This window comes from Rhizobium sp. R86522 (assembly GCF_042466255.1).
Taxonomy (GTDB): Bacteria; Pseudomonadota; Alphaproteobacteria; order Rhizobiales; family Rhizobiaceae; genus Allorhizobium.
Window position 1 is genome coordinate 2,040,538 of record NZ_JAXHBX010000001.1, and the last position, 226,243, is coordinate 2,266,780.

Genomic DNA, 226,243 nt, shown 5'->3' on the forward strand with positions numbered 1-226,243 from the left:
TAGATCAGTGCAGAGACGATGGAAGTGGTCAGGAAGATGCGCGCCGCGCGGAAGCGGGTGGGAGCACTGGCCACTGTTCCCGGCACGACGTTCTGATCCTCGTCCTGGGTGCGAAGGCCGATAGGCAGCACCGCAAACAGCACCAGCCACCAGATCACAAAATAGACTGCCAGTCCCGACAGGATCGCCATGATGTTTCGCTCCAGACATGAGATGGCGCCAAACGTTACGCCTGCGCCGCTCTTTCTCCCCCTATAATCGCGGAAACGGCCTGGCACAAAGACAAAAGCGTCGCAGGCCCGTCCGAGCCGCGATCAACAAGACTTCATCGGTTCGTGAATGGGCCTCAGACCTGTTCGAGCTCGATCAGGGTGCCGAAGAAATCCTTGGGATGCAGAAACAGGACCGGCTTGCCATGGGCGCCGATCTTCGGCTCGCCACTGCCGAGTACACGAGCTCCGGATGCTGAGAGCTGGTCGCGGGCGGCAAGGATATCGGCGACCTCGTAGCAGATGTGGTGCATGCCGCCCGAGGGAGCCTTCTCAAGGAAGGCGGCAATCGGCGAATTCTCGCCAAGCGGTTCGAGAAGTTCGACCTTGGTGTTCTCGAGTTCGACGAAAACGACGGTCACACCATGCTCGGGAAGCGCCTGTGCCTGGGACACCTTGGCGCCGAGCGTATCACGATAACTCGCGGTCGCGGCCGTGAGATCCGGAACGGCGATGGCGATGTGATTGACGCGGCCGAGCATGTCTTCCTCCAGTCATTGCGGGCAAAGATTAGGCCATCCCTGCCCGCCTCGTCCCTCAGACTTTGGTCAGGAACACCGTGACGATCGGCTTCTTGCCCCAGACTTCGTTGGCAGTCGAGCGCACCGCGCGGCGGATGGACTCGCGAACAGTATCGAGATCCTTGCGACGGCTGCGCGGAATGCTTTCCACCGCTCCGAGAACGGCGTCGTAAAGCGTATCCTCCATCAGTTCTCCCTCATGGTCGACTTCCGGAAGGCCGAAAGCCACGACATCGGGATCACCAAGGAAATCGAAGCGACTGTCGAGAAGCACACTGACGGCAACATGGCCGACATAGGAGAGCTTCTTGCGGTCGGCGATGCCCATTTCCTCGATGTCGCCGACGAGTTTGCCGTCCTTGTAGACGCGGCCGAAGGGTGCCTGATCGATGACTTCGGCGGGGCCCGGCGCGATGCGCAGCATGTCGCCATTGCGGACACGCGGTACGGTCGGGATGCCGGCCTGAAGCGCCAGTTCCTTCTGGGCGACCAGATGGGCGGCCTCACCATGAACGGGCACGAGGATCTGCGGACGGACCCACTCGTACATCTTGAGCAGTTCGTTGCGGCGCGGATGGCCCGAAACGTGGACAAGTGCATCACTGTCGGTGACGATGTGGACGCCCTGCTCGATCAAACCGTTCTTGATTTCGAGGATGGCCTTCTCGTTGCCTGGAATGGCGCGCGAGGAGAACACGACCGTGTCGCCTTTCGTCAGCGCCACGTTGCGCATCTCGTCACGCGAGAGCTTGGCGAGTGCTGCGCGCGGCTCGCCCTGGCTACCGGTGAGGATAACGACGATCTTGTCGCGCGGGATGAAACCATATTCGTCTTCGGCAATGAAGGGCTTGACGCCCTGCATGATGCCGATGTCATCGGCGACCGCCGTTACGCGCTTCAGCGAACTGCCGAGCAGCAGGACTTCGCGGCCGGCCGCTTCCGCCGCCTGGGCGATCGAGCGGATACGACCGACATTCGAGGAAAAGGTGGTGATTGCCACACGGCCTTCCGCAGCTTCGATGATCTTCTGCAAACCTGCCGAAACCTCCTCCTCGGAGGGCGAGACACCATCACGCATGGCATTGGTCGAATCGCAGAACATCGCCAGCACGCCCTCGTCGCCGACGGCACGGAAGCGCTCTTCGTCGGTCAGTGGGCCGAGCGAGGGATTGTGGTCGATTTTCCAGTCACCCGTATGGATGAGATTGCCGAGCGGCGTGCGGATGACGAGCGACATCGGCTCAGGGATCGAGTGGTTCACGCCGATCGCTTCAATTTCGAACGGGCCAACATTGATCCGGTCGCCCTGCTTGAAGGGCGTGATCGGGATCTCGGCGCGCGAGCCCTCATAGTCGCGCTTGGCTTCGAGCATGCCGGCCGTGAAGCGCGAGGCATAGACAGGTACATTGAGGCCTGGCCACAGATCGTTCAGTGCACCGTAATGGTCTTCATGGGCATGGGTGATGATGATGCCCTTGAGGTTCTTTTTCTGCTTCTTGATGAAACTGATATCGGGCAGCACGAGATCGACACCCGGCAGATCCGGCCCGGCGAATGTCACGCCGCAGTCGACCATGATCCACTGGCGATTGGACGGCGGACCATAGCCGTACAATGCGAGGTTCATGCCGATTTCTCCCACGCCGCCCAGCGGCAGGAAAACCAGTTCGTCGTTATTGGCCATTCTCAGTTCCGATCCAGTCTACCCGAAAAACACATCTCCGGCGGCAACCGACATCATTCCGTCGGAGCCCCGGTCGAGCAACAAAATTCCCTTATCATCGATTCCGGAAAAGATACCGGAAATCGAGCGGTCCGGGAGGTTCACAGTAATTTTCTCGCCAATGCCACAAGCGACGCGACGCCAGCGCCGCACGATCTCGGCGATCCCCCTGCCCTCGTCCCAGACGTAAAGAGCCTCTGACATCTCGACGAACAGATGGGCGAAGAACTCCGGCGGCGAAATCGAAACGCCCTGATCGGCAAGCGAGGTCACCGGATAAAGCGTCAGGTCAGGGCGGTGGGCGATATTGATGCCGATCCCGATGGCAAGTGCCATGCGGCCATCGGCGATACGTTCCGCCTCGAGCAATATTCCTGACGTCTTCTTACGACCGATCAGTACGTCGTTCGGCCATTTGATCTCCACGGGTTTGGCGCCCGACGGCATCACCGCTTGAACCGCGGCATGAACGGCCAGCGCCACGGCAAGCGGCAGCGATCCCAGTTGTTCGGCCGGTGCTGGATCCATCAGCAGAAGGGTCGAATAGAGATTGCCACGCTCGGACACCCATGGCCGGCCGCGGCGGCCGCGGCCACCGGTCTGGCGCTCGGCTGTCAACCACAGAAAACCGGAATCGCCCGCGCGAGCGCGGGCGAATGCTTCCGTATTGGTGGACGAGACTTCGTCGAGGGATTCGTGCCGGAAGTCGTCGAGCGAAATCCGGCGCGGTCTACCGAGGCTGGTCAATTAAACAACGTCTTTGCAGCTGCTTCCGCCGCGGTCCCGAGCGGACCGCCGAAGAGGACGTAACCGACCACGAAGAAGCCGGAGAGACCGAAGACGAGGCGCAGCTCGATCGACGTGCGGGCGAATTCACCCTTGGCTTCGTCGAACCACATGACCTTGATGATGCGCAGGTAGTAATAGGCGCCGATGACCGAGGCCAGAACACCGATGATCGCAAGCGCATAGAGCTTGGCTTCGATGGCAGCCACGAAGACGAAGTACTTGGCGAAGAAGCCTGCGAGCGGCGGAATGCCGGCGAGCGAGAACATCAGCGCGGTCAACACGAAGGCCATGAACGGCCGCGTGGTCGACAGGCCAGCGAGATCGTCGATGTTCTCGACATTGCCGCCTTCCTTCTGGCGCATCGCCATAATGCAGGCAAAGGTGCCGAGCGTCATCACCAGATAGATCATCATGTAGAGCAGAACGCCGGCGACACCGGTGTCATTGCCGGCGGCGAGACCGACCAGCGCATAACCCATGTGACCGATGGAGGAATAAGCCATCAGTCGCTTGATGTTCTTCTGGCCGATCGCGGCGACCGAACCCAGGACCATCGATGCAATCGCGATGAAGACGACAATCTGCTGCCACTCGGCGAAGATCGGCAGGAAGGCGTCGATGACGATGCGCACGAAGATCGCCATGGCACCGATCTTCGGGGCCGCGGCGAGGAAGGCGGTGACCGGGGTCGGAGCGCCTTCGTAAACGTCTGGTGTCCACATGTGGAACGGAACGGCGGAGATCTTGAAGGCAAGGCCAGCGAGAACGAACACAAGGCCGAAGATCAGACCGAGCGACGGTTCGCCCTGCGACAGAACGGCAGCAATCTCGTCGAAGCCGGTATTGCCAGTGAAGCCATAGACCAGCGACATGCCGTAGAGCAGCATGCCGGAAGAAAGCGCGCCAAGCACAAAGTACTTGAGGCCTGCTTCCGTCGAACGCAGGCTGTCACGGTTGATGGCAGCGACGACATAGAGAGCCAGCGACATCAGTTCGAGGCCGAGATAAAGGGCGATCAGGTCATTGGCCGAGATCAGCAGCATGACGCCAAGCGTGGCGAGAACCAGCAGCACCGGGAACTCGAACTTGTCGAGATGATCGTAGCGGGCATGGCCGACCGCCATGATCATCGCCGTGACCGAACCGATCAGGGCGAGGATCTTCATGAACTTGGCGTAGCCGTCAGCGAGGTAGGCGCCATTGAAGGCCTCTCCTTCCGCGCCGGAGAAAACCAGCCAGGCACCCGAGAAGATCAGCAGCGCGATCGCCAGTCCTGTGACAACACTGTTCGACTTCTCGCCCGAAAACACGCCGATCATGAGCAGCACCATGGCGCCCACGGCCAGGATCAATTCCGGCGTGACCAGATGCAGGCTAGCAATGAGAGTTTCAACGGTCATGTCCAAAGGATCCTGTCGTCAGTTCGCAATCAGCGCCAGGGACTGGGCTGCTTGCAAGGCTGCGGAGTAGTTGTTCACCAGATTGTCGACGGAGGCGGCGGTCGCATCGAGGATGGGAGCCGGATAGACGCCGAAGAAGATGGTGAGGGCGATCAGCGGATAAAGGGTCAGCTTTTCGCGGGTGGAAAGGTCGAGCATGCTCTTCAGGCTCTCCTTTTCGAGCGCACCGAAGACGACCCGGCGATAGAGCCAGAGCGCATAGGCTGCCGAAAGGATGACGCCGGTGGCGGCAAAGAGCGCGACCCAGGTGTTGACGCGGAACACGCCGATCAGGGTCAGGAATTCACCGACGAAACCCGAGGTGCCCGGCAGGCCGACATTGGCCATGGTGAAGACCATGAAGGCGAGCGCGTATTTCGGCATGTTGTTGACGAGGCCGCCATAGGCCGCGATCTCGCGGGTATGGAGACGGTCGTAGATCACGCCGACGCAGAGGAAGAGCGCGCCGGAGACGAAGCCGTGGCTGATCATCTGGAAGATCGCACCCTGGACGCCCTGCTGGTTGGCGGCGAAGATACCCATGGTGACGTAGCCCATGTGCGCGACCGAGGAATAGGCGATCAGCTTCTTCATGTCTTCCTGCATCATCGCGACCAGCGAGGTGTAGATGATGGCAATCACGGACAGCGTGAAGACGAAGGGCGCGAAGAAGTCGGATGCCAGCGGGAACATCGGCAGCGAGAAGCGCAGGAAGCCGTAGCCGCCGAGCTTCAGGAGGATGCCCGCCAGGATCACGGAGCCTGCCGTCGGTGCTTGAACGTGCGCATCCGGCAGCCAGGTATGCACCGGCCACATCGGCATCTTCACCGCGAAGGAAGCGAAGAAAGCAAGCCATAGCCAGGTCTGCATCTGCGGCGGGAAATCATGCTGCAAGAGGGCTGCGATATCGGTCGTTCCGGCATCCCAGTACATTGCCATGATGGCGAGCAGCATCAGCACCGAGCCGAGCAGCGTGTAGAGGAAGAACTTGTAGGATGCGTAGACGCGATCCTTGCCACCCCAGACACCGATGATGATGAACATCGGGATGAGGCCTGCTTCGAAGAAGACGTAGAAGAGCACGATGTCGAGCGAGACGAAGACGCCGATCATCAGCGTCTCGAGCACCAGGAAGGCGATCATGTATTCCTTCAGGCGCTTCTCGACCGAGGTCCAGCTCGCAAGAATGCAGAAGGGCATGAGCAACGTCGTCAGGATGACGAACAGCATCGAGATGCCGTCGACGCCAACATGATAGGAGATGCCGGTACCGAGCCAGGCATGCTTCTCCACCATCTGGAAGCCGGTGTTCGAATTGTCGAAGTTGATCCAGATGAAGAGCGACACGACGAAGGTGAAGACCGTCGTCAGCAGCGAGACGTTCAGGATGTTGCGGCGGCCGAGAGAAGTATCACCCCGGGTTAGCAGAAGCAGAGCCACGCCGACCAGAGGAAGGAAGGTGACCGTCGAGAGAATGGGCCAATCGGTCATCAGAGGGAGCTCCCGAGCATCATCCAGGTAACAAGTGCCGCAATGCCGATGAGCATCGCGAAGGCATAGTGATAGAGGTAGCCCGACTGCAGGCGGACGACCTTCTGGGTCAGGCCGCCAACGGCAGAGGCAACGCCGTTCGGGCCGTAGGCGTCGATGGTGGCGACGTCACCCTTCTTCCACAGGAAGCGGCCGAGCGCCTTGGAGGACCGAACGAAGAGGAAGTCGTAGAGCTCGTCGAAGTACCACTTGTTGAGCAGGAACTGGTAGAGCATCCACTGCTGTTCAGCGAGCTTCTTCGGCGCCGACGGGTTCTTGATATACATGTACCAGGCGGTGACGAAGCCGAGCGTCATAGCAATGAACGGGCTCCACTTCACCCACTTCGGAACGTCATGGAACTCTTCCAGTACCGTGTTGGTCGGAAGCGTGAAGAGCGCGCCCTTCCAGAACTCGGCATAGTGATGGCCGAAGAAGTAGTCGTGGAAGATGAAGCCGGCAAACAGTGCGCCGAAACCGAGCAGGTAGAACGGGATCAGCATCACCTGCGGGCTTTCATGCACATGGTGCATGACGTCAGCAGACGCACGCGGCTTGCCGAAGAAGGTCAGGAACGCCAGGCGCCAAGAATAGAAGCTCGTGAACAGAGCCGCAATCACCAGCATTGTGAAGGCAAAACCACCGACGGCCGAGCTCGAGGCGAAGGCAAACTCGATGATGTAGTCCTTCGAGAAGAAGCCAGCGGTACCGATCAGGGTTCCCGGGATACCGACACCGGTCAGAGCGATCGTACCGATCGTCATGGCCCAGAACGTCACGGGGATGTGCTTCCTCAGACCACCCATGTAGCGCATGTCCTGCTCGCCATCGACGGCGTGGATGACGGAGCCTGCGCCCAAGAACAGGAGTGCCTTGAAGAAGGCGTGCGTGAAGAGGTGGAAGACGGCTGCGCCATAGGCGCCGACGCCGAGCGCCACGAACATGTAGCCGAGCTGCGAGCAGGTCGAATAGGCGATGACGCGCTTGATGTCGTTCTGCACAAGGCCGACGGTCGCCGCGAAGAAAGCCGTGATTGCGCCGACGATGGTGACGACGGTCAGCGCATCCGGCGACAGTTCGAAGACGGGCGACATACGAGCGACGAGGAAGACGCCGGCGGTGACCATGGTTGCGGCGTGAATGAGCGCCGAAACCGGGGTCGGGCCTTCCATGGCGTCCGGCAGCCAGGTGTGCAGCAGGAACTGCGCCGACTTACCCATCGCGCCCATGAAGAGCAGCAGGCAGGCGCCGGTCAGCGCATGGCTGCGGTCAAGCTGCATGCCGAAGAGGTTCAGCACGACTTCGGGCGACGCTGCAGGATCGGTCGGCAGATAGGACTGGGCCGAGGCGAAGATCGTCTCGAGGTTGATCGAGCCGAACATCACGAAGAGCGCCGAGATGCCGAGGATGAAGCCAAAGTCACCGACGCGGTTGACGATGAAGGCCTTCATGGCAGCGGCGGAAGCGGACGGCTTCTTGTACCAGAAGCCGATCAGCAGATAGGACGCAAGACCCACGCCTTCCCAGCCGAAGAACATCTGCAGCAGGTTGTCCGACGTGATGAGCATCAGCATCGCGAAGGTGAACAGTGACAGATAGGCGAAGAAACGCGGCCGATGCGGGTCGTGGTGCATGTAGCCGATCGAGTAGAGGTGCACGAGGCACGACACCGAGTTGACCACTACGAACATCACAGCCGTCAGGGTATCGATGCGGAAGGCCCATTCGACGTCGATGCCGCCGGACTGGATCCAGCGCATCACGGGCACCTTGATGACCTCGTGGGCCTCGTGGCTCATCGCGACGTTGAAGAACACGATCCAGGAGAGGATCGCCACGATGATCATCAGACCCGTGGTGATGTATTCCGACGCCTTGGCGCCGATCTGGCGGCCAAGCAAGCCGGCGATCAGGAAGCCGATCAGGGGGAGAAAGACGATAGCCTTGTAGATCATGACCCGATCAGCCCTTCATCATGTTGACGTCTTCGACGGCGATGGAGCCGCGATTACGGTAGAAGACCACCAGGATCGCCAGACCGATGGCCGCTTCGGCGGCCGCGACCGTCAGGATAAACAGCGCGAAGACCTGGCCGACGAGGTCGCCGAGGAAGCTCGAGAAGGCCACCATGTTGATGTTCACAGCGAGCAGGATCAGTTCGATCGACATCAGGATGACGATGATGTTCTTGCGGTTCAGGAAGATGCCGAAGACGCCCAGGGTGAACAGCAGTGCACTGACTGTCAGGTAGTGGGAAAGACCGATTTCCATAATTCTTGTTCCTTGACCTCGTGCTCGGCTCAGACGCCCTGGCCCGGCTTGACCTTGACAACCTTGACGGCGGTTTCCGGCGTGCGGGCGACCTGGGCGGAGATGTCCTGGCGCTTGATGTTGGTGCGGTGGCGCAGCGTCAGCACGATCGCGCCGATCATGGCGACGAACAGGACGAGACCGGCGATCTGGAAGAAGAAGACGTAGTCCGTGTAGAGCACGTCGCCAAGCGCCTGGGTATTCTGGCGGTCTGCCACAGCGGGAATAGGCTGGGTGATCGCGTTCAGGGCTTCCGGGCTGATCGTGGTTCCGCCGATGACGACGACAAGTTCGACCGCAACGATGAGGCCGACGAGCGCGCCAACCGGTGCGTATTTCGCAGCCCCTGCCCTCAGTTCCGTGAAGTCGATGTCAAGCATCATCACGACGAAGAGGAAGAGAACCGCGACCGCGCCGACATAGACGACCAGCAGGATCATCGCCAGGAATTCAGCCCCCGTGAGGAGCAGAAGACCCGCCGCGTTGATGAAGGTCAGAATGAGGAACAGGACCGAATGGACCGGGTTCCGAGCCGATATCACCATGAAGGCCGAAGCCACAGCGACAAAGGCGAAGAGATAGAAAAAGAGAGCCTGAAGACCCATGTTGGTGCCTTTTCATCTTCCCCCGGACGAGGGCCCTGCCCCGCCGCCCGATAAGGCGTGACCGATATCCCCATCGGCACGCCCGTTACAAAATTCATCATGTGCCCCGGCGAAGCCCCGCGCTCCGCCCAAGGCGATCGATCCCAAGGGATCAGCGGTAGGGCGAGTCGATCGCGATGTTGCGTGCGATTTCCCGTTCCCAGCGGTCGCCGTTGTCGAGCAGGCGCGCCTTGTCGAAGTAAAGTTCTTCGCGGGTCTCGGTGGCGAACTCGAAGTTCGGTCCCTCGACGATCGCGTCGACCGGGCAGGCTTCCTGGCAGAAACCGCAATAGATGCACTTCACCATGTCTATGTCGTAACGCACCGTGCGGCGAGTGCCGTCATTGCGGCGCGGCCCGGCCTCGATGGTGATGGCCTGGGCAGGACAGATCGCCTCGCATAGCTTGCAGGCGATGCAGCGCTCTTCGCCGTTCGGATAGCGGCGCAGCGCATGCTCGCCGCGGAAGCGCGCCGAGACCGGGCCCTTTTCGAACGGGTAGTTGATCGTTGCCTTCTGCTTGAAGAAGTAGCGCATCGACAGAAAGAAAGCGCCGACGAACTCCTTCAGGAAGACCGAATTGATAGCCTGTGCAATTGCCATCTTATTCTCCAATGCAGCTGAGGTTGCGGCAGGGCGTCATCACGCCCAACCCATCAGCTTGAGCACGAATGCCGTGATGATGACCATGGCGAGCGAGATCGGAAGGAAGACCTTCCAGCCAAGACGCATCAGCTGGTCATAGCGGTAGCGCGGAACGAATGCCTTCACCATGGCGAACATGAAGAAGACCATTGACGCCTTCAGCACGAACCAGACGATGCCGGGGACCCAGTTCAGGAACCAGACGTCGACCGGCGGCAGCCAGCCCCCGAGGAAGAGGATCGTGGTCAGCGAGCACATCAGGACGATGGCGGCATATTCGCCGAGCATGAACATCATGTACGGGGTCGAGCCGTATTCGACCATGAAGCCGGCGACGAGTTCGGATTCGGCTTCCGGAAGGTCGAAGGGCGGACGGTTGGTTTCTGCCAATGCCGAGATGAAGAAGATCACGAACATCGGGAAGAGTGCCAGCCAGTGCCAGTCGAGGAAGGACGCCGGAAGTCCCATCATAGTGCCGAGACCCGTGTTCTGGGCAAGCACGATGTCGGTGAGGTTCAGCGAACCGACGCAGAGCAGAACGGTGACGATGACGAAGCCCATCGAGACTTCATAGGAGACCATCTGCGCTGCCGAGCGAAGCGCGCCGAGGAACGGGTATTTCGAGTTCGACGCCCAGCCACCCATGATGATGCCGTAGACTTCGAGCGAGGAGACCGCAAAGACGAAGAGGATGCCGACATTGATGTTGGCGATCACCCATCCGGCATTGACCGGGATGACGGCCCAGGTCGCGAGCGCCAAAGTCACAGCGACGAGAGGAGCGAGCAGGAAGACGCCCTTGTTGGCGCCGGCCGGAATGACCGGTTCCTTGAAGACAAACTTCAAGAGGTCGGCGAAAGACTGGAAGAGACCCCAGGGGCCGACGACGTTCGGGCCGCGGCGCAACTGGACGGCAGCCCAGATCTTGCGGTCTGCGAGCAGGATGTATGCGATGAAGACCAGAAGGCAGACGAGCAGAAGAAGCGACTGCCCGATCATGATGGCCGCCGGCCACACATAGGTGGAAACGAAATTATCCATGGTCCCCTGCCCTTACTCTGCCGCGGCCTTGAAATTGTTGCGGGCCAATGCCGAGCACTCTGCCATGACGGCCGAAGCGCGTGCGATCGGGTTCGTCAAATAGAAGTCTTTGACCGGCGACGCAAACAGAGACTTGCCCATCTTCCCGGGTTTTTTCGCCAGTGCAGCAATATCGGCCGAAGAGCCCGGTGCGATCTCGTCGATCTCGGCGAAATGCGGGTAGGCTTCGTAAAGCTTCACGCGCAGCTGCAACAGCGAATCAAAGGGCAGCTTCTTGCCGAGCACGTCGGAGAGTGCACGCAGGATCGCCCAGTCTTCGCGGGCCTCGCCCGGCGCGAAGCCGGCGCGGTTGCCCATCTGGACGCGGCCTTCGGTATTGACCCAGGTCCCCGACTTCTCGGTGTAGGTCGCGCCCGGCAGGATGACGTCGGCACAGTGTGCGCCGTTGTCGCCATGGCTGCCGATATAGACCACGCACTTGGCGGACTTCGCGGAGAAGTCCAGCTCATCGGCACCGAGCAGGAAGACGACGTCGAGCGAGGACAGCATCTGACCGGCGGCAACAGCCCCTTCGCCCGGCACGAAGCCGAGGTCGAGCGCGCCGACGCGCGAGGCTGCGGTGTGCAGGACGCAGAAGCCGTTCCATTCGTCGGAGAGCGCGCCGACATCGGCAGCGAGCTTTGCGGCGTTTGCCAGAACAGCGTTGCCGTCGGCGCCCGAAAGCGCACCCTGGCCGATGATAACAAGCGGATTCTTTGCGGCCTTCAGAGCTTCAGCGAAGTTGTTCTTGCCAGAAACGAGGTCAGACAGCGTCTCGGTGCCAGCACCGAGATACTCATACGGGTAACGCAGCTCACCGCCTTCGCCGATCACGCCGATCGGCAGACCGCCGCGGCGCCAGCGCTTGCGAATACGGGCGTTCAAGACAGCTGCTTCGTAGCGCGGGTTGGCGCCGACGACCAGGATTGCGTCTGCGGCTTCAATGCCTTCGATGCCGGCGTTGAAGAGGTAGGTCGAGCGGCCGAGCGACGGATCAATTGCCGTCCCATCCTGGCGACAGTCGGTATTCGAGGACCCGAGTGCGTTGACGAGCGACTTCAGCGCGAAGATTTCCTCGACGGAAGCGAGGTCTCCGGCGACAGCGCCGATCTTGTCCGCGGAGGTCGAGGCAACGGCCGACTTGATCGCCGCAAAGGCTTCGGCCCAGCTTGCGGGCTGCAGGCGGCCATCCTTCTTGACATAGGGACGGTCGAGACGCTGGGTCTTCAGGCCATCCCAGATGAAGCGGGTCTTGTCGGAGATCCACTCTTCGTTGATCTGCTCGTTGACGCGCGGCATGATGCGCATGACTTCGCGACCACGCGTATCGACGCGGATCGCCGAGCCCAGCGCGTCCATGACGTCGACCAATTCGGTCTTGTTCAGTTCCCAGGGACGAGCCGTGAAGGCGAAGGGCTTGGAGGTCAGCGCGCCGACCGGGCAGAGGTCGACGACATTGCCCTGGAGCTCCGACGTCATCGCCTGCTCGAGATAGGTGGTGATCTCGGCGTCCTCGCCACGGCCGATCAGGCCGAGTTCGGCAATGCCGGCGACTTCGGTGGTGAAGCGGACGCAGCGCGTGCAGTGAATGCAGCGGTTCATCACGGTCTTGACCAGCGGTCCGATATACTTGTCTTCGACGGCGCGCTTGTTCTCGGTGTAGCGCGAGCTATCGATACCGAAGGCCATGGCCTGGTCCTGCAGGTCGCATTCGCCACCCTGGTCGCAGATCGGGCAATCCAGCGGATGGTTGATCAGCAGGAATTCCATCACGCCTTCGCGGGCCTTCTTGACCATCGGCGTGTTGGTGAAGACTTCCGGCAGTTCACCGTTCGGGCCACCGCGGATGTCGCGCACGCCCATGGCGCAGGAGGCTGCCGGCTTCGGCGGGCCACCCTTCACCTCGACGAGGCACATGCGGCAGTTGCCGGCAACCGACAGCCGTTCATGGAAACAAAAGCGCGGAACCTCGGCGCCAGCTTCCTCGCACGCCTGCAACAGCGTGAAATGATCCGGAACCTCGATCTCTTTTCCGTCGATCTTCAGCTTAGTCATATTCGCCTTCCTGCCTCACGCTTCCGCGCATCCTGCCGGGGCATTCCTGCCGCGACTGACAGTCTTCGTCCGCACCGGATGAAAACTGCCGGTTTTATCCCTCAAGTCCGGCGCATCGCCCCCGCGCGGCCGAACCTTAATCTTAACTGCCTGACCGAGCCTTGCCACCCGCCAACCGGCGCGCCTGGCCTGCCCAGTCGTCTCGCAGCACGCGGCCGCCGAGACCCAATTCCTTGTCCAGCGCATCAAGCGCCTTCTCATTCATCTCAGCGAGGTCCTTGAAGCGGGTAATCCCACTGCCCTTCAGGACCTGCTCGACCTTCGGCCCGATGCCATCGATCTTCTTCAGATCGTCGGCCTTGCCGCTGGCCTTCCTCGGCTTCGCCGCCGGCGCGGCGGGCTCGACCTTTGCAGCCGGCAGAGCCTTCGCTTGTGCTGCGGCCTTTGCCTTTGTTCCAACGGCCGGCTTTGCAGCCGCCTTGGCCTTCGGTGCAGGCTTCGGCTTTTCAGCCTTGGCTTTCACCGGGGCTGCGGCCTTGGCCTTCGCCTTCGCCAGAACCGGCTTTTCCGCCGTCACCTTGGCCGGGGTCGGCTCAGGTTCAACCTTTTCGACCGGGGCCTCGACCTTCGTCTCAGCCCCAGCTGCCGGCTTCGCCTCCGCCGCCTTGCGCTCTTCTTCCAGTTGCCGCGCAATCTGGCCGGTTACTTCCATGGCGCCCTGAATGGAGCCAAGGAAGAGCTTGCCCATCTGCGCCGCCATGCCGAAGCCGAAGGCGGTTGCGGCGGCCATGGCGGCCGCCGGATTGGTCATCAGGTCCTCAAGACCTTCGGAGGCGCGAGCGTCAGATGCCGGTTCGTCCGGCCCCTTTTTCCCGTCCTTGTCCGAAGAGCCTGTCATCCCCTTTGTCCCTTACTCTGCCGCTTCCATGACCACGCCATGGGCGATCGCGTTGCGGGTGTACTGGTCGATGCGCTTTTCCATCTCCGGACGGAAATGCTTGATCAGGCCCTGGATCGGCCAGGCGGCGGCATCACCCAGCGCACAGATGGTGTGGCCTTCCACCTGCTTCGTCACCTGGAAGAGCATGTCGATTTCACGCTTCTGGGCATTGCCCTTCACCATGCGTTCCATGACGCGCATCATCCAGCCTGTGCCTTCGCGGCATGGCGTGCACTGGCCGCAGCTCTCGTGCTTGTAGAATGCCGAGAGGCGCCAGATGGCCTTCACGATGTCGGTCGACTTGTCCATGACGATGACAGCGGCGGTGCCGAGGCCGGAGCCCAGCTCACGCAAACCGTCATAGTCCATGATCGCGTCCTTCATCTGGGTGCCTGGTACGCAAGGTACCGAGGAGCCGCCCGGAATGACGGCGAGCAGGTTGTCCCAGCCGCCGCGGATGCCGCCACAGTGCTTTTCGATCAGCTCCTGGAAGGTGATCGACATGGCTTCTTCGACCGTGCACGGCTTGTTGACGTGACCGGAGATCGAGAACAGCTTGGTGCCGGCATTGTTCGGACGGCCGAAGCTCGAATACCAGGACGCGCCGCGACGCAGGATGGTCGGGGCAACGGCGATCAATTCGACGTTGTTGACCGTGGTCGGGCAGCCGTAGAGGCCCATGTTCGCCGGGAATGGCGGCTTCAGGCGCGGCTGACCCTTTTTGCCTTCAAGGCTTTCCAGAAGTGCGGTTTCTTCGCCGCAGATATAGGCGCCGGCGCCGTGGTGGACGACGATATCGATGTCGTAGCCGAGCTTGTTGTTCTTGCCGAGCAGGCCGTAGTCGTAGCACTCGTCGATCGCAGCCTGCAGGGCTTCGCGCTCGCGCATGAACTCGCCGCGAACATAGATGAAGGCATGATGCGCGCCCATGGCGAAGGAAGCGATGACGCAGCCTTCGATCAGGGTGTGCGGATCATGGCGCATGATCTCACGGTCCTTGCAGGTGCCAGGTTCCGACTCATCCGCATTCACGACGAGGTAATGCGGGCGGCCGTCCGATTCCTTCGGCATGAAGGACCACTTGAGACCGGTGGGGAAGCCTGCGCCGCCGCGACCGCGAAGACCCGAGGCCTTCATCTCGTTGATGATCCAGTCACGACCCTTTTCAAGGATTTGCTTGGTGCCGTCCCAATGGCCGCGGGACATCGCGCCCTTCAGGGACTTGTCCTTGAGGCCGTAGATATTGGTAAAGATGCGATCCTGATCTCTCAACATACCCTAACCTCTCAGCGCGGCTTCTTGCCGAAGACCTTGATGTATTCCGCTTCGCCGCCCTTGGCGAGCGCCTTGGCCTGCTTGACCCAGTCGTCCCGCTCGATACGGCCGGAGAACTTGAGATAGGTGTCGACCCACTCGCGCTCTGCCTTCTTCCACTTGGCGACCTGATCGAACGTGTAGACGCCGAGGCCGTTCAGTGTCGCTTCGATCTTCGGGCCGACGCCCGAGATCATCTTCAGGTCGTCAGGCGTTTCCGGGCGCTCGATGCCGGCCGGACGGTTCTTCTCGTCCATGACCGTAGCGGGAGCCGGCGCGACTTCCTTCTCGACCGGGCGGGCCGTATCGGCAGAATCGCCCTTCTGCTTGACGTTCTCGGCAGCAGCCTTTTTGGCAGTTGCCGGGGTCTTGAGCTTCTCGTCCGTCACCGGCGCATCCGTAACCGGTCTCGCGGCGTTGGCGGGCGGTACGGACACTTCCTCGGTCTGTGCCGGGGCCGTGTCGTTGAAGCGGATCGGCTGGATGTCACCGGTCAGGGTGGTCGGACCACCGACAGGCGCCGAGAAAATGCGATCAACCTGCGGGCCAGGCTTGACGTCGGAACCCTTGCCGGCGGCGAACCGATCGATGATGTGCTCGAGCTGGGTCACGGTCAGGTCTTCATAGGCATCCTTGAAGATCATCACCATCGGCGCATTGACGCAGGCGCCCTGACACTCGACTTCTTCCCAGGACAAGGTGCCGTCTTCATTGCGTTCGAAGGGCTCCGGGTGGATCTTCGACTTGCAGACGTGAATGAGTTCTTCCGCCCCCCGCAGCATGCAGGGTGTCGTGCCGCAGACCTGGATATGGGCGCGCGTACCAACAGGCTTCAGCTGGAACTGGGTGTAGAATGTCGCGACTTCGAGGACCCGAATGAAGGGCATGTCGAGCATTTGGCCGACATACTCGATCGCAGCCTTGGTGACCCAGCCTTCCTGTTCCTGTGCGCGCATCAAAAGCGGAATGACCGCCGATTGCTGGCGCCCCGCCGGATACTTGCGAATGGTGGCTTCAGCCCAGGTCGCATTCTCCGCGGAGAAGGAGAATGCTGCGGGCTGGAATTGCTCTTCGGCTAGTCGACGAACGGACATACTTCCTCACGCCTTGTCTCAGTTTATGGAACCACACCGCGTATTCGTCACATTGGCGAATTCGCAGGCATAGGCCGAATTGTCTTTCTGAAGGAATACGAAGAGCTTCGAGCCGGTCCAGCTGGAGCTCTTGATCTCGTATCCATCCCGGATCAGCTTGGCCATCGACACTGTTTCCCTCGACGATACAGCACTGTTCTCCTGAGCCACCGCCTGGGTGGCGCCGAGACAGATCAGCAATGCCGCGAGGGTCTTAAGCATCAGCGGTCTACTTCCCCGAACACGATGTCGAGCGAGCCGAGGATCGCCGAGACGTCGGCCAACTGGTGGCCGCGGCACAGGAAATCCATGGCCTGCAGATGCGCATAACCCGGGGCGCGGATCTTGCAGCGATAGGGCTTGTTGGTGCCGTCGGAGACGAGGAAGACGCCGAACTCGCCCTTGGGGGCTTCGACAGCGGCATAAACCTCACCGGCCGGTACGTGATAGCCTTCGGTGTAAAGCTTGAAGTGGTGGATCAAGCCTTCCATCGACCGCTTCATCTCGCCACGCTTCGGCGGAACGACCTTGCCGTCGAGCGAGGAGACGGGGCCGGTCTTGGCATCGCCCAGCAGACGGTTGACGCACTGCTTCATGATCTTCACCGACTCGCGCATTTCGAACATGCGGATCAGGTAACGGTCGTAGCAGTCGCCGTTCTTGCCGACCATGATGTCGAAGTCGAGATCGGAGTAGCACTCGTAAGGCTGCGACTTGCGCAGGTCCCAGGCAGCGCCCGAACCGCGGACCATGACGCCCGAGAAGCCCCAGGCCCAGCAATCATCGAGGCTGACGACGCCGATGTCGACGTTGCGCTGCTTGAAGATGCGGTTGCCGGTCAGAAGGTCGTCGATGTCATCGAGCTTTTCCGGGAACTGGTCGCACCACTTGCCGATATCCTCGACGAGCTGATGCGGCAGATCCTGATGCACGCCACCGGGACGGACGTAAGCGGCATGCATGCGGGCGCCGGAGGCGCGCTCATAGAACACCATCAGCTTTTCGCGCTCTTCAAAGCCCCAGAGCGGCGGCGTCAGCGCACCAACGTCCATGGCCTGCGTGGTGACGTTGAGGAGGTGCGAGAGAATACGACCGATTTCCGAATAGAGAACGCGGATCAGCTGACCACGGATCGGAATCTGGATGTCGAGCAGCTTTTCGACGGCCAGCGAATAGGCATGTTCCTGGTTCATCGGCGCGACATAGTCGAGGCGATCGAAATAGGGCAGCGCCTGCAGATAGGTCTTGGTCTCAATCAGCTTCTCGGTGCCACGATGCAGCAGGCCGATATGCGGGTCGACGCGCTCGACGATTTCACCGTCCAGCTCAAGCACGAGGCGAAGAACGCCGTGCGCCGCCGGGTGCTGCGGGCCGAAGTTGATATTGAAGTTGCGGACGTTGTGTTCGTTCATGGTCTCTGCCCTTCCGCTCACTTGGCCGCTTTTTCATCGCCGGGCAGCACGTAATCCGTGCCTTCCCAGGGCGAGAGGAAGTCGAAATTGCGGAATTCCTGCTTGAGCTCGACGGGCTCGTAGACGACGCGCTTGGCGCTGTCGTCGTAGCGAACCTCGACGAAACCGGTCGTGGGGAAGTCCTTGCGCAGCGGATGCCCCTCGAAACCATAGTCTGTCAGGATACGGCGCAAGTCCGGGTGATCGGTGAACAGGATGCCGTACATGTCCCAGGCTTCGCGTTCGAACCAGTCGGCGCCGGCAAAGACCGGACAGGCCGACGGGACCGGCTTGAACTCGCCGGTTGCGACCTTGATGCGGATGCGCAGGTTCTGACGCGGCGAGAGCAGGTGGTAAACCACGTCGAAGCGGTCTTCGCGCTTCGGGTAGTCGACGCCGCAGATGTCGATCAGGTTGACGAAGCCGCACTGGACGTCGTCACGCAGGAAGGTCAGGAGCGGAATCAGGTTTTCCGACTTCGCCGTCAGCGTCAGTTCGCCGAAGCTGATGTCGCTCGACGAAATCAGCGCACCGCGGACTTCTGCGAGGTAGGAAGCGAGCTCGTTCAGGGCTTCACTCATGTTTTCAGTCCCTTCGCCTTACCGCTCGATCGTGCCCGTGCGCCGGATCTTCTTCTGCAGGAGCATCACACCGTAAAGCAGAGCTTCTGCCGTGGGGGGACAGCCCGGCACGTAGATATCAACCGGCACGACGCGATCGCAGCCGCGCACGACGGAATAGGAGTAATGGTAGTAGCCGCCGCCATTGGCGCAGGAGCCCATCGAGATCACGTAACGCGGTTCCGGCATCTGGTCATAGACCTTGCGGAGTGCGGGCGCCATCTTGTTGGTCAGCGTGCCGGCGACGATCATGACGTCAGACTGGCGCGGTGATGCACGCGGTGCAAAGCCGAAGCGCTCGGCGTCGTAACGCGGCATCGACAGCTGCATCATTTCGACGGCGCAGCAGGCGAGACCGAAGGTCATCCACATCAGCGAGCCGGTACGGGCCCAGTTGATCAGCTCGTCGGTCGAGGTAACCAGGAAGCCCTTGTCGGCGAGCTCGTTGTTGATCTCGCCGAAGAAGCGGTCATCGGCGCCGATCGGCTTGCCGGTGTTGGGATCGATGATGCCCTTTGCCTGCGGCGCAATCATCGTCGTATCGGACTGGATCACTCCCATTCGAGCGCCCCCTTCTTCCATTCATAGATAAAGCCGACGGTGAGAACACCGAGGAAAACCATCATCGACCAGAAGCCGAACCAGCCGATCTCACCGAAAGATACTGCCCAGGGGAACAGGAAGGCGACTTCGAGGTCGAAGATGATGAAGAGGATCGACACCAGGTAGAATCGGATGTCGAACTTCATGCGGGCATCATCGAACGCGTTGAAGCCGCACTCATAGGCCGACAGCTTCTCCGAATCGGGCGCCTTGTAGGCAACGGCAAACGGCGCCACCAGGAGCGCAATACCGATGATCAAGGATATGCCGATAAAGATGGCGATCGGAAGGTAAGAACTGAGCAGATCAGTCATCATATCACCCTGCTTGTCTCGCATGCCTGATGGCATTTAGGGCGGAGGCGACAAGCCGTAAAGAGAGTTGCAACGCGCCGTGGTTAGCGCAGGCAGCCACCCAGCGCAAGTCCAACCAAAGCCTTTTCACCCGATACCGGATTGCACCTTACCAGCGGGCAAAATGCATGTCTCGCGCAATCGAGCGTGCAGTGCAAAAAGACGCAACACACCGAGCCTGCAAGCAGGCTCGTCACATGACAAAATCGTCTGAGAGAAGAAGTGGCGCGAGTGACGGGGCTCGAACCCGCGACCTCCGGCGTGACAGGCCGGCACTCTAACCGACTGAGCTACACCCGCGCATTTCATGGGGTTTCCCCATGTCTTCGCTGCCTTAAGCAGCATGCCCCGAAAGCTTTGGAATGGCGCGAGTGACGGGGCTCGAACCCGCGACCTCCGGCGTGACAGGCCGGCACTCTAACCAACTGAGCTACACCCGCGCATTTCCAAATCGGGGTTCAAGGCGATCCCCGTCGAGCGGCTTGCCGTTCGATGAGCGGCTCTCTACGGCGTTCATCTGGAGGTGTCAAGCAGCATCTGAGACAAAACCGTGACGGCCCGATTTTTTCCCCCGCCCCTCCCCCGGGGTCATCGGAAGCTCGCTGCTCGCGACAACGCGCCGCAGGCGCAAAACAAGGATTCTGCTCGGTTTTCCACAAGAGCCGATCGGCCGCATGACAAAAAAACAAAAAATCTGCACAAACACTCTTGCGGATTTTCCGCGATCCGCATAGATCACGGCCACCGACGCGGCGGACATGATCCGCAAGGCGCACGGGCGATTAGCTCAGTTGGTAGAGCGCTTCGTTTACACCGAAGATGTCGGGAGTTCGAGTCTCTCATCGCCCACCATTTTTTCTCTTCCTTTGTTCACTTTTTCTTGCGCAGCTTGATGCGCATCGCCTTTCCGTCTGTCTGATCGACGTCGAAGGCACCCGTCTTCCGGATCAGATCGCTCAATTTTGAACATCCATAAGTTCGCGAATCGAAATCCGACTTGAGGTTGGAGAGCTGCGTCCCCAACGCAGAAAGCGCGACCCAGCCATCCTCGCTGTCGATGTCGGACAAGACGCGTTTGATGATCGGGACGGCAGCGCTCGGCGTTTTGAGCGGCGGGAGTGCCTTCGTGTCATCGTCCGGCGATGCCGGGACACCGATGTTTTCCGTGTAGATGAAGCGTCGGCAAGCCTGACGGAAACTCTCGGGCGTTTTCTGCTCCCCAAAGCCGAAAACATCGACACCCTGCTCACGAATGCGGGAGGCGAGTCGGGTGAAATCACTATCCGACGACACGAGGCAGAAGCCATCAAATCGCCCGCTCAGCAGGAGATCCATGGCATCAATGACGAGCGCAATGTCAGAGGCATTCTTGCCGGTCGTGTAGGCAAACTGCTGCTGAGGTATGATCGCGTGCCGCGTCAGCGTTTCGATCCACCCTTTTGATCTGGGACTGGCGAAATCGCCATAGATCCGTCTGACACTCGCCTCTCCAAGGCGAGCAATTTCCTCGAATAGCCCATCGGCGATCTTGCTTGAGGTATTGTCCGCATCAATCAAAACGGCGAGACGCTTCAAACGATCGTTCGGTGCCATTCCAAGTCTCCCCGTTGCAACCAGAGCCAAAGCTGCCCTCAGACTTCAGCCTCGAAGACTCGCTTCGCATTGGCAAGTGCGACAACACCGATTAGCAATAGGCCCGCCGGATTGCTCCAGCGGGCCTCATTCATATCAATGTCTCTGCTTATTACTTCCCGCCGATCGGGCGGGTCGCAGCAGCCTTCTCGACCATATCAGTCACCTCGGCACGGCGGGCGCCCTGAAGCGGCATGCGCGGCATGCGGACGCGCTCGGAGCCGCGGCCCATGATCTGCTCGGCGAGCTTGATCGACTGGACGAGGTCGTGTTCAGCATCGAGATGCAGAAGCGGCATGAACCAGCGGTAGATGCGGCGGGCTTCCATCCAGTCGCCGCGGTCGGCGGCAGCGACCAGCGCCACCAATTCGGCCGGGAAGGCGCTGGTGAGGCCGGAGACCCAGCCCTTGGCGCCGAGCATCATGCCTTCGAGCGCCACGTCGTCGAGGCCGGCAAAGATGTCGTAGCGGTCGCCGAAAGCGTTGATCAGGTCGGTAAAGCGGCGCGGATCCGGCGCGCTTTCCTTGACGGCCTTGATGTTCTTCACGCCGTCGAGCGCTTCCAGCACTTCCGCGCCGATGTTGACGCGATAGGCCGGCGGATTGTTGTAGAGCATGATCGGCAGGCCGGTCGCTTCGGCAACGGTCTTGAAATGGGCGACCAGCTCATGCGGCTTTGGCACATAGACCATGGCCGGCAGCAGCATCAGGCCGTCAGCGCCGATCTTTTCCGCATCCCGGGCGTAGGCGCTCGCGCGGCGGGTGTCGAATTCCGACACGCCGGTGACGATCGGCACGCGGCCATTCACCACCTCGACGGCGGCCTTCAGGATGGTGCGCTTCTCTTCCGGATCGAGCGAGTTGTTCTCGCCGCAGGTACCCATGACGATCAGGCCGTTTACGCCGTCGTTGACGAGGGCGTCGAGCACGCGCTGGGTGGCGTCGATATCGACCGAGAGATCTTCATGGAATTGAGTCGTTGCGGCGGGGAAAACGCCGTGCCAGCCGGTGGTCATGGGATGCTCCTGTTGAAGTGATCAAATCACAGTATACAGTTTGTCGACAAAATCAAGGCGCGCGTTTCAGAGATCGCTGAAACGGGATTGCAGGACTTCAGATGTCGGGAAGTTCGGCTGCGGCGGCGATGTTGCGGGCGACGTAATCCTGGATCTGGCGAACGATCTGGTCGGCATGGGCAACCGACAGCCGGTCGGCCTCCTCGACATCGCCTGAACGGATCGCCTCGATGATCTTCTCGTGTTCCTCGACATAGCGGCGCGGCAGGCGGTCGTCGAAGGTCTGATAATAAAGCCGGAGAATGCGCCGCCCCTCGTCCAGGAGCCGGGCAAAGAAGGTGGTGTAATAGGGATTGCCGGCGCGCTCGGCGATCGCGACGTGGAATTCCCTGTTAGCCTCGATCATGGCGAAGGCGTCCTGGGCCTCGACGGCGCGGGAAAAGGCCTGCTGCTGCCTTATGATCTCGGCCATCCAGGCATCGCCGGAACGCTTTGCGGCGCCACGGGTCGTCACGCGGTACATCAGGCAGAGCGCCTCGAAATAGGTGGGCAGGCTGGAGAAGTCGATGACCGCGACAATCGTGTTGCGATTCGGCAGACTGGTGACCAGGCCGTCCGAGGTAAGCCGCAACAGGGCCTCGCGAATCGGGGTGCGCGACATGCCGAAATGTTCGGAGAGGCGCGTCTCATCGAGCGGACTGCCGGGCGGGCGCTCCATGGTCAGGATTTCGTGGCGCAGCGCCTTGTAGACCGATTCGGTGCCGGAGCCCCGGGTGCGTGCCCCCTCACCCTTGCCATTGTCGGCATCCGTGCCGCCCGTCTCGTTCATGCCCATCCATCGACCTGTGTGCTGCCTCGGTTTGAAGCCAGCACAGCGACGAACGGCGCTTAAAGTCAAGCACCGAGGAGGACGGCTAGTCAGTCAGGCGATCAGGCGAGCTGGCCTGTCGGTGCATCGTCGCCCCAAAGCAGCGGGCTCCAGGCCAGTTCGGGCGGAACGGCATGAAAAAGGGTGCGCGCCGGATAGGCAGAGCGTGGACGTTTGCCGAGCGGCACGAGCTGGAAGCCATGGCCGATCATCTCGTCTTCGTCGAAGACATTGCGCAGATCGACCACGACAGGCGATTTCATCAGATCTTTCAGACGCGGCAGATCGAGTGATTTGAACTGATCCCATTCGGTCACGAGAACGACGGCGTCCGCACCCTCTGAGACCTCGTAGGCGTTCCGCCGATATTTGACAGCACCGAGAACCGCCCTCGCCGCCTCCATGCCTGCGGGGTCGTAGACATGCACATCCGCGCCGCCATCGAGCAGGGTTCTGATGATGGCGATCGACGGCGCCTCGCGCATGTCGTCGGTATTGGGCTTGAAGGTCAGGCCGAGGACACCGATTCGCTTGCCGCGCACGCTGCCGTCACAGGCGGCAATCACCCGGCGGCCCATGGCCCGCTTGCGGTTTTCGTTGATCGCCACCGTTGTCTCGATCAGCTTCAAGGGCCGGTCGTAATCCTGGGCCGTCTTCACCAGCGCCAGCGTATCCTTCGGGAAGCAGGACCCGCCGAAGCCGGGACCCGCCTGGAGAAACTTGTCACCGATGCGGCGATCCATGCCCATGCCCTTGGCGACCTTCTGCACGTCGGCGCCGAGTTCTTCGCAGAGATCGGCCATTTCGTTGATGAAGGTGATCTTCATCGCAAGAAAAGCGTTGGAGGCGTATTTGATCAGTTCGGCTGTGCGGCGCTCGCAGAAATAGAGCGGCATCTCCTTGAGATCGAGGGCCTCATAGATGTCGCGCATGACCTCGGTGGAACGTTCGTCATCCGAGCCGACCACGATCCTATCAGGGCGGCGGAAATCGGAAATGGCCGCACCTTCCCGCAGGAATTCGGGATTGGAGACGACGGCGATATCCTTTTGCGGGAATTCTTCCCGGAAGATGCGTTCGATCTCGTCGCCCGTGCCGACGGGCACGGTGGACTTGGTGACCACGACGGTGAAACCAGTGGCAGCGGCAGCAATCTCGCGGGCGGCGGCGTAGACATGGCTGAGGTCGGCGTGACCATCGACGAGACGCGACGGCGTGCCGACCGCGATGAAGACCGCATCGGCCGCCGCCACCGGTCCCACGAGATCGCCGGAGAAGCTCAGGCGGCCGGCGGCACAATTGTCGGCGATGATGATCTCCAGACCGGGCTCATAAATCGGCACTTTGCCGGCCTGCAGCGCCTCGATCTTGTCCCGGCTCTTGTCGACGCAGACCACGTCATGACCCAGCGCCGCCAGGCAGGCTCCGGAGACAAGCCCCACATATCCCGAACCGATCATCACAATGCGCATCCGTCACCCTTCCCGAAGAGAATTGAGCTTGAACCTCACGCCGTCACATGTGACCGAAAGACACGACGACTGGATGACAGCCGCTCGCCAGGTCGCAGGGACGGGTGATCGGATAGCGAATCGTCTTGTTTCAGGCGCCGAGGCTTGCGCGCAATTTCTGATGGGCCGCCTCGTCGAGGGAGAAATTCCACATCAGGGCGATGGCTGCGAGCTTGGGGAGGATCGGCAGGAAGGCGTAGAGGGCCGTCAGTGCGGTGAGTGCCCCGGGCGTCTGGGTGGCCGTCTGGCTGCCGATGAAGCCGGCGAGATCGAGGAGCGGGAAGACGACACCGGCGGAGAGCGCCACCGCAAGCTTGGTGGTGAAGCTCCAGGCGGCGAAGTACAGGCCGGAGCGCTGCTCGCCTGATGAAACCGTGTCGTTGTCGATCACGTCGGCCTGGATCGCGGGTGGCAGCGTCAGATCGAAGCCGAGCAAAAGACCGGTCACGACGCAGACCACGGTGAAGGCGAGCACATCGCCCTTGCCCAGGAAACCCGCCACCGAGAAGACGGCACAGGCGAGCATCATGGCGTAGCACCAGGCGCGGTGCTTGCCGAGGCGCTTGGCGGTGGCAACTGCCAGCGGCACGCCGGCGATGGCGCAGAGGAAATAGGTGAAGAGCAGCGGCCCCTGCATAGCCGGCGCATCGAGACGCTGGCCGACAAAATAGATGAAGAGCGATGCGGGGATCGCATTGGCAAAGCTGTTCAAGAGGAAGGCGCTGACCAGTCGCAGGAAGGGACCATTGGCGCGCAGATGCCGGAAGCCCTCCCGCAAAGAGAGCTTCCGCTGTGAGAGATCGATCGGTTCCGGCACCACGGCCACCGCCAGCAGTCCCGCTAAGGGTAGCGCGACGGCAATGAAGACGGCGACCCAGGCGAGGCCATGAAACCCGGCTGCCGTGTCCAAGCCGCCGACGAATGGCAGGGTGATCGCGATCAGCGAGCCGATCAAGGTGGCGCCCTCGCGCCAGGCCGACAGCTTCACGCGGGCCTGATAACCGGTCGCGAGTTCCGCACCCCAGGCGGTATATGGCAGCAGCGACCAGGTGGCGCCGATGGAGAGCGCCACGCCCCAGAAGGCGAGATAACCGACGCCCGCGTCCTCCGGCGGCCAGAAGAGCATGAAGGCAGCGAGCGCCGTCAGCGGCGTGGAGATGACGAAGAAGAAACGGCGGCGACCATAGCGAGAGCGGACACGGTCGGACAGCCAGCCAAACAGGGGATCGGTGATCGCGTCGACCAGCCGAATGGCAAGCAGCAGCGTGCCGATGGTCGCGAGCGACAGGGCGAAGTGATCGGCGTAGAAGGTCGGCACCACGATGTAGAAGGGCAGCGCAATGGCGGCCATCGGTATTGCGGGAAGCGCGTAGAAAGCAAGGCGCTTCGACGACGGGGCCTGGTCTGTCATGGGGATCCGATCACTGAACTCTCTGGAAAGGTCTACGCCTTGTCGGCGTTAACGGTTTTGCCCGTGCGGCGGCAGCGCTCCGAACAGTAGATGACATTGTCCCAGTCCCGCTCCCACTTTTTGCGCCAGGCAAACGGTTTGCGGCAGACGGGACAGGTCTTCTGGGGCAGATCGCCCTTGCGGATCATCTTGGGCATGCGGGGCTCGCGTTTGAATTTCACCTCCCATTTCGCATGGGCGGCGGTAGCGGATCACTTCAAGAGATTAGAGCGGTTGAAGCTTGCCACCCCCTGCCCCACTTGCTAGCTCGAAACCGCAATCACGGGAGAGACATCACGATGCGAGAACATAAATTCGGCCGGACGGAATTCACCGTCAGCGATATCGGCTTCGGCGCCTGGCAGATCGGCGGATCCTGGGGCGAGGTATCCGAGGCCGACGGCCGTGCTGCGCTGAATGCGGCGCTCGATGCCGGCATGACCTTCATCGACACGGCAGACGTCTATGGCGACGGTCGCTCGGAAAAGATCATTGCCGAGGTCCTGAAGGCACGCGGCGGCACTCGGCCGATGGTGGCGTCCAAGGCCGGGCGGAGGCTCAACCCGCATGTGGCTGATGGTTATACCAAGGCCAATATCGAGGCCTTCATCGACCGGTCGCTGAAGAACCTCGAAATCGACAGCCTCGATCTCGTGCAGCTGCACTGCCCGCCGACCGATGTCTACTACCGTCAGGAGATGTTCGAGGGGCTCGAAGAGATCCGCAAGGCTGGCAAGATCAAGCATTACGGCGTGTCGGTCGAAAAGGTCGAGGAAGCGCTGAAAGCGATCGAATATCCGGGCGTCGTCTCGGTGCAGATCATCTTCAACATGTTCCGCCAGCGCCCGGCTGCCCTGTTCTTCCAGGAAGCCAAGCGCCGCAACGTCGCGGTCATCGCGCGCGTGCCGCTGGCAAGCGGTCTGCTTTCGGGCAAAATCACCGCAGCTACTCAGTTTGCCGCAGAAGACCACCGCAACTTCAACCGCAATGGCGAAGCCTTCGACGTGGGCGAGACCTTTGCCGGCGTTCCCTTCGAGACGGGTCTCGCAGCAGTTGAGGCAGTCCGCAAGCTGGTGCCGGAAGGTGCCTCCATGGCGCAGTTCGCGCTGCGCTGGATCCTGATGCACGAGGCCGTCACGGTCGTCATCCCCGGCGCCCGCAACGGCGAGCAGGCGAAGGCGAATGCCGCTGCCTCCGATCTCGCGGCGCTGTCGGTCGACGTGATGGCAGCATCGCGCGAGGTCTATGAGCGGCTGATCGCACCGCATGTGCATCAACGCTGGTAGGACTGAGCGGTATCGACATAAAAGGAGGCCGGGAGAGCTATCACCCGGCCTCTTCTGTTTCAGCTGGCCCGATCTTTCGATCAGTTGGTGCCCTGAAGGTTCACTTCCCAGAACAGGGTCTCGCCAGACGAGTCATCCACGCCGTCATTGTCGGTCACGGCAAAGGCCTTGCCCGATGCGTCGAAGGCGAAGCCTTCGAGCTTGTCGACGACATAGCCATTGGTGGCGGCCTTCAGGTCCGGGATGAAGTCATGGACTTCTTCCTTCGCAACCGTCGGGAGCTCTTCACCGATCTTGGCGGGCTTCAGATCGGCAATGGCGACGCGGTAGAGCTTCTTGAGCTTGACGTTATCGCCGATCTGGTTGTCGCGCTCGACGATATAGACGTGGTCGCCATGGGCGGTGATTTCCGACAGACCGACCCAGCCTTCGCCAGCCGCTTCCAGCGGATAACGAACGGCACCCCATTCCTTGGACTTCGGGTTGTAGGAGAGGAGCTTCACCGAGCCCTTCTCGTCATCGCCCCATCCGCGCTGAACGGCCATCCAGAGCGTCATGTCGTCGCCGGTGCCGACAGAGGTGATGCCTTCGAGACCGAAGCGGGTCTGGCCGGCCAGGAGTTCGACCGGCAAGCCGATCTCGGCCTTGATCTCGCCCTTGGCGTCGACATTGTAGAGGCCGTGGCCGACGAGCTTGGCGGCATCGCCTTCGGAAGCCAGCCAGAAGCCGCCCTTGCCGTCGAGCGTGATGCCTTCCAGGTCGAGCTTCTGGGCCGCAGCGCCGCCCCGGGTGATCGGCAGGGCCGTGGTGATGACGGCCGGCTTCTGCGTCGCATCGATCGTGAAGATCGTCGGCTGCATGGCGTAGAAGCTGTCGTTGACGGCATAGAGCGTGCCGGCCTTCTCGGCATCGCCGACGAGGCCAGAGAGAGCGCCCCAACCGATCGGTGCGCCATCGACCATGGCCGACTGAATCATCGGATAGGCGGGCGTACCTTCAGCCAGTTCATAGAGCATGACATGCGACCGCGCCCCGCCGTCCTCCCCGAGATCGACCTCGTTCGCCGTGACGAACAGGTTGCGCGAGGGAATGGCGACGGCGCCTTCCGGCGAGACACCCGAGGGCAGAAGCTGGGTGAGTTCAGGCTCGGCGCCCGTGTCCTTGTAGACGGCGGCAATCGAGGAACGCTCGGCGAGAACGAAGAAATAGTTCTGGTCGCCGAAGGTTGCGGCTTCCAGGCCTTCCGGCTCGACGCCCTTGGAACGGGCGCGCTTGTCGGGGAAGTGGCCGATCTGGGCGATCGCCATTTCCAGCGAAGCACCCGATTCGTAAGCAACCTTGCCGGTCTTGTCGAAAATGGTGAAACCGCGTGAACCGCCGTTCCAGTCGCCTTCATTGGCGATGACAAGACGATTGTCATCGAGCCACTTCACGGCGTCGGGCTCGCGCGGAACGCCGTCCTTGGTGCCGGTGAACTTCAGCGCGCCATCCGACTTGGTGTCGATGCCCGTCAGATCGACCGTACCGGCGGAGAAGTGGCTCTTCACTTCGCCGGTCTTGCCGTCGACGATGGCAATGTGGTTGTTTTCCTGCAGCGTGACGGCGATTTCGCCGAGGCTGTTGACCGAAACGAATTCCGGCTCCGGATCTTCTGGGGCGACTTCGGCGAGACCGGTCAATGCGACGCGCTTCATGGTGCCGCAATCGGCAACGCCATCCTTCAGCGAGATGATGACGAGGTCACCGGCCGGCATCTGCGGCAGGGCGCCGTCGTTGACGTCTTCGTCACGCTCGTTCTCGATGGCGATCGCGACGAAAGAGCCGTCCTTGGCAACAGCAACCGAATCCGGCTGACCGCCGATGTCGCAGGTGCCCTCGACGGTCTTGCCGGCGATGTCGACGATCGCGAGCTTGCCCGACGGGTTGGTGAAGCTCTCGGACGTGTTGACGCCGACGAGAACCTTGCCACCGGCGACGGAAACAGAAGTCGGTTCGCCGTCCATCATCAGCACACCGGCGGCCTTCGGCCCCTTGGCGTCCGTGATGTCGATGAAGCCGATGCCGCCGAGCGGGCTGTCGGAATAGATCAGGGTATTGCCGTCTTCCGAGGCCGTGATGATCTCGGCCGAGGTGGTGGAAAGCTTGTCCTTGTCAGCCGGCAGATTGGTGGCGACCGGGAAAGCGGCAATACGGTTGAAAACCTGTTCGGCTGCGGCCGGCAGGGCCACGGATGCAAAAAGCGCCGCCGTCAGGGCGACGCGGGAGAGACCATGGGTCATCGGGAAACCTCCAGTATCCAGAAATGGAACAAGAGGGTTCTGAGGCAGTCCGATGACAGTCGAATGACAAGGCGGGAATGAACCCACTTTTCATCGGTTCAGGGTTGAGGCGACACTTCCTTGCCAGCCTCGCGCAGCATCAGGAAGAGCGATGCGCCGAGGATAAGAAGAGCGCCTAGCCAGAGATAGCCGCTCGGCGCATAGCCGAAGACGAGCCAACCGGCAAAAACATTGAGCGGCAGTTTCAGGTCGTCGAAGGGCTGAACATACGCTGCATCCGCCGCATTGTAGGCGAGCGTCAGCAGATACTGGCCGATGGCTGTCAGAAGACCTGCTGCCAGAAGCAGCCAGAGCGCCGAACCTTCAGGAATGGCAAAGCCGGATGCTGCAGCAAGGCCGAAGTTGATCGGCGTCAGCAGCACGAGAAGCCAAACGGTCACCGTCTCCGGAGACTCGTAATGGGTGAGGTTCTTCATGATCAGCGAGGAACCGCCCCAGAGAAGCGCAGAGAGAACCGGCAGCAGCGCGGCGAGCGTGAAGCTGTCCGACCAGGGCTGCAGGATGATCATCGCACCAACGAAGCCTGTGAGGGTCGCCAGCCAGCGATCACGACCGACGGTCTCGCCGAGAAAGAGCCGCGCACCAATGATGATGAAGAAGGGCGAGGTCATGACGAGCGCGATCGCCTGCCAGATCGGTACGGTGGCAAGGCCCGTCACCCAGGCCTGGACGCCGAAAGCCGCGAGCAGCACCCGCAGAATGTGACGGACGGGATAGGCTGTCTTCATGGCCTTCAGACCAAGGCGGAAGAGCAGCGGAAGGGAGAGGACAAGAGCGAAGCCATATTGCCAGAAGGCCGTTGAAGCCGGCGGAAAGCCGAGCGTCATCGAGAGCCACTGGGTGACGACATTGAGAATGGCAAAGGCAACGCCTGCCAAAACCATAAAACCGGCACCGACAACGGCCCGGGAGCGCAGAACAGAAACCGAGCTCTGATTCATGTCATTTTTCCTTATCCAAAGGACCAACACAAATCAGGACAGATGAGGACGACGAAAAACCGCGCCCGGACGGGCACGGACCTGCGCAGCAACGCCCAACTGATCCGCGTGACGCGGATGCAGGGCACAGCCTGACCTCATTCTCTTTCATCCGGACTTTAACCGTCGGCTCCGGAGTTACACCGGATCTGCTGACCCTGCCCTTCCCTTAGAGAAGACCAGGCGCTCGCGGGCTTGGAGTTTCCTCCTTACCGCCGGTGGGGAGTTTCACCCCGCCCTGAGAACGAATGCCGGACAATCCGGCGCAACAGAAATATGACAGCCCATGCTGCAGCGCAAGAGCGCAAAAAGAAAGCCCGGCACAGAGGCCGGGCTAACCAGGGTGTCAGCTGACCATCGGCACCGAAGGGTGGCGACGGTCACGACGGATCAGCTGTTGACAGCGTCCTTCAGGCCCTTGCCGGCCGTGAACTTCGGCACGTTGCGAGCCGGGATATCGACTTCAGCGCCGGTGGACGGATTGCGGCCCTTGGAGGCTTCGCGACGGGCGACGGTGAAGGCGCCGAAGCCAGCGAGACGAATGTCGCCGCCGTTCTTCAGTTCAGCCTGGACCGTTTCAAAAACGGCATCAACGGCAGAGGCAGCGTCAGCCTTGGTGAGGCCAGCCTTCTCGGCGACCGCGGATACGAGTTCGTTCTTGTTCATGTTTCCACCCTTTCTGATTGGTATGAAACGACTCAAATGATTAAGTCGGGCGGAGAATACGAAAGCTTCTGCCCTTCGCAACTCAAAAGCACCCGAAAGCCCCGGAAAACAAGCCTTTTAAGCGGCTTTTCACAAAAAAGGCTGGCAAAAATGCCAGCCTTTTTGTCGGTTTTGGAGCTTTGTGGCTCACTTATGGCAGAATTGCCTCAGTGAGCGACTGTTGCACCGGTTTCGTCGGTCCCGTCGACCACCGCAATGGCCGGCGTTTCAACGGTTCCGTCCCATTCAATCGGTTCAGGCACGCGAACCAGCGCATGACGGATCACCTCGCCCATGCGGGACACGGGGATGATCTCCATGTTGTTCTTCACGTTGTCCGGAATGTCAGCCAGGTCCTTGGCATTCTCTTCCGGGATCAGAACCTTCTTGATGCCACCACGAAGCGCTGCGAGCAGCTTTTCCTTGAGACCACCGATCGGCAGGACGCGGCCACGCAGAGTGACTTCGCCCGTCATTGCGACATCCTTCGAGACCGGAATGCCGGTCATGATGGAGACGATGGCGGTTGCCATGGCAATACCGGCCGACGGACCATCCTTCGGGGTTGCACCTTCCGGCACGTGGACGTGGATGTCCGACTTGTCGAAGCGCGGAGGCTCGATGCCGAAATCGACGGCGCGCGCACGGACATAGGATGCCGCAGCGGAAATCGATTCCTTCATCACTTCCTTCAGGTTGCCCGTGACCGTCATGCGGCCCTTGCCGGGCATCATGACGCCTTCGATGGTCAGCAGCTCGCCGCCCACTTCCGTCCAGGCCAGACCCGTGACAACGCCGACCTGGTCTTCGCCCTCGGCTTCGCCGTGGCGGAAGCGCGGTACGCCCAGATATTCGTTGATGTTCTCACCGGTCACGGCAACCGAGGTCACCTTACCCTTGATGATTTCGGTCACGGCCTTACGGGCAAGCTTCATCAGCTCGCGCTCGAAGGAACGCACGCCGGCTTCGCGGGTGTATTGCTGGATGATCGCCAGGATCGCCGAGTCAGCCACGGAGAATTCCTCCGGACGAAGGGCGTGTTCCTTGATCGCCTTGGGCAGCAGGTGCCGCTTGGCGATCTCGAGCTTCTCATCCTCGGTGTAACCGGCAATACGAATGATCTCCATACGGTCCATGAGCGGACCCGGGATGTTCAGCGTGTTGGCGGTCGTCACGAACATGACGTTCGACAGGTCATATTCCACTTCGAGATAGTGGTCCATGAAGGTCGAGTTCTGTTCCGGATCCAGCACCTCAAGCAGGGCCGAAGACGGGTCGCCACGGAAGTCCATGCCCATCTTGTCGATCTCGTCGAGCAGAAAGAGCGGGTTGGACTTCTTGGCCTTCTTCATCGACTGCACGATCTTGCCGGGCATCGAACCGATATAGGTGCGGCGGTGGCCACGGATTTCGGCTTCGTCACGCACGCCACCAAGCGCCATGCGCACGTATTCGCGGCCGGTTGCCTTGGCAATCGACTTGGCGAGCGAGGTCTTGCCGACGCCCGGAGGGCCGACGAGGCAAAGGATCGGGCCTTTAAGCTTCGTCGCACGCGCCTGGACGGCGAGATACTCGACGATGCGTTCCTTGACCTTGTCGAGACCGAAATGATCCTCGTCGAGGGTCTTTTCAGCCGCGTTGAGGTCGATCTTGACCTTGGACTTCTTGCCCCAGGGAAGCCCCAGCAGCCAGTCGAGATAGTTGCGCACGACGGTGGCTTCCGCCGACATCGGGCTCATGTGACGCAGCTTCTTCAGCTCGGCATCGGCCTTTTCCTTGGCTTCCTTGGAAAGCTTGGTCTTGGCGATGCGCTCTTCCAGTTCGGCCATCTCGTCACGGCCGTCTTCACCGTCGCCGAGTTCCTTCTGGATCGCCTTCATCTGTTCGTTGAGGTAGTATTCGCGCTGCGTCTTCTCCATCTGGCGCTTGACGCGCGAGCGGATACGCTTCTCGACCTGGAGAACCGAGATCTCGCCTTCCATGAAGCCGAGCGCCTTTTCCAGACGCGTCTTCACGCTCACCGTTTCCAGCATTTCCTGCTTTTCGGTGATCTTGATGGAGAGATGCGAAGCAACCGTATCGGCGAGCTTCGAGTAATCCTCGATCTGGCTCGCGGCGCCGACGACCTCAGGCGAGATCTTCTTGTTGAGCTTGACGTAGTTTTCAAACTCGGAAACCACGGAGCGGGACAGGGCCTCGATCTCGACCGCATCTTCTGCCGGCTCGGCGAGGATGCTCGCCTTGGCTTCGTAGTAATCTTCGCGGCCGGTGTAGCTTTCGACCTTGGCGCGTGCACGGCCTTCGATCAGCACCTTCACGGTGCCATCTGGCAGCTTCAGCAGCTGCAGGACGTTGGCAACAGTACCGACTTCGTAAATGGCGTCCGGGGCCGGATCATCGTCGCTTGCGTTGATCTGGGTGGCCAGCATGATCTGCTTGTCGGAGCCCATCACCTCTTCCAGAGCGCGAATGGACTTTTCACGACCGACGAACAGCGGAACGATCATGTGAGGAAACACCACGATGTCGCGCAGAGGCAGCACCGGATAGGTGTTCACCTCGTTTGCAGCTGACGTATTCGTCATTTCACTTCCTTTCAAACGTCCCGGGGAAACCGGGACTCCATGCCGACCCAAAAGAGGCATCAGGCATATTTTTCGATCCTCCAACAAGTGGAGTGGCGCTCCCGCCAATTCAAGCCTGCCGCCTGTGCCCGCGCCGAATTTGTGACATCAGCATGACAGAACCTGCCCGCTTTCACACTACATTGCGGACCTGATGCGAACCATGCGCGTCACTTCGTCGCCTGAAAGGCAGCCGGTCGTCGCATGGATGATCGGGAACGCGGATACGCGGTAACGGCGACGCAGAACTCAAGCGTTCACTCGCCCCTGTTCTAGCCCAATCGACGGGCCTGACAACAGCGAATACCGTAAATGGACAAGGGCTCCGGAGATAACCACAGGCAGCACCAAAAAAGATCGCCCGAAACGGAAAAGCCCGCCACAAGGGCGGGCTTTTCGCTGCAATCGATCCGAAACGATCAGGCGGAGGCGTTGGCCTTCTCTTCCTGGCGATCGGCATAGATGTAGAGCGGGCGGGAATTGCCGTTGACGACGTCGTCGGAGATGACGACTTCGCGGACGCCTTCCAGTTCCGGCAGCTCGAACATCGTGTCGAGCAGGATCTTTTCCATGATCGAACGAAGGCCACGGGCACCGGTCTTGCGGGTGATCGCCTTGCGGGCAATCTCGCGAAGCGCGTCCTCGTGGAAGGACAGTTCGACGTCCTCCATTTCGAACAGGCGCTGGTACTGCTTCACAAGGGCGTTCTTCGGCTCGGACAGGATCTGGATCAGTGCATCTTCGTCCAGGTCTTCAAGCGTCGCCAGGACTGGCAGACGACCGATGAATTCCGGGATAAGGCCGAACTTGACGAGATCTTCCGGCTCGAGTTCACGCAGAACTTCGCCGACGCGGCGATCGTCTTCCGCCTTCACCGTTGCGCCAAAACCGATCGAGGTCTTTTCGCCGCGGGCGGATATGATCTTGTCGAGGCCGGCAAAGGCGCCGCCGCAGATGAACAGGATGTTGGTCGTATCCACCTGCAGGAATTCCTGCTGCGGATGCTTGCGGCCACCCTGCGGAGGAACGGACGCGACCGTGCCTTCCATGATCTTCAGAAGCGCCTGCTGGACGCCCTCGCCCGATACGTCGCGGGTGATCGAGGGATTGTCCGACTTGCGGGAGATCTTGTCGACTTCGTCGATGTAGACGATGCCGCGCTGGGCGCGCTCGACGTTGTAATCTGCCGACTGCAGGAGCTTCAGGATGATGTTTTCGACGTCTTCACCGACATAACCGGCTTCGGTCAGAGTCGTGGCATCCGCCATGGTGAAGGGCACGTCGATGATGCGGGCAAGCGTCTGGGCAAGATAGGTCTTGCCGCAGCCGGTCGGGCCGACGAGCATGATGTTCGACTTCGCCAGTTCCACGTCGCCGCCCTTGGAGGCGTGCGAAAGGCGCTTGTAGTGGTTGTGCACGGCCACAGCGAGGATCTTCTTCGCCTGCTTTTGACCGATCACGTATTCGTCGAGGATCTTGATGATGTCCTGCGGCGTGGGAACGCCGTCACGAGACTTGACCATCGAAGACTTATTCTCTTCGCGGATGATATCCATGCAGAGTTCGACGCATTCATCGCAGATGAACACCGTCGGTCCGGCAATCAGCTTGCGGACCTCGTGCTGGCTCTTGCCGCAGAAGGAACAATAAAGGGTATTCTTGGAGTCACCGCCGTTGCTTCCGCTGACTTTGCTCATGTCTTTATCCTTCCAGCACGCCGCGCCACCGCAGTCACGGCAGGGCGGTCACTCACACTGTTCAGCTTCCACCGCCGCCTTTGGTGAAAACCTCTTCCGATCCGGAGCTACTAGCCGATCCGACCTTGTCGGAGCGGCGGCAACGAAAACTCTCAGTCTCGGCAGACTATGTCACAAAGATTTAACATAGCCTTAATCCTACTATTAGCGCTTTTGCGTCGACTTTAAACCCCGGGTGCCATCACGTCTGCCGGCATCGGTCCGATACCGGCATCCGCAACAAGGGTCAGGCCGACGGTGCAGCGCCTTCCATTTCAGCGCGCGAGGTCAGGATACGGTCGATCAGACCCCATTCCTTGGCTTCGCTCGATTCCATGAAGTGGTCACGATCAAGCGTGTTCTCGACTTCGTCATACGTCTTGCCCGTATGCTTGACATAGACCTCGTTCAGGCGACGCTTCATCTTAATGATGTCACGAGCATGGCGCTCGATGTCGGAGGCCTGCCCCTGGAAGCCGCCGGAAGGCTGGTGAACCATGATCCGCGAGTTCGGGGTAGCAAAGCGCATGCCCTTCTCGCCTGCAGCGAGGAGCAAAGAGCCCATCGAAGCGGCCTGGCCGATGCAAAGCGTCGACACGGCCGGACGGATGAACTGCATCGTGTCGTAGATCGCCATGCCGGAGGTGACGACACCGCCCGGCGAATTGATGTAGATGGCGATTTCCTTCTTCGGGTTCTCGGCCTCAAGGAAGAGAAGCTGGGCACAGACGAGCGAGGCCATGGTGTCTTCGACCGGGCCCGTCAGGAAGATGATCCGCTCCTTCAGCAGTCGAGAAAAGATGTCGTAGGAGCGCTCGCCACGGTTGGTCTGCTCGACGACCATCGGCACCAGAGCGAGAGCGGTATCAACGGGATTTCTCATGTCGGTCCTTTTTAAGCCTCTCCCCGGCACATCCGGTGGCGGGAATCACGTAATCTTTGTCAATCCCTACATAGAGTGTCCGCACCCAGACATTCAAGACACGAGGACCGGATATCCTTAATGGTCGCGATGCGCTCCCTGCTGGAGATCCTGGCTTTCGGCCGGCTCGACGGACGGCTGAGTGCCATGGCGCGATATCCGTACACAAGAAACGGCTAACATGGTGAAATTTCGGTAAGTCTGGCCTTTGCTCAATTCCTGGCCGGGGCAGGATTCTGCGCGTTTTCATAGTGACTGCTTAACCTGCTTGGCCCATTCTGCAGCGATAGACTGCCGAATTCGTTTCAGGAATTGCATCGTGATTGACGTCAAGACCGCGTTTTTGCTCTGGGTTATCCAGGCCAGCACGCTCGCGATTCTGCTCATGGCCATCTGGTGGCACGCCCGTGACCAGAAACACTTCTTATGGTTCGGCACCGGATTCCTGTTTCATGCAAGTGGCCTTGGACTGGTCGCGCTGCGCGGACAGATCCCCGATTTCGTTTCGATCCAGACGGCCAACACCATATCGCTCCTCGGCTTCAGTCTCTGGGTGAAGGGGCTCGCAGCCCTTGATCACAGGCCGGCACCGCGGCTTTTGTGGATCCCGCCCGTAGTCTGGCTCGCCGGAAACCTCGCCCCCTTCATCCGGATGGAGTTCGCCTTTAGGGTCTCGCTTTACAATGTGGCCGCCGCCATCGGCTTCGCGACGCTGGCCTTCATCGCCGCGCGCGCGCATTTCAGCTCCCACCGCGATCGCGCCCTGCTTGTCTGCATCTGGGGTGGTCAATCTGCGGTGACGCTGGGTTTTGCCGCGTTCGTCATTTTCCAGCGCCCCACGAGCTTTGCCGACAACTATTTCTCCATGTGGATAGGAACGCTCGCGGTCATCGGCTTTGTGACCTCGGTCGTGATACTCGCCAAGATTACAATGGACCGTTCCCAGGAACAGCTGCAGGCACTGGTCAGGACCGATCCACTGACCGGCGCGCTCAACCGGCGTGGCTTTTCCGAGGCCTATCAGGGCCTTGTGGAAAGCTCCCCCCTCAACACACTGGCAGTCCTGATCTTCGACCTCGATCATTTCAAGCAGATCAACGACCGACATGGCCATACGGTCGGTGACCGGGTCCTGCGGGAATTTGCCGAAGTCTGCCGGTCGCTCCTGCCGCAGCGTGCAGTTTTCGCGCGGACAGGCGGTGAAGAATTCGCCGCAGTCCTCGCGATTTCGGAACCGAGGGATGCGGCGCTGTTTGCCGAGACCGTGCGGCTGGCGCTGGCGGATCGCAGCATCCCGACCGATGACGAGGCGATCTCTGTCACCACCAGCGTCGGCATCGCGACCAGTTCTCTGCGCGACGCAGATCTGGACAAGCTCCTGTCCGAGGCCGATCTCGCGCTCTACACGGCCAAGGCGCAAGGGAGAAACCGCACATCGCTGCGTTCGGGCAACCACACCGTGACCGTGCCGCCAGCGCGCGAAGATAACATACAGGTAGAGGTCGATCGGCAGGCGAGCCGACAGGTGGCCATTCTGAAACGCATCTCTGCCGTTGCCCACAAGCTGGACGACTGAGCGCATCCGCTTCCCCTTGCGCGCGGGAATGCAAAGGATAAACAGAACACATGACACAGACATCCTTCCTTTCCATCGACCCCGCCACCCGTCGGGTCTCCCTCGACGCCTGCGATCCGGCCTTCTACAGCGATCCGAACCGCACCTATGCGGCACTGCATGACAGCTGTCCGACCTTCTACTGGGAGGAACAGAAGCAATGGTTCTTCACCGGCTATGACCATGTGAACGCGCTTTTGCGCGACCGCCGCTTTGGCCGGCAGATCCTGCATATCGCGACCCGCGAGGAGCTCGGCATGCCGGAACCGGCCGAGCACACCCGTCACTTCGACAAGGCTGAGGAGTATTCCCTGCTCGAGATCGAGCCGCCGGAGCACACGCGCCTGAGGACGCTCGTCAACCGCGCCTTTGTCTCTCGCCATGTCGAGAAGATGACGCCTGAGATCGAACTGCTCGCGAACCGGCTGATCGACGATTTCGAGAAGGATGGAAAGACCGAGCTTCTGTCGACCTTTGCCGACATCATCCCGGTCACGATGATCGCGCGGATGATCGGCATCCCCGAGGACATGGGACCACAGCTCCTCAAATGGAGCCACGACTATGTCGGCATGTACATGTTCAAGCGGACGCGTGCAGACGAGGAAGCCGCAGACCGCTCGGCGAAGGAATTTGCGGATTATGTTCGGACAGTGATTGCCGAGCGCCGCGCCAATCCGAGCGACGATCTCTTGAGCCACATGATCCACACCGAGCACAAGGGCCAGTTCCTCACCGAGGACGAGCTGATCTCGACAACGATCGTGCTGCTCAATGCCGGCCATGAAGCGACCGTGCACCAGATCGGCAACTCGGTGCGCGTGATCCTCGACAGCGGCATCGATCCCTCAACGCTGTTTTCCGACGAGAAGACGACCGAGCGGACCGTCGAGGAAACACTTCGCATCTGTGCGCCGGTGCATATCTTCCAGCGCTGGTGTCTGGAGCCCTGCGAGATCGACGGCGTCAGCTTTCAGCGTGGCGACAAGGTGAGCCTGATCCTGGCTGCGGCCAATCTCGATCCGCAGAAATTCCCCGAACCACTCGCCTTCAAGCCTTGGCGCGAGGAAGGGGCCAATCTCTCCTTCGGCGCAGGCATTCATTTCTGCATCGGAGCTCCGCTCGCCAGGCTCGAGCTCAACATCGTGCTGCCGCTGCTCTTCAAACGGCTGCCAGGGCTGAAGATTGCAGAGACGCCCACCGTCAAGGACGTCTATCACTTCCACGGGCTGGAGCGGCTCGATCTTACCTGGTGAGGGCAGTCGGCTCGGCGTAGCGGACCATCAGCGCTTCGACGGCCCGCCGCATGGCGAGCCGCAATTCCGGCGGGTCGATCACCTCGACCTCCGTTGCGAGCTTCAGCATTTCGGAGACGGCCATGCGCTCATGCGCCACTGGCAGGCGGACCGTCTGCCAGCCATACTCGTCAGGCTCTCCCAGCAATTCGAGATTGGCGCGCACATAGGGTGGCGCCATGTGCTCCAGCTCTTTTAGTCCCCAGGCCGAGAGCCGGATCACTGCCGAGTTCGGGTAGAGCTCGAGTTCGAGGCGCCGCGTGTTTTCGTTCCAGTATTCTGCGAGATCAAAATCTCTCGGCCAATCGAAACGCTCTTCGGTGACGATCAGGTCGAGGACACGCGAGATCCTGTAGGTGCGGACAGTGCCGTCGACGCGAGCGGCAAGATACCAGGCTCCGCCCTTCATGACGATGCCGAGCGGTTCGGCCTGACGGTTCTTTTCCGCCGTCCAGGAGCGGTAGCGCATGCGGATGCGCTTGGAGTTCCAGACCGCATCGGCGATCGCCTGCAAATAGACGGGCTGCTCACCCTCAGCGAGCCAGGCCGGTGCATCGAGGTGGAACTTCTGTTGCATACGCCGGGCGCTCTCCCGCAGATCCTCGGGCAAGGCGGCCGTCAGCTTCTTCTGGGCGCCGGCCATCAGCGAACCGAGACCGAGATCGGCGGCGGCACCGGGAATACCGGACAGGAACATGGCCTCGGCCTCTGACGGCGTCAGGCCATTCAGCCGCACGCGATAGCCATCCAACAGCCGATAGCCGCCGTCCGAGCCCCGCTCGCTGTAGACGGGGATACCTGACAGCGATAGTGCGTCGATATCCCGGTAAATGGTGCGCACCGATACGTCGTTTTCCTCGGCCAGTGCCTCGGCTGTCACCAAACCCTTCGCCTGGAGTGTGGTCAGTATGTTGATGAGCCGGCTCGCCCGCATCGAAAAATCCTCTTTTCGACAAGTATGCTAAACCAACCTGACACAAACTGACAGGTATGGTGGCGCAATCTCCCTTCATCGCCTTATGGCGTGATCATTTTCGAAAGGGAGACGTCCAATGACGCAGACACGATCAATCACCCTCTTCTACTCACCCCAGACCCGCGCCACCGGTGCGCGCGTGTTACTCGAGGAACTGAAGGTGCCTTACGATCTGCATGTGCTGAACATGAAGACGGGCGAGCAGCGCCAGCCCGCCTATCTCGCGATCAACCCGCTCGGCAAGGTGCCGGCGGTGCGAGTCGGCGATACGTTGGTTACCGAACAGGGCGCAATCTACCTCTATCTCGCTGATTTCTACCCCGAAGCGGGGCTTGCCCCTGCCCTGACCGATCCGGATCGCGGCGCTTATCTCCGCTGGCTCTTCATCTATGGCAGTTGCTTTGAGCCGGCAGTCGTCGATCGCTTCATGAAGCGCGAGCCGGGATCGATGAACGAGACCCCCTATGCCAGCTACGAGTCGCTGATCGACATGCTAGAGGAGGCGCTCAAGACGGGCCCCTACCTGCTCGGCGAGCGCTTCACGGCAGCGGATCTGCTCTGGGGGATCGCGCTGCGCTGGACGACGATGTTCGGCCTCGTCGAGGCGCGCCCGGCGTTTCAGGCCTATATGGCCCGCATCGACGGTCGCGCGAGTGTTCACAAGGTGTCGGCCGAAGATGTCGCCATGGCTGCCGAACACGAGGCGGCAGCGGCCAGGCTTAAGGCCGCAAGCTAAAGCCGGATCACATAGTCCTTGCGAGTCGTTTCAAGCACTTCCCAGGTTCCCTTGAAGCCGGGTCTGAGGATCAGGCGGTCGCCTGCCTTCAAGTGAACAGGCTCGCCGCCTTCCTCGGTGACAACAGAGTGGCCTTCGAGAATGTGGAAGTACTCCCATTCATCGTAGACGATCCGCCACTTGCCGGGCGTCGACTGCCAAATACCGGCATAGATGCCACCGTCGGCTTCCTCGATGTTCCAGGTGGTGAAGCGTGGGTCGCCTGAAATCAGGCGATCGGCGGCGGGAGCGCCCTCTTCCGGCGTGACGGTGGAGGGATCGAACGGCAAGACAAAGCTCATGATGCTCTCCGAAATGAGGGGCGGCGCTGTCCGTGCAGCGCCGCCATTAAATTGTCAGGCGTTGGCCAGAGCCTGCTCGAGATCGGCGATGATGTCTTCGGCGTCCTCGATGCCGATGGACAAGCGGACGACGTCAGGCCCGGCACCGGCTGCGACCTGCTGGGCTTCGGAGAGCTGCGCATGGGTCGTCGACGCCGGATGGATGATCAGCGAGCGGGTGTCGCCGATGTTGGCCAGGTGCGAGAAGAGCTTCAAGCCACCGACCAGCGCTTTGCCGGCCTCGAGCCCGCCCTTGATGCCGAAGGTGAAGACGGATCCTGCGCCCTTCGGCGAGTAACGTTTCTGCAGCGCGTTGTTCGGATCGTCGGCCAAGCCGGCATAATTGACCCAGGCGACCTTCGGGTGGCTCTTCAGCCAGGTTGCGACCTTCATGGCGTTGTCGCAATGACGCTGCATGCGCAGCGGCAGCGTCTCAATGCCGGTCAGCAGCAGGAAGGCGTTCATAGGCGCGATGGCTGGTCCAAGGTCACGAAGGCCGAGGACGCGGCAGGCGATGGCGAAGGCGAAATTCCCGAAAGCCTGATGCAGGACGACGCCGTTATATTCCGGGCGCGGCTCTGACAGCATCGGATATTTGCCAGGCTTGGCCGACCAGTCAAAGGTGCCGCCATCGACGATGACGCCGCCCATCGAATTGCCGTGTCCGCCGAGGAATTTGGTGACGGAATGCACGATGATGTCGGCACCGTGTTCCAGCGGGCGGATGAGGTAGGGGCTCGCCATGGTGTTGTCGACGATCAGCGGCAGACCGTGTCGATGGGCGACCTCGGCGATGGCTTCGATATCGACAAAGGTGCCGCCGGGATTGGCCAGGCTTTCGATGTAGACGGCCTTTGTCTTGTCATCGATCTGAGCGGCGAAGCTCTCCGGATCAGCGGGATCGGCCCAGCGGACCTGCCAGCCGAAATTCTTGAAGGCATGGCCGAACTGGTTGATCGAGCCACCATAGAGCTTCTTCGCCGCAACGAAGTTGTCGCCGGGCTGCATAAGCGAGTGGAAGATCAGGAGCTGGGCGGCATGGCCCGAGGCGACCGCAAGTGCTGCCGTTCCGCCTTCAAGCGCTGCAATCCGCTCTTCCAGAACGCCCTGGGTGGGGTTCATGATTCGGGTGTAGATATTGCCGAACTCCTTGAGGGCAAAGAGATTTGCGGCGTGATCGCTGTCGTTGAAGACGTAAGCCGTCGTCTGGTAGATCGGCGTGATCCGCGCGCCCGTGGTGGGGTCCGGCTGGGCGCCGGCATGGATGGCAAGCGTGGCGAAACCCGGATTGTTCTCCGACATTATTTGGTCCTCCCTATGTGACTTCGGGCCGGATCATAATCAGTCGCCGCCCGATGTCAGCCCGGATTATTCCAAAGTGCGGGGGTGATCGGGAAATTCATACTTGATCGAGGTCAATGCGGTGGTCCGTCGTGCTGGCATGCTCTTCGCAGTTAAAGGAGAGACGCATGACACTCACGATCGCCGATCCGGTCCGCCACACCGTGCAGCAAATCCTCTCCTGGTTCGCCCAGGGTTTCGAAACCGCCAATGAAGGCAACATGCTTGCCGCCTTATCCGATGCCGAAGTCGATGCGCTCGCAGACGACTGCGGCATCAGCACCCATCAGCTGCTTGCGCTCGTGAAGGCCGGCCCGCATGCCGCCGACGAAATGCCGGCGATGATGCGGGCCCTGAACATCGATCCGGCAGAGGTGGAGTACCGCATGCGTCGCCTGTTCCGCGACATGCAGGTGACCTGTGCGCAGTGTTCATCCAAGGATACCTGCCGGGCGCACCTGCACCAGGGCAAGGCCGAGCAAACCTTTGTCGACTATTGCGGCAATGCCGATACGCTTAACGCGCTGCGCGCCAATCCGGACTTGCTGGTCGGCGCTTAACGCGTCAGAGCCCGAGCCTGGGGATTTCGATCGCCGGGCAGCGGTCCATGACCACGCGGATGCCAGCCTCTTCGGCCGGCCTGACGGCTTCATCGTCGCGCACTGAAAGCTGGCCCCAGATCACCTTGGGCCGGTTCGACAGAGCAAGTGCTTCCGTCACCACCTCGCCCAGGTATTCCGGTGCCCGAAAGACGTCGACCATATCGATCGGTTCAGCAATGTCAGCCATTGTGGCGTAGACGGTCTGGCCGAGAATTTCCTTGCCGGCCTGCCCCGGATTGACCGGATACACCGTGTAGCCCTTCGACAGAAGGAAACGCATGACGCCGAAGCTCGGTCGATCCGGCTTTGGAGACGCGCCGAGCAACGCGATCGTTCGAACGCTTCCGAGGATGTCCCGCAGGTCATCCGCGCTGTAGTGATCGTGATCGGCCATGTCTGTCTCCTCATCTCGTTAGATCAGGATTAAATGGTGTGGCCGCCGTCGACAACAAGGCGGAACCGCCCTGCCCGGCCACACGTTGATCTGCCGTCTCAAGGAGGACCGCCATGCGCCCGACACAGCTTGCCATCACAACCATCGCAGCCCTGCTGCTTGCCCAGCCGGCACTCGCGATTTCGCGCTACAACTCCACTACGCTCACCTGCGACCAGGTCCGGCAGCGCGTCCTGAACGAAGGCGCGGTCATTCTGCGCTACCCGTCGACGCGCGTGAAAGGCATGACGCTCTACGACCGCTATGTCACACGCAGCGCCATGTGCGATCCGCATGAATATGCCGAGCGCGCCTATGTGCCGACGCGCGATGCCGCCCGGTGCCCGGTGCTCAACTGCCAGGACTACGATCCGGAGACGCGTCGTTTCGGCTTTGGAAAACCGATCATCCGCTTCTGAATCGCCTGAGCGTATTAGGCTGCATGACCTTGCGCCGAGCCCGGATGCAGCCGCTCATAGACAAGCGGATATTCGGAGACCAGCGCGCGGTTCATGACCATGCTGATGCCTGCTGCCTCTGCCTTTTCGGCCGCCGCATCATCCCGGATCCCGAGCTGACACCAGATCGCGAAGGGCCGGGGCGACATTGCCAGGACCTCGTCGACGATGCCCGGCAGGCATTCCGTGCGGCGGAAGACATCGACGAGATGAACCGGTTCCGGAATCTCCGCCAGTGATCCATAGACCTGCTGCCCGAGGATGCGCTCGCCGCGATGCAGCGGATTGACGGGGAAGACGTGATAGCCCTTGCCAAGCAGAAAGCCGGAGATCCAGTGACTGGGGCGCTTGTCATCCGGCGAGGCGCCGACGACGGCCACGTTCTTGGCCGTCGCAAGGATATCGGCAAGGTAGCTGTTGAGGTAGGTGTCGTGGTTCATGGACGTTCCTCCCGGCCCGCAAAGGCCCTTGGTTTACCCGTCCATCTTGTCCCAATCTCACTCTAGCGCGGACCGCTTAACGAGCGCGTATCCATATCGGTCAAATGCGAGCGATCATTCCGGAAGGATGACATGTCCGTGTTCATCCTGCGGGAAGAAGGGGTTGAAGGCGATCTCCCACAAATGACCATCGGGATCGGCGACGTAACCGGAGTAACCACCCCAGAAGACTTTCTCCGGCGGTTTGACCAGCCTTGCCCCGCAGGACACGGCAAACTTCACGACGGCATCGACGCCGATCTCGCTCGAGACATTGTAGGCGAGCGTGACGCCGGAAAAGCCCGGGGGCGTGTCTTCGACATGCGCATCTTCCGCCAGGCTGGCGCGCGAAAACAGACCAAGGGCCGTGCCCTTCAGCTGGATGAAGGTCACCTGGTCGTTGGACGCGGCGGATTTTGTCCAGCCCAACCTCGCGTAAAACTCGGTGCTGCGAGCGACGTCGGCGACGCCGAGCGTGATTAGCGAAATTCGGCGTTCGAGCGACATGGCGATCTCCGTTGACGACCCCAGCCGGTACGTTCGGTTTATGTTTTCATTATGTTCATGCGCATATTAGCAAAATCATGGGTTGCGCTGGACAATTATGACACGTCTGTTCCATTTGCTTGCTTCGCTGGAATGCGGAATTCCGCCTTTTCCGGCCGATTAGCGCGGTCATGGAGTCTGATGCCGACAGCGATCGACATGCGGTAAAATAACACCACACCATCAAGTCATTGTTTTACATTCGGTTTCTCCGAACCCGCCGAGCTGCCGCGATCTTGACCTCCAGCGGCACTCCCTCTATACCCCTCCTCGGAATGCGGCCCTTCGGGACCGCCTTCTTTTTTGCGTCGAAAACGGCGCGAAACAAGCAACAAGAAACGCCTGTCGCTCCCACAATTGGGAAACACAGGATCACACTGAAAGAGACCTCAATGTCTACCTTCGTTCAGAAGCCTGCAGAGGTGGAGAAGAAGTGGATCCTCATCGACGCCGAAGGGCTCGTTGTCGGCCGCCTCGCCACCATCATCGCCATGCACCTGCGTGGCAAGCACAAGGCCACCTACACCCCCCATGTTGACGACGGCGACAACGTCATCGTCATCAATGCCGAAAAGGTCGTCTTCACCGGCAAGAAGTATGCCGACAAGAAGTACTACTGGCACACCGGTTATCCGGGCGGCATCAAGGAGCGTACGGCTCGCCAGATCATCGAAGGCCGCTTCCCGGAGCGCGTTCTCGAGAAGGCCGTCGAGCGCATGATCCCGCGTGGCCCGCTCGGTCGTCGCCAGATGAAGAACCTGCGCGTCTATCCTGGCACGAACCACCCGCATGAAGCTCAGCAGCCCGTCGCTCTCGACGTTGCCAAGCTGAACGCCAAGAACACAAGGAGCGCCTAAGTATGGCCGATCTTTCTTCCCTGAAGGACCTTGCCCCGGCACAGGACGCAGCTCCGGCTCACGTCCGCAAGGTCAACTCGCTGGGTCGCTCCTACGCCACCGGCAAGCGTAAGAACGCCGTTGCCCGCGTATGGGTCAAGCCGGGCACCGGCAAGATCACCATCAACGGCCGCGAGTTCTCCACCTACTTCGCACGCCCGGTCCTGCAGATGATCCTGCAGCAGCCGATCGTCGCAGTGGCCCGTGACGGCCAGTTCGACATCATCGCGACTGTCGCCGGCGGCGGCCTCTCCGGTCAGGCCGGTGCCGTTCGTCACGGTCTCTCGAAGGCCCTCACCTACTTCGAACCGGGCCTGCGTCCGGTCCTGAAGAAGGGTGGCTTCCTGACCCGCGACAGCCGCGTCGTCGAGCGTAAGAAGTACGGCAAGGCGAAGGCCCGTCGTTCGTTCCAGTTCTCCAAGCGTTAATCGCTGGACAACCGGAAACGGAAATCAAGGCGGGGCTTCGGCTCCGCCTTTTTTTTCGTTCGCCTCGACCCGCGCAGCTGCTGCCGGCGATCGGGGCTTGACCGAGCAAGTCGACCAACTAACTTGATCAAATTTTCAGAGGGAGAAGAGCATCATGGCCAGCAAATCGATCGACAACGCGTTTACCGCAAAGACCCTGCGCGGTGCAGCGACCGATCCGACCTATGCGGGCGTGCTCTCCTTCATGCGCCGCAAGCATTCCAAGGACCTCACCGACGTCGATGCGGTCGTGCTCGGCATTCCCTTCGATGCGGCCGTCTCCAACCGTCCCGGTGCTCGTTTCGGACCCCAGGCAATCCGGCGCGCCTCAGCCATCTTCGACAATGATCCGCAATATCCCTTTGCGCGCGATCTCTTCGAGCAGATGGCCGTCATCGACTATGGCGACGTGCTGCTCGATTACGGTAATCACCAGAACACCCCTGCCCTGATCGAGCAGGAGGCCGCGAAGATCATTGCCTCCGGCGCCTATCTGCTCGGCCTTGGCGGCGACCATTTCGTCACCTGGCCACTCCTGAAAGCCCATGCGGCCAAACACGGACCGCTGGCGCTGGTGCATTTCGATGCCCATCAGGACACCTGGGATGATGACGGCCAGCGGATCGACCATGGTTCCTTCGTCTGCCGGGCCGTGCGCGAAGGCGTGATCGAGCCGACGAAATCGATCCAGATCGGCATCCGCACGGAAGCGCCGGAGGAGTTCGGCATCCGGATCATTCCAGGCTACGAGGTCGAGGACATGGGCGCGCAGGCGATTGCCGATGCGATCCTCTCGCATGTTGGCACGGCTCCGACCTATATGACCTTCGACATCGACTGCCTCGACCCGGCCTATGCTCCGGGCACGGGGACACCGGTCGCCGGCGGCCCCTCCTCCGCCAAGATGCTCTCGGTCCTGCGCAAGCTCGGGGCTCTCGACATCCGTGGCTCTGATATCGTCGAGGTGGCGCCGGCCTATGACCATGCCGACATCACCGCAATTGCCGGTGCGACGGTTGCAATGTATATGCTGGGCCTGCGCGCCGAGAAACTCGCGACACGCACCTGACACATTGATTCAACACACTCACAATCAGATTCCGCATTCTCATCCAAACCTCTGACAGGATTAGACAAATGGCAGCGAAGATCTTCATCGACGGCGAACACGGCACAACGGGTCTGCAGATCCGCACGCGCCTGGCCGACCGCCGCGATCTGGAGTTGCTGTCGATCCCCGAAGCGGAGCGGCGGAACGAGAAGATGCGCGAGGACATGCTGAACAGCGCCGACATCGCCATCCTCTGCCTGCCCGACGATGCGTCGAAGCAGGCCTATGAGATGACGGCCGCGAACAACAATGTCCGTTTGCTGGATGCCTCAACCGCATTTCGGGTGCATCCCGATTGGGCCTATGGCTTTGCCGAGATGGACAAGGCGCAGAAGGCGAAGATCCGGTCGGCGCGCTATGTTTCCAATCCCGGCTGCTATCCGACCGGTGCGATCGGCCTCATCCGGCCGCTGCGCGCCGCTGGCATCCTGCCGGATGGCTATCCGATTTCTGTCAATGCCGTCTCGGGCTATACCGGCGGCGGCAAGCAGCTGATCGCGCAGATGGAAGACGCTGATCATCCCGAGCATCTGGCTGCGAACAACTTCCTCTACGGCCTGACGCTGAAGCACAAGCATGTGCCGGAAATGCAGACGCATGGGCTGCTCGACCGCGCACCGCTGTTTGCTCCCTCCGTCGGCCGCTTCGCCCAGGGCATGATCGTGCAGGTACCGCTGTTCCTGGACGATCTCGCCGCCGGCACGACCGTCGAGAGCATCCAGGCGGCACTCGTCGCCCATTATGCGGGCCAGGATATCGTCAGCGTCGTTTCGCTCGGCGAAAGTGCCAAGCTGCCGCGCGTGGATGCGGAAGAGCTGGTCGGACAGGACACTATGAAGCTCTTTGTCTTCGGCACACCCGGTGGCGCGCATGTCAATCTCGTGGCGCTGCTTGACAATCTCGGCAAGGGCGCGTCGGGGGCTGCCGTGCAGAACATGGATCTGATGCTGTCGGCGTGAGCCCGTGGCCGCGTCGTCTGCGCTACCCATCGCCCTTAGCGAAGCCTGGAGCATCGATAAGGCGGAGCTAATCGCTGACACTCCGTCCAGTCTTGTTTTTCGGGTTTGGCGAAGTGGCTCGACAAACATTGTAAAGAGCCTAAAGCCCGCTGGACACGGGGAACTGCCTGGCCTCGACTTTCTCGAGTGGCGGCAGGGTCTCGGCGCCGTTCGCCTCATTGACCGTATCGGCCACTCATCTCTGCTCGAAGATGCGGGCGCAGGGACACTTCGGGAACATCTTGATCGCTGGGGCGACGAGGACGCAACGGACGTCGTGCTCCGTCTGTTGGGCAAGTTGCATGCTCCAAGCGGACGAACGGTTCCAGAAGCACTCGTGCCGCTCGATCGACATTTCAAGTCTCTGTTCTTGCTTGCGGAAACATCTGGATCGTCCGAACTCGGCACGGTCGCACGCTGGGCCGCGCATATCGCACGCGGCTTGCTCAGCGTGCAACTGGGCCAAAGACCGCTTCACGGTGACCTCCATCACGAGAACATAGTCCAGGATGCGTCCGGCGAGTGGCGGGCGATCGATCCCCAGGGACTTTATGGCGACCCGGTCTATGATGTGGCCAATGTCTTCGGAAACCCACTGGGGAATGAGCGTCTCGTCCTGGATCGGCTGCGCATCATGCGCCTAACGGAGAGATTCGCGGTTCATTTCGGCTGCAGCGGCAGGAAGGTCCTGAGTTATGCGGCGGTTCACGCGATGCTCTCTGTCGCCTGGATGCTGGAAGACGGGGCGTCGCTGGCAGGCGATGCAAGGCTTGCGGAGCGTCTGGCCTTTGCCCGGATCGCAAGATCGCTCGTTGTCGAACACTTTGTCGACTGAATGACGGATCGCCGGCCTCATCACCCTTTGGTAGCATCAAAGGGTACCAGCGAGGTCGTCATGAGCAGCGAAATCCCACATCGCCATCGTTTCCCCGTCTACTTCATTCCCCATGGTGGCGGCCCCTGGCCGTTCATGGAATTCCCGCGCGATGCCGAAGGCAAGGCGCCCTGGGACGATCTTCGGGCCTTCCTCGAAGGCCTCGATGCGGAAATCGGGCGGCGGCCGAAGGCCGTGCTCGTGGTTTCAGGCCATTGGGAGAAGGAACCGGTGCCGACGGTGAGCACGGCTGCAAAGCCTGGCATGCTCTTCGACTACTATAATTTCCCGCCGCACACCTACGAACTCTCCTACCCTGCCCCGGGCTCGCCGGACCTTGCGGCCCGCGCGCGAGCGCTACTGGCAGTGGCGGGGATCGAGAGCGCCGAGGATGCCACGCGCGGCTTCGATCATGGCGTCTTCATCCCGTTCATGCTGCTCTATCCGGATGCGGATGTCCCGCTGACGATGATCTCTCTCAAGAATACGCTGGATGTTGAAAGCCATGTGGCGATCGGCGAGGCGCTGGCGCCGTTGCGTGACGAAGACGTGCTGATCATCGCTTCGGGCATGAGCTATCACAACATGCGGATGTTCCGGCAGGCAGAACCAAATCATGTTGAGCAAGCGATCCGGTTTGACGACTGGCTGACGCAAGCGGTCTCCTCACCCGACAGCGCGCTTCGTTCAGAAGTGCTCGCGACCTGGGAGCAGAACCCGGATGCCCTGGCCTGCCATGTGCCCGACCACGATCACCTCGTGCCGCTGTTCGTCGCGTCAGGTGCAGCAGGCTCCGATGCTGGGCGGCAGGTCTTCCGGGGTGTGTTCCTCGGAAAACCTTACTCCGCCTATCGCTTCGGCTGATCTGGCTCAGTCGCGGACTTCGACCACAACCGGCTTCGGACGCTCGCCATAGAAGGCGCGCAGATGGGCGACGGCAAAGGCGAGCACCACCAGCGCCATGCCCTGATGGATGACACCGGCAGCCAGCGGCACCTGCATCACGAGCGTCGCGATGCCGATTACCGCCTGGATGCTGATGAGGACGAAAAGCACCACGCTACGGCGGGCATGGGTGGTCTCGGGAGCCGCCCGCAGAGACTGGATCATATAGGCGAGTGCCGCCCCCCACAGAACATATGCGCCGATGCGATGGATGTACTGCACCGTCTTGGGGTTTTCGAAGATGTTGATCCATGCGGGCGACTGGATGAAGAGCCCCTGCGGCACCCAGGCGCCGTCCATAAGCGGCCAGGTGTTGTAGGTGAAGCCGGCATCGAGACCCGCGACAAGAGCGCCGAGATAGATCTGGACGAACGTCATGATAAGCAGAACGCCCGCGAAAAGACGGCTCTTTTCCGTCGGAACAGCATCGTCCGTATGCGGGTAAAGGCTGCGATAGATCCAGACACAGCTGGCGAAGATGAAGCAGGCCATCATCAGATGGACGGCGAGACGATACTGGCTGACGTCAGTCCGCTCGCTGAGACCTGAGGAGACCATCCACCAGCCGATGAAGCCCTGCAGGCCTCCAAGCGCGAGAAGCCCGACCAGCGGCTTGCGCAGGCTCGGCTCGATCTTGCCGCGCAGCCAGAAATAGGCGAGCGGGACGGCAAACAGCACGCCGATCAGGCGGGCGAGCAGTCGATGCGCCCATTCCCACCAGAAGATGAACTTGAACTCGTCGAGGCTCATGCCCTTGTTGATCTGCTGGTATTCCGGGATCTGACGATAAAGTTCGAGCTCTTCTTCCCACTCTGCGGCGGTCAGCGGCGGGATGACACCATGGATAGGTTCCCACTTGGTGATCGACAGGCCCGAGTCGGTCAGGCGGGTTGCGCCGCCGACCAGCACGAGACAGAACAGCGCAAGAATCACCACGCCGAGCCAGATGCGGACCGCCTTTCGGTCAGCATCCACGCGAGCGATTTCCTTGCGCACCTGCAACTCGGTTCCGGTCAATACTGCTGTCATTCGTCAATCCTCTTTTCGACCGTTGATTTGCATCAGTCAGCCGTGCAAAACAAGCCCGCCGGTTTGCGGCAAGCGGTCGCGTCGCGGAAGACGGCGACGTCGAGTAGGAATAAGGCATGACAAGGCGCCCGAAACTGAGATCCTTCATCGGTACGATCCTGATCATCCTGATCGTGTCGGTCTATGCCCTGCTCGCGACGACGATCGCGACGGCAACGCTCGCGACCGCGCCCTGGTGGGCTCATCTGCTTTACTTCCTCCTGACCGGCCTGCTCTGGGTCATTCCGGCCATGCTCGTGATCAAGTGGATGGCCGGTCCCTTCAAGAAGAAGGACGCGGATTAACTCCGCCTTTACCCTGGCACGGTGTCAGGCTGCCCATCTCCGAAACCGATAACCGTTTGTTGGCAGTGTCCGTCTAAGCTCCTGCGCGTCAGTGAAACCGGACAGGATAGGGTACATGCGGGCCCAGATACGCCATGATGCGATGGCATTTGCCGAAGATCTGCCAGATGACGGCGCCACTGTCGAACGCAATCGAACGACCCTCGACAGCCCCGCTGGACGGCTCTCGCTGACGGTTCATCAGCGCATGAAGCCGCTGGAACAGGTCTGGCGGCAGCTCGAGGCCGATCCGTGGAACTCCCTGCATCATGGCTATGACTGGTGCCGCGCCTGGGTCGAGACCCATGGCCATCCGCTTGCCATCGTCGAAGGACGCCTGAACGACGAGACCGCCTTCCTGCTGCCGCTCGAAATCGAACGGCACTATCTCGTGCGCAATGCCCGCTTCATCGGCTCCGCCTTCACAAACTTCAACAGCGGCCTGTTCAGCGCCCGCTTCCGATCGGTAGCATCGACGCTTCCCGGCCACGCGCTCGAAACACTGCTGGTCGACGCGTTGCGCGATCATGCCGACCTGCTCAGCTTGACGAACATCCCCTTCGACTGGCGGGGCGAGCGGCATCCGCTATCGGCTCTGCCGCATATCCGCAACCAGAACGCATCCTTCCAGCTGCCGCTGTGTGCGACCATGGAAGAGACGATTGCGCTGCTGAATGCCAAGAGCCGCCGCAAGAAGTATCGCGCACAGATCCGCAAGCTGGAAGCCGCAGGCGGATTCGAGCATATCCGCCCGACCAAGCTTGCCGAGCAGCAAGCCCTGCTCGAACGCTTCTTTCAGCAGAAGGCCGCCCGGTTTGCCTCAGGCGGCTTGCCGAACGTCTTCCAGCCTGCGGAGACGCAAGCCTTCTTTCGGATGCTTCTCGAGGTGGATCGCGGCGGAAGCGACGTGCCGCTCGAACTGCATGCCGTTCGCCTGAAGGGCGAGCATGACGGCAAGATCGCCGCCATCACCGGTCTCTCGCGCAAGGGCGACCACGTCATCTGTCAGTTCGGCTCAATCGACGACAGTCTGATGGCGGAGGCCAGCCCCGGCGAACTCCTGTTCTGGTTGGTCATCGAGCGCAGCGCCCTGAACGGTGCTGCCCTGTTCGACTTCGGCATTGGCGATCAGGACTACAAGCGTCGCTGGTGCTCCGTGCAAACCGTGCACCATGATGTGTTGCTGCCTCTGCGCCCTGCAGGTCACCTCGCGGCGATGACGCATCGCAGCCTCACCCGGACGAAAACCTTCATCAAAGGCAATCCGCATCTCTATACGCTCATCCAAAGGATGCGAGCCCAGGGCACGGCTGCGCCGATTGGCAAACCAGAGGATTGATCGTTCCCGGCCCGGGGAACGGCCGATATCAGGCTGCGTCCCTCGCGTGGCGGCTTGGCGGCGTCTTCACCGAAAGCAGAACGAGATCCGAGTAGCCGACATCCTCGAAGGTCACCATGATCTCGGCAAGCTCGTCCGCCCTGGGATCGGGAGCCGAGAGGATGATCTCGTGGCGGCCATTGCGGCTGAGACGGGCGACGCTTTCTGCATTCGCAGGACCGCATTCGACCAGAACCAGATCGTAGACGTCAGCGAGTGCATCGACGATCATGGAGAGACGGTCCGCGCCACGCATGGCCTGACGGATATCCGCATTGCCCTGCGGGACGATATCGGCCGTCGAGGAACGATCAGGATGGATGCAATCGGCAAAGGCGGCTTCGCCGGTCAACAGATCCGTGATTCCAGGAAGATCGCGCCAGGACGCCATCAACCGCGTCGGGCAGGCTGATCCCGTCATGTCGACGAGAACCATACGCTTGCCACGATCGGCCAGTTCGCGGGCGAGAGCGACCGTACCGAGCGAGCCATCGTCGCCCGATGGCGAAATCGCAAAAGCGATCCGCGTTTCCTGCTCGACGAGAAAACTGGCCACGGATGCGATAGAGAACTCGTCATGCTCCTCGACAGTCTCAGCCGCAGGAATCTCGGCAGTGACGACCTGCTCCATCTCCTCGACCAGTTCGGCGTCCGGGGCAACATTCAAAAGGCTCGCGGGCGTATCGGCCGAACGCTCGGGCTTGCCCGGATCGGGAGCGGCTTCCTGACGCGGTAGCGCCTCTTCCTCCCGACGGACCGCAACGGGAGCCACCGTCCCCGTGGGACGCAAGGCCCGACCGCTGAAAAGCTCGGCAAGCATCACGGCGACGGCCGCGAGAATCATGGTCGACAACGTGGCGACGATCGTAATCGGCAGAACCTTCGGGAAGTTCGGCTCCTGTGGCTCGATCGCAGTGGAAATCACACGCGCATCAGCAGGGCTCGAAATCCTTGTCGAGGCGTGACGACGCCTCGCGGTAGCGGGCCAGATAGGTTTCGAGCAGCTGACGCTGGGCGGTCGCCTCGCGTTCCAGTGACTTCAAGCCGACTTCGTCCTCGCCGGCACGGGCCGTGTCAGCCTTCAAGGTATTCAGCTGGGCAAGCAGCTGTGTTTCGCGCTCACGCGCAACGGCGGCTTCATTTTCGAGGCCGGCCGCGACCTTCAGCGATTCGGCCTGTACCTGCTCGCGGATACCCGAAAGCTGGGCACGCAGGGCCTTCATCTGGGGATGACCATCGAGGAGGCGCGTGGAGAGATCGGAAATCTGGGCGCGCAGCTGCAATTCGGCGGCCCTCAGGCGCTGGATCGATTCCGAGCGGGCAACCGCATCCAGCGTTTCGGTCGACCTTCCAGCCTTGATGCTGGCACGCAGGTTTTCAGCGGTTGCTTCGGCATTCGCGCGTTCGCCACGGACCCGGGCGAGTTCCGTCGAGATATCGGAGAGCTGCTTGCTGCTGAACGAGCTCTGATCGGAGCCGAGTGACATCAAGCCCGCCGAGGAGCGATATTCCGCAACCTTCTGCTCGGCCTCGCGGACCTTTTCGCGCAGATTGGCGATCTCCGTCTCCAGCCAGCGGACGGCGTCGGAATTGCTGTCGAGCTTGGCTCCGCTCTGCAAGGAGCGATAGACGTCCATCATCGTGTTCGGGACAGCCGCTGCGAGCTTCGGATCCTGCGACGTGAACTCGATCCCGATCACCCGCGACTTGTCGACCTGATAGACGGCGAGCTTTTCCTTGAAGGCGTTGATGACGCGCTCTTCGGGCGGCAGTTCCAGCGGGTTGCTCTTCAGTCCAAAGAGCACGAGGAAGTCGGTGACGACGGAGGGGCTGGAGTCCGGATCGAATTCGGTGCGCTCATGCAGCTTGAGGTCCCGGGCCACCTGCTTGATCAGATCAACGGACTGGAGCAGTTGCACCTGGCTTGCGATATTCAGTTCGTCGGGCAAAGGTTCGGCGATCGAGGACGAGGTTCCCGATGCCGAGAAGTTCGGCTCGCGCGGCTCGATCAGAAGTTTTGCATCGCCCTTGTAGGTGGGCGAGATCGCATTGGCACCAACGAAGGCCAGCACCCCGACAAGCGCAGTCGCGGCCAGGATCCTCCCCTTTCGCTCCCACACGGCGCGAAAGAGCTGGGCGAGGTCGATATCGACATCATGTTGATCGCGGTCCACACTCGGCATCACAGACTCCCGGAACATCTTGCCCGCGAAAGTAAAGGATCATGGTAACTCAAGGGTTAACCGTGATGCTCCCAGTTTTGGCGTCTGAATGAGGCAATCCGCCACCAGACGTTTACCCGGCATTAACCCTAACCATTCGATAACAGGCCAACGAATGTGGGTTCAGTGGGAGCGCAGCAGCGCATGGCGATGGTCGGCAAACAGGCGATGGTTCTGATCGCAAGCGTGGTCCTGTCGATCGGCGTTTCGGGCTGCGCGAGTTATCGCCCTGCCCCGAAGGTCTTTCACGAGGCCACTATCCAGCCGTATCGGCTCGACAGCGGTGACCGGCTGCGCGTCACCGTTTTCGAACAACCGAGCCTCACCAACACCTATACCGTTGACCAGGCCGGCTACATCGCCTTCCCGCTCGTTGGTCAGGTCGCGGCTCGCGGTGCGACCCTCACCCAGCTCGAAGGCGCGATCGCCCAGAAGCTCAAGCAGGGGTACCTGCGTGATCCCGACGTCTCGATCGAAGTCGATCGCTACCGGTCCATCTTCGTCATGGGCCAGGTCGGGCAACCGGGGCAATACGCCTATGTGCCGGGCATGACGATCCTCAACGCCATCGCCGTCTCCGGCGGCTTCAACAGCCGCGCCAATCAACGGGATGTCGACGTGACCCGCAAGATCAACGGACAGATCATCACCGGCCGCGTGCCGATCACCGACCCGATCCTCGCCGGCGACACCGTCTACGTGCGCGAACGGCTGTTCTGATCGATGGCCGAAGCCCCGTCGCTGCGCATCGTGCATTGCTTTCGGTCGCCGATCGGCGGGATCTTCCGCCATGTCCGCGATCTGGCAGAGTTGCACAGCGCGGCCGGACACAAAGTCGGCATCCTCTGCGACAGCTCGACGGGCGGCGCCCATGAAGACCGGCTCTTCGAGCAGATCATGCCGCATCTTGCGCTCGGCGTCACACGCTTCCCGATCCGGCGTTCCGTCAGTTTGAAGGACATGGCGGCGCTCGGCGAAGCTTACAAACTCATCAAGGAATTGCAGCCGGATATCCTGCATGGTCATGGCGCCAAGGGCGGCGTGATCGCGCGGTTGATCGGCTCACTGCTGCGGGTTCGAAGGTATCGCGTCGCCCGCCTCTATTCACCGCATGGCGGCAGCCTGCATTTCTCGCGGGCAAAACCGTCAGGACAGGCCGTCTTCATGGCCGAGCGCGTTCTGGAGCGGATGACGGAATCGATTTCTTTCGTCTGCGACTACGAGCGCCAGACCTACGAGACGAAGATCGGCAGGCCCCACTGTCAGGCGACGCGGGTCTATAACGGCATCAGCGAGAGAGACTTCGGGCGTATCCCGGTCGAAGCCGAGGGCGTGGATTTCGCCTATATCGGGATGCTGCGCGACCTCAAGGGGCCCGATGTCTTCATCAATGCCTTCGCCGAAGCTGAACGACTGGTTGGTCGACCGTTGAGCGGGGTGATCGTCGGAGACGGCCCCGACCTTGAGCGCTATCGTCGAATTGTCGAACAGAAGGGCCTCAGCCGCCGGATCGGCTTCAGACCCGCCATGCCCATCGCCGAGGCCTTTGCGCTCTCCGACATCATCGTCGTTCCCTCGCGCGCCGAGGCCATGCCCTATATCGTCCTGGAGGCGCTGGCCGCAGAAAAGACGGTTATCGCCTCACGGGTCGGGGGCATTCCCGAGATCCTCGGCCCTGACTGCGAGGCCCTCGTCGAGGCCGGCCGCGCCGACTTCTTCGGCGCCGTGATGGCCAAGGCGCTCACCGATCCGGACTGGTCGAGGCGAACCATGCCAAGCCCTCAGAGCTTCCGCTCCCGTTTTTCCGCAACAGTCATGGCCAGGGACATCGAAACGCTTTATCGGGCGCAACTCGCGCGCATTTGACCGCGGCTTGCGCCGAAACGGAACAGATCACACCATTTCTGAGGGGATCCTAAAGCGTTTCTTAGGACCTTCGCCGTAGTCTTCCCGCACACACGTGCGAGATCCAGACATGAACAAGGTCGACAAACCCGAGGCATTCGATCTTGACGCATTGCGTCGCGGTCAGACGGTCGGCGACGATCCCCTGCACAAGGTGGAAGGGGAGCGTAAAGCCGAAATCAGCGCATTGGCACGCCAGATCGCGTCACAATACGCGGTGGCCAACTATTCGCCGTCGATCGTGATCGGCCAGCTGCGTTTTCTCGAGTTCTTCAGTCTGTTCGGGATTGCGCTCGGCGCCAACTTCTTCTTCGCCTTCGATCCGGGCGCTCACTTCCTCGACACGAGCGTCAGTGCCTTTGTCGGCTCGCTGATGGCATTGCTCTTCATGCAGGCCAGCGATTGCTACCATGTCTCGATTCTGCGTTCGCCGATGGGATCCATGGCGCGGGTTCTGGGAAGCTGGATGGCTTCCCTCGGTCTTGTCGCTCTGACGAACTTCCTGTTCATCGACCATGACCCCAATTACCGCAGCATACTCGCCGCATGGTTCGTGCTCGGTGCGATTTATCTCCTGATCGAGCGCAATCTGATCGGGTTTGGCTTTCGGCGCTGGGGACGCAACGGCGTGATGGAGCGCCGAGCGGTGATCGTCGGCGGCGGCAAACCTGCCAAAGACCTTATCCGCGCTCTGGAACAGCAGCCGGAAAACGATATCCGGATCTGCGGTATCTTCGACGATCGCAACTCTACACGCTCCCCGGACGTGGTTGCCGGTTACCCGAAGCTCGGGACCGTGGCGGAACTCGTCGAATTTGCGCGTCTCGCCCATATCGACATGCTGATCATCTCGCTGCCGCTCAGCGCTGAAGCCCGCATCATGCAGCTCCTGAAGATGCTCTGGGTGCTACCGGTCGATATCCGCCTCGCCGCCCATTCCAACAATCTGCGCTTCCGGCCGCGCGCGTATTCGCATGTCGGTGCGGTCCCGCTTCTCGACATTCTCGACAAGCCGATCCGTGACTGGGATTCCGTCGCCAAGCGCGCCTTCGACATCTTCTTCAGCGTTCTCGCCCTAATCCTGCTGTGGCCGGTTTTCATTGCCACGGCGATTGCGGTCAAGATGACATCCAAGGGACCGGTCTTCTTCGTGCAGAAGCGTCACGGCTTCAACAACGAGGTAATCAACGTCCTGAAATTCCGGTCGATGTATACGGAAATGAGCGATCCGACGGCCAAGAATGCCGTTACCAAGAACGACCCGCGCGTGACGCCGGTCGGCCGTTTCATCCGCAAGACGTCGATCGACGAGTTGCCGCAGATCTTCAACGTGCTGCGCGGTGATCTCTCGCTGGTCGGTCCCCGTCCCCATGCCGTCCTCGGCCAGACCCGCGACAAGACATTCGGCGAAATCGTCGAGGGTTACTTCGCCCGGCACCGGGTCAAGCCCGGCGTCACCGGTTGGGCGCAGATCAATGGCTGGCGCGGAGAAATCGACACCGACGACAAGATCAAGTTCCGCACGGCCTATGACCTCTATTACATCGAAAACTGGTCTCTCTGGTTCGATCTGAAGATCCTGTTCCTGACCCCGCTCAGGCTTCTCAATACCGAGAACGCCTATTGAGTGCCGTCGTCAACCAAGCGAGGCCCTTCAACCCGCAGGCAGCTGCCGTTCAGCTGATGATCTCCTGGATCATGGCCTTCGGCGTTTTCCTTTCGGGCTTCGTCATATCCGAGCCTGCCCCTTATGAACTTCTGATGGTCGGCCAGGTCGCGCTCTGGTTCCTCTTCGGCCTGAAGATCTCGCGCGTCGTCGCGCCCCTGCTCGCTATGTTGCTGATCTTCAACGTCGGAGGGCTTTTGGCACTTACCATGCTACGGACCATCCTGACGGAACAGGTGCTCTATGTCGCGGTGTCGATCTTTCTGGCGCTCACGGCCGTGTTTTACGCTGCGGTCATCGAGGACAGGCCGCAGCGGCTAAAACTGATCTTCCAGGCCTGGGTGGCTGCCGCCATCATCACGGGCATGCTCGGGATCCTTGGCTATTTCCACGCCTTCCCCGGAGCAGAAGTCTTCACGCGCTATGATCGCGCCATGGGCGCCTTCCAGGACCCCAATGTCTTCGGCCCGTTTCTCGTCGCGCCGACACTTTACCTGATGCATGGCATGCTGAAAGGGCGGCTGCTCGAGTCCCCGCTGCGGATTGTCGGTATTCTGATCCTTTCCTTGGCGGTGTTTCTCTCCTTCTCGCGCGCCGCCTGGGGACTGTTTCTCTTCTGCACCGTCGCCCTGGTCTTCGTCATGCTCCTCAAGGAGCGAACCAATGCCTTCCGCCTGAAGATCCTGGTGCTGTCGCTTGCGGCGGTTGTCGCCATGGTCTTGGCGCTCTCGGTCGCTCTGCAGTTCGAGAAGGTGCAGGCGCTGTTCGAGACCCGGACCCAGCTGGTGCAGGAATATGACGGCGGCCACCTGGGGCGCTTCGCCCGGCACCGTCTCGGTTTTGAACTGGCGATGGAGAGGCCGCTCGGGATAGGGCCGATGATGTTCGGTCGGATCTTCCCGGAAGACGAGCACAATATCTGGCTGAAATCCCTGATGGCCTATGGCTGGATCGGCTTTGTCTCTTACGTGACCCTGATGATCTGGACCGTGTCGATGGGCTTCCGCTACTTGCTGCGCGAACGCCCCTGGCAACCCTATCTGATGGTCGCCTGGATCGTTCTCGTCGGGCATATCCTGGTCGGCACCGTGATCGATACCGACCACTGGCGGCATTTCTATCTCGTGCTCGGCATCGTCTGGGGCTGCGGCGCTGCCGAATGGCGTCACCAGCGCGCCTTGCGGAACTGACGCAGAAATGGCCGATTGCGGGCACTGCATTGATTTATTGCCCGCGCACCCCATACTTTACTCATGATCACACCTGCTCAGATACGCGCTGCGCGCGCCATGCTCGACGTCACCATCGACCGATTGTCGCAGGAAAGCGGCGTGCCCGCGCTGCTGATCCTCCAGATCGAAGCCGGGAATGGCTATGACGCCACACCACAGCATTACGCGGCGCTGAAGACCGCGCTCACGGATATGGGCGTCGTCTTTCTGGATGCGGGCGAAGGCGGCCAAGGTGCAGAAGGACTTCGTCTTGCTGCGCGCGGCAGTGACGACGGCATGCGCCCCGAAGAACTCACCGCCGCCAACGACGATTGAGTTTTTCCAATATGGCGATGGAACAATAACCGGCGCCCAGACTTTCCCTGTCCGACATCATCAGACAGGAGAATTTCATGAGCCGGAACAATGGCCTCTACCTCATCATCGGTGCACTCGTGGTCGCCGTCATCGGCCTTGGCATCTATGTCTACCAGGAAGAGCAGAAGCCTGACGGCGTCGAACTCCGCATCGGCGAGAGCGGCGTTTCGATCGAGGAAAACTGAGCAACGGCCTCAGCGGCTCAAATTCGGCCTGGCCGAATGAAGGTTTCGTAGAACTGCTGGGGGGCGCCGATGGCGCCCTCAAGCATGTAGGCCTGGCGCTCAGAGCCGGCGCGTCGCGCGATGACGGGCAGGCCATGGTCCAGGGCATCAAGTAGGCGATACTCCACCAGCCGTCTGCCATTCTCATCCTTCCAGACGATCATCGATCCTTCCGGCCGGGCTTCACTCTCTCCGGCGAATTCATCAAGCCCATGGAAATCCAGCCATTGGGCGAGCAGCGCCTCGCCATTGCCCGGCGACACCACCCGATCCGCCCTGCCCTGCCAGATCGCCACGGCTGGTTTGCGGCTGGACACGTCTCCTGCCGCACTCCGTGCCAGGTCACCCCATTCCCGTCTGCTGCGGCGAGGACCTGATTTCATCACTGAAAGTGCCGACATGGCGTCGCGGGCCGCGCCAAAGGGGAGGCCACCCACCACCTGACCGGCGGCAAAGAGATCCGGATATGTGACGAGAAGCGCATTGGCCATGGCACCGCCCGCCGACAGGCCCTGGATAAAGACCCTGCTTTCCGCGATCCCGTGACGCTCGATCGCGTGTTCGATCATCTGGCGGATCGACATCAGCTCACCGCGATCGCGCGCCACCATGCTCGGGCGGAACCAGTTGAAGCAGAGATTGTGATTGTTCTCCTTGGTCTGCTCCGGATAGAGCAGCACGAAACCCTTTTCCCGCGCCATGCGGCTCCAACCGCTGCCACGATCATACTGTTTTGCAGTCTGCAGGCAGCCATGCAGGACCACCACGAGCGTGGCTGGGTCCCGGCGGGCGGAGGGCACATATTCAAACATCCGCAGTCGTCCGGGATTGCTGCCGAAGGCATGCACCTGCGCGAGCCCGGAGCGCGGCGCACGGGGTTTTGCGACCTTCGGCTCATACATCCTGAGCTTGGGCATCGCCTTCTCCAGCCTGCGCTGCAGACGCTTCTGGCTTCGGAGCAGCGCGGAGAGCGGAGACATGGAGAACTTGAAGCGCATCGGATTCCGGCTCCCTTCGAACCTCTTTCCAATATAATGCTGCATTGCAGCAAACATAGGACAGAAACCAAAAGAAGCCGAGTGACATTCACGCTCGGGAGTTTTGCGACGACCTGTCGCCCAAGAACGAAAAAACCGGGCACCTTGCGGTACCCGGTCTCTCTAACCATGTCACGAAATCAACTGCTTGATCCGCAAACATAAAATGGTCGGAATGGCGGGATTCGAACCCACGACCCCTTGACCCCCAGTCAAGTGCGCTACCGGGCTGCGCTACATTCCGTCATCTGCCAATCGTGCTTTTTGGGTCACGAGTGACCCGCTCGACAGCCAGTTCCCTTTAGACAGTCAGCCATTTCTGCGCAAGGGGAAACTCCAGCAGGGACGAAAAAATGCGAGGATGATCAGTTCAGACGCTGCATCAGCGCTCTGATTTCCTCGAAGCGCCGGCGTTCTTCGGGTTCTTCGCTGTTTGCGGCGTAGCAGGTCAGGTCCATGCAGAAGCGCGTTACCTGCAGCGGTTCGGCGTCACGTTCGAATTGGCACTCGATCTCGTCAGAAATGTCCTGCGGTTCGCTGTCCATCCGGGTGGAATAGGTCAGCCTTGCTCCTGGCGGATCAAGCTCAGGAAAGGCCTGGACAACGCCGACCTTGAGATCTTTGACCATCACCATGTTCTTCGCCACGAAGATGCAGGCATCCTCGACGGTAGCAGGTCTGGCCTCGGTGGCGTCAGACGACGTTGCTGCCTGCTGCGCGAGCGCCGGGGCGGCGGCGAGCAGGGAGAGAACTGGGAGTGTGATAAAAAGCCGTTTCATGGAGCCTCGCGCGGGTTGCGTGTCGGTCCTTCAACGCCTCAAGGTCAGCGGTGTTCCGTTCAACGGAACGATGCGTCATCACCGCACCTGGTCGAGCAGCCGCTTGCATTCGAGCAGGTCGAAGAGAGCCTCCTGCAGGAGCGCACGGTCTTCCTTGCCGACGGAGCCCTTGCCGACCGAGATTTCCGGTGCGTCATCATTGGCACTGCCACCGAAGCCGAAGAAACGACCGCTGGTGCGCACCTTGGGTCGGCCGACGACCTGGTCCTCGTCGAGATTGACCTTCGGCTCGTCGCTCTTAGAGGCATTGGCGGCAACAAGCGCTTCCATGGTGGCGACATCGCCGGTGGCAACAGCCATGACGAACTTGTTGCCGTTGGTCTTCAGAAGCTTCTGCACGCCCTTGATCGTATAACCCTGATCGTAGAGCAGATGGCGGATGCCCTTAAGCAGTTCGACATCGTCGGGACGATAGTAGCGCCGACCGCCGCCGCGCTTCAGGGGCTTGATCTGCGGAAAGCGGGTTTCCCAGAAGCGCAGGACATGCTGCGGCAGGTCGAGGTCATCAGCGACTTCACTGATCGTGCGGAAAGCATCCGGGCTCTTGTCCAACTGCATCACAGCGCTCCTCGAAGATCACGCGGGCGCGCGACTCGGATCACATTTCAACGGGGTGAGGGCTGGTTTTCAAGCGCTCGATGACCGGCGGCACGATGCTCCACCGATTTTGGTCTTTTCTCAGGCGGCCGGATTGACCGGCTTCTGCTTGGCCTTGCGGGCTATATGAGCGCGAAGAATGCGCTGCTTGAGAACGTTGGACGCCTTGAACGTCATCACCCGACGGGGAGAAATCGGCACTTCCTCGCCGGTCTTCGGATTACGGCCGATTCGCTCGTTCTTGCTACGAACCTGAAAGGTGGCGAAGGACGAAAGCTTCACGGATTCACCACGCACAATGGCATTGCAAATCTCGTCGATGACCGTTTCCACGAGTTCGGCGGATTCCGTCCGGGAGAGACCGACCTTGCGAAAGACTGATTCTGCCAAATCCGCACGCGTCACTGTCTTTCCGGCCATTGTTCTCGCCCGCCTAAATCAATGATCTTGTTGAATTGGGCAGAGACTATTGCCCTTGGCCGCAACGGTCAAGTGCTTGTCGATGCGCAATTTTTAGGGTTTCAAATGCTACCAGCGCACCAGCACGGCGCCCCAGGTGAAGCCGCCGCCCATGGCCTCGAGCATCACCAGATCTCCCTGCTTGATCCGGCCGTCGCTGGCCGCCGTCGCAAGGGCCAGCGGAATGGATGCCGCAGACGTATTTCCATGCTTGTCGACGGTGATCACGACCTTCTCATCGGGAATGCCGAGCTTCTTCGCCGAGCCGTCGATGATGCGCTTGTTGGCCTGATGCGGGACCAGCCAGTCGATGTCGTCAGCGGTCGTACCGGTCGCCGTGAACGCAGCCTCGATGACGTCGGTGATCATGCCGACGGCATGCTTGAAGACTTCGCGGCCTTCCATGCGCAGATGACCAACCGTGCCTGTGGTCGAGGGACCGCCATCGACATAGAGCTTTTCACGATGGGCGCCGTCCGAGCGCAGGTTCGAGGTGAGAACGCCGCGGTCTGCAACCGTCCCCTCGCCTTCGGCCGCCTCGAGGACCAACGCGCCAGCACCGTCGCCGAACAGAACGCAGGTCGTGCGGTCGGTCCAGTCGAGGATGCGGGAGAAGGTCTCGGCGCCGATGACCAGCACGCGCTTTGCCATGCCGCCGCGGATATAGAGATCAGCCGTCGCCATGGCATAGACGAAGCCGGAACAGACGGCCTGAACGTCGAAGGCGAAGCCGTGATGCATGCCGAGACGGTTCTGGATGTTGACGGCCGTCGCCGGGAAGGTGTTATCGGGCGTCGAGGTCGCACAGATGATCAGGTCGATGTCTGCAGCCGTCAAACCCGCGCGATCAAGCGCTTCCTGAGCTGCCGCTGCACCCAGCGATGCCGTCGTCTCGCCTTCACCTGCGATGTAGCGCTGCTTGATGCCGGTACGCTGAACAATCCACTCGTCGGAGGTTTCGACCAGGCTTTCGAGATCAGCATTGGTCATAACCCGTTTCGGGAGCGCTGCTCCGAAACCGCGAACTACAGAACGGATCATTGGAGTTTCCTACCTTTCACGCCGCTTCGGGGCCGGCCGGAGACGGGTGCCGCGCGTGATATTTTTTCAAGTCGTTTTCGATCTTCTGGGTGAGACCGTTCCGGGCCATGTCATAGCCCACATCGAGAGCCGCCGCAAAGCCTTCGGCATCCGTGCCGCCGTGGCTTTTGATGACGATACCGTTCAAGCCGAGGAAGACACCGCCATTGACCTTGCGCGGGTCCATCTTCTCGCGCAGGCGATCAAAGGCGCCCTTTGCCAGGATGTAGCCAAGCTTGGCCATCCAGGTGCGCGACATGGCCGCGCGCAGGTATTCGGCAATCTGCTTGGCCGTGCCCTCTGCAGTCTTGAGGGCGATGTTGCCGGTAAAGCCTTCGGTGACGACGACGTCGACCGTGCCCTTGCCGAGGTCATCCCCTTCAACGAAGCCATAATAGTCGATCGTGTCGAGGCCGGCCTCGCGAATGAGGCGCCCGGCTTCCTTGACCTCTTCCTGGCCCTTGATCTCCTCCACGCCGACATTGAGAAGGCCAACCATGGGCTTCTCGATCTCGAACAGCGCGCGCGCCATGGCGCCGCCCATGACGGCGAAGTCGAGCAATTGCTGCGCATCGGCACCGATGCCAGCACCGACATCGAGCACGATGCTCTCGCCCGACAACGTCGGCCAGATCGCGGCGATCGCCGGGCGCTCGATGGTCGCCATGGTGCGCAGGCAGAATTTCGCCATGGCCATAAGCGCGCCGGTGTTGCCGGCCGAGACGACCACATCCGCCTGGCCGGACTTCACCGCCTCGATCGAGCGCCACATGCTGGAGACGTAGCGGCCGCGGCGAAGCGCCTGGCTCGGCTTCTCATCCATGGTGACGGAGATGTCGCAGTGGTGGAAGGTCGACTTTTCCTTCAGCTTGGGAAACTGCGCGAGGATCGGCAGGCAGCGTTCCTGCTGGCCGAAGAGAAGGAAGGTTACATCGGGATGACGCTCAAGTGCCTTGGCGGCTCCGGGGATGACGACCTCGGGACCGAAGTCTCCACCCATGACGTCGACAGAAATTCTGATCACTTAGACCTGACCCTTCTTCATCGCTGGTCAGCGATATTTTCGGCCAAAATAGCGCTTTTCACTCGGCACACAACCCACCCGCAGGTGCAGATGGGGGATGATCAGTCCTTTTTCCAGTCTTTCAGGACCGCAAAGGGCGACGGCTTCTTGTCTTCTTCAGCCTTGCTTTCGATGTGTCCGGAGAAGGCAACGCCTTCTTTCTTCGGATAGGGATCGATGTCGAGAGCGGCGAATTCGGCGACCAGCGCGCCGGCGTCGATCGTGTCACCGGTAAACTGTTCAGGAAGGTCGGGACCATCCGGATCGAGCACCATCTCACCGGCGCCATCGAGCACGATGCGGGCAAGCTTGGATCCCTCCGGCACGAAGATCTGGTCGATCTCCTGATCGATCGTGGAGACCACCGGTTCCAGGGTGACGACGCAGGCCTGCACGAGTTCGCCCGTGACATTCCCCTTGATGCGTACACCGTCCTTTTTCCAGCGGGCGATCTGCAGGTCGGCGGACAGCCGATTGACCGCCTCCACGTTCCAGAGGTCCGCAAGGCCCGCGCGCTCACGCTCGTCGGCTTCCACATGGACCTGTACCGGGTTGGCGGAGATATGGGCGACTTTCACCAGATAGGTGAACTCGCGAGGGTCCCTTGCATTGCTGCCTGTCATGTCGTCAATCCTTGTTCTACCGTCCGGTGCGACCTCTGCGTTCCAAGCGCTTGCCGCTGCTCAGGTTCCCGGGACGGCCAGGCGGGCCATGCCCGTCTCGATTTCGTTTTCATCCAGGGCGGCCAGCGCCTGCTCGGCTGCAAACATCCAGTCGGCCAGCGCCTGCATGGAGGGAGCCGCCTCGCCTTCTTCGGGATGAATGTTGCGCTTCAGCGCGGCGCCAAGCGCTTCGCGGTCGTTTTTATCCAGTGCCGCCGCGTAGGACTCCAGTCGACCATAATACATGCCGGCGAGCTTCTTCATGCGCTTCGGCACGCCGGGATCGCCGACGCCCAGTTCGCGGATGGAGTGATCGACATCCTCAAAGAAGGCGTCGATGATGTTCTGGGCGATCTCCTGGCCGCTGCGCGGAGATTTCGCCGTGCGGCGAAAATAGAGAATCAGCATGATCGTCAACAGCTCGAACCGACCGATCACGGTGTCCGGAACATTCATGTCGAGATAGAATGCGGGCGTGCGCGCCGCCGCCGTCAAAGCCCCGTACTGGCGCTCGACGATCACCTGATTGTTTCTTTTCTGCCGAAAGAAGCCGAATACCATCCAATTCCACCAAAAAGAGCCGGCCGAAGTGGTGAGCCCGGACGTGGTCGTGTTGCATGATTGCGAAAGCTGGTTTACCGAAGCAGGCGTGAATTGCAATGCCGATATCCGGCACGGATGCCGCATCTCGTGGCAGATTGACCGGCAAATCGGCAGCGCGAGCTTTGCGGCGGCTTTCCCCGGAAAGGCCACAATGCTATGCGCAGAAGCGATCAGGCTCCGTCAGGTGCCATCGACAGTCATGGGAGACGTTTGCGTGAATATCAGGATTTTCAAGTCGGACAGGAAGCTCCTGAGCACGACCGCACTTGCTCTTGCCGTCACCATCGGCCTCTCCGCCTGCCAGACCTCCGAGGTCTTCCACAACGGTTATGTCGTTGATCAGGCAGCGCTGGACCTGGTGCCGGTCGGTTCCAGCCGCGAACAGGTCCTTCTCTCGCTTGGCACGCCGTCGACCACGGCGACCTTCGACGGCGAAGTCTTCTACTACATCTCCCAGAAGCGCACCCGCCCGGTCGCCTTCATGAAGCAGCGCCTCGTCGACCAGCAGATCCTAGCCATCTACTTCGACAAGGACGGCGTCGTTGCGCAGCGTGCGAACTACACGCTGCAGGACGGCAAGGTGTTCGACACGATTTCCCGCACGACGCCGACCGGCGGTCGCGATCTCACATTCCTGCAGCAGCTGCTGGCTGGTGGCGGTGGCGCCGCCAACAGCGTCCGCAATATCCTGAGCAACTACTAAGACCATCCGCCGAGGGAGCTATGCCCTCGGCCCATAGAGACATGAAAAAGACCGCGGAAGTTTCCTTCCGCGGTCTTTTTGTTTTGGCATCTTCGCCTCAGCCCGCGAGAACGGCGAGCAGCAGCAGCGCAACGATGTTGGTGATCTTGATTGCCGGATTGACGGCAGGCCCTGCGGTATCCTTGTAGGGATCGCCGACCGTATCACCGGTGACAGAGGCCTTGTGGGCGTCCGAACCTTTCAGGTGCTTCACGCCATCCTTGTCGATGAAGCCGTCTTCAAAGCTCTTCTTGGCATTGTCCCAGGCACCACCACCGGAGGTCATCGAAATGGCGACGAACAGGCCGTTGACGATGACGCCGAGCAGCGAGGCGCCAAGCGCAGCAAAGGCGGAAGCCTTGGAACCGGAAATCAGGAGCACGCCGAAATAGACGACGAGCGGCGCCAGAACCGGCAGCAGCGAGGGAATGATCATTTCCTTGATCGCGGCGCGGGTCAGGATGTCGACCGCCCGGCCATAGTCAGGCTTTTCGGTCCCCTGCATGATGCCCGGCTTCTCGCGGAACTGCCGCCGGACTTCCTCAACGATCGAGCCGGCTGCGCGGCCGACGGCCGTCATGGCGATACCACCGAAGAGGTAGGGGATCAGACCGCCGAAGATGAGGCCGGCGACGACATAGGGGTTGGAGAGATCAAAGGAGATCGGTCCCATGTCCGCGAAATACGGGTACTGGGCGCTGTTTGCGGCAAAGTAGGCCAGGTCGTTGGAATAGGCGGCAAAGAGCACGAGCGCGCCGAGGCCGGCAGAGCCGATGGCATAACCCTTGGTCACGGCCTTGGTGGTGTTGCCAACGGCATCGAGCGCGTCGGTCGACTTGCGGACTTCAGGCGGCAGATGCGACATTTCGGCGATACCGCCGGCATTGTCCGTGACCGGGCCGAAAGCGTCGAGGGCGACGATCATGCCGGCCAGGCCCAGCATGGTGGTAACCGCGATCGCCGTGCCGAAGAGGCCGGCAAGCTGGTAGGTCGAGATGATACCGCCGACGATGACAATGGCGGGAAGTGCGGTCGATTCCAGCGAGACCGCCAGACCCTGGATGACGTTGGTGCCGTGACCGGTGACCGAGGCCTGGGCGATCGAGTTGACCGGGCGCTTGTTGGTGCCGGTGTAATACTCGGTGATGACAACGATCAGCGCCGTCACCACGAGGCCCAGAATGCCGCAGATGAACAGGTTCACACCGGTGATGTCCATCCCGGCAACGGTGCCGATGGAACCCCAGCCAATGGTCAGCGACGTGGCTATGGCGAGACCCGCTACGGACAGGAGCCCGGTGACGATCAGACCCTTGTAAAGCGCGCCCATGATCGAGCCGCTGGTGCCGAGCTTGACGAAGAAGGTGCCGATGATCGAGGTGATGATGCAGGCGCCGCAGATGGCGAGCGGGTAGATCATCGCAATATCGAGCACGGCCGAACCGGCAAAGAAGATCGCAGCAAGCACCATGGTGGCAACGACGGAGACCGCATAGGTCTCGAACAGGTCGGCAGCCATACCGGCGCAGTCGCCGACATTGTCACCGACGTTGTCGGCGATTGTTGCCGGGTTGCGCGGATCGTCTTCGGGAATGCCGGCTTCCACCTTGCCGACGAGGTCCCCACCGACGTCGGCGCCCTTGGTGAAGATACCACCGCCCAGACGGGCGAAGATCGAGATCAGCGAGGCGCCGAAGCCGAGCGCGACAAGCGCATCGATGACGGCACGCGAGCCGCTTTCATGACCGAGTATTGCGGTCAGGATGTAGAAGTAGATGGAGACGCCGAGCAAAGCGAGACCTGCGACCAACATGCCGGTGATGGCGCCAGACTTGAAGGCGATGTCGAGACCGGCCGCCAGACTGTGGGAAGCGGCCTGGGCGGTGCGCACATTGGCACGGACCGAGACATGCATGCCGATGAAGCCGGCAGCCCCCGACAAGACGGCACCGATCAGAAAGCCGATGGCAGCGGTGCCCGAGAGAAGAAGCCAGGTGGCGACGAAGACGACGGCGCCGACGATCGCGATGGTCAGGTATTGCCGAGTGAGGTAAGCTTGAGCACCCTCGCGAATATAGCCTGCAATTTCCTGCATTCGGGCATTGCCCTGATCAGCTGCAAGCACCGAGCGTGTCGCCCAGACCGCGTAGACCACCGACAGCAACCCGCATAAAATTACGCCTAGAAGAACCGTCATTCGCAATACCCTCCCGTATTGCCCGCGCCTCACTCATCGCGGGCCGTGACTCGCAAACTCAGGCCCCCTCCTCCGAGACCTCGTCAACGCGTGGCGAGATTGCGTCGCGCTTTTAGCGGCGTCAAGTACGCATATTTTGCCGTCTCAAGGGAACTCAGGCGGCTTTGCGGGCAGCCGCGCGAAGCTGGAGAACGACCAGCAGGAGGCAGGCGATCGTGATCGGCCAGATCACCAGATTCATGACCGACCATCCAAAGGCGGTGAACACCTTGCCCGAGGAGAAGGACGAAAGTGCTACGGTCGAGAACAGGATGATGTCGTGGAAACCCTGCACCTTGTCGGCCTCGGCCGGACGATAGCTCGAGGCGACGATCGCGGTCGCACCGATAAAGCCGAAGTTCCAGCCGATGCCCAGGAGAACGAGCGCGCCCCAGAAATTCCAGAGCGCAATGCCCATATGGGCGACGACCGCGCACGCCATGAGGATCAGCAGGCCGCCCGCAACCACCTTCTCGGCACCGAAGCGGGTGATCAACATGCCGGTGAAGAAGCTCGGCGCGAACATGGCGATGACGTGCCATTGTATGCCGAGCGTCGCCAAGTCGGACGAAAATCCGCAGCCGATGACCATCGCGAGCGGTGCACCGGTCATCATGAAGGTCATCAGGGCATAGGAACTGATGCCGCAGATCATTCCGGTCATGAAGCGTTGGGTCATGACGATTTCGCGCAACGGGCGCACGGGGCCTGAGGCTTCCGCCTTCTTGTCAGCAAGGCTCGGCAGCTTCAGGAAGAACAAGACACCGATCGCGCAGAGCAGCAGAGGCACCATGCCGAGGAAGGCGCCGGCGAAGGTCACAGGTGCGAGCGCATCCTTGAACCAGATGGCGATCTGCGGTCCGACGATGGCGGAGATGATACCGGCGGCGAGGATCCAGGAGATTGCCTTGCCCTTGTAGAAGCTTGGCGATGCGTCGGCGGCGGCGAAACGGATCTTCTGGGTGAAGCCGCCAGATATGCCCATGAGCAAAAGCGAGAAGGCAAAGAGCCAGAAGTTCGACTGGATGAGCGAGAAGGCGGCCAATGCGCTGCCGAGCGCACCCATCAATGCGCCGACCATGAAGCTTTCGCGGCGGCCAAGAACCCTGGAGGCCGCTGCCACCACGATCGCGCCGACGGCCACGCCGATGTTGAAACCCGTCAGCGGAGCGGTCGAGAGCGACTTGTCGGCGCCGAGCATCTGGAAACCGGCGAGACCACCGACAGCAAAGGCGAGCGGCGGTGCAGAGCCGAGGATTGCCTGGGCCACGGCAAGCAGACCGACGTTACGCTTGGCTGTCGAGAATTGTCCGTCCAGCCCTGCTCCCGTCGTCGCGTCCATCTGCCAATTCCTACTTCTGCGCCGGAGCGCGAACCTGCTTTGCAATCCGGTCGAGAACGGCGTTGACCAGCTTCGGCTCGTCTTCGGTGAAGAAGGCCTGCGCGATCTCGACATACTCCGTTACAATAACAGCGATGGGCACATCCTTGCGCTCGATCAATTCGAAGGTGCCGGAACGCAGAATGGCGCGCACGGTGCTATCCATGCGCGACAGTGACCAGTCGTCCTGCAGGGCGCCACGGATCATCGGGTCGATCTTCGTCTGGTCGCGTACGACACCGGCGACGATCGAGCGGAACCAGGAGGCGTCCGCCTTCAGATAGGTTTCTCCGTCGACCTCCTGGCCGAGGCGATGGGCTTCATATTCGGCCACAACCTCAAGCACGCCGGAGCCGGCGATGTCCATCTGATAGAGCGCCTGCACAGCTGCCAAACGAGCTGCACCGCGCTGGTTTGCCGGCTTTACCGGATGCTTGCCTTCGCCCGTCATCACTCAGCCACCCAGCTTCTTCTTCAGGTCGATCATGGACAGGGCTGCGCGCGCCGCAAAGCCGCCCTTGTCCTTTTCGCTACGCTTGACGCGTGCCCAAGCCTGCTCGTCGTTCTCAACGGTCATGATGCCGTTGCCGATCGGCAACGATTCCGAAACAGCGAGATCCATCAGCGCCCGCGAGGACTCGTTGGCAACGATATCGAAATGGTAGGTCTCGCCCCGGATGACCATGCCGAGCGCGACAAAGCCATCATACTGTGTCCCCTCGTCGTCCATGGCATCCAGTGCCATAGCGATCGCCGGCGGGATTTCGAGCGCACCCGGCACCGTGATGACGTCGAAAGTGGCGCCGGCTTCCTTCAGCGCGTGTTTCGCGCCATCCAGGAGAGCGTCCGCCATGTCGTCATAGAAGCGTGCCTCGACGATCAGCAAATGCGGCGATGCCGTCTTGTTTCCCATGGGTCTGATCCGATCTTGAATGTGATTGCGGCGCCTGGCCGAACAGAGACGCGGTCAAACCACGCCGTTTCCCGGAAGGCAAGTGTTTTTGCTGATGGCCGGACCTGCGTTCCCGGCACGGCTCATCATGTCAGGCCGATCAAGGCTTTACACCGATTGTTCCACTCTCGCTAATGCAGGCGAAAATCAGGCAACCAGCGTGACAAATGTTTAATGGAATTCAGTAACTTAGAGCCAGGATTTCGCCACAAACCGACACCACCTTCAGTCCTGCAAGCGAGCGACGGAATCCCCCGCCATCGCAAACATCCTTGAAAGGAACAGGAACATGAATCGCTTTGCAACCGTTCTGAGTGCCTCTGCACTGTCGGCCATCGCCTTCGGCGCCGAGAGCTATGCCGCCATGCCTTCTGCAGCCGGCATGTCCGGCAGCAGGATCGAAAGCACCATCCAGACAATGTCGTCCAAGGCCTTCAACGTCGTCCCCCTCAACTCTCTGAAGACCCATGACACGGCGCATGAACGCTTCGCCGCGGTCTCTCCCACCTCGCAGGAAGCCCGACACATTCAGGCAGCGGTGATCGCAAACCGCTCGCTTGCCCAGAAGCTTGAAGGCCAGAAGGTCGAGCTCACCAATATCGTCGGCGCCGATCAGGCTGCCGATGGCGGCGTCACCTTCTACGTCCGCTGATCAACCTCCGCCTCCCCTCCATACCCCACCTTGCCCCCCGTGTCCTAGGACACGGGGCTTTTCGCGCGCAATGGAACCTTTCATGGAGCCCACGTGTTTCCGGTCATGAAAGGCGCCCGGAGGCGGTTGCCTCGCAACACGAAAGATGGAGGCACCCCATGGGTCGCGGCATTCTATTCTGGCTGATCGGCGTACCGATCCCCCTGATCATTCTGTTCCTGCTGTTCTTCCGTTAAACCCAGGCAGACGCAGGCAGTCTCTCAAAAATCTGCAGCCGGTCGCTCCCGACCTGTCTCTCGTCGATCTTGACGAAACCAGCAGGCAGGCGGCCGGCTGAAATTGGCGAAGGGATACCGCCTTCCCCGATCGTCACCGCGGAATCGTAGAGTTCGATCCGGTCAACCACTCCGCGCGCCAGCATGTCGGTCGCGACACGAGCGCCACCTTCCACCATCAGTGACGAGACACCCCGCCGCGCAAGAAGCGCCAACAGTCCATCGACATCCGGAACCTCCGACACTTCGACACCCATGCTGACCAGCGCGGCGCGATTGCCTGTTGCGCCGGGTGCCACGGCGAGGAGAACGGGGACGTCCTGGGCCGTCTTGGAAAGCTTGGATGCCACCGGTAGTTCCGCCTTGCGATCAAGCACGATCCTGAGCGGCGAGGCGCTTTCGAGACCCGGCAACCGAACCGTCAATTCGGGATCGTCGGCAAGCGCGGTGCCGATGCCGACCAGGATTGCATCGCACTGCGCCCTCAGACGATGCACGGCTTCGCGTGCCTCTGGACCCGTAATCGCGACCTGGCCTGCGCCAACGCGACCGACCATACCATCAGAAGAAACGGCAAGCTTCAGAATCACTTGCGGACGTCCCTTCGTCTGCCGGGTGAGATAGCCTGCCATCGCCCGGCGCGCCTCTTTCTGCAGGATGCCGATGGTCACCTCGATATCGGCATCCGCGAGGATCTTGAGCCCCTGGCCTGAAACCCGAGGATCGGGATCAGCAACGGCGACCACGACGCGGGCAATGCCGGCAGCAACGATGGCATTGGCACAGGGCGGGGTCTTACCATGATGCGAGCAGGGCTCGAGCGTGACATAGGCGGTCGCCCCCCTTGCCTTCTCGCCGGCTTCGGCGAGCGCCTGGGGTTCGGCATGGGGGCGCCCACCGAGCGCGGTGACGCCACGACCTACGACTTCGCCATCCTTCACGATCACGCATCCGACGGAGGGGTTGGGGCCGGTACGGCCGACATGCTTCAGGGAGAGCTCGATTGCCTCCCGCATATGCCGTTCGTCGCGGGCGGTAATGGACACGCCGTCAATCCGCCGTGCTGTCTCTGGAGATCTTGGCGTTGATCTCGGCAATGACGTTCTCGAAGTCTTCGGCATGGCTGAAGTCGCGATAGACCGAGGCGTAGCGCACAAAGGCAACGTCATCGAGGGTCTTCAGGGCTTCGAGCACCTGCAGACCGATTTCTTCCGAGGATATCTCGGTCTCGCCGGAACTTTCGAGGCGGCGCACGATGCCCGACACGGCACGTTCGATGCGGTCGGCATCGACAGGTCGCTTGCGCAGTGCGATCTGGAAGGACCGCACCAGCTTGTCGCGCGCGAAGGGTGCCTTTCGGCCGGTCTTCTTCAAGACCATCAGCTCGCGCAGCTGCACCCGTTCAAAAGTCGTGAAGCGCCCCCCGCAATCCGGACAGATGCGCCGCCGGCGGATGGAGGTGTTGTCCTCCGCCGGTCGCGAGTCCTTGACCTGGGTTTCATCCGATCCGCAGAAGGGGCAGCGCATCAGCCTTGGGCCTTACATGTAGGGGTACATCGGGAAACGGTCGGTGAGAGCAACGACCTTCTCGCGAACGGCACCCTCGACGGCGGCATTGCCTTCATCAGAATTGGCGACCTTCAGGCCGTCGAGAACTTCGACGATCAGATTGCCGATTTCGGTGAACTCGGCTTCCTTGAAACCGCGCGTGGTGCCGGCCGGCGTGCCGAGACGGATACCCGAGGTGACGAAGGGCTTTTCCGGGTCGAAGGGGATGCCGTTCTTGTTGCAGGTGATGTAGGCGCGGCCGAGGCCGGCTTCAGCACGCTTGCCGGTGGCGTTCTTCTTGCGAAGGTCGACCAGCATCAGGTGGTTGTCGGTACCGCCGGAGACGATATCGAGATTGTGCTTGATCAGCGTGTCGGCCAGAACCTTGGCGTTCTTGACGACCTGGGCCGCGTAATCCTTGAATTCCGGCTTCAGCGCTTCGCCGAAGGCGACCGCCTTGGCGGCGATGACATGCATCAGCGGGCCACCCTGGAGACCCGGGAAGACGGCCGAGTTGAACTTCTTCGCCAGATCCTCGTCGTTGGTCAGGATCATGCCGCCGCGTGGGCCGCGCAGCGACTTGTGGGTCGTCGAGGTCGCGACGTGGCAATGCGGGAACGGCGACGGATGCTGGTCACCAGCGACGAGGCCGGCGATGTGGGCCATGTCGACCATGAGGTAGGCACCGACAAAGTCTGCGATCTCGCGGAAACGCTTCCAGTCCCAGGTGCGGGAGTATGCGGTACCGCCGGCGATGATCAGCTTCGGCTTGTGCTGCTCGGCTTTGCGGGCAACATCTTCCATGTCGAGCTGGTGGTCGTCTTCGCGCACGCCGTAGGAGACGACGTTGAACCACTTGCCGGACATGTTGACCGGAGAACCGTGGGTCAGGTGACCGCCCGAGTTCAGGTCGAGGCCCATGAAGGTGTCGCCGGGCTGCAGCAGCGCCAGGAAGACGGCCTGGTTCATCTGGCTACCGGAATTCGGCTGGACGTTGGCGAAGTTGACGCCGAACAACTTCTTGGCGCGCTCGATCGCGAGTTCTTCCGCGATATCGACGAACTGGCAGCCACCGTAGTAGCGCTTGCCCGGATATCCCTCGGCGTATTTGTTGGTCATGATCGAGCCCTGGGCTTCGAGCACGGCGCGCGAGACAATGTTCTCAGAAGCGATCAGCTCGATCTCGTGGCGTTGACGACCGAGTTCCTTCTCGATCGCACCGAAAATTTCCGGGTCGGCATCGGCGAGAGAACGAGAAAAGAAGGCATCGTTGTTCGACATGATCGCTGGCTCCTCAAAAGCGTTTGATGCTGTGGGGTCTTAAACTTCCGCAGTCACGAGAGCAATACGGAGAGCGACATTTGCAGATCAATTGACGCGCGGAGGCGAATGGCCGCAGCCCCCGAAAAAGAAAAGCCGCGCACGAGGCGCGGCTTGGGTTAAGTCAAGTGCGGCAGAGGCGCTTATTGCAGCGGCACGAAGTCCTCTTCGACAGAACCTGCGAACTGCTCGACGCCGATATTGGCCTGGAGCGCCAGCTGCGCATCGCCGTCCTTCTGGTAAATGTCGTCACGGAACTGGACGATGTTGTCGCGGGTCGACCAGGCGCTGATGTAGACGATGTAAACAGGCACTTCTTCGGCCAGCTTGATCGGATTGTTCTGGCGGGTCGTGATAACGCGCTCGATCTCCTGACGTGACCAGCCGGGCGTGTCGCGCAGCAGCCAGGTGACGAGGTCGCGCACGTTCTGCACGCGGATGCAGCCGGAGGATTCAAACCGCATCAGCTTGTTGAACAGGCCCTGCTGGGGCGTGTCGTGCATGTATTCGTTGTGCGGATTGTGGAAGTTGATCTTGGTGGAGGCCATGGCGTTGATCTTGCCCGGATCCTGACGGAACATCAGGTTCGGCGCCTTCTCCGCATTCCAGTCGACCGTTTCCGGCGCGACTTCGTTGCCATTGCCATCGAGCAGGCGGATGGCATTGCGCGTCAGATAGGTCGGATCCTTGCGCATCAGCGGGACAATGTCCTTCTCGATGATCGAGCGCGGCGCGGTCCAGTAGGGGTTGAGGATGACCTCGTAGATCTTCGAATTGATCATGTGGGTCGGGCGGTCGATACGGCCGACGACAGCGGTGTTGCGCAGCGCGACGCGATCGTCTTCGACGGCTTCGACGGAGGCACCGGGAACGTTGACCGTGACGTAGCGACGACCGAGATCGCCGGACATCGACTGCAGACGCACCAGATTGGTGTTGAGCTGGTTCAGACGGACATCGGCGCTGACATTCAGTGCCTTGACGGTGAATTCGCCGAGAACACCGTCTTCCGGCAGGCCGTGACGGGCCTGGAAGCGCTTCACCGCACCTTCGACATAGGAATCGTAGGAATTGGACATGCCGGCTTCTTGCGGGAGGTCGCCTGCAATCATCAGACGCTGGCGCAGGCTCTGGACGGCTGGGTCCATGGCGCCGATCCGCAGCGCCGAAGGTGCGTTGACCATGGGCCAGCCACCGTTCGAGACGATCATCTGATACCGGCCGATCGCCTGCTGCATGTTGACGAGGTTGCCGGCGCTCAGCATCGGCGTGTTCGAAGTGACGGCGGCAGCGGTGCGCGACGCCTGGGCGTCGAACTGGTCGTCCCAGTTGCCGCGACGCGGTGCGTTGATCAAGTCATTGACTGCATCCTGCGCCATGGCCTGTCCGGTGAATGCCGCAGCACCGGCAGCGGCAGCACCACGCAACAGCGAGCGGCGCGAGAGAGCAACAATTCCAGACGTCTTGGACATATTTCCTACCGTTTCATCCTGAACCTGTCCCAAACGCATACCGCGCCATGGTTAACAAAGCGCCGCCAGAGAGGCAGAGACATGCATTTCGGGGTTGATCGGAGACTGTTGACGCACCTCCGTTCCTAGCTTCGCCGGTCCCATATCAATATGGCCAATTCGTGTCACCAAGGGTTGCGTCACGGGAGTGTGTAGATCGAATTCGGGGCTGTCGGCAGCAGGCGGCCCCGTCCAAAGATCGTCGTCGAGACATCGTTCAGGCCGCTTGCTCGCGCGCGGATTTGCTGATTCCCTCGGATGTGCGCGGTGATTTGCGGGAGGCTTTTATGGAAGAGGTCGATGACAGTGTGGAGGTGTTCAGCTTTGAGGATGGGTGGCGCATCGTCGAGCTACTGACCAAATTCGACTACCAACGCGAAGGCGGTTTGATGGGCAATTGCGTCGGCATGTATTACGACGGGCCTCACACCATCTATTCCCTCCGCAACTCGCTCAACGAACCGAGAGCCAACATTTTGCTTGTGGGCCGAGAGGTCACAGAGGTCGCGGGGCGATACAATACGGTTCCCAAACCCAAGTACATAAATCGGGTGAAACGGTTCCTTGCCGAACGCGGCTACACGGTGGCGCCTACAGCGTTTCTCATTACGGAACTGCGGTCGAGAAACGTGGGACGGATCCAAAACGAGACAAGGCGCTACGGTGCAGGCTGAACCCGCGACCTAGCGCCTTCTCAATGCCACCGCATGACTGGAGGAAATGCGTGGGTGTCTCAGCCTCTCGTGGATTAGAGGCGGTACATGATGCTATCGTTCCAGAAGCGGTCGAGGCGCTGCAGAAGCTTGTTCATCTGGGTGAACTCGTCTGTGCCGATGCCGCCGACCTTCTGGATCGAGCCGATGTGGCGCTCGTAAAGCTTGGCAACAGTCTCGGCGATTTCCTGGCCGGCATCCGTCAGGCTGATGCGGACCGAGCGACGGTCGACGCGCGAGCGCTGGTGGTTGATGAAGCCGAGGTCGACGAGCTTCTTGACGTTGTAGGAAACGTTCGAGCCCAGATAATAACCGCGCGAGCGCAGTTCACCGGCGGTCAGTTCAGAATTGCCGATATTGAAGAGCAGGAGTGCCTGGACGGCGTTGATGTCGGAGCGACCCTTGCGGTCGAACTCGTCCTTGATGACATCGAGAAGGCGGCGGTGAAGACGCTCCACGAGGTGGAGAGATTCGAGGTAGAGCGAACGGATCGCTTCTTCCTGCGGGTCGAGAGTGGCCGGCTGCGGCTTGAGCTTGGTGTTCATATCGGTCTGCCTCACTGTTTTGTTTGGCGGTGTTGGTTTTTTCTCCCGCCTTGGTGAGGACCGTATCCAATGCGCATAAAATTCTATTTAAAACGCAGGCTTAACAGAGGCTTACTAAAGCCCAGCCTGCGATCAGGGTAAATCAACCGTTATACGCTCCTGCTTGTGTCTCCCTTCGAGCCACAACGCCAGGCGGAAAACAACGAAGACGACAAAGACCACCGAATGCATGGTGACGGCGAGCGTGTTGCGGCCGAAGATCTCCGGCCAGACGGTGAACATCAGCATCTGCCCGCCCGCTGCCAGAAGCCACATCACCGGCCCCCACGAGCCAGCAACCCAGAGGCCGAGGGCGGCGACCGGAAACACGACCGCAAGCCCTGTGGCCGCTACCCGCCAAGGTGTCGACAAGAGATCGAAGCGGCCGAGGCCGTTCTGGCTGTAGCCGACAAGGAGCGCCCAGTACTGCAGACCGAACCACAGGCAGGACAGCGCCACCACGCGCAGAAAGAGCACGAAGATGGTCTCGGTGAGACTGCGAATGGGTGTCTGCGACGAATCAGCTTCCATGAAAGGGAGGATAGGCTGGCGACAATGCCTCCGCCAGCACGGCTAGCCGCCCTCCCCTGCTGATGTCAGCCCCTCTGCCAGGCGCCTGCTCAACAAAACACAGATCACACATCTTCAGGCTACTGTTTTGCAAGCCCCGGTCGGCGTGCTAATCAGCAGCCGGACAGAGACGAAGGATCGCGATCATGACGGACAAGACACATCAGGTAGACGACGTCACCGGCCACCGGCGCATGCGCCGCCTGCGCAAGGCCGACTGGCAGCGCCGCATGGTTCTGGAGAACCGCCTGACGGTCGATGACCTGATCTGGCCGATCTTCGTCGTGCCGGGCTCCGGCATCATGGAGCCGATCGCGGCAATGCCCGGCGTCTTCAGAATGAGCGTCGACAAGGCGGTCGAGGCTGCGAGGGAAGCGGCCGACCTCGGCATTCCGGCACTCGCGACTTTCCCGAATGTGGAAATGGAGCTGCGCGATCAGACCGGCTCAGAAGTGTTGAAGGGCAACAACCTTCTCAATCAGGTAACAGCTGCGATCAAGAAGGCGGTTCCCAATATCGGCGTAATCACCGATGTGGCGCTCGATCCCTTCACCAGCCACGGCCATGACGGGATCTTGCGGGACGGCGAGATCGTCAATGACGAGACGGTCGACCAGCTGGTGCGCGCTGCTGTTGCCCAGGCCGATGCCGGGTCCGACATTATTGCGCCCTCCGACATGATGGATGGCCGTATCGGAGCGATCCGCCGCGGGCTGGATGCCGCCGGTCACCAGAGCGTCGGCATCATGTCCTATGCCACCAAGTTCGCCTCCTGCTACTACGGCCCTTACCGCGAGGCGATCTCGACCAGCGGCCTTTTGAAGGGCGACAAGAAGACCTATTACATCGATCCGGCTAACGGCACCGAAGCCGTGCGCGATGCAGCGCTCGATGTCGAGGAAGGCGCAGACATGCTGATGGTCAAGCCTGGCCTTCCGTACCTCGACATCTGCTGGCGCCTCAAGGAAAGCTTCGGGCTGCCGGTCTTTGCCTATCAGGTGTCCGGCGAATACAGCCAGATCAAGGCTGCCGCCGCCAATGGCTGGATCGACGGCGAGCGCGCCATGCTGGAAACGCTGCTCTGCTTCAAACGGGCCGGCTGCGATGGGATCCTCACCTATTTCGCACCCGAAGTGGCACGTCTTCTGGCCAAACAGGGCTGAGGTTCACGGATTATTGTATTCGGCATCGGGCTCCCCATATCTGAGGCACAACCTCAAAGGAGCCTGATATGAGCCTCGACAGCAATTCGTCCTATGCCGCCCCCGAAGACTGGCGCGCCTATAGCGGCGTGCTTTCGCGGCGCGTCTTTGCCTTCCTCGTCGACTACCTGTTCATCGGCCTCCTCTGGATTCCGGCGGCCGTGGTGGTCTTCTTTCTCGGCATCCTGACGCTCGGCCTCGGCTGGCTTCTCTATCCGATCCTGTTCTTCGTCGTCGCCGGTCTCTATTTCGGCATGTCTCTGGCGGGTCCGTCCCAGTCCACGCCGGGCATGCGGATGATGGGCATTGCCATGGTCCGCCTCGATGGGCGCAAGATCGACTTCGTCACGGCGATCGCCCACCTCGCACTGTTCTGGATCCTCAACTCCGTGCTGACGCCGCTCGTGCTTCTCGCCGGCCTGTTCATCGAGCGTTCGCGCCTGGTGCATGACCTGCTGCTCGGCACGGCTGCGGTACGAACCTACTAAGCGTCACAATCTCCTATTGCGACAATGCACTCCGGCATCACGCCGGAGTGTTGACCTTTTTCATTCTTGCGCCATCCTACTTCTGACAGGTCACGCCAAAGGATTCTCTTCATCCGCATATGAACACGCAGACCAGCCCCTCCCCACAATTCTACCTGACGGCGCCTGCGCCGTGCCCGTATCTTTCGGGAGAGATGGAGCGGAAGGTGTTCACCCACCTGGTTGGGCAGCGTGCAACGGAGATGAACGATCTTCTGACGCAGGGCGGTTTCCGTCGGTCTCAAAATATCGCCTATCGCCCGGCCTGCGAATCCTGCCGCGCCTGTGTGTCGGTCCGGGTGCTGGTCAATGAGTTCGAACAGAGCCGTGGCTTCAAACGCGTCGAGGCCGCCAATGCGGATCTGGTTTCCACCGTCTTTCCGGCCCAGCCTTCGACGGAGCAATTCTCTCTCTTCCGCCACTATCTCGACCATCGGCACCAGAACGGCGGCATGTCGGACATGTCGGCGCTCGACTATGCGATCATGGTCGAGGACAGCCATGTGCAGACGCGGGTCATCGAGTACCGGCTGCGCTCACCGGGCGACGGCATCTCGGCCCAGCCGCGGGGAGAACTGATCGCGGTTGCGCTGTCCGACCTGATGAGCGACGGGCTGTCGATGGTCTATTCGTTCTACAATCCGGAAATGGAAAAGCGGTCCCTCGGCACGATGATGGTGCTCGACCACATTCGCAGGGCCAAGGCGCTCGGCCTGCCGCATGTCTATCTCGGCTACTGGGTGCAAGGCTCGAAGAAGATGGGCTACAAGACGCGCTTCCAGCCGCAGGAACACCTGATGAACCAGGGCTGGACACGTTTCCCCCTCGATTCCGAGGGCTGAATCCATAAGAGGACGTGGGACGGACGGTCCCATTTCGGGACAGGTCAGCCCTTCACATCTGAAAAGCTGCGAAGGGCTGTCTCATATCAGGACAGTTTGCGGATAATGCCGTAAACGATGTTCTTGTTCTGGCCGAAGCGCAGCGAGCACTCGACGTCGAGGCCTTCTGTCGTCGCCCGCATGATGCGCCACATGTCTTCTTCCGAACGCAGCAACAAGGCCCAGTTCATGAATGTTTCCATGTAGCCGTCATCCGGCACTTCCTGCGAGAAGTTAGCAAACAGGAAGGTGCCATTCGGCTTCAGCATCTGCAGGCAGCGCTGCGAGAGCTTGATGGCCACTTCGTCGGCGAGGTAGTCGTAGAGACCGGCTGCATAGACGAAGTCGAAGGTTCCGAGCGTCTGTGCGCGGGTCAGCACGGTACGGACCGAGCCATTGACCGCTTCAACCGCAGTCCCGGCGAATTCGCTGGCCACCGCGCCAACGCTCATCGGATCCTGATCCAGCGCAATCCACCGCTTGATCGCCTTGTCCTTCAGGGCCTGCGACATGCTGCCTTCACGCAGATGGCCGGCCGCGATCGTCAGGATTTCCGCCTCTCCACCGCGGGAAGACGCGACGTCGTCAACGAACTGAGCGAGCAGATCGCGACGTTCACGAACTGCGACGCATGCCGGCGACTGGCTGGTGAAGGCATGGACTTCCTTGCCCATCGGGCTTGCGGCGTCCAGCATCGACTGGACAGACGGATGGCCGTAGATGAAGTCGAGGAGACCCGCGTCGCCCGAATAACCGCGCGGCTTTTCGAAAGACCAGCGGGTGAACGGATCTTCGTGAAAATGCCGGGCAATGGCGTGGTTCTGGGCCACCGGGATGAGCTGTTCCCAGACCTTCGGAGAATACCGATTGCGGATTTCGTGGAGGCCGGTCAGCAAGCGCAGCATGATCTGGCCAACCGGGGTCTTTTGATCGAACTGCTGCTCTGCGACACGCAGGTGAAGTGCCATTTCGGCACGTGCCAGCGCAAGATCCTTATCAGTGGCGTCGACCGATGTCGAAAACACCGTCGCCGCAATAGAGTCCGGCGTGATGAGGCTCTGTCCGTCAAATGCAATCTTTAGATCACTCACACTTCGCTCCTTATTTAGTCAAAACTCACATTAATTCTTTGTAAACCATAATCGCGGACGGCAATAAGTGCACTCCGATTTTAATCAGACTTTAAAACATAGTTAACACGTGGGCGAGCTAGTGTAGACGAGCGCGTGACATGCGCGGTGACGATGGAGTCGTGATGGATCGGGTCATCAAGAACCCAGTGCGCGGAAATCGCGAAACAAACTCGCGCATGCATAGCGGGTCTACAGCTGACGCTGTGTGGACAGACGGTTCCAGCTACAGCCCGCCAGCCATCGACGTCAAAACGCTGACCACCCCTGCTCTCAATGCGCTGTATCAGACGCACCGAGGCATGACCCTGCTGCGCCAGACCCGCCAGGGTCTGTGGCTTGCTGCGCTCGTCTACCTTCTCTTCGGCGTGACGGATGCCTTCCTGTTGCCAGATGTGGCCTTCGAGACGGTCACGGCGCGACTGATCGCGGCGATCCTCGCCATCTCGGTCATGGAAGTCTGCGTGGCGCGGCGGGTCGGCCTCCATTGGGTCGATCTCAGTTGCGCCGCAACTGTCGTCGTCGGATATGTTGCCTGGCTTATTCCGGCGACCTACACCGCGTCCGAGGATGCATTCCGTTATTACATGCTGTTCGGCACAATCTTCATGATGAGTGCCAACCTGTTCTTCAACCTCGTCTTCCGCCTCTCGGTTCTGACGTCGGCGACCATCCTCGTCATCTTCCTCTACAGCATGCTGCATGCACCAGCGTTGACGCTGGAACAGACCGTGGTGGTCGTCCTATTCTACACATCCTGTTTTCTGTTCACGTCCTATGTGAACTGGAAGCTCAATGAGGAACGCTACAACGTGTTTCTCAATGCGGTGGAAGCCGCCCACCAGCACAGTGAGGCTGAGAAACGTGGGGAAGCTCTGGAGCGCCTCTCCAACACCGATTACCTCACCGGGATGGACAACCGCCGCGCTGTCGACAAGCGACTCCGCGACTACTGGAACGACTGGCAGAGCGAAGGCAAGGCCTTTGCTGCGATCTTGGTCGATGTCGACTTCTTCAAGAAATACAACGACTTCTATGGCCATCAGGCCGGCGACCGCTGCCTGATTCTGGTCGCGAGCGTGCTCAACGACACGCTGAAGCCGCTCAATGCATCGGTCGGCCGCTACGGCGGCGAAGAGTTCATCGTGCTGTCACGCGTCACGGGCCGCGATCAGGTCATGGCGCTTTGCGAGATCATCCGCAGCGCCGTGGAGGGACTGCATCTCGTCCACGACCAGCGACGTGATGGCCAGGCGGTGGTGACCGTCAGTGTCGGTGCCTCCTATACGCGTCCGCAGAGCGGCCCCAAGCTCGAACGCATCATCAACGAGGCGGACCGGGCGCTCTATTCGGCCAAGGCGAACGGTCGCAACTGCATCCGGCTGTTCAACCCGAACGATCCGCTGACCAGCGACGACAATGAGAACATCGCGGCGACGCTGAGGATGGCGGTCAAGAACGACCTGGTTCATCTCGTCTATCAGCCGATCCAGAACCTTCGCACCGGCCGCATCGAAGCGGTCGAGTCGCTGATGCGGATGAAGATGGTCGACGGCACGCCGCTGTCGCCGGCCCAGTTCATCCCGGTCGCCGAGCGCACCGGCGCCATCCTCGATCTCGGCCTCTGGGCGATCCGCCGGGCCTGCACGGAGGTGCTCGCGACCGGCATAGCGCCGATGGCGAGCGTCAATGTCTCGGCCATTCAGCTCAAGTCGCGCGGTTTTGCTCTGGCCGTCTCGACGATCCTTGAAGAGACCGGCGTCTCCGGTTCGCAGCTCGCCTTCGAGATCACCGAGGGCATCGACATGGAAGGGCAGTCGGATGTCATCCGCTGCATCACCGATCTGCAGGCGCTCGGGATCCGCATCTGGCTCGACGACTTCGGCACGGGCTTTGCCGGCCTCTCCTGGCTGCGCCTGTTCCCATTCGACACTGTCAAGATCGATCGCTCCTTCCTGCAGGATGCCCGCCGTCCGGCAGGGCGCGCCATGCTCGAGGACATCATCCGCCTCATCCGCAATCGCGGCCTGAAGATCCTGATCGAGGGCCTGGAGACGGCTGACCACGTCGAGCTTATGCACGAACTCGGGATCGAACTCGGCCAGGGCTATTATCTCGGCCGTCCGGTGCCGATCGACGAAGTCAAGATCAAGTCCTTTCCGCGACTGGCGAGCGTGTCCGGCCTTTGAGGGCGAGTGCTGATTGACCCCAGAATTGGACGATCGACACCTCTGCGTTTCCTGAACGAAATCAGTAGTATCCGGCCAGATTCCAATCTGGACGGATACACGCATGAGCACGGTCGACGCAACGCAACGGACCGGACAGCCTGATTTTGCCGAGAAGCTGCTGAAAGACACATCCATCAGGGTGAGCGACAGCTATCTCGACGCCTTCCGCAGCCATGTCGATCCGGTGCAGCATGAAGCAGGCACACTCCTCTTCCGAAAAGGCGATGACAGCAGCTTCGCCATCCTGATCGCCGAGGGCGAGATCGAGGTCTATGACGAGGAGAGCGGCAATGTTCTCGCGATCGCCGGCGAAGGGTCGCTCATCGGCGAACTCGGGCTGATCAGCGGCGATCCGCGCAGCGCTTCGGCCAGAACACTGACCCCGCTGCGTGGCTGGACAATCGACCGCGCGCAGTATCGCGAGTTCCTGAGCGATCGGCCCGAACTCGCCACCCTCCTCTTCCGCAAGATCTATGCTCAGCTGTCGGCGAGTTACGGCAAGCTCAGACAGCAGTTCGTGGCGCTCGAAGAGGCCGACCGGCGCTATCACGCGCTGGCCTTCCTCTTCGTCACCATGGTTCTGATGATCAACATCTACGCCCTGGTGAACAGCCTCATCCTGACCAATCTCAAGGAGACCCATCAGTCGCAGGTGATGTTCTGGACTTCGCGGGTGATGGAAGTCTGGGGCGCCTTCGTCATCTGGGGACTGACCGTGCGCTGCGGTCTGACGCGACACGACATGGGCATCCGGATGGAGAACCTCTGGAAGTCGATTGGCATGGGACTGGCCATCAGCGCCATCGCTCTGGCCGCCATGGCCTATTTCCGCACCCTTCTCTATCCGGAGCTTCAGGGAACGCCGATACTCGACCCGAAGCTGGTGACGATCACCGTCTACACCTACATCATCGTCGCGCCACTGCAGGAGTGGATCTGCCGCGGGGTGCTGCTGACGGCGATTGCCGATCTGATGCCGGGCAAAACCCGCCCGATGTCGGCGATCGTGATCACCTCGCTGATCTTCTCCACCCTGCATCTGCACTATTCTCAGCCGCTCGCCGTCGTCGCCCTCGTCTCCGGCATTGTCTGGGGCTGGTTGCACCTGAAGTATCGGAACCTCGCTGGCCCCATCGTATCGCACTTCATCCTCGGCAATGCAGCGACGCTGATGGGTGTCTGGTCGATATGGGAGCGCGGCTGACACAGAAAAGCCGGCCGCGAGGCGACCGGCTGTCATTGTCTGAGGCCTTGGGATCAGCCCGAGAATTTGCCGCTGCGCGGGAAGCCCTTCGGGACAAGGCGGCCGGCCGAGGCGCGATCACCCTGCCATTCGACGAGTTCATCCTTCGTCTTGGTGAAAGTGCGTCCGGCACTGTCGGCCCAGGTCAGACCGTCTGCGATCGCGAAGAACTTGACGTCGGAAATGCCGCCATCCTTGTAGCGCTGCAGGCGCACGCCCTTGCCGCGGGTCATTTCCGGGATCTGGGTCAGGGGGAAGACCACGAGCTTGCGGTTCTCGCCAACGACCGCCAGATGATCGCCGCTGACGGGGACCACGAGCTTTGCCTCATCAGGCATGCCGACATTCATCACCTGCTTGCCCTTGCGGGTGTTGGCGACAACCTCCCCTTCCGGCACGATGAAGCCGTTGCCAGCCGTCGAGACGAAGATCAGCTTGCGGCTTGCATCATGGACAAAGGCGGTCAGCACGTCCTGATCGTTTTCCATGTCGACCATGATGCGCAGCGGCTCGCCATGGCCACGGCCACCGGGCAGCTTGTCACCGCCGAGCGTGTAGACCTTGCCGCCCGTGGTCACGAGCAGGATCTTGTCCGTCGTCTGGGCCGGGAAGGCCACCTTCAATCCGTCGCCTTCCTTGAAGGTCAGCGACGAGGTCTCGGAGATGTGGCCCTTCAGCGCGCGGATCCAGCCCTTTTCGGAGATGACGACGGTGATCGGTTCCTTTTCGATCATCGCCTGCTGGATCGCTTCGACATCCGCACTCGGAGCGTCGGAGAAGACGGTGCGGCGGCGGCCGAGCTCGGTCGCCTTGGCGTATTTCTTCTTCACCTCGCCGATTTCCCAGGCGACGGTCTGCCACTGCTTGTCATCGGAGGCGAGCAGGGATTCGATTTCGGCCTTCTCGGCCGAGAGCGCCTCATGCTCCTTGCGGATCTCGAACTCTTCGAGCTTGCGCAGATTGCGGAGCCGCATGTTGAGGATGGCTTCGGCCTGATTGTCGGTCAGATCCCATTTGGCGATCAGGACAGGCTTCGGCTCATCTTCCTCGCGGATGATCCGGATCACCTCGTCGAGGTTGAGATAGGCGATCAGCAATCCGCCGAGGATTTCCAGGCGCCGATCGATGGCGGCCAGGCGGAACTTCGAACGGCGGATGAGAACGTCCTTGCGGTGGGCGAGCCACTCGGTCAGCACCTCGTTGAGGGCCATGACCTTGGGCACCTTGCCCTGGGAGAGGACGTTCATGTTGAGCGGAATGCGGCTTTCGAGCTCGGTGAGCTTGAAGAGCGATTCCATCAGCAGCGTCGCGTCGACCGTGCGGCTCTTCGGAACGAGAACGAGGCGAACATCTTCCGCACTTTCGTCGCGCACGTCTTCCAGAAGCGGCAGGCGGCGGGCTATCAGCAGTTCGGCGATCTTTTCGATCAGGCGCGACTTCTGCACCTGGAACGGGATCTGGGTGACGATGATCTGGTAGCCGCCGCGGCCGAGGTCTTCGGTCTCCCATTTGGCACGGACGCGGAAACCACCGCGACCGGTGCGATAGGTTTCGAGCATCGAGGCGCGGCTCTCGACGATCACGCCACCAGTCGGGAAGTCGGGGCCTTCGATGCCGCCGCGTTCCGGATGGGCTGGATCTGCCAGGAGTTCCTCGACGGGCGCGCCGGGGTTCTTGATCAGGTAGAGGGCGGCGTCGCAGAGCTCATGGGCGTTGTGCGGAGGAATGGACGTCGCCATGCCGACCGCGATGCCTGAGGCGCCGTTGGCCAGCAGGTTCGGGAAGGCACCCGGCAGAACCGTCGGCTCGTCGTCTTCCTCGTTATAGGTCGGGCGGAAGTCGACTGCGTCCTGATCGATGCCCTCGAGCAGCAGGGCCGCGACGTCGGTCATGCGGGCTTCGGTGTAACGATAGGCGGCTGCACTGTCGCCGTCGATATTGCCGAAGTTGCCCTGCCCGTCCACGACCGGATAGCGCTGCGAGAAATCCTGCGCGAGGCGCACCAAGGCGTCATAGACCGACTGGTCGCCATGCGGGTGGAACTTACCGATGACGTCGCCGACGATACGGGCGCATTTCTTGAAGGCCGAGTTCGGGCGGATGCCCATCTCGCTCATCGCGTGGATGATGCGGCGATGCACGGGCTTCAGGCCGTCGCGGACGTCCGGCAGCGCACGGTGCATGATCGTCGACAAGGCATAGGCGAGATAGCGCTCTTCGAGCGCCGCCTTCAGGTCAACAGGAAGAATGTGATCGCCACCCTCATCGGGCGGAAGCTGATTTGTCCCCATGGGTTTCCCCTATCGGAGAAGACCCGCAACAGCAAGGAATCCGGGGATTCTGCCTGTGGATTAAGGCGATGTGATCGCCATCACGCCGCAATCTTGCTGCATCAGGCTATGGCGAAAACCGGTGGACGTTTTTTCAATCCCACTTATAAATATCGCCGACCAATTTTGTCCGCACCTCTCGCGGAACCAGCACGAAGGACCTTCTCATGACCCAGTACCGCTCCACCCGACTTCTGCTCGCGAGCGCTGCGCTCACAGTCTTCGCCGGTCCTGCCTTTGCGCTGGACGGGCAGGATTTGTTGAAGAAGATCAATGCTGCCTTCGCGACGGGTGGCAGCAACATCACGGCTGAGAACGTCGAGGTCGATGGATCGAACGTCGTCTTCAAGGGCCTGAAGCTTGGTGTGGAAGGCGCTACGGCTGAGAAGCCCCTGATGCTTGAAGAACTGACGCTCGAAGGCGTGACCGAGGAAGAAGGCGGCGCCTACTTCATCGAGCGCGTCGAATTCCCCGAGGTTAACGTGACCGAGGAAAAGTCGAGCTTCAAGGTTCAGGATCTCTATCTGGCCGGCGTCTATGTGCCAGGTGATGCCAATGCCGAGGGTATTGATTCGCTGATGTTCTACGAAGAGGCCCATAGCGGTCCGGTCGATGTCACTGTCGATGGCAAGTCGGTGTTCTCGATGGCGGAAGCGGTCGGCACGATGGGACTGTCGGACGACGAGAGCACGATCACCTTCGAAGGCACAGTGACCGGCGTGAAGGCCGATCTCAGCACCGTTGAAGACCCGCAGACCAAGGCACAGATCGAAGCGCTCGGCCTCACCACGCTCGACGGCAGCATGAACATGTCCGGCAGCTGGGATGTCGAAAGCGGCACGATCGACATCGAGGACTACTCGATCGATTTCGCCAATGTCGGCAAGCTCTCCCTCGCCTTCTCGATGTCCGGCTACACGCTTGATCTCGTCAAGCAGATGCAGGAACAGGCCCGCATGATGCAGGCACAGCCGCAGAACGAGCAGGCCCAGCAGGCAGCGGGTCTTGCCATGCTCGGCCTCGTGCAGCAGATGACGCTGGTCGACGCGCAGATCCGCTTCGAGGATGCCGGCATCACCAAGCGCGGCCTCGACTATGCCGGCAAGAGCAATGGTGCCGACGGCGCCCAGATGGCGCAGATGGTCAAGGGCATGGTCCCGATCCTGCTTGCTCAGGCCAAGCTCGGCGCGATCCAGAACGAAATCTCCGCCGCCGTGAACACCTATATCGACGATCCGAAGGCGCTGACCATCGCTGCAGCGCCTGCGAGCCCTGTCGCCTTCCCGATGATCATGGGTGCTGCCATGGGCGCGCCGGAAACGATCCCCGGCCTGATCGGGCTGAAGGTCACCGCCAACGACTGATCTCAGCGTTAGCTGAGACACAGAGCCCGGCCCGCGAAAGCGGCCGGGCTTTTTCTTGGCCTTGAGGTCAATAAAAAAGGCCGGGATCGCTCCCGGCCTCTTCCATTCAATTCATCGAACCCGATCAGTCCTTCTTCGGCTGCGGCACGACGCGCAGCGACAGATCGCGCAGCTGCGCGGGCGTTGCCGGCGACGGGGCGTTCATCAGCAGGTCCTGGGCCTGCTGGTTCATCGGGAAGAGCGAGATTTCGCGCAGGTTCTTCGCACCGACGAGCAGCATGACCACGCGGTCGATGCCGAAAGCGCAGCCGCCATGCGGAGGAGCGCCGTACTGGAAGGCACGGTACATGCCGCCGAAGCGTTCCTCGACATCATCCTTGGACAGGCCGACCTTTTCGAAGGCCTTGACCATCAGCTCCGGCGACTGGTTACGGATCGAGCCCGAGGCGATTTCGAAGCCGTTGCAGACCGCGTCATACTGATAGGCCTTGAGCGACAGCGGATCCTGACTTTCGAGCGCTTCCAGACCACCCTGCGGCATCGAGAAGGGGTTGTGGGCGAAGTCGATCTTCTTTTCTTCCTCGTTGTATTCGTAGAACGGGAAGTCGACGATCCAGCACATTTCAAAACGATCGCGGTCGACGAGGTTCAGTTCCTCGCCGGCGCGGGTGCGGGCTTCACCGGCAAACTTGTAGAATTTGGCCGGATCGCCGGCGACGAAGAAAGCCGCGTCGCCCGGCTCGAGGCCGAGCTGCTGGCGGATCGCTTCGGTGCGCTCTTCGCCGATGTTCTTGGCGAGCGGGCCGGAGCCGGCGATCTTGCCGTCCTCTTCCTTCCAGAAGATATAGCCGAGGCCCGGCTGACCGGTCGATTGCGCCCAGGCGTTCATGCGGTCGCAGAATGCTCTGCTGCCACCGGTCTTGGCCGGGATCGCCCAGATCTCGACCTTCGGGTTGGACGCGATCATGCCGGCGAAGACCTTGAAGCCGGAATCACGGAAGTGGTCGGTAACGCCTTCCATGACGATCGGGTTGCGCAGGTCCGGCTTGTCGGAGCCATACTTCCGGATCGCGACGTCATAGGGGATGCGCGGCCATTCCTTGGTGACCGGCTTGCCTTCGGCGAACTGCTCGAAGACCGAGGTCATCATCGGCTCCATCGTCGCCCAGACATCTTCCTGCGTGACGAAGCTCATCTCGACGTCGAGCTGGTAGAACTCGCCCGGCAGACGGTCGGCGCGCGGGTCTTCGTCGCGGAAGCAGGGCGCGATCTGGAAGTAGCGGTCGAAGCCGGCAACCATCAGAAGCTGCTTGTACTGCTGCGGCGCCTGGGGCAGCGCGAAGAACTTGCCTTCGTGGATGCGGCTCGGCACGAGGAAGTCGCGCGCGCCTTCCGGCGACGAGGCCGTCAGGATCGGGGTCGAATATTCGGCAAAGCCGGCAGCGGCCATGCCCGTGCGCATCGACGAAATGATCTGGGTGCGCTTGACGATGTTCTTGTGCAGCGTGTCGCGGCGCAGATCGAGGAAGCGGTACTTCAGGCGCACGTCTTCCGGATAATCGGGCTCGCCGAAGACCGGCAGCGGCAATTCCTTGGCGGCCGAAAGCACTTCGATTTCCTGAGCGTAAAGCTCGATCTCGCCGGTCGGCATGTTCTTGTTGACGGTGTCGTCCGTGCGGGCCTTGACCAGGCCGTCGATGCGGATGACCCACTCGCCACGCACGGTTTCGGCCGCCTTGAAGGCCGGGCTATCCGGATCTGCCACGACCTGCGTGATGCCGTAATGGTCGCGCAGGTCGATGAAGAGCACGCCGCCATGGTCGCGAACACGATGGACCCAGCCCGAGAGGCGGACGGTCTGACCGACGTCGGATTTGCGAAGAGCGGCACAGGTGTGGCTGCGGTAACGATGCATGATCAGGTATCCCGAATGTGACGGTCGAAAGGGCACCTCAAGACAGGCGCGCGACCGATAGAAAATCGGGCGGAAAAGCGCATGGTGCGCCTGATTTGTCAAGGCTGCGTAGTGCTGGGCCGGGGCACCATCGGGATTTGACGGGAGGCAAAGGACACGTTTGGTAGAAGGGACTGCGGCGGATTGACTGCAATTTGAACCCAAACGACTGGAGTGCCGCGAGCGGCTGGATCCGCCGATGGCCATTACCTGCCCGAAGGCGGCGTTCGCCGCACCGGCGCCTACTCGTTGGTGAAACTCGCATCGAAGATGGACTTGACCCAGTCATATTGCGTGCTGATACGTCCGAAACCGCCCGTCGAACCATAAACCGCATCGTCGCCCCAGGCGTTGACCCCGACAATAGCCCAACCCTCGTCGGTCTCGATCCAGAGCGAGCCGCCGCTGTCACCCGAGCCCAGCACGCCTTCATATTCATCAACCGGCAGGGAATTGCCGTCCTCAAAGACATTGGTGGAACCGTCCTCGCTGTCGAAGTCGACCAGCAACTGATTGCCGCCTTTGCCGTCGGGGGCGGGGTCCTCGACCACGTCGATGATGTTGCGCGCCGCAGCGGCATCTTCGCTACTGTAATATTTGTCATCCTGGCCGACCGAGCCGATGCCCCTCGAGCCAAAGCCGACCATTGTGGCGCGTTGTCCCAGTTCATCGTCCCCGCCATAAAGGAGTGGCGGCGTATCGCAATCCGTCACGGGCCCGTTCAATTCCACGATGGCCATGTCATAGCCGGGCGTTTCGTCGCTATTGGCGTCGTAATTGGGATGGATATGCACGGCCTTGCCGGTAAATTCGGTACCAGCGCGGGTGTAATAGGTCCAGGTGGCGGGGTCGTTGCCATCGCCGAAATTATGCGCCGCAGTCAACACATAAGCCGTGCCGTCCTCATCGTTGCCGATCCAGGTGCCGGAGGCGCCAATCTGCTCGCCGTCGAAAAAGCTCATGATGGCGCAAAATTGCGGCTCCATGGCCAGCGCCTTGGCGGCGCCGAATCCGTCGCCTTCCGCACCATCCGCCCCGCCCTGATCGGCCCAGGTGCTGTCGAGAATGATCACCGCCTGGGCTGGACCAGCCGCAGCCAAACTCAGCAGCGCCGTGCCCAGCAGCGCCGATACGATCCTCGATTTCATGCCTCTCCCCTTGGGTGTCTCACTCGGCATTTGTGCCGTCGGGCAAGACCATCGATCCGTCTCTGTTGTTTCCGCGCAAACGCCCGGAGGCTGTCACCCCACCGTTTCATCTTGTTACCAGCGCAATTGATTGAACGACAGCTTTCGAAGGGGAACTTCATCGACGCCTCCAAGAATGTCCGCAATTGGCGCAAAGCGGCCATGTTCGCCATCACTCCGGCAACAACACGCTCGCGAGATCTAGCGGCGCCGCAAAAGGCTCGCAGCCGGTGCCGCCGTCGCCTTCCGGTGGCAGCTTGCCGTCGATCATCAGATGCGCGTGGCCGTGGATTTGCGACCAGACGAGTTGCTCGACAGCCGCCCTACCCTGGGGCGTGTCCAGTTTCATGCGCTTTGCCACCGGCCACGAGATCTCCTCGAGAACGGCATGGGCGGCGTTGGCGGGCTGGCCGATGGCCGGGTCGTCCCAGTCGAGGCGGTTTGCGGTGAACATCAGGCGGAAGAGATGCGGGCGGGATCTCGCAAAGTTCAGATAGCCGCGGGAGGCGGCCCGTAGCTGCTCCGCCGGATCTTGAGGGGCTGCCGCCATGGCCTCCCGCATCGAGGCGGCAAACAGCCTGAAGCCTTCGACGGCAAAGGCGGTCATCAGGTGACGCAGGGTCGGGAAATGATGTTCGGGGGCCGCATGGGACACGCCGACCCGGGCGGCGAGTTTGCGGAGCGTCAGGCCTTCCAGGCCCTGCTCTTCGAGCATGTCGAGCCCGGTGCCGATCAGCGCCTGGCGCAGGTCGCCATGGTGATAGGATTTCTGTCTTGCCATGCCCCTTCATAACCGGTCGCACCCACGTCGTCAAAATCAATCTTGACATTGCCAAGTTATGCCGCATTGTTATCTTGTCACCGTCAAGATGAGGCTCCCATGTCCCCCGACACCGTGTTTTCGATTGCCAGCAGCACTGCGATGGCCGGCTGGATGCTGCTCATCCTCGCGCCGCGCTGGGCAGCCCTCATCGCCTTCATTCGTTTCGGCCTGATCGGGGCGCTTTCGCTCACCTATGCGGTGCTCGTCTTCGTCTACTTCTTCCGCGTCGAGGGCGGCGGCTTTGGCTCGATCGCCGAGGTTCGGGCGCTGTTCACCAGCGACCCCGTGCTTGTCGCCGGCTGGGTGCATTACCTCGCCTTCGATCTCTTCATTGGCACCTGGATTGCCGTCGAGGCGGACAGGCGCGGCTACAATCGCCTGCTGCAGGCGCCAATGCTGGTGGCGACCTTCATGTTTGGCCCGCTCGGCCTCCTGCTCTTTTATCTCACCCGCGCGACGGAAACCGCGCTTGAGCCCCGAAAGGCCTGACCGATGACCATGCTCTTCAATGACAGCGCCATGCTCGCGCCGTCGCCGGACCTTGCTGCTGCCGAACAAAGAACCCGCCGTGTGCTGATCGTCGGCATCGGATTGTCGGTGGCGCTCGCCCTTCCGAGCCTTGTGGCGCTTAGCCTCGACGACCGGCTGATCAACGGCATCAGCGTCTGGAGCAAGCCGCTGAAGTTCCAGGCTTCGCTGGCCATGATGCTTCTGACCCTCATCCTGCTCCTGCCGCTGATCGAGGCGCGGACGCGGGCCGGGCTCGGCGTTTTCCTGGCGAGCCTGATGGCGGCGATCACAGCAAATGGCGAAGTCTTCTACATCACCCTGCAGGCCGCCCGGGGCCGCGCCTCGCATTTCAACGACAGCACACTTTTTGAGGCGATAGCCTATAGCGTGATGGGCGCGGGGGCGGCGCTGCTGGTGCTGTCGAGCCTGGTGATTGGCGTTTACATCCTGCTGCGTCCAAGACCCGATGCGCCAACGGGCTTAAGGCTTGGCGGTGGCTGGGGCCTCGTGCTCGGCAGCATCACCACCCTGATCACCGCTTTCGCACTCGGCAGCGGCCAGATCGACGGTCCCGGCCACTGGGTCGGCGGCATCAAGACGGATGTCGGCGGGTTGCCGCTGTTCGGCTGGTCGCGCACCGGCGGGGATCTGCGTGTGCCGCATTTCTTCGCCACCCATATCATGCAGGCCTTGCCGATCCTCGGCCTTGGCCTCGACCGCTTCACGCCCCGGCTCGCGAGACCCGGCATCGCACTTGGCGCCGTCATCTCCATCGCCGTGGTCATCGGTACTTTCGTGCAGGCCGTCCAGGGGCGACCATTCCTCTGACGGTTAAATCCGGGCGGATGGCGATGGGCCGCGATTTTGGCCTGTCGCCGTCTGTCGAACAGGTCTACGAATTCAGACCTGCCACGGCACCAACTCAATGATCACACGCCCTCGCCGCGGCCTGCAGGCCTTCACATGCACGACATCCGCCCCCTTATCCCGCTTCTCATCACCGCCGGCATCCTGATCGGCGGCAACGGATTGCAGGGCACGTTCATCGCGCTGCGCGGCATCGAGGAGGGCTTCAGCACCTCCGTGATCGGCATGGTGGGTGCGGGCTATTTCATCGGGTTTGTCTTCGGCTGCGTTTACATCACCAAGATCATGCGGGCGATCGGACACATCAGAGCCTTCTCCGCACTTGCCGCCATCGCTTCGGCCGCCTCGATCATGATGGTGCTGGTGATCGATCCGATCTCCTGGTTCCTGATGCGTCTCGTGCAGGGTGTCTGCTTTGCCGGCTTGTTTGCCGTCGTCGAAAGCTGGCTGAACGCCCGCGTCACCAATGCCACACGAGCGCGCACGCTCTCCGTCTACCGCTTCGTCGATCTCGGTTCGGTGACGGCGGCGCAGTATATGATCCCGCTCTTCGGGGTCAGCGGCATCGATCTCTTCGCCATCATCGCCATGGCGCTGTCGCTTTCGCTCGTGCCGATCTCGTTTGCCGACAAGTCGAGCCCCGCCCCGCCCAAGGATGTGAAGTTCGATATCAAGGTGCTCTGGTCGGTCTCGCCGCTTGCCACCGTCGGCTGTATCGTCATCGGGCTTACCAATTCGAGCTTCCGCTCGCTCGGGCCGATCTATGCCGACGGCATCGGCCTGTCGGTAACCGCGATCGCCACCTTCATGAGCATCGGCATCTTTGCCGGAATCGTGCTGCAATATCCGCTCGGGCATTATTCGGACAAACTCGACCGTCGCGTGATCATCCTCGTCTCGACGATCGGCGCTCTGCTCGCCTCGATCTATCTCGCCTTCCTTGCGGGTGACGGGGAGCTTGCCAATTTCATCGGCATCTTCGCCTTCGGCGCCTTTGCGCTGCCGCTTTATTCGCTCTGCTCGGCGCATGCTAATGACCATGCGGCACCCGGCCAGCATGCGCTGGTCTCGGCCGGCACGCTGTTCTTCTGGTCGATCGGCGCTGTCGTCGGACCGCTGATTGCCTCTTTCCTGATGGAGGCCTTCGGGCCGCATGCGCTCTTCGCCTACGTCATCGTCGTGTTGACGTTCTTTGCGGCATATACGCTCGCCCGCATTCGCGTGCGTGATGCCGTGCCGACCGAAAAGCGGCGGATGCGCTTCCGCAGCCTGCTGCGCACCTCGACCTTCTTCAGCAAGCTCGCGACGCCGCCGAACGAAAAGGACGGCGGCTAACCTGAACATTGTCAGGCCTGCGACAGCATGGACGGTCAGGACTATTGCTGATCGCACGCCTCAACTTTAAAAACGGGACGACCAGCGAGAGTTCCGACCGTGACCTTTGTTTCCCGCCGTACCCTTCTCAAATCCGCAGCCGTGCTTGGCGCATACGGCACAGGCCTTGCGGTGATGCCGCGTCTCAGCCAGGCGCTGGCTGCCAGCGACCCGATCGAGATCGAGGCATTCACAGGCGATGTCTTGCTCGATGGCAAGCAGGCGACGCGTGGGGTGATGCGTTACGCGCTGGGTGGACAGACGTCCGCCGATCCCTCCCCGCCCATTCTGCGCGCCAGACGCGGCGAAGCCTTCAAAGCGCAGCTGATCAACCGGCTGGACGAACCGACCACCATCCACTGGCACGGCATCCGGTTGCCGAACGACCAGGACGGTGTGCCCTTCGTCACCCAGCCCTACGTCTATACCGGCGACCGCTTCGACTATGCCTTCTCGCCGCCGGATGCAGGCACCTTCTGGTATCATCCGCATTGCAACACGCTGACCCAGATGGGCCGCGGCCTTGCGGGCGTGATGATCGTTGAAGACGACCGCGATCCCGTCTTCGATGGCGAGGTGGTGCTGAACCTGCGCGACTTCCGGCTTGGCGGCAACAGCCAGTTCATCGAACAGTTCAAACCGCGCGATGCGGCAAAGACGGGCACCTTCGGGACGCTCAGGACCGCCAACTGGCAGCCGGAGCCGACCTACGACGTTCCGGCGGGCGGTGTCGTTCGGGTCCGCATCCTTGCAGCCGATGTGACCCGGATCTACAATTTGCGCCTTGCCGGCGCTGACGCGCAGATCATCGCGATCGACGGACACCCGGTGCCTCAACGTCTGCCGCTCGACATGGCCGTAGTCTCGCCCGGCCAGCGGCTGGACCTCGCCGTCCGTATCGCCGACAGCGAAGGGTCGGAAATGGTGCTGGAGGACATCAGGCCCTCGACACCGAAGGTCGTTGCGCGGCTCCGTGCCGTTGGTTCATCGCTTAAACGCGATCTCGGGGATCTCGGGCCGCTTGTGCAAAACGCCGGCGTGGACGCCGATCTCTCCAACGCAACCCAGATCCCGCTGCTGCTGAGCGCCACTGCGGAAAGTGCGGCCCGCAATTCGATCTGCGGGACGCTCGGTTATTCCTTCTGGGCGATCAACAAGGTGCCCTATCCCGGCGACACACCCGATCCGACTGCGCCGATCGCCGAGCTGAAGCTTGGCCGCAGCTATCTGCTCAATGTCGAGAACGTCACCCCACATGCGCATCCGATCCATCTGCATGGCATGAACTTCAAGGCCATTTCTTCGAACAAGCGAGAGGTCCAGCCTCTCGTCTCGGACACCTATCTTGTGCTGCCGGATGAAAAGATCCAGCTTGCACTGGTGGCCGACAATCCAGGCGACTGGGTCTTCCACTGCCACATCATCGAACACCAGAAGACCGGCATGACCGGCTATTTCCGAGTGACATGACATGAGCCTTGCCGAGACGATGCGGATCCACGAGCCCTATCCGGGGCTGTTTGCCTATTACGACGGACGCATCCTCGGCAAACGTCTGCATTCCGACAAGCCGAACTGGCTCGACGACGGCGCCTACAGTCTCGGCGTTGCGAGCTATGCCATCGTCTCGGGGCGCGAGGCGCTGGTCTATGACACGCATATCTCCTTCGACCATGCGCGTGCCATCCGCAGCCATCTCTCCAGCCTCGGCGTCACCAGCATCCGGGTCGTGCTCAGCCACTGGCATACAGATCATGTCGCCGGCAATGCCGGCTTCATCGACTGCCCGATCATCTCGAACACGCTGACGCGCAACACGCTGATCGAGAAGCGCAAGGTGCTTGCGGAGAAGGATCCGCCAATCAACCCAGTGGTCATGCCGACCGAGATATTCGAGGGCGAGATGGTGCTTCAGGTCGGCGATATAACCGTGACATTGATGCAGTTCGACATTCACAGCGCCGATGGGACTATTCTGCTGCTGCCGCATCTCGGTGTGCTGCTGGCCGGCGACACGCTGGAAGACAGTGTCACCTATATCTCGGAGCCCGAGAACACGGCGCGTCACATCGCCGAACTCGACCGACTGGCGAAGCTCGATTTCAGCCGCATCCTGCCCAATCATGGCGACGAGCAGGTGATCGCATCCGGCGGCTATCCGCCGTCTCTGGTGATCGCCACGCGCGACTATCTTACCCGACTGCTTGCGCGTCTGGATCATCCCGACCTAGACCAACAGAGCCTTGAAAGCTTCATCGCGCCGGAGCTTGCAGCGGGAACCCTCACCTACTTCGCACCCTACGAGGCCGTCCACAACCAGAACATCGCGGCTCTCAAGGGCGCCAAATTCGACGAATAAGGGGACATCGGCCCGGGATTGCCCGCTACAGACTGCTTTCCAAGTCGTTCATATTGACAAGGAAGGCCAGAAGGGAAACTAAGGTTGATCCTGTAGTTTCCATGACCGAGCCGAAATGATCGATACCACTGCTGCGCTCGAAGAGGCCTGCCGCCTCCTCGCCCAATCCGATTTCATCACGATCGACACGGAATTTCTCCGCGAAACGACCTTCTGGCCGGAACTCTGCCTCATCCAGATGGCGAGCCCGGACCATGAATACATCGTTGACCCGATGGCCAAGGGCATCGACCTCAAGCCCTTCTTCGAACTGATGGCGAATTCCGCCGTGGTGAAGGTCTTCCATGCCGCCCGCCAGGACATCGAAATCATCTTCCATCTCGGCGATCTGATCCCGCATCCGATCTTCGATACGCAGGTTGCGGCCATGGTCTGCGGCTTCGGCGACAGCGTCTCCTACGACCAGCTCGTGCAGAAGGTGAAGAACGTCCATATCGACAAGACCTCGCGCTTCACCGACTGGAGCCGCCGTCCGCTGTCGGAAAAGCAGCTCGATTATGCGCTGGCCGATGTCACCCATCTGCGCGATGTCTATCTGAAGCTGAAAGGCCAGCTGGAAGCGGAAGGCCGGGCGGAATGGCTGACCGAGGAAATGGCGATCCTCGAATCCCGCGAGACTTACGACCTGCCGCCGGAACAGGCCTGGCAGCGGCTGAAGATGCGGCTGCGCAAGCCGACCGAGCTTGCCGTCATGCAATATGTTGCCGCATGGCGTGAGCGCGAGGCGCGTGCCCGCAACGTGCCGCGTTCACGTGTGCTAAAGGACGATGCGATCTACGAAATCGCCCAGCAGCAGCCGAAGGATGTGGAGGCGCTCGGGCGGCTCCGCACCATCCCCAAGGGCTGGGAACGCTCATCTTCAGGCGCCGCCATCATCGAACAGGTGAATACGGCCCTTGCACTTCCGAAGTCTGAAATGCCGCATTTGCAACGTCACGCGCATGCACCCGAAGGCACGCAGTCGGCGGTCGAACTCTTGAAGGTTCTGCTGCGCCTCACCTCGGAAAAACACGGCGTCGCCTCCAAGGTCATCGCCAACAGCGAAGACCTGGAAAAGATCGCAGCCGAAGGCGAGAAGGCCGAAGTGGCGGCCCTGCAGGGCTGGCGCAAGGAGCTGTTCGGTGACCTCGCGCTGAAGCTGATCTCCGGCGGTGTCGGCCTGCGCTTCGTCGACAAGCGCGTCGAAGCGGTGGAGTTCTGATCCGTGACGGCGCTATCCCTGCGCCGTGCAACGGAGGCCGACATCCCGTTCATCATGGAGACCGAGCGCAAGCCGGGCTATGACCAGTTCATCGGCCGCTACGGCGTTGACGAGCACATGGCGCAGCTTGCGAGCCCCTCGTTTGCGTACCTGATCGGCGAGGATGACGATGGCCAAACGCTTGGCTTCGTCATCCTTATGGATCTCAATCGGCGCGACGGGAATGCCTGTGTCAAGCGCATCGCCGTTGCCAGCCCGGAAAAGGGCGTGGGCACGCCACTTCTGGCTGGCGCCGTCGACTTTGCCTTTCTCGCAACCAATGCCCATCGCCTCTGGCTCGACGTGGTGAGCGGTAACCTGCGTGCGCAGGCGGTCTACCGCAAGATCGGCTTCATTCAGGAAGGCGTGTTGCGCGAGGCAGCGCTTCTTCCCGACGGCAGCCGCTCGGATTTCCTCCTGATGTCCATGCTCCGCCCCGAATGGGCGGCGCGGCGCGGCTGAGGACACCCCATGGAACTTCCCGCCCCGCTCCGCTCCGCCGTCGACCAGATGCTCCAGGGCGAACCGCTGGAACGGATCGCCAAGGCGAGCGCCATTCTGTCTGATCGCTATCGACGCGAGGTGCGCGACGGGCGGTTTCATATCGATGATGCGCTTGCCGCCAAGGCCTATCTTGCGACCCGCCTGCCCGCAACCTTCGCCGCCGTTCGGGCAGCACTCGCCATGGTCGAGGATGCGGCACCGGATTTCCAGCCGGAGACCCTGATCGATCTCGGCTGCGGCCCCGGCACAGCACTCTGGGCAGCAGCCGATACCTGGGGCAGCCTAAGCTCCGCAGAGATGGTGGAAGCAAGCGGCGCGATCCGAAGCGTCGGCGAAAAGCTCGCCGCTTCCGGCAGCGTGAAAAGCCACTGGCAGGCGGGTGATGTGACGGCCAAGATGCCGACGCTTGGGCCAGCTGATCTCGTGACGCTTGCCTATGTGCTGGACGAGCTTCCGCCGGCAACCATCGGAACCGTCACGGAAAAACTCTGGACGCTGACCAAAGGCATGCTCGTCGTCATCGAGCCGGGCACACCGGCCGGCTGGCAGCGCATACTTGCCGTTCGTGACAAGTTCCGATCCCTCGGAGCGCATCTCGTGGCGCCCTGCATGCATGCGGAAAACTGTCCGATCGTGGCACCGGACTGGTGCCATTTCTCCCGGCGGGTGGCGCGTTCGCGCGTGCATCGTCTGGCCAAGGGCGCCGAAGTGCCGTGGGAGGACGAGAAATACATCTTCATCGCCGCCTCGCGCGAGCCTGTTACGATCAGCGGTGACCGGGTGCTGTCACCGCCGCGCGTCAATGGCGGTGTCGGGCGGGTCAAGCTCTGTCGCACCGACGGCACGGCTGCCGAGCTGACGCTCAGCAAACGCGATGGCGAGGCCTTCAAGGACATCAGGCGGGCCGACTGGGGCGACCGGCTGGAACTGGGGAATAAGGGATGACCACGCGGCTGACATCCGAGCTTGCCTCCCGCCTTGCGACGATCGCGCTCGGGCATGTCACCCGCGAATATCCCAATCATGTTCTGCACGGGCTCGAAGGGCCGGAGGATGCGAAGACGCCATCCGAGCTTCATCCGGTCTTTTACGGCAGCTACGACTGGCATTCCTGCGTGCATGGCTACTGGATGCTGGCGCGTCTCTTGCGCCTCCACCCCGAGATACCCGAGGCGCAGGCGATCCGCGATCTCTTCTCAACGATGCTGGTGCCCGACAGGATCGCCGGCGAATGCGCCTATTTCGACCGGCCGATGGCGCGTGGCTACGAGCGACCCTATGGCTGGGGCTGGTTGCTGAAGCTTGCCGCCGAGTTACACGGCCACGAAGATCCCACCTGGGGCGCAGCGCTGTCGCCGCTGACGGAGCGGATCGTCCAGCGCTTCCGGGACTTCCAGCCGCTGGCCACCTATCCGGTGCGGGTGGGCACGCATTTCAACACCGCCTTTGCGCTCAGGCTCGCAGCCGACTATGCCGACACCGTCGGAGATGCGGCCCTCTTCGATCTGCTGCGCGCCACGGCGCTGCGCTGGTACGGCACTGACGCCGCCTGCCCCGCCTGGGGCGAGCCCTCGGGCGACGACTTCCTGTCGCCAGCGCTGATCGAGGCGGAATGCATGCGCCGGCTTCTGCCGGCTGCCGATTTCGTCGACTGGTTCGACGGTTTCCTGCCCGACATTGCAGCCAAGCAGCCGCGCACGCTGTTTGCGCCCGTCTCCGTCTCCGATCGCTCGGATGGCAAGATTGCCCATCTCGATGGCCTGAGCCTCAGTCGCGCCTGGTGCTGGGCCTCTCTGGCGCGCACCGTGCCGGTCACCGACACACGCCGACCTGTGATGATCAAGGCCGCGCATGAGCATCTCGAAGCCGGGATCGCGCATGTGGCTGGCGACTATATGGGCGAGCACTGGCTGGCGAGTTTCGCGGTCCTGGCGCTTTCGGAGACGGAATGATGAGCAGCCTCACTGACACCGTCGACATCAGGGGCCGCGTGCTCGTTTCAGGCTCCGCCGAGGGCGAGGTCTTGTTCACCGATACGGCGCTCAGCTTCTGGGGCGGTGCCGATGCCGTGACCGGCGAGATCATCGACCGGCATCACCCGTTGAGCGGCGAGCGACTGACGGGCCGCGTACTCGCCCTGCCCACGAGCCGCGGCTCCTGTACCGGCAGCGGTGTGATCCTCGAACTGATCCTCAACGGACAAGGTCCGGCCGCGATCGTGCTTGAGCATCCCGAGGCGATCATCACACTCGGCGTCATCGTCGCCGAGGAGGTTTTCGGGCGGTCGATCCCGGTGATCGCTATCGGGAAAGAGGCGTTTGCAGGGCTGCGGACGGCGAAACGCATCCGAATCAGCGATGCGATCGCCGAGATCGGTTCAGACATCGCGCTAACGGATCAGGACCAGGCCATTCTCGCGGGCGAGCGGGGCGAAGCGGCTGCCGTTGCCATGCGGATGGTGCTCAGGATGGCGGCGCTCGAAGGCGCAAAGGAGCTAATCGACATCACCCGCGCCCATATCGACGGCTGCATCTATACGGGTCCTGGAGGCCTGGCCTTTGCCGAGAAACTGCGCGATCTCGGCGGTCGTGTCGTGGTCCCGACGACGCTGAATGCGATTTCGGTCGATCACCGCCGCTGGCAGGCGCAGGGTGTTTCTGAGGATCTAGGGCGTCCGGCGTCCGCAGTGGCCGACGCCTATGTTGCGATGGGAGCTGAGCCGACCTTCACCTGCGCGCCCTATCTGCTCGACGACCGACCCGCGCGCGACGAGCAGATCGTCTGGGCGGAATCGAATGCCGTAGTCTATGCCAACAGCGTGCTTGGCGCCCGGACGATGAAATACCCTGATTATCTCGACATCGCGATTGCGCTGACGGGACGGGCCCCCAAAGCGGGCTGTCATCTGCCGGAGGAGCGCGCGCCGCAGGTCCGGGTCACCGTGCCACCGCTTGAGGGCGTGGATGACAGCTTCTGGCCACTACTCGGCTATCTGATCGGGACAATCTCGCCCGATGCGATTCCGCTGATCGAGGAAGTGTCCGCGCACAGTCCTGACACGGATGCCCTGAAGGCCTTCGGGGCAGCGTTTGCCACCACCTCGGCAGCACCGATGTTTCATGTCGCTGACGTCACGCCGGAGGCACTCGACCCCAAGGCATTTGCAACGCTCGACCTGCCGACCATCTCACTCACCCATCAGGACCTGCTGCGGGCCTGGCGCGAGCTAAACGGCGCGGATGCGGGTCCAGTGCAATTGGTCTCGCTCGGCAATCCGCATTTCTCAGCCACCGAGCTTGCCGCCCTCGCAGCGCTCTGTCGGAATAAGACACGCCATCCGCAAGTGCCGCTCGTCGTCACCTGCGGCCGCGCCGAGATGGCAAAGGTAGAAGCCTCAGGCGATGTGGCTCTGCTCACCGCCTTCGGCGTCACCCTCGTCAACGACACCTGCTGGTGCATGGTGACAGAGCCCATCATCCCCGTCGATGCCCTGACCATCATGACCAATTCCGGCAAGTATGCCCATTACGGCCCTGGCCTCACGGGGCGGACAATGCGCTTCGGCAGTCTGGCCGCCTGTGTGGAGGCTGCGGTCACGGGCAAGGATCGCGGCGATCTGCCCGCTTGGCTCGGCTAGCCTGTGGGTAACGGGTGACGTCACTGAAACTTCACCCAACGGCAATCGGTGCGACATGAAGGTTCCTTAAGGACAGCGGCGTTTCCTCCCTTTCAACTAGGTGACGCTATGACCAAAGCTCTTTTGACATCTGCCGCCCTCTTCATTCTCTTTGTCTCCCAGGCCTCGGCCGAGGAGAAGGCTTTCCCGGCCAAGCTCGTCAATCACGCCATCCTGCCGGGCAACACCATCATCGGCGCTCCGGCGGATGCGCCCGCTCATCTCAAGACCTCCGGCAAGTTCTCGACCGCGGACCGCAAGCGTGCGGACGCGCTTGGCAGCGTCCCCGGCAAGGACGGCGTGCGCCTGACAGGCCTTTCGCTGCCCTTCGACGGCCAGCCGCTGCAGGGTTTCTCCGGCATCAAGGCCATGGAAGACGGCACATTCTGGAGCCTCTCCGACAACGGCTTCGGCTCGAAGAACAATTCAAGCGATGCCATGCTAATGTTGCATCATCTGACCTTCGACTGGGATGCCGGCGCGGTGAACGTCCAGAAGACGCTCTTCCTCACCGATCCCGACAAGAAAGCCCCCTTCCCGATCGTCATGGAAGGCTCGGACAAGCGTTACCTGACAGGCGCCGATTTCGATGTCGAATCCATCCAGCCGGTCGCGGACGGTTTCTGGGTCGGCGAAGAGTTCGGCCCCTACATGCTGAAGTTTTCGACCGAAGGCGCCCTGACCGACGTCATCGCCACCAAGGCCGGCGAGATCGAGGTGAAGTCGCCCGACAATCCCACGCTCGTCGTGCCTGCCAATCCGGCGGCGAAGATGCCGGTCTTCAACCTCAGACGCTCCGGCGGTTATGAGGGCCTCGCAATCTCCAAGGATGGCTCGAAACTTTATGCCATGCTGGAAGGGCCGCTCTACCTCGAAGACGCTTCTGTCGAAAAGGCAGATGGCCTGACGGCGCTGCGTATCATCGAACTCGACGCCGCGTCCAAGGCCTGGACGGGGAAGACCTGGCTCTATCCGCTGTCTGAAGGCGGCGAGGCGATCGGCGATTTCAACATGATCGACGAGACGACGGCCCTCGTCATCGAGCGTGACAACGGTGCGGGTGTCGTTGAAAAGGCCTGCGCCGATCCGAAGGCGCCGGCTGCCGACTGCTTCGCCGTTCCGGCCAAGCACAAGCGTATCTACAAGATCGAGATGACGGAAGAAAACGCCGGCAAGGCCGTGCGCAAGATCGGCTACATCGATCTGATGAAGATCGAAGACCCTGACAACAAGAAGCGCCAGGGCGGCGGCGAAGGCTTCTACGACATGCCTTTCGTCACCATCGAGAATGTCGATGTCGTCGATCCGACCCATATCGTCGTCGGTAACGACAACAACCTGCCCTTCTCGGCCGGCCGTGCGCTCGACAAGGCCGACGACAACGAGTTCGTTCTGCTCGAAGTGGGCGAATTCCTCGCAGCAAAGTAAGCGACCACAAGATCTCGGGCCGGGCAACGAACGTGTTCGGTCTGACGCATGAAAGAGAAAAGCGCAGGGGTTCAGGATCCTGCGCTTTTTTATCGAATCTAGGACCGTGTGAGCGTCAGGTCGGCTTGGCGCAGGCCGCCTCGATCGGTCCTATGGATTTTGCCGCCCCGGTCAGCGGATAGGCAAAGGTCTTCTCGCCTATGGTGAACTTCAGTTCTGTTCCCTGCATCAGCATCCGGGCAATGGCGGCATCGAAGGCTGGGCGCGCTTCGAGGAATGTCAGCTCCATCTCTTCCAGAAACTGGATCTCTGCATCGACGACCAATTGATCGGCGAGAGGCGGCGCGGTCACCGTCAGCTTTACCGTGCCGCTCTTCGATTCAAAATCCGGATCCAGCGAGAGCGTCATGATAAAATCACGTGCTGGCAGTTCACAGCGGAAGCTCACCGGCACATCATCGGTCTGTGGCATGCCGTAGAGGAGCACGGCGCCACCCTCTTGCGCCTCCCCCATCCATATACGCGCCTCTTCGGCGTTCACGTGAGGCACAAGGAAGATCAACGGCGAGGTGGCCACCGCCAAGGCCAGCATCGTTTTGCGGATCGCTGCAGGAAGCGGTCCTTGCTTGGGATTGCTGCTGACCGCCATGACACCCTCTCCAATCAAGGCTGCAAATCTTGGAGATTTGTAGCCCGTCCCTCAGACGCGAGCAATCGCCATAGCGATCACAGCGCTCAAGCGAGAGATGGGTGGATAGGAGTGCGCTAGCGCCCCTATTCGAAGACGAACGCCAGCCGTTTGCCGGTCAGCTTCGACAACTGCATCAGGCGGCCGTCCAGCCGCTCGCCGGCAAAGTCCTGGTAGGACTTCGGGACAACGAATTCGAGGTCGAGCTCCGGGCTGTCCGAACGCCGGAAGGTCAGGTTGTTGACGACGCCGGGCATCGAGGCCGAGAAGAGATAGACGACGCGCAGCATGCCGCCGACGAGCTTTGCCCTATCCAGCAGGCGTTCGGTGGCGATGGCAGCGAGCGGGCCGGTCTGGCCGTCGTCATGCAGGCCTTCGAAACGGTAGTAGTTGGTGAGCGCAATGAAGGCGCGGCCCGGATGCGTAATGCCGACGAAGGAGGAGTGGGCAATCACGTTCAGCGCCTGCAGGCCGCGATAGTCGGGATGGGCGCGCCAGCTGATATCGGCAAGCAGGCAGGCGGCCTGGCGATAGCGGCTTTCCTCTTCCGTCTCCTGGATGTCGAAGAAGGGCATCATGCGGCCCGTCCAGTCGGCGAGCTCACGGGCATGTTCCGGTGAGCGGGCACGCAGGATGGCGAGTTCATCGGCAGCCTCGATCAACGGATCGAGCGCTTGTTCTTCATCGAGCAACAGCGAATAGAGGTAGCCCTCACGCACCCCTTGCGCCGAGAAGCAGACGCTTTTCGGCTGCATGATCTCGATCACTTCGCGCATGGCGACGGCCCCGAAGGGGATCAGGTTGCGGCGGCTCTTGGAAATGGTCGACCAGGCAGGATCGCGGCTGTTGGCGCCCGAGATGATCTCCTCCAGGAAGAAGGCGATCTCGTCATAGGGCAGTTCATAGCCCTGCATCATGTGCAGCGGGTATTTGCGAATTTCCATGTGCAGCTTGGCGATGTTGCGCCAGGTGCCACCCACTGCATAAAATGTGCGCCCCTGCCCCTTCTTGAGCAGCGATACGTCACCCATCAGTTTCTTCGCGAGCGCACGGGCCTTGGGCAGCGACCCTTCCACACTTTCCGACAGGCGCAGACCGCCGAGCGGCAGCGTGACGCCCTTGCCGAAGCTCTTGCCCTTGATGTCGATGAGTTCCAGCGATCCGCCGCCGAGGTCGCCGGCAATGCCGTCGGCATCGTGGAAGCCGCTGACGACGCCGAGGGCGGAGTATTTCGCCTCTTCCTCACCGGTCAGGACCTGAATTTCGTGGCCGAGGATCTCCTCGGCTCGGGCGATGAAATCGGGACCGTTGGAGGCCTCGCGCGCTGCGGCGGTCGCCAGCACATACATGCGCGTCGCCTTCGCCTGATTGGAGAGCGCGCGGAAGCGGCGGAGCGCCACCAGCGCCCGTTCGACGCCATCCTCGTCCATCCGGCCGGTCATTGCGACGCCCTTGCCAAGGCCGCAGAGAACCTTCTCGTTGAAGAGGACCGTCGGCGCGCGGGCCAGCCCCTCATAGATCACCAGGCGGATCGAGTTGGAGCCGATGTCGACGACGGAGACAGGGGCGATACCGGGAAGACGCCCCTGCGCTTCAGATCTTGTCATGAGGTACCAGAGTTATCGTTTCCTGCCGGATATCAGACCGGCGATCAGTTTCGGTGCGCTTGATTTCAATGCTTCTCCGCGACCCGAAAGGCTCGGATTGGTCATGAAATAGTGCTGGGCGTTGAAAGGTTCCTCACCCTGTCGCACCTCGATGCGGCGTGACGTACCGTCGGCCAATATCTCGTAGCTCTGCTGGTTGTCAATCAGGTTGCCCAGCATGATCTGGGACAGGACCTGCTCATGCACAGTGGGGTTAATGAGCGGCACCAGCGTCTCGACACGGCGGTCGAGATTGCGCGGCATCATGTCGGCGGAACCGATATAGACCAGCGCCTTTTCCGACGGGAGACGATGACCGTTGCCGAAGCAGAAGATGCGGCTGTGCTCGAGGAAGCGGCCCACGATCGACTTGACCCGGATGTTGTCGGAGAGACCCGGCACGCGCGGCCGCAGGCAGCAGATGCCACGGATAACCAGATCGATCTCGACCCCTGCCCCGCTTGCCGCATAAAGCGCGTCGATGATCTCGGGGTCGACGAGCGAGTTCATCTTCATCCAGATCTGGGCCGGACGACCGGCCTTTGCGTGCGCGATCTCCTCGTGGATGTGCTTGAGGATGCGTGGACGCAACGTATAGGGCGAGACGGCCAGCTTCATGCTCTCTTCCGGTTCGCCGTAGCCGGTGATGAAGTTGAAGACATTCGCCATGTCATGGGCGATCTTCGGATTGCAGGTGAAGAAGGAGAGGTCCGTATAGATCTTCGCCGTCACCGGGTGATAGTTGCCCGTGCCCAGATGGCAGTATGTCCGGAGCTTGCCGTCTTCGCGACGCACGACCATGGACATCTTGGCGTGGGTCTTGAGTTCGATGAAACCGAAGACGACCTGCACCCCGGCGCGTTCGAGGTCGCGGGCCCAGCGGATATTGGCTTCCTCGTCAAAGCGCGCCTTGAGCTCGACGAGCGCCGTCACCGACTTGCCCGCGTCAGCGGCATCGATCAGGGCGCGCACGATCGGGCTGTCGTTCGAGGTGCGGTAGAGCGTCTGCTTGATTGCGAGAACATCGGGGTCGCGCGCGGCCTGCAGCAGGAATTGCACGACGACATCGAAGCTCTCATAGGGATGATGGACGATCATGTCCTTCTCTCGGATCGCGGCCAGGCAGTCGCCGGCATGTTCGCGGACCCGCTCGGGGAAACGGGCGTTGTACTGCTCGAAACGCAGGTCGTCGCGCGGGGCCTTGGTGATTTCCGAGATCGTATTGAGGGCGAGCAGGCCGGGGAGAACGGCGACGCGATTGTCGGCAACACCGAGTTCGTGAACGACGAACTGGCGCAGAGCCACCGGCATCTCCGAGTCGACCTCGATGCGGATCACGGAGCCGCGGCGGCGGCGCTTGAGCGCCGTCTCGAAGAAGCGGACGAGATCCTCCGCCTCTTCCTCAACCTCGATATCGCTGTCGCGGATAATGCGGAAGGTGCCGAAACCCTTGACCTCATAACCCGGGTAAAGCCGGTTGATGAACAGCCCGACCATGTCCTCGAGCGTGATGTAGCGGATCGTCACGCCCTCGTCCGGCAGACGGATGAAGCGGTCGAGCGTCGGCGGCAGACGCAGCAATGCCGTCATAGGCTCGCCGGTGCGGCTCGAGCAGAGCTGCAGGCCCATGGAGAAGCCGAGATTGGGGATGAAGGGGAACGGATGCGCCGGATCGATCGAGAGCGGCGTCAAAACCGGGAAAATCGCTTCTTCGAAAGTCGTTTCAAGCCAGGTCCGGTCAGCCTCGGATAGCGCCGCCGGCCGGACAATCAGGATCTCCTCCTGAGCGAGATACTGCTGCAGTACGGCAAGCGAGGCTTGCTGCTCCATCTGCAGATTATCGATTTCCTTGAGGATGTCGTCGAGCTGCTCGGCCGGGGTCTTTCCATCGGGACTCTTGACGACGATGCCCTGCCGCACCTGCCCTTCGAGACCGGCGACGCGGACCATGAAGAACTCGTCGAGGTTCGCTGCAGAGATCGACAGGAAGCGAATACGTTCCAGCAGTGGATGGGCGGTGTTGAGGGTTTCCTCGAGGACACGCCGGTTGAACTGCAGCCAGGAGAATTCGCGATTTATGAAGCGTAGCGGGCTGGACAGCAGGTCCTCGGCCGGCGCCACCTCCAGACCGGTTTCGCCATCTGTGCCGTGTACTGCGCTGTCCATGATTCGCCCCTTGGTTATCGTTGGTGCCGATTATAACAATTTAACGACAGATCTGTGACGACTACTCCTGGGCGTCTGCCGCCTCCAGCGTTTCCAGAACCTCCGCAGCCAGGCTGCGGCTGATCTTGGCCCGGCGCGCCAGCGCCAGCTTGTCCATGCGATCGACGACAACCTGAGCGGCCAAGAAGGAACGCTCCATACGGCTGACGATATAACCGACGATCTTGTCATCGATGTAAAGCTGGCGGTCGGCGAACAGCTTGGTGATCAGCTGGCCGAGCAGGTCTTCATCCGGCGCTCCGATTTCCACGACCGTGGCCGCCTTCAGGCGCGAATTCAGATCCGGGAGCGCGACGTTCCAGGACGGGGGAAAGCTGCGCGAGGTGATCAGCAGCGTCGTACCATGCTGACGCACGGCATTGATGACATGGAAGAGCTCGACCTCGTCGAAGCCGGCGCGGTCGGCATCCTCGAGGAGCACCGGACCTGCGGCTGCCACCTGCGACGCGCCCTGTCCGGGTTGCAGCACGATATCCGTCGCGCCGCTGGTGTCGCGAAAAATCTGGGCGAGGTGAGATTTTCCCGAGCCTTCCGGCCCGGTCAGGATCACCACCGGCGACGGCCAGTTCGGCCAGGCATCGACGATCGACACGGCAGCGGCCATACGTTCGGAAACGAGCAGGTCGTCACGACCGGTCGCCGAACCATGCTCGAAGGCGAGCGGCAATTGTTCGGCGGCTCCACGCTTTTCGGGAGCCATCTTGGCGTCAGTCATTCATGCCTCGGGCACGTCTTTGGAGCTTGGGGATGCGATCTCGCCAACGGGCTGGGAAGGCGGCGCGATGACGACCGAGGTTCCGTAATAGAGATCGCTGTCAAGATAACGCGAGATCGCGAAACGAACAAGTACGCCGACGGCCGCGGCCGCGGGCACGGCCACCAGAACACCGACGAAGCCGAAGAGCGCACCGAAAGCAAAGAGGGCGAACATCAGCCAGACCGGGTGCAGGCCAACGCTTTTGCCGACGAGCTTCGGCTGCAGAATATTGCCCTCGATGAACTGGCCGAGGAAGAAGATGCCGGCGATCACGCCGACCCAGATGAAATCCGGCCAGAACTGCACAAGTGCGACACCGAGCGACAGGAGCAGGCCGACTGTCGATCCGACATAGGGGATGAAGCTGATCATACCGGTAAAGAAGCCGATCAGGAGGCCGAAATTCAGGCCAGCGGCCGAAAGCGCGACCGCATAGAAAATACCGAGGATCAGGCAGAGAGAACCCTGACCGCGCACGAAGCCGGCAATCGTGTTATCGAGTTCGGTCGCGAGCTGGCGCACTGTGCCGAGCTGGTGGCGCGGCACCCAGCTATCGACCTTCTCGATCATGCGGTCCCAATCGAGCAGCAGGTAAAAGGCAACGACAGGTGTGACCACCAGCAGCGAGGCGATGTCGAGCAGCGCCTTGCCGGAATTCCAGATCTGCTCGACAAGCGTGCCGAGGAAGCCGACGCCTTCGCTCAAATAACGAGAGAAGTTCTCCCGGATCGTGCCCATCTGACCATCCACCCAATCCGGCAGCCACGAGGCATTCGAGGTCGCAATGAAGGTCTGCAGTTGCGTGACATATGCGGGCACGCGCTGGATGAACTCATTGAGCTGGCTGGCAAGCACGGGGATTATGATCATCAGCGACATCACGAAGACGACAACGAAAGAGACGAGAATGACCACCGTCGCCATCAGGCGGCTCAAACCGATCCGCTCCAGCCGATCGGCGACCGGATCGAGGAAATAAGCGAGCGCCATTCCGGCGATGAAGGGCAGAAGGATCGACGAGAACAACATCAGGAAGGCGACGAATATCGCAAGCGTCAGCAGCCAGAAGAAGACCTGGCGGCGGAGGCCGATTGCACTGATGTTGTGAGCCATGTGCGTCTCCGTTCGAAGTTCGAGCCCTGTGCAGGACCGCAAACCATGCTGCGGCGCCACAGTAGGAGATAGGTTACCGCAGAAGCCTTGGTCAAGAACTGCCACCCGATCGGCAGTGACAAGATGCAATCGCGGGCCAGAATGCCCGGGAAATCGTGGGCTTCTGCGGCTCGCAGCTTGCATCCGAGGGCTCTTCATGCCATGGCCAGCCGAAATTCTCGCAGGATCGGAGGCAGGCATGAGCCAGGCTGGCAAGAACGGGTTGACCTATAGCGATGCGGGCGTCGACATCGACGCGGGCAACCTGATGGTCGAGAAGATCAAGCCGGCCGTGAAGTCGACGCGCCGTCCGGGTGCGGATGGCGAGATCGGCGGCTTCGGCGGGCTCTTCGATCTGAAGGCCGCCGGCTTCAAGGATCCGATCCTGGTTGCGGCAAACGACGGCGTCGGCACCAAGCTGAAGATCGCCATCGACGCCAATATCCACGACACCGTCGGCATCGATCTCGTCGCCATGTGCGTGAACGATCTCGTCGTCCAGGGTGCTGAGCCACTTCTCTTCCTCGACTATTTCGCCACCGGCAAGCTTGATCCGGATCAGGGTGCGGCGATCGTTCAGGGCATTGCCGCCGGCTGCCGCGAGGCAGGCTGCGCGCTGATCGGCGGCGAGACCGCCGAAATGCCGGGCATGTATTCGAAGGGTGACTACGACCTTGCCGGCTTTGCCGTGGGTGCTGCCGAGCGCGGCGAGTTGCTGCCATCGGGTAACATTGCCGAAGGCGACGTGATCCTCGGGCTCTCATCCTCGGGCGTGCATTCCAACGGCTTCTCGCTGGTGCGCAAGATCGTCGAAGTCTCGGGCCTTGCCTGGGATGCGCCGGCTCCGTTCGCTGAGGGCCAGTCGCTGGGTGCAGCGCTTCTGACCCCGACCCGCATCTATGTGAAGCCGCTCCTGAAGGCGATCAAGGAAACCAAGGCGCTCAAAGCACTCGCCCATATCACCGGCGGCGGCTTCCCTGAGAACATTCCGCGCGTGCTGCCGAAGCACCTCGCTGCCGAGATCGATCTCTCCTCCTTCCAGGTTCCGGCCGTCTTCTCCTGGCTCGCCAAGACCGGCGGCGTTGCCCAGAACGAAATGCTGCGGACCTTCAACTGTGGCATCGGCATGATCGTCGTCGTCTCCGCCGACAAGGTGGACGAGGTGACGAAGGCGCTGGAAGCCGAAGGTGAGACCGTTGCCCGTCTCGGCCGCATGATCGCCCGCGAAGAGGGTGCGCATGGCGTGACCTACAAGGGTACGCTCGCCCTATGAGCGGACCACGCAAACGCGTCGTCGGCTTCATCTCCGGCGGCGGGTCGAACATGCTGGCGCTGGCCAGGGCTTGCGAAGCGGCGGATTATCCAGCCGAGATCGTCGCGGTCTTCTCCGACAAGCCTGAGGCCGGCGGCCTCGCCAAGGCGGAAGCGCTCGGCATTCCGACACGCGTATTCGAGCGCAAAGCCTATGGCTCGAAGGCGGAACACGAGGCCGCAATCCTCGCCGCCCTTGCCGACATCGGCCCCGACCTGATCTGCCTTGCCGGCTATATGCGCCTGCTATCCGGCGACTTCATCCGTCCGCATACCGGCCGGATCCTCAACATCCACCCTTCCCTGCTGCCGCTCTTCCCCGGCCTTAACACCCATCAGCGGGCGATCGATGCCGGCATGAAGGTTGCGGGCTGCACGGTGCATTTCGTCACCGAAGGCATGGATGAGGGGCCTGTTATTGCGCAGGCGGTCGTGCCGGTGCTGATCGATGACACGGCAGAGACGCTTGCTGCACGCGTATTGACGGTAGAGCACCAAACCTATGCGGCGGCACTGAAGCTCGTTGCCTCCGGCAGCGTCTCCATGCTTGCCGATGGCAGCGTCGAACGTCTGGCTTCGGAGACGGATGCGGAAGCCAGGTTGATCAGCGCCTGAGGCCTGGCTTGCGATCTATTCACCCCCCCGTTTAAATCTAAGGGTTCCTCTCCCCGCTGGACTCAGCTCTATTCGTGTTCTCATTTTGATCACGTAAAGCTGTTGCCAGGGACCTCTCATGACGTTTTCCGATCGGATTTTCACCCCCTTTGAAAGGCTGCTCCGACCGCTCGAAGTACCGTATCGAAGGATTCCGAGTGATGGTCCCCTGCGGCTGATCCTGCATTTCGTCGCATACGCACCGAAGTCGTGTTTGGTCGTGCTTGGCCTGTCAGCCAGCGTCGAGATCGTCAACCTGACTGTCCTCTGGGGTGTCTCACACCTGATCGACGGCATCTCCAGCCAAGGTCTGCTTCCCTATCTCGATGCCCATCGCTGGCCACTCGCTGGTTTCGTCGCACTCTTTTTCCCAGTTCTGCCGCTGCTGATCTTTCTCTGCAATGCATTGGGCGTCCATGTCCTCAGCGTCAGCCTTCCCACACTCATCCAGTGGCATGGCCACAAGGCGGTCGAAAGCCAGGATCTCGGCTTCTTCCATGACCAGTTTTCGGGCCAGGTGGCCAGCCGGATCGCTCAGGTGGCGGGGGCCGTCAAGCAACAGATGGCGGCGGCGGTCCGCACGCTGCCAATCTTCTTTGTGCAGATGGTCGGTTCGGTCGTGCTTCTGACGGCGCTGTCCTGGCCGTTGACGCTCCCGGTCCTTGTGTGGATCGCCATGAATGCCGTGATCGCAAAACAGGCCGTGCCGCAGTTCAGCGCAACGGCCAAGACGGCGGCGCGGGCACGCAGCCGAGTGGTCGGGGAGATGACCGACCTCTACAGCAATATCCAGACGGTCAAGCTCTTTGCCGCCGAGGACAGCGAGGCCGGTGCGCTGCGGCGCGTGATGGAGCGCTCGATGACCGCTCAGTATCGTGAGCGCCGCATCGGCCTTACGGCAGATCTCCTGGTCATTTCCTCCAACACCTTGTTGTTCATCGCCATATTTGCAGTCAGCCTCTGGGGGATTGCCGATGGCTTCGTCACACTCGGCGAATTCGTCGCTGCGATAACCATCACCCAGCGGCTGGCCTCCAACTCCCGGGGCTTCCTCAATCTCGGCCAACAGATTTCCGAAGCGATCGGCACAATTCGCGACGCCATGCCGGTCATGACCACGCCGCCGACCGTGGTTGATTTGCCGGGGGCGAAGGCGCTCACCGTCACGCACGGAGAGATCCGCTTTGAAAGAGTGAATTTCGAGTATCACGATGGCCAGCAGGTCATTCACGACCTGTCGCTTGCGGTTTCAGCCGGCGAGAAGGTTGGGCTCGTGGGTTTGTCCGGCGCCGGCAAGACCACGCTGGTGAGCCTGCTGCTACGCCTCTACGACATCGATGGCGGACGCATTGTCATCGATGGACAGGATGTCGCCGAAGTGACCCAGGCGAGCCTCCGCGAGCAGATCGGTTTCATTGCTCAGGATGTATCGTTGCTGCATCGCTCGGTCGGCGACAACATCCTCTATGGCCGGCCGGGGGCAACACAGGCAGAGCTGGAAACCGCAGCACGCCTTGCTCAGGCCGATGCCTTCATCGCCGACCTGAAGGACAGTGAGGGACGCACCGGTTATGCGGCATATGTCGGGGATCGTGGCGTCAAGCTCTCAGGCGGTCAGCGTCAGCGCGTCGCCATCGCCCGCGTGCTGCTCAAGGATGCGCCGATCCTGGTTCTGGACGAGGCAACGTCAGCGCTCGACAGTGAGGCGGAGGCGACCATCCAGGAGAAGCTCGACCTTCTGATGCAGGGCAAGACAGTGATCGCCATCGCCCATCGGCTTTCCACGATCGCCCGCATGGACCGCATCGTCGTGCTCGACAAGGGGCGGATCATCGAGGAAGGAAGACCAGACGATCTTCTGTCCTCGGGTGGCCTCTATAGCCGCCTGTGGGCGCGACAGACCGGCGGTTACATCGCGACGCTGGACGATTAAGCGCCCCCGGCACTCCGCCGCAACGCTGCCCATTGCAGCAGCATGATCGTCTTCGCGTCAATGATCTCGCCGGCCTCGACCATTTCCAAGGCTTCCGTGAAGCTCAGTTCGACGACTTCGAGGTCTTCCTGCTCGTCGTCGAGCCCGCCACCGTCGGCAATCCGGTCGGCATCGGTCACGGCAGCGTAGAAGCCGTGGAGCTTTTCGGTGACCGAACCGGGAGACATGTAGGCGGCGTAGGCAGGGGTGGCCTTGGCGATCCGGTAGCCGGTCTCCTCTTGCGCCTCACGTAGCGCCGCCTGCAACGCGGTTTCACCGTCGTCGATAAAGCCTGCCGGAACCTCGAGCAGATAGGGATGCTCGCCGCTCAGATGGACTGCGATGCGCAGCTGGCGCACCAGGGTGACGGTGTCGCGTTCGACATTGTGCAGCAGAATGGCCGAGGCATTCCACCGGTCGAAGACCTCCCAGGTGAGCCGATGCGGCGCCCTGCCTTCGCGGAAGAAGTCGAAGGTGATGCCGCGCAGGTGGCTCCAGCCCTTCCACAGCGTCTTGTCTTCCAGGATCGCAATCCGGGCCTTGTCGAAAATGCTCATGTCTTCAGGCTTTTCTCATCCAGACCTTGTTGTCGTGGAAGGCGGCACCGCCATGCGGGGCTGCCGGGTCGGCACCGGTCAAGACGTTGATACCCTCACCGTCGAGATGGGACTTGTTCGGCCAGAGGCCCTCGGCCACCAGCACGCCTGGTTTCACCGCATCGGTGATCTTCGCGTGGATGCGGAGTTCGCCCCTGACATTGCCCAATCGCACCACGTCACCGTCAACGAGGCCAAGGCTCAAGGCGTCGGCCGGATTGACCATGACCTCGGGGCGACCTTCCTTGTCGCGCGAGGTCTTGGTCTCGGCGAAGGTGGAGTTGAGGAAGTTACGCGCCGGCGAGGTCGCGAGGCGGAAGGGATGTTCTGCATCGGCCACTTCGATCAGATCGACCTGGTCAGGATAGACAGGCAATTCCTTCACGGGACCGAGCGAGCCGAGCCTTGCCGGCGGCTTGTTCGGGGCTGGCGTTCCTTCCCAATCCGGCTTGAAGCGGAACTTGCCGTCGGGATGGGCAAAGCCGTTCAGGTAGTGTGCGTCCTCGAAAGCCGGCTGGCAGTCGAGCCACTTGTCCTCGATCAGCGTGTCGAAATCCGGCTTGCCGCTGATATAGAGCATACGCTCGATGTGCTCGCGCTCGGTCTTGCCGAAGCCGGGGCGATCAGCGATGCCGAGGCGTTTGGCCAGTTCCTCGATGACGAAGAGATTGGTGCGGACCAGAGGTGGCGCATCGACGAGCTTCGGTCCGAGCAGGATATGGCTCTGGCCGCCGCCGCGATAGATATCGTCATGCTCGACGAACATGGTCGCGGGCAGGACGATATCGGCCAGTTCCGCCGTCTCGGTCATGAACTGCTCGTGCACGGCAACGAAGAGGTCGTTGCGCAGGAAGCCCTGTTTCACCAGCCGCTGCTCGGGCGCGACATTCACCGGGTTGGTGTTCTGGATGATCAGCGCATCAACCGGACCGCGATGGCGAAGCGCCTCGGCGTCACCGGTCAGGACGCGGCCGATCTGCGACTGGTCGAGCATGCGGATCTCGGGGTCGACCATGGCCGTGCCCATCAGCTCGGCCTTGTTGAGCTGGAAGATGTCGCTGTTCGAGTGGAAGGCTCCGCCGCCCTCATATTGCCAGGCGCCGAGCACGGTCGCGAGCGACAGGGCTGCATGCATGGAAACTGCACCATTGCGGCTGCGGGTGAAACCGTAGCCGAGGCGGAAATAGGTCTTTTTCGTCTGGCCGACCAGGCGGGCGAAAGCCTCGATCTCCTCAACCGAGAGGCCCGTAATCGCCGAGGCCCATTCCGGCGTCTTGTCCTTGAGATGCGCGTCCAGTCCTGCCGGATCATCGGCGAACTTCGCCATGTAGGCGCGGTCCGCATAGCCATCGCGGAAAGCGACATGCATGGCGGCGCAGGCGAGCGCCGCATCCGTACCGGGCTTGAGGATGAGGGCCATATCGGCCTGCTTCATCGTCGGATTGTCGTAGATGTCGACGACCACGATCTTCGCGCCACGGTCTTTCCGCGCCTTGATCGCATGGGTCATGACATTGACCTGTGTCGCCACCGCATTGGTGCCCCAGATGACGACGCAATCGGAGACCGCCATTTCACGCGGGTCCGGGCCGCGCAGCGTGCCGGTGCCCATGACATAGCCGGTCCAGGCCATATTGGTACAGATCGAGCCGAAGAAGCCGGAATATTTCTTGGCGTGGCGCAGGCGTTCGATGGAATCGCGCTGCACGAGACCCATGGTGCCGGCGTAGAAATATGGCCAGACGGCTTCCGAGCCGTGGCGCTGCTCGGCCTTGACGAAGGCGTCGGCGATCTCGTCGAGGGCCGCCTCCCAGGTGACATCCTGCCACTGACCTGCCCCCTTGGCCCCTGCCCTGCGCACCGGCTTGATCAGGCGGTCGGGATGGTAAAGCCGCTCGGCATAACGCGCGACCTTGGCGCAGATGACGCCCGCCGTATAGCTGTTCTCGGTCGCGCCGCGCATACGGCCGATGCGACCGTCCTCGGTCAGCTCGACGTCAAGCGCGCAGGTGGATGGACAGTCATGCGGACAGGCCGTATGACCGACCGACCGGTTTCGGATGGGGCTCTGGATGTTCATGGGGCCGTTATAGGCCAAGGCCTGAACGCTCAAAAGCCCCATTCGAACAATTCATCACTGCCATCGGAACGATCAATGAATTATCGCCACATCTATCACGCGGGCAATTTCGCCGATGTCTTGAAGCACCTCGTCCTGTCGCGGCTGATCGTCTATTTGCAGCAGAAGGACAAGGCGTTCCGCGTGCTCGACACCCATGCCGGGATCGGGCTCTACGATCTCTCCTCCGAAGAAGCGCAGAAAACCGGCGAATGGCTTGAAGGCATCGGCAAGATCATTGATGCGGAGCTGCCGGAAAAGGTCGCGGAGATCATGGCGCCCTATCTCGATGCGGTGAAGGCGCTCAATCCGGATCGTGAGACCGGCGGCCCGCTTAGCAAATATCCGGGCTCGCCGAAGCTCGCCCGCGATCTCTTCCGCCCGCAGGACAGGCTCTCCGCCATGGAGCTGCATCCCGAAGACGCGCGGGCGCTTTCGCGGCTGTTCGAGGGCGATTTCCAGGTCCGCGTGACCGAACTCGACGGCTGGCTGACACTGAATGCGCATCTGCCGCCGAAGGAAAAGCGCGGCATCGTGCTGGTCGATCCGCCCTTCGAGATCGAGGGCGAATACGAGCGGCTGGTGGACGGGCTTGCCAAGGCGCATCGCCGCTTTGCCAATGGCGTCTACTGCCTCTGGTATCCGATCAAGAAGGGCGCGCCGATCAAGGAATTCCACGAGGCCCTACAGGCGCTTGGCATACCCAAAATGCTCTGCGCCGAGTTGCATGTGAAAAGCGACCGCGAGCAGACGGGCCTTTCCGGCACCGGCCTCGTCATCGTCAACCCGCCCTTCACGCTGAAGGACGAAATGCATCTGGTGCTGCCGGAACTGAAGCGGCTGATGGCGCAGGATCGATACGCCTCACATCGCTGCTTCTGGCTGCGCGGCGAAGACTGAGCGGGAGCCGAGCAGCGCATGGGACGCTATACCGGTCTTTTCGCCTTCGGCCTGCTGCTTGCGGCTTCGGTCGTCTACAGTCTGCTGCCGGCAGACGGTCCCGCCGAACGGTCCACGCCAATTGCGTCATCAACAGAAACTGCCCCGCCTCGCTCTCCCGAACAGCGTCAGCCGGCAAAGGGGACGGACACCCCGGAAGCGCCGCAAGGCAGCGGGTTCGATTTCTACGTGCTGGCGCTTTCCTGGTCGCCGACCTTCTGTGACGGCGAAGCTGCCGGCCGCAACCGCGAGCAATGCGGCGCGGGCAAGGACTTCGGATGGGTGGTGCACGGGCTTTGGCCGCAGAATGAAACGGGCTGGCCGGAGAATTGCCCGACACCGGAAGGCAGCCGTGTCCCCGAGCGGATCGGGCGAACCGTCATCGACATCATGCCGAGCATGGGGCTGATTGGCCACCAGTGGCGGAAACATGGCTCCTGTTCGGGGCTCGGCATGACCGATTACTTCAAACTCGTGCGCCAAGCGCATGATACCATTCGCCTTCCGACCGAGCTTTCCAATGTGGACATCGAAAGCCGGACATCACCGCAGGCCGTGGAGGCGGCCTTCATCCGCAGCAATCCGGGGCTCACCCGCTCGGCAGTCGCCGTGACCTGTGATAGGGAGAGAGTCGACGAAGTCAGGATATGCCTCGACCGGTCGCTTGGCTTCCGCGCCTGCCCTGAGGTCGACAGCCGGTCGTGCCGCCGCTCCGAGATCACTATCCCGCCTACGCGTTAACTCGCCACGAGAGCCACAGGAAACCATCATGAAGCTGCTCTTCGCGCCCGCCTCGCCCTATTCGTCCAAGGTTCGCATGGCGGCCCGCCATCTTGGCATCGAACTGGAAGAGGTCAGGGTCAACACGGCGGAAAACCCGTCGGAACTCGTCGACGCCAATCCCCTCGGCAAGATCCCGACGCTGATCACCGACGACGGAACGGCCATCTTCGACAGCCGCGCGATCATGCAATATCTGCATCGCGCGTCCGACAAACGTCTTTATCCAAAAAAGGACGAGAAGCGGACCGAAGCGGATGTGCTCGAGGCCCTGTCCGACGGTATCTGCGACAGCCTGCTGGCCATCGTCTACGAAAAGCGCTTCCGGCCGCCGGAACTCGTCAGCCAGGATGCGATCGACCGGCAATGGGCGAAGATCAACCGCAGCCTCGATCATCTCGACAAGCACCTGCCAAAGATCGGAAAGAAGCTGCATGGCGGCCACTTTGCGCTGGCGTCCACCCTCGGCTACCTGATGTTGCGCTTCCCCGGCGAATGGGAAAATGGTCGGGCCGCGCTCACGGAATGGCCGGCCAAGTTCGCGAAGGCTTTCGAGCCCTACCCGGCTCTGCGCCCGAAGGCCTGATCGCCCGAAGCTACCAACCAGAAACAGAAAAGCCGGGACGATGCCCGGCTTTTCTTCATTTCTGGATCGCGTGGATCAGAACTTCACGCCCATGCCGACCTTGACCGAGTGGTCGTCGAAGCCACGGGAAATGGTCGAACCACCGAGGTTGAAGTCGCGCTTCTGGTAGTCGCTGTAGCGATACTCGACGCGTGCCGTGATGTTGTCGGTGACGAAGGTCTCGACACCGGCACCAACCGTGTAACCGGCTGCCAGTTTCTCGTCATCGGTTCCGGCGCCGGACAGCTCATGGTTGGCAACAGCCAGACCAGCCGTACCATAGACCAGGAAGGGGTTCAGGTCGTAACCGACGCGACCGCGGACCGAGCCGTTGACGCCCTGGGTGCCAGTCAGGCCGCCAGCGACGCCAGCCTGGGTGCCAGCATTGCCTTCTTCGCCATTGTAGCTGATGTCGGCTTCAGCACCGTATACGATCGAGCCATTCTGCATGTTGTAACCGCCGTACAGGGTGCCGCCGAGGTCCTTGGCGTCACGGCCGTTGTTCGAGCCGGTGAACTTGCCGAAGTCGTAGGTCAGACCACCACCGACATAGGCACCCGACCAGTTGCCTGCCGGCGCAGAGTAGGATTCGGCGGCAGCCGGGGCTTCCGGTGCCTGGTAGATGGCGTCAGCTGCCTGGGCGGCGAAAGCTGCGACGGAGGTGGCGGATGCCAGAAGCATGATCTTGAGGGTACGCATGTTAGTCTCCTTTCGGTTCCCGGCCGCTCTTCACTAAGAACCAACGGCGGCCTGAACGTTAGTGGGTAATCTGTCCGTTCCGACTGTCTAGATGAATAGAAATTGAGGAAATGAAAGAGCGGAAATGTGAATTCATTGTGGCATCGCCATGACCAAATCGGGACGTTGCTTAAAAGACACAAACGATTCGTTAACCATAACAAATGCTTTACGCGATTTATTGAAGATTCCATCAAATTATACTTACGTTATACGCGGACCCCACAAAGCAAACCCCGGGCAAAGTTTCAGGAATGCCCCGTTTAAATGTCGCCTCGGCGCCATATATGCAGCGCAACACCACTGACAGCATAAGGTAAGACACATGCAAAACGGCATCCCGAAGGTGGCTTTGGTCACCGGATCCGCAAAACGACTTGGCCGCGCCATCGCCGAAGACTTGGCGGCCCATGGCTTTGCCGTGGCATTGCATGCCAACGGTTCGCTGGATGAGGCAGAGGCCGTGGCCCACACATTGCGATCCGAGGGAAAACGGGCAATCGCGCTGAAGGCGGACCTTGGTAACATTTCCGAGACCGGATCGCTGATTGCGCAGACGGAAACCGAATTCGGGCCTGTCGGGCTGCTCGTCAACAATGCCTCGATCTTCGAGGATGATTCCGCCATCGATTTCGATCCCGAAATCTTCGATCGGCATTTCAATGTGCATGTCCGCGCGCCGGCGATCCTCAGTGGCGCGCTCGTCAAGGCGCTGCCCGAGGACAGCGCAGGCCTGATCGTCAACATCATCGATCAGCGCGTCCTGGCGCTGAAGCCGACCTTCTTTTCCTATACGCTGTCGAAATCGACCCTCTGGACAGCAACGCAAACGCTGGCCCAGGCCTTTTCGCCTCGCGTTCGGGTGAATGCGATCGGTCCCGGGCCCAGCTTGATCTCAGAACGGCAGCGGCCGGAGGATTTTCAGGCGCAGATCGACAGCCTGCCCCTCAAGCGCGGCCCCTCGCTCGATGAATTCGGCCGCACGATCCGCTTTCTTTTTGACACGCCGTCGATCACCGGCCAAATGATCGCCTTGGATGGGGGCCAGCATCTGATTTGGCACGGCACGGAGATCAATGAATGAATGGAGGAAAGCTGCCCGATGGCGGCATTCTCTATGACGGTTCGGAAGAAGATGACGACGACGTTGTGGCGGAGGTGGATGCCACCCGCCCCGGCATCGAGATCGACTGGCATGTCGACGGCCTTGATGAAACAGGGCTCACCGGCGCTGACCTGATTGCCGAATTCGTCAAGCGGCTGCCCAATGCGCCCGGCGTCTACCGCATGCTGAACAAGGCCGGCGAGGTCATGTATGTCGGCAAGGCGCGCAGCCTGAAGAAGCGTGTCAGCAATTATGCCCAGGGCCGCGTTCACTCGAACCGTCTGTCACGCATGGTGCGGGACACCGTGCACATGGAGTTCGTCACGACCCGCACCGAGGTCGAGGCGCTGCTGCTCGAAGCCAACCTGATCAAGCGCCTACGCCCGCGCTTCAACGTGCTTCTGCGCGACGACAAGAGTTTTCCCTATATTCTGATCACCGGCGACAGCCGATCGCCCGCCATCTACAAGCACCGCGGGGCGCGCGCCCGCAAGGGCGACTATTTCGGCCCCTTTGCTTCGGCGAGTGCGGTTGGCCGCACGATCAATTCGCTGCAGCGCGCCTTCCTTCTGCGCACCTGCACCGACAGCGTCTTCGAGAGCCGCACGCGACCCTGCCTGCTTTATCAAATCAAGCGCTGTTCGGGTCCGTGCACGCATGAGATCAGCGATCAGGACTATGCTGGCCTGGTGCGCGAAGCGAAGGACTTCCTGTCGGGCAAGAGCCAGAACGTCAAGGAAGCCATGGCGCGCGCGATGAACGAGGCGGCCGAGGATCTCGACTTCGAGCGCGCCGCCGTGTTCCGTGATCGTCTCGCGGGTCTGTCGCATGTGCAGAGCCATCAGGGCATCAATCCGGCAGGTGTGGACGAGGCCGATGTCTTTGCCATCCATCACGAAGGCGGGCTGTCCTGCATTCAGGTCTTCTTCTTCCGCGCCAGCCAGAACTGGGGCAATCAGGCCTATTTCCCGAAGGCCGATCCGCAACTGAGCGCAGCCGAAGTGCTCAACTCGTTCCTGGCGCAGTTCTACGACGACAAGCCAGTGCCGCGGCTGATCCTCTTGTCCGAAGAGGTCGAGGAGCAGGACCTGCTCGCCTCCGCCCTGTCGGAAAAGGCCGGGCACAAGGTTTCGATCAGCGTGCCGCAGCGCGGGGAAAAGAAGGATCTCGTCGATCACGTGAATGCCAATGCCCGCGAGGCACATGGGCGGAAGCTTGCCGAAACCGCGTCGCAGTCGCGTCTGCTGGCCGGTCTCGCCGAGACCTTTCAGCTGCCTTACGTGCCGCGCCGCATCGAGATCTACGACAACTCCCATATCATGGGCACCAATGCGGTGGGCGGCATGGTGGTCGCGGGGCCGGAAGGCTTCGTGAAGGGGCAGTACCGAAAGTTCAACATCAAATCGACCGACATCACGCCCGGAGATGACTTCGGCATGATGCGCGAAGTGATGACCCGACGCTTCTCGCGCCTGCTGAAGGAAGAAGGGAAGCCGGACCGCAGCGCGACCCCGGAAGACTCTGGGGACAGCCCCTTCCCCGCCTGGCCTGATGTCATTCTGATTGACGGTGGCCAGGGCCAGATGAGTGCAGTGCGCAAGATCCTTGCCGATCTCGATATCACCGAGAGCGTGATTGCCATCGGCGTTGCCAAGGGTGTGGATCGCGATGCGGGCCGCGAGCGCTTCTTCGTCGAGGGCAAGCCCGACTTCACGCTGCCACCGCGCGACCCGGTTCTCTACTTCATCCAGCGCATGCGCGACGAAGCGCATCGGTTTGCAATCGGCTCACACCGGGCGCGGCGCAAGAAGGAAATGGTCAAGAACCCGCTCGACGAGATCGCCGGTATCGGACCGACGCGCAAACGGGCGCTGCTGCAGCATTTCGGCACGGCCAAGGCTGTATCCCGCGCCGCGGTCAGCGACTTGATGGCTGTCGAGGGCATCTCGGAAGCGGTTGCGCTGCTGATCTACAACCATTTTCACGAAAGCAGGGGTGACTGACACGGAAACGACGCATCCGGGGTCGAGATGATGATACAGACGATTCAGAATTCTTGAGTTGACGGCCTCGACGGAAACCCATCACATCACTCAGAGCACCAGACTTCAAAGACAGGGCATCATGGCTTCGCGCGCATACAACATTCCGAATCTACTGACCTACGCTCGCATTCTCGCCGTGCCGCTCATCGTCGTGTGCTTCTTCCTGGAAGGCCGACTTCAGAGCTCCGACTTCGCCCGCTGGACGGCGCTGACGATCTTTGTCGTCGCCTCGATCACCGACTATCTCGACGGCTATCTGGCACGCATCTGGAACCAGACATCCAATATCGGCAAGATGTTGGACCCGATCGCCGACAAGCTTCTGATCGCTTCGGTGCTGCTCCTGATGGCGGCGGATGGCACGATCGCGGGCTGGTCGCTCTGGGCCGCCATCACCATTCTCTGCCGCGAGATCCTGGTCTCGGGCCTGCGTGAGTATCTGGCGGCGCTCAAGGTGTCCGTGCCAGTTACCCAGATCGCCAAGTGGAAGACGACCGCGCAGATGTTCGCACTCGCCTTCCTTCTGGCCGGCCCGGCGGGGGATAAAATTCTACCCTATGTCGAGTTTGGCCTCGCCACCCATATCGGCATCGCGCTTCTCTGGATCGCCGCCATCCTGACCATCTATACCGGCTACGACTATTTCCGCGCCGGCGCGAAGCACATGGTGGATTGAGATGGTGAAGGTTGTCTACTTCGCCTGGGTTCGCGAGCGGATCGGCAAGGGCGAGGAAGAGCTGGAGATCCCGGCCGAGGTCAAGACCGCCGGCGAGCTGGTATCCTGGCTTGGGACCCTCGCCGAAGGCTATGAGGAAGCGCTGCGCTTTCCCAAGGCGATCCGGGTCGCCGTCAACCAGGAACATGTCGATCATAACGAACTGATTGCTGGCGCCCGTGAGATCGGCATCTTCCCGCCGATGACCGGCGGCTGAGAGGCGCCCGCTGGAGGACAAGCCGTGACGATCAGGCCCGCCCCCACCATCCGCGTCCAGCGCGAGGATTTCGATCCGGCAGCCGAGTCGCAGGTTCTCTCAGCCGGGCGCAAGGACATTGGAGCGCTCGTTTCCTTTGTCGGCCTTTGCCGCGACGAGGCGGGAACGCTTTCGGCGCTCGAACTCGAACATTATCCGGGCATGGCGGAAACAGAGATGACCCGGATCGCGGAACTTGCGATCGATCGCTTCTCGCTGCTGGGGCTCACTGCCATCCACCGTTTCGGGCGGATCGAGGCGGGGGAACAGATCGTCCTCGTCATTGCCGCCGCCCCGCATCGACAGGCTGCCTTCGACGGCGCCAATTTCGTCATGGACTTCCTCAAGACCTCAGCGCCGTTCTGGAAGAAGGAACACGCGCAAGATGGCACCAGCGGCGATTGGGTCGCGGCAAAGGACGCCGACGATACGGCACGGGATCGCTGGAGCCGATAAGCGAGTAGCCTCGCATGAACTGCCACAGCCGCCAATCGATCTCGACTTGGCAGGATCGCTCACGCGTTGGCCGAGCCGACGTGTGCCTTCCCTTGTCTCGCGCACATGGCGGCATGAAAAAACCGGAGCCTTTCGGCCCCGGTTCTTTAATCTGTCCAACGTCTTGAGGCTTCAGCCTCAGGATGCGATTCAGCCAACGATTTCGGTGTCGGCGAACCAGTAGCTGATTTCCTGGGCAGCGGTTTCCGGAGCGTCCGAACCGTGAACCGAGTTTTCGCCGATCGACAGGGCGAACATCTTGCGGATCGTGCCTTCGTCGGCATTGGCCGGGTTGGTCGCGCCCATGATTTCGCGGTTCTTCAGGATGGCGTTTTCGCCTTCGAGAACCTGAACGACGGTCGGGCCCGAGGTCATGCCTTCAACCAGTTCGCCGAAGAAGGGGCGTTCCTTGTGAACGGCGTAGAAGCCTTCAGCTTCGCGCTTGCTCATCCAAACGCGCTTCGAAGCGACGACGCGCAGGCCGTTGTCTTCGAAAACCTTGGTGATGGCGCCGGTCAGGTTGCGCTTGGTGGCATCGGGCTTGATCATCGAGAAGGTGCGTTCAATCGCCATCTGTCTCATCCTTTTGTCTGTCAGGGAAAGTGGGCGGTATCTACCCGCCCCGAATCACGAAGACAAGAGGGCTTCGACAATTTCACGACGACGTCACAATCACACGGTTTTGACCGGTCAGGCGACCGCATGGGCGACGCCGTCATGGAGTTCGAGGCAACGGTCGAACCAGAGGCTCACTGGATCATCCGCCGGCAGGTGGATGGCGCCCGTGGTGACCCTCAGCCATTGCAGCGCACCGAACAGGATATAGTCGCCGAAGAGCGGGGTTGCGCCGCCGACGAAAGGCTGGAAGCCCAGCATGTGACGGAGCGGCTGGAGCGCTGCCGGAAGGGCTGCAACTGCGGCGTCGCGACCGGCGGCCATGTCCTCCAAGGTCCGTCCGAGCCTTTCCTCACGGCTCTTGCGGAAATAGGCCTGGTCAGCGGGAGCCAGCATGTCGTGGATGTCGACGAGAGCGATCTTCGTGATCGCGGTATGGACGACATGCTGGGAATAGCCCTCCACCAGGCGTGCTGCGGCGACACCGCCCTGCCCGCCAAACAGGCTCGGCTGCTCGGGATAGGCCTCCTCCAGATAGAGCGCGATCCGAAAGCTGTCGGAGATCAGTTCCTGACCGTCCCTAAGGATCGGAACCGTCTTTGAGAACCCGCCCTCGATTGTTGGGATCGCCGTGAAGGCGAGCGGCCGCTCCTCGAATACAAGGCCCTTGTGGTGGAGGGCCATCACGGTCTTCCAGCAATGGGGCGAGAAAGGACGCGCGGCATCGGCGCCGCACAGCGAATAGAGGGTCATCGTCATCGGGATCTCCTAGGTTCGCACCAAAAAAGCCGATCACGGGGCCGGATGCAAATCAGCATTTGTCATGGAACCCATAACCCCCATTTCGGTCGAAGCCGGCTAGACTGGATGCAGGACCACAATCAGGAGCGTACCATGCAGAACTATCAGATGCTCGCGGACTACAATGCTTGGGCCAACAGGCTGCTTTATTCTGCTGTCGCAGACCTCTCGACCGAAGAACTCCACCGCGACACCGGCGCCTTCTTCGGATCAATCTTCGCCACGCTCAGCCACATCCTGACCGCAGACCGGATCTGGCTGAACCGGTTCACCGGCGAAGGCCCGATGCCCCGCTCCCTAGATGAGCGCCCCTATGATGACTTCGAGGATCTGCGGGCCGCTCGGCTGGAAGAAGACACGCGGATCATCCGTTATGCGCAGAGCCTGACTGCGGAGCGGCTGGATAGCGACTTCAGCTACACGCCGGTCACATCGCCGGAACGCGTAAACCATAAGCTCTGGCCGGCCCTCACCCATGTCTTCAACCACCAGACCCACCATCGTGGGCAGGTTCATGCCGGATTGACCGGACTGGGCAAGCCGAGCCTCAGCCTCGACCTGATCTATTTCGTCCGCAGCCAGGGCCAGCAGTGGCTGTGAGACGCGACAGAGGCCTGACGGGGCTCTAAAACGGAAATGGGGCCACGACAATCGTGACCCCAAGTCTTTCGTGCGGATATGGGCTTGGCTGCGGTCAGGCCGCGCGACGCGCTCCAGAACCTGTCTTCGATCCGGTCTTGAACTGCGCCATCAGGTGATCCAGCGTGGTGGCCTCCTGGACGAGTTGCTGGATCGCAGCGCTCAACTCCTCCACCATCGCAGCATTCCGCTGGGTGTTCTTGTCGATGTGCCCGACCGCCTGATCGATCTCGACAAGGCCCTGTGCCTGGGTCTTGGCACCATCGATGATCTTGGAGATCTCGTGGCTGATCGACTGAACCTCGGTCGCGATCGTGCTCAAAGCCTCGCCGGCCTGGTCGACCAGTGACACACCGTTGCGCACTTCTTCCCCGGATGCGTTGATGAGGGTCTTTATCTCCTTCGCTGCATTGGCGGAGCGCTGAGCGAGTTCGCGAACCTCCTGTGCGACGACCGCAAAACCCTTTCCGGCCTCACCGGCACGCGCCGCTTCGACGCCGGCGTTCAGCGCCAGAAGATTGGTCTGGAAGGCAATCTCGTCGATGACGCCGATGATATTCGAAATGGACTGCGACGATTGCTCGATACGGCTCATGGCAGAGACCGCGTCGGTTACGATCGTGCCGGATCGTTCCGCACCCATCCTTGCCTGGTTGACCAACTTGCCGACCGAATCCGCGACAGACGCGGTTTCCTTCACTGTGGCCATCACGCTGGACAGCGCGCTCGCGGTTTCCTCGACCGACGCGGCCTGGCGCTCGCTGCGGGCGGAGAGATCGTTGTTGGCCTGGCCGATCTGGCCCGTACCGTTGCGGAGAACTGAGGCCACCTGACCGACCTGAGAAACGACGACTTCGAGCTTCTGCACCGATGCATTGAATGACGTGCGCAGCTCATCAAGCGGGCCTGAGAAGGCGCTGTCGATGCGGTAGGAGAGGTCCCCCTCCGCCAGCTTCTGCAGCGATCTGGCCAGTTCGGAAACGGCGTAGTCCACCGCTTCGGCTTCCCGCGCCTTTTCCGCTTCCCGCTTGCGGCGGTCGGCATCGGCAGCGGCATCGGTTCGCTTGACGTGATCGGCCATCTCTACGGCCTCGCGCTCGGCAGCGACTGCATCGGCAACAGCCTTGTCGGAGACATCGAATGCCTTGACGACGGCCGAGGTCAGAGCGATCAGGACGATGCTCTGGACGATCAGCACCACCGCATGCAGGACGACGCGCGAGAAGTCGGAATCACCCGGGAAGACCGCCAGCGGCATCGCAACATACAGCAGCAGATGGTGGACCGCGACGAGCGCGGCGTAGCCGATAATCGCCTTCCAATCGATCCAGGCGGCACAGATCGCCAGGCTCGCGAAGAAGTACATATGGATGTCGATTTGGAGCGGCGAGCCCTGGAAGGCGAAAACGAGAACAGCGACCGTCGCCGCATTCGCCATGGAGGTAACCATGCGGGTGGTCGCGCCGGTACGATCCCTTGTCCACAAGAGTGTGGCCGGCACCAACAGGGCGAGAGTGGCCAGGATCATGGTCCAGTCGACACCCTGCTCGCGGACGAGATTGCGGATGACGATCAGGGCAAAATTGATCCAGAGCAGTCCGACGATGCCGTAGGAGATCCTGTCTCTGAGCTTATTCAGTTCATTCATGTGTTCATTCCTTGCAGGCAACCAAGCGCCAGATCATGGTTGATGACGAGCAAAGCGCCCGCATCGAGAAGCCGCTCCGGAAAATCCGGAGCCTGCGAATAAGCGACCGACATCCACGGGACGCTTCCAGCCCAGACGAAAGCACCGTCAGCCCGGTCGATGACTGCCATCGAACCCGCCGCATGTGCCGCGGGTGAGGTTACAACGAGGACGAAGGGGCCGGACGGCCTTGCCGCTATGACAGCGACAACGGCGACCGCCAGCGAGAAGTAGACAGCGGGAATAAGGGACTTCATGGTGCCTACGTATGTTCGCCGGTCGAGTTCTGAGAAGGCTCTTCCCCAGCTGGTTTTCAGAACTTCAGCAAACCACAAACATCTCTAAAATATAATTAACCGAAGGGCGGAACCCGCTCATATTTCGAGCAATTCCGCTTTAGCAAAAGGCAAAACGGAAGCCCCTGAGCAGGCCTTTGCCTTAACCGTTTCGTATGTGGTGCCGTGTTACGAGACCACAATTCTGCGGGAATAGTTCCGGCCTCCCACAGACCAAGCGCAACTCATCGGATGATCAGGACGAATTGATGAGCGGAATTGCAGACGATCTCCAGAAGATCACGGTCTTCATGCTGAAACATCAGATCGCCGGGATCCCCCGCAACTTCGAACTGGTTCATGAAGCCTTTGCCGGCAGCAAATCGGATTTTGCGCGTGAGCTTGCAGCCCTTGGATCCCGTCCGACGCAATCGGCGCTCGACCAACTCGGCCTCAAGCACCGGCTTGCCGGCCATTGCGGCGTCTCGGCGGAACGCTTGCAGGACGAAACGCTGAAAACGCTGAAACGGCTCAGCGACCAACTGTCGCTCGGACTTACCCAGAAGCGCGCTTTCACGAACTCGGTGGAAGGCGTCATCCGCTCGATCCGCGAGGATGTCACCGTCGGGATCGACCAGTTGCTCGGGGAGTTGGATCTGCTTTCCTCGATTGCCGGGGACATGATCAAGGCGGAAACAGCGCTGGCATCCGATGTTGCCGAGGGGCTGGACAGTCTGAATGCCGCAGACCGGGCCATTCGCGCAGCGCAGGCTGCGATGAAACGGGACCATCTGACCGGCCTCGCCAACCGGATCAGCTTCATCCAGACGCTGGAGGACGCCCATTCGGCCGCCTCGGCGGCCAAGCCGAGCGCGCTTGTGCTGATCGAAGTCCTCGATCTTCCCGGACTGCAGCACCAGTATGGGGACGAAGCGGTCAGCAAGCTCATCCGTGGTCTGGCGACGATCTTCCGCAAGGCGATCAAGAAGCACGACTTCATCGCCCGCATCGAGGCCGACACCTTTGCCTTCGTCTTCCAAGGCATCAACGCCGACGAGGCACACATCATCGCCGAACGGCTGTTCACGACGGCGGATAACAATCTCGTCTTCGCTTCCGAGACCTCGCCGGGTTCCGGCGGCCTGCCACTCGCGATCGGTCACGCCATGGCACACGAAGCCGCCGATCCGACAAGCTGGCTCGCCATTGCCAAGACCGCCACGATATTGGCACGGCAAAACCCGCGCCAGCCGATCATCGGCTACAAGCCCGGACAGCGCCAGGTCGCCTGACGAGATCGCCCGGCAGGCCCGACCGGGCGCCCTCGCCCGCTTGCCTTTGGCCGTGACATCGGCCAAAAGCCAGAACCATGATCACGATCAACGATATCTCCGCCCGCATCGCAGGCCGCCTGCTCATCGACCACGCCAGCGTCGCGCTGCCGGCCGGGACCAAGGCTGGCCTTGTCGGCAAGAATGGTGCGGGCAAATCGACGCTGTTCCGTATCATCACGGGCGATCTGGCCTCCGAAAGCGGCAATATCTCGATCCCGAAGAATGCGCGCATCGGCCAGGTCGCGCAGGAAGCGCCGGGAACGGAAGACTCGCTGATCTCCATCGTGCTTGCCGCAGACAAGGAGCGCGCAGCCCTGCTCGTAGAGGCAGAGACGGCGACGGATCCGCATCGCATTGCCGAAATCCAGACACGGCTTGCCGATATCGGCGCGCATTCGGCGGAAGCGCGTGCGGCGACCATTCTCTCCGGCCTCGGTTTCGACCACGAGGCGCAGTTGCGCCCGGCCTCGTCCTTCTCCGGCGGCTGGCGCATGCGCGTGGCGCTCGCCTCGGTGCTCTTCGCCGAGCCGGATCTGCTGTTGCTCGACGAACCGACCAACTATCTCGACCTTGAAGGCACACTCTGGCTTGAGGACTATGTGCGGCGCTATCCGCACACGGTCATCATCATCAGCCATGACCGGGATCTCCTGAACACCGCCGTCAACTCGATCATCCATCTCGACCAGCAGAAGCTCACGCTCTATCGCGGCGGCTATGACAGCTTCGAACGGCAGAAGGCCGAGAACGACGAATTGCAGATGAAGGCCAAGGCGAAGAACGACGCCGCGCGCAAGCATCTGCAGAGCTTCATCGACCGCTTCCGCGCCAAGGCGACCAAGGCCAAGCAGGCCCAGAGCCGCATCAAGGCGCTGGAGCGCATGGGGACGGTTGCCGCCGTCATTGAGGACCATGTCCATCCGATCACCTTCCCGAAGCCTGAAAAGCAGCCGGCCTCGCCGATCGTTGCGATCTCGGGCGGCGTGGTCGGCTACGAGCCGGGCAAAGCGATCCTGAAGAACCTCAACCTGCGCATCGACAACGATGACCGCATCGCGCTTCTCGGTTCGAACGGTAACGGCAAGTCGACCTTCGCCAAGTTCATTTCCGGCCGACTTGAGGCCCAGGGCGGCCAGTTGAAGACGGCATCGAGCCTGAAGATCGGCTTTTTCGCCCAGCACCAGCTTGACGACCTCATCCCGAACGAGAGCCCCGTTGCCCATGTGCGCCGGCTGATGCCGCTGGAGCCGGAAGCCAAGGTGCGTGCCCGCGTCGCGCAAATGGGGCTTGCGACGGAAAAGATGGAGACGGCTGCCAAGGATCTCTCGGGCGGCGAGAAGGCGCGCCTGCTGATGGGGCTTGCCGCCTTCCACGCCCCGAACCTACTGATCCTCGACGAGCCGACGAACCACCTCGACATCGACAGCCGCAAGGCGTTGATCGAGGCACTCAACGACTATGAGGGCGCCGTTATCCTGATCAGCCATGATCGCCACTTGATCGAGGCGACCGTCGACCGGCTCTGGCTTGTGAACAACGGCACGGTCACCAGCTTCGACGGCGACATGGAAGAGTATCGCTCGCTGATCATCGCCTCGGGCAAGAAGCCGGTGGAGAAGGACAAGGGCGACGGCGGCGCTGATACCGTCAACAAGGCCGAGCAACGCAAGGCGGCTGCCGACAGGCGCGCGAGCCTTGCACCACTCAAGAAAAAGATCAACGAAGTCGAGGCCTTGACGAAGAAGCTGGAGACTTTGATTCAGGCGCTCGACAAAGAACTTGCCGATCCGGCTCTCTATGAGAAGGCGCCGGCCAAGGCGGCAGAAAAGGCCAAGCAGCGCGGAGAAGCGGCGGCAAAGCTTTCGGCAGCGGAAGAGCAATGGCTGGAGCTGTCCACCGAATACGAAGAGGGCATGGCGGGCTGACCGCTGGCCTTACCTCTTTGCAACCCGAAGCAGTCTAAACCCGCCTAAGAGGCGGCAAGGCTCAAATCCTACGAATTTGGTTGTAATCCATAGCGTTCCCATTGTTTTCTCGTGATATTTAAATCAGAAAATCGTGATGTCGCGCAACTCAGGCGCGATTTTTAGTAAACTTTTAAATTCCAGACCACATCATTCCCGCGAGTTAGGTCAGCCTACTTCAATCCAAAGTGCATTTCGTACCCTTCGTCAGCCTTCCGGCCGGATGACTGTGCGCAAACGTTTTTGTCCCCGACGGGCCCCTCCGTTGCCGGGAATTGCGAAGCTGTGCGCGGAACGATCTGCACACCTGAGAAGCGCCTCGGTGATGCAACCGGGGCTCCCCCTCCCCGCGATCCATTCCATGAGGGCACGGACCCGGAGTGAACGGAAAGCTGCGGAATGTCGACGAAACCCTTGTCCATCAAAGCCTCGCTGCTCGGGGCCTTCATGCTTCTGCTTGCCCTTCTCGTCGTCCAGGGTGGCTTTGCCCTCTGGTCGATGAATGGTGTCTTTTCCAATGTCCAGCGACTGGCGCAAGGCTCGGTACCGGTCGTCGACATCACCAACCGCCTGAATATCTCCATTGCCAACCTGCGTGCCTTGCAGACGCGGCATATACTGAGCACGACCCCGGAGACGCTTGCTGCAGCCGACGCGGCAGTTGCCAAAGAGGTCGATAAATTGAGGGACCGGATGGCGCGCTATGAGGCAATGATCACACTTCCGCAGGAAAGGCCCGCTTTCGAAGGATTCAAGGCCAGCGCCGAAAACTATCTTATCGCAGGCGACCGCATGATCGAACTTTCGCGCACCGGCGACAAGGCTGCCGCTGCGGCGTTGCTCACGGGGGAAATGGTTGTCGCCTATGACGAGATGGATGGCTATGCAGACACATTCCGCGACGCCAATGTCGATGCGGCTGCCGCGATGTTCGAAGAAAGCGCCAGCAGTTTCCGTCTCTCGCTTCTGAGCAATGCCGCGATCCTGGTTGTCGGTGCGCTGGCCGGCATTGCCGCCATGATCTTTGTCGCGCGCGGCGTTACCAAGCCGATCGAACGCATGACACGGATCATGGGGCGCCTCGCCCGCAACGAGTTCGATGTCGAGATCGCCTATCTCGAACGGCAGAATGAGATCGGTGACATGGCGCGTGCCGTCGATGTGTTCAAGCAGAACGGTCTTCGGGTGCGGAAAATGAACGCGCAGGAGCACCGGATGAAGCAGCGCTGCGACGAGTTGCAGGAAAGCATCGGCCAGGTTTGTGCTGCGGCCATTGCCGGCGACTTCTCCCAACGGATCGATCGCGATTTCGAGTTCCCGGATCTCAATGCCTTCGCAAGCTCGATGAACGACCTGGTGCGCTCGATCGACAACGGCCTTGCGGAAACACGGCGCGTCATCGCCGGTCTGTCCGATGGCGATCTGACCGATACCATGCGCGGCGAATTCAACGGCGCCTTTGCGGAACTGCAGGGCAATGTGAACGGCACGATGCAGGTTCTCAGAACCGTCGTCGCCGAGGTTCGTACCTCAATCGATCAGATCCGCTCCGGATCGGGCGAGTTGCGTTATGCCTCCGACGACCTTGCCAAACGCACAGAACAGCAGGCGGCCGCACTTGAGCAGACCTCGTCTGCACTCGAGGAAATCACCGCAGCGGTCCGGCAATCGACCGACACGGCGCTTCAGGCGACCCGCATGGTCGATGAGGCGCGCCGCAGCACCGAGGAATCGAGTTCTGTCGTCGGCGACGCGGTCGCGGCGATGGGACGGATCGAGCAGGCGTCAGGCGAGATCGGCCAGATCATCAATGTGATCGACGAAATCGCCTTCCAGACCAATCTTCTCGCCCTCAACGCCGGCGTCGAGGCGGCGCGGGCGGGTGAGGCTGGCAAGGGCTTTGCCGTCGTTGCCCAGGAGGTCCGGGAACTCGCCCAGCGTTCGGCAGGTGCGGCCAAGGACATCAAGGCGCTGATCACCAAGTCGGGCGAGGAAGTCGGGATCGGCGTGCGCCTTGTGACGGCAACCGGGGATGCGCTGTCGCGGATCAGGGAGCATGTCATGCATATCAACCAGTCGGTTCACCAGATCGCGGCAGCGGCCAGGGAACAGTCCCACAAGCTCCATGAGGTCAATACCGCCGTCGGCCAGATGGACCAGTTCACACAGCGCAATGCTGCGATGGTGGAGGAGACGACCGCCAGCACCAACAGGCTGGCCGATGATGCCGTCAACCTGTCGCACCTGATCAGCCACTTCAAGCTCGATACCGCCTCGTCCCGGGCACGATCATCGCTGCCCGCGGCAAACGACACTGGGAACGGGCTGCGAAGAGCAGCAGCCACGCGGTGATCAAGACATCATAGCACACTGCGAAGGGCCGCCCTGTGGCGGCCCTTCTGCATTTCTGGCATTCGACGATTTCAGGCCTTCTTCTCCCAGCGCCCCTCTGGGCTCTGTTGCCAGTAGGTCAGTGTGTGACCCTGGCTCTTCAGCCGTTTCCATTGCGAGCGGGCCCCGTCGAGCTGTTCCGTGTCGTATCCGTCGAAGACGAAGACGACGCGGTCGTAAGGCAGCTCATCCGGCGGCTCGGCGCCATCGACCAGAAAGCGGACGCTTGCCTGGTTGGTGTTTTCGGTACCCGTGGTCAGCAGCACCGGCTGGCGATCCGGCGAGGCGCCGTCTTCTGTGCCATGTGGCAGAAAACTCTCGTCCCGATAGGTCCAGAGAAGCGCATCGAGCGCATCCCGGCGTTCGGGGTCACGCGTCTGGACGGCCACGCGCCAGCCGCGCTCCACGCTCTTTTCCAGGAGCGGCGGGAGCGCGTCTTCCAGCTTCGATTCCGTCAGATGGTAGAAGAGAACATCGGCCACGGAGGCAGTCACCGCCATCAGGATTTGTAATGCGCGCGAACGAGTTCATCGAGCAGGCGTACACCGTAGCCCGAGCCCCAGGACTGGTTGATCTCGTCGTTGGGTGAACCCATCGCCGTGCTGGCAATGTCGAGATGGGCCCAAGGCGTGTCCTTCACAAAGCGCTTGAGGAACTGGGCTGCCGTAATTGAGCCTGCCTGACGGCCGCCGGTGTTCTTCATGTCGGCGAACTTGGAATCGATCAGCTTGTCGTACTCCTTGCCGAGCGGCATGCGCCAAAGCCGTTCATTGGTCGCGAGGCCGGCGGCCAGCAGCCTTTCCGAAAGCTCATCGTCGTTGGAGAACAGTCCGGCATGCACACTGCCGAGTGCTACGCCGATCGCCCCCGTCAGCGTGGCAAGGTTGATCATGAAGGTCGGCTGGAAACGATCGTTGCAATACCAGAGGGCATCGCAGAGCACGAGGCGGCCTTCCGCATCGGTATTGATCACCTCGATCGTCTGGCCGGACATCGATGTCACGATGTCGCCGGGACGCTGGGCATTGCCGTCGGGCATGTTTTCCACCAGGCCGAGGATGCCGATGGCATTGACCTTGGCCTTGCGGGCGGCAAGCACATGCATCAAGCCCGCGACGGCAGCGGCACCGCCCATGTCACCCTTCATGTCCTCCATGCCGCCTGCCGGCTTGATCGAGATGCCGCCGGTGTCGAAGACCACGCCCTTGCCGACAAAGGCGATCGGCTTGTCTTTCGACTTGCCGCCCTTCCACTGCATCACAACGAGGCGAGGCGGACGCACGGAGCCCTGGGCGACGCCGAGAAGCGCACCCATGCCGAGCTTCTTCATCTCTTTTTCCGTCAGGATCTCGACCTCGACGCCGAGCTTTTCGAGCTCCTTAGCCTTGGCGGCGAATTCGAGCGGTCCCAGCACGTTGGCAGGCTCGTTGACGAGGTCGCGGGCGAGGATCACGCCGTCGGCAACCGCTTCCGTTTCCGCAAAGGCCTTCTTGGCGGCTGAGGCCTCAGCGGTGACGATCGTCACCTTCACCGTCTTTTCAGCCTTCTCTTCCTCGTCTTCCGACTTCTTCTTGGTCTTGTAGGTGTCAAACTTGTAGGCGCGAAGCAGCATTCCAAGCGCGAAATCCGCGACAGCCTTCGGCGAGACCTGAAGTCCGGGGACATCGACGTAGACGGTTACGGTGTCAGCCCCCTTCACCGCCGCCGTGGCAACGCCCCCTGCCTTCAACCAATCATGCGCGGACAAGCTATCGCCCTTGCCGAGCCCGAGAACGACCAGCCGGTCGAGCGGCGAGCCATGCGGAGCAACGATGTCCAGGGTTGAAAGCGACTTGCCGGTGAACTTGCCGGACTTGGCGGCGCGGGCATAGACGCCGGCCGGATCCGCTTCAGTCGCCCCCGCCGGCATGTCTGCACCTGACGTCGTCAGGAGAATGGCGAGCCCTTCCGCAGCGGCGTGGGACTTTGCGAAGGAGACGGCGAGTTTCAGCGACATGACGGGCATCCTGGATACGTGATGAGAAGACTTACAGGGATCATGGTCTTTTCGCGAACGATGGCAAGAGTTTGACCGGGCATTCCTCATCCAATCCCCCGATTGCAGCCAGCGCCGCGCCAGCGTGTCCGATTTATCGCGGTGGAGAAAAAAACAGGATCACGAAGCCGGGGAAATTGACATCCGTCGGTCGCCAAAATGCCGCAAGCGTTGTAGAGAACGCCAATCCTCGGCGCGACGTCTGCGTGTCGCGCCTGCAAGGGAACCCTATGAAGATACTCGAACAATACATCCTGCGACGGGTCGTCCTGATGTTCACGACAGCGCTTTTACCGGTGCTGGCGATCATCTGGACGACGCAGGTGTTGCGACGTATCAACCTCGTCACCGACAGTGGCCAGTCGGTAGGGTCCTTCATGCTCTTGGCGACGATGATCCTGCCGACCATCATCGCGACCGTCCTGCCCTTCGCACTCGTCATCGGCATCACCCATACGCTGACCACGATGAACAACGATTCGGAGCTTGCGGTCATCGATGCTGCCGGAGCACCGAGACGGACGATCCAGCGTCCTCTCCTGATGCTGGCGGGCGGCCTCAGCATTTTCTCGCTGGTCATGCTCGGCTTCGTCGAGCCGGCAATGCGCGTCAACGTGCGAAGCATGATCGCCACTGCTTATGCCGACCTGCTCTCTTCGGTGATCGAGGAAAAGACCTTCCGACAGATCGAGCCCGGCCTCTATGTGCAGATTTCCGAGCGGCAGGCAGGCCGCCAGATGAAGGGCTTGCTGGTCGCCGATTCCCGTGATCCGGCTTCCGAGCTCATCTATTATGCCCGTGAGGGCGCGGTCGAAGAGACCGGCAAGGCGCTCGTGATGCAGGATGGCGAAGTGCAGCGCAAAGCGCCGAACGGCGATGTGACCGTCATCCGCTTCGACCGCTATGCCTTCGATCTTTCGGATCTCTCCGAGGAACGCGGCCAGGCCCGCTTCGGCGCCAAGGATCGCGACCTGTTCTATCTGATGGATCCCGATCCGCTCGACGAGCGCTATGTCAGCAATCCCAACGACTTCAAGGCCGAACTCCATCGCCGCATCAGCGCGGCCTTCTTCCCGCTGGTCTTTGCTGTCATCAGTCTGATGATGTGCGGTGACGCCCGGTCCCACCGCGAAGCGCGGCTGCATCCGATGGCGTCGACCCTGCTGATGTCACTCACCCTCTTCTGGGCTTCGAACTACGTCACCTCGCTCGTCGAAACATCCGCGGCCTACGTGCCTCTGCAGTATTTCGTGCCCCTGGCCAGCGGGGCCGCTGCCGCCTTCATGCTGGCAACGAATCGTAGCCCGCGATTGCCGCGTATGGTCTCCACTCTGGTGAGCAAGGCGATCACACTCACGCAGAAGCGGCTGGGCGCAAGCACCGGGGGCGCGGCATGATCTGGACTCTCGGGCTTTATTTCTTCCGACGCTACATGATGACGTCGCTGTGGTTCTTCCTCGGCGTCATCTCGATCACCTATCTCATCGATTTCACGGAAACCTCCGGCCGCTACGACAACCTGCCGGGCTATTCCGTGACAGGCGTGCTCTACCTCACCGCCTTGCGGCTGCCGCTGATCCTGCAACAGACGGTGCCGTTCATCGGCCTCTTCGTCGGCATGGCGACGCTGATTGCGCTCAACCGCAAGTCTGAACTGGTTGTCGCGCGGGCGGCCGGTATTTCCGTCTGGCAGTTCATGGCGCCCTTCCTGATTGGCGCCACCCTGATCGGTCTGACGACGACACTGGTGATCAATCCCCTCGCCGCCTGGGGTGAACGCCAGGGCACCGAAATCGAAACGAAGTGGCGTGAAACGGCGGGCAGTGCGAAACCGACGCCGATTCCGTGGCTGCGCCAGTCCAGCGGCGACAATGACGTGGCGCTCGGCGCGCGTGCCGTCCTCGAGGACGGAACCCTGCTTGTCGATGCCGTTCTACTGCATTTCGACCAGGATGGCCGCATCGTGCTGCGTCAGGATGCGCGCACGGCGACTTTGAAAGATGGTTACTGGATGCTTACCGACGTTCTTGAGACGCGTCCGGGAGAAATCCAGACGCGTCTCGCCGAGGCGCGGGTTGCGACCAATCTCAACGAGGAATTCGTCCAGCAGCGTCTAGCCAGACCGGAAAGCGTTGCTTTTTATGATCTATTTCAGAAAATTGAAGTTGCCCGATCCTTCGGGATCGCACCCCATGCGCTGGAAACGCAGTTTCATTCGCTGCTTTCACTGCCGTTCCTGATGATTGCAATGACGCTGATTGCTGCAACCGTTTCGCTGAAATTCAGCCGTATCAACCAATCGAGAACGGTGATTCTCGGTGGAATATTGTCAGGCTTCGTGCTTTATGTTGTCTCTGTGCTCGTTAGGGCATTCGGAAGCAGCGGCGTCATGCCGCCATATGTTGCGGCCTGGGTCCCAGTTGTCGTAGCCATGGCACTGGGGGCAACGATTCTGCTTCACAAGGAGGATGGTTAGTGGCGGTAAAAGACCGCGGGAATATCAGGAGGCTCTCAGTAGCCCTGCTGACCAGTGTCGCTGTGTGCGCTATGGCGCCCGCTGCGCCTCTCGTGCATGCGCAGAGCCTGTCCGACTCAGCGTCGATGGCAGGTAACGTCCCTGATGACGCGAAGCTGCTTCTGGCAGCCAATGAACTCGTTTATGACCGTGATGCCGAGCGCGTTGTCGCGAACGGTGCGGTACAGATCAATTATGCCGGCTACCAGATGGTGGCCCGTCAGGTCGTCTATGACCAGAAAACGGGCCGCGTCACAGCGGCGGGCAATATCGAGCTGGTCGAGCCGACCGGAAACCGCATCTATGCGGATTCACTCGATGTCACCGACAATTTCTCCGACGGCTTCCTGCGTGCTTTGCGCGTGGAGAGCACGGATAACACCCGTCTTGTTGCCGAAAGCGCCCAGCGCGTCGGCGGCACGCAGATGATCCTGCACAAGGGTGTGTACACGGCATGTCTTCCCTGCGCGGAAAACCCCTCTCGTCCGCCGCTCTGGCAGGTGAAGGCTGAGCGCGTCGTTCAGGACGGCACCAAGAAGACCGTGCGCCTCGAAAGGGCCCGGTTCGAACTCTTCGGCAAGTCGCTTGTGACGCTGCCGTTCATCGAGGTGCCGGACAATACCGTCAAGCGGAAGTCGGGCTTCCTGTTCCCGCAGTTCCGTTCCGGCGAAAATGTCGGCTTCGGCATTGCGGTCCCCTACTACATCGCCATCGCTCCGGACCGCGACGCGACGGTCACCGCGACCGGCTTCAGCTCCCAGGGCGTGCTCCTCGAAGCGGAAGTCCGCCAGCGCTTCGAGAAGGGTCAGGCCAGCATCCGATTCGCGGGCATCAGCCAGATGAACACGGACGAGTTCACTGCCGGCACGAGCGATGCCGCGCGTGATACGCGTGGCCTCATCGCGTCGAAGGGCGAGTTCAAGATCAATCCGCGCTGGGCATTCGGCTGGGATGTCATGGTGCAGAGCGACAACAACTTCGCGCGAACCTACGGCATCGATGGCCTCAATGCGTCCACCAACACCAATGTCGTCTATTTGACCGGCATCGGCGAACGCAATTTCTTCGACATGCGCGGCTACTATTTCGACGTTCAGGACGCGGATCTGAACAACACGTCGGAGAAGAAGCAGGCGACCGTTCTGCCGGTCATCGACTACAGCTATTACGCGCCCGAACTGGTCGCCGGCGGCCAGTTGTCGGGTACCTTGAACTTCACCTCCCTGTCGCGCTTCTCGAGCGAATTCGCCGATACGAACAGAGATGGTGCGTTTGACGTCTATCGCGGGCTCAAGGGCAACATGAACCGCCTGACGGGCGAACTCGAATGGGAACGCACCTTCGACGGTCCGGGCGGATTGCAGATCACGCCGCTTCTCGCTGCCCGTGGCGATGTCTATGGCTTGGCCATGGACGCCCCCGGAAACTACACCGGCGGCTATACAAGCAACGATGCCCTTGGTCGCTACATGCTGACCGCCGGCATCGAGGCCCGTTATCCGTGGCTGATTACCACTGCGAACAGCTCGCATATCATCGAGCCGATCGCGCAGATCTATGCCCGCAACAACGAGGGCTATGCTGGCCAGTTGCCGAACGAAGATGCGCAGAGCCTGGTGTTTGACGCCAGCAACCTCTTCTCGCGCAACAAGTTCTCCGGCTTTGACCGTGTCGAGGGCGGAACACGCGCCAATGTCGGCATGCGCTACACCGGCAGCTTCGACAACGGGATCGGTGTACGCGCGGTCATCGGTCAGTCCTACCATCTGGCGGGCCTGAACTCCTACGCGACACAGGACCTGCTGGCCGTAGGCTCCGATTCCGGCCTCGAGACGGATGTTTCCGACTATGTGGCATCGGCTGGTTTCGAACTGCCGATCGGGCTTTCGCTGAGCGCCGGCGTGCGGCTTGATGAGAAATCGCTCGACGTTCGTCGTACCGACCTCAATGCGACCTATTCTCAGGACAGGTTCGAAACAAGCCTGACCTTCACCCAGCTCGACGCGCGCCCGGGCTACTCGTTCAACAACGACAACCAGACGATCACCAGCTCGACCACAGTGAAGGTCACCGAGAACTGGTCGGTGTTTGGTTCGTTGAACTACGATATCGATGCTGACAAGTTCAACCGTCGAAGCGTTGGCATCTCCTATGCCGACGAGTGCACGGTCTTCTCGATCGCCTATTCGGACAAGTATGATCCGAATGCGGAGACCGCGAACGACTGGACGATCGGTGGAAAGCTGGTGTTCCGCACCCTCGGAGAGATCAATCTCAGCGACACCTCGTTCGAGTGAGGCCAAAGCGCTGCGATGCAGGTCATTGTTTCGCCGCATGGATTGTGCAATCCGTGCGGCGGTTCTAAAATCCGTTACATGATCTACGTCCGGAGCAGGCTTCTGCAGTTCGGAGAAAGGATGACAGATGGCTCATGCAAACAAAGGCACCGGTCTGCTGCTTGCCGGCGTCATCGCGCTGTCCTTAAGCGTCAGCCCGACACCAATCTTTGCGCCGGCTCAGGCAGCAACATCGGTGGCTGCCGTTGTCAACAAGACCGCAATCACGAGTGCTGACGTCGCTCGTCGAGTGGCCTTCCTGCGACTGCAGCGTCGCACTGGCAATCTCCAGCAGATCGCCCGCGACGAACTCGTGAACGAGACGCTGAAGCGCGAGGAGATCGCGCGGGTCGGCATGTCCGTCAGCACGGCGGATGTCGATGCCTCGTTCGAACGCTTTGCGTCGTCGAACAAGATGTCGGTGTCGCAGCTCAATACTGTGCTCGATCAGGCCGGCGTCGGTGCCGCGCACTTCAAGTCCTTCATCGCTGTCTCCATGAGCTGGCCGCGCCTCGTGAACGCACGCTATGGGGCGGGAGCGCGTGGCCGTTTGTCCAACCAGGATCTCGTGACGCGTCTTCTCGAAAACAAAGAGAAGCCGGTGACGACGGAATACTTCCTGAAGCAGGTGATCTTCGTGGTGCCTGCCTCGAAGAAGGGCATCGTCGGCAAGCGCAAGGCGGAAGCCGAAAAGTCGCGCGCCTCCTTCCCCGGCTGCGATCAGGCCATGGAGTTCGCCAAGAACTATCTTGATGTGTCGATCCGCAATCTCGGCCGTGTTCTCGAGCCTGAAATGCCGCCGGAGTGGAAGCCGCTCGTGGAGAAGGCAAAAGGTGGCACGACGGCGACCCGCGTGACCGATCGCGGCGTCGAGTATCTCGCCATCTGCAACCAGCGTCAGGTTTCTGACGATGTTGCGGCTGAGGTCGTCTTCCGCGCCGAGGATATCGGCAAGGAACAGCAGGGCGAAAACCCGAATTCTGATAAGTATCTGGAAGAACTGCGCTCCAAGGCCCAGATCGTAATACAATAAGCCGCGAAAGGCCGATCCATGACCAATGGCGTCCTTCCGCTGGCGCTCAGCCAGGGCGATCCGGCCGGTATCGGGCCGGATATTGCTCTTCAGGCCTGGCTGAAACGTGATGAGCTGGCGCTTCCGCCGTTTCTCTATGTCGGCGATCCCGAGGTCCTGAAGGTTCGCGCCCGCCAGTTGGAACTCGACGTTACCGTCGAGGAGACGGATGCGGCGCATGCAAGCGACGTCTTCGTCCGGGCGCTTCCGGTTCTTCCCATTCCGACGGGCGTCGATGTCTTGGCCGGAAAGCCGCATGTGGCGAATGCCCGCGGCACGATCACAGCCATCGAGACGGCCGTCGCCCTGTGCCTCTCGGGTGCAGTGCGCGCGGTCGTGACCAATCCGATTGCAAAATCCGTGCTGTACGAAGCCGGCTTCGGGTTTCCCGGGCATACCGAGTTTCTCGCCGATCTCGCGGCGCGTGCAAAGGGTGGCTCCGTAATGCCGGTCATGATGCTCGCGGGGCCGAAGCTGAAGGCCGTACCCGTGACCATACACATTCCGCTGAAAGATGTTCCCGGCGCCCTGACCGAAGCCTTGATCGTCGCCACCTGCCGGATCGTCGCGCAGGATCTCGCCGATCGGTTCGGGATCGCCTCCCCGCGACTGGCGGTCGCCGGCCTTAATCCGCATGCGGGCGAGAATGGCGCGATCGGCCATGAGGACGATGATATCATCCACCCGGCGATCGGCAGGCTGCGTGACGAGGGCATCGATGCGTTTGGCCCCCTGCCCGCCGACACCATGTTCCACGACGATGCGCGTGATCGATACGACGTGGCGATCTGCATGTATCACGACCAGGCACTGATACCGGCCAAAGCCCTCGGCTTCGACGACAGCGTCAACGTGACGCTCGGGCTTCCCTTCATCCGCACCTCGCCTGACCACGGAACGGCTTTCGGTCTCGCGGGCAGCGGTTTTGCCAAGGAAACCAGCCTCGTTGCAGCCTTGCGGATGGCTGATCGAATGGCGCATGCGCGGGATGCATCCAGCTGATGGCCGCGCTCGATGGACTGCCGCCGCTGCGCGACGTGATTGCGCGCCATGGACTGGATGCCAAGAAGGCGCTCGGACAGAACTTCCTGCTCGATCTGAACCTGACCCAGAAGGTGGCCCGCAATGCCGGGTCACTTGAAGGTGTGACGGTGATCGAGGTCGGGCCGGGTCCGGGCGGCCTTACCCGGGCAATCCTTGCTTTAGGCGCGAAGAAGGTCATTGCCATCGAGCGTGATCCGCGTTGCCTCCCGGCTCTGCAGGAAATTGCCGACCATTATCCCGGTCGCCTCGAGGTGATCGAAGGTGATGCGCTGAAGACCGATTTCGCGAGCCTGGCTCCAGGCGAGCCGGTGAAGATCATCTCGAACCTGCCCTACAATGTCGGTACGCAGTTGCTGGTCAACTGGCTGTTGCCAAACCAATGGCCGCCCTTCTGGCAGTCCCTGACGCTGATGTTCCAGAAGGAAGTCGGGCAGCGGATCGTGGCGCGCGAGGACGACAATCATTACGGCAGGCTCGGCGTGCTCTGCGGCTGGCGGACGGAGGCGCACATGGCCTTCGACATCCCGCCGCAAGCCTTCACGCCACCTCCCAAGGTGACCTCGACCGTGGTCCATCTGGTCCCGATCGAAAAGCCCCTGCCCTGTGATCCTGACAAGCTGGAAAAAGCGACGCAGGCTGCTTTCGGCCAGCGCCGCAAGATGCTCCGGCAAAGCCTCAAGCCGATCGGCGGGGAAGCACTGCTCGCCCGCGCCGAGATCGATCCTCAACGCCGGGCGGAAACGCTCAGCGTCGAGGAATTCTGCCGGATCGCCAATCTGCTCTGACTACCCGGCTCTTCGTCAGGCGGCCTCGCGGCCGCGCTGACAATTCTCGTTTCCAGGCAATTTGAACATGGCGATCTGACCGTTGAGCCGGTCGGCTTCAGTCGCCACGCTCGACGTTGCTGCACTCGCTTCCTCAACCATCGCCGCATTCTGCTGGGTCACCTGGTCCATCTGGCTGACGGCCTGACTGATCTCGTTGAGGGCTGCCGACTGCTCCTTTGCAGCCGAAACGATGGCCGTGACGCGTTCGTTGATCTTCATCACATGATCTTCGATGCCCTTCAGCGTGTCGCCGGTTTCGTTGACCAGCCGAACCCCGGCCTCTACCTCCTGCGCCGAGCGATTGATCAGTGCCTTGATCTCGCGGGCGGCGTTGGCAGACCGCTGGGCGAGTTCGCGGACTTCCTGCGCGACGACGGCAAAGCCCTTGCCGGCCTCCCCTGCCCGGGCGGCCTCGACGCCGGCATTCAGGGCGAGAAGATTGGTCTGGAAGGCGATTTCATCGATGACCGAGATGATCTGGCTGATCTGCCCGGAGGACTGTTCGATATGGTGCATGGCCTTCACCGTATCCGCCACGACGGCACCGGATTTCTGGGCGGTCACGCTTGCTTCGCGCACCAGATGGCCTGCCTCTTCCGCACGTTGCGTGGAACTCGTCATGGTCGCGGTGATCTGGGTGATCGAAGCGGCAGCCTCTTCCAGGGCGGCAGCCTGGCGTTCGGTACGGCGGGCGAGGTCGTCGGCTGCCAGCTGCAGTTCCTGCGAGCCGCCATGCAACTGTCCGGTACTCTCGCGGATGGTCGACATCACGCCGCACAGCCGCTCCATCGAGCCGTTGAAGCTTATGCGAAGCGGATCGAGAGAGGGCGCAAAGGGTTTGGAGAGACGATAGCCGATTTCCCCCGCTGACAGCGCATCCAGGCCGCTGGCGAGTTGTTCAACCGCATAAGAGATCTCCGCGGCACGTTCTGCCCGTTCGCGTTCGGCCTCCAGTTCGGCCGCACGCTTGATCCGCTCGGCTGCTTCCTGCTCCTCGCGTTCCTTGACCATGCGGGCCTTGGCAAGCGCGATATATTCGGTGACGGCGCGCCCCATCTGGCCGATCTCGTCCTTGCTCTCGGCTCGGATCAGGTCGACTTCGACATTACCGGCGGCCAGATCATTCATCGTCCGTGTCAGGCGCCGCAGCGGACGCACGACGGTCAAGGACAGGGAGATGGCAAAGAAGCAGGCAAAGGTGAGCACCGTACTCGTGATCCCGGCAACACGCAGCAGATGATGGTACTCCTGATCAGCCATCCCCTGCGCATCCACGACAATGGTCGCCAGCGTCTCGTTTTCGAGTTCCTTCAGACGCTCGATACGGCGCGCCGAACGCTCCAGCCACTGGCCGCTGTCGATCGCCGAGAGGTCAGCCGACAGGCCACCCACCATCATCTTCGAGCGTATATCCTCGACGGCCTCCGCATCCGGCGTATGCAGCAATTCGCGGTAGTGTTCGCGATCCTCGTCCGGCAGCAGTTCGAGATACTGGTCGATCAGCGATTTCTGCGAACCGAACATACCGACGAAATCAAGATAATGCGCCTCGTCGAACTTGCCTTCGGAGAGGAAGGCGTGCCCCAGATTACGCTCCTGGCCTGCCACTTCCTTGGCGTTCATAAGCAGGCTGTAGGCCATCATCTTGCCGACCACGCCCTTGGCGCCGGCAGCGAGCGAGAACTCGCGCGAGACATTCATGAGCCGGTGAACGAGATCGGTGTAGTAGACGAAGACTTCTGCGGGCGCCAAGGCCAGATTGTCGGTCGAGGACCGGATCTGCGGAAGCTTCGCCAGCACCGCCGTGAGCTCCTCTTCGTGGCGCATCAGTGTCGGATCGCCCTCGGCCTTCATGTCGGCGAGAACCTGGTCCATCTTGTCGAGGGCGGGCGCACCGGCGGTTCGAGCGGCCTCAAGTTCGGCGCCATGCTCCCGCCCCCTGGAGGCGAGCAGGCCCACCGCTTCGGCGCGTTCCGCCTGGAGCGCATGCACGAAATCACCGATCACGCCGAGATCGGCGCTGACGATGTTCAGATGGCGAGCATGCTGATAGGCAGTAAACGTCGTATTGATTTCGACATAGGCCAGACCGGCCAGAGCCACGAGCGGTATGGCAAGCGCCACCGCGAGGCGCCAAGTCACTGAAACATCCGTCAGTCGCATCTCGATCCCCAGCGTTGCATCGGATTTTACTAAAATTACGCAACCATAGCGTCAAACTGATCATGCGTTGCAATGGTTAAACATTAGTCATTCTGAAATTGAGAAAATTGAGAGATGAGGCCGTTTCTTTGGCTTTCAGTTCGCAAAACGTCCAGCAACTGAGCCAGCGGCCTCGTCGATCAACCATGTGGCCAGCAGATTGACGGCTTCGCTGCTGCTGCCCGGCACAAGCCAATATCCACGCCCTTGGACCGCCATCACCTCACCCGCCACGACCAGCAAATTGGCCTCGAGCAGCTGATCCACGATGCCCAGCCAGCCGAGAGCCACACCCTGCCCAGCCATGGCGGCCTGAACCACGAGCGCATAGGTGTTGAAGCGGAGATCGCCCGGACTGTCCTGCAGGCTTTCGCCCCGTTGCAACCGCGACAAGTATGCATGCCAGTCGAGCCAAGGCGAGACGTGCTCGGCTTCGAGATGGATCAGGGGACATTGCCGGATGGGCAGGCCCGGACCATCCTTGAGGCTTTGCGCCAGGATGGGCGTGCAGACAGGCACGACCCGTTCGGGCATCAGCAGGCGGGCGTCGGCGCCAAACTCGCTGCCCGAGCCGAAGGCGACAGCGAGATCCGCATCCTCGCGCCAATGGGGCCCGAGGCGCTGGGTTGCGACGATCTGCAAATCGATTTCCGGATGGCTTTGCCGAAAGACATGCATGCGAGGAATGAGCCAAAGGCTGGAGAAGGCGTAATCCGTGGCGAGCCGCACGGTGGGTCTTCTGCGCGCAGCACGCACGCTGCGCTGCAGGGCATCCACCTCCGACACCGTGCGTTCCGCAATCGCGAGCAGTCGCCGCCCTTCATCGGTGTATCTGACGCCCCTGTGCAGGCGATGCAGCAAGGGCTGACCAAATCGCTGCTCCAGAAGGCGGATCTGATAGCTCACGGCCGGCTGGGTCAGGCCGAGCGCTTCGGCTGCGGCCGACAGGGAGCCTTTCCGGTCGATCTCGACCAGCAGTCGCATCCAGGCGAGATCGATCAGCGCTTCAGACATAAATTTTCTCTATGTGAAACATCAAAATTCTCCCGCTTCACAGGTGAATGGTACGGCTCTTGAATAAGGGTAACCAATATCACAACAAGAGGGAACCATCATGCGCAAGACACTTACGTCCGGCACACGCCTTGGCGGGCTCGCCGCTCTGGCAATGCTGTTGATTACCACCAATGCGGCGGCTGCGGACGCCGAAAGCTGCAAGGTCGTCCGGTTGTCCGATCCGGGCTGGACCGACATTACGGCGACCAATGGTGTCGCCTCGGTCGTTCTCGATGCGCTCGGCTATGAGCCCGATGTGAAGACGCTATCCGTGCCGATCGGCTATCAGTCGATGAAGAACGGCGAGATCGACGTGTTTCTCGGCAACTGGATGCCCGCTCAGCAGGCCTTCATCGACGACCTGAACGCTGCACAGGCGATCGAAGTGCTGGCGAAGAACCTGGAAGGTGCAAAGTTCACCCTCGCTGTCCCGACCGCGGTTGCAGACAAGGGCATCAAGGATTTCGCCGATCTCGGCAAGAATCCCGACGAGTTCGAAAGCAAGATCTACGGCATCGAGCCCGGCGCGCCGGCCAATGCGAACATCCAGAAGATGATCGATGCCGGCGAATTCGGCCTGAAGGGCTGGGAACTTGTCGAGTCCGGCGAGCAGGCGATGCTGGCCCAGGTCGAGCGCGCCACGAAGGAAGGCAAGGGCGTGGTCTTCCTCGCCTGGGCGCCGCATCCGATGAACGAACGATTCGACCTCACCTATCTTTCGGGCGGAGACACCTATTTCGGCGCGAATTTTGGCGGCGCGGAAGTCTATACGCTGGCCCGCACTGGCTGGAGCGGCAACTGCCCGAACGCTGCCACCCTCTTCAAGCAGATGACCTTCGACGTCTCGATGGAAAACGTCTTGATGGGCGAGATCCTCGGCGGCAAGGATTCGAAGGAAGCCGCAACGGAATGGCTGAAGGCCAATCCTGCCGTCATGGATGGCTGGCTGAAGGGCGTGACGACCTTTGACGGTCAGCCGGGTGACGCGGCGGTCAAATCCGCTCTCGGTCTTTGAGGTCGTATCCAGTGACATCACGCCCCAATATTCTGATCCTGATGGTGGATCAGGCCAACGGGACCTTCTTTCCGGATGGTCCCGCCGACTTCCTGCATGCCCCGCATCTCAAGTCCCTGGCGAAGCGCTCCGTGCGCTTCGCCAACACCTATACGGCAAGCCCGCTCTGCGCACCGGCGCGTGCCTCCTTCATGTCCGGGCAATTGCCGAGCCGGACCCGCGTCTACGACAATGCGGCGGAATTCGCCTCCGATATCCCGACCTATGCGCATCACCTCAGGGCTGCCGGTTATCAAACCAGCCTGTCGGGCAAGATGCATTTCGTCGGGCCTGACCAGTTGCACGGTTTCGAGGAGCGGTTGACGACCGACATCTATCCCGCCGATTTCGGCTGGACCCCCGACTATCGCAAGCCGGGCGAGCGGATCGACTGGTGGTATCATAATCTGGGTTCCGTCACGGGCGCCGGCGTTGCCGAGATCACCAACCAGATGGAGTATGACGACGAGGTGGCCTACAACGCCACGCGACGGCTCTACGACCTGTCGCGCGGACACGACGAGCGGCCCTGGTGCCTGACGGTCAGCTTCACCCATCCACACGACCCCTATGTTGCGCGGCGAAAATATTGGGATCTCTACGAGGGCTGCGACGCCCTGCAGCCGAGTGTGCCTGCGATCCCCTATGACGAACAGGATCCGCATTCGCAGCGCCTGATGGATGCCTGTGACCACCTCGCCTTCGACATCACGGACGAGCACATACGCCGTGCGCGGCAAGGCTACTTCGCCAACATCTCCTATGTCGACGACAAGATCGGCGAGATCCTCGACGTGCTCGAGCGCACCCGGATGGCGGAGAATACAATCATTCTCTTCGTCTCCGACCATGGCGACATGCTTGGCGAGCGAGGCCTCTGGTTCAAGATGAACTTCTTCGAGGGCTCCGCGCGGGTACCGATGATGATGGCTGTGCCCGGGATCGAGGGACGCCTGGTAACAACGCCGGTCTCGACGCTCGATGTGACGCCGACGCTTGCCGGTCTAGCGGGCATCGACATCTCGACGATCAAGGACTGGACCGACGGCGAGGACCTGATGCCGCTTGCGACCGGCACTGGCGGCCGCAGCATTGTTCCGATGGAATATGCGGCGGAGGGCACGGTGAGTCCCATGGTCGGGCTTCGAAACGAGCGTTACAAACTGACGCTCTGTGCGGCGGATCCACCGATCCTGACCGATCTAGAAGCTGATCCCTGTGAGATGACCAACCTCGCTCACGATCCGGCGGCGGCAAGCGTGTTCGAGGCATTGCGCGAGGAAGCAGCCCGACGTTGGGATCTGATGCGTTTCGATGCCGCTGTGCGGGAAAGTCAGGCGCGGCGACACATCGTCTATACGGCGTTGCGCAACGGCGCCTATTTCCCCTGGGATTACCAGCCGCTGCAGAAGGCCTCGGAGCGCTATATGCGCAACCATATGGACCTCAACATTCTCGAAGAAAGTCAGCGCTTCCCAAGAGGCGAATGATCCAAACAAGAAGGGCGGCCGAGATAATCGGGCCGCCCTTTTCAATGAATCAGAGACAATCTCAGGCGATCAGACCTTCAACAAAGTCGAAGAGGCCATGGCGACGATCGCGGCGCAGGCGCTCGGCCTTGACGATGGACTGGACGGCATCGAAGGCGGAGTTCAGGTCGTCATTGACGATCACATAGTCATATTCGCGCCAGTGCTTGATCTCTGAGCGGGAATTGTTGAGGCGTGTCTGGATGACCTCCTCCGTATCCTCTGCACGGCGATGAAGGCGCGACTGCAGTTCGGCCATGGTCGGCGGCAGGATGAAGATCGAAACGACATCGGCCGACATCTTTTCCTGCAGCTGCTGGGCGCCCTGCCAATCGATATCGAAGAGCATGTCGCGGCCCTCCCCCATGGCCGTCTCGACGGCCTCACGCGGCGTACCATAGTAGTTGCCGTGCACCTGCGCCCATTCGAGCAGCGAGTCGCTATCGCGGAGCCGTTCGAATTCGCGCTGGGAGACGAAGTGGTAGTGAACACCCTCGATCTCGCTCTGGCGGCGCTGCCGGGTCGTCACACTGACCGAGAGGCTGATCTGCTGGTCGCGATCCATCAAGGTGCGGGCGATCGTCGACTTTCCGGCGCCCGAGGGCGAGGAGATGACGAGCATCAGGCCGCGCCTTGCGATCTTGACGGAGGTGGGGGCGGCAGCGGCCATGGACTACTCCAGATTCTGAACCTGTTCGCGGAACTGGTCGATGACGACCTTCAATTCGATGCCGGCGGCAGTGACTGCGACGGCATTGGACTTGGAACAGATAGTATTTGATTCGCGGTTAAATTCCTGCGCCAGGAAATCGAGCTTGCGGCCGACGGGACCACCAACGGACAACAGTTCGCGGGCGGCCGTCACATGGGCCTTGAGGCGATCGATTTCCTCACGCAGATCCGCCTTGGTGGCGATCAGGGCGATTTCCTGATGCAGGCGGTCGCGGTCGAGGCCGCTGGTCGTGTCCATCAGACTGGCGAGCTGGGCTTCAAGCCGGCGTGCGATCTCATCGGGCGAACGCGACGGATCCGCCTCGATCTGCAGGGCAAGCTCTTCGATCCTGGCGATGTGCTCTTCGAGGATCCGGCGCAGTGCCGCCCCCTCGGTCGTGCGCATGTCGACCAGTGCGGAGATAGAGCGTTCGAGGCCGGCGAGAATGTCCGCGTCACGCTCGGCGATCGCTTCGGCATCGTCCGTCGCTTCGCGCATGTCGACGAGCCCTCGGATCGACAGGAGTGTGTCCAGCCTGAGCGGAGCCGGGTCCAGTACATCGGGTCCGAGCTCGTTGCGCAACGCGAGAACGGCCGCCAGTGCATCATGATTGAGCACCGCTTCGACGCGGTTTTCACTGACCGTCACGCTGAGGCCGATCTGCAGATTGCCGCGAGTGAGACGCTCGCTGGCAAGGCGACGGATATCCGTCTCCAGCGCTTCGTGCCCCTGCGGCAGGCGCGTGCGCAGGTCGAGCCCCTTGCCGTTCACCGAGCGCAGTTCCCAGGCCCAGCGATAACGACCGGACGAGCCCTCGACCCGGGCGAAGCCCGTCATGGATTGCAGTGTCATGTCCCCGCCCCTTACCGCCGGTGTCAGTTATTGGCCGACGGATCGACTTCCGGATCGACATCCAGTGTGGCTGGCGGCGTTTGAGCGCGCTCGGCCTCGATCTTGCGCCAGCGACGGACATTCGCATTGTGCTCATCGAGCGTCTTGGCGAAGGCGTGACCACCGGTTCCGTCGGCGACGAAATAGAGATCATCCGTCTTCCACGGATGGGCGACCGCTTCGAGGGCAGCACGGCCCGGATTGGCGATCGGGCCTGGCGGCAGCCCCCTGATCACATAGGTGTTGTAGGGCGTTTCCTTGCGGATGTCCGACTGATAGATCGGGCGATCTGCCGGTTTGCCGTCACCACCGAACAGGCCATAGATGATCGTCGGGTCCGACTGGAGCCGCATGCGCTTGTTCAACCGGTTGATGAAGACCGAGGCAACATGGGCACGTTCGTCGTCCTTGCCGGTTTCCTTTTCGACGATAGAAGCCAGCGTGACGAACTCTTCCTTGGTCGTGACAGGCAGATCCGGATCGCGCTTCTCCCAAATCTGGTCGATCAGCCGCTCCTGGGCGGCCCGCATCTGGGCAACGATCTCGGCACGGTTCGTGCCGCGCGTGAACTTGTAGGTATCTGGACGCAGGCTGCCTTCCGGCGGAAGCTCCGCAGGCAGGTCGCCTTCAAGCACCGGATCGGCGGCAAGCCGCAGGAACATCTGTTTGACGGTCAGGCCTTCCGGGAAGGACACCGAATACAGGATGGACTTGCCGGATTCGAGCAGCGCCGTGATCTCCTTCATCGAAGAGCCGGCCTTGATCTCATATTCGCCGGCCTTCAGCGTCTGGCCGTCCGTAAGGTAGGTCGTCGTGACATAGCGATAGATGCGGGCGTCAGAGACGATGCCGTTGCGTTCCAGGTTGTTGGCGATCTCGGCGAGGCCAGCACCGCTGCGCACGACGAAATTGGTGTTGGCGACGAGCGGACCGGGCTTCTGGTAGCTGTCCATGACGTAGAAGAAGCCGGCCACGGCCACGACGCTGACGAAGACCACCATGGTCATCAGGAAGTTCAGGAAGATCACCAGCTGGCTGCGCGCCTTGCGCGACCGGCGCGGCGGCTGCGGCACGCGCTCGGGGCGCAGGGCCTCGTTCGGCGACTTCGGAATGAAGGGTCCCTTGCCCGGCTGGGTCTCGGCATCGCGGCCGAAGGAGACACCGTTGTTCTGGCTACCGCCGTTCTGGCTGTTGTCGGTCACCGGCAATCCTTCTTCGTTTCGCACTCGCGGCTGTTTTATCCAGCAATGCGGCAAAAATCCGGGTCATCGTCCGGCACAGGTGCGCCGGGCGTTGGCATGATTTCTACCCGCTAAAAGTGGTGGCGGGCAAGAGCGCCCAGCCTTCATCCAGTGCAATCGCGGGCGGCAGATCAGCGACCGGCCGCCCGGGTGCGATCAGGCCTCGTAGCGCTTCAGCACGAGCGAGGCATTGGTCCCGCCGAAGCCGAAGGAATTCGACAGGGCAACATTGATCTCGCGCTTTCTCGCCTTGTGCGGCACGAGGTCGATCTTGGTCTCGACATCGGGAGTGTCGAGGTTAAGCGTCGGCGGCGCGATGTTGTCGCGGATCGCCAGCGCCGAGAAGATTGCTTCCACCGCACCGGCCGCACCAAGCAGGTGACCGATGGCCGACTTGGTCGACGACATCGAGACATTTTCGGCATGATCGCCGAGCAGGCGCTCGACGGCACCCAGCTCGATCGTATCGGCCATGGTCGAGGTGCCATGGGCGTTGATGTAGTCGATGTCGGACGGCTTCAGACCGGCACGCTTCAGCGCCATGGTCATGCAGCGGAACGCACCGTCACCATCTTCGGAGGGAGCCGTGATGTGGAAGGCGTCGCCCGAGAGGCCGTAACCCACGACTTCCGCGTAGATCTTGGCGCCACGGGCCTTGGCGTGTTCCAGTTCTTCCAGAACGACGATGCCGGCGCCTTCGCCCATGACAAAGCCATCACGGTCCTTGTCGTAGGGACGCGAGGCGGCGGTCGGATTGTCGTTGCGGGCGGTCGACAGCGCCTTGCAGGCGGCAAAGCCGGCAAGCGAGATGCGGCTGATTGGCGATTCGGTACCGCCGGCGACCATCACGTCGGCATCGCCGAGCGCGACCAGACGGGCAGCATCGCCGATCGCATGGGCGCCGGTCGAGCAGGCCGTCACAACGGAATGGTTCGGGCCACGCAGCTTGTGGCGGATCGAAACCTGGCCGGAGGCGAGGTTGATCAGGCGGCCCGGAATGAAGAAGGGCGAGAGGCGACGCGGCCCCTTGTCGCGCAGGATGTGGCCGGCTTCGACAATGCCTTCGAGGCCGCCGATGCCGGAGCCGATCAGGACGCCCGTGGCACACTCTTCTTCGTAGTTCTTTGGTTCCCAGCCGGCATCCTTCAACGCCATATCGGCTGCAGCAAGGGCATAGATGATGAAGGCGTCAACCTTGCGCTGGTCCTTGGGCTCCATCCAGTCGTCGGGGTTCCAGGCGCCCTCGCCTTCGGTCGGGATGCGGCAGGCGATCTTGGCCGGCAGGTCCTCAACCTCAAATTCCGTGACCAGGCGGGCACCGCTCTGGCCGGCCAGTAGCCGCTGCCAGGTCAGTTCCGTTCCACATCCCAGAGGCGATACCATGCCGGTACCGGTGATGACGACACGTCTCATCGTGCGAAGCCCACCCTAAATTGGTTGACCGAAGTCACTGTAAACAAAGGTCCAGATACAACAAGGCCCGCTCATCGCGGGCCCAAGCGGATAGGACGGGCTCGCGCCCGCCTTCCGCAGCAGTGTGATCGATCAGGCCTGGGCCTTCTCGATGAACTTGACAGCGTCGCCGACCGTCAGGATCGAGTTCAGCTGCATCGTCCGGGATCTCGACGCCGAATTCTTCTTCGAAGGCCATGACGAGTTCGACGGTGTCGAGCGAGTCAGCGCCCAGATCGTCGATGAAGCTCGCGCCTTCGACGACCTTTTCAGCGTCAACGCCGAGATGATCAACTACAATTTTCTTCACGCGTTCTGCGATATCGCTCATGTCGGTATCCTCGACCTTCTAAAATTCAGAGGGAGCCTTAATGGCGTCCCTACCCTGCATTCAGCCAGTGACGCTTTCGTCCCACCAGCAAACCTGTTCGGCCCTGACCCAGAGCGGTTTATGCAAACAAAAGCATAAACTTCGGCTCATGAGACGGAGCAACTGCTCACAGTCATGGCCCGCTTAACACGGTTTAAGCGCGCCGCAAAGCCAGAAATTCGCCCCCTCGCCTTGGTCAACATCCTATTGCGCAGGGGCTGTTTCCGGCAATGTTATCAGATCATCGCCATGCCGCCATTCACGTGCAGCGTCTGGCCCGTCATGTAGGCAGCCTCGTTGGAGGCGAGGTAAACGACGGCGGACGCGACTTCTGCGCCCGTGCCCATGCGCTTCATCGGGATGGCGCCCATGATCGCATCCTTCTGCTTGTCGTTCAGCTTGCCGGTCATGGCGCTTTCGATGAAGCCCGGCGCCACGCAGTTGACCGTCACGTTGCGGGTCGCGATTTCCTGGGCGAGCGACTTGGAAAAGCCGATCATGCCGGCCTTGGAGGCGCAGTAATTGGCCTGGCCCGGATTGCCGGTCACGCCGACGATCGAGGTGATGTTGATGATGCGGCCGAAGCGGCGGCGCATCATCGGATGGGTCAGCTCGCGCGTCAGGCGGAAGACGGCGGTCAGGTTGACTTCGAGCACCGCATCCCAGTCGGCATCCGACATGCGGACGAACAGGCCGTCCTTGGTGATGCCGGCATTGTTCACGAGGATGTCGACGCCTTCGAGTTCAGCTTCGGCCTTTTCGCCGAGCGCCTTGACTTCGTCGCGATCGGAGAGGTTGGCCGGGAAGATCTTGACGCGATCGCCGAGCTCGGCGGCCAGTGCTTCCAGCTTTTCGACGCGCGTGCCGTGCAGGCCGACAATTGCGCCCTGGGCATGCAGCTGGCGGGCAATTTCTTCGCCGATGCCGCCGGTGGCGCCAGTCACGAGGGCCTTGCGGCCGGTCAGATCGAACATGGTCGGGTTCCTTGTTATTCGTTGAGGCGGTCAGCCGTTGAGGGCGGCGAGCGCTGCGTCGATGTCGGCCGGGCCGTTGACGGCCACACCGCTGATGTTCTTGTCGATGCGGCGGGCAAGACCTGTCAGGACCTTGCCGGCACCCACTTCATAAAGCGTGGTGACGCCATTGGCGCCAAACCACTCCACCGTTTCGCGCCAGCGCACCTGACCGGTGACCTGCTCGACGAGCAGATCGGCGATCTCGGCAGCGGAGGTGACGGGGGCTGCACGCACATTAGCGATCAGCGGCACGATGGGGTCTTTCTTCTCGACCTTGGAAAGGGCCTCGCGCATGGCGTCGGCTGCCGGGCCCATGAGTGCCGAATGGAAGGGTGCGGAGACCGGCAGCATGATGGCGCGCTTGGCGCCCTTTTCGGTGGCGAGTGCTGCGGCCTTCTCGACGGCGGCCTTACCGCCGGAGATGACAAGCTGTCCGCCGCCATTGTCATTGGCGATCTGGCAGGGACCGATTGCGGAGGCTTCAGCGCAGATCGCCTGCACATCGCCGTGCTCCAAACCGATGATCGCGGCCATCGCGCCTTCACCCACAGGGACGGCGGCCTGCATGGCATTGCCACGAATGCGCAGGAGACGCGCGGTGTCGCCGATCGAGAAGGTGCCGGCAGCGCAGAGCGCGGAATACTCGCCGAGCGAATGGCCGGCGACGTAGGCAACCTTGGACTTGAGATCCAGGCCCCTGGCCTCCAGCACGCGGATGACTGCCATCGAGACGGCCATCAGCGCCGGCTGGGCATTGGCGGTCAGCGTCAGCGTCTCTTCCGGACCATTCCACATGATATCGGAGAGTTTCTGGCCGAGCGCTTCATCGACTTCTTCGAAAACGGCGCGGGCCTCGGCAAAACTGTCGGCAAGGTCCTTGCCCATTCCGACAGCCTGACTGCCCTGACCCGGAAAGGTGAATGCGACTGACATGGGCGTTTCTCCCTTGGTTTTTCCCTGTCAATTCACAGTTGGCCCTTGCGAGTCAAGCCTTGGCACCATTCCTCGACCGCCCGAAACACCGGAAATAGAGGGCTGTTCCACAGCTATCGACATCTTGCGACGCATCAATTTCTGACTAGATTGCTCCGGAACTCATCCCGCCTCCCAAGGCAATCCCTCCGCATCAGAGGCTTCCCCCATGAAGATGAACCGGCTCGGCCGAACCGATATCCTTGTTTCCGAGATCTGCCTGGGCACCATGACCTGGGGTTCGCAGAACACGCGCGAAGAAGCCTACCAGCAGATGGATTACGCGCTCGACCACGGCGTCAATTTCTTCGACACGGCCGAGCTTTATCCGACGACGCCACTTTCGGCTGAGACCTATGCCGACACGGAACGCCTGATGGGCGACTGGTTTGAAAAGACCGGCAATCGCGACAAGGTGGTTCTGGCAACCAAGGTCGCCGGCCCCGGCCGCCCCTACATCCGCGAGGGCAAGCCGATCACCGGCGCCGTGGTCAAGGAAGCGCTCGACGCCAGCCTGACACGGCTGAAGACCGACTATGTCGATCTCTACCAGATCCACTGGCCGAACCGCGGGCATTTCCACTTCCGCGGCGCCTGGAACTACAATCCTTACAAACAGGATAAGACAAGGGCCTCTGCCGACATCGCGGAAATCCTGGATGCCTTGGGCGACTGTGTGAAGGCCGGCAAGCTTAGGGCCGTCGGACTGTCCAACGAGACCACCTGGGGCACACAGAAATATCTGACGCTTGCCGAAGCCAAGGGGCTTCCGCGTGTCGCCACGATCCAGAACGAGTATAATCTGCTCTATCGCCACTACGATCTCGATCTGGCTGAACTTTCTCATCACGAAGACGTTGGCTTGCTCGCCTATTCACCGCTCGCGGGTGGTATTCTCTCGGGCAAATATCTCGACGGAAAGAAGCCGGCGGGCTCGCGTGGCTCGATCAACGGCGATATTGGCGGCCGCCTCGTGCCGCATCAGGAAGCGGCAACGCGAGCCTATGTCGAGCTTGCGGCCAAGCATGAAATTGATCCCTCCGCCATGGCGCTCGCCTTCTGCCTGACGCGCCCGTTCATGGCCTCCGTGATCATCGGCGCCACGACGATGGAGCAGTTGAAGACCAATATCGACGCTGCGGAGCTGACACTCTCAGACGAAGTGATGCAGGAGATCGCCAAGATCCATCGTCTCTATCCGATGCCGATCTGACGACACGAATACCGGGAAGCCGTCCGACAAACAAAAACGTGAACGGACGTGACCTAAACATCGCCGCAGTGCATCACCACCTGCGGCGACGATCACATATCGGCCGTTTGGGCCTTGTTTTATGGGGGTTTGTCTTGGATTACCTGTTCGTGGCCGGGGGCCTGGTCGGCCTTTATTTCGGGGCCGAATGGCTCTTGCGCGGTGCAATCGGCGTGGCGCAGAAGCTCGCCATACCGACGCTGATCGTTTCGCTCGTGATCGTTGGCTTCGGCACATCGATGCCGGAGCTGCTGGTCTCCGTCCGCGCCGCACTCACCGGTTCATCCGACATCGCCATCGGCAACGTGGTCGGCTCCAATACGGCCAACATTCTCCTGATCGTCGGAGCCTGTGCGATGATTTTTCCGATCACGCATTGGGACAAGGGCGTGAAACGCGACACCTATGTGATGATCGGCGCTGCCGTTCTGCTGCTGGGTCTCGTCCAGTTCGAGGCCATCGGGCGAATCGCAGGCCTCCTTATGGTCGCAGGTCTGATCGCCTACATCCTATACGCCTATGTTCAGGGTAAGGACGCGGTCGAAGAACTGGCGGATGAAGACGTGAAGCACGAGACACTCGGCACGGGCTTCATGACCCTTCTGATTGTCGGCGGCCTGGCCACGCTGTTTATCGGCGCCGAACTGCTGGTCCGCGGTGCGACCAATCTCGCCCGCGACTTCGGCGTCTCCGAAGCCGTCATCGGCCTCACCGTCGTTGCCGTCGGCACCTCGCTGCCGGAGCTTGCCACCGGCATCATGTCGGCGCTGCGCAAGCATTCCGATATCATGATCGGCAACATCGTCGGATCGAACATCTTCAACATCCTGTTCATTCTGGGTGTGACCTCCGTCATTCAGCCGATCTCGGTCGATCCGCGATTCGGCAGTTTCGACGTCCCAGTCATGCTGGGCGTCACCATCGGCTTCGCCTTCCTGCTTCTTGCGCATCTGGGCGTGCGCAGATTGACGGCCGGCGCGATGCTCGTGGCCTATGTCGGATACACGCTCGCACTGGTTCAGGTCTGACGTACCAGCGCCATTGCAAACCTTGACACGGGCCGCCGGCATAAAATGCCGTGCGGCCCTTGCTTTTGTGGCTAATCCGCGTATAAGCGCACCGTTCACAACACCCGGTCTCTGGCTGGTGGCTGAACGGAGGGCTGGCAGGCCGATAAGGCTTGCAGCAGGAACCAGAAGGGTTTCCGGTCTCCCGTGTCTCCGCTCTCGACCGTCTCGAACACAACACTTTTCTTGCCGCGGCACACGCCGCACAGGAGCAGTCTGTGAGGCTTAGCGCCGGATCCGGGTGACGACAACCGCAAGAAAAGGCAAAGCTTACATGGCTCTTTACGAACACGTATTCCTTGCCCGGCAGGATATGTCCGCTCAGCAGGTTGATGCCCTCGTCGAACAGTACAAGGGTGTCATCGAAGCTAACGGCGGCAAGGTCGGGCGCGTAGAAAACTGGGGCCTCAAGTCCCTCACCTACCGCATCAAGAAGAACCGCAAGGCTCACTACGCCCTGATGGACATCGATGCTCCGGCACCGGCCGTCCATGAAATGGAGCGCCAGATGCGCATCAACGAAGACATTCTTCGTTACATGACCATCGCTGTTGAAGCCCACGAAGAAGGCCCGTCTGCCATGATGCAGAAGCGCGACCGTGACGACCGTCCGCGTCGTGACGGCGACGATCGTGGCCCGCGTCGCGATTTCGGCGACCGTGGCGATCGTGGTCCGCGTCCGGACCGTGGCCCGCGTGAAGGTGGCTTCGAGCGTCGTCCGCGCGAAGACCGCGCGTAATCTGAGCAATAGGAGAACACACAATGGCTGATGCATCCTCTTCTCAGGCACGTCGTCCTTTCCATCGTCGTCGCAAGACCTGCCCCTTCTCGGGCGCAAACGCTCCGCGCATCGACTACAAGGACGTCCGTCTCCTGCAGCGCTACATTTCCGAGCGCGGCAAGATCGTTCCTTCGCGTATCACCGCAGTTTCCCAGAAGAAGCAGCGCGAACTGGCCCAGGCCATCAAGCGCGCCCGTTTCCTTGGCCTGCTGCCTTACGTCGTAGCGTAATCTGATCCGAAGCCTGCCGGCTCTCCGCCGGCGGGCTTCATCCCTTCCGCGTTGGGCGCGGATCGGAACCGACCGCCAGATGGCGCGATTGCCGCGACGTCGGGTGAAAACCCATGTTGGGGATGGCTCTTGCGAGATCGCGTTAGCCCCTCCCCTAACTGCTAGAACAGCAGGACAGCGACATTGAAGAACCTGGATGCGAAATCGCTGACGACCGGCTTTGTTGCCGGCATTGCCGCCGCCCTGCTCGTGCTGGGTGCTGCGGCACAGCCCACGCTTGCCTCCATCCTCTATGCTGCTTCCGCCCTTCCCGTTCTGATCGTCGGCCTCGGCTGGGGCAATGCCGCCGCCATCACCGCGATCGTGACGGCCGCCCTTCTCGGTATGGTCAGCGTATCGCCGACATTTGCCTTCGGCATGACAATCTTCACGCTTGGGCCGGCCGGCTGGCTGGCACACCTGTCGAGCCTGGCGCGTCCAGCGTCCGAAATCGGCGGCCCTGACCACCTGATCGCCTGGTATCCGCTTTCCGATATTCTTCTTCAGCTCTGTGCTTTCGTGTCGATCGCCGTCGTCGTGCTCGGCGTGATCATCGGCTTTGGTCCGGAATTCACGGGCCAGCTTGTCGATGCGATGACGCAGGCGATGAGTACGCAGGATCCGGCCATGCTGCCCGATGCCGTGGCGCTCGAGCAGTTGAAGCGGACCATGGTCATCCTGCTGCCGATCATCCAGGGCGGCACCTGGGTTCTGCTGCTGACGATGATGTATTACATCGCCATGCGGATCGTCACGGCTTCCGGCCGCAACAAGCGTCCGCGCGAAGACTTTCCGTCGGCGCTCCGGATGAACCGCAACACGGTCTTCATCTTCCTCGCCGGCATTGTCGCCTGCTTCATCGGCGGCGTGCCCGCCATGATCGGCGCAGTTGTCTGCGGCACCTTCGGCGCGGGCTTCCTGATGGCTGGCTTTGCCTCCATGCATCTCAAGACCCGGGGCAAGGACTGGCGCCTGCCGGCCCTCGTGCTCGCCTATCTCTCTTCGATCATGCTGCTTCCGCTCATGATCCCCTTCATCATCGGCCTTTCGGACACACGAAGGACCGTTGCCCTGACGCCGGCCGGCAAGGCCGACACTTCAAACTCCGACACTGACAACTGAAAGGAACAGGATCATGCAAGTCATTCTCCTCGAACGCATCGCAAAGCTCGGCCAGATGGGCGAAACCGTCAAGGTTCGCGACGGTTTCGCTCGTAACTTCCTGCTGCCGCAGGGCAAGGCGCTGCGCGCCAACGAAGCCAACAAGAAGCGTTTCGATGCCGAGCGCGCCACGCTCGAAGCCCGTAACCTCGAGCGCAAGTCGGAAGCCCAGACCGTTGCCGACGCTCTCGCCGGCAAGTCCTTCATCGTCGTCCGTTCGGCTGGCGAAACCGGCCAGCTCTACGGTTCGGTCGCTGCTCGTGACGTCGTCGAAATCCTGGCTGCCGAAGGCTTCAACATCGGCCGCAACCAGGTTGAACTGAACACCCCGATCAAGGCTATCGGCATCCACCAGGTCACCCTGCACCTGCATGCGGAAGTCGAACTGTCCGTCGAGCTCAACGTTGCCCGTTCGGCTGAAGAAGCCGAGCGCCAGGCCAAGGGCGAAAGCCTGACCTCGGCCGACGCCATCTATGGCGTTGACGAAGACGCTCTTCGTCCGGAAGACTTCTTCGATCCGGACGCAGACATGGACGGCGAAGACGACTGATTTTTCCGCCATCGCGGAGACGAAACGCCCGGATTTTTCCGGGCGTTTTTCGTTTGCGCTCTGCTAAAATGAACGCTCCAGATCGCCGATTCGGCTGATGTCACAGTCAACCGAAAAGATCGGATTGCTCGGCTTTTTCTAAAGTCGCGATTGGGCGCCTGTGAATCAATGTGGGTTGCTGCGCGGGCCATTCCGCTGGCCCAGGTTCTCGCTATGGTGCAGCCACCGCCGACACTCTGAACGGATATGAACGAATGAATGATGCTGCGCGCAAACTGAGCCCGGTCCAACCGACTGAGCCGCTCTATCGGGAGGCTCCGAACAATATCGAAGCCGAACAGGCCCTGCTCGGCGCCATTCTCGTCAACAACGATGCCTTCTACCGCGTTTCGGACTTTCTGAAGCCCGAGCATCTCTATGAGCCGCTGCACCGCAAGATCTTCGAGGTCGCCTCCGAGATCATCCGCATGGGCAAGACGGCAAACCCGGTCACGATCAAGACCTTCCTGCCGGCCGACCAGAAGGTCGGCGACCTGACGGTTGCGCAGTATCTCGCGCGGCTTGCTTCCGAAGCGGTCACCATCATCAATGCGGAGGACTATGGTCGCGCTATCTACGATCTCGCGCTGCGCCGCTCGCTGATCCAGATTGGCGAGGACGTCGTCAACATCGCCTACGACGCGCCGCTCGACATGCCACCACAGGCGCAGATCGAAGACACCGAACGCCGGCTCTTTGCGCTGGCCGAAAACGGCCGCTACGACGGCGGCTTCCAGTCCTTCTCGGATGCGGTCGCCCAGGCCGTCGACATGGCAGGGGCTGCTTTCGAGCGTGACGGCAACCTCTCGGGCGTCTCCACCGGCATCATGTCGCTCGATGCCAAGATGGGCGGGTTGCAGCGCTCCGACTTGATCGTGCTCGCCGGTCGTCCGGGTATGGGCAAGACCTCGCTTGCGACCAACATCGCCTGGAACATAGCGGCCGCCTATGAGCCGGAAGTCCTGCCCGACGGCTCCTTCAAGGCAAAGAATGGCGGCGTGGTCGGCTTCTATTCGCTCGAAATGTCGGCCGAACAGCTCGCCACCCGTATCATGTCAGAGCAGACGGAAGTCTCCTCCTCGAAGATCCGCCGCGGCGACATCACCGAGCACGAGTTCGAAAAGCTTGTCGGCTTTTCCCAGACCATGCAGAAGGTGCCGCTGTTCATCGACCAGACCGGTGGTATCTCGATCGCCCAGCTCGCTGCCCGTGCCCGTCGTCTGAAGCGTCAGCGCGGTCTCGACTTCCTGGTCATCGACTATATCCAGCTGATGACCGGCTCCGGCAAGTCGGGCGAAAACCGTGTTCAGGAAATCACCCAGATCACCACGGGCCTCAAATCGCTGGGCAAGGAATTGAACGTGCCCATCGTGGCGCTCTCACAGCTCTCCCGTCAGGTCGAAAACCGCGAAGACAAGCGCCCGCAGCTCTCCGACCTTCGCGAATTGGGTTCGATCGAGCAGGACGCCGACGTCGTGCTCTTCGTGTTCCGCGAGGAATACTATGTGAAGAACCTCGAGCCCCGCGACATCGCCGATCCGAAGTATCCGGAATGGGAAGCGCATATGGAGAAGGTCAAGGGTACGGCCGACGTGATCATCGCCAAACAGCGTCACGGACCGACCGGCACCGTCAAGCTCGCCTTCCAGTCGGAATTCACCCGCTTTGCGGATCTGGCCGAGCCGAGCTTCATCCAATACGAAGAACCGTGAGATCGGAGGGCGCCCCAGAGGCGCCCTACTCATTTTCGGGTCAGAGGCCGAATAGACGCAGGAGCGCTACGGAGATGACGCCGAGTACTGCTGCCGGCAACAGTGACAGACGCAGCGCCGCTGCGACAACCACCAGGCAACCGATCGTCTCAGGCCAGCCCGTTGCCAGCGCCGTCGGCGCGACCACGGCCATCAGCACGGCGGGCGGGACGGTGGCGAGTGCCTTTTCGGCGCTGGCACCGAGTTTGAGACGGCGCACGAGGAATGCGCCGGACAAGCGGGTGAAAACCGTGGCGGCCATCATGGCAAGGATGGTCGCGAGGGTTGTGGGATCGAGGCTCATGCCGCCTGCTCCTTCTGCTTCAGCGGAATGAAAGCCGCCGCAAGGCCCGCGAGTGCGCCGGCGGCAATGTACCAGGCGCCCGGCACGAACGCCTGGACGGTGAGCGCCGCAAGTCCGCTGGCCGCCAGCACCAGTCCGGTCTCCCTGCCCTTCCAGAATCCGGTCAGCAGCACGATGAAGACCGCCGGGAAGGCGAAATCCAGGCCATAGATGGCGATGTCGCCGATCAGCGCACCGAAGAGCGCGCCAGCGAGGCTCGATGCCACCCAGCCGAGATAGAAGGGCAAGGCGAGCCCGAGATAGTAGGCTGGCGTCAGCACGGTCGTCCTAGCCCGCGCCTCTGCGAGCGCCCAGTTCTCGTCCGCCATGATGAGCAGCGTCGGCAGCTTCTGCCAAGGGCGGAAGAGGCCGAGGCTGCGTTCCAGCGAGGCGCCCATCAGTACGTGGCGGAGATTGACCAGAAGTGCTGCGAAGCCGAGCGCCGTCCAGGAGGCCGGGTGGGTCCACAGATCCATGGCAACGAATTGCGAGCCGCCGGCAAAGACCAGCGCGCTCATCAGCGTCACCTCAACCGGCGAAAGACCCTTGCCAGTCGCGACCGCGCCGAAGACGAAGCCGATGGGGATTGCGGCGATGATCAGGGGAAGGATGGCGCGAAAACCGTCGAGGGCTTCGCGCCGCAATGCTTGTGCTTTCATGGGGCCTCCTGTTCACGGAGGGTCTAGCCGGTTTGGTAACGCGCCGTCTTGAACGAAAGTGACTGATATCAGCCGGCGCGGAAAACGGCTGGCGTGAGGCCCGTGCGCGCCTTGAACTGCCGGGTCATATGCGCCTGATCCGCGAAGCCACAGGCCGCTGCCGTGTCCGACGGAGTGGCGCCTGATCGGAGCAGATGCCGGGCGTGGCGGATGCGCATGTCCGTCTGGAAGGCATGCGGCGTGATGAAATACTGCTTGCGGAAGGCGCGGATCATGTGGGCACGGCTGAGGTTCGCCACTTTCGCCAGCGCCTCGAGGCCGATCTCCTCATCGAAATGGGCGGCGATATGATCGCGGACCCGGCGCATGGCCGAGGGTTCGCTGTGATCAGGCGCGCGGATGATCTCGCTGCCATGGCGGGCGAACATGGTGGCGAGCACACAATACATGCTCTCCTCGCCCTCCAATGCCGCAACCTCACCGCTCTCGATCCGGCGGTGGGCAAGGTTGAAGGCCTTGGCGAGTTCCGGGTCGGTCAGAAGCTGTCGACCGAAGCTCGCAATGCCATGGAAGGCGCGGCCCGTCACTTCCTCGATGATGTCGGTCAGCAGCGCGACCTCGGGATAGATCATCCGGTAGCGATACCCGTCCGGCGCGCCGGGCTGGCCGTCATGGATCTCGCCCGGATTGATCAGATAGAGCGCGCCGGGGCCAGTGTGTTCGCGCGTGCCCCGGATGCTTGCCACCTGGCAGCCGACCTCGATCGCACCGATCGAAAAGGTGTCGTGCGAATGCGGCGAGAATTCATGGGTGATGAACGAGGCCGTCAGGCATTCCATGTCGCGGAAACGCCCGTCCCGCCAGAAGCGGGTTCGCTCCTTGCGTGAGACCGGATTGGCCTCGGCGGCCTCCTGCTGCGAAACACTGTGCATAGCAGCATAATATCGGGCCGCCGCATTTTCGTCTTGAAGAAAAGTGCTAGGGTCGGCGCATCGTTCAACTGACCCGAAGCCTTCATGACAGACCGTTTCACCATTCTCGATGCGCCGGAGGAGTTTCTTTCGGCACCGCTGCGCCTGACCGTGGATCTCTCGGCGATCGCCGAGAACTGGCGAGAGATGGCACGCCGCTCGGGCAAGGCGCGGGCTGCTGCCGTCGTCAAGGCGGATGCCTATGGTCTCGGCATCGAGGATGTCGGCCAGATGCTTTACCGCGCTGGTGCCCGCGACTTCTTCGTCGCCGTGCCGGCGGAAGGAGCGACACTCCGTCCCTATGCGCCCGAGGCCCGCATCTTTGTGCTGTCAGGCATCTGGCCCGGCCAGGAAGAGATCTTCTTCGAGAACGATCTGGTCCCGGTGATCGCATCCGAGGAGCAGCTTGCCTTCTGGATGGCGGTGCTCACCGAGCGCGGCCCCTACCCTTGCGCCCTGCATGTCGATACCGGCTTCAACCGCCTCGGTTTACCGATGGCCGACGCGCTGGCGCTGACCGACGATGTTTCGCGTCCCGCCAGTCTCGATCCGGTTCTTGTCATGAGCCACCTCGCCTGCGGCGATGATCCGTCTTCGCCGATGAACCGCCAGCAACTCGAGAAATTCCGGGAGGTTAGCGCGGCTTTCGAAGGTGTTGATTCCAGCCTCTCGGCATCTGCCGGCATCTTCCTCGGCTCGGATTACCACTTTGATCTCACCCGTCCCGGAATCGCGCTCTATGGCGGGGAGGCTGTCAGCGGCGCCAGAAACCCGATGCAGCCGGTGGTCAAGGCCGAGGCCCGCATCCTGCAGATCCGCGAGGCAAAAGCCGGCGAAAGCGTCTCTTACGGCGCAACGCATGTGCTGGCGCGCGACAGCCGGCTTGCCGTTACGAGCGTCGGTTATGCGGATGGCTATCTGCGCAATCTCTCCGGCTCGGGTATCGCCTTGCGCGGGACAAGAATTGCTGGTGCAGAGGGGGTGAGCGCCAGTCGGCGTGTGCCGGTCGTCGGCCGGGTCACCATGGATCTCTCCGTCTTCGACATCACCGATCTGCCCGACAATGCGGTGCGCAGCGGCGACTATATCGAACTCCTCGGCCCCTCCATGCCGCTCGACGAGGTGGCCCGCGCCGCCGGCACGATCGGTTACGAAATGCTGACTGGACTTGGGCTGCGCTATGAACGGATCTATCTCGAGGGGGAAGACTGAGGTCTGGCGCGGGTGGATTTGTTCTGCTATTGTTCCCGTAAATGGAGCATCTGATGACCGAAGAAAGCCCATCCCAAGCGACCGTTCAGATACAGCTCGAACCTGACGAATTGGCGTTTGTAGAGCAGCAGATCAGCAACGGCATCTATGCTTCTGCTGAGGATATGCTGCGGGCTGGCCTTCGTCTGCTGGCTCAGAACGAGCGGCTGGAGCGGATCAAGGAACTGCGCACGATGATCGATGACGCGGACCGATCGGTGGATGCTGGTGACTTCAGGGAGTTCTCCAAGCCCGGCGACCTCACGGCATTCATTGTCGCCGAAGCGAAAGCACGACGGTGAACAGCAGTCCCGGTCGACCGTATCGACTGTCACCCCAAGCCATCGAGGATCTCATCGAGATCTACGCCTACCTTTATGTCCGAAGTCCTGTTCCAGCCGAGCGCTTCACGGCCGATCTCGAACAAAAGATTGGCGACCTGGCTGCCTCCAGAAACCCGCGGGTCGCCCGCGATTGGGTCAAAACCGGATTGCGCGCATTTCCCTATCGACGTCGATGCATCTATTTTCGTCTCGTCGACGACACACTGATTGTGCTGCGCATCACGCACGGCCGCCAAAACATCTCCCCCGACGATTTCCCCGAAAGCGACCTGTAATTCATGGCCAAAGCCAAGACCCAATTCATCTGCCAGAACTGCGGCACGGTCCACTCCCGCTGGGCGGGAAAATGCGATGGATGCGGCGAGTGGAACACCATCGTCGAGGAAGATCCGATGGGCGGGATCGGCTCCGGTCCCGGCAAGGCGCCAAAGAAGGGCCGTCCTGTCACCCTCACCTCGCTGTCTGGCGAGATTGAGGAAGCGCCGCGCATTCCGACAGGCATGGGTGAACTCGACCGGGCAACCGGTGGCGGTTTTGTGCGCGGTTCGGCGGTCCTGATTGGTGGGGACCCTGGCATCGGCAAGTCGACGCTTCTGATGCAGGCGGCAGCGGCGCTGGCGCGGCGTGGTCATCGGGTCATCTATGTCTCGGGCGAAGAGGCTGTCGCCCAGGTCCGGCTGCGCGCCCAGCGCTTGGGGGCTGCCGATACGGATGTGCTGCTCGCCGCCGAAACCAATGTCGAGGACATCCTCGCCACCATCTCCGAAGGCAAGCGACCCGATCTAGTCATCATCGATTCGATCCAGACGCTGTGGAGCGATACGGCTGACAGCGCGCCGGGTACCGTGACCCAGGTGCGCACCGGGGTTCAGGCAATGATCCGCTTTGCCAAGCAGACCGGGGCGACCATGGTGCTGGTCGGGCACGTTACCAAGGAAGGCCAGATCGCCGGTCCCCGCGTCGTCGAGCACATGGTCGATGCCGTCCTCTATTTCGAGGGCGATCGCGGCCATCACTATCGCATCCTGCGCACGGTGAAGAACCGCTTCGGACCGACCGACGAGATCGGCGTCTTCGAAATGTCGGACAAAGGTCTGCGCGAAGTCGCCAATCCGTCCGAATTGTTCCTCGGCGAACGCAATGAGAAAGCCCCGGGCGCAGCCGTCTTTGCCGGCATGGAAGGCACACGGCCCGTGCTGGTCGAGGTACAGGCGCTGGTGGCTGCCACCTCGCTCGGCACGCCTCGTCGTGCGGTCGTCGGTTGGGATTCGTCCCGCCTCGCCATGATTTTGGCGGTATTGGAGGCGCATTGCGGGATCAGGCTCGGTCAACATGACGTTTACCTGAACGTTGCCGGCGGCTATCGGATCAGTGAACCGGCGGCCGACATGGCGATTGCTTCGGCACTGGTTTCGTCGCTGGCCGGTATTGCCCTTCCGGCCGATTGCGTCTATTTCGGCGAAGTCAGCCTGTCGGGGGCGGTGAGGCCGGTGGCCCATACGGCCCAGAGGCTGAAAGAGGCGGAAAAGCTCGGTTTCTCCGCTGCGGTCTTGCCGGCTGCCTCCCCGGACCTTCCAAAGGGTTCGGCAGGCAAATGGAGGGAAGTGGACAGCCTTCCCGATCTCGTGGCGCGGATCGCCGGTTCCCGGCTGAAAGCCCCCACGGGTCAGGAGGACGGTTGATCCGGTCCGACGCGTGTTATCACGCGTTCCGGCGGAATCGCGGTGACATCAATGCCGGTCTTTTCCGGCAGCCTTGGAGTTGGTATTTATGCCCATCACAATTTTCGACGGTATCGTCATCGGCGTCGTTCTGTTTTCAGCGGTGCTGGCGATGGTGCGTGGCTTTTCGCGTGAAGTGCTGTCCATAGCGAGCTGGGCGGGTTCGGTTGCTGCCGCCTACTATCTCTATCCCCTGCTCGTTCCCTATCTGATGAGCTATACCAACGATCCGCGGATCGCGATGGCAGGCTCTGCCGGCATCATCTTCCTGATCGCGCTGATCGTCATTTCCTTCATCACTTCGCGCATTGCCGACTTCATCATCGACAGCCGCATCGGCGCGCTCGACCGCACGCTCGGCTTTCTCTTCGGCGCGGCCCGTGGCCTGCTGCTGCTCGTCGTTGCGGTGGCTTTCTGGAACTGGTTGATCAACGAGCCGCAGCGGCCGGACTGGGTCAACAACTCCAAGTCCAAACCCTTCCTCAACTCGCTGGTGCAGAAACTCGAGGCTGTCCTGCCGGAAGACATCGAGCCGCAGATCCGCGAGCGCATCCTCGGCCGCGACGAGCCGGAAGCCGGCGCTGCTGGCGAAACGGCTCCCGCCGAGCAGGCGCCCGAACAGGCTCCGGCCCAGAACAACTGATCCTCTCGCGGCTTCGGCCGCGCGACATGAGACAAGACACAGATGCCGCCGGATCGGGACAGACCGGCGGCTTCCCTGTTCAAAGCGCAGCATCCCGCGTCTGTCCCCGGAGCAAAGGCCCTCGCCATGAAGCAGATCAGCCCTTCTTACGTCGTCTATGGCAGCCAGGACGACAAGTTCCACGAGGAATGCGGCGTGTTCGGCATTCTCGGCCATCCGGATGCAGCAACGCTGACGGCGCTCGGCCTGCATGCGCTCCAGCATCGCGGCCAGGAAGCGGCCGGCATCGTCTCCTTCGACGGGCGTCAGTTCTACACCGAAAAGCATATGGGCCTCGTCGGTGACCACTACACCAATCCGGCGACGCTCGCGAAGCTGCCCGGCCCGCAGGCGATCGGCCACACGCGCTATTCGACGACAGGGGAAGTTGCGCTGCGCAACGTCCAGCCGCTGTTTGCCGAGCTCGAAGAAGGCGGCATTGCCATTGCCCATAACGGCAATTTCACCAACGGTCTGACGCTGCGCCGCCAGATCATTGCGACCGGCGCCATCTGCCAGTCGACCTCGGATACCGAAGTGGTGCTGCATCTGATCGCCCGCTCGCGCCATGCCTCGACCACCGACCGCTTCATCGATGCGATCCGCCAGATGGAAGGCGGCTATGCGATGATCGCGCTCACCCGCACCAAGCTGATCGCTGCCCGCGACCCGATCGGCATCCGTCCGCTGGTCATGGGTGAACTCGACGGCAAGCCGATCTTCTGTTCGGAAACCTGTGCGCTCGACATCATCGGCGCGAAGTTCGTGCGCGACGTGAAGAACGGCGAAGTGGTGATCTGCGAAACGCAGGCCGACGGCTCCGTGACGATCGAGTCCCGCATGCCGGCCCGTCCCCTGCCGGAACGCGTCTGCCTGTTCGAATATGTCTATTTCGCGCGCCCGGACTCGGTCGTTGCCGGCCGCAACGTCTACACCACCCGCAAGAATGCCGGCATGAACCTCGCCAAGGAAGCGCCTGTTGAAGCCGATGTCGTGGTGCCCGTGCCGGATGGCGGCACGCCGGCTGCCCTCGGCTACGCGCAGCAGAGCGGCATCCCCTTCGAATACGGCATCATCCGCAACCATTATGTCGGCCGTACCTTCATCGAACCCACGCAGCAGATCCGCGCTTTCGGCGTAAAGCTCAAGCATTCGGCCAACCGGGCAATGATCGAGGGCAAGCGCGTCGTGCTGGTGGATGATTCCATCGTGCGCGGCACGACCTCGCTGAAGATTGTCCAGATGATCCGCGATGCCGGCGCCAAGGAGGTGCATATCCGCGTCGCGTCCCCGATGATCTTCCATCCTGATTTCTACGGCATCGACACGCCGGATCGGGACAAGCTGCTTGCCAACCAGTATGCCGGCGACGAGGCGATGGCGAAGTATATCGGCGCGGACTCGCTTGCCTTCCTGTCGATCGACGGCCTCTACACCGCGGTCGGCGGCGCTCCGCGCGATCCGGCCAACCCGCAATTCACCGACCACTATTTCACCGGCGACTATCCGACGCGCCTTGTCGACAAGGAAAGCGAGAAGCCGGGCCGCAAGGAAAGCATGCTCGCCGCCAACGGCTGAGCTCCAGAGCAAGTCCAGCAAAAGTGCGCCAGCGGTTTTTGCGTCCGGACTGCGTTAAAACAAGGAGATAGAGCATGTGATCCGGCTTAAGCCGGACATGCTCTAGGGATATAGGACAGACCATGACCATCGACCTCAAGGGACGGCTTGCGCTCGTCACCGGCGCCTCGCGCGGCATCGGCTATTTCACCGCGATCGAACTCGCCAAGGCCGGCGCGCATGTGATCGCCTGCGCCCGCACCGTGGGTGGCCTGGAAGAGCTGGATGACGCCATCAAGGCCGTCGGCGGGTCTGCGACGTTGGTCCCCTTCGACCTGTCGGACATGGCCGCCATCGACCAGCTCGGCGGGCATATCTTCGAGCGCTGGGGCAAGCTCGACATCGCAGTCCTCAATGCCGGTGTGCTTGGTGTCATCTCGCCGATCGGCCATGTTGAGGCAAAGGTTTTCGACAAGGTCATGACGATCAATGTGACCGCCACCTGGCGCCTGATCCGTTCGCTGGAGCCACTGCTGATCAAGTCCGACCAGGGCCGTGCGCTGATCCTGTCGTCGGGCGCTGCGCACAAGTGCCGCCCGTTCTGGGGGCCCTACTCCGCCTCCAAGGCCGCCGTCGAGGCGCTCGCCCGCACCTGGGCGGCCGAGACCCAGCGCCTGCCTCTGCGCGTCCTCTCCGTCGATCCAGGTGCTACCCGCACCGCCATGCGCGCCCAGGCCATGCCGGGTGAAGATCCAGCCACTCTGCCGCATCCGTCCGAAGTTGCCGCCAAGCTCCTGCCGCTCGTCGGCCCGGACCAGACGGAAACGGGCAAGCTGTTCATCGTTCGCGAAGGCAAGATGGTCGATTACCGGATGCCGGAGTAAGAAGGACCACCACCCTAGCGGCGGCCGTCCCGTAGCAGGATCACCCATGTCGCCCAGAGATTTTGCCGCTTATGCCTATCTGTCCCTGGCCTGGGGACTGTCGTTCCTGCTGCTCTTGCATGTCGTCGATGCGTTCGGCTGGATCGGCGCGGTGACCTTTCGCTGCTTCATCGCAGGCGCCCTGCTTTACGTGATTGCAAGGGCTATGCGACGCCGGCTTGACTTCGGCGCAGGCTGGCTTCCTTTCGCGGTCGTAGGCGCCACGACCGTGGCCGGGCAGCTGGTGGGGCTTTCCTATGCGACGCCGCTGATCGGCACGGCGATGGCCGCAATCTTCGTCGCGTCCATCCCGCTTTTTTCCATGGTCATCGCGCAGCTCTGGGGGTTGGAGCGGATCACGCCTGCGCGTGTGCTTGGACTTGCGCTTGGAACGATCGGCATCATCATGCTGGTCGGCTTCCCGGCCGTGCCGGTCACTGGCGCCTTCCTGCTCGGCTGTGCCGCCATGGTCGGCTCAACCTTCTCGGCCGCCTTCGGCAGCAATTATGCGAGCCGGCACCTTTCCGGCACCGGCCCCTGGGAGGTGACGATCGGCTCCTTCATCGCCGGCGGTATCCTGACGCTGCCGCTTCTGTGGTTCGTGCCTGTTCCCGGAACACCTGTAGCGATCGACTACCTCTATCTCGTGGCACTGGCAGCCTTGATGAGTGCGCTGACCTATGTGCTCTATTTCGGTCTGGTCAAAAGCATCGGCGCGACCGCCGCGATCAGCGTCGAATTCGTCGTGACCGTCGTTGCCGTGCTGGTCGGGGCTCTCGTACTCGACGAACCGCTGACGGTGATGCAGCTGGCGGGTGGCGCCGTCATCATCGTCGGATGTGCTCTGGTTCTGGGCCTCGTCCGCCCGGTGCGAGCAGCTACCTGATCACTTGCCTCGCCGACGGATGCGAGGAGCCGAGCGACGCGGTTCACCCGCGACCAAGGCGAGCGTTGCTGCCGTTTGCTCCAAAAGGACTGCGGGTTCGCAGAGACGAACGCAGTTTCGTCCATCCGCCTTGGCCCGGTAGAGAGCGGCATCGGCGCTGGCCAGGAGCATATCGAGATCCGCACCGCTCGCACTGGCTTCGGCAACACCGATGCTGACGGTAACCTGCAGGGGTGAGAGCGGCGACATCGCCATGCCCGCGACTGTAAGGCGCAACTCTTCGGCCAGGGCGAGCGCCTGTTGCACGCCAATGCGCGGCAAGAGACAGGCGAATTCTTCGCCACCCAGACGGGCAAAGAGGCAGCCCTTGGGCATCCGCTGTTCGATGGCACGTGAAAAGGCAATCAGGACCTGATCGCCGGCGGCGTGGCCATGGGTATCGTTGACGGTCTTGAAGTGATCGATGTCTAGCAACAGCACACTCGTGCCGCCCTCCTGGCTGAGAGCGGCCTTGGCTTCCGTTACGAAGGTGCGCCGGTTGGCGAGATTGGTCAGGGGATCGCGCTCGGATGCCAGTCGATAACGGAGTTCGTCGCGCTCCTTCGCCAGCATCAGCAGAGCGACGAGCGTCAGCACGATCATCATGGAGTTGGCCAGCACGACATAGGCAAACCAGGGTGCCGTCGTGCCATCGGCCGCATAGGCCGGGCCCACGAGAAGAGAGAGCGGCACCGGCACCAGCCAAATTGCGCCTCGAATGAGATTTGCTACCGCAGCAATCGACCTGGACGGCAACGGCTCTCGCTTTGCCTTGTGCAAGATATCTCGCGCCGTAAGGAAGCAGTAGCCGGCAATCAGGGCGCCGAGAATAGTGGTTCTGAGCTCTATCGATTGATAGACGACAGGCATCAGCCAGAGCGCCGTCCAGACAATCAGCCCGATGGAGGCCTTTGTTAGAGAGGCCTTGCCGCCCTCGAACACAACGACCGCCTGCCAGTAGAGGCCGACGGCGAAGACGCCGAGCCCGAGACCGATGCCCGACGACAAGAACAGCGGCAACGAACTACGCGCCGAATGCAGAAACATGGCCGTGCAGCCAGCGAGCCCCGCCGCAACGAGGAGAGGCAGGATCCGGCTGTCCCGGTTTCGCAGCCACATATAAATCGTCACGACCGTCGATATCAGTGTGATCAGCGCGTGGACGATCATCACTGTTGGCAGATGCAGGCTGTGGTCCATACCGAAGATCATCTCCGAGGGCGGGGGAATACCACGCTAGAATTGGGGTAGTAATCTTGAAAAAGACTTAAGCCGAGGAGCAGGTATCCACAGTGACGGACACGGACATGCCGCTTTTCGGGACGCCGCAAGCGCCCTTGACCAAAATCACGACCCGCGCCATAACACCCAGCATGAAAACGAGCCTCTGCACCATTTGCGGGATCATTATTCGCTAGCGCATTCGCTGGCCTGGCCGTTTTCGTCTCCTGCATAGCCCCAGATGACAAACGACCCGGTCCAGCCGGGTCAATCATTCTGGGAGTTTCACATGGCCGGCGGCCTCAAGCTTTACAACACGCTCACACGCGAGAAGGTCGATTTCGAACCGATCGACCCCGACAATGTGCGCATGTATGTCTGCGGGCCGACCGTCTACGACTTTGCCCATATCGGCAATGCGCGCCCCGTGATCGTCTTCGACGTGCTCTACCGGCTGCTGCGCCACACCTATGGCGCCGATAAGGTCACCTATGTCCGCAACATCACCGACGTCGACGACAAGATCAACGCGCGGGCATTGCGCGATTTCGGCGACCGTATCGCCGACGGTTCGATGAGCCTCAATGAGGCCATCCGCGCCGTCACCGGCAAGACGGAGAGCCAATTCCACGAGGACGTGGCGGCGCTGGGCTGCCTGAAACCCACCGTCGAGCCACGCGCCACCGACAACATTCCGCAGATGATAACGATCATCCAGCGGCTCCTCGACATGGGCCATGCCTATGTTGCCAGCGGTTCGGAAGGCCATGAAGTGCTGTTTTCGACAGCTTCCATGGCCGATTACGGCATGCTGTCGAAGCGCAAGCTGGAAGACCAGCAGGCGGGTGCGCGTGTCGCGGTCGAAAGCCACAAGATGAACCCCGCCGATTTCGTGCTGTGGAAGCAGTCCGCCGATACCGAGCCGGGCTGGCCGGCGAGCTTTACCTTCGAGAAGACCACCACGCCGATCTATGGGCGTCCCGGCTGGCATATCGAATGCTCTGCCATGTCCGACCGCTATCTCTGGGAAGAGATCAAGGACCGCTTGTCCCCCAAGGCGAAAGCCAAGCCGCACCAGTTCGACATCCATGGCGGCGGTCTGGACCTGATCTTCCCGCACCACGAAAACGAGATCGCCCAATCCTGCTGCGCCTTCGACAACGACCTGATGGCGACCGTGTGGATGCATAACGGCTTCCTGCAGGTCGAAGGCCGCAAGATGTCGAAGTCGGAGGGCAATTTCGTCACGATCAACGAGTTGCTGGCGACGGAGAAATTCGGCGGTCGCCAGTGGCCGGGCGAGGTGCTGCGGCTGGCGATGCTGATGACGCATTACCGCGAGCCGATCGATTTTTCGGTGAAGCGGCTTGAGGAGGCGGAACGCCTGCTGGCGAAGTGGCCGGCGGGTGATGCCGGGGATACCGCCCCGGATGCATCGGTTATTGAGGCCCTTTCGGACGACCTGAATACGGTTGCTGCCGTTCAGGCGATTCATGCACTCGCGCAGGCAGCGAATGCGGATCCGTCGAAGCTGCCGTTGTTCGCGGCTTCCGCCGCCTTGCTCAGTGTTGCGCCGAAGAAGGCAGAAGTCAGCGACGACCTCTCCGCCGCCGTCCAGGCCCTCGTCGACCTCAGGCTCGAAATGCTGAAGGCGAAGAACTTTGCCGAGGCCGACCGCATCCGCGACGAGCTTGGCGAAAAGGGCATTCAGCTCAAGGACGGCAAGGACAAGGATACCGGCGAGCGGGTAACGACCTGGGAGGTCAAGCGGTAGTTGCTTGGGGGAAACCGTTGGCATATGCTTGGCATATGCCAACTCAGGAGATGCGAATGGAACTGGAAAGACATGTCCGGATCTTCAAGAACGGTCGCAACCGCGCCGTTCGCATTCCCGTGGAGTTCGACTTCCCCGGTGACGAGGCGATCATGCGCAAGGAGGGTGACAAGATCACCCTTGAACCCGTCCAGGCAAAGAAGGAAAGCATGATCGAATGGCTGCGCCGCCAGGAGCCAATCGAAGAGGACTTCGACTTCGACCTTCGTGAACCGCCAACGCGGGACGTCGAGCTGTGAATACGCCTCGCTACATGCTCGACACGAATATTGTTTCGGACGTGATCCGCAACCCGCATGGATCCGCCGCCACGATGATCGAGAGCGTCGGCGACGCGCAGGTGGCGATCAGTTCGATCGTTGCGTCCGAACTGCGTTTCGGCATTCTGAAACGCAACTCCGAGCGCCTGACGTTCCTGGTCGAAAACCTTCTCGAACGGGTTTCGATCCTGCCCTACGAAGACAAGGAAGCTTCCCATTTTGCCGAGATTCGCCTCGACCTTGAACGGAATGGAACGCCGATCGGTTCGACGGATCTCTTCATCGCCGCGCATGCAAGATCTCTGGACGTGACCCTGGTGACGGCCAACGTCCGAGAATTCGGCCGAGTATCAGGCCTCAAGGTAGAAAACTGGGTCAGGTCGAACCCATGACCCAACCCAACCCCAACACCAAAATGCCGAAATGGCTGCTTTACGGGCTGATCGCCAAGGGCGTTCTGGTGGCTGCCGTGATCATCGGCGTCACGGTCTATGTGACGATGCAATGAGGACGTCGAGATGAGCGAAATCGAAAGCGGTGGCTGTCAATGCGGCGCGGTCCGGTTCCAGGCGTCGAAGCTTGGGCGCCCGTCGATCTGCCATTGCCGTATGTGCCAGAAACAATTCGGCTCCTTCTTCGGCGCCTTTGTCACCGCCGACCAGGCGCATCTGACCTGGACGCGCGGGCAGCCGATGCTTTACCGCTCGTCGGCGAAGGTGAAGCGCGGGTTCTGCGGCAAATGCGGTACGCCGCTCACCTATCAGCATCCGGGCGGGGTTGAACTTGCGATCGGCGCTTTCGATCATCCGGAGCGCTTCGAGCCGCAGATCCAGGTCAACCATCACCAGCGGCTGCCCTGGATTGATCAGCTATTCGAGAAGCCTGTCTATACGAGCCCCGAATACGAGGCCTTTTTCGCCTCGATCGAGAGCTTCCAGCATCCCGACCATGACACGGCTGAGTGGCCGCCGGAGGATGATCAATGACCCGTCAGGTGCATTCCGGTGGCTGCCAATGCGGCGCGATCCGCTACAAGATCGCGGGCGAGCTCGGCTATCCGCATATCTGTCACTGCCGCATGTGCCAGAAGGCGAGCGGCAACTTTTTCATGGCGCTGGCCGGCTCGCGCCAGGAAGATTTTTTGCTGATGCGCGGCGAGCCAAGCTGGTTCCAGTCGTCTGACCCGTGCGGGCGCGGCTTCTGCAAGGATTGCGGCACGCCGCTCTTCTTCCGCACCAAGGGTTCGCCCTATATCAGCGTGACGATCGGCAGTCTCGATAAGCCGGAGCTAGCCGAACCCATTTCGCAGGACGGGGTCGAAAGCCGAGTGCCGTACTTCGACAGACTTTTCGGACTGCCGGAAAAGCAGACCGACCGGTCGGACCTTCCGGCGGGCAATGCCGGGATCGCCGCCACCTCACGGCAACATCCCGATCACGATACGGTGGCCTGGCCGCCGAAAAGGACATGACATGACGAATGAATTGCGGGGCTTTTATCCCGAGATCGAACCCTATGAGACCGGCATGCTCGATGTCGGCGACGGGCACCAGATCTATTGGGAGCGTTTCGGCACGAGGGGCGCCAAGCCTGCCGTCTTCCTGCACGGCGGCCCGGGCGGTGCGACCAGCCCGTCGCATCGCCGCCTCTTCGATCCCGCGCTTTATGATGTGATCCTCTTTGACCAGCGCGGCTGCGGCAAGTCCACGCCGCATGCCTCGATCGAGGCCAACACCACCTGGCATCTGGTCGCCGACATCGAGCGGCTGCGTCAGATGATCGGCGCCGAACAGTGGCTCGTCTTCGGCGGCTCCTGGGGCTCGACACTGGCGCTTGCCTATGCGCAAACACATCCCGAGCGTGTCTCCGAACTCGTGCTGCGCGGCATCTACACGCTGACGAGGGCCGAGCTCGACTGGTACTACCAGTTCGGCGTCTCCGAGATGTTTCCCGACAAGTGGGAGCGTTTCTGCGCACCGATCCCGGAAAACGAGCGTCACGAGATGATGGCGGCCTATCGCCGCCGGCTGACCGGCACCGACCGCGAGGAACAGCGGCGCTGCGCGGTGGCCTGGAGCTCCTGGGAAGGCGAGACGATCACGCTTCTGCCGAACCCTGATTATTCCGGCCATTTCTACGACGCGGACTTCGCACTGGCCTTCGCCCGCATCGAAAACCACTTCTTCGTCCATGCAGGCTGGCTGGAGGAAGGTCAGCTCTTGCGCGATGCCTACAAGCTGAAGGACATTCCCGGCGTGATCATCCATGGCCGCTACGACATGCCCTGCCCAGCGAAGTATGCTTGGGCTTTGCACAAGGCCTGGCCGAAGGCGGATTTCCACCTCATCGAGGGGGCGGGGCACGCCTATCTCGAGCCTGGCATCCTCGATCAGCTGATCCGTGCGACGGATCGGTTTGCGGGGAAGCGTTGAATCTGAGAATTGCCCCTCACCCTACCCTCTCCCCGCAGGCGGGGAGAGGGAGTGACAGCAGCGCCGTTTCGGCCTTCTCCCCGCTCGCGGGGAGAAGGTGGCGGCAGCCGGATGAGGGGCTGACATCACCGAGTTGCCTGAGGACACCAGCATGACACGCGAAAAGATCACCCTGTTCGATACGACGCTCCGCGATGGCCAGCAGACGCCGGGGATTGATTTTTCCGTCGAGGACAAGATCGCCATTGCCACCCTGCTGGACGAATTCGGCATCGACTTCATTGAGGGCGGTTATCCCGGCGCGAACCCGACGGACACGACGTTCTTTTCCAGGAGGCGCACGCAAAAGGCCGGCTTCGTCGCCTTCGGCATGACCAAGCGTGCCGGCATTTCCGCCTCCAACGATCCGGGCCTCAGCCAGCTTATCCAATCCAAGGCGGATGCCGTCTGTCTGGTGGCCAAGAGCTGGGACTATCATGTGAAGGTCGCGCTCGGCTGCACCAACGAGGAAAACCTCGACAGCATCCGTGACAGCGTGCACGCCGTGGTCGAAGCGGGCAAGCTTTCCATGGTCGATTGCGAGCATTTCTTCGACGGCTACAAGGCCAATCCTGATTATGCCATCGCCTGCGCCAAAGAGGCCTATCAGGCCGGCGCCCGCTGGGTGGTGCTCTGCGACACCAATGGCGGCACGCAGCCGCCGGAAATCCGCGAGATCGTCCAGGCCGTCATCGCGTCGGGCATTCCCGGGTCCTCGCTCGGCATCCACGCGCATAACGACACCGGCCAGGCGGTTGCCAATTCACTTGCTGCCGTCGAGGCAGGCGTGCGCCAGATCCAGGGCACGCTGAACGGCATCGGCGAACGCTGCGGCAATGCCGATCTCGTCACGATCATCCCAACGCTCTGTCTGAAGGAGACCTATTCCTCGCGCTTCGAGACCTCGATCGATCGTGAGAAGCTTGTCGGCCTGACGCGCCTGTCGCGCGCCTTCGACGAATTACTCAACCGCTCGCCCAACCACCAGTCGCCTTACGTGGGCGGCTCGGCTTTTGCCACCAAGGCTGGTATCCATGCCTCGGCGCTCTTGAAGGACCCGAAAACCTACGAACATGTCGAGCCGGAAACTGTCGGCAATTTCCGCAAGGTGATGGTCTCAGACCAGGGCGGCAAGGCGAATTTTCTCAACGAACTGAAGCGGCGCGGCATCACCGTTGCCAAGGACGATCCGAAGCTCGACACGCTGATCTCTGTCGTCAAGGAGCGCGAGGCGACCGGCTATGCCTATGAAGGGGCCGATGCAAGCTTCGAGCTGCTCGCCTTGAAGACGCTCGGCACCGTGCCGGATTTCTTCGCCGTCGAGAGTTTCCGGGTCATGGTCGAGCGCCGATTCGACAGCCACGGCCAGCTGAAGACCGTGTCCGAAGCCGTGGTCAAAGTGCTGGTCGATGGCGAGATGGTGATGTCGGTGGCGGAAGGCGATGGCCCGGTCAATGCGCTCGACATCGCGCTCAGAAAGGACCTCGGCAAATACCAGAGCGAAATCATCGATCTGGAACTGTCGGATTATAAAGTCCGTATCCTGAACGGCGGCACGGAAGCCATAACACGCGTCCTGATCGAATCCACCGATGCATCAGGCGCCCGCTGGTGGACGGTTGGCGTGTCGGAAAACATCATCGACGCCTCGTTCCAGGCGCTGATGGACAGTATCGTCTACAAGCTGATGAAAAACCGGGAACTCGCGGGGCAGATCGCGGCGGAGTGAGATCGGCCGCGCCCAAACGATCGGTCTGCCTGAACGATGCTTCACAGAAATGAATTGGTGCCTGCAACCTTGCAGGCGTAATCCCGTTTCCAAGCATAACAAAAGTCAGGAAACACCATGGCCGACGTCTCCGCTCCTGCCGAGAACCGGGACAGCCTGAACGGCTTTCTCTTTGCGCTCTCGGCCTATCTGCTGTGGGGCTTCCTGCCGCTCTACATGAAGGCGCTCGCGCATATCTCGCCGGCGGAGGTGATTGCGCATCGCATTCTCTGGTCGATCCCGGTCGCCGGATTGTTGCTGATCATCCTCAAGCGCACCGATGACCTCAAGAAGGCCATTCGCAATCCGCGCATGCTCGGCATGGCCGCCGTCACCGCGACGCTGATCAGCGTCAACTGGGGCATCTATGTCTGGGCGATCGGGGCCGGCCATGCACTGGACACCGCGCTCGGCTATTTCATCAATCCGCTGTTTTCGATCCTGCTCGGCGCGGTCATCCTGAAGGAAAAGCTGAAGAAGACGCAGATTGCGGCCCTGTCACTGGTCGTGATTGCCGTGGTCATACTCACCGTCGAAGCGGGCCGTCTGCCGGTGGTCGCGCTGGCGCTCACCTTCTCCTGGGGCTTCTACGCCTTCTTCCGCAAGACATTGCCCATCGGGCCGAACCAGGGCTTCCTGCTGGAAGTGCTGCTGCTGTCGCCGATCGCGCTCGGTTATCTCGTCTATCTGAACCTTGAGGGCGGCGGGCATTTCCTGATGGGCAATGCAACCGATACGGTGCTGCTCGCCTCGTCCGGCCTGGTGACGGCGGTGCCGCTGATCCTCTATGCCAACGGCGCCAAGCTGTTGCGCCTGTCGACCATCGGCATCATGCAGTACATCGCGCCGTCGATGATCTTCATCACCGCCGTCTTCGTCTTCGATGAACCCTTCAGCGTGGCAAAGGCTGTCGCCTTCCCGCTGATCTGGGCAGCACTGGTGATCTATACGCTGCCGATGCTTCGGCAGCGCTGATCAGCACTCAAGTTCAGAGCTTGGAAATCGTCTCCGGGTCGCCTTCGGGCGCTCCGGTCTCGGCCCAGCGCTGATGGATCGCCGGCACGATGTCCTCGATGCGATCAATCACCAGCGGCCGCACAAGATGGGCCGTGTGGATGAAGCCCGAGGCCGACATGTGGTCGATCAACTCCAGCATCGGCTTCCAGAAGTCGTTCACATTGGCAAAGACCATCGGCTTGGCATGACGGCCAAGCTGGCCCCAGGTCATGATCTCAACGATCTCCTCCAGCGTGCCAATGCCACCCGGCAGCGTGACGAAGGCATCCGAGCGCTCGAACATGGCGTGCTTGCGCTCATGCATGTCCTTGGTGATAATCAATTCGTTGAGCTGGCCGAGCGAATGGCGTGTCGCTTCCATATCGACGAGGAATTCGGGTATGATGCCGGTGACATGACCACCAGCCGAGAGCAAGCCGGAGGCGACCGCTCCCATGATGCCCTTGGTGCCGCCGCCATAGACCAGGCGAAGGTTGTTTTCTGCCAAGGCGCGGCCGAAATTGCGGCCGGCCTCCAGGAAGGCAGGATCGCGTCCGGGCTGGGAACCACAATAGACGCAGACGGATCGAATCGGGTTTTTCTGTTCGCTCATGCGAAGCAAAAAACAGTCTGCGCTGACCAAGGTCAACAAAATTGGCTGATAACCCTTGTTCAGCCGGGTGGATTGATCCATCGCCGCTTGTCGATTCATCAGGTTGACGCTAGCAATTCCAAGGGAATGGCGGCTGTTCCGCCGGGAGACTTGAGAAATGAAGAACCGTGCCCTCTGGGTGGTCCTGCTGGTACTTGCCATCGTCAGCCTGCTGATGGTGTTCGTCATCATGCCGCGGCTCAACACGCCAACGGCCAATCTGCCGACGGTGAACGCGGCTGCCGATGCTGCGAAGTCCGCAGCCGACCAGGTCCAGGCGACGGCCGAAGGCGCCGCACAAGACGTTGCCATCGTAGCCAGCCAGAAGATGGATCGCCTGAAGGCCGAGGCCGAAAAGGCCATCGATGGCATCTCGGCGCTGTTTGCCGATGGCCGTACGCCGGGCATCGAAGCCTATACCGCCGCCAAAACACTGGCTCAGGTTGCCCTGCAGGCTCTCTCCTCGGTCGAGATCCCGGAAGGCCTCGATGCGACGATCATGGATGGGATCAAGACGGCACAGGCGGATGCTGCGCGAGCTCTGGAGATGGTTCAGCAGCTGCCGGCCGATCCGGCAAAGGCCGCAGGCCTCGTCGCCTCGATCAAGGATGCGCTGCTCGGAAAGCCGGTCACCACCCCTGCTCCGGTCGCCGAGACGCTGGCGGACGTCGCTCCGCGCTTCGACGTCCTTCGCGTCGAGCCCGATGGCTCCACGGTCATCGCTGGCAACGCCGTGCCCGGCGCCACCGTCGAGATCCTCAATGGCGAACAGGTCATTTCCTCGCAGACGGTCGACGGCACCGGCGATTTCGCCGCCGTGCTTGATCAGCCGCTGCCGCCCGGCGACCACGCGCTGCAGATTCGCGCCACGGCTCCCGACGGCAAGGTCGTGACCTCGGAAGAAGTCGCCACGATCTCCGTACCCGAAGGTGGCAAGGGCGAGCTCCTAGCCATGGTGTCTAAGCCTGGCGAGGCAAGCCGGCTGATCACGCTTCCCGGTTCCGAAAATGCTGCGGCATCGGCAAGCCAGCCGGCAGCAGCAACTGAGACCGCTTCGCCGGCTGCAGCACCTGCCGCACAGGCTGGTGGCGTCACACTGCCCGACCTTCCTGCTGCGGCGACCGAGCTTGCCGGCTCGGCACCAGCCATGCCCGGCACGACCGACACGGCTGCAGCATCCACATCGAAACCGGTGGCCGAAGAACCCGCCGCCCTTCCCGGCGCAACCGAGGTTCAAGTCACAGCTGTGGAGATCGAAGGCGATCGGATTTTTGTCGCCGGAAAGGCACGCGCCGGTGCCACGGTTCGCGGCTTCGCCAACAAGGCCGCCATCGGTGAGGCTGTGAGTGATGGGAATGGTAATTTCGTCATTGAAGGCGAAATGAAACTCGACGTCGGCAACCACATCATCGAAGTGGAACTGCTGGATTCCGCCGGCAAGGTTGTCGTACGCGCCTCGGTGCCGTTCGAGCGCCCCGCCGGCGAGCAGGTCTCCGTCGTAGCGCAAACCGCTCCAGGAGCCACCTCCTCGGCTGCAACTCCCGACCAGTCGGAATTTGAGCGTCTGCGCATCTCGTTGACCAAGGCGGTGACGATCCTCGAAAACCTGTTCGCCAACGGCCAGAAGCCGGCGCTGGAGCAGGCGGCAGCGGCACGTTCCGCCACGGAAATCGGATTACAGTCGATCATCGGCTTCCGTCCATCTCCGAATGTTGCTCCTGAACTTGCTGCCGCCTTTAGCAGCCACGCCGCCAAGGCACGGGAGGCGCTCGCGCTCTTGCAGTCGGTGCCGAACGGCAATGTCGACGCATTGGGCGCCGCCCTGCCGCAGCTCGTCGCGCTGATCCGTGATCTCCTCAACGATCCGGCACCTGCTCCTGCTGCACAAGCACCGGCCGCACAGCCGGAGGCCGGTGTTGCGTCAAGCTCGCCCGCCCCGGAAACGGCGGCGGCCTCCGGCGAGCCGAAAACCATCCAGCAGGCGCCGCTCGAACAGAGCGACAGCAGCGTCATCATCCGCCGCGGCGACACGCTCTGGCAGATTTCGCGACGGGTCTACGGTCAGGGTGTCCGCTACACCACCATCTATCTCGCCAACGAGAACCAGATCAACAATCCTGATCTGATCGAGCCCGGCCAGATCTTCATGGTGCCGCGCGATGCGCTTCCCAATGCGGAAGAGATTCATCGCAAACGTCTGCGCGGCGAGGCGGTGAACTGAGCTTTCACAGTTCCGTTATTGTATTCGCGCGAACTGGAACCTAATTGAGTGATAGCGGCGACTCCTCCGAGGGGTCGCCGCTTTTTGATCTTGATACAAGCGAGAGGCTCGGGGATGGCAGAGGCGAAGAAGAAGACGGTATCGGCCGACGACGGCAACCCGATGCAGACCCTCGTCAATCTCTGGCCCTATATGTGGCCGGCGGACCGCTTCGACCTCAAGATGCGGGTCGTCTGGGCGACCGTCTTCCTGATCATCTCGAAATTCGTGCTGATCCTCGTGCCCTATTTCTTCAAATGGGCGACCGATGCTCTCGACGGCAAGCTCGACATGGCGGGCCTTTTGCCGACATTCCTGCTGGGCGCCGTGGCGCTGGTCATCTTCTATAACGTCACCCGCATCGCTCAGGTCGGCCTCAACCAACTGCGCGACGCGCTGTTTGCCAGCGTCGGCCAGCATGCCGTGCGCCAGCTTGCATACCGAACCTTCGTGCATATGCACCAGCTGTCGCTGCGCTTCCACCTGGAGCGCAAGACGGGTGGGCTTTCGCGCATCATCGAGCGCGGCACCAAGGGCATCGAGACGATCGTGCGCTTCACGATCCTCAACTCGATCCCGACGCTGATCGAATTCCTGCTGACGGCCGTGATATTCTGGTGGACCTACGGCTTCTCCTATCTCGGCGTCACCGCATTCACGGTCTGGGCCTATATCTGGTTCACCATCCGCGCCTCCGACTGGCGCATCGGCATTCGCCGGGCGATGAACGACAGCGACACCGACGCCAACACCAAGGCGATCGACTCGCTTCTCAACTTCGAGACGGTCAAATATTTCGGCAACGAGGAGATGGAGGCCAAGCGCTTCGATGCCTCCATGGCTAAGTACGAGAAGTCGGCCACACAGGTCTGGACCTCGCTCGGCTGGCTGAACTTCGGCCAGGGCCTTATCTTTGGCGTGGGCACCGCGATCATCATGGTGATGTCGGCGCTTGCCGTGCAGCGCGGCGAACAGACGATCGGCGACTTCGTCTTCGTCAACGCCATGCTGATGCAGCTGTCGATACCGCTCAACTTCATCGGCTTTGTCTACCGCGAAATCCGTCAGGGTCTGACCGATATCGAGCAGATGTTCGATCTGCTTGAGGTGCAAGCCGAGGTTATCGACAAGCCGGATGCAACGCAGCTCGTCATTGCGCAGGGTGCCATCGCCTTCAAGGACGTGCATTTCCACTACGACCCTGAGCGACCAATCCTCAAAGGCGTGTCCTTCGATGTCCCAGCCGGCAAGACGGTGGCCGTCGTCGGCCCCTCTGGTGCGGGCAAGTCGACGATCTCGCGCCTGCTCTACCAATTCTACGACGTGCAGAAGGGCTCGATCACCATCGACGGCCAGGATGTGCGGGAGGTAACCCAGAAGTCGTTGAGAGCCGCGATCGGCATGGTCCCACAGGATACCGTGCTGTTCAACGATACCATCGCCTACAACATCCGCTATGGCCGACCCGGTGCTGCCGAAGACGACATCGTCCAGGCGGCGGAGATCGCCCAGATCTCGCATTTCATCAGGGATCTGCCCGATGGCTTCGACACCAAGGTCGGTGAACGCGGCCTGAAACTGTCCGGCGGTGAGAAACAGCGTGTGGCGATTGCCCGCACGGTTCTCAAGGCGCCGCCGATCCTGATCCTCGACGAGGCGACCTCGGCGCTCGATACGACCACAGAGCACGAGATCCAGTCTGCCCTCGACATCGTCTCGAAGAACCGCACGACGCTGGTCATCGCTCACCGTCTCTCGACCGTCGTTGCCGCAGACGAGATCATCGTTCTGAAGGGCGGCGAAATCGCAGAACGCGGGAGCCATAGCGAGCTTCTGGCCCAGGACGGCCTTTATGCCTCGATGTGGAACCGTCAGCGGGAGGCGACGCAGGCAGAGGAAATGCTTCGGCAGGTGCGCGAAAGCGACGAACTCGGCGTCGTTGTCCGGCGCCCGCCAGCCGTCTGACGCGGCTGGTCAGCGACAGAGGACGATCAGTCCGCCCGGCATAGCCGATTGCGCCCGTCGCGCTTGGCCCGGTACAGCGCGAGATCGGCCCGCCGCAGCGCGTGGTCGATCGTCTCCTGCAGCGGATCGAAATCGGCAAGGCCGATGCTGATGGTGCCGACCGTGCCTATGCCGGTCACTACCGCGCAGTAGCGAGCGATATCGGCCCGCATCCGCTCGAGGATGGCAGCGGCCTGAGACGCATTGTCGCCAGTGAAGAAGGCAAAGAACTCTTCCCCTCCGGCACGTGCAATCAGAACCCCCTCCTCCTCATGGGCCCGCAGGGTGTCGACAATCGAACAGAGGGTTACGTCTCCCTCGCCATGCCCCAGCTCGTCGTTGATCGACTTGAAGTGGTCGATGTCGATGACGGCCACGGCGAAGCTCCGCTCACCTTCATTCGCCGTCTCGATTGCGGAACCCGCTACCTGGAAGAACTTGCGGCGGTTGTAGGCATTGGTCAGTGGATCGCGTTCGGCAGCTGCGGTCAGGCGTGCCTCGAGTTCCTTGCGTTCTGTAATGTCGATCAGCACACCTGCAATGCCGCGCAGGCCGCCTTCGGGAGAGGCGACACAGGCCTTGTGCAGCATGATGTGACGTACGCCCGTGTCGGGAACGCAGACATCTGTCTCGAGCCTGATGGCGCCGCCCCTGCGCATCACTTCGAGATCCGATTCCCGATGTGCTTCGGCAACATCCGGCGGGAGAAAATCGGCGAGTGTGTGACCAATGACGCGGTCGCGTTCCGTGCCGACGAAATGGCTGAACGCCGTGTTGCAGCCAAGATACCGGCCGCCAACGTCTTTCAGGTATATCGGCGTCGGCAGATGGTCCAAGCCGTCCTGCCAGGCATCGAGCTTGTCCTGCAGCGCGGCGAGCGTCTTTTCATGCGTCTGCAGCAGGGTGAGGTGACGCTTGGCGCGCAAGAGGCAGCGCAGCAGCTGTGGGGTGCCCTCCTCCATGAGAAGGTCGTCCACCCCCGCGTCGAAGAGTTCCGCCTGAAACTCTGATGTCGCCGATCCGGTCACCGCGACCAGGTAAAGGCGATCGCCGCAGATCTCACGGAGCCGAACAACCTGGGCGATCAAGCCCTTGTCAGCGCAATCAAGGAAGCAAAGCGACGAGGCTCGCAGTGCCTCCGGAGCCGCGATGCGAGACGGCGACAGCGACGCGATCAAAGCTGGCGGCGGCAGTCCGCGAGAGGAATGCCAGGATATCGTGGCGAGCGTTACCGTGTCCGAATCCGGTTCAATTTGCCTGGCGAGCTGCAACGGTCATCCCTTGCCCGGACGGCTCCGAAAACGGCACCGCATTCCGGATCCTGCTTAAATCCAACACCCCTTTTTTAGGGTGCAGTTATTTACAAAGTCTCGCCAGGCTCATGAGCAATTGAGCTTTTTTTTGGGCCAGGTGTGGATTGTCACATGTGCTTTAGCGCGCCTTGATTTGACCGGCGGCATTGCCCATCTGCGGCTTTCAGAGTAGTCACGGGCGACACAATTCAAAGACCGAGGACCCCATGGATCTGTTCGAAACCATCCGCAAGACGATCGTGCCCGTGCACAAGGAAGGCTATCCTTTCGTTGCCGCCTTCTTCGTTGCATCGCTGGTGCTCGGCTGGATCTGGGATCCGCTTTTCTGGATCGGCCTGATCCTCACCCTCTGGTGCGCCTACTTCTTCCGCGATCCCGAGCGCGTCACACCGCAGGACGACGATCTGGTCATCAGCCCGGCCGACGGCCGCGTTTCGTCGGTACAGATGGTCGTTCCGCCGCAGGAACTCAATCTCGGCACCGAGCCGATGCTGCGCATCACGGTGTTCATGAATGTCTTCAACTGCCATGTGAACCGGGCACCGATGCGCGGCCGGGTGACGACAATCGCCTATAAGGAAGGCCAGTTCCTGAATGCCGAACTGGACAAGGCAAGCACCGACAACGAGCGCAACGGCCTCGTCATCGACACCAAGCATGGTGCCATCGGCGTCGTTCAGATCGCCGGCCTCGTTGCCCGCCGGATCATCTGCTGGACGAACATGAACGAGCCGCTGGATGCCGGTGAACGCTTCGGCCTGATCCGCTTCGGCTCGCGACTCGATGTCTTCCTGCCGGCGGGTGCCGAGCCGCGTGTTTCGCTTGGCCAGACCGCGATTGCTGGCGAGACCGTGATTGCCGAGTTCGGCTCGACCAAGGGCCCGGTCATCAGCCGTCGCAGCTGAGGAGATATTGATGGACGATCAGACCCCCTCGACCGAATTACGCAGCAGCACCCAGACTGATACGGGTGCGCGTGGCCCGAGGCTCCGCGAAATTCCTCTCCGGCTGATCATTCCCAATCTGATCACTGTGCTCGCGATCTGCGCGGGCTTGACCGGGATCCGGCTGGCCTTCGAAAACCGCTATGAATTGGCGGTCGCCATGGTTCTGGCCGCCGCCTTTCTCGACGGCATCGACGGCCGCGTCGCGCGGATGATGAAGGCGACGTCGAAATTCGGCGCGCAGATGGATTCGCTCGCCGACATCATCAATTTCGGCGTGGCGCCTGCTCTCGTTCTCTATGTCTTCGTTCTCGACCAGGCCCGTTCGCTCGGCTGGATCGCCGCTCTGATATACGCCATCGCTGCCGGGCTTCGGCTCGCGCGCTTCAACGTGATGGACGAGCGCGAGACCAAGGCACCCTGGCAGTCGGAGTTCTTTGTCGGCGTGCCGGCACCTGCGGGTGCTGCCCTCGTGCTGCTCCCGGTCTATCTCGGCTTTCTCGGCGTGGCACCGGTCGGCATCTTCGCCTATGCCAGCACTGCCTATACCGTCGTCATCGGCTATCTCCTCGTCAGCCGCCTGCCGGTCTGGTCGGGCAAGTCGGAGACGAGCCACATCCGCCGCGATTTGGTTCTGCCGATGATTCTCGGCGTCGTGCTCTATGTGGCGCTTCTGATGAGCTTCACCTGGGAGGTGCTTGTCGTGAGCGTGCTTCTCTATCTCTGCTCGCTGCCGTTCGGCGCCCGAAACTGGCACCGTCGCTACGGCACGCTGACCATTGGCGAAGAATCAGCGGAAAAGGGGCTTTCGGAGATCGATCGGGGCGTCTGACCGGCATTTTCGTTCAAGCTTGAAGTATTTTTGAGCCCCGCCAAGCCGAAAAGCTTGCGCGGGGCTCTCCATATCTACTCTTTTTCTTCAAATTTGATTTGTGTCACAGCAACGGCCACGCTTTTGTCATGATCTCCGCAGAGAGAGCCGCAAACAAAAAACACCGGTCAGGAAACACTCCAAGGAACATGATGATGACGACTGAGAATCAAGCCGAGCAGCAGAAGCCGGCAAACGAGAATCTCGCCGCGAAGTACCGCCCAGTCGGCCTCAAGGCCGTTCTCGCTGCAGCTCTCATGCTGAAGCCCAAGGTGGCACCGAAGATCGCCTGAAGGCTTTCAGGAAGACCGCAATTCTGTGCATGGGAAGCTCGCTTCCCGTCCCGGAAATTGCCTAGAACAGGCTCATCTGCCCGTCGCCGGACTTGTCCGCGATGGGCTTTTGTTTTTTCGGCTGGAGCGCAACTGGGGTCTGGAGTTCCGGACCCACATTGGCGACCTTGTTGACGAGGTCGGACACCGGGATCGCCTCGAAATAGTCCTCCGCTGCGGGCTGCAGAAGATCTGCCACATCGCGCGGCTCACCATGGCGGCAATCGAGCCAGCGGCTGAAATCCTGCGGCTGGATCACCACAGGCATGCGGTCATGGATCTCGCCGATGGCCCTGTTTGCCCCGACCGTCAGGATACAGCCCGTATCGAGCTCGGAGCCGTCCTTCGACATGTAGGTTTCCATCAGCCCGCCGAAACAGACGATCCCGCCGTTCCTCGGGCGGATCCAGTAGGCCTGCAGCTTTTCGCCGCTCTCCTTTGGCGGCCGGTGCCATTCGTAGAAGCCGGAGGCTGGAACAAGAATACGCCGGTGCCGCATCGCCGCGCGAAAGGATGCCTTCTCGTTTGCCGTTTCGGAACGGGCATTGATCAGCAATGTGAATTCCTTGGGGTCCTTGACCCAGGACGGGATGAGACCCCAGCGCACCAGCACCGCCATGCGATCCGGCCGGTTCGAACCGGGCTCCGCAGGCGGAGACGCCACCGCCACGAGGATCGGCTGCGTCGGCGCGATATTGTAGCGCGGCGGAAAGCCCTCGAGCTCCATCACGCCGAGGATCTCCGCCACTTCTTCCGGGCTCGCAGTCAGGGCAAAACGTCCGCACATGTGACGTAGATGGCAGTCCCACCCGCCAGGGTCAAGGCGTGACGCGATGCTTGCAGGGGGCGGCAAAGCCCGCGATAATCGTGGCATACCGCTTCGTCGCCGCGGTGCGATCTTCCGACCGGAGTTTCCAGTTCATGAGCATGCCTCGCCTCGCCTCTTCCGCCATCGTCGAGCGGGCCGGGCGTTATCTCCTTGTCCGGCGCGGCAATCCGCCGGCGGCGGATCTCTTTGCCTTTCCGGGGGGGCGCGCCGAGCCGGGCGAGATGCCGGAGGAAACGGCACTCAGGGAGCTGTTCGAGGAAACCGGGATCGTCGGGCGTAATCCGCGTCTATTCGAGACGGTCGAGCTTCTGCCGGAGGCCGGCGTCGCGGGCAGCCATTTCCTGCTTTCTGTGTTCCAGGTGGAAGCCGATGCGACGGGCGAAGCGGAAGCTAGAAGCGACGCGCTAGAGGCAGGCTGGTTTCTTCCGGAGGAAGTGCTTGAGCTTCCCATCCCCGAGAGCGTGCGCGACTGCATCCTGCGCCTGTCGTCAGCGACCCCGCGCGAGGGTGCAGCATGAGGAAGATCACGAAGTCCCTCCGCCTCACAGCAGTTCTTCTGGCAATCGCCGGCCCGGTGGCTGCGCAGGGCAGCACTGAGGCTATCGTTCCGCCCGTGGCAGACACCGAGAAGCCGACGCCCTACGATGACCGTCTCGCGCGGCTTTCGGAGATCATCGGAGCCGTTCACTACCTGCGCAATCTCTGCAAGGCGGATGGGGAACCGGAATGGCGTCAGTCGTTGCAGGGCCTGCTGGACGCCGAAACGCGCGCTGAGCCGAAGCGCCGGGCACGGATGACGGCTGCCTACAACCGAGGCTACCGTTCTTTCGCCTCCGTCTATACCTCTTGCACGCCGGCCGCAGTTCGTGCAGAGCAGAATTACCGTATCGAAGGCGCAACACTTGCCACAGAAATTACCGCACGTTTCGGAAATTAACGATTAATTCACCTCTTTTGGTCTGCCCCCGTGTCGTTTTGGCAAAAGGCTGATAGGGTCGTTAAGGACTGAGTAAGTGCTTCGAGGAATGCCCATGGAACCGCGCCGCAACGAAATCGACGAGATGATCGTTCACGAGAAGATGCAGGCTGCGCTGGAATACCAGAACGAGGCCTGGGCAGACGGCATGGCCGACGGAATCGAGCCCGAGATCATCGCCGAGGCGTCCTTTGCGCTGGCGATGCGCGAGACCATCCGCATTCATGGCGAACACGGCGCCGAGGCTGTTCTCGACGCACTCAAGGCCCGGCTGCTTGCCGGCGAATTCTCACCCGAACGCCAGCTTCAGTAAGACAGCAATCGAGGGACACAATGATGATCTCGTCGCGGGTCAGGCTCCTCCGCTTGACGAGCGCGCTGACGCTCATGCTTGCCTCCACGGTGACGGCTTTCCCTGCCTTCGCCCTCTCCGACATCAAAGATATCACGCCGCCTGCCGCCGAATTGTCAGAGCCGCCGTCGAGCGAGGAACCTGATGTCATCGAGGATTCGATCCCGGTAATCCCCGATCCGGATCCCTTGATCCGCTCGCCTGAGCCGGAACAGGTCGAAGATGCCGAGCGCGTCGAGCCCGCCGGTCCGCCGGCCGAAGTCATCTATGACATCGAGAAGGCGCCGGAATCCGTGCGACGGATGCGCGAACTCATCATTGAGGCCGCAAAGACTGGTGACATCTCGAAGCTGAAGCCGCTGATGAACCCTGGTCCGGACCAGACTGTCGTGCCGCTTCAAGCGCCGGACCAGGACCCGATCGAGGCGCTGAAGGCGATCTCCGGCGATAGCGACGGCGTCGAGATCCTGGCGATCCTGCTCGATATTTTCTCCACCGGCTTCGTGCAACTCGACAAGGGCACGGCGGACGAGGCCTATGTCTGGCCCTATTTCGTCGGAAAATCGCTTGGCCTGCTGACGCCGCAGGAGAAGGTCGAACTGCTGCGCATTGTGACGGCCGGTGACGTCGCGGAGATGCAGGAATACGGCAATTACAACTTCTTCCGCGTCGGCATCACACCCGACGGCCGCTGGAAGTTCCTCTCCGTCGGCGACTGACCACGATCCAGATTGTGGGCCAAACTGTGGGCTGTGATCGGAACTGCTTGTCGTCTAGACTGGCAGCGCCTAACTCAGTCGGCATCGAAACAGCCCGGTGGACCCCATGCCCTCAGCCTTCCTGCCCGATCGCGCCTTTGTCCGAATAACGGGGGCGGATGCCGAGCACTTTCTGCAGAATCTCATCACCACCGATCTCGGGACACTTGCGGCCCATGAGTGGCGTTCAGGCGCGCTTCTGACGCCACAGGGCAAGATCTTCTATGATTTCCTGATCTCCCGCAGCGATGACGGTTTCCTGATCGATATCCGCGCCGATCAGTTGGAAGCCTTCGTCAAGCGCATGACGATGTACAAGCTGCGCGCTGCCATGACGATCGAGACGCTGCCGGAAACGGGGGCGACGGTCATCTGGGGCGAGGCCAGCGACGGCGCCGCCGACCATCGATTCGCGCTCGCCGGAACCGAGGTTCGCCGCCAACCGGGCCGGATCGATGGTGCTGGCGACCGGGGCGCTTACGATGCGCTTCGCATTCTCCACGGCGTGCCGGAATCGGGGCAGGACTACGCGCTTCAGGATGCCTTTCCGCACGACATCCTCTTCGACAAGTCGGCTGGTGTCTCCTTCCGCAAGGGATGTTATGTCGGCCAGGAAGTGGTGTCGCGCATGCAGCATCGCTCGACCGCACGGCGGCGCGTGGTAATCGTCTCTGGCGAAGCGCCGCTTCCCGCGTCCGGCTCAGAGATCACCATTGCCGGCAAGACGATCGGCGCGCTCGGCACCGTCGCAGGCGAGCGCGGGCTTGCGATTGTCCGCATCGACAAGGCCGGCGAAGCCATGGCAGCCGGCGAGCCAATTCTTGTCGGTGACGTGCCGGTATCGGTTGCCCTTCCCGGCTGGACGGGACTGACGTTCCCCACATCGGCCGAGGAGGCCTGACATGGGTTCGGCTGCCGCTCTGCCCTCCGCCCGCGCCTGGCAACGCATGCTCTCCGGTCGGCGTCTCGACCTGCTCGACCCCTCGCCGCTCGATGTCGAGATTACCGATATCGCCCATGGGCTTGCCCGCGTCGCCCGCTGGAACGGGCAAACCTCCGGCGATCATGCCTTTTCCGTTGCCCAGCACAGCCTGATCGTCGAGGACATCTTCCGCCGCTCAAATCCAAAAGCCACGGCCGACGATCTGATGGTCGCGCTGCTGCACGACGGGCCTGAATATGTCATCGGCGACATGATCTCGCCGTTCAAGGCCGTCGTCGGTGGCGGCTACAAGGTCGTGGAAAAACGCCTGGAGGCGGCCATCCATTTGCGCTTCGGCCTGCCTGCCCATCCGAAAGCGGCGCTGAAGGACCTGATCAAGAAAGCCGACATGATCTCTGCCTATTTTGAGGCAACCGTGCTCGCCGGCTTCGCCGAGGCCGAAGCCCGCAAGCTGTTCGGCCAGCCCAAGGGCTTCACCCGCGACACGATCCTGATCGAACCGCTGCCCGCCTATCAGGCACAGGCAAAGTTCCTCGAACGCTTCGAGGAGATCGAGGCCGGCAGGCAGTCGACGACCTGGGCCAGCGCATGAGCGTCATCGTCGTTTCACCGCTCGCCCGAATTGCCGAGATGGCTGTGCGTCACAAGGCGCGCGAAATGATCAGCCTGCTCGCTGCCAATCAGGATTTTCACCGGCCGGCGGTGATCCAGGCCGAGCGGCATCTGAAGCTTGCGATGAACGACATCAGCTTTGCCGGGACCGGCGATCTGATCGCGCCGCAGGAAGCACATGTCGCCGAGATCATCAGTTTCGCAAAGGCCTGGGATCAGACACAGCCGCTTGTCGTTCACTGCTGGATGGGCGTGTCGCGGTCCCCGGCAGCGGCGATGATCGCAAGCCTTGCGGTTGCTCCCGACGATGACGACGACGCGCTGGCGAAGCGTTTGCGCGAAGCCTCGCCCTTTGCCACGCCCAACATGCGGCTGGTGGAGATCGGCGACGAGATGCTCGGTCGTGGCGGACGCTTCGCGAAGGCGGTGAAGGCGCTGGGGCGGGGCACCGATGCCGACGGCAACACTCCGTTTGTATTGCCGCTTCCCGCAAGGGGGCCCATCCAGTCATGACGGCACCGGCGGAGATCGAGATCGGGCTCAATGCCGCGATCGTCGCCATCAACGCCCGTACCCCACGCCTGCTCGTGGTCGGAGAGGACGGCAACGCACTTGATGCGCTGCCCTTCGGCCCCTTCGATCCAAACCGGCACCGGACGATGGAAATGTCGCTTCGGCATACCGTCGAAGCACAAACGGCGCTCGAACTGGGCTACATCGAGCAGCTCTATACCTTCGGGGATCGCGGCCGCCACAAGATGCCCGGCGATCAGGGGCCGCATATCGTGTCGGTCGGCTATCTCGCGCTGACGAGGCTCGACACCGACGGCGATGCACGGCTGGAACTGTCCGGAGCCCGGTGGCGTGACTGGTACGGATATCTTCCCTGGGAGGACTGGCGGCAGGGGCGCCCGGCTCTCCTGGACCGTGTCATCCTGCCAGCGCTGACCGCATGGGCAGAAGAGGCGTCGGCCGCCTCGCGCCGCTCACGGCTGCGACTTGCTTTTGGTCTCGATGACTTCCCCTTCGACGAAGAACATGTGCTTGAGCGCTACGAGCTTCTCTACGAGGCGGGTCTGGTCGAAGAAGCCGTGCAGGACGGGCGCGTCGAGCGATGCCGAACAGGTGTCACCCTGGGGCGGCCGATGCGCCATGACCACCGGCGGATCGCCGCGACGGCGCTTGCCCGGTTGCGCAGCAAGATCAAGTATCGGCCTGTCATCTTCGAACTGATGCCGCCGGAGTTCACCCTCACCGAACTGCAGGGCACGGTCGAGGCGATTGCCGGGCACCACGTGCACAAGCAGAATTTTCGGCGTCTGGTCGAAGGCGCCGAACTGGTCGAAGCGACGGGGTCGACACAGGCCGCCACCGGTGGCCGGCCGGCGGCACTCTTCCGCTTCCGTCGCCAGGTGCTCGAAGAGCGTCCGGCTCCAGGCCTGAAGGTCGGAGGCCGGACCAGCGGTTGACCTCGCCTCCCCCTGCCCCATCTAGGCCTTTGACATCAATAGCCCAAGGAGCAGTACGGCATGGAATTGGATACGAACGAAGCGATCCTCGCGACACAGGCAGCACTGGCGCAGGCAAGCCAGCTTGCCGTCCAGTATTCCTTCTCTATCGTCGGAGCGCTTCTTCTCCTGTTCATCGGCTGGTGGCTTGCCGCCCTTCTCAGCCGGTGGACCCATGCCGGTCTCATGCGCGTGCGCGGCATCGACGAGACGCTGGCGCGCTTCTTTGCCAATGTCGTGCGCTACGGCGCCCTCATTCTCGTCTTCGTCACCGTGCTTGGCCAGTTCGGCGTCCAGACCGCCTCGATCATCGCAGCGCTGGGTGCAGCGGGCCTCGCGATCGGTCTTGCGCTGCAGGGCACGCTGCAGAACATTGCCGCCGGCATCATGCTTTTGGTGCTGCGCCCATTTCGCGTCGGCGAATACATCGATACGGGCTCGATATCGGGGACCATCGTCGAGATCGGACTGTTCGCCACGGAGCTGAAGACGCCTGATGGCCTTTACCGGCTCGCTCCCAATTCGACGCTGTGGAATGTGCCGATCACCAATTTCAGCCGTCTTCCAACCCGCCGTTTCGAACTGAAGGTGGGCATCGATTACAATGACGACATCGATCTGGCCGAGAAGATCATGCGTGATCACGCGGAGGCGGATGCACGGGTGTTGAAGGATCCGGCAATCTCCACCCATGTCGACCAGCTGGGCGACAGCGCGGTGGTCATTACGCTGTGGTACTGGACGGCGGCCTCCGACTTCTGGCCGACCTCACGCGAGATGATCAAGAAGGTGAAGAAGTCCTTCGACGAGAACGGGATTTCCATCCCGTTCCCGCAGGTGACCTATCACGGCTCGCCGCAAATGGTCGCCCTACCCGAACGCTTCGTCGACGCTCGGGCGAAGGAAGCCTGAGCGTCACCTGCCGCCACAGGTGCAACCCAGGTTTTGAAATGAGAGGCAGCGGGGGGTCAGCTTTCGCTCTGCTGCCCTGCTGTCTTTTCGATATGCCGGTCGATGATGCGCTGCATTTCGGCGAGCACTTCCAGCACGCTGACAGTGTCGTCCTCGGTCATGCCCGCAGTTGTCTCGGCTTCCGGGTCCGCCTGCACCTGTTCAGAGCCGGACACGGACTTTTGCGTCACAAGCGTTGAACGCACAGGGGAAATATCGTCGCAAGCAGATGTCGTGTCGGAGTGACGTCCGTCACAAGCGATTGCGAGATCATTTTTAGTAAAAGATGCAGGTATCGAAGCATCATGGCGGGCATCCCTGCCCAGGGGTGCGCTGTCCGGCTTCAAAAGTGTCGTCGTCATACTTGCCCCTTACACAGTCGTCGTTCCGTCTGCATTACCCCGATGCGATACAAACTGTATGCATGACAAAGGGCTAGGGGATTCGGTTTTGGCGGTCAAAAACCAGGAATCACGGGTAATAACTAGCGAAGCAAATGCTGATATATCAGCAAGGCCTTGGCACACATGGGTTTTCCAGTGCGCGCGGGATCCCAGTGCATGCTGCGCCGCAAAACAATCCGCAAACTTTGTCGTGAGTTCAGCGGAGCGAGATGTCGAGGCCGATGTCGAGTGTCGGGGCTGCCATGGTGATCTTCGAGGTCGAGATATAGTCGACACCCGTCTCGGCGATCGGGCGAATCGTCTGCAGGTTGACGTTCCCCGAGGCTTCGAGGACCACGCGCCGGACATCCGAGGCGTAGTCGGCCAGGCTCAGGCCATGATGCCCGCGATTGATCGCGACCGCCTCGCGCAGCAGATCCGGCCCCATGTTGTCGAGCAGGATCACATCCGGTCGTGCGCCGAGTGCTTCGCGCATCTGCTCCAGACCATCAACCTCAACTTCGATCTTTACGAGGTGGCCGGCATAGGCGCGCGCGGCATGGACCGCGGAGGCGACGCCACCGGCGACAGCAATGTGGTTGTCCTTGATCAGGATCGCATCGTCGAGCCCGAAGCGGTGGTTCGAACCGCCACCCAGACGCACCGCGTATTTCTCCACAGCCCTTAGCCCCGGCAGTGTCTTGCGGGTGCAGGTCACCCGCGCCTTGGTATGGGTGATCTCGGCTGCAAAGCGTGCCGTGTAGCTGGCCACGCCCGAGAGATGCATGAGGAAGTTCAGCGCGACGCGCTCGGCCGACAGGACCGACCGGGCGTTGCCGGAAACGCGGGCGATCGCTTGCCCCGGCGCTACCGTATCGCCATCGGCCACAAAGGCTTCGAAGCGCAAGGACGGATCGATCAGACGAAAGGCAGCTTCGGCCAGGGGCAGCGCGGCGACGACGCCGTGTTCGCGGCTGTTCAGATCGGCCACCGCCGTCTTCTCCGGCCCGATCGTCGCATAGGTGGTGATATCCCCGGCACGGCCCAGATCTTCGAGGAGTGCGTTGCGGACGAGGTCCTCGATCATCAGGGGCGAAAGCTGAGGGCGAAAGCTCGTGGTCATCGGCGTGGTCTCCTCAGCCGGCCAGTTCGGCGGCAATTCGGTCGGCATCTTTCAGCGTCAGATAGGTACGATGACGCAGCGCTTCCTCAGGATGCGGATGATCAGCGCGCATATGGGCGCCACGGCTTTCCCTGCGCAGATAGGCGCCAACCGCAATCAGCTTGGCGGTCGCCGTGATGTTGGAGAAGCGCACGCGCGGGCGCTTGCGCTCCAGAGCCACCAGTTCACGGATCAGCACCTTCAGCCCCGCCTCGTCTCTGATGACGCCCGCATGGCGGCTCATCAGACCGCGCAGGTCCTTGAGCTCGGGGCTGTCTTCGACAGTGACGAGGTCATCGTTTTCGCCGGCGCTCGTGCCCCATTCGTAAAGGGCCGATTCCGGCAGCATGCCCTTGATCGATTCGGCGATCCGACCGGCAAAGACGACGGCTTCAAGAAGCGAATTGGAGGCGAGACGGTTTGCGCCATGCACGCCGCTCGAGGTCACCTCTCCCGCTGCCCAGAGGCCATCCAGCGAGGTGCGGCCATCGGCATCCACGAGCACGCCGCCCATGTGATAATGCACCGCCGGGACCACCGGAATGGGCTGGCTCACCGGATCGATGCCGGCGGCGATGCAGGAGGCAAAGACGGTCGGAAAGCGTTTGGCAAAATCCTTGCCGATCGCCTTGGTGCAATCGAGGAAGGCGCCGCGGCCGGCCGCCACTTCGGCAAAGACGCCGCGGGCCACGATGTCACGCGGTGCAAGCTCCGCGTCCACATGCAGATCGGTCATGAAACGATGGCCGGCCGCATTTACGAGCACAGCGCCATCACCGCGCAGGGCCTCGGTCGCGAGCGGCGCCGGGTCCTGGCCGATATCGATGGCCGTCGGGTGGAACTGGACAAATTCCGGATCGGCGATCATGGCGCCGGCCTTCGCCGCCATGCCGACGCCCGTGCCGCGCGCTTCGGCCGGGTTGGTGGTCACAGAATAGAGATGACCGACGCCACCGGAGCAGAGCACCACCGCACGCGCAGGAAAGGCGACGCGCGTCTTCGACTGGCCGGCATCAGGCCTTGCGATGACGCCGGAGACGAAACGGCCTTCGGCAATCAGTTCCTCGACCACATAGCCTTCCATGACCCGGATCGACGGCGTGCGGCGGACAGCCGAGATCAGCGCCTCCATGATCGCGCCACCCGCCCTGTCACCGGCCACGCGGACGATCCGACGCTCGGAATGGGCGGCCTCACGCGACAGAAGAAGATGGCCTTCCAGATCGCGGTCGAAGGGCACGCCATAGGCGAGCAGATCATGCACCCGATCCGGCCCCTCCGAGATCATCAGCCGCGCCATCTTCTCCTCGACCAGCCCGGCACCGGCTGAGACCGTATCGGCCAGATGTTTGTCGAAACTGTCGCCGGGGCTCATCGCGGCGGCGATGCCGCCTTGCGCCCAGGCCGAGGACGCGCCCTGCCCGATCGGAGCGGCGGCCAGCACCGTGACCGGCCGTGGTGCCAGCTTCAGCGCGCAGAAGAGGCCTGCCAGGCCGCCACCGACGATGACGATATCGTCGATGCCCTGCCAGGATTGCGGCCGCATGGATTCAAGATTGGTCGCCATTCAGCCCTCCCCGGCCGGCCGGTATTTCAATTCTTCAGATTGATCATCCGCTCGACCGCAAGCCGTGCGCGGCCGGCAATCGCCGGATCAACCGTCACTTCCTCGGTCATGAAGAGCAGGCTGTCGAGGATCTTCGGCAGGGTGATGCGCTTCATGTGCGGACAGAGATTGCAGGGTTTGACGAAGTCGACTTCGGGCACCTCGACCTGAATGTTCGAGGCCATCGAGCATTCGGTAACGAGCAGAACACGAGCCGGCCGCTTCGTCTTGACGTAGTCGATCATACCCTTGGTCGACCCGGCATAGTCCGAGACGGCAAGCACGCTCGGATGGCATTCCGGATGGGCGACGATCTCGATGCGCGGATCGGCCTTTTTGTATTCCAGAAGTTCGTCCGCCGTGAAGCGCTCATGCACCTCGCAATGGCCCTTCCAGGTGAGGATCTTCTTGCTCGTCTGGTTGGCGACATTCATCGCCAGATATTCGTCGGGGATGCAGAGCACGGTGTCGCTGTCGAAGCTGTTGACCACGTCGACGGCATTGGCCGAGGTGCAGCAAATGTCGGTTTCAGCCTTCACGTCGGCGGAGGTGTTGACATAGGTGACGACGGGCACGCCGGGATAACGCTCGCGCAGCAGGCGAACATCGGCACCGGTGATCGATTCTGACAGCGAGCAACCGGCGCGGCCGTCGGGGATCAGCACGGTCTTTTGTGGATTGAGCAGCTTCGAGGTCTCGGCCATGAAATGCACACCGCATTGGACGATGATCTCGGCATCGACGCTGACGGCATCGCGGGCGAGCTGTAGCGAATCGCCCTTGATGTCGGCGACGCAGTGGAAGATCTCCGGCGTCTGATAGTTGTGCGCCAGGATGACGGCGCCACGTTCCTTTTTCAGCCGGTTGATCGCATGGATGTAAGGCGCAAAAATCGGCCACTCGATCGCGGGGATGAAATCGCGGACACGCTCGTAGAGGTGCTCGGTCTCCCTGGCTATGGCCGGCGTATAGGTGAGATCCGGGCGTTCCCAGACGCCAAAACGCTCGGCTGCCGTGCGGGACGTGCGGGTGGTTTGCACCGGGTGCTGCGCTTCCATGGCCATCTCCTCCATTATTTATGCTCAATCTGAGCATAATGAGCACCAAAGAAAACCGGCGATCGCCGGTACTGCGGATGTAGAAAGTTTCGCCCTCGATTGCAAGGGAGGTTTTAACCCCGTCTTCGCGCCTCGCAAGGTCGGCCATGACCGCGGCGTGATGAGAAGCGCTTTCCCTCATCGAGAAAACCGTTAGTTTGGCGGCTCCTTGAGGCAAGGCTCTGCGAGGCCAAATGTTCGAACTGTTGCCGCTGATCCTGATCGGCGTTCTCTTTGTCATCAACCGGGGCGCCGCCAAACGTATCGACCGCCTCGAGAAGGAACTCGGAGAGGTCCGCGAGCGGCTGCTCAAGGTGAGCGGAGCGACAGCAACGCCATCTGCCATTCAGGTGGGCCCGGAAGAGCCGGTTGAGATCGTCCTTCCGGAGACGTCCGCAGAGACCCTGGTTGCGGAGGAGGCAGCACTCGATGGCGCGCCGTATCAAAGCGCACCAGCCTCGTTGCCGGAAGAAAACGCTGCCGCCCTCACCACGGCGGCCAGCAGCAGAGCCACCGCCGCCGCACCCGCAGAGAGCCTGGAAAATCTGCTCGGCACACGTTGGGCCGTCTGGGCCGGAGGACTGGCTCTGGCGCTCGGCGGGGTCTTCCTCGTGCGTTACTCAATCGAAAGCGGACTGCTCGGCCCCGGCGTGCGACTGACGCTTGCTGCCCTGTTCGGCCTCCTCCTGATCGCCGCCGGCGAACTGGTCCGCCGAAAGGCATTGCCGAAGGCCGAAGCGCTCTATGCCAACGCTATGGTACCCGGCATCCTCACGGCAGCGGGTGCGGTCTCGCTGTTCGGCGCGATCTATGCCGCCCATGGCATTTATGAATTCATCGGCCCGACGCTCGCCTTCCTGCTCCTCGGGCTCACCGCCTTCGGTGTGCTCGGCCTTTCGCTGCTCCATGGGCAGGCTCTGGCCGGGCTCGGGCTTGTCGGGTCGATGCTGACGCCGCTTCTGATCTCGACCACGGCGCCGAGCCTTTGGACACTGTTCATCTATCTGACCGTCGCCCAGATCGCGACGGCGCTCGCCTCGCGGATCAAGGGCTGGCTGATCGTGCCGGCGATTGCCCAGGTGCTGCTCGGGCTCTGGGCGCTCGTGGCACTCATTGACTCCGCCGAGATAACGCCGATTGCCTTGTCGCTGATCGCCATGATCGCGGCCTGGATGCTGATCTGGCCGGGTGTGAAGGGTGAAGATCCGGCGGAGCCCGGCACACCTCTGTCGCTCGATGCCCTTGGTGGGCGGATGGCCTGGGGTCCGCTTGCGCTCGACATCACGCTGTCGCTCGCGATCCTAATACCGGCGCTCGTGATGCTGGACAGCGGACCGGCGGTCTCCTTGCCGCTCTTTGCCTTCGCCGCTCTGGTCGCAGCGCTCGCCGCTGCGGGAAGTGCGCGCCATGGCGCCTTCTGGCCAACGGCACTCGCGGCCGTGGGCGCCCTGATCGGCGCCGTGGTAAAGTCCGGCTTGATCGCCCAGGCGCAGGTCCTGCTGCTCGGCTTCGGCTGGGAGGAAACGACCGTGGTCAGCCTCGGCGGACCTGTCATGCTGATCTTCCTGGTGCTTGCCGCCGTCTTCGCCTTTATCGGTCTTGCCCAGAACCGCCGTCGCTTTGCCGATGACCCCTTGTTCGCAACGGTCTGGGCGGTGATCGTGGCGGTCCTGCCGGTGACGCTCGCGACCATCAGCTTCCTGTTTTACGGAACCTATGCGCGGGACTGGGTGCATGGCCTCTTTGCGCTCGGCCTCGGCTCCGTGCTGCTCGCAGCCTGTGAATATCTCTATCGACAAGGCGCCCTGCCCGCTTTCCGGCGCGGGGTCGACATCTTGCTTCTCGGCAGTTTCTTTGCCTTCGTGCTCGCGCTGCATTGCCTGACCGACGGCGTTGTAACCACGATCCTGCTGGCGCTCATCGGCTTTACCTATCTGATGGCGACCCGCAAACGGGAGTGGAGCGGACTGCCCTGGGTGATGGTGGCTGCGCTCGTTGGCGTACTCTTCCGCATCTTCTGGGATCCGACGCTGGTCGGGCCGGATGCGCTGTCGCGGACGCCCGTGTTCAACCCGTTGCTGCCCGGCTACGGCATTCCGGCACTGCTCGCCCTGCTCTCGGCCTATCAGATGCGGAACTGGCCGGGCCTCAGGGTTCGCAACGCGCTTCAGGGCCTGGCCAGCCTTCTTGGCCTGCTGGCGGTCGCAATCCTGGTCCGTCATGCGATGAATGGCGGCGTGCTCGACGCCTCCGCTCCGACGCTCGGTGAACAGTCGATCTACACATTGCTGGTGGTGGGTCTCTCCGGCATCCTGATGACGCTCGATCTCAAATCGCCGAGCTTCGTCTTCCTGTACGGCTCGATGGTCGCCGGCAGCCTTGCCATCGCGCAGACCATCAGCCTGCATCTCGGCGCGCTCAATCCCTACTTTTCTGGCGAGAGCACTGGAAGCTGGCCGCTGATCAACCTGCTGCTGATCGGCTATCTGCTGCCTGGCCTCGCCTATGCGGGTCTCGCCTTCTACGCCCGCGACAAGCGCCCCCTTCCCTATGTCATCCTGTTGGCGCTTTCCGGCGCCCTGCTCGGTTTCGCCTGGGTGACACTGTCAGTGCGACGCTTCTGGCAGGGCGAGTTCATCGCCTACTGGAAGGGGTTCGAACAGGCGGAAACCTACAGCTATTCGGTGGCCTGGCTGGCAATCGGCGTCGGGCTGCTCGCGCTCGGCTCGCGCTTCGATGCGAGAAGCCTTCGCATCGCCTCTGCCGTCATCGTCATCCTGACGGTTGCCAAGGTCTTCCTGATCGACATGGCGAATCTCGAAGGCGTGCTTCGCGCGCTTTCGTTCATCGGTCTCGGCTTCGTTCTGATCGGCATCGGGCTCTTCTATCAGAGGATCCTGAGCGGCAAGTCCGGCCGATCACCAGCCGTGGACGAGGACGAGGCGCCGACGGGGATCTGATCAAGGGCGGTTGAACAGTTTGGCCTTGCGGGGCTAGATGCGGCCAGCCGAAACGGGGAACCAACGTTTGACCGCCCTTCTCACCGCCTCTGACTTCGCCCCCCACGATGCGCTCGCCGCCGTTCTCCTCGATCACGCAACCGAGGGGGATGATGGCTCGCACGACCTTGCCCATATCCACCGCGTCTTCAGGAACGCGCTGAAGATCCAGGCCGGCGAAGGTGGAGATGCCGAGATCCTCGCCGCCGCCGTTCTGCTACATGACTGCGTCGCGGTCGAGAAGAGCTCGCCACTCCGGTCGCAGGCTTCGCGGCTGGCCGCAGATAAGGCAAGTGGCATTCTTGCCGCGCTTGGCTGGCCGAAGGAGAGGATCGAGGCCGTGGCGCATGCGATCCTCACCCATAGCTTTTCCGCCAACATCAAGCCGGAGACACTGGAAGCGAAGATGCTGCAGGATGCCGACCGGCTGGATGCGATCGGCATGGTCGGCGTAGCGCGCTGTTTCTACATCGCCGGGCGGATGGGTTCCGGCCTCTACCACCCCGGCGATCCCAGCGCCGAGAACCGCCCGCTCGACGACCGCTCCTATGCGATCGACCACTTTCCGGCCAAGCTCCTGAAGCTCTCCAACGGCTTCCAGACGGCGACCGGCCGAAAGCTGGCTGAGGAGCGGCACGAGCGGCTCAATCTGTTCCTGACCCTCTTCCGCGACGAAATCTGAAGGACGCTAATCCATGCAAGTGACCGGGCTCTCCATCTATCCCTTCAAGAGCGGGCGCGGCATTGCGCTTCCCCAGGCGCGCATCGATGCCATGGGCCTCTCCGGCGACCGGCGCATGATGCTGGTCGATCCTGATGGCCAGTTCATCACCCAGCGGGAAATGCCCGACCTTGCTCGCCTCACGACGCTCCCGGCCGCCGCCTATCTGACGCTTCGATTGAATGACGGGCGTGAAATGATGGTCGCGCCGCCGCAGCCGGACAATCGCATGGATGTCACCATCTGGCGCTCGACCGTCAGCGCGGCGATGGCGCATGACAGCGTTAATGCCAAGCTTTCCGACTGGTTCGGCCGGCCGGTGAAACTCGCCTTCATCGACGAGGAAAGCCGCCGCGAGGCGAGCGTGGAATGGGCCGGAGAAGCCTCGCCGATGGGCTTTGCCGACGGCTATCAGATCCTCGTGACGACATCAGGCTCCTTGCGCGCGCTGAACGAGGACATGGAGCGGCACGGCGAAGGTTCTGTTGGCATGGATCGGTTCCGCCCGAACATCGTCGTCGACTGCGACGAGCCCTGGGCGGAAGATGCCTGGACCGGCCTCGAGATCGGCGGCGTCCGCTTCGATTTCGTCAAACCTTGCCCGCGCTGCATCATGACCACTCAGGACCAGCAGACCGGATCGCGCGAGGGCGCCAACCCGATGCCGGCCATGGGCCGGATCCGCATGTCTGCCGACCGCCGCGTGCCGGGGGTGCTTTTCGGGTGGAATGCGGTACCGCGGGGAGAGGGTCTGGTGCGGGTCGGTGATGCGGTGTCTGTGCTCGGCACTCGCGAGGCTTGGGCGATCAAGCAGCGGTGAGATTACGGGGTCAGCAGAGCTTGCGGCGCCCATCTCCCCCTTGGTGGGGGAGAAAGCGATTTCGATGAGTTAGTCGTGGCGGAAGCCACGGCTAAACATCTGAAATCGCAAGCGAGGGGGTCCGTGAGTCTGCGCCCACAGGACCGATCCCCTCACCAACAAAATCTGAAGTTGAGCCCTGATCGGGCTAAGCCTTCGATTTTGTAACCTCTCCCACAGAGGGGAGAGGTGGCGCGACACCCCGCTGGGGGCCCCGAAGGATCGAGCCGCCCACGCCGCCCCCTGACATTCATCAAATCCCCTGATGGCCAGTTCATCAAAAGGCGTTTCTGCTCGTCCATCGTCTGCACTAATGTGTGATCGACAGAGGAGAATCCCCCGATGACGACCACCAGCCGCCCTGCCATGCCCTGGCTCATCATTCTCGCCGGATCGCTGATTGCGGTGATGACCTTCGGGCCGCGCTCGGCCATGGGCTTCTTCCAGCTGCCGATGCTGGCCGATCGTGGCTGGGACCGCTCTACCTTCGGGCTTGCCATGGCCTTCCAGAACCTTTTCTGGGGTATCAGCCAGCCGTTCTTCGGGGCGCTCGCCGACAAATACGGCACAGGTCGGGTGCTGGTCATGTCGGGCGTGCTTTATGCCGCTGGCCTGGTGATGATGGCCAATGCTTCGGCGCCTATCTGGCTGCACATGGGCGGGGGCGTGCTGATCGGTCTTGCGATCGGCGCCGGCTCTTTCAGCGTCATTCTCTCGGCCTTTGCCCGCAACGTGACGCCGGAACAGCGGTCGATGGCATTTGGCATTGGGACAGCTGCGGGTTCGGCCGGCATGTTCCTGTTTGCGCCGCTCAGCCAGGGCTTCATCTCGGCCTTCGGCTGGTCGGATAGTCTCGTGATCATCGCTGTCATGATGCTGGTCGTGCCGCTGCTTGCCTTTCCGCTGCGCGGCAATGCACAGTCGGGCACGCAGTCCGGCAACCAGTATCAGCAGACGATCGCCGAGGCGCTGAAAGAAGCCTTCGCGCACAAGAGCTATCTTCTGCTGACGACCGGCTTCTTCGTCTGCGGCTTCCAGGTCGCCTTCATCACCGCGCATTTCCCCGCCTATCTCGGCGATATCGGCATCGAGGCGAGTTATGCGGTGATCGCGATGGCGCTGATCGGCTTCTTCAACATCATCGGCTCGCTGGCGGCCGGCTGGATCGGGCAGCGCTATTCCAAACCCTATTTCCTCGCCTTCATCTATATCGGTCGCTCGATCACAGTGACGCTCTTCCTGCTCCTGCCGCAGACGCCGGCCTCGGTCGTTGTCTTTGCCGCTGTCATGGGGCTGCTCTGGCTCTCCACCGTGCCGCCGACCAACGGGCTCGTGGCGATCATGTTCGGCACGCGCCACCTCGGCCTGCTCGGAGGCCTGGTCTTCCTCTCCCACCAGATCGGGTCCTTCCTCGGCGTGTGGATGGGCGGCTATCTCTACGACCACTTCGGAACCTATGACCAGGTCTGGTGGTTGGGTGTGGCGCTCGGCATCTTCGCGGCTGTGGTGCATTGGCCGATCCGCGAACAAGCCGTCGAACGCCCGGCAATGGGCGTGGCGTAATTTTGCCCAAACTGAGATCATATTTCGGCATTTCGCTCGTGCCGGATCAAAATTCCTGTGTCTTCAGCTGAGCAAGACTGTCACAGAAAATTATTTTATTTTTCCCGCACCGCCCGTTGACGGATTCCGAGCCAGCACCTACCTTGTGCGAGCTGGTTCGGATCCTGACGACGAACCATGTACGGCCTCGCTATTGAAGGCCTCAGCCAAAGAAGGAGGTCAGCGAAATGCAAGTTGTATTTCTTGATGCCATCCGATCCTGGCAGCCGACCCCGCGCCTCGTGATGGTGAAACGCCATCCCGACTGCATCTGTCGAATGTGACGCTGCGCAAGCACTGATTCCATTTCATCGACACCTTACACAACGCCGTGCCGCGCGCATGGGCGGGGAATATCGTTATGAAGAAGCAAGTTATCGAATATGCCGGGATCCCGGTTGGCATCACCATACCCGATGGCGACAGGGTCAAGTTCATCGCCGTCAAATATCCGGTCATCGACCTCGACGGCGGTAGCTATCGCAACATCAGCGAACTACAGGCCGCCATTCATGATCACATGGCGAAATCGGCGCCAGAAGATCAGGCCGTGTTCCTGGGCGCGGCCAATTCGCCGGGCGCTTCCAGCGAACGCAAGGTTTTCAACGCCGCCTGACAGAACCCCTCGCGTGCCGCGCCGGGCTCGAGGCCCCGCGGCCCGTAGACATGCCGATCCAGAAAATAGGATGTCAGCCGAAAGGCGGCAGCGAGGCTGTCCGGATCAGCCGCCCGGTTCGTGCCGGGCGTGAGGAAATCCGGCAGCGCCAGCATCTTGTCCGCCCAGGGCGCGCCCGCCTCGCGGCTGACCGCCCTGCCCGACTTCGGCGAGACATAAGCCAGATCATGGTGCGTGCCCGTCGCGGCACATTCAGTCAGATCCAGCCCGAAGCCGAGATCATTCAGCAGCCCAAGCTCGAAGCGGACGAAGAGTTCGCCGGCCGTCGCAGGTTCCTCCAGATGATCGAGAATGACATCCAGCGCCTGAAAGAGATGCGGATGGGGATCTCGCTCCGGCAATAGCCGCAGCAGGGCCCCGAGCGCCTGCACACCGTAAACGGCGGTCGCGCTTTCCATCAACCGGCCCGCACGCAGCATCAGAGGTTCTATGCGAAACTCGCCCAGATGTTCGTCCAGGCGGGCACGCCAGGTGACTTCCAGACGATTGCCGGGCTGCAGCACCGGCTGCATCGTGCGTGAGCGACCAGAGCGCACCATGCCCAGATGCCGGCCGCGGTTGGCCGTCATCACCTCGGCGATGACGCTTGTTTCGCCATGCCGCCGCACCCCGAGAAGGATTGCCTCGTCTGTCCATTGCATCATCAGGTTTTACCGCAGAGGCCGCTTAAGCGCGAGGAATTTCGCGAGCGGTCAGACGTCCGCGAGATAGCGTTGCACCCAGCCGCGCCAATGGGCGATCGCTTCGGGCTTTCCCGGATAGCGTTTTTCTTCATGCAGTTGCACAAGTGACTTCATCGCCTGGAAGAGCACAACCGACATGATCTCGGCCTGTTCCTCGGGCAGGTGCGGGCGCCAGAGCGTGAGGATCTCGGTGATCCGCTTGCGCAGGCTTTCACGAAGCACGCCCGGGCGCACACCCGGCTGCTCCCATCGGGCATCGAGCAGGCTGAGCGCCAGGCTGCGCTCGGCAGCATGGGCGACGAGCACGTCGAGCAGGCGGTCGGCGAGCTGGTTTCCGTCGAGGTCTGCGACCTGCGCCCTGATTCGGTCCAGCGCTGCCTCGACATGCTCGGCATAGCGGGCAACGAGCGCGTCGGCGAGCACATCCTTGTTGGGAAAGAACTGGTAGAGTGAACCGATCGGCGCTTCGGCCCGGGCAGCGATCTCCGTCATGGTCGCGGCCCTGTAGCCCTGCTCGGCGAAGACGGCGGCACCGGCATCAAGAAGCTTTGCGACCCGGGCAATGCCGCGCTTGCGTTTGGGCTCCTTGGCGGTCGGCGCGGGCGTCGCCTGCGGCGTCGAGGCCGAACTTGACTTTTGCGAGGCCATGCTCATAAAACTCGTTTGTGAGGTCTACCTCATTTATTTGATGAAAACGCGCTTTCGTCCAGCCCTTTCCGGCAAAGGTGTCTCAGACGAAGGACGGAGACAGTCATGTCCTTGGACAAAGAGCATGGGACGCCTACACAACCCGGCCTGCTGACACCGCTTCCGGTCGCCCTTCGCTGGCTCATTCTCTTCGCCCTGTCCGTTGCGATCTCCGGCGGGCTTTTCCTCGCGCACATCCCGGGCGCGCTGCTGCTCGGGCCCATGGTCGCGGCCATTCTCGTGGCCACCAATGGCGCACGGCTTTCCGTTCACCGCTACCCCTACATCTTCGCCCATTCGCTGATCGGCTGCATCATCGCCCGCTCGATCGATCTGGGAACGCTGTCGACGGTCGCAGACGACTGGCCGGTCTTTCTGTCCATCGTGCTTGCGATCATCGCGGCGAGCAGCCTGCTCGGCTATTTCATGGCAAAAGCCGAGATCCTTCCGGGCACAACCGCAATCTGGGGGACATCTGCGGGAGCCGCCTCGGCCATGGTGCTGATGGCAGAAGCCCATGGCGGGGATGCGAGGCTGGTCGCCTTCATGCAGTATCTGCGCGTCGCCTTTGTCGCGACCGGCGCCTCGCTGATGGCGGCCTTCGTCTTCAACGTCGAAGGCGGTGCTGCGCAGGCCGTCGTCTGGTTTCCGGAAACCGACTGGCTCGATCTGTCCTTAACGCTGGCTGCTGCCATTGCGGCGGCGATGGTCGGCGCACGGCTCAGGATACCGGCGGGCACCATGCTCCTGCCGCTGGTTGCGACGACGGTTCTGCATGTCATGGGCTATATCACCCTGCAACTGCCGGAATGGCTGCTGGCGCTCGGCTATGGCGTGATCGGCTGGCGGATCGGCCTGTCCTTCACGCGGCGGATCCTCAGGCATGCGGCAAGCGCCCTGCCCCAGATCGTCGGCTCGATCCTGGTGCTGATGGCGTTCAGCGGCGGGCTTGCCTTCCTGCTCTGGTCGCTGCATGGCGTCGACCCGCTGACTGCCTATCTCGCGACGAGTCCAGGCGGGCTCGATTCGATCGCGATCATTGCCGCGACCACGCCGGTCGACATGTCCTTCATCATGGCGCTGCAGACCATGCGGCTGATCGTCATCATCCTGATCGGACCGACGATTTCGGACTTCGTGGCAAGGCGCGTGGCGAAGGGCTGAGTGCCCTTCGCTTGATTGTGCTTAGTCGCGGGGGAATTCGAGGCCCATTTCGCGGAAGCGTTCGGGATCGTTGCCCCAGTTCTCGCGCACCTTCACAAAGAGGAAGAGGTGGACCGGCTGTTCGAGGATCTCGGACATCTCCTTGCGGGAAGCCGTGGAAATCGCCTTGATCGCGTCGCCGTTCTTGCCCAGCACGATCTTCTTCTGGCTGTCGCGCTCGACATAGATAACCTGTTCGATACGAACAGAGCCATCCTTGCGCTCTTCCCAGGTCTCCGTCTCGACATGCGAGGAATAGGGAAGCTCCTGGTGCAGGCGCAGGAACAGCTTCTCGCGGGTGATTTCGGCTGCGAGCTGGCGCATCGGCAGATCGGAAATCTGGTCTTCCGGATAATACCAGGGACCTTCCGGGAAAGTCTCAGCCAGATAGTCCATGATGTCGTCGCAGCCCGATCCGGTCGTGGCCGAGATCATGAAGGTGCGGTCGAACTTGACCGCTTCGTTGGCCTTCTCGGCCAGCGTGAACAGATCTTCGTGGCGCACCCGGTCGATCTTGTTCAGGACCAGGATCTTCGGCTGCGGCACGTCCTTCAGAGCTTCCAGGATCGCCTCGGCATCGCCGCGCAAACCGCGTTCGCTGTCGATCAGGAGCAGGATGATATCGGCATCCTTGGCACCGCCCCAGGCAGAGGTCACCATGGCGCGGTCGAGCTTGCGGCGCGGCTTGAAGATGCCGGGCGTGTCCATGAAGACGATCTGGGCGTTCTTGTGGATCGCGATGCCGCGCATGACGGCACGGGTCGTCTGCACCTTGTGGCTGACGATCGACACCTTGGCGCCGACGAAGCGGTTGACCAGCGTCGACTTGCCGGCATTGGTCGGGCCGATCAAGGCGACGAAGCCGGATCGGGTCGGGGTGTTGACGGTGGCTTCGCCGCCGTCATGGGTTTCGGTATCGGTCATATCATCCATTCAATTCGCGTCGGAGGCCTTGGCCCAGACGCCTTCGCGTTCGAGTATCTTGGTCGCGGCCACCTGTTCGGCGGCACGCTTGGAACGTTCGATGCCGATCTCCGGCTTCAGGCCCGGGATCTCTACGATCACCGTGAAGCTGGGATCATGATCCGGTCCGGAGCGATCGGCAACCTTGTATGTGGGCGGCTTGCCAAATCTGGCATGCGTCCATTCCTGCAATTCGGTCTTGGCATCGCGGCGGGCGCCATCGGCGCGGGCAGCACGACCCTCCCAGTATTTCAGGATGAAGCCGCGCGCGGCCTCCAATCCTGCCTCAAGATAAATGGCGGCGATCAGGCTTTCAACGACGTCGGCGCGGACATTCAGCATGTTCTTCGCCGTGATCTTCTTCACGTCCGCGCCCGTGCGGATGAAGCGGTAAAGCTCGATCTCGTCGGCGACCGAGGCACAGGCCTCGGCGCTGACCAGCTGGTTGAAGCGAACCGAGAGTTCGCCCTCGGTCGCGTCGCGGAAGGTCTTGAACAGCATTTCGGCGACGCAGAGGCCAAGCACCCGGTCGCCGAGGAATTCCAGCCGCTCGTAGTCGCCCTTCTTGCCCCGCGAGACCTGGGCGCTGGCATGAGTCAGCGCCCGCTTCAGGCGGTCGCGGTCGGCGAACTTGTGGCCGATCGCAGCTTCGAGCTGCTCCCAATCCTTTTCGCCGACCACGCTCTTGTTCGTCATTCGACCACCTTGAACAGGCGATCCCAGCGCATGTTGGCCGGCCACTTCCAGACTTCGCGGAAGGAGGTGTCGTTGCCAAGCGAGAAGAAGATCAGCGAGGCCTTGCCGATCAGGTTCTCGGCCGGCACGAAGCCGACATCGAAGCGGCTGTCGAGCGAGTTGTCGCGATTGTCGCCCATCGCGAAGTAATGGCCTTCCGGCACGATGAATTCGCGCGTGTCATCGCCACGGGTGCCCTGCGCCTGGTCGAGCGTGTTGTAGCTTACGCCGTTGTCGAGCGTTTCGCGGAAGACGGGAACGTCGGTGCCCGGATCCATACGGTAATCAGAGGTGAAGACGCCGTCCTGAACCTTCGGCACGGGCTGACCGTTGACCTGCAGCACGCCGCCGATCATCTGGATCCGGTCACCCGGCAAGCCAACGATCCGCTTGATATAGTCGATGCTCGGGTTCGGCGGGAAGCGGAAGACCGCGATATCGCCGCGCTCCGGTTCGCTCTCGAAGATCCGGCCCTCGAACAGATCCGGCGAGAAGGGCAACGAGTATTTCGAATAGCCATAGGAGAACTTGTTGACGAAGATGTAGTCGCCAACCAGCAGCGTCGGCATCATCGAGCCAGACGGAATTGTGAAGGGCTGAAAGAACACGGTCCGGATCACCATCGCCAACAGCAGGGCCTGGATGATGACCTTGACGTTTTCCCAGAGGGCACTTTGCTTCTTTTCTTCGCTCACGCGGATCGGTTCCTTCTTGCGAAAATCCTGCTCTCTCTAGTCGGTTCGGGCGAGCGCGGCAACCGCGTAGCCCCGTCAACCAGCGCGACCAGTTAACTCAGCGGCTTTCCGGCAGGGCCTCGACGATTACGAATGCCTGGGCATAGGGGAATTCGTCGGTGATGGTGAGATGAATGACAGGACGATGGCCTGCCGGCAGGAGGCGTTCCAGGCATCGGGCGGCGCCACCAGTCAGTTCCAGGCCCGGCTTGCCGTTCGGCAGGTTCACGACGCCCATCTCCTTCCAGAAGACACCTTCGGCAATTCCGGTCCCCAGCGCTTTCGCCATGGCCTCCTTGGCGGCGAAACGCTTGGCATAGGAGGCAGCGCTGTCCTTGCGGCCATTCGAGCGCGCCTGCTCCTCGTCCGTGAAGCAGCGGGCGGTGAATTTCTCACCGAAACGGGTGATCGATTTCTCGATTCTTCTGATGTCGACCAAGTCGCTGCCGATGCCGATGATCATGTCAGACGCTCGATCCCTGGAGAGCTTCGGCGAGGCGGACACGGGCGCGTTCGGCAAGCCGTTCGCGGCGACGGGCCTGGAATTTCGCCACGGTGAAATAGATGACGCAATAGATGACCGCGCCACTGACGACGGCGAGCGGGATAGCCCCCACGAGCATCGGCTTCAAGATCGGATGCCACATGCTCTCGAAGGCCGAAAGGGAAAACTTCTTCTCGAGATCTACACTATCCGTGACCGGAACCCCCTTGCCGATCAGGCGATGGCCGACCTCCCAGGTCGAGGCCCAGATGAGCGGAAAGGTCAGAGGGTTGCCAAAGGCTGTTCCGATGGCAGCAGCAACCATGTTGCCGGCAATGAGATAGGCAATCGCGAAGGCGAGCAGAAAATGCAGTCCGATGAAGGGGGTCCAGGACGAGACGACGCCTGCCACAACGCCGGCGGCAATCGCATGCGGGGTGGCCGACAAGCGCAAGATTCGTTTGCTCAGATATTGAAACGACCGGATAAAGCCCCGGCGCGGCCAAAAAAGCTCGCGTAGCTTCGTCAGTCTGGAAATCGGTTGCCTGCGTCGAAACAGCATGCGGGATATGTAGTGGATGCCGGACGGGTTGGGCAAGGAAAAGCGGCCATCAAGGTGGCCAAAAAGCAAAGACGCCGGCAAGAACCGGCGTCGGAGCATAGACCAGATAGGGTCGGTCGACGGATCAGCCGCGGCGGAACATGCCACGGTCGATTTCGCGCTGGCGGTATTCCAGGTCGACGAGATCGCGGGCGCCGTTCAGGTAGCTCATTTCACGCTCTGCAACGGTCGGAACGCGAAGGGCGCGGGCGAATTTGCGGATCGGAGTAAACATCGTTTTGTCCTCGGTTCTTTGTCTTCATCTGTTGACCGAGATATAATGGTGCGGCGCACAATCAACCAGAGACAAGAACTGACGTCAGCCATGCGCAAAGCGCATAGCGATGGGGTCGAGGTTTACGAATTAGGCAGGATTGTGATGAAAAGTGAGGCAGCGAGGGCGGCTGCGAGGCGACCGGGCGGACATTATCCGCACCGGTCATGTCTGTGAGACGGCAGATCGCCTCAGTCGTAAACGCGCTTCACCGTAGAGATGCAGTCGAGTTCCTTGAGCTCGCCAAGCAGCTGGCTCAGCTGACGAAGGTCCCAAACCTCGAGATCGATCCCCATTTCCGTGAAGTCGGTGGCGATGCGGATCATGTTGAGCACCCGGATGTTGATATCCAGACGGGCAACGCATTGCGCAACGGTCGCCAGCGTCCCCGGCTCATTGAGCGCATTAATCAGGATTCGTGCAACGAAACGCGACTTGTTCGCCTCGTCGAGATCCCAGCGCACGTCGATCCAGCGCTCCGGCTCGTTTTCAAAGCGCTGCAGGGCGGAAGCCTGGATCGGGTAGATGGTGATGCCCTTGCCATCTTCCATGATGCCGACGATTCGGTCGCCGGGCACGGCACCTGCAGGCGCGAAATGCACCTCGGCGTTTCCGGAAAGGCCGCGGATCGGCAGCGGATCCGGACCATCGCCCGCTGTCGGCACATCACCCTTCGGATGGGCGGGACCGGGGATCTTGAAGACCATGCCATTGGCGCTGTTCATCGCGAACCAGCCCTCGTCCGAGGAGGGCTTCACGGTCACACGTTCGTCCTGATAGTCGGGGAAGACGGCCCTGAGAACGTCGAGCGAGGAGGTCTCGCCGCGACCGACCGAGGCGATCGCGTCTTCCACGTCGCGCTGGCCGAGACGATGCAGCGCGGGTCTCAGCGTGTCCTTGGAGAACACCTTGCCGGCGCGCTCGAAGGTGCGCTCCAGAATGCGCTGGCCAAGGCCTGCATATTGCTTGCGGATCGCCATGCGGGTGGCGCGGCGGATGGCGGCACGGGCCTTGCCGGTGACGACAATCTCTTCCCAGGCGGCGGGCGGCACCTGCACGCCGGAGCGGATGATTTCAACCTCGTCGCCATTCGACAGACGGGTGACCAGCGGCATGATCGAACCGTTGATCTTGGCGCCGACGCAGGTATCGCCGACATTGGTGTGAACGGCATAGGCAAAGTCGATCGGGGTGGCACCGCGCGGCAACGCAATCAGCTTGCCCTTGGGCGTGAAGCAGAAGACCTGGTCCTGGAAGAGTTCGAGCTTGGTGTGTTCGAGGAATTCTTCCGGGTTGTCCCCTTCCGCCAGCGCCTCGATGGTATGGCGGAGCCAGGAATAGGCATTGCTTTCGCGCTGCAGCGGCTCGCTCGGATCGCCGTTCTCGCCATCCTTGTAGAGGCTGTGGGCGGCAATACCGAATTCGGCGATATCGTGCATGCGCCGCGTGCGGATCTGCAGCTCGATGCGCTGGCGCGACGGGCCGACGATGGTGGTGTGGATCGAGCGGTAGTCGTTCTGCTTCGGCGTCGAGATGTAGTCCTTGAAGCGGCCCGGCACGACGCGCCAGCGAGTATGCACGATGCCAAGCGCGCGGTAGCAGCCGGGGATGTCGTCAACGAGAATGCGGAAGCCATAGACGTCCGAAAGCTGTTCGAAGGAGAGCGATTTCGACTGCATCTTGCGGAAGACGGAGTAAGGCTTCTTCTGCCGGCCCTTGACCGAGGGGGTCAAAAGGCCGTTCGCCACCAGGAGCTCGCGCAACTCGTCCTCGATCTTGGTGATCAGGCCTTCGTTGCGGGTCGACAGCTCCGCCAGACGATTGGTCACCGTCTCATAGGCTTCCGGGTTCATGTAGCGGAAGGACAGGTCCTCCAGCTCGTCGCGCATGTCCTGCATGCCCATGCGGCCGGCGAGCGGCGCATAGATTTCCATCGTCTCTTCGGAAATTCGGGCGCGCTTGTCGTCACGCATGTGCTCGAGCGTGCGCATGTTGTGCAGGCGGTCGGCGAGCTTCACCAGGAGAACGCGGACGTCATCGGAAATGGCGAGCAGGAGCTTGCGCAGGTTTTCCGCCTGCTTGGCCTTCTTGGTGACGAGGTCGAGCTTCTTAATCTTGGTGAGGCCCTCGACCAGACGGCCGATATCCTCGCCGAAGAGTTCGTCGATCTCGGCACGGGTCGCGGAGGTGTCCTCGATCGTGTCGTGCAGGAGCGCAACCGCGATCGTCGATTCGTCGAGATGCATGTCCGTCAGAATGGCGGCGACTTCGAGCGGGTGGGAGATATAGGGGTCCCCGCTGGCGCGTGTCTGCTTGCCGTGCTTCTGCATGGCATAGACATAGGCCTTGTTCAGCAGAGCTTCGTTGGCATCGGGCTTGTATTTCTGCACCCGCTCAACGAGCTCGTATTGCCGCATCATTCCGATCGTCTCCACAAACGAAAAAGCGCGCCAGTCGAGACGACTGGCGCACGTTCATCCTACAGTCAGATCAAGACTTAAGTCTGATCTGTTGACGATTAGTAATCGTCGCTCTTTTCCGGCGGAACAAGGCCTTCGATACCGGCAAGCAGCTCTTCTTCCGACATCTGGTCGAAGGTGAGCGTTTCCGGCAGTTCGTCCTCTTCCTCGCCCTTGCCGGCGGTGCCGGTATTGGCCAGCATCGAGCTCGGCTCCTGCTCCGGCTCGTCGACTTCGACGTGCTTCTGCAGCGAATGGATCAGATCTTCCTTCAGGTCGTCGGGCGAGAGGGTCTCGTCAGCGATTTCACGCAGAGCGACGACCGGGTTCTTGTCCTTGTCGCGATCGATGGTGATCGGCGCGCCCTGGGAGATCTGGCGGGCACGGTGGCTTGCGAGCAGAACGAGCTCGAAGCGGTTCTCGACTTTGTCGATGCAATCTTCAACGGTGACACGGGCCATTGCCTGTCCTTTGCGATCTTGAATGCGTGGGATTGACGGCTGCGATACAGGCAATGGCAGGCAAATTCAAGTTTTTCGTGCCGGCACCCTGCCAAGCCCAAAAATGAAGGCCGGAAAAGGCCCTCAATACACCACATTTCAACCGCAGGCTGCTTGGATTGCACCTGACGATGCCCTAGATAGATTTTTATATGATCATTTCATAATGTAAAACTGTGATCATAACTGGAGGGGCAAGGTATTGTTTTGATTGCCGATTGCCGAGACTGTTCATATTTGACGTAAGGATATCGAAATGTTCGACCCCCGTGAAAAAATTGCACTCTTCATCGATGGCGCCAATCTTTATGCCGCGTCCAAGAGCCTCGGCTTCGACATCGATTACCGTAAGCTCCTGAAAGCCTTCCAGAAGCGCGGCTATCTCCTGCGCGCCTATTACTACACCGCTCTCATCGAGGACCAGGAATACTCCTCGATCCGCCCGCTGATCGACTGGCTGGACTATAACGGCTACAAGGTGATCACCAAGCCGGCGAAGGAATTTACCGACTCCATGGGCCGCCGCAAGGTGAAGGGCAACATGGATATCGAGCTTGCCATCGACGCGATGGAACAGTCCGAAACCGTCGACCATCTCGTGCTCTTTTCCGGCGACGGCGATTTCACCACGCTGGTCGAAGCGCTGCAGCGCAAGGGCCGCAAGGTCTCTGTCGTCTCGACCATGGCGACGCAACCGCCGATGATCGCCGACGACCTGCGCCGCCAGTCCGATCACTTCATCGATCTGATGACGCTGAAGGCCGAAATCGGCCGCGATCCGTCCGAACGCGGCACCCCGCGCGCACCGGAACCGGCAACGGCGAGCGAAGACGAACACTGAAGCAGGGCTGCCGGCCTTGCCGCTGCAGACCGCCGATTGCGGTCGATCGAGCGGCGAGAAAAAATCGGCGCCCGATTTTCGGCGGCAGGGTTGAGCGGGGTGGGTTATGGTGCCGCCATGCTGTTCCAAAAACCCGACCACGACACCCTATACGACGCCCTTATCCGCCGCGATCCGGCCCATGACGGCCTGCATTTCGTCTGCGTGACCTCGACACGGGTCTTCTGCCGGCTGACCTGCAGCGCCCGCAAGCCGAAATCGGAAAACTGCATCTTCGAGGACACGATCGCCGCCTGCCTCGGTGCCGGATTCCGTCCCTGCAAACGTTGCCGACCGACGCTGCATCACGGCGGCAACGATCCGCTTGTCGCGGGCCTCGTCGAAGCCCTGGAAGCCGATCCGTGCCGACGCTGGAGCGAGCAGGACGTGATCGCCCGCGGACACGATCCCTCCACGGTGCGCCGGGCCTTCAATCGCCGTTTCGGCATGAGCTTTCTGGAAATGGCGCGCCTGCGCCGCCTTGGCAGCGGTGCCGACACATTGTCCGGCGGCGAGAGCGTGATCGAGGCGCAGCTCGATGCAGGTTACGAGTCCGGCAGCGGTTTTCGCGCGGCGATCACCCGGCTCTTCGGCACGGCCCCGGCTGGCCTACGCGGCCAGGCACTGCTGAAGGCGGATTTCCTCGAGACACCGATCGGCACGATGGTCGCAATCGCCGACGACCATGCGCTGCATCTGCTGGAATTCACCGACCGCCCTTCCCTCTCTTCCGAGATCGCACGACTGCAGGCCCGCCAGAAGCTGGGCGTGATGCTCGGCAAGATCCGCGTCATCGAACAGGTCAGAGACGAGATCGACCGCTACTTTAGCGGCCAGGGCACCGACTTCACGGTCAGGCTCGCGGGACATGGCAGCGCCTTCGAGCGCGACGTCTGGCAGGCCCTGCGGGACATTCCGGCCGGCGAGACGCGCAGCTATTCCGGGATCGCCGCCGATCTGGGCCGGGAGAGCGCCGTCAGGGCCGTGGCCCGCGCCAATGGTGCGAATCAGATCGCCATCATCATTCCCTGTCACCGGGTGATCGGCGCCGATGGAGGCCTCACCGGCTATGGTGGCGGGCTCTGGCGCAAGCGCTGGCTGCTGGAGCACGAGCGACGCATGGTATTGTCTTTGCCATCGACGGGCGCAATCTCCGTCGACACATCCGCTTCGCACCGGCGGCACATGCAATCCCTGACCACGCCTGAGCCATGACTTCCGGACAGATCAAGGACTGATCAAACGACCGCAAGCCGAACGCCTCCCGAACATGCGACCGCAACGGCGGCGCGTGCCCGGTCGCCCATCGCCATCTAAAGCAATTGCAGCAAAAGCGCGAAGCGGTTTTGCGTCCGGAATTCCGTAAAAACAAAGAGATAGAGCATTGAAGGCGACTCCGTTTCGCCGGAAATGCTCTAGGGGATCGGTACCATGCAAACCAGACACGAGGGGCGTAACGCATCCGGCATCGAAGCCTCCCAACGCGCCCCGCTCACACTTTTGATGACCGCTGTCGCATGGCTCTTTCGCCACCGCGCCCAAGGACCGGTCAACTACTTGAATCACCTCGATGCGCACGGGCTGAGGGACATAGGGCTCGACGCGCAAGATGCAGCCCGGATCCCCTCGACGGCGCGTGCGGATGCGTTGCGTCTGCTGATGATGCGGGGCAGCCTGTGAATGGGGGCACGGCCGCGGCCGTCGCTCACATCGCCTCGAAAGCGATAGCCTGCGCGCCCTGCCAGAGAACCATTTTCCCCATGGCCTCCAGTTGCTCCCCACCCTTCACCACCGTCAGAAAGTGATTGCCGGCCAGCACGCCCATCTTGCTCGCAAACTGCGAGGAGCCATAGGCGAAGAGCAGTTCCGTTTCGCTGAAGCCGCCGGGATAAAGCAGGATGTCGCCGCGCGAGGGATGGGCCGTGTGGTTTTCGAAACCGGCCCCGAACTGGAAATCGCCGAGCGGCACCCAGACCGCCTCGCCCGACCAGCGCGAATGGATCGCCTGGTTGCGGAACGGCAGGAAGCTTTCGAAGATGCGGCAGGTCTCGGGCGCCTTTTCGCGTTCGAAACGGGCCTCGAAGACGAAGGGGCCGACGGTCAGTCTCAGGAATTCCAGGGACATGCCATTCAACCCGTCTTCATCAGGCGCTGCTTCTGGCGGTTCCAGTCGCGTTCCTTCTCGGTCTCGCGCTTGTCATGCAGCTTCTTGCCCTTGGCGAGCGCAAGCTCCAGCTTCGCCCTGCCCTTCTCGTTGAAATAGATCTTGAGCGGCACCAGCGTCATGCCTTCGCGATTGATCGAGGCGCGAAGGCGGTTGATCTCGCGCTTGGACAAAAGCAGCTTGCGACGGCGGCGCGGCTCGTGATTGAAGCGGTTCGCCTGCAGATATTCCGGCAGATGCGAATTGATCAGCCAGATCTCCTCACCCTCGTCGGAGGCATAGGATTCGGCAATATTGGCCTTGCCCTCGCGCAACGACTTCACCTCCGTGCCGGTCAGAACCAGACCCGCCTCGTAGGTGTCGATGATCTCATAATTGAAACGCGCCTTGCGGTTCTCCGCGACAATCTTGTTGACGGTGCGCTGCGAGCCTCTGGGGGCCATGGTCAAATCTTCCGTTTCGCCCGGGATTTTGTCGTGGATCGCCTGCGCCCGGGCGGGGCGTGGCTGTTGTCAGGGATATGTAATGGAGGATGGGGGGGAAATAAAGGTGGATGAGGATTTGGGGCGGGGGATGGCGCCTCGTATGGCGACCGGGAACCCTGGCTTGGTTGCATGGCGCGCCGAATTCTCCCGTCAAAGCAGCTGTATCGGAACATCCAGCAACCGTTTTTGGGAGGAACCCTCCGCATGTCTTCATTTGCGTCGACTTTAAAAAAGCGTGGTGCAAAAAAGACGGCGTCGAACTCTCATTGCTTCAAGGACACAAGATGAAATTCCATCGCCTTCGTACTGGTATGCTGGCCATCGCTTTCGGCATCGCGGCTAACGGAATGACCGTAACTGCGGCTCATGCCGATGAATTCTCGTTCACTGCCACGAACTCGACCAACACAGCTATCACCCAGCTATTGGTGTCCGAAGACAAGGCTGAGTGGGGTTACTTCGACATCGGAAGCGGCATCAAGCCGGGCGCGACCGTCGACCTCGCTTGGGATCAGAGCACCAATGGCGACAACTGCGTGCAGTGGGTCAAGGCCGCCTATGCCGATGGCAGCGAGTCGGAGCCTACCAAGTTCGATTTCTGCGAAAGTGGACTTGAGCTCGAATTCTGATCTGATTCTCGTCGGTTCATGGAAAAACTGGCAGGTTACTTTCAGTAACCTGCCTTTTCTTTTGCTGGGTGCGGATCTAGACGGCGCAACCTCGCCTCCTCATCCCCTCAGTTCAGCAGTCCCGCACGCTTCAGCGCCGCGTCGATCGCGGCACCCGTCGAGGCCTCCAGCGTTGCCAACAGCGGCAGGCGCCCCCCTCACCCATAGGTGACCTTGCGCAGCAGCAGTTCCAGCGGGCCGTGGCCGAAGCGGCTCGCGAAGGCGACGACCGGGAGCATGGCGAGGATTGTAACGGCGAAGGACAGGGCAAGCAGCGTAAGGTTGCCGAGCGTGCCGAACAGGCCGAGGCCATAGCCGCCAAAAAGGAGGCCGGCGAGCAAGCCCTGGGTGACATAGCAGCTCAGCGAATTGCGTCCCGCGAGCAAGAAAAAGCGGGGAAAGCGGACACGGTCCGACAGGCTGAGGATCAGGCCGAGATAGGCGGTGGCGAGGATCGGACCGCCAAGGGCGAGGCTGCAGAAGCCGAGAGAAGCAAGGACGGGGCTTGCCTCGCCGAACGCGCCGCTCGCGACATAGAGAGCATTGATGGTAAGGCCGAGGACGAGCAGCGGCAAAACCTTGCGGCGCAGATTCTTTGCCAGGGCATTTCCGCTTTCAAAAAGACCGTTTCTGGCGGCGACGATCCCGGCGAGGAAGGCGGCGAAAGCCAGATGCCCCTGGAAGAGCAGGAGGAAGAAGAAAGTCTGCGGCCAGTCGCGCCAACGGGTCAGGACCGTCTCGGTATAGCTGCCGCCGAGATTGGGATGGGCTGGCGGAAGCGGGATTTCCGCGAAGAGGACGGCGAGCACCATGAGCGAGAGGGCGGCCACAGGGATCATGCCGCCGGCGATCAGCAACAGCCTGCGGCTGGTAGCGCCCCTGACGGCCCAGGTGATCAGACCGAGCATGGCATAGAGCAGGAGAATATCGCCCGAGAAGACCAGAACGGCATGCAGGGCGCCGAACAGCGCCAGCATGGCGAGACGCCGGGAAAAGCGGCGGGCAAAGGAAGCGCCCGCGCGCTGTGCGGCCTGGATCTGGATCTCCATGCCCCAGCCGAAGACAAAGGAGAACAGCAGGAAGAACTTCGCCTGGAACACCAACTCCACAAGATAGAGCGCGACCCGGTCCATGGCGGCGGCCGGCGTCACCAGCATGGTCTCCATGGGCTGCGCCATGAAGGGCAGATTGACCACGGCGATCCCGATAAGCGCCACGGCGCGGACGACATCCACCGCCTGGTTGCGATCCTGAGTCATTGAGGGTACTCCATTGAGCGATTGCTCTATTTTATTGAGCGACCGCTCAATCTGTCAAGTGGAGGCGCCCGTGACCGGCAAGCCTGAGATCGACATGCCCCTTGTGACCCGAAACGGCACGCCCGCGATCAGCAAGCGGGAGAGGATTTTTGCTGCCACGGTCGAATTGTTGCTGGAGGAGGGGCTCGTTGTCGTTCAGACCCGTGCGGTGACCGAGCGAGCCGGTGTCGGGACCGGCCTGCTGAACCACTACTTCCGCTGGCCGGAACTGCGCGCAGCAGCCTGGAGCGTCATTTTCGCTGACATTGCCGAGGATATGCGGCGAGCCAAGGAAAGCCCGGAACAATCGCTCGACCGCTTTTTCAAGGAGAGCTTTTCGCCTGAGGCACAACCGATCTGGCGCCTGTGGATAGAGGCGGAAAGTCTTGGCTCTCAAGACGAATGGCTGGCAAAGGCCGTGGAGACGGCACGCCATCGGCTGCGGGACGGGCTCACGGCACTTCTCGTCGAAGGCCTTGCAGAACAGGGCCTGTCACTCGCCTCCCCGCGCGATGCAGCGTTGCGGCTTGAGGCCTTGCGCGACGGGTTGATTGGGCTTTTGCTGGCTCGGGATCGCGAGATCGACAGCGCAAAAGCCGAGGCCCATTTGCGCGAGGCCTTGC

At 61.6% G+C, this 226,243-nt stretch carries 218 protein-coding genes, 4 tRNA genes, 3 pseudogenes and 1 riboswitch (2 of these 226 running past the window's edge); of the genes and pseudogenes, 112 read left to right on the forward strand and 113 right to left on the reverse strand.

What is annotated here, in order from left to right; translation table 11 throughout:
• The 22 genes from SJY08_RS09860 to SJY08_RS09965 form a co-directional block, all read right to left on the reverse strand.
• Positions 1–191, reverse strand: the 5' portion of a protein-coding gene (locus SJY08_RS09860) for a DUF1467 family protein (RefSeq protein WP_300891010.1). The gene continues 88 nt to the left of window position 1, outside the view; the window shows 191 of its 279 coding nt (coding positions 1–191); its start codon is at positions 189–191; its stop codon lies off the left edge, out of view.
• A 155-nt stretch (positions 192–346) separates the two neighbouring features.
• Positions 347–751, reverse strand: a complete 405-nt coding sequence (mce, locus tag SJY08_RS09865) for a methylmalonyl-CoA epimerase (RefSeq protein WP_054150633.1) — start codon at positions 749–751, stop codon at positions 347–349.
• Positions 752–806: 55 nt separating this feature from the next.
• Positions 807–2,474 (reverse strand): ribonuclease J, encoded by a 1,668-nt coding sequence (locus SJY08_RS09870; RefSeq protein ID WP_377275448.1) that lies wholly within the window; start codon positions 2,472–2,474, stop codon positions 807–809.
• Between the two features lie 18 nt (positions 2,475–2,492).
• Entirely contained in the window at positions 2,493–3,260 is a 768-nt protein-coding gene (locus SJY08_RS09875; RefSeq protein WP_377275449.1) for a biotin--[acetyl-CoA-carboxylase] ligase, read from the reverse strand.
• Positions 3,257–4,702: an NADH-quinone oxidoreductase subunit NuoN gene (gene nuoN, locus SJY08_RS09880; RefSeq protein WP_054150630.1), complete on the reverse strand. Its 1,446-nt coding sequence runs from the start codon at positions 4,700–4,702 to the stop codon at positions 3,257–3,259. Before nuoN ends, SJY08_RS09875 begins: the two co-directional genes overlap by 4 nt.
• An 18-nt stretch (positions 4,703–4,720) precedes the next feature.
• Entirely contained in the window at positions 4,721–6,232 is a 1,512-nt protein-coding gene (locus SJY08_RS09885) for an NADH-quinone oxidoreductase subunit M (RefSeq protein WP_069041628.1), read from the reverse strand.
• Positions 6,232–8,226: an NADH-quinone oxidoreductase subunit L gene (gene nuoL / locus SJY08_RS09890; protein WP_377275450.1), complete on the reverse strand. Its 1,995-nt coding sequence runs from the start codon at positions 8,224–8,226 to the stop codon at positions 6,232–6,234. The genes SJY08_RS09885 and nuoL overlap by 1 nt, the downstream gene beginning before the upstream one ends.
• A gap of 7 nt (positions 8,227–8,233) precedes the next feature.
• Complete coding sequence (gene nuoK, locus SJY08_RS09895; RefSeq protein WP_054150627.1) at positions 8,234–8,542, reverse strand: NADH-quinone oxidoreductase subunit NuoK; 309 nt, start codon at positions 8,540–8,542, stop codon at positions 8,234–8,236.
• Between the two features lie 29 nt (positions 8,543–8,571).
• Complete coding sequence (locus SJY08_RS09900; protein ID WP_054150626.1) at positions 8,572–9,186, reverse strand: NADH-quinone oxidoreductase subunit J; 615 nt, start codon at positions 9,184–9,186, stop codon at positions 8,572–8,574.
• A gap of 151 nt (positions 9,187–9,337) precedes the next feature.
• Positions 9,338–9,826, reverse strand: coding sequence for an NADH-quinone oxidoreductase subunit NuoI (gene nuoI, locus SJY08_RS09905; RefSeq protein WP_054150625.1), 489 nt, complete (start codon positions 9,824–9,826; stop codon positions 9,338–9,340).
• Between the two features lie 39 nt (positions 9,827–9,865).
• Positions 9,866–10,909, reverse strand: a complete 1,044-nt coding sequence (gene nuoH / locus SJY08_RS09910; protein WP_054150624.1) for an NADH-quinone oxidoreductase subunit NuoH — start codon at positions 10,907–10,909, stop codon at positions 9,866–9,868.
• Between the two features lie 12 nt (positions 10,910–10,921).
• A complete protein-coding gene (gene nuoG, locus SJY08_RS09915) occupies positions 10,922–13,003 on the reverse strand; it encodes an NADH-quinone oxidoreductase subunit NuoG (RefSeq protein ID WP_377275451.1) in 2,082 nt (693 codons plus the stop codon).
• 142 nt (positions 13,004–13,145) lie between these two features.
• Positions 13,146–13,901 (reverse strand): 5' DNA nuclease, encoded by a 756-nt coding sequence (locus tag SJY08_RS09920; protein WP_377275452.1) that lies wholly within the window; start codon positions 13,899–13,901, stop codon positions 13,146–13,148.
• A 12-nt stretch (positions 13,902–13,913) separates the two neighbouring features.
• Positions 13,914–15,218, reverse strand: coding sequence for an NADH-quinone oxidoreductase subunit NuoF (gene nuoF / locus SJY08_RS09925; RefSeq protein WP_377275453.1), 1,305 nt, complete (start codon positions 15,216–15,218; stop codon positions 13,914–13,916).
• An 11-nt stretch (positions 15,219–15,229) separates the two neighbouring features.
• A complete protein-coding gene (locus SJY08_RS09930; RefSeq protein WP_377275454.1) occupies positions 15,230–16,351 on the reverse strand; it encodes an NADH-quinone oxidoreductase subunit E in 1,122 nt (373 codons plus the stop codon).
• Between the two features lie 18 nt (positions 16,352–16,369).
• Positions 16,370–16,612 (reverse strand): hypothetical protein, encoded by a 243-nt coding sequence (locus tag SJY08_RS09935; RefSeq protein WP_054150619.1) that lies wholly within the window; start codon positions 16,610–16,612, stop codon positions 16,370–16,372.
• Positions 16,612–17,802, reverse strand: a complete 1,191-nt coding sequence (locus tag SJY08_RS09940; RefSeq protein ID WP_054150618.1) for an NADH-quinone oxidoreductase subunit D — start codon at positions 17,800–17,802, stop codon at positions 16,612–16,614. Before SJY08_RS09940 ends, SJY08_RS09935 begins: the two co-directional genes overlap by 1 nt.
• Before the next feature lie 17 nt (positions 17,803–17,819).
• Positions 17,820–18,422, reverse strand: a complete 603-nt coding sequence (locus SJY08_RS09945) for an NADH-quinone oxidoreductase subunit C (protein WP_069041635.1) — start codon at positions 18,420–18,422, stop codon at positions 17,820–17,822.
• Positions 18,423–18,440: 18 nt separating this feature from the next.
• Positions 18,441–19,022 carry an NADH-quinone oxidoreductase subunit B family protein gene (locus tag SJY08_RS09950; RefSeq protein ID WP_054150616.1) on the reverse strand — a complete coding sequence of 194 codons (582 nt, stop codon included), beginning with the start codon at positions 19,020–19,022 and terminating at the stop codon, positions 18,441–18,443.
• Positions 19,013–19,378, reverse strand: a complete 366-nt coding sequence (locus SJY08_RS09955; protein ID WP_069043838.1) for an NADH-quinone oxidoreductase subunit A — start codon at positions 19,376–19,378, stop codon at positions 19,013–19,015. The genes SJY08_RS09950 and SJY08_RS09955 overlap by 10 nt, the downstream gene beginning before the upstream one ends.
• Positions 19,379–19,640: 262 nt before the next feature.
• Positions 19,641–19,717, reverse strand: a tRNA-Asp gene (locus SJY08_RS09960).
• Positions 19,718–19,780: 63 nt separating this feature from the next.
• Positions 19,781–19,857, reverse strand: a tRNA-Asp gene (locus SJY08_RS09965).
• A 336-nt stretch (positions 19,858–20,193) separates the two neighbouring features.
• Here SJY08_RS09965 and SJY08_RS09970 point away from each other — a divergent pair.
• Positions 20,194–20,269, forward strand: a tRNA-Val gene (locus SJY08_RS09970).
• Between the two features lie 18 nt (positions 20,270–20,287).
• Here the strand turns inward: SJY08_RS09970 and SJY08_RS09975 are convergent.
• The 6 genes from SJY08_RS09975 to SJY08_RS10000 form a co-directional block, all read right to left on the reverse strand.
• On the reverse strand, positions 20,288–21,010 hold the full coding sequence (locus SJY08_RS09975; protein WP_300889923.1) for an NYN domain-containing protein: 723 nt from the start codon (positions 21,008–21,010) through the stop codon (positions 20,288–20,290).
• 151 nt (positions 21,011–21,161) lie between these two features.
• Positions 21,162–22,064 (reverse strand): dihydrodipicolinate synthase family protein, encoded by a 903-nt coding sequence (locus tag SJY08_RS09980; RefSeq protein ID WP_377275455.1) that lies wholly within the window; start codon positions 22,062–22,064, stop codon positions 21,162–21,164.
• 97 nt (positions 22,065–22,161) lie between these two features.
• Positions 22,162–22,899: a GntR family transcriptional regulator gene (locus tag SJY08_RS09985; protein ID WP_377275456.1), complete on the reverse strand. Its 738-nt coding sequence runs from the start codon at positions 22,897–22,899 to the stop codon at positions 22,162–22,164.
• A gap of 95 nt (positions 22,900–22,994) precedes the next feature.
• On the reverse strand, positions 22,995–24,404 hold the full coding sequence (locus SJY08_RS09990) for a UDP-glucose dehydrogenase family protein (RefSeq protein ID WP_377275457.1): 1,410 nt from the start codon (positions 24,402–24,404) through the stop codon (positions 22,995–22,997).
• A 130-nt stretch (positions 24,405–24,534) separates the two neighbouring features.
• Positions 24,535–25,854, reverse strand: a complete 1,320-nt coding sequence (locus SJY08_RS09995; protein ID WP_153761972.1) for an MFS transporter — start codon at positions 25,852–25,854, stop codon at positions 24,535–24,537.
• Between the two features lie 32 nt (positions 25,855–25,886).
• The gene (locus tag SJY08_RS10000; protein WP_377275458.1) at positions 25,887–26,051 is read right to left on the reverse strand and encodes a DUF2256 domain-containing protein; all 165 of its coding nucleotides are present in this window, start codon (positions 26,049–26,051) and stop codon (positions 25,887–25,889) included.
• 141 nt (positions 26,052–26,192) lie between these two features.
• Here SJY08_RS10000 and SJY08_RS10005 point away from each other — a divergent pair, with 141 nt between their 5' ends.
• A complete protein-coding gene (locus tag SJY08_RS10005) occupies positions 26,193–27,179 on the forward strand; it encodes an aldo/keto reductase (protein WP_377275459.1) in 987 nt (328 codons plus the stop codon).
• Positions 27,180–27,259: 80 nt separating this feature from the next.
• On the opposite strand, the gene SJY08_RS10010 is transcribed toward SJY08_RS10005, so the two are convergent.
• From SJY08_RS10010 to clpP, 6 genes are all read right to left on the reverse strand, one after another.
• A complete protein-coding gene (locus tag SJY08_RS10010) occupies positions 27,260–29,458 on the reverse strand; it encodes an esterase-like activity of phytase family protein (protein ID WP_377275460.1) in 2,199 nt (732 codons plus the stop codon).
• A gap of 98 nt (positions 29,459–29,556) precedes the next feature.
• A complete protein-coding gene (locus tag SJY08_RS10015; protein WP_300889931.1) occupies positions 29,557–30,459 on the reverse strand; it encodes a DMT family transporter in 903 nt (300 codons plus the stop codon).
• 135 nt (positions 30,460–30,594) lie between these two features.
• Positions 30,595–30,748, reverse strand: a riboswitch (FMN riboswitch).
• A gap of 140 nt (positions 30,749–30,888) precedes the next feature.
• Positions 30,889–31,164, reverse strand: coding sequence for a DNA-binding protein HupB (gene hupB / locus SJY08_RS10020; protein WP_006727558.1), 276 nt, complete (start codon positions 31,162–31,164; stop codon positions 30,889–30,891).
• Between the two features lie 206 nt (positions 31,165–31,370).
• Positions 31,371–33,788: an endopeptidase La gene (gene lon, locus SJY08_RS10025; protein ID WP_054150609.1), complete on the reverse strand. Its 2,418-nt coding sequence runs from the start codon at positions 33,786–33,788 to the stop codon at positions 31,371–31,373.
• A 458-nt stretch (positions 33,789–34,246) separates the two neighbouring features.
• On the reverse strand, positions 34,247–35,524 hold the full coding sequence (gene clpX, locus SJY08_RS10030) for an ATP-dependent Clp protease ATP-binding subunit ClpX (protein WP_054150608.1): 1,278 nt from the start codon (positions 35,522–35,524) through the stop codon (positions 34,247–34,249).
• Between the two features lie 286 nt (positions 35,525–35,810).
• Complete coding sequence (gene clpP, locus SJY08_RS10035) at positions 35,811–36,446, reverse strand: ATP-dependent Clp endopeptidase proteolytic subunit ClpP (protein ID WP_054150607.1); 636 nt, start codon at positions 36,444–36,446, stop codon at positions 35,811–35,813.
• A 358-nt stretch (positions 36,447–36,804) separates the two neighbouring features.
• On the opposite strand from clpP, the gene SJY08_RS10040 reads away from it, so the two are divergent.
• Both SJY08_RS10040 and SJY08_RS10045 read left to right on the forward strand, forming a co-directional pair.
• Positions 36,805–38,061: a GGDEF domain-containing protein gene (locus SJY08_RS10040; RefSeq protein WP_377275461.1), complete on the forward strand. Its 1,257-nt coding sequence runs from the start codon at positions 36,805–36,807 to the stop codon at positions 38,059–38,061.
• Between the two features lie 50 nt (positions 38,062–38,111).
• A complete protein-coding gene (locus SJY08_RS10045) occupies positions 38,112–39,356 on the forward strand; it encodes a cytochrome P450 (RefSeq protein ID WP_377275462.1) in 1,245 nt (414 codons plus the stop codon).
• Here the strand turns inward: SJY08_RS10045 and SJY08_RS10050 are convergent.
• A complete protein-coding gene (locus tag SJY08_RS10050; RefSeq protein WP_377275463.1) occupies positions 39,346–40,329 on the reverse strand; it encodes a helix-turn-helix transcriptional regulator in 984 nt (327 codons plus the stop codon). The two genes, SJY08_RS10045 and SJY08_RS10050, sit on opposite strands and share 11 nt — an antisense overlap.
• A gap of 118 nt (positions 40,330–40,447) precedes the next feature.
• Here SJY08_RS10050 and SJY08_RS10055 point away from each other — a divergent pair, with 118 nt between their 5' ends.
• Positions 40,448–41,107 carry a glutathione S-transferase family protein gene (locus SJY08_RS10055; RefSeq protein ID WP_377275464.1) on the forward strand — a complete coding sequence of 220 codons (660 nt, stop codon included), beginning with the start codon at positions 40,448–40,450 and terminating at the stop codon, positions 41,105–41,107.
• Here the strand turns inward: SJY08_RS10055 and SJY08_RS10060 are convergent.
• Both SJY08_RS10060 and SJY08_RS10065 read right to left on the reverse strand, forming a co-directional pair.
• Positions 41,104–41,448, reverse strand: a complete 345-nt coding sequence (locus SJY08_RS10060; protein ID WP_377275465.1) for a cupin domain-containing protein — start codon at positions 41,446–41,448, stop codon at positions 41,104–41,106. The genes SJY08_RS10055 and SJY08_RS10060 overlap by 4 nt on opposite strands.
• A 54-nt stretch (positions 41,449–41,502) precedes the next feature.
• Entirely contained in the window at positions 41,503–42,789 is a 1,287-nt protein-coding gene (locus tag SJY08_RS10065; protein ID WP_377275466.1) for an O-acetylhomoserine aminocarboxypropyltransferase, read from the reverse strand.
• A 167-nt stretch (positions 42,790–42,956) separates the two neighbouring features.
• Between SJY08_RS10065 and SJY08_RS10070 the strand changes: the two genes are divergently transcribed.
• Positions 42,957–43,388, forward strand: a complete 432-nt coding sequence (locus SJY08_RS10070; protein WP_377275467.1) for a DUF6455 family protein — start codon at positions 42,957–42,959, stop codon at positions 43,386–43,388.
• Between the two features lie 4 nt (positions 43,389–43,392).
• Here the strand turns inward: SJY08_RS10070 and SJY08_RS10075 are convergent, their stop codons facing one another.
• Positions 43,393–43,824, reverse strand: a complete 432-nt coding sequence (locus tag SJY08_RS10075) for a CoA-binding protein (protein ID WP_377275468.1) — start codon at positions 43,822–43,824, stop codon at positions 43,393–43,395.
• Between the two features lie 113 nt (positions 43,825–43,937).
• Between SJY08_RS10075 and SJY08_RS10080 the strand changes: the two genes are divergently transcribed.
• Positions 43,938–44,282, forward strand: coding sequence for a hypothetical protein (locus SJY08_RS10080; RefSeq protein ID WP_377275469.1), 345 nt, complete (start codon positions 43,938–43,940; stop codon positions 44,280–44,282).
• 14 nt (positions 44,283–44,296) lie between these two features.
• On the opposite strand, the gene SJY08_RS10085 is transcribed toward SJY08_RS10080, so the two are convergent.
• Positions 44,297–44,761 carry a CoA-binding protein gene (locus SJY08_RS10085; protein ID WP_054150598.1) on the reverse strand — a complete coding sequence of 155 codons (465 nt, stop codon included), beginning with the start codon at positions 44,759–44,761 and terminating at the stop codon, positions 44,297–44,299.
• 114 nt (positions 44,762–44,875) lie between these two features.
• Positions 44,876–45,307, reverse strand: a complete 432-nt coding sequence (locus SJY08_RS10090) for a VOC family protein (RefSeq protein WP_377275470.1) — start codon at positions 45,305–45,307, stop codon at positions 44,876–44,878.
• A gap of 431 nt (positions 45,308–45,738) precedes the next feature.
• Between SJY08_RS10090 and rplM the strand changes: the two genes are divergently transcribed.
• The 6 genes from rplM (at position 45,739) to SJY08_RS10120 (ending at position 50,556) form a co-directional block, all read left to right on the forward strand.
• Entirely contained in the window at positions 45,739–46,203 is a 465-nt protein-coding gene (gene rplM / locus SJY08_RS10095) for a 50S ribosomal protein L13 (RefSeq protein ID WP_054150596.1), read from the forward strand.
• 2 nt (positions 46,204–46,205) lie between these two features.
• Entirely contained in the window at positions 46,206–46,670 is a 465-nt protein-coding gene (gene rpsI / locus SJY08_RS10100; RefSeq protein ID WP_377275471.1) for a 30S ribosomal protein S9, read from the forward strand.
• A gap of 154 nt (positions 46,671–46,824) precedes the next feature.
• Entirely contained in the window at positions 46,825–47,778 is a 954-nt protein-coding gene (speB, locus tag SJY08_RS10105; RefSeq protein ID WP_377275472.1) for an agmatinase, read from the forward strand.
• 68 nt (positions 47,779–47,846) lie between these two features.
• Complete coding sequence (gene argC, locus SJY08_RS10110) at positions 47,847–48,779, forward strand: N-acetyl-gamma-glutamyl-phosphate reductase (protein ID WP_377275473.1); 933 nt, start codon at positions 47,847–47,849, stop codon at positions 48,777–48,779.
• A 4-nt stretch (positions 48,780–48,783) separates the two neighbouring features.
• Complete coding sequence (locus tag SJY08_RS10115) at positions 48,784–49,653, forward strand: aminoglycoside phosphotransferase family protein (RefSeq protein WP_377275474.1); 870 nt, start codon at positions 48,784–48,786, stop codon at positions 49,651–49,653.
• Between the two features lie 60 nt (positions 49,654–49,713).
• Positions 49,714–50,556, forward strand: coding sequence for a DODA-type extradiol aromatic ring-opening family dioxygenase (locus SJY08_RS10120; RefSeq protein ID WP_377275475.1), 843 nt, complete (start codon positions 49,714–49,716; stop codon positions 50,554–50,556).
• Positions 50,557–50,562: 6 nt separating this feature from the next.
• Here SJY08_RS10120 and SJY08_RS10125 read toward each other — a convergent pair whose 3' ends face one another.
• On the reverse strand, positions 50,563–51,666 hold the full coding sequence (locus SJY08_RS10125; protein WP_377275476.1) for a COX15/CtaA family protein: 1,104 nt from the start codon (positions 51,664–51,666) through the stop codon (positions 50,563–50,565).
• Positions 51,667–51,782: 116 nt separating this feature from the next.
• Here SJY08_RS10125 and SJY08_RS10130 point away from each other — a divergent pair, with 116 nt between their 5' ends.
• A complete protein-coding gene (locus tag SJY08_RS10130) occupies positions 51,783–52,010 on the forward strand; it encodes a DUF2842 domain-containing protein (RefSeq protein ID WP_069041660.1) in 228 nt (75 codons plus the stop codon).
• 115 nt (positions 52,011–52,125) lie between these two features.
• Positions 52,126–53,388, forward strand: coding sequence for a GNAT family N-acetyltransferase (locus SJY08_RS10135; protein ID WP_377275477.1), 1,263 nt, complete (start codon positions 52,126–52,128; stop codon positions 53,386–53,388).
• Positions 53,389–53,416: 28 nt separating this feature from the next.
• On the opposite strand, the pseudogene SJY08_RS10140 reads toward SJY08_RS10135, so the two are convergent.
• A pseudogene (locus tag SJY08_RS10140) lies at positions 53,417–55,610 on the reverse strand (GumC family protein).
• A gap of 189 nt (positions 55,611–55,799) precedes the next feature.
• Between SJY08_RS10140 and SJY08_RS10145 the strand changes: the two are divergent.
• From SJY08_RS10145 to SJY08_RS10170, 6 genes are all read left to right on the forward strand, one after another.
• Positions 55,800–56,369, forward strand: coding sequence for a polysaccharide biosynthesis/export family protein (locus tag SJY08_RS10145; RefSeq protein WP_371418475.1), 570 nt, complete (start codon positions 55,800–55,802; stop codon positions 56,367–56,369).
• A 3-nt stretch (positions 56,370–56,372) separates the two neighbouring features.
• On the forward strand, positions 56,373–57,515 hold the full coding sequence (locus tag SJY08_RS10150; protein WP_377275478.1) for a glycosyltransferase family 4 protein: 1,143 nt from the start codon (positions 56,373–56,375) through the stop codon (positions 57,513–57,515).
• A gap of 109 nt (positions 57,516–57,624) precedes the next feature.
• The gene (locus tag SJY08_RS10155; RefSeq protein WP_377275479.1) at positions 57,625–59,181 is read left to right on the forward strand and encodes an undecaprenyl-phosphate glucose phosphotransferase; all 1,557 of its coding nucleotides are present in this window, start codon (positions 57,625–57,627) and stop codon (positions 59,179–59,181) included.
• Positions 59,178–60,410, forward strand: a complete 1,233-nt coding sequence (locus SJY08_RS10160) for an O-antigen ligase family protein (RefSeq protein ID WP_377275480.1) — start codon at positions 59,178–59,180, stop codon at positions 60,408–60,410. The genes SJY08_RS10155 and SJY08_RS10160 overlap by 4 nt, the downstream gene beginning before the upstream one ends.
• 99 nt (positions 60,411–60,509) lie before the next feature.
• Positions 60,510–60,767: a hypothetical protein gene (locus SJY08_RS10165; RefSeq protein WP_377275481.1), complete on the forward strand. Its 258-nt coding sequence runs from the start codon at positions 60,510–60,512 to the stop codon at positions 60,765–60,767.
• 77 nt (positions 60,768–60,844) lie between these two features.
• Entirely contained in the window at positions 60,845–60,994 is a 150-nt protein-coding gene (locus SJY08_RS10170) for a hypothetical protein (protein WP_006727526.1), read from the forward strand.
• Between the two features lie 17 nt (positions 60,995–61,011).
• Here SJY08_RS10170 and SJY08_RS10175 read toward each other — a convergent pair whose 3' ends face one another.
• From SJY08_RS10175 to SJY08_RS10215, 9 genes are all read right to left on the reverse strand, one after another.
• The gene (locus SJY08_RS10175) at positions 61,012–62,031 is read right to left on the reverse strand and encodes a PHB depolymerase family esterase (RefSeq protein ID WP_377275482.1); all 1,020 of its coding nucleotides are present in this window, start codon (positions 62,029–62,031) and stop codon (positions 61,012–61,014) included.
• Positions 62,032–62,237: 206 nt separating this feature from the next.
• Positions 62,238–62,314 (reverse strand) — tRNA-Pro (locus SJY08_RS10180).
• Positions 62,315–62,435: 121 nt separating this feature from the next.
• Positions 62,436–62,849, reverse strand: coding sequence for a hypothetical protein (locus SJY08_RS10185; RefSeq protein ID WP_377275483.1), 414 nt, complete (start codon positions 62,847–62,849; stop codon positions 62,436–62,438).
• A 78-nt stretch (positions 62,850–62,927) separates the two neighbouring features.
• A complete protein-coding gene (locus SJY08_RS10190; RefSeq protein WP_377278538.1) occupies positions 62,928–63,461 on the reverse strand; it encodes a MerR family transcriptional regulator in 534 nt (177 codons plus the stop codon).
• 126 nt (positions 63,462–63,587) lie between these two features.
• Positions 63,588–63,926 (reverse strand): integration host factor subunit alpha, encoded by a 339-nt coding sequence (locus tag SJY08_RS10195; protein ID WP_054150580.1) that lies wholly within the window; start codon positions 63,924–63,926, stop codon positions 63,588–63,590.
• 108 nt (positions 63,927–64,034) lie between these two features.
• The gene (locus SJY08_RS10200) at positions 64,035–65,006 is read right to left on the reverse strand and encodes a beta-ketoacyl-ACP synthase III (protein ID WP_054150579.1); all 972 of its coding nucleotides are present in this window, start codon (positions 65,004–65,006) and stop codon (positions 64,035–64,037) included.
• Positions 65,007–65,022: 16 nt separating this feature from the next.
• Positions 65,023–66,069 carry a phosphate acyltransferase PlsX gene (gene plsX / locus SJY08_RS10205; protein WP_054150578.1) on the reverse strand — a complete coding sequence of 349 codons (1,047 nt, stop codon included), beginning with the start codon at positions 66,067–66,069 and terminating at the stop codon, positions 65,023–65,025.
• A gap of 101 nt (positions 66,070–66,170) precedes the next feature.
• Positions 66,171–66,731, reverse strand: coding sequence for a DUF177 domain-containing protein (locus SJY08_RS10210; RefSeq protein WP_069041668.1), 561 nt, complete (start codon positions 66,729–66,731; stop codon positions 66,171–66,173).
• Positions 66,732–66,791: 60 nt separating this feature from the next.
• On the reverse strand, positions 66,792–67,331 hold the full coding sequence (locus tag SJY08_RS10215) for a ubiquinol-cytochrome C chaperone family protein (protein WP_377275484.1): 540 nt from the start codon (positions 67,329–67,331) through the stop codon (positions 66,792–66,794).
• Positions 67,332–67,572: 241 nt separating this feature from the next.
• On the opposite strand from SJY08_RS10215, the gene SJY08_RS10220 reads away from it, so the two are divergent.
• Complete coding sequence (locus SJY08_RS10220) at positions 67,573–68,076, forward strand: outer membrane protein assembly factor BamE (RefSeq protein ID WP_054150575.1); 504 nt, start codon at positions 67,573–67,575, stop codon at positions 68,074–68,076.
• A 97-nt stretch (positions 68,077–68,173) separates the two neighbouring features.
• On the opposite strand, the gene SJY08_RS10225 is transcribed toward SJY08_RS10220, so the two are convergent.
• The 4 genes from SJY08_RS10225 to SJY08_RS10240 all read right to left on the reverse strand — a co-directional run bounded on the left by SJY08_RS10225 (position 68,174) and on the right by SJY08_RS10240 (position 72,645).
• Positions 68,174–70,312 carry a sodium-translocating pyrophosphatase gene (locus SJY08_RS10225; RefSeq protein ID WP_069041670.1) on the reverse strand — a complete coding sequence of 713 codons (2,139 nt, stop codon included), beginning with the start codon at positions 70,310–70,312 and terminating at the stop codon, positions 68,174–68,176.
• Positions 70,313–70,466: 154 nt separating this feature from the next.
• Positions 70,467–71,693: an MFS transporter gene (locus SJY08_RS10230; protein ID WP_153761951.1), complete on the reverse strand. Its 1,227-nt coding sequence runs from the start codon at positions 71,691–71,693 to the stop codon at positions 70,467–70,469.
• Between the two features lie 10 nt (positions 71,694–71,703).
• Entirely contained in the window at positions 71,704–72,183 is a 480-nt protein-coding gene (gene nusB / locus SJY08_RS10235) for a transcription antitermination factor NusB (RefSeq protein ID WP_054150572.1), read from the reverse strand.
• A 3-nt stretch (positions 72,184–72,186) separates the two neighbouring features.
• Positions 72,187–72,645 (reverse strand): 6,7-dimethyl-8-ribityllumazine synthase, encoded by a 459-nt coding sequence (locus tag SJY08_RS10240; RefSeq protein WP_377275485.1) that lies wholly within the window; start codon positions 72,643–72,645, stop codon positions 72,187–72,189.
• Between the two features lie 328 nt (positions 72,646–72,973).
• Between SJY08_RS10240 and SJY08_RS10245 the strand changes: the two genes are divergently transcribed.
• On the forward strand, positions 72,974–73,336 hold the full coding sequence (locus tag SJY08_RS10245) for a hypothetical protein (protein WP_377275486.1): 363 nt from the start codon (positions 72,974–72,976) through the stop codon (positions 73,334–73,336).
• Between the two features lie 232 nt (positions 73,337–73,568).
• On the opposite strand, the gene ribD is transcribed toward SJY08_RS10245, so the two are convergent.
• From ribD to SJY08_RS10265, 4 genes are all read right to left on the reverse strand, one after another.
• On the reverse strand, positions 73,569–74,657 hold the full coding sequence (gene ribD / locus SJY08_RS10250; RefSeq protein WP_377275487.1) for a bifunctional diaminohydroxyphosphoribosylaminopyrimidine deaminase/5-amino-6-(5-phosphoribosylamino)uracil reductase RibD: 1,089 nt from the start codon (positions 74,655–74,657) through the stop codon (positions 73,569–73,571).
• Positions 74,658–74,661: 4 nt separating this feature from the next.
• Positions 74,662–75,138, reverse strand: a complete 477-nt coding sequence (nrdR, locus tag SJY08_RS10255; RefSeq protein ID WP_006727509.1) for a transcriptional regulator NrdR — start codon at positions 75,136–75,138, stop codon at positions 74,662–74,664.
• A gap of 12 nt (positions 75,139–75,150) precedes the next feature.
• The gene (gene glyA, locus SJY08_RS10260; RefSeq protein WP_377275488.1) at positions 75,151–76,440 is read right to left on the reverse strand and encodes a serine hydroxymethyltransferase; all 1,290 of its coding nucleotides are present in this window, start codon (positions 76,438–76,440) and stop codon (positions 75,151–75,153) included.
• 182 nt (positions 76,441–76,622) lie between these two features.
• Positions 76,623–77,951, reverse strand: a complete 1,329-nt coding sequence (locus SJY08_RS10265; protein ID WP_054150567.1) for a murein L,D-transpeptidase — start codon at positions 77,949–77,951, stop codon at positions 76,623–76,625.
• 326 nt (positions 77,952–78,277) lie between these two features.
• Here SJY08_RS10265 and SJY08_RS10270 point away from each other — a divergent pair, with 326 nt between their 5' ends.
• Complete coding sequence (locus SJY08_RS10270) at positions 78,278–78,664, forward strand: hypothetical protein (RefSeq protein WP_377275489.1); 387 nt, start codon at positions 78,278–78,280, stop codon at positions 78,662–78,664.
• A gap of 74 nt (positions 78,665–78,738) precedes the next feature.
• Here the strand turns inward: SJY08_RS10270 and ldtR are convergent, their stop codons facing one another.
• Both ldtR and SJY08_RS10280 read right to left on the reverse strand, forming a co-directional pair.
• Entirely contained in the window at positions 78,739–79,248 is a 510-nt protein-coding gene (gene ldtR / locus SJY08_RS10275) for a transcriptional regulator LdtR (RefSeq protein ID WP_054150565.1), read from the reverse strand.
• Between the two features lie 132 nt (positions 79,249–79,380).
• Positions 79,381–79,818, reverse strand: coding sequence for a DUF6163 family protein (locus SJY08_RS10280; RefSeq protein ID WP_054150564.1), 438 nt, complete (start codon positions 79,816–79,818; stop codon positions 79,381–79,383).
• Between the two features lie 185 nt (positions 79,819–80,003).
• Here SJY08_RS10280 and hemB point away from each other — a divergent pair, with 185 nt between their 5' ends.
• The 3 genes from hemB to SJY08_RS10295 all read left to right on the forward strand — a co-directional run bounded on the left by hemB (position 80,004) and on the right by SJY08_RS10295 (position 82,428).
• A complete protein-coding gene (gene hemB / locus SJY08_RS10285; RefSeq protein WP_069041676.1) occupies positions 80,004–81,020 on the forward strand; it encodes a porphobilinogen synthase in 1,017 nt (338 codons plus the stop codon).
• Positions 81,021–81,088: 68 nt separating this feature from the next.
• Positions 81,089–81,547 (forward strand): RDD family protein, encoded by a 459-nt coding sequence (locus tag SJY08_RS10290; RefSeq protein WP_006727502.1) that lies wholly within the window; start codon positions 81,089–81,091, stop codon positions 81,545–81,547.
• Positions 81,548–81,666: 119 nt separating this feature from the next.
• Positions 81,667–82,428: an arginyltransferase gene (locus SJY08_RS10295; RefSeq protein ID WP_054150562.1), complete on the forward strand. Its 762-nt coding sequence runs from the start codon at positions 81,667–81,669 to the stop codon at positions 82,426–82,428.
• Positions 82,429–82,514: 86 nt separating this feature from the next.
• Here the strand turns inward: SJY08_RS10295 and SJY08_RS10300 are convergent, their stop codons facing one another.
• Positions 82,515–83,558, reverse strand: a complete 1,044-nt coding sequence (locus tag SJY08_RS10300) for a class I SAM-dependent methyltransferase (protein WP_054150561.1) — start codon at positions 83,556–83,558, stop codon at positions 82,515–82,517.
• A 341-nt stretch (positions 83,559–83,899) separates the two neighbouring features.
• Between SJY08_RS10300 and SJY08_RS10305 the strand changes: the two genes are divergently transcribed.
• Together SJY08_RS10305 and SJY08_RS10310 are read left to right on the forward strand one after the other, a co-directional pair.
• Positions 83,900–85,786: a putative bifunctional diguanylate cyclase/phosphodiesterase gene (locus SJY08_RS10305; protein WP_377275490.1), complete on the forward strand. Its 1,887-nt coding sequence runs from the start codon at positions 83,900–83,902 to the stop codon at positions 85,784–85,786.
• 103 nt (positions 85,787–85,889) lie between these two features.
• Positions 85,890–87,032 carry a type II CAAX prenyl endopeptidase Rce1 family protein gene (locus tag SJY08_RS10310; RefSeq protein WP_377275491.1) on the forward strand — a complete coding sequence of 381 codons (1,143 nt, stop codon included), beginning with the start codon at positions 85,890–85,892 and terminating at the stop codon, positions 87,030–87,032.
• Positions 87,033–87,085: 53 nt separating this feature from the next.
• Here the strand turns inward: SJY08_RS10310 and parC are convergent, their stop codons facing one another.
• Positions 87,086–89,362 carry a DNA topoisomerase IV subunit A gene (parC, locus tag SJY08_RS10315; protein ID WP_069041681.1) on the reverse strand — a complete coding sequence of 759 codons (2,277 nt, stop codon included), beginning with the start codon at positions 89,360–89,362 and terminating at the stop codon, positions 87,086–87,088.
• Positions 89,363–89,568: 206 nt separating this feature from the next.
• On the opposite strand from parC, the gene SJY08_RS10320 reads away from it, so the two are divergent.
• Positions 89,569–90,765: a hypothetical protein gene (locus SJY08_RS10320; protein WP_377275492.1), complete on the forward strand. Its 1,197-nt coding sequence runs from the start codon at positions 89,569–89,571 to the stop codon at positions 90,763–90,765.
• 124 nt (positions 90,766–90,889) lie between these two features.
• On the opposite strand, the gene aspS is transcribed toward SJY08_RS10320, so the two are convergent.
• From aspS to SJY08_RS10335, 3 genes are all read right to left on the reverse strand, one after another.
• A complete protein-coding gene (aspS, locus tag SJY08_RS10325; RefSeq protein ID WP_377275493.1) occupies positions 90,890–92,680 on the reverse strand; it encodes an aspartate--tRNA ligase in 1,791 nt (596 codons plus the stop codon).
• A gap of 281 nt (positions 92,681–92,961) precedes the next feature.
• Positions 92,962–93,867 carry a trypsin-like serine protease gene (locus tag SJY08_RS10330; RefSeq protein ID WP_377275494.1) on the reverse strand — a complete coding sequence of 302 codons (906 nt, stop codon included), beginning with the start codon at positions 93,865–93,867 and terminating at the stop codon, positions 92,962–92,964.
• Between the two features lie 211 nt (positions 93,868–94,078).
• On the reverse strand, positions 94,079–94,687 hold the full coding sequence (locus SJY08_RS10335) for a TetR/AcrR family transcriptional regulator (RefSeq protein WP_377275495.1): 609 nt from the start codon (positions 94,685–94,687) through the stop codon (positions 94,079–94,081).
• A gap of 99 nt (positions 94,688–94,786) precedes the next feature.
• Here SJY08_RS10335 and SJY08_RS10340 point away from each other — a divergent pair, with 99 nt between their 5' ends.
• The 11 genes from SJY08_RS10340 (at position 94,787) to SJY08_RS10390 (ending at position 106,747) form a co-directional block, all read left to right on the forward strand.
• Positions 94,787–95,218 (forward strand): ABA4-like family protein, encoded by a 432-nt coding sequence (locus tag SJY08_RS10340; protein WP_377275496.1) that lies wholly within the window; start codon positions 94,787–94,789, stop codon positions 95,216–95,218.
• Positions 95,219–95,221: 3 nt separating this feature from the next.
• Positions 95,222–96,067 carry a hypothetical protein gene (locus SJY08_RS10345; RefSeq protein ID WP_377275497.1) on the forward strand — a complete coding sequence of 282 codons (846 nt, stop codon included), beginning with the start codon at positions 95,222–95,224 and terminating at the stop codon, positions 96,065–96,067.
• Positions 96,068–96,202: 135 nt separating this feature from the next.
• Entirely contained in the window at positions 96,203–97,441 is a 1,239-nt protein-coding gene (locus tag SJY08_RS10350) for an MFS transporter (protein WP_069041690.1), read from the forward strand.
• A 99-nt stretch (positions 97,442–97,540) separates the two neighbouring features.
• Complete coding sequence (locus SJY08_RS10355) at positions 97,541–98,950, forward strand: multicopper oxidase family protein (protein WP_377275498.1); 1,410 nt, start codon at positions 97,541–97,543, stop codon at positions 98,948–98,950.
• A gap of 1 nt (position 98,951) precedes the next feature.
• Entirely contained in the window at positions 98,952–99,839 is an 888-nt protein-coding gene (locus SJY08_RS10360; RefSeq protein ID WP_377275499.1) for an MBL fold metallo-hydrolase, read from the forward strand.
• 115 nt (positions 99,840–99,954) lie between these two features.
• A complete protein-coding gene (rnd, locus tag SJY08_RS10365; RefSeq protein WP_054150551.1) occupies positions 99,955–101,100 on the forward strand; it encodes a ribonuclease D in 1,146 nt (381 codons plus the stop codon).
• A gap of 3 nt (positions 101,101–101,103) precedes the next feature.
• Positions 101,104–101,601, forward strand: a complete 498-nt coding sequence (locus SJY08_RS10370; protein WP_377275500.1) for a GNAT family N-acetyltransferase — start codon at positions 101,104–101,106, stop codon at positions 101,599–101,601.
• 9 nt (positions 101,602–101,610) lie between these two features.
• Complete coding sequence (locus SJY08_RS10375; protein ID WP_377275501.1) at positions 101,611–102,588, forward strand: small ribosomal subunit Rsm22 family protein; 978 nt, start codon at positions 101,611–101,613, stop codon at positions 102,586–102,588.
• Entirely contained in the window at positions 102,585–103,595 is a 1,011-nt protein-coding gene (locus tag SJY08_RS10380) for a DUF2891 domain-containing protein (protein ID WP_377275502.1), read from the forward strand. The genes SJY08_RS10375 and SJY08_RS10380 overlap by 4 nt, the downstream gene beginning before the upstream one ends.
• The gene (locus SJY08_RS10385) at positions 103,595–105,280 is read left to right on the forward strand and encodes an aconitase X (RefSeq protein ID WP_377278540.1); all 1,686 of its coding nucleotides are present in this window, start codon (positions 103,595–103,597) and stop codon (positions 105,278–105,280) included. The genes SJY08_RS10380 and SJY08_RS10385 overlap by 1 nt, the downstream gene beginning before the upstream one ends.
• A 108-nt stretch (positions 105,281–105,388) precedes the next feature.
• Positions 105,389–106,747, forward strand: coding sequence for an esterase-like activity of phytase family protein (locus tag SJY08_RS10390; protein WP_153761933.1), 1,359 nt, complete (start codon positions 105,389–105,391; stop codon positions 106,745–106,747).
• A 115-nt stretch (positions 106,748–106,862) separates the two neighbouring features.
• Here the strand turns inward: SJY08_RS10390 and SJY08_RS10395 are convergent, their stop codons facing one another.
• The 5 genes from SJY08_RS10395 to SJY08_RS10415 all read right to left on the reverse strand — a co-directional run bounded on the left by SJY08_RS10395 (position 106,863) and on the right by SJY08_RS10415 (position 113,177).
• Positions 106,863–107,396 carry a hypothetical protein gene (locus SJY08_RS10395; RefSeq protein WP_377275503.1) on the reverse strand — a complete coding sequence of 178 codons (534 nt, stop codon included), beginning with the start codon at positions 107,394–107,396 and terminating at the stop codon, positions 106,863–106,865.
• Between the two features lie 125 nt (positions 107,397–107,521).
• Positions 107,522–109,042: an exopolyphosphatase gene (ppx, locus tag SJY08_RS10400; protein ID WP_054150545.1), complete on the reverse strand. Its 1,521-nt coding sequence runs from the start codon at positions 109,040–109,042 to the stop codon at positions 107,522–107,524.
• A 12-nt stretch (positions 109,043–109,054) separates the two neighbouring features.
• The gene (locus SJY08_RS10405) at positions 109,055–111,247 is read right to left on the reverse strand and encodes an RNA degradosome polyphosphate kinase (protein WP_054150544.1); all 2,193 of its coding nucleotides are present in this window, start codon (positions 111,245–111,247) and stop codon (positions 109,055–109,057) included.
• A gap of 61 nt (positions 111,248–111,308) precedes the next feature.
• On the reverse strand, positions 111,309–112,022 hold the full coding sequence (hdaA, locus tag SJY08_RS10410) for a DnaA regulatory inactivator HdaA (RefSeq protein WP_300889976.1): 714 nt from the start codon (positions 112,020–112,022) through the stop codon (positions 111,309–111,311).
• Positions 112,023–113,177, reverse strand: a complete 1,155-nt coding sequence (locus tag SJY08_RS10415; RefSeq protein WP_054150542.1) for an AI-2E family transporter — start codon at positions 113,175–113,177, stop codon at positions 112,023–112,025.
• A gap of 238 nt (positions 113,178–113,415) precedes the next feature.
• Here SJY08_RS10415 and purM point away from each other — a divergent pair, with 238 nt between their 5' ends.
• The 3 genes from purM (at position 113,416) to SJY08_RS10430 (ending at position 117,114) form a co-directional block, all read left to right on the forward strand.
• On the forward strand, positions 113,416–114,489 hold the full coding sequence (purM, locus tag SJY08_RS10420; protein ID WP_377275504.1) for a phosphoribosylformylglycinamidine cyclo-ligase: 1,074 nt from the start codon (positions 113,416–113,418) through the stop codon (positions 114,487–114,489).
• On the forward strand, positions 114,486–115,142 hold the full coding sequence (purN, locus tag SJY08_RS10425; RefSeq protein WP_377275505.1) for a phosphoribosylglycinamide formyltransferase: 657 nt from the start codon (positions 114,486–114,488) through the stop codon (positions 115,140–115,142). The genes purM and purN overlap by 4 nt, the downstream gene beginning before the upstream one ends.
• A gap of 118 nt (positions 115,143–115,260) precedes the next feature.
• On the forward strand, positions 115,261–117,114 hold the full coding sequence (locus SJY08_RS10430; protein WP_377275506.1) for an ABC transporter ATP-binding protein: 1,854 nt from the start codon (positions 115,261–115,263) through the stop codon (positions 117,112–117,114).
• On the opposite strand, the gene SJY08_RS10435 is transcribed toward SJY08_RS10430, so the two are convergent.
• Both SJY08_RS10435 and SJY08_RS10440 read right to left on the reverse strand, forming a co-directional pair.
• Positions 117,111–117,710 (reverse strand): NUDIX domain-containing protein, encoded by a 600-nt coding sequence (locus SJY08_RS10435; RefSeq protein ID WP_377275507.1) that lies wholly within the window; start codon positions 117,708–117,710, stop codon positions 117,111–117,113. The genes SJY08_RS10430 and SJY08_RS10435 overlap by 4 nt on opposite strands.
• Positions 117,711–117,714: 4 nt before the next feature.
• Positions 117,715–119,871: a molybdopterin-dependent oxidoreductase gene (locus SJY08_RS10440; RefSeq protein WP_377275508.1), complete on the reverse strand. Its 2,157-nt coding sequence runs from the start codon at positions 119,869–119,871 to the stop codon at positions 117,715–117,717.
• A gap of 33 nt (positions 119,872–119,904) precedes the next feature.
• Here SJY08_RS10440 and SJY08_RS10445 point away from each other — a divergent pair, with 33 nt between their 5' ends.
• From SJY08_RS10445 to SJY08_RS10455, 3 genes are read left to right on the forward strand one after another with little or no spacing between them, the layout of a single operon-like run.
• Positions 119,905–120,768, forward strand: a complete 864-nt coding sequence (locus SJY08_RS10445; RefSeq protein WP_377275509.1) for a 23S rRNA (adenine(2030)-N(6))-methyltransferase RlmJ — start codon at positions 119,905–119,907, stop codon at positions 120,766–120,768.
• Between the two features lie 18 nt (positions 120,769–120,786).
• Positions 120,787–121,548 (forward strand): ribonuclease T(2), encoded by a 762-nt coding sequence (locus tag SJY08_RS10450; protein ID WP_377275510.1) that lies wholly within the window; start codon positions 120,787–120,789, stop codon positions 121,546–121,548.
• 28 nt (positions 121,549–121,576) lie between these two features.
• A complete protein-coding gene (locus SJY08_RS10455; RefSeq protein WP_054150534.1) occupies positions 121,577–122,173 on the forward strand; it encodes a glutathione S-transferase family protein in 597 nt (198 codons plus the stop codon).
• A 75-nt stretch (positions 122,174–122,248) separates the two neighbouring features.
• Here the strand turns inward: SJY08_RS10455 and SJY08_RS10460 are convergent, their stop codons facing one another.
• Positions 122,249–122,911: an outer membrane protein gene (locus SJY08_RS10460; RefSeq protein ID WP_054150533.1), complete on the reverse strand. Its 663-nt coding sequence runs from the start codon at positions 122,909–122,911 to the stop codon at positions 122,249–122,251.
• 364 nt (positions 122,912–123,275) lie between these two features.
• On the opposite strand from SJY08_RS10460, the gene SJY08_RS10465 reads away from it, so the two are divergent.
• The 5 genes from SJY08_RS10465 (at position 123,276) to SJY08_RS10485 (ending at position 127,527) form a co-directional block, all read left to right on the forward strand.
• Positions 123,276–124,034: an SDR family oxidoreductase gene (locus SJY08_RS10465; RefSeq protein ID WP_377275511.1), complete on the forward strand. Its 759-nt coding sequence runs from the start codon at positions 123,276–123,278 to the stop codon at positions 124,032–124,034.
• Positions 124,031–126,058 (forward strand): excinuclease ABC subunit UvrC, encoded by a 2,028-nt coding sequence (gene uvrC, locus SJY08_RS10470; RefSeq protein WP_377275512.1) that lies wholly within the window; start codon positions 124,031–124,033, stop codon positions 126,056–126,058. Before SJY08_RS10465 ends, uvrC begins: the two co-directional genes overlap by 4 nt.
• 121 nt (positions 126,059–126,179) lie before the next feature.
• A complete protein-coding gene (pgsA, locus tag SJY08_RS10475; RefSeq protein ID WP_377275513.1) occupies positions 126,180–126,776 on the forward strand; it encodes a CDP-diacylglycerol--glycerol-3-phosphate 3-phosphatidyltransferase in 597 nt (198 codons plus the stop codon).
• A gap of 1 nt (position 126,777) precedes the next feature.
• Entirely contained in the window at positions 126,778–127,032 is a 255-nt protein-coding gene (gene moaD / locus SJY08_RS10480) for a molybdopterin converting factor subunit 1 (protein WP_377275514.1), read from the forward strand.
• A gap of 30 nt (positions 127,033–127,062) precedes the next feature.
• On the forward strand, positions 127,063–127,527 hold the full coding sequence (locus SJY08_RS10485; RefSeq protein ID WP_377278543.1) for a molybdenum cofactor biosynthesis protein MoaE: 465 nt from the start codon (positions 127,063–127,065) through the stop codon (positions 127,525–127,527).
• 189 nt (positions 127,528–127,716) lie between these two features.
• Here the strand turns inward: SJY08_RS10485 and ndk are convergent, their stop codons facing one another.
• Positions 127,717–128,139 (reverse strand): nucleoside-diphosphate kinase, encoded by a 423-nt coding sequence (gene ndk, locus SJY08_RS10490; protein WP_054150527.1) that lies wholly within the window; start codon positions 128,137–128,139, stop codon positions 127,717–127,719.
• Positions 128,140–128,256: 117 nt separating this feature from the next.
• Complete coding sequence (locus SJY08_RS10495) at positions 128,257–128,940, reverse strand: glutathione S-transferase family protein (protein ID WP_377275515.1); 684 nt, start codon at positions 128,938–128,940, stop codon at positions 128,257–128,259.
• Between the two features lie 135 nt (positions 128,941–129,075).
• On the opposite strand from SJY08_RS10495, the gene SJY08_RS10500 reads away from it, so the two are divergent.
• On the forward strand, positions 129,076–129,582 hold the full coding sequence (locus SJY08_RS10500) for a DinB family protein (RefSeq protein ID WP_377275516.1): 507 nt from the start codon (positions 129,076–129,078) through the stop codon (positions 129,580–129,582).
• Positions 129,583–129,676: 94 nt separating this feature from the next.
• On the opposite strand, the gene SJY08_RS10505 is transcribed toward SJY08_RS10500, so the two are convergent.
• Both SJY08_RS10505 and SJY08_RS10510 read right to left on the reverse strand, forming a co-directional pair.
• On the reverse strand, positions 129,677–131,269 hold the full coding sequence (locus tag SJY08_RS10505) for a methyl-accepting chemotaxis protein (RefSeq protein WP_377275517.1): 1,593 nt from the start codon (positions 131,267–131,269) through the stop codon (positions 129,677–129,679).
• Positions 131,266–131,565: a hypothetical protein gene (locus tag SJY08_RS10510; RefSeq protein WP_054150523.1), complete on the reverse strand. Its 300-nt coding sequence runs from the start codon at positions 131,563–131,565 to the stop codon at positions 131,266–131,268. The genes SJY08_RS10505 and SJY08_RS10510 overlap by 4 nt, the downstream gene beginning before the upstream one ends.
• Positions 131,566–131,852: 287 nt before the next feature.
• Here SJY08_RS10510 and SJY08_RS10515 point away from each other — a divergent pair, with 287 nt between their 5' ends.
• The 3 genes from SJY08_RS10515 to SJY08_RS10525 all read left to right on the forward strand — a co-directional run bounded on the left by SJY08_RS10515 (position 131,853) and on the right by SJY08_RS10525 (position 137,233).
• A complete protein-coding gene (locus SJY08_RS10515; protein ID WP_377275518.1) occupies positions 131,853–132,875 on the forward strand; it encodes a diguanylate cyclase domain-containing protein in 1,023 nt (340 codons plus the stop codon).
• A gap of 77 nt (positions 132,876–132,952) precedes the next feature.
• A complete protein-coding gene (locus SJY08_RS10520) occupies positions 132,953–134,842 on the forward strand; it encodes an ABC-F family ATP-binding cassette domain-containing protein (protein ID WP_054150521.1) in 1,890 nt (629 codons plus the stop codon).
• Between the two features lie 438 nt (positions 134,843–135,280).
• On the forward strand, positions 135,281–137,233 hold the full coding sequence (locus tag SJY08_RS10525; RefSeq protein ID WP_377275519.1) for a methyl-accepting chemotaxis protein: 1,953 nt from the start codon (positions 135,281–135,283) through the stop codon (positions 137,231–137,233).
• 71 nt (positions 137,234–137,304) lie between these two features.
• On the opposite strand, the gene SJY08_RS10530 is transcribed toward SJY08_RS10525, so the two are convergent.
• Together SJY08_RS10530 and SJY08_RS10535 are read right to left on the reverse strand one after the other, a co-directional pair.
• A complete protein-coding gene (locus tag SJY08_RS10530) occupies positions 137,305–137,754 on the reverse strand; it encodes a DNA polymerase III subunit chi (protein WP_377278545.1) in 450 nt (149 codons plus the stop codon).
• Between the two features lie 17 nt (positions 137,755–137,771).
• Positions 137,772–139,268 (reverse strand): leucyl aminopeptidase, encoded by a 1,497-nt coding sequence (locus SJY08_RS10535; protein WP_377275520.1) that lies wholly within the window; start codon positions 139,266–139,268, stop codon positions 137,772–137,774.
• Between the two features lie 269 nt (positions 139,269–139,537).
• Between SJY08_RS10535 and SJY08_RS10540 the strand changes: the two genes are divergently transcribed.
• From SJY08_RS10540 to rsmA, 6 genes are all read left to right on the forward strand, one after another.
• A complete protein-coding gene (locus SJY08_RS10540) occupies positions 139,538–140,704 on the forward strand; it encodes an LptF/LptG family permease (protein ID WP_377275521.1) in 1,167 nt (388 codons plus the stop codon).
• Positions 140,701–141,783, forward strand: a complete 1,083-nt coding sequence (lptG, locus tag SJY08_RS10545; protein ID WP_377275522.1) for an LPS export ABC transporter permease LptG — start codon at positions 140,701–140,703, stop codon at positions 141,781–141,783. The genes SJY08_RS10540 and lptG overlap by 4 nt, the downstream gene beginning before the upstream one ends.
• Positions 141,783–144,119: an LPS-assembly protein LptD gene (locus tag SJY08_RS10550; RefSeq protein WP_377275523.1), complete on the forward strand. Its 2,337-nt coding sequence runs from the start codon at positions 141,783–141,785 to the stop codon at positions 144,117–144,119. The genes lptG and SJY08_RS10550 overlap by 1 nt, the downstream gene beginning before the upstream one ends.
• 127 nt (positions 144,120–144,246) lie before the next feature.
• Positions 144,247–145,191: a SurA N-terminal domain-containing protein gene (locus tag SJY08_RS10555; protein WP_377275524.1), complete on the forward strand. Its 945-nt coding sequence runs from the start codon at positions 144,247–144,249 to the stop codon at positions 145,189–145,191.
• An 18-nt stretch (positions 145,192–145,209) separates the two neighbouring features.
• On the forward strand, positions 145,210–146,232 hold the full coding sequence (gene pdxA, locus SJY08_RS10560; protein WP_377275525.1) for a 4-hydroxythreonine-4-phosphate dehydrogenase PdxA: 1,023 nt from the start codon (positions 145,210–145,212) through the stop codon (positions 146,230–146,232).
• Positions 146,232–147,059 carry a 16S rRNA (adenine(1518)-N(6)/adenine(1519)-N(6))-dimethyltransferase RsmA gene (gene rsmA / locus SJY08_RS10565; protein WP_377275526.1) on the forward strand — a complete coding sequence of 276 codons (828 nt, stop codon included), beginning with the start codon at positions 146,232–146,234 and terminating at the stop codon, positions 147,057–147,059. The genes pdxA and rsmA overlap by 1 nt, the downstream gene beginning before the upstream one ends.
• A gap of 15 nt (positions 147,060–147,074) precedes the next feature.
• Here rsmA and SJY08_RS10570 read toward each other — a convergent pair whose 3' ends face one another.
• Both SJY08_RS10570 and SJY08_RS10575 read right to left on the reverse strand, forming a co-directional pair.
• Positions 147,075–149,264, reverse strand: coding sequence for a methyl-accepting chemotaxis protein (locus SJY08_RS10570; RefSeq protein ID WP_377275527.1), 2,190 nt, complete (start codon positions 149,262–149,264; stop codon positions 147,075–147,077).
• Between the two features lie 135 nt (positions 149,265–149,399).
• A complete protein-coding gene (locus tag SJY08_RS10575) occupies positions 149,400–150,317 on the reverse strand; it encodes a LysR family transcriptional regulator (RefSeq protein WP_377275528.1) in 918 nt (305 codons plus the stop codon).
• Positions 150,318–150,471: 154 nt separating this feature from the next.
• Between SJY08_RS10575 and SJY08_RS10580 the strand changes: the two genes are divergently transcribed.
• Together SJY08_RS10580 and betC are read left to right on the forward strand one after the other, a co-directional pair.
• Entirely contained in the window at positions 150,472–151,374 is a 903-nt protein-coding gene (locus SJY08_RS10580) for a choline ABC transporter substrate-binding protein (protein ID WP_377278547.1), read from the forward strand.
• A gap of 11 nt (positions 151,375–151,385) precedes the next feature.
• Positions 151,386–152,903, forward strand: a complete 1,518-nt coding sequence (gene betC / locus SJY08_RS10585) for a choline-sulfatase (RefSeq protein ID WP_377275529.1) — start codon at positions 151,386–151,388, stop codon at positions 152,901–152,903.
• A 61-nt stretch (positions 152,904–152,964) separates the two neighbouring features.
• Here the strand turns inward: betC and gmk are convergent, their stop codons facing one another.
• The 7 genes and pseudogenes from gmk to fabD form a co-directional block, all read right to left on the reverse strand.
• Complete coding sequence (gene gmk / locus SJY08_RS10590; RefSeq protein WP_054150510.1) at positions 152,965–153,612, reverse strand: guanylate kinase; 648 nt, start codon at positions 153,610–153,612, stop codon at positions 152,965–152,967.
• Positions 153,613–153,615: 3 nt separating this feature from the next.
• Complete coding sequence (locus SJY08_RS10595) at positions 153,616–154,506, reverse strand: YicC/YloC family endoribonuclease (protein ID WP_300890000.1); 891 nt, start codon at positions 154,504–154,506, stop codon at positions 153,616–153,618.
• A gap of 23 nt (positions 154,507–154,529) precedes the next feature.
• Positions 154,530–155,753, reverse strand: coding sequence for an endolytic transglycosylase MltG (gene mltG / locus SJY08_RS10600; protein ID WP_371418473.1), 1,224 nt, complete (start codon positions 155,751–155,753; stop codon positions 154,530–154,532).
• A gap of 189 nt (positions 155,754–155,942) precedes the next feature.
• Positions 155,943–157,199, reverse strand: coding sequence for a beta-ketoacyl-ACP synthase II (gene fabF / locus SJY08_RS10605; protein WP_054150508.1), 1,257 nt, complete (start codon positions 157,197–157,199; stop codon positions 155,943–155,945).
• 132 nt (positions 157,200–157,331) lie between these two features.
• Positions 157,332–157,569, reverse strand: a pseudogene (locus SJY08_RS10610) (acyl carrier protein).
• A 275-nt stretch (positions 157,570–157,844) separates the two neighbouring features.
• Positions 157,845–158,582: a 3-oxoacyl-[acyl-carrier-protein] reductase gene (fabG, locus tag SJY08_RS10615; RefSeq protein WP_054150507.1), complete on the reverse strand. Its 738-nt coding sequence runs from the start codon at positions 158,580–158,582 to the stop codon at positions 157,845–157,847.
• Positions 158,583–158,612: 30 nt separating this feature from the next.
• The gene (fabD, locus tag SJY08_RS10620) at positions 158,613–159,557 is read right to left on the reverse strand and encodes an ACP S-malonyltransferase (RefSeq protein ID WP_069041722.1); all 945 of its coding nucleotides are present in this window, start codon (positions 159,555–159,557) and stop codon (positions 158,613–158,615) included.
• A 208-nt stretch (positions 159,558–159,765) separates the two neighbouring features.
• Between fabD and SJY08_RS10625 the strand changes: the two genes are divergently transcribed.
• From SJY08_RS10625 to SJY08_RS10655, 7 genes are all read left to right on the forward strand, one after another.
• The gene (locus tag SJY08_RS10625; protein WP_054150505.1) at positions 159,766–160,809 is read left to right on the forward strand and encodes an aldo/keto reductase; all 1,044 of its coding nucleotides are present in this window, start codon (positions 159,766–159,768) and stop codon (positions 160,807–160,809) included.
• A gap of 134 nt (positions 160,810–160,943) precedes the next feature.
• Entirely contained in the window at positions 160,944–161,876 is a 933-nt protein-coding gene (locus SJY08_RS10630) for a calcium/sodium antiporter (RefSeq protein WP_377275530.1), read from the forward strand.
• A gap of 313 nt (positions 161,877–162,189) precedes the next feature.
• Positions 162,190–162,654, forward strand: coding sequence for a 30S ribosomal protein S6 (gene rpsF, locus SJY08_RS10635; RefSeq protein WP_054150503.1), 465 nt, complete (start codon positions 162,190–162,192; stop codon positions 162,652–162,654).
• A gap of 23 nt (positions 162,655–162,677) precedes the next feature.
• On the forward strand, positions 162,678–162,926 hold the full coding sequence (rpsR, locus tag SJY08_RS10640; protein WP_006727431.1) for a 30S ribosomal protein S18: 249 nt from the start codon (positions 162,678–162,680) through the stop codon (positions 162,924–162,926).
• Positions 162,927–163,109: 183 nt separating this feature from the next.
• On the forward strand, positions 163,110–164,087 hold the full coding sequence (locus tag SJY08_RS10645) for a DUF2232 domain-containing protein (protein ID WP_377275531.1): 978 nt from the start codon (positions 163,110–163,112) through the stop codon (positions 164,085–164,087).
• A gap of 13 nt (positions 164,088–164,100) precedes the next feature.
• Positions 164,101–164,676 (forward strand): 50S ribosomal protein L9, encoded by a 576-nt coding sequence (rplI, locus tag SJY08_RS10650; protein WP_054150501.1) that lies wholly within the window; start codon positions 164,101–164,103, stop codon positions 164,674–164,676.
• 254 nt (positions 164,677–164,930) lie between these two features.
• Positions 164,931–166,427, forward strand: a complete 1,497-nt coding sequence (locus SJY08_RS10655; protein ID WP_377275532.1) for a replicative DNA helicase — start codon at positions 164,931–164,933, stop codon at positions 166,425–166,427.
• A gap of 40 nt (positions 166,428–166,467) precedes the next feature.
• Here the strand turns inward: SJY08_RS10655 and SJY08_RS10660 are convergent, their stop codons facing one another.
• From SJY08_RS10660 to SJY08_RS10670, 3 genes are all read right to left on the reverse strand, one after another.
• The gene (locus SJY08_RS10660) at positions 166,468–166,770 is read right to left on the reverse strand and encodes an AzlD family protein (RefSeq protein WP_054150499.1); all 303 of its coding nucleotides are present in this window, start codon (positions 166,768–166,770) and stop codon (positions 166,468–166,470) included.
• Positions 166,767–167,468, reverse strand: coding sequence for an AzlC family ABC transporter permease (locus SJY08_RS10665; protein WP_377275533.1), 702 nt, complete (start codon positions 167,466–167,468; stop codon positions 166,767–166,769). Before SJY08_RS10665 ends, SJY08_RS10660 begins: the two co-directional genes overlap by 4 nt.
• 68 nt (positions 167,469–167,536) lie before the next feature.
• The gene (locus tag SJY08_RS10670; protein ID WP_377275534.1) at positions 167,537–168,400 is read right to left on the reverse strand and encodes an AraC family ligand binding domain-containing protein; all 864 of its coding nucleotides are present in this window, start codon (positions 168,398–168,400) and stop codon (positions 167,537–167,539) included.
• 84 nt (positions 168,401–168,484) lie between these two features.
• Here SJY08_RS10670 and alr point away from each other — a divergent pair, with 84 nt between their 5' ends.
• From alr to SJY08_RS10710, 8 genes are all read left to right on the forward strand, one after another.
• Entirely contained in the window at positions 168,485–169,651 is a 1,167-nt protein-coding gene (gene alr, locus SJY08_RS10675) for an alanine racemase (RefSeq protein WP_377275535.1), read from the forward strand.
• A 53-nt stretch (positions 169,652–169,704) separates the two neighbouring features.
• The gene (locus tag SJY08_RS10680) at positions 169,705–169,992 is read left to right on the forward strand and encodes a type II toxin-antitoxin system ParD family antitoxin (RefSeq protein WP_377275536.1); all 288 of its coding nucleotides are present in this window, start codon (positions 169,705–169,707) and stop codon (positions 169,990–169,992) included.
• The gene (locus SJY08_RS10685) at positions 169,989–170,309 is read left to right on the forward strand and encodes a type II toxin-antitoxin system RelE/ParE family toxin (protein ID WP_377275537.1); all 321 of its coding nucleotides are present in this window, start codon (positions 169,989–169,991) and stop codon (positions 170,307–170,309) included. The genes SJY08_RS10680 and SJY08_RS10685 overlap by 4 nt, the downstream gene beginning before the upstream one ends.
• A gap of 3 nt (positions 170,310–170,312) precedes the next feature.
• On the forward strand, positions 170,313–171,716 hold the full coding sequence (gene radA, locus SJY08_RS10690; protein ID WP_054150494.1) for a DNA repair protein RadA: 1,404 nt from the start codon (positions 170,313–170,315) through the stop codon (positions 171,714–171,716).
• A gap of 88 nt (positions 171,717–171,804) precedes the next feature.
• Positions 171,805–172,398 carry a CvpA family protein gene (locus tag SJY08_RS10695; RefSeq protein ID WP_377275538.1) on the forward strand — a complete coding sequence of 198 codons (594 nt, stop codon included), beginning with the start codon at positions 171,805–171,807 and terminating at the stop codon, positions 172,396–172,398.
• Positions 172,399–172,524: 126 nt separating this feature from the next.
• Positions 172,525–174,015: an amidophosphoribosyltransferase gene (purF, locus tag SJY08_RS10700; protein ID WP_054150707.1), complete on the forward strand. Its 1,491-nt coding sequence runs from the start codon at positions 172,525–172,527 to the stop codon at positions 174,013–174,015.
• 122 nt (positions 174,016–174,137) lie between these two features.
• A complete protein-coding gene (locus SJY08_RS10705; RefSeq protein WP_069041729.1) occupies positions 174,138–174,878 on the forward strand; it encodes an SDR family NAD(P)-dependent oxidoreductase in 741 nt (246 codons plus the stop codon).
• A 46-nt stretch (positions 174,879–174,924) separates the two neighbouring features.
• Positions 174,925–175,803, forward strand: coding sequence for a DMT family transporter (locus SJY08_RS10710; protein WP_069041730.1), 879 nt, complete (start codon positions 174,925–174,927; stop codon positions 175,801–175,803).
• Here the strand turns inward: SJY08_RS10710 and SJY08_RS10715 are convergent, their stop codons facing one another.
• Entirely contained in the window at positions 175,804–177,042 is a 1,239-nt protein-coding gene (locus SJY08_RS10715; protein WP_377275539.1) for a diguanylate cyclase, read from the reverse strand.
• A 310-nt stretch (positions 177,043–177,352) separates the two neighbouring features.
• Here SJY08_RS10715 and cysS point away from each other — a divergent pair, with 310 nt between their 5' ends.
• The 8 genes from cysS (at position 177,353) to rarD (ending at position 184,371) form a co-directional block, all read left to right on the forward strand.
• Complete coding sequence (gene cysS, locus SJY08_RS10720; RefSeq protein ID WP_377275540.1) at positions 177,353–178,837, forward strand: cysteine--tRNA ligase; 1,485 nt, start codon at positions 177,353–177,355, stop codon at positions 178,835–178,837.
• A 56-nt stretch (positions 178,838–178,893) separates the two neighbouring features.
• Positions 178,894–179,136 carry an antitoxin gene (locus SJY08_RS10725; protein ID WP_054150488.1) on the forward strand — a complete coding sequence of 81 codons (243 nt, stop codon included), beginning with the start codon at positions 178,894–178,896 and terminating at the stop codon, positions 179,134–179,136.
• A gap of 14 nt (positions 179,137–179,150) precedes the next feature.
• Positions 179,151–179,549 carry a type II toxin-antitoxin system VapC family toxin gene (locus SJY08_RS10730; RefSeq protein WP_377278549.1) on the forward strand — a complete coding sequence of 133 codons (399 nt, stop codon included), beginning with the start codon at positions 179,151–179,153 and terminating at the stop codon, positions 179,547–179,549.
• 126 nt (positions 179,550–179,675) lie between these two features.
• Positions 179,676–180,143 carry a GFA family protein gene (locus SJY08_RS10735; protein WP_377275541.1) on the forward strand — a complete coding sequence of 156 codons (468 nt, stop codon included), beginning with the start codon at positions 179,676–179,678 and terminating at the stop codon, positions 180,141–180,143.
• On the forward strand, positions 180,140–180,628 hold the full coding sequence (locus tag SJY08_RS10740) for a GFA family protein (protein ID WP_377275542.1): 489 nt from the start codon (positions 180,140–180,142) through the stop codon (positions 180,626–180,628). The genes SJY08_RS10735 and SJY08_RS10740 overlap by 4 nt, the downstream gene beginning before the upstream one ends.
• A 1-nt stretch (position 180,629) precedes the next feature.
• A complete protein-coding gene (gene pip, locus SJY08_RS10745) occupies positions 180,630–181,589 on the forward strand; it encodes a prolyl aminopeptidase (protein ID WP_377275543.1) in 960 nt (319 codons plus the stop codon).
• Between the two features lie 151 nt (positions 181,590–181,740).
• A complete protein-coding gene (gene cimA / locus SJY08_RS10750) occupies positions 181,741–183,357 on the forward strand; it encodes a citramalate synthase (protein WP_377275544.1) in 1,617 nt (538 codons plus the stop codon).
• A 117-nt stretch (positions 183,358–183,474) separates the two neighbouring features.
• Positions 183,475–184,371, forward strand: coding sequence for an EamA family transporter RarD (gene rarD / locus SJY08_RS10755; RefSeq protein ID WP_377275545.1), 897 nt, complete (start codon positions 183,475–183,477; stop codon positions 184,369–184,371).
• A 13-nt stretch (positions 184,372–184,384) separates the two neighbouring features.
• On the opposite strand, the gene SJY08_RS10760 is transcribed toward rarD, so the two are convergent.
• Positions 184,385–185,005, reverse strand: a complete 621-nt coding sequence (locus SJY08_RS10760) for a TIGR00730 family Rossman fold protein (protein WP_377275546.1) — start codon at positions 185,003–185,005, stop codon at positions 184,385–184,387.
• 157 nt (positions 185,006–185,162) lie between these two features.
• On the opposite strand from SJY08_RS10760, the gene SJY08_RS10765 reads away from it, so the two are divergent.
• Both SJY08_RS10765 and SJY08_RS10770 read left to right on the forward strand, forming a co-directional pair.
• On the forward strand, positions 185,163–187,265 hold the full coding sequence (locus SJY08_RS10765; protein ID WP_377275547.1) for a LysM peptidoglycan-binding domain-containing protein: 2,103 nt from the start codon (positions 185,163–185,165) through the stop codon (positions 187,263–187,265).
• A 114-nt stretch (positions 187,266–187,379) separates the two neighbouring features.
• Complete coding sequence (locus SJY08_RS10770) at positions 187,380–189,269, forward strand: ABCB family ABC transporter ATP-binding protein/permease (protein ID WP_377275548.1); 1,890 nt, start codon at positions 187,380–187,382, stop codon at positions 189,267–189,269.
• 26 nt (positions 189,270–189,295) lie between these two features.
• Here SJY08_RS10770 and SJY08_RS10775 read toward each other — a convergent pair whose 3' ends face one another.
• Positions 189,296–190,396, reverse strand: a complete 1,101-nt coding sequence (locus tag SJY08_RS10775) for a GGDEF domain-containing protein (protein WP_377275549.1) — start codon at positions 190,394–190,396, stop codon at positions 189,296–189,298.
• A gap of 377 nt (positions 190,397–190,773) precedes the next feature.
• Between SJY08_RS10775 and SJY08_RS10780 the strand changes: the two genes are divergently transcribed.
• From SJY08_RS10780 to SJY08_RS10790, 3 genes are all read left to right on the forward strand, one after another.
• A complete protein-coding gene (locus SJY08_RS10780) occupies positions 190,774–191,526 on the forward strand; it encodes a phosphatidylserine decarboxylase (protein ID WP_280949607.1) in 753 nt (250 codons plus the stop codon).
• A 10-nt stretch (positions 191,527–191,536) separates the two neighbouring features.
• Positions 191,537–192,397: a CDP-diacylglycerol--serine O-phosphatidyltransferase gene (gene pssA / locus SJY08_RS10785; RefSeq protein ID WP_054150477.1), complete on the forward strand. Its 861-nt coding sequence runs from the start codon at positions 191,537–191,539 to the stop codon at positions 192,395–192,397.
• A gap of 194 nt (positions 192,398–192,591) precedes the next feature.
• Positions 192,592–192,729 (forward strand): hypothetical protein, encoded by a 138-nt coding sequence (locus SJY08_RS10790; RefSeq protein ID WP_171901533.1) that lies wholly within the window; start codon positions 192,592–192,594, stop codon positions 192,727–192,729.
• A gap of 61 nt (positions 192,730–192,790) precedes the next feature.
• On the opposite strand, the gene SJY08_RS10795 is transcribed toward SJY08_RS10790, so the two are convergent.
• Positions 192,791–193,555, reverse strand: coding sequence for an SOS response-associated peptidase (locus SJY08_RS10795; protein WP_153761889.1), 765 nt, complete (start codon positions 193,553–193,555; stop codon positions 192,791–192,793).
• A gap of 134 nt (positions 193,556–193,689) precedes the next feature.
• On the opposite strand from SJY08_RS10795, the gene SJY08_RS10800 reads away from it, so the two are divergent.
• The 9 genes from SJY08_RS10800 to SJY08_RS10840 all read left to right on the forward strand — a co-directional run bounded on the left by SJY08_RS10800 (position 193,690) and on the right by SJY08_RS10840 (position 199,658).
• Positions 193,690–194,115: an NUDIX hydrolase gene (locus SJY08_RS10800; RefSeq protein ID WP_054150475.1), complete on the forward strand. Its 426-nt coding sequence runs from the start codon at positions 193,690–193,692 to the stop codon at positions 194,113–194,115.
• Positions 194,112–194,534 (forward strand): TIGR02301 family protein, encoded by a 423-nt coding sequence (locus SJY08_RS10805; protein ID WP_377275550.1) that lies wholly within the window; start codon positions 194,112–194,114, stop codon positions 194,532–194,534. Before SJY08_RS10800 ends, SJY08_RS10805 begins: the two co-directional genes overlap by 4 nt.
• 94 nt (positions 194,535–194,628) lie before the next feature.
• A complete protein-coding gene (locus tag SJY08_RS10810; RefSeq protein ID WP_054150473.1) occupies positions 194,629–194,886 on the forward strand; it encodes a hypothetical protein in 258 nt (85 codons plus the stop codon).
• 20 nt (positions 194,887–194,906) lie between these two features.
• Complete coding sequence (locus SJY08_RS10815; protein ID WP_377275551.1) at positions 194,907–195,644, forward strand: hypothetical protein; 738 nt, start codon at positions 194,907–194,909, stop codon at positions 195,642–195,644.
• Between the two features lie 106 nt (positions 195,645–195,750).
• Entirely contained in the window at positions 195,751–196,584 is an 834-nt protein-coding gene (locus SJY08_RS10820; RefSeq protein WP_377275552.1) for a YgfZ/GcvT domain-containing protein, read from the forward strand.
• 1 nt (position 196,585) lies between these two features.
• Positions 196,586–197,218: an HD family hydrolase gene (locus SJY08_RS10825; RefSeq protein WP_069041743.1), complete on the forward strand. Its 633-nt coding sequence runs from the start codon at positions 196,586–196,588 to the stop codon at positions 197,216–197,218.
• Positions 197,215–197,751 carry a tyrosine phosphatase family protein gene (locus SJY08_RS10830; RefSeq protein WP_300890026.1) on the forward strand — a complete coding sequence of 179 codons (537 nt, stop codon included), beginning with the start codon at positions 197,215–197,217 and terminating at the stop codon, positions 197,749–197,751. The genes SJY08_RS10825 and SJY08_RS10830 overlap by 4 nt, the downstream gene beginning before the upstream one ends.
• Positions 197,748–198,707, forward strand: coding sequence for an NAD regulator (locus SJY08_RS10835; RefSeq protein WP_054150468.1), 960 nt, complete (start codon positions 197,748–197,750; stop codon positions 198,705–198,707). The genes SJY08_RS10830 and SJY08_RS10835 overlap by 4 nt, the downstream gene beginning before the upstream one ends.
• A gap of 60 nt (positions 198,708–198,767) precedes the next feature.
• Positions 198,768–199,658, forward strand: a complete 891-nt coding sequence (locus tag SJY08_RS10840) for a mechanosensitive ion channel family protein (protein ID WP_377275553.1) — start codon at positions 198,768–198,770, stop codon at positions 199,656–199,658.
• Positions 199,659–199,714: 56 nt separating this feature from the next.
• Here SJY08_RS10840 and SJY08_RS10845 read toward each other — a convergent pair whose 3' ends face one another.
• The 4 genes from SJY08_RS10845 to nadA form a co-directional block, all read right to left on the reverse strand.
• A complete protein-coding gene (locus SJY08_RS10845; protein WP_377275554.1) occupies positions 199,715–199,873 on the reverse strand; it encodes a hypothetical protein in 159 nt (52 codons plus the stop codon).
• 424 nt (positions 199,874–200,297) lie between these two features.
• Positions 200,298–201,203, reverse strand: a complete 906-nt coding sequence (gene nadC, locus SJY08_RS10850) for a carboxylating nicotinate-nucleotide diphosphorylase (RefSeq protein WP_377275555.1) — start codon at positions 201,201–201,203, stop codon at positions 200,298–200,300.
• 13 nt (positions 201,204–201,216) lie between these two features.
• The gene (locus SJY08_RS10855; RefSeq protein ID WP_377275556.1) at positions 201,217–202,809 is read right to left on the reverse strand and encodes an L-aspartate oxidase; all 1,593 of its coding nucleotides are present in this window, start codon (positions 202,807–202,809) and stop codon (positions 201,217–201,219) included.
• A gap of 26 nt (positions 202,810–202,835) precedes the next feature.
• Positions 202,836–203,906, reverse strand: coding sequence for a quinolinate synthase NadA (gene nadA, locus SJY08_RS10860; RefSeq protein ID WP_377275557.1), 1,071 nt, complete (start codon positions 203,904–203,906; stop codon positions 202,836–202,838).
• A 233-nt stretch (positions 203,907–204,139) separates the two neighbouring features.
• Here nadA and SJY08_RS10865 point away from each other — a divergent pair, with 233 nt between their 5' ends.
• From SJY08_RS10865 to SJY08_RS10885, 5 genes and pseudogenes are all read left to right on the forward strand, one after another.
• Positions 204,140–206,905 carry a DUF2339 domain-containing protein gene (locus SJY08_RS10865; protein WP_377275558.1) on the forward strand — a complete coding sequence of 922 codons (2,766 nt, stop codon included), beginning with the start codon at positions 204,140–204,142 and terminating at the stop codon, positions 206,903–206,905.
• A 37-nt stretch (positions 206,906–206,942) separates the two neighbouring features.
• Positions 206,943–207,626, forward strand: coding sequence for an HD domain-containing protein (locus SJY08_RS10870; protein ID WP_377275559.1), 684 nt, complete (start codon positions 206,943–206,945; stop codon positions 207,624–207,626).
• A 13-nt stretch (positions 207,627–207,639) separates the two neighbouring features.
• A complete protein-coding gene (locus SJY08_RS10875) occupies positions 207,640–208,485 on the forward strand; it encodes an MOSC domain-containing protein (RefSeq protein ID WP_377275560.1) in 846 nt (281 codons plus the stop codon).
• A gap of 381 nt (positions 208,486–208,866) precedes the next feature.
• Complete coding sequence (locus SJY08_RS10880; RefSeq protein WP_300890036.1) at positions 208,867–210,087, forward strand: MFS transporter; 1,221 nt, start codon at positions 208,867–208,869, stop codon at positions 210,085–210,087.
• Positions 210,088–210,487: 400 nt separating this feature from the next.
• Positions 210,488–210,667, forward strand: a pseudogene (locus SJY08_RS10885) (hypothetical protein); the annotation flags it as partial.
• Between the two features lie 2 nt (positions 210,668–210,669).
• Here SJY08_RS10885 and recO read toward each other — a convergent pair.
• Together recO and SJY08_RS10895 are read right to left on the reverse strand one after the other, a co-directional pair.
• Positions 210,670–211,443 (reverse strand): DNA repair protein RecO, encoded by a 774-nt coding sequence (gene recO, locus SJY08_RS10890; protein WP_377278552.1) that lies wholly within the window; start codon positions 211,441–211,443, stop codon positions 210,670–210,672.
• Positions 211,444–211,494: 51 nt separating this feature from the next.
• The gene (locus tag SJY08_RS10895) at positions 211,495–212,133 is read right to left on the reverse strand and encodes a TetR/AcrR family transcriptional regulator (protein WP_300890038.1); all 639 of its coding nucleotides are present in this window, start codon (positions 212,131–212,133) and stop codon (positions 211,495–211,497) included.
• 105 nt (positions 212,134–212,238) lie between these two features.
• On the opposite strand from SJY08_RS10895, the gene SJY08_RS10900 reads away from it, so the two are divergent.
• Positions 212,239–213,336 (forward strand): AbrB family transcriptional regulator, encoded by a 1,098-nt coding sequence (locus SJY08_RS10900; RefSeq protein ID WP_377275563.1) that lies wholly within the window; start codon positions 212,239–212,241, stop codon positions 213,334–213,336.
• A gap of 21 nt (positions 213,337–213,357) precedes the next feature.
• Here SJY08_RS10900 and era read toward each other — a convergent pair whose 3' ends face one another.
• The 8 genes from era to rpoZ form a co-directional block, all read right to left on the reverse strand.
• Positions 213,358–214,308, reverse strand: a complete 951-nt coding sequence (gene era / locus SJY08_RS10905) for a GTPase Era (protein ID WP_069041756.1) — start codon at positions 214,306–214,308, stop codon at positions 213,358–213,360.
• On the reverse strand, positions 214,309–215,034 hold the full coding sequence (gene rnc, locus SJY08_RS10910; RefSeq protein ID WP_069041757.1) for a ribonuclease III: 726 nt from the start codon (positions 215,032–215,034) through the stop codon (positions 214,309–214,311).
• Positions 215,031–215,768 (reverse strand): signal peptidase I, encoded by a 738-nt coding sequence (lepB, locus tag SJY08_RS10915; protein ID WP_054150455.1) that lies wholly within the window; start codon positions 215,766–215,768, stop codon positions 215,031–215,033. Before lepB ends, rnc begins: the two co-directional genes overlap by 4 nt.
• 97 nt (positions 215,769–215,865) lie before the next feature.
• The gene (gene acpS, locus SJY08_RS10920) at positions 215,866–216,270 is read right to left on the reverse strand and encodes a holo-ACP synthase (protein ID WP_054150454.1); all 405 of its coding nucleotides are present in this window, start codon (positions 216,268–216,270) and stop codon (positions 215,866–215,868) included.
• Between the two features lies 1 nt (position 216,271).
• Entirely contained in the window at positions 216,272–216,853 is a 582-nt protein-coding gene (locus SJY08_RS10925) for a DUF2062 domain-containing protein (RefSeq protein ID WP_069043852.1), read from the reverse strand.
• A 124-nt stretch (positions 216,854–216,977) separates the two neighbouring features.
• Positions 216,978–217,127 (reverse strand): DUF3563 family protein, encoded by a 150-nt coding sequence (locus SJY08_RS10930; protein ID WP_069041758.1) that lies wholly within the window; start codon positions 217,125–217,127, stop codon positions 216,978–216,980.
• A 230-nt stretch (positions 217,128–217,357) separates the two neighbouring features.
• Positions 217,358–219,586 (reverse strand): bifunctional (p)ppGpp synthetase/guanosine-3',5'-bis(diphosphate) 3'-pyrophosphohydrolase, encoded by a 2,229-nt coding sequence (locus tag SJY08_RS10935; RefSeq protein WP_054150453.1) that lies wholly within the window; start codon positions 219,584–219,586, stop codon positions 217,358–217,360.
• Positions 219,587–219,684: 98 nt separating this feature from the next.
• Positions 219,685–220,086, reverse strand: a complete 402-nt coding sequence (gene rpoZ, locus SJY08_RS10940; protein WP_006727366.1) for a DNA-directed RNA polymerase subunit omega — start codon at positions 220,084–220,086, stop codon at positions 219,685–219,687.
• 295 nt (positions 220,087–220,381) lie between these two features.
• On the opposite strand from rpoZ, the gene SJY08_RS10945 reads away from it, so the two are divergent.
• From SJY08_RS10945 to SJY08_RS10955, 3 genes are all read left to right on the forward strand, one after another.
• Positions 220,382–220,966: an NYN domain-containing protein gene (locus SJY08_RS10945; protein ID WP_054150452.1), complete on the forward strand. Its 585-nt coding sequence runs from the start codon at positions 220,382–220,384 to the stop codon at positions 220,964–220,966.
• Positions 220,967–221,083: 117 nt separating this feature from the next.
• Positions 221,084–222,220: a bifunctional transcriptional activator/DNA repair enzyme AdaA gene (locus SJY08_RS10950; RefSeq protein ID WP_377275569.1), complete on the forward strand. Its 1,137-nt coding sequence runs from the start codon at positions 221,084–221,086 to the stop codon at positions 222,218–222,220.
• A 216-nt stretch (positions 222,221–222,436) separates the two neighbouring features.
• Complete coding sequence (locus SJY08_RS10955) at positions 222,437–222,685, forward strand: hypothetical protein (RefSeq protein ID WP_377275571.1); 249 nt, start codon at positions 222,437–222,439, stop codon at positions 222,683–222,685.
• 25 nt (positions 222,686–222,710) lie between these two features.
• Here the strand turns inward: SJY08_RS10955 and SJY08_RS10960 are convergent, their stop codons facing one another.
• Complete coding sequence (locus tag SJY08_RS10960; protein ID WP_377275573.1) at positions 222,711–223,130, reverse strand: DUF3830 family protein; 420 nt, start codon at positions 223,128–223,130, stop codon at positions 222,711–222,713.
• Positions 223,131–223,135: 5 nt separating this feature from the next.
• On the reverse strand, positions 223,136–223,612 hold the full coding sequence (smpB, locus tag SJY08_RS10965) for an SsrA-binding protein SmpB (RefSeq protein ID WP_054150449.1): 477 nt from the start codon (positions 223,610–223,612) through the stop codon (positions 223,136–223,138).
• 326 nt (positions 223,613–223,938) lie between these two features.
• Between smpB and SJY08_RS10970 the strand changes: the two genes are divergently transcribed.
• Complete coding sequence (locus tag SJY08_RS10970; RefSeq protein ID WP_300890041.1) at positions 223,939–224,283, forward strand: hypothetical protein; 345 nt, start codon at positions 223,939–223,941, stop codon at positions 224,281–224,283.
• Positions 224,284–224,480: 197 nt separating this feature from the next.
• Here the strand turns inward: SJY08_RS10970 and SJY08_RS10975 are convergent, their stop codons facing one another.
• Positions 224,481–225,581, reverse strand: coding sequence for a DUF418 domain-containing protein (locus tag SJY08_RS10975; RefSeq protein WP_377275576.1), 1,101 nt, complete (start codon positions 225,579–225,581; stop codon positions 224,481–224,483).
• A gap of 70 nt (positions 225,582–225,651) precedes the next feature.
• Between SJY08_RS10975 and SJY08_RS10980 the strand changes: the two genes are divergently transcribed.
• Positions 225,652–226,243: the 5' portion of a TetR family transcriptional regulator C-terminal domain-containing protein gene (locus SJY08_RS10980; RefSeq protein WP_377275578.1), read on the forward strand. Its footprint extends 14 nt past the window's final position; the window shows 592 of its 606 coding nt (coding positions 1–592); the start codon lies at positions 225,652–225,654; its stop codon lies off the right edge, out of view.

What these genes read in the sequence shown, in the direction of transcription:
- mce (WP_054150633.1), bottom strand. Translation starts at nt 751, where the DNA reads ATGCTCGGCCGCGTCAATCACATCGCCATCGCCGTTCCGGATCTCACG.
- SJY08_RS09870 (WP_377275448.1), bottom strand. Translation starts at nt 2,474, where the DNA reads ATGGCCAATAACGACGAACTGGTTTTCCTGCCGCTGGGCGGCGTGGGA.
- nuoN (WP_054150630.1), bottom strand. Translation starts at nt 4,702, where the DNA reads ATGACCGTTGAAACTCTCATTGCTAGCCTGCATCTGGTCACGCCGGAA.
- SJY08_RS09885 (WP_069041628.1), bottom strand. Translation starts at nt 6,232, where the DNA reads ATGACCGATTGGCCCATTCTCTCGACGGTCACCTTCCTTCCTCTGGTC.
- nuoL (WP_377275450.1), bottom strand. Translation starts at nt 8,226, where the DNA reads ATGATCTACAAGGCTATCGTCTTTCTCCCCCTGATCGGCTTCCTGATC.
- nuoK (WP_054150627.1), bottom strand. Translation starts at nt 8,542, where the DNA reads ATGGAAATCGGTCTTTCCCACTACCTGACAGTCAGTGCACTGCTGTTC.
- SJY08_RS09900 (WP_054150626.1), bottom strand. Translation starts at nt 9,186, where the DNA reads ATGGGTCTTCAGGCTCTCTTTTTCTATCTCTTCGCCTTTGTCGCTGTG.
- nuoI (WP_054150625.1), bottom strand. Translation starts at nt 9,826, where the DNA reads ATGGCAATTGCACAGGCTATCAATTCGGTCTTCCTGAAGGAGTTCGTC.
- nuoH (WP_054150624.1), bottom strand. Translation starts at nt 10,909, where the DNA reads ATGGATAATTTCGTTTCCACCTATGTGTGGCCGGCGGCCATCATGATC.
- nuoG (WP_377275451.1), bottom strand. Translation starts at nt 13,003, where the DNA reads ATGACTAAGCTGAAGATCGACGGAAAAGAGATCGAGGTTCCGGATCAT.
- SJY08_RS09920 (WP_377275452.1), bottom strand. Translation starts at nt 13,901, where the DNA reads ATGACAGGCTCTTCGGACAAGGACGGGAAAAAGGGGCCGGACGAACCG.
- nuoF (WP_377275453.1), bottom strand. Translation starts at nt 15,218, where the DNA reads ATGTTGAGAGATCAGGATCGCATCTTTACCAATATCTACGGCCTCAAG.
- SJY08_RS09930 (WP_377275454.1), bottom strand. Translation starts at nt 16,351, where the DNA reads ATGTCCGTTCGTCGACTAGCCGAAGAGCAATTCCAGCCCGCAGCATTC.
- SJY08_RS09935 (WP_054150619.1), bottom strand. Translation starts at nt 16,612, where the DNA reads ATGCTTAAGACCCTCGCGGCATTGCTGATCTGTCTCGGCGCCACCCAG.
- SJY08_RS09940 (WP_054150618.1), bottom strand. Translation starts at nt 17,802, where the DNA reads ATGAACGAACACAACGTCCGCAACTTCAATATCAACTTCGGCCCGCAG.
- SJY08_RS09945 (WP_069041635.1), bottom strand. Translation starts at nt 18,422, where the DNA reads ATGAGTGAAGCCCTGAACGAGCTCGCTTCCTACCTCGCAGAAGTCCGC.
- SJY08_RS09950 (WP_054150616.1), bottom strand. Translation starts at nt 19,022, where the DNA reads ATGGGAGTGATCCAGTCCGATACGACGATGATTGCGCCGCAGGCAAAG.
- SJY08_RS09955 (WP_069043838.1), bottom strand. Translation starts at nt 19,378, where the DNA reads ATGACTGATCTGCTCAGTTCTTACCTTCCGATCGCCATCTTTATCGGC.
- SJY08_RS09975 (WP_300889923.1), bottom strand. Translation starts at nt 21,010, where the DNA reads ATGGCACCGAACGATCGTTTGAAGCGTCTCGCCGTTTTGATTGATGCG.
- SJY08_RS09980 (WP_377275455.1), bottom strand. Translation starts at nt 22,064, where the DNA reads ATGACCACCGGCTGGCACGGCGTTTTCCCCGCCGCAACGACTCAATTC.
- SJY08_RS09985 (WP_377275456.1), bottom strand. Translation starts at nt 22,899, where the DNA reads ATGGGCATGAACGAGACGGGCGGCACGGATGCCGACAATGGCAAGGGT.
- SJY08_RS09990 (WP_377275457.1), bottom strand. Translation starts at nt 24,404, where the DNA reads ATGCGCATTGTGATGATCGGTTCGGGATATGTGGGGCTTGTCTCCGGA.
- SJY08_RS09995 (WP_153761972.1), bottom strand. Translation starts at nt 25,854, where the DNA reads ATGACAGACCAGGCCCCGTCGTCGAAGCGCCTTGCTTTCTACGCGCTT.
- SJY08_RS10000 (WP_377275458.1), bottom strand. Translation starts at nt 26,051, where the DNA reads ATGCCCAAGATGATCCGCAAGGGCGATCTGCCCCAGAAGACCTGTCCC.
- SJY08_RS10005 (WP_377275459.1), top strand. Translation starts at nt 26,193, where the DNA reads ATGCGAGAACATAAATTCGGCCGGACGGAATTCACCGTCAGCGATATC.
- SJY08_RS10010 (WP_377275460.1), bottom strand. Translation starts at nt 29,458, where the DNA reads ATGACCCATGGTCTCTCCCGCGTCGCCCTGACGGCGGCGCTTTTTGCA.
- SJY08_RS10015 (WP_300889931.1), bottom strand. Translation starts at nt 30,459, where the DNA reads ATGAATCAGAGCTCGGTTTCTGTTCTGCGCTCCCGGGCCGTTGTCGGT.
- hupB (WP_006727558.1), bottom strand. Translation starts at nt 31,164, where the DNA reads ATGAACAAGAACGAACTCGTATCCGCGGTCGCCGAGAAGGCTGGCCTC.
- lon (WP_054150609.1), bottom strand. Translation starts at nt 33,788, where the DNA reads ATGACGAATACGTCAGCTGCAAACGAGGTGAACACCTATCCGGTGCTG.
- clpX (WP_054150608.1), bottom strand. Translation starts at nt 35,524, where the DNA reads ATGAGCAAAGTCAGCGGAAGCAACGGCGGTGACTCCAAGAATACCCTT.
- clpP (WP_054150607.1), bottom strand. Translation starts at nt 36,446, where the DNA reads ATGAGAAATCCCGTTGATACCGCTCTCGCTCTGGTGCCGATGGTCGTC.
- SJY08_RS10045 (WP_377275462.1), top strand. Translation starts at nt 38,112, where the DNA reads ATGACACAGACATCCTTCCTTTCCATCGACCCCGCCACCCGTCGGGTC.
- SJY08_RS10050 (WP_377275463.1), bottom strand. Translation starts at nt 40,329, where the DNA reads ATGCGGGCGAGCCGGCTCATCAACATACTGACCACACTCCAGGCGAAG.
- SJY08_RS10055 (WP_377275464.1), top strand. Translation starts at nt 40,448, where the DNA reads ATGACGCAGACACGATCAATCACCCTCTTCTACTCACCCCAGACCCGC.
- SJY08_RS10060 (WP_377275465.1), bottom strand. Translation starts at nt 41,448, where the DNA reads ATGAGCTTTGTCTTGCCGTTCGATCCCTCCACCGTCACGCCGGAAGAG.
- SJY08_RS10065 (WP_377275466.1), bottom strand. Translation starts at nt 42,789, where the DNA reads ATGTCGGAGAACAATCCGGGTTTCGCCACGCTTGCCATCCATGCCGGC.
- SJY08_RS10070 (WP_377275467.1), top strand. Translation starts at nt 42,957, where the DNA reads ATGACACTCACGATCGCCGATCCGGTCCGCCACACCGTGCAGCAAATC.
- SJY08_RS10075 (WP_377275468.1), bottom strand. Translation starts at nt 43,824, where the DNA reads ATGGCCGATCACGATCACTACAGCGCGGATGACCTGCGGGACATCCTC.
- SJY08_RS10080 (WP_377275469.1), top strand. Translation starts at nt 43,938, where the DNA reads ATGCGCCCGACACAGCTTGCCATCACAACCATCGCAGCCCTGCTGCTT.
- SJY08_RS10085 (WP_054150598.1), bottom strand. Translation starts at nt 44,761, where the DNA reads ATGAACCACGACACCTACCTCAACAGCTACCTTGCCGATATCCTTGCG.
- SJY08_RS10090 (WP_377275470.1), bottom strand. Translation starts at nt 45,307, where the DNA reads ATGTCGCTCGAACGCCGAATTTCGCTAATCACGCTCGGCGTCGCCGAC.
- rplM (WP_054150596.1), top strand. Translation starts at nt 45,739, where the DNA reads ATGTCTACCTTCGTTCAGAAGCCTGCAGAGGTGGAGAAGAAGTGGATC.
- rpsI (WP_377275471.1), top strand. Translation starts at nt 46,206, where the DNA reads ATGGCCGATCTTTCTTCCCTGAAGGACCTTGCCCCGGCACAGGACGCA.
- speB (WP_377275472.1), top strand. Translation starts at nt 46,825, where the DNA reads ATGGCCAGCAAATCGATCGACAACGCGTTTACCGCAAAGACCCTGCGC.
- argC (WP_377275473.1), top strand. Translation starts at nt 47,847, where the DNA reads ATGGCAGCGAAGATCTTCATCGACGGCGAACACGGCACAACGGGTCTG.
- SJY08_RS10120 (WP_377275475.1), top strand. Translation starts at nt 49,714, where the DNA reads ATGAGCAGCGAAATCCCACATCGCCATCGTTTCCCCGTCTACTTCATT.
- SJY08_RS10125 (WP_377275476.1), bottom strand. Translation starts at nt 51,666, where the DNA reads ATGACAGCAGTATTGACCGGAACCGAGTTGCAGGTGCGCAAGGAAATC.
- SJY08_RS10130 (WP_069041660.1), top strand. Translation starts at nt 51,783, where the DNA reads ATGACAAGGCGCCCGAAACTGAGATCCTTCATCGGTACGATCCTGATC.
- SJY08_RS10135 (WP_377275477.1), top strand. Translation starts at nt 52,126, where the DNA reads ATGCGGGCCCAGATACGCCATGATGCGATGGCATTTGCCGAAGATCTG.
- SJY08_RS10145 (WP_371418475.1), top strand. Translation starts at nt 55,800, where the DNA reads ATGGTCGGCAAACAGGCGATGGTTCTGATCGCAAGCGTGGTCCTGTCG.
- SJY08_RS10150 (WP_377275478.1), top strand. Translation starts at nt 56,373, where the DNA reads ATGGCCGAAGCCCCGTCGCTGCGCATCGTGCATTGCTTTCGGTCGCCG.
- SJY08_RS10155 (WP_377275479.1), top strand. Translation starts at nt 57,625, where the DNA reads ATGAACAAGGTCGACAAACCCGAGGCATTCGATCTTGACGCATTGCGT.
- SJY08_RS10165 (WP_377275481.1), top strand. Translation starts at nt 60,510, where the DNA reads ATGCTCGACGTCACCATCGACCGATTGTCGCAGGAAAGCGGCGTGCCC.
- SJY08_RS10170 (WP_006727526.1), top strand. Translation starts at nt 60,845, where the DNA reads ATGAGCCGGAACAATGGCCTCTACCTCATCATCGGTGCACTCGTGGTC.
- SJY08_RS10175 (WP_377275482.1), bottom strand. Translation starts at nt 62,031, where the DNA reads ATGCGCTTCAAGTTCTCCATGTCTCCGCTCTCCGCGCTGCTCCGAAGC.
- SJY08_RS10185 (WP_377275483.1), bottom strand. Translation starts at nt 62,849, where the DNA reads ATGAAACGGCTTTTTATCACACTCCCAGTTCTCTCCCTGCTCGCCGCC.
- SJY08_RS10195 (WP_054150580.1), bottom strand. Translation starts at nt 63,926, where the DNA reads ATGGCCGGAAAGACAGTGACGCGTGCGGATTTGGCAGAATCAGTCTTT.
- SJY08_RS10200 (WP_054150579.1), bottom strand. Translation starts at nt 65,006, where the DNA reads ATGATCCGTTCTGTAGTTCGCGGTTTCGGAGCAGCGCTCCCGAAACGG.
- SJY08_RS10210 (WP_069041668.1), bottom strand. Translation starts at nt 66,731, where the DNA reads ATGACAGGCAGCAATGCAAGGGACCCTCGCGAGTTCACCTATCTGGTG.
- SJY08_RS10215 (WP_377275484.1), bottom strand. Translation starts at nt 67,331, where the DNA reads ATGGTATTCGGCTTCTTTCGGCAGAAAAGAAACAATCAGGTGATCGTC.
- SJY08_RS10220 (WP_054150575.1), top strand. Translation starts at nt 67,573, where the DNA reads ATGGGAGACGTTTGCGTGAATATCAGGATTTTCAAGTCGGACAGGAAG.
- SJY08_RS10225 (WP_069041670.1), bottom strand. Translation starts at nt 70,312, where the DNA reads ATGACGGTTCTTCTAGGCGTAATTTTATGCGGGTTGCTGTCGGTGGTC.
- SJY08_RS10230 (WP_153761951.1), bottom strand. Translation starts at nt 71,693, where the DNA reads ATGGACGCGACGACGGGAGCAGGGCTGGACGGACAATTCTCGACAGCC.
- nusB (WP_054150572.1), bottom strand. Translation starts at nt 72,183, where the DNA reads ATGACGGGCGAAGGCAAGCATCCGGTAAAGCCGGCAAACCAGCGCGGT.
- SJY08_RS10240 (WP_377275485.1), bottom strand. Translation starts at nt 72,645, where the DNA reads ATGGGAAACAAGACGGCATCGCCGCATTTGCTGATCGTCGAGGCACGC.
- SJY08_RS10245 (WP_377275486.1), top strand. Translation starts at nt 72,974, where the DNA reads ATGAATCGCTTTGCAACCGTTCTGAGTGCCTCTGCACTGTCGGCCATC.
- nrdR (WP_006727509.1), bottom strand. Translation starts at nt 75,138, where the DNA reads ATGCGCTGCCCCTTCTGCGGATCGGATGAAACCCAGGTCAAGGACTCG.
- glyA (WP_377275488.1), bottom strand. Translation starts at nt 76,440, where the DNA reads ATGTCGAACAACGATGCCTTCTTTTCTCGTTCTCTCGCCGATGCCGAC.
- SJY08_RS10265 (WP_054150567.1), bottom strand. Translation starts at nt 77,951, where the DNA reads ATGTCCAAGACGTCTGGAATTGTTGCTCTCTCGCGCCGCTCGCTGTTG.
- SJY08_RS10270 (WP_377275489.1), top strand. Translation starts at nt 78,278, where the DNA reads ATGGAAGAGGTCGATGACAGTGTGGAGGTGTTCAGCTTTGAGGATGGG.
- ldtR (WP_054150565.1), bottom strand. Translation starts at nt 79,248, where the DNA reads ATGAACACCAAGCTCAAGCCGCAGCCGGCCACTCTCGACCCGCAGGAA.
- SJY08_RS10280 (WP_054150564.1), bottom strand. Translation starts at nt 79,818, where the DNA reads ATGGAAGCTGATTCGTCGCAGACACCCATTCGCAGTCTCACCGAGACC.
- hemB (WP_069041676.1), top strand. Translation starts at nt 80,004, where the DNA reads ATGACGGACAAGACACATCAGGTAGACGACGTCACCGGCCACCGGCGC.
- SJY08_RS10290 (WP_006727502.1), top strand. Translation starts at nt 81,089, where the DNA reads ATGAGCCTCGACAGCAATTCGTCCTATGCCGCCCCCGAAGACTGGCGC.
- SJY08_RS10295 (WP_054150562.1), top strand. Translation starts at nt 81,667, where the DNA reads ATGAACACGCAGACCAGCCCCTCCCCACAATTCTACCTGACGGCGCCT.
- SJY08_RS10305 (WP_377275490.1), top strand. Translation starts at nt 83,900, where the DNA reads ATGACCCTGCTGCGCCAGACCCGCCAGGGTCTGTGGCTTGCTGCGCTC.
- SJY08_RS10310 (WP_377275491.1), top strand. Translation starts at nt 85,890, where the DNA reads ATGAGCACGGTCGACGCAACGCAACGGACCGGACAGCCTGATTTTGCC.
- parC (WP_069041681.1), bottom strand. Translation starts at nt 89,362, where the DNA reads ATGGGGACAAATCAGCTTCCGCCCGATGAGGGTGGCGATCACATTCTT.
- SJY08_RS10320 (WP_377275492.1), top strand. Translation starts at nt 89,569, where the DNA reads ATGACCCAGTACCGCTCCACCCGACTTCTGCTCGCGAGCGCTGCGCTC.
- aspS (WP_377275493.1), bottom strand. Translation starts at nt 92,680, where the DNA reads ATGCATCGTTACCGCAGCCACACCTGTGCCGCTCTTCGCAAATCCGAC.
- SJY08_RS10330 (WP_377275494.1), bottom strand. Translation starts at nt 93,867, where the DNA reads ATGAAATCGAGGATCGTATCGGCGCTGCTGGGCACGGCGCTGCTGAGT.
- SJY08_RS10335 (WP_377275495.1), bottom strand. Translation starts at nt 94,687, where the DNA reads ATGGCAAGACAGAAATCCTATCACCATGGCGACCTGCGCCAGGCGCTG.
- SJY08_RS10340 (WP_377275496.1), top strand. Translation starts at nt 94,787, where the DNA reads ATGTCCCCCGACACCGTGTTTTCGATTGCCAGCAGCACTGCGATGGCC.
- SJY08_RS10345 (WP_377275497.1), top strand. Translation starts at nt 95,222, where the DNA reads ATGACCATGCTCTTCAATGACAGCGCCATGCTCGCGCCGTCGCCGGAC.
- SJY08_RS10350 (WP_069041690.1), top strand. Translation starts at nt 96,203, where the DNA reads ATGCACGACATCCGCCCCCTTATCCCGCTTCTCATCACCGCCGGCATC.
- SJY08_RS10360 (WP_377275499.1), top strand. Translation starts at nt 98,952, where the DNA reads ATGAGCCTTGCCGAGACGATGCGGATCCACGAGCCCTATCCGGGGCTG.
- rnd (WP_054150551.1), top strand. Translation starts at nt 99,955, where the DNA reads ATGATCGATACCACTGCTGCGCTCGAAGAGGCCTGCCGCCTCCTCGCC.
- SJY08_RS10375 (WP_377275501.1), top strand. Translation starts at nt 101,611, where the DNA reads ATGGAACTTCCCGCCCCGCTCCGCTCCGCCGTCGACCAGATGCTCCAG.
- SJY08_RS10380 (WP_377275502.1), top strand. Translation starts at nt 102,585, where the DNA reads ATGACCACGCGGCTGACATCCGAGCTTGCCTCCCGCCTTGCGACGATC.
- SJY08_RS10385 (WP_377278540.1), top strand. Translation starts at nt 103,595, where the DNA reads ATGAGCAGCCTCACTGACACCGTCGACATCAGGGGCCGCGTGCTCGTT.
- SJY08_RS10390 (WP_153761933.1), top strand. Translation starts at nt 105,389, where the DNA reads ATGACCAAAGCTCTTTTGACATCTGCCGCCCTCTTCATTCTCTTTGTC.
- SJY08_RS10395 (WP_377275503.1), bottom strand. Translation starts at nt 107,396, where the DNA reads ATGGCGGTCAGCAGCAATCCCAAGCAAGGACCGCTTCCTGCAGCGATC.
- ppx (WP_054150545.1), bottom strand. Translation starts at nt 109,042, where the DNA reads ATGACAAGATCTGAAGCGCAGGGGCGTCTTCCCGGTATCGCCCCTGTC.
- SJY08_RS10405 (WP_054150544.1), bottom strand. Translation starts at nt 111,247, where the DNA reads ATGGACAGCGCAGTACACGGCACAGATGGCGAAACCGGTCTGGAGGTG.
- hdaA (WP_300889976.1), bottom strand. Translation starts at nt 112,022, where the DNA reads ATGACTGACGCCAAGATGGCTCCCGAAAAGCGTGGAGCCGCCGAACAA.
- SJY08_RS10415 (WP_054150542.1), bottom strand. Translation starts at nt 113,177, where the DNA reads ATGGCTCACAACATCAGTGCAATCGGCCTCCGCCGCCAGGTCTTCTTC.
- purM (WP_377275504.1), top strand. Translation starts at nt 113,416, where the DNA reads ATGAGCCAGGCTGGCAAGAACGGGTTGACCTATAGCGATGCGGGCGTC.
- purN (WP_377275505.1), top strand. Translation starts at nt 114,486, where the DNA reads ATGAGCGGACCACGCAAACGCGTCGTCGGCTTCATCTCCGGCGGCGGG.
- SJY08_RS10430 (WP_377275506.1), top strand. Translation starts at nt 115,261, where the DNA reads ATGACGTTTTCCGATCGGATTTTCACCCCCTTTGAAAGGCTGCTCCGA.
- SJY08_RS10435 (WP_377275507.1), bottom strand. Translation starts at nt 117,710, where the DNA reads ATGAGCATTTTCGACAAGGCCCGGATTGCGATCCTGGAAGACAAGACG.
- SJY08_RS10440 (WP_377275508.1), bottom strand. Translation starts at nt 119,871, where the DNA reads ATGGGGCTTTTGAGCGTTCAGGCCTTGGCCTATAACGGCCCCATGAAC.
- SJY08_RS10445 (WP_377275509.1), top strand. Translation starts at nt 119,905, where the DNA reads ATGAATTATCGCCACATCTATCACGCGGGCAATTTCGCCGATGTCTTG.
- SJY08_RS10450 (WP_377275510.1), top strand. Translation starts at nt 120,787, where the DNA reads ATGGGACGCTATACCGGTCTTTTCGCCTTCGGCCTGCTGCTTGCGGCT.
- SJY08_RS10455 (WP_054150534.1), top strand. Translation starts at nt 121,577, where the DNA reads ATGAAGCTGCTCTTCGCGCCCGCCTCGCCCTATTCGTCCAAGGTTCGC.
- SJY08_RS10460 (WP_054150533.1), bottom strand. Translation starts at nt 122,911, where the DNA reads ATGCGTACCCTCAAGATCATGCTTCTGGCATCCGCCACCTCCGTCGCA.
- SJY08_RS10465 (WP_377275511.1), top strand. Translation starts at nt 123,276, where the DNA reads ATGCAAAACGGCATCCCGAAGGTGGCTTTGGTCACCGGATCCGCAAAA.
- uvrC (WP_377275512.1), top strand. Translation starts at nt 124,031, where the DNA reads ATGAATGGAGGAAAGCTGCCCGATGGCGGCATTCTCTATGACGGTTCG.
- pgsA (WP_377275513.1), top strand. Translation starts at nt 126,180, where the DNA reads ATGGCTTCGCGCGCATACAACATTCCGAATCTACTGACCTACGCTCGC.
- moaD (WP_377275514.1), top strand. Translation starts at nt 126,778, where the DNA reads ATGGTGAAGGTTGTCTACTTCGCCTGGGTTCGCGAGCGGATCGGCAAG.
- ndk (WP_054150527.1), bottom strand. Translation starts at nt 128,139, where the DNA reads ATGGCGATTGAACGCACCTTCTCGATGATCAAGCCCGATGCCACCAAG.
- SJY08_RS10495 (WP_377275515.1), bottom strand. Translation starts at nt 128,940, where the DNA reads ATGACGATGACCCTCTATTCGCTGTGCGGCGCCGATGCCGCGCGTCCT.
- SJY08_RS10500 (WP_377275516.1), top strand. Translation starts at nt 129,076, where the DNA reads ATGCAGAACTATCAGATGCTCGCGGACTACAATGCTTGGGCCAACAGG.
- SJY08_RS10505 (WP_377275517.1), bottom strand. Translation starts at nt 131,269, where the DNA reads ATGAATGAACTGAATAAGCTCAGAGACAGGATCTCCTACGGCATCGTC.
- SJY08_RS10510 (WP_054150523.1), bottom strand. Translation starts at nt 131,565, where the DNA reads ATGAAGTCCCTTATTCCCGCTGTCTACTTCTCGCTGGCGGTCGCCGTT.
- SJY08_RS10515 (WP_377275518.1), top strand. Translation starts at nt 131,853, where the DNA reads ATGAGCGGAATTGCAGACGATCTCCAGAAGATCACGGTCTTCATGCTG.
- SJY08_RS10520 (WP_054150521.1), top strand. Translation starts at nt 132,953, where the DNA reads ATGATCACGATCAACGATATCTCCGCCCGCATCGCAGGCCGCCTGCTC.
- SJY08_RS10525 (WP_377275519.1), top strand. Translation starts at nt 135,281, where the DNA reads ATGTCGACGAAACCCTTGTCCATCAAAGCCTCGCTGCTCGGGGCCTTC.
- SJY08_RS10535 (WP_377275520.1), bottom strand. Translation starts at nt 139,268, where the DNA reads ATGTCGCTGAAACTCGCCGTCTCCTTCGCAAAGTCCCACGCCGCTGCG.
- SJY08_RS10540 (WP_377275521.1), top strand. Translation starts at nt 139,538, where the DNA reads ATGAAGATACTCGAACAATACATCCTGCGACGGGTCGTCCTGATGTTC.
- lptG (WP_377275522.1), top strand. Translation starts at nt 140,701, where the DNA reads ATGATCTGGACTCTCGGGCTTTATTTCTTCCGACGCTACATGATGACG.
- SJY08_RS10555 (WP_377275524.1), top strand. Translation starts at nt 144,247, where the DNA reads ATGGCTCATGCAAACAAAGGCACCGGTCTGCTGCTTGCCGGCGTCATC.
- pdxA (WP_377275525.1), top strand. Translation starts at nt 145,210, where the DNA reads ATGACCAATGGCGTCCTTCCGCTGGCGCTCAGCCAGGGCGATCCGGCC.
- rsmA (WP_377275526.1), top strand. Translation starts at nt 146,232, where the DNA reads ATGGCCGCGCTCGATGGACTGCCGCCGCTGCGCGACGTGATTGCGCGC.
- SJY08_RS10570 (WP_377275527.1), bottom strand. Translation starts at nt 149,264, where the DNA reads ATGCGACTGACGGATGTTTCAGTGACTTGGCGCCTCGCGGTGGCGCTT.
- SJY08_RS10575 (WP_377275528.1), bottom strand. Translation starts at nt 150,317, where the DNA reads ATGTCTGAAGCGCTGATCGATCTCGCCTGGATGCGACTGCTGGTCGAG.
- SJY08_RS10580 (WP_377278547.1), top strand. Translation starts at nt 150,472, where the DNA reads ATGCTGTTGATTACCACCAATGCGGCGGCTGCGGACGCCGAAAGCTGC.
- gmk (WP_054150510.1), bottom strand. Translation starts at nt 153,612, where the DNA reads ATGGCCGCTGCCGCCCCCACCTCCGTCAAGATCGCAAGGCGCGGCCTG.
- SJY08_RS10595 (WP_300890000.1), bottom strand. Translation starts at nt 154,506, where the DNA reads ATGACACTGCAATCCATGACGGGCTTCGCCCGGGTCGAGGGCTCGTCC.
- fabF (WP_054150508.1), bottom strand. Translation starts at nt 157,199, where the DNA reads ATGAGACGTGTCGTCATCACCGGTACCGGCATGGTATCGCCTCTGGGA.
- fabG (WP_054150507.1), bottom strand. Translation starts at nt 158,582, where the DNA reads ATGTTCGATCTGACCGGCCGCAAGGCCCTCGTGACTGGCGCCACCGGC.
- fabD (WP_069041722.1), bottom strand. Translation starts at nt 159,557, where the DNA reads ATGTCAGTCGCATTCACCTTTCCGGGTCAGGGCAGTCAGGCTGTCGGA.
- SJY08_RS10625 (WP_054150505.1), top strand. Translation starts at nt 159,766, where the DNA reads ATGAAGATGAACCGGCTCGGCCGAACCGATATCCTTGTTTCCGAGATC.
- rpsF (WP_054150503.1), top strand. Translation starts at nt 162,190, where the DNA reads ATGGCTCTTTACGAACACGTATTCCTTGCCCGGCAGGATATGTCCGCT.
- rpsR (WP_006727431.1), top strand. Translation starts at nt 162,678, where the DNA reads ATGGCTGATGCATCCTCTTCTCAGGCACGTCGTCCTTTCCATCGTCGT.
- rplI (WP_054150501.1), top strand. Translation starts at nt 164,101, where the DNA reads ATGCAAGTCATTCTCCTCGAACGCATCGCAAAGCTCGGCCAGATGGGC.
- SJY08_RS10655 (WP_377275532.1), top strand. Translation starts at nt 164,931, where the DNA reads ATGAATGATGCTGCGCGCAAACTGAGCCCGGTCCAACCGACTGAGCCG.
- SJY08_RS10660 (WP_054150499.1), bottom strand. Translation starts at nt 166,770, where the DNA reads ATGAGCCTCGATCCCACAACCCTCGCGACCATCCTTGCCATGATGGCC.
- SJY08_RS10665 (WP_377275533.1), bottom strand. Translation starts at nt 167,468, where the DNA reads ATGAAAGCACAAGCATTGCGGCGCGAAGCCCTCGACGGTTTTCGCGCC.
- SJY08_RS10670 (WP_377275534.1), bottom strand. Translation starts at nt 168,400, where the DNA reads ATGCACAGTGTTTCGCAGCAGGAGGCCGCCGAGGCCAATCCGGTCTCA.
- alr (WP_377275535.1), top strand. Translation starts at nt 168,485, where the DNA reads ATGACAGACCGTTTCACCATTCTCGATGCGCCGGAGGAGTTTCTTTCG.
- SJY08_RS10680 (WP_377275536.1), top strand. Translation starts at nt 169,705, where the DNA reads ATGACCGAAGAAAGCCCATCCCAAGCGACCGTTCAGATACAGCTCGAA.
- radA (WP_054150494.1), top strand. Translation starts at nt 170,313, where the DNA reads ATGGCCAAAGCCAAGACCCAATTCATCTGCCAGAACTGCGGCACGGTC.
- SJY08_RS10695 (WP_377275538.1), top strand. Translation starts at nt 171,805, where the DNA reads ATGCCCATCACAATTTTCGACGGTATCGTCATCGGCGTCGTTCTGTTT.
- purF (WP_054150707.1), top strand. Translation starts at nt 172,525, where the DNA reads ATGAAGCAGATCAGCCCTTCTTACGTCGTCTATGGCAGCCAGGACGAC.
- SJY08_RS10705 (WP_069041729.1), top strand. Translation starts at nt 174,138, where the DNA reads ATGACCATCGACCTCAAGGGACGGCTTGCGCTCGTCACCGGCGCCTCG.
- SJY08_RS10710 (WP_069041730.1), top strand. Translation starts at nt 174,925, where the DNA reads ATGTCGCCCAGAGATTTTGCCGCTTATGCCTATCTGTCCCTGGCCTGG.
- SJY08_RS10715 (WP_377275539.1), bottom strand. Translation starts at nt 177,042, where the DNA reads ATGGACCACAGCCTGCATCTGCCAACAGTGATGATCGTCCACGCGCTG.
- cysS (WP_377275540.1), top strand. Translation starts at nt 177,353, where the DNA reads ATGGCCGGCGGCCTCAAGCTTTACAACACGCTCACACGCGAGAAGGTC.
- SJY08_RS10725 (WP_054150488.1), top strand. Translation starts at nt 178,894, where the DNA reads ATGGAACTGGAAAGACATGTCCGGATCTTCAAGAACGGTCGCAACCGC.
- SJY08_RS10730 (WP_377278549.1), top strand. Translation starts at nt 179,151, where the DNA reads ATGCTCGACACGAATATTGTTTCGGACGTGATCCGCAACCCGCATGGA.
- SJY08_RS10735 (WP_377275541.1), top strand. Translation starts at nt 179,676, where the DNA reads ATGAGCGAAATCGAAAGCGGTGGCTGTCAATGCGGCGCGGTCCGGTTC.
- SJY08_RS10740 (WP_377275542.1), top strand. Translation starts at nt 180,140, where the DNA reads ATGACCCGTCAGGTGCATTCCGGTGGCTGCCAATGCGGCGCGATCCGC.
- pip (WP_377275543.1), top strand. Translation starts at nt 180,630, where the DNA reads ATGACGAATGAATTGCGGGGCTTTTATCCCGAGATCGAACCCTATGAG.
- cimA (WP_377275544.1), top strand. Translation starts at nt 181,741, where the DNA reads ATGACACGCGAAAAGATCACCCTGTTCGATACGACGCTCCGCGATGGC.
- rarD (WP_377275545.1), top strand. Translation starts at nt 183,475, where the DNA reads ATGGCCGACGTCTCCGCTCCTGCCGAGAACCGGGACAGCCTGAACGGC.
- SJY08_RS10760 (WP_377275546.1), bottom strand. Translation starts at nt 185,005, where the DNA reads ATGAGCGAACAGAAAAACCCGATTCGATCCGTCTGCGTCTATTGTGGT.
- SJY08_RS10765 (WP_377275547.1), top strand. Translation starts at nt 185,163, where the DNA reads ATGAAGAACCGTGCCCTCTGGGTGGTCCTGCTGGTACTTGCCATCGTC.
- SJY08_RS10770 (WP_377275548.1), top strand. Translation starts at nt 187,380, where the DNA reads ATGGCAGAGGCGAAGAAGAAGACGGTATCGGCCGACGACGGCAACCCG.
- pssA (WP_054150477.1), top strand. Translation starts at nt 191,537, where the DNA reads ATGGACGATCAGACCCCCTCGACCGAATTACGCAGCAGCACCCAGACT.
- SJY08_RS10790 (WP_171901533.1), top strand. Translation starts at nt 192,592, where the DNA reads ATGACGACTGAGAATCAAGCCGAGCAGCAGAAGCCGGCAAACGAGAAT.
- SJY08_RS10795 (WP_153761889.1), bottom strand. Translation starts at nt 193,555, where the DNA reads ATGTGCGGACGTTTTGCCCTGACTGCGAGCCCGGAAGAAGTGGCGGAG.
- SJY08_RS10800 (WP_054150475.1), top strand. Translation starts at nt 193,690, where the DNA reads ATGAGCATGCCTCGCCTCGCCTCTTCCGCCATCGTCGAGCGGGCCGGG.
- SJY08_RS10805 (WP_377275550.1), top strand. Translation starts at nt 194,112, where the DNA reads ATGAGGAAGATCACGAAGTCCCTCCGCCTCACAGCAGTTCTTCTGGCA.
- SJY08_RS10810 (WP_054150473.1), top strand. Translation starts at nt 194,629, where the DNA reads ATGGAACCGCGCCGCAACGAAATCGACGAGATGATCGTTCACGAGAAG.
- SJY08_RS10815 (WP_377275551.1), top strand. Translation starts at nt 194,907, where the DNA reads ATGATGATCTCGTCGCGGGTCAGGCTCCTCCGCTTGACGAGCGCGCTG.
- SJY08_RS10820 (WP_377275552.1), top strand. Translation starts at nt 195,751, where the DNA reads ATGCCCTCAGCCTTCCTGCCCGATCGCGCCTTTGTCCGAATAACGGGG.
- SJY08_RS10825 (WP_069041743.1), top strand. Translation starts at nt 196,586, where the DNA reads ATGGGTTCGGCTGCCGCTCTGCCCTCCGCCCGCGCCTGGCAACGCATG.
- SJY08_RS10830 (WP_300890026.1), top strand. Translation starts at nt 197,215, where the DNA reads ATGAGCGTCATCGTCGTTTCACCGCTCGCCCGAATTGCCGAGATGGCT.
- SJY08_RS10835 (WP_054150468.1), top strand. Translation starts at nt 197,748, where the DNA reads ATGACGGCACCGGCGGAGATCGAGATCGGGCTCAATGCCGCGATCGTC.
- SJY08_RS10840 (WP_377275553.1), top strand. Translation starts at nt 198,768, where the DNA reads ATGGAATTGGATACGAACGAAGCGATCCTCGCGACACAGGCAGCACTG.
- nadC (WP_377275555.1), bottom strand. Translation starts at nt 201,203, where the DNA reads ATGACCACGAGCTTTCGCCCTCAGCTTTCGCCCCTGATGATCGAGGAC.
- SJY08_RS10855 (WP_377275556.1), bottom strand. Translation starts at nt 202,809, where the DNA reads ATGGCGACCAATCTTGAATCCATGCGGCCGCAATCCTGGCAGGGCATC.
- nadA (WP_377275557.1), bottom strand. Translation starts at nt 203,906, where the DNA reads ATGGAAGCGCAGCACCCGGTGCAAACCACCCGCACGTCCCGCACGGCA.
- SJY08_RS10865 (WP_377275558.1), top strand. Translation starts at nt 204,140, where the DNA reads ATGTTCGAACTGTTGCCGCTGATCCTGATCGGCGTTCTCTTTGTCATC.
- SJY08_RS10870 (WP_377275559.1), top strand. Translation starts at nt 206,943, where the DNA reads ATGCGGCCAGCCGAAACGGGGAACCAACGTTTGACCGCCCTTCTCACC.
- SJY08_RS10875 (WP_377275560.1), top strand. Translation starts at nt 207,640, where the DNA reads ATGCAAGTGACCGGGCTCTCCATCTATCCCTTCAAGAGCGGGCGCGGC.
- SJY08_RS10880 (WP_300890036.1), top strand. Translation starts at nt 208,867, where the DNA reads ATGACGACCACCAGCCGCCCTGCCATGCCCTGGCTCATCATTCTCGCC.
- recO (WP_377278552.1), bottom strand. Translation starts at nt 211,443, where the DNA reads ATGCAATGGACAGACGAGGCAATCCTTCTCGGGGTGCGGCGGCATGGC.
- SJY08_RS10895 (WP_300890038.1), bottom strand. Translation starts at nt 212,133, where the DNA reads ATGGCCTCGCAAAAGTCAAGTTCGGCCTCGACGCCGCAGGCGACGCCC.
- SJY08_RS10900 (WP_377275563.1), top strand. Translation starts at nt 212,239, where the DNA reads ATGTCCTTGGACAAAGAGCATGGGACGCCTACACAACCCGGCCTGCTG.
- era (WP_069041756.1), bottom strand. Translation starts at nt 214,308, where the DNA reads ATGGATGATATGACCGATACCGAAACCCATGACGGCGGCGAAGCCACC.
- rnc (WP_069041757.1), bottom strand. Translation starts at nt 215,034, where the DNA reads ATGACGAACAAGAGCGTGGTCGGCGAAAAGGATTGGGAGCAGCTCGAA.
- acpS (WP_054150454.1), bottom strand. Translation starts at nt 216,270, where the DNA reads ATGATCATCGGCATCGGCAGCGACTTGGTCGACATCAGAAGAATCGAG.
- SJY08_RS10925 (WP_069043852.1), bottom strand. Translation starts at nt 216,853, where the DNA reads ATGCTGTTTCGACGCAGGCAACCGATTTCCAGACTGACGAAGCTACGC.
- SJY08_RS10930 (WP_069041758.1), bottom strand. Translation starts at nt 217,127, where the DNA reads ATGTTTACTCCGATCCGCAAATTCGCCCGCGCCCTTCGCGTTCCGACC.
- SJY08_RS10935 (WP_054150453.1), bottom strand. Translation starts at nt 219,586, where the DNA reads ATGATGCGGCAATACGAGCTCGTTGAGCGGGTGCAGAAATACAAGCCC.
- rpoZ (WP_006727366.1), bottom strand. Translation starts at nt 220,086, where the DNA reads ATGGCCCGTGTCACCGTTGAAGATTGCATCGACAAAGTCGAGAACCGC.
- SJY08_RS10945 (WP_054150452.1), top strand. Translation starts at nt 220,382, where the DNA reads ATGTTCGACCCCCGTGAAAAAATTGCACTCTTCATCGATGGCGCCAAT.
- SJY08_RS10950 (WP_377275569.1), top strand. Translation starts at nt 221,084, where the DNA reads ATGCTGTTCCAAAAACCCGACCACGACACCCTATACGACGCCCTTATC.
- SJY08_RS10955 (WP_377275571.1), top strand. Translation starts at nt 222,437, where the DNA reads ATGCAAACCAGACACGAGGGGCGTAACGCATCCGGCATCGAAGCCTCC.
- SJY08_RS10960 (WP_377275573.1), bottom strand. Translation starts at nt 223,130, where the DNA reads ATGTCCCTGGAATTCCTGAGACTGACCGTCGGCCCCTTCGTCTTCGAG.
- smpB (WP_054150449.1), bottom strand. Translation starts at nt 223,612, where the DNA reads ATGGCCCCCAGAGGCTCGCAGCGCACCGTCAACAAGATTGTCGCGGAG.
- SJY08_RS10970 (WP_300890041.1), top strand. Translation starts at nt 223,939, where the DNA reads ATGAAATTCCATCGCCTTCGTACTGGTATGCTGGCCATCGCTTTCGGC.
- SJY08_RS10975 (WP_377275576.1), bottom strand. Translation starts at nt 225,581, where the DNA reads ATGACTCAGGATCGCAACCAGGCGGTGGATGTCGTCCGCGCCGTGGCG.